Annotated in this window: 196 protein-coding genes, 5 tRNA genes and 2 riboswitches (2 of these 203 cut by a window edge); of the genes, 79 read left to right on the top strand and 122 right to left on the bottom strand. The window is 70.1% G+C overall.

The window, feature by feature from the left end; translation table 11 throughout:
* From OHT57_RS35325 to OHT57_RS35310, 4 genes are all read right to left on the bottom strand, one after another.
* Positions 1–918: the 5' portion of a sugar porter family MFS transporter gene (locus OHT57_RS35325; RefSeq protein ID WP_328750818.1), read on the bottom strand. Its footprint begins 501 nt before the window's first position; the window shows 918 of its 1,419 coding nt (coding positions 1–918); the start codon lies at positions 916–918; its stop codon lies beyond the left edge, outside the window.
* Between the two features lie 180 nt (positions 919–1,098).
* Positions 1,099–4,665, bottom strand: a complete 3,567-nt coding sequence (gene smc, locus OHT57_RS35320; protein WP_328750817.1) for a chromosome segregation protein SMC — start codon at positions 4,663–4,665, stop codon at positions 1,099–1,101.
* 220 nt (positions 4,666–4,885) lie between these two features.
* On the bottom strand, positions 4,886–5,089 hold the full coding sequence (locus OHT57_RS35315) for a hypothetical protein (RefSeq protein WP_328750816.1): 204 nt from the start codon (positions 5,087–5,089) through the stop codon (positions 4,886–4,888).
* Between the two features lie 382 nt (positions 5,090–5,471).
* Complete coding sequence (locus OHT57_RS35310; RefSeq protein ID WP_311714403.1) at positions 5,472–5,753, bottom strand: acylphosphatase; 282 nt, start codon at positions 5,751–5,753, stop codon at positions 5,472–5,474.
* A gap of 172 nt (positions 5,754–5,925) precedes the next feature.
* On the opposite strand from OHT57_RS35310, the gene OHT57_RS35305 reads away from it, so the two are divergent.
* Positions 5,926–7,005, top strand: a complete 1,080-nt coding sequence (locus tag OHT57_RS35305) for a CAP domain-containing protein (RefSeq protein ID WP_328750815.1) — start codon at positions 5,926–5,928, stop codon at positions 7,003–7,005.
* Positions 7,006–7,083: 78 nt separating this feature from the next.
* A complete protein-coding gene (locus OHT57_RS35300; protein WP_328750814.1) occupies positions 7,084–7,485 on the top strand; it encodes a winged helix-turn-helix transcriptional regulator in 402 nt (133 codons plus the stop codon).
* Here the strand turns inward: OHT57_RS35300 and mutM are convergent.
* The 8 genes from mutM to recG all read right to left on the bottom strand — a co-directional run bounded on the left by mutM (position 7,458) and on the right by recG (position 14,728).
* On the bottom strand, positions 7,458–8,318 hold the full coding sequence (gene mutM / locus OHT57_RS35295) for a bifunctional DNA-formamidopyrimidine glycosylase/DNA-(apurinic or apyrimidinic site) lyase (RefSeq protein ID WP_328750813.1): 861 nt from the start codon (positions 8,316–8,318) through the stop codon (positions 7,458–7,460). The two genes, OHT57_RS35300 and mutM, sit on opposite strands and share 28 nt — an antisense overlap.
* Before the next feature lie 104 nt (positions 8,319–8,422).
* Positions 8,423–9,232, bottom strand: a complete 810-nt coding sequence (gene rnc / locus OHT57_RS35290) for a ribonuclease III (RefSeq protein WP_328753412.1) — start codon at positions 9,230–9,232, stop codon at positions 8,423–8,425.
* 19 nt (positions 9,233–9,251) lie between these two features.
* On the bottom strand, positions 9,252–9,425 hold the full coding sequence (gene rpmF, locus OHT57_RS35285; protein ID WP_006139588.1) for a 50S ribosomal protein L32: 174 nt from the start codon (positions 9,423–9,425) through the stop codon (positions 9,252–9,254).
* Between the two features lie 2 nt (positions 9,426–9,427).
* Positions 9,428–10,072 (bottom strand): YceD family protein, encoded by a 645-nt coding sequence (locus OHT57_RS35280; RefSeq protein WP_328750812.1) that lies wholly within the window; start codon positions 10,070–10,072, stop codon positions 9,428–9,430.
* Between the two features lie 132 nt (positions 10,073–10,204).
* Entirely contained in the window at positions 10,205–11,251 is a 1,047-nt protein-coding gene (locus OHT57_RS35275; RefSeq protein WP_328750811.1) for an ATP synthase F0 subunit B, read from the bottom strand.
* Positions 11,252–11,308: 57 nt separating this feature from the next.
* Entirely contained in the window at positions 11,309–11,788 is a 480-nt protein-coding gene (gene coaD / locus OHT57_RS35270) for a pantetheine-phosphate adenylyltransferase (RefSeq protein ID WP_328753411.1), read from the bottom strand.
* Between the two features lie 26 nt (positions 11,789–11,814).
* Positions 11,815–12,402 (bottom strand): 16S rRNA (guanine(966)-N(2))-methyltransferase RsmD, encoded by a 588-nt coding sequence (gene rsmD, locus OHT57_RS35265; protein WP_328750810.1) that lies wholly within the window; start codon positions 12,400–12,402, stop codon positions 11,815–11,817.
* A 106-nt stretch (positions 12,403–12,508) separates the two neighbouring features.
* Positions 12,509–14,728 (bottom strand): ATP-dependent DNA helicase RecG, encoded by a 2,220-nt coding sequence (gene recG / locus OHT57_RS35260; protein WP_328750809.1) that lies wholly within the window; start codon positions 14,726–14,728, stop codon positions 12,509–12,511.
* A gap of 167 nt (positions 14,729–14,895) precedes the next feature.
* On the opposite strand from recG, the gene OHT57_RS35255 reads away from it, so the two are divergent.
* Both OHT57_RS35255 and OHT57_RS35250 read left to right on the top strand, forming a co-directional pair.
* On the top strand, positions 14,896–16,731 hold the full coding sequence (locus OHT57_RS35255; protein WP_328750808.1) for an HSP90 family protein: 1,836 nt from the start codon (positions 14,896–14,898) through the stop codon (positions 16,729–16,731).
* Positions 16,731–19,664, top strand: a complete 2,934-nt coding sequence (locus OHT57_RS35250; protein WP_328750807.1) for a tetratricopeptide repeat protein — start codon at positions 16,731–16,733, stop codon at positions 19,662–19,664. Before OHT57_RS35255 ends, OHT57_RS35250 begins: the two co-directional genes overlap by 1 nt.
* A gap of 22 nt (positions 19,665–19,686) precedes the next feature.
* On the opposite strand, the gene OHT57_RS35245 is transcribed toward OHT57_RS35250, so the two are convergent.
* Positions 19,687–21,378 carry a DAK2 domain-containing protein gene (locus OHT57_RS35245; RefSeq protein WP_328750806.1) on the bottom strand — a complete coding sequence of 564 codons (1,692 nt, stop codon included), beginning with the start codon at positions 21,376–21,378 and terminating at the stop codon, positions 19,687–19,689.
* Positions 21,379–21,634: 256 nt separating this feature from the next.
* Between OHT57_RS35245 and rpmB the strand changes: the two genes are divergently transcribed.
* Positions 21,635–21,820: a 50S ribosomal protein L28 gene (rpmB, locus tag OHT57_RS35240; RefSeq protein ID WP_328750805.1), complete on the top strand. Its 186-nt coding sequence runs from the start codon at positions 21,635–21,637 to the stop codon at positions 21,818–21,820.
* A 254-nt stretch (positions 21,821–22,074) separates the two neighbouring features.
* On the opposite strand, the gene thiD is transcribed toward rpmB, so the two are convergent.
* Positions 22,075–22,887, bottom strand: a complete 813-nt coding sequence (gene thiD / locus OHT57_RS35235) for a bifunctional hydroxymethylpyrimidine kinase/phosphomethylpyrimidine kinase (RefSeq protein ID WP_328750804.1) — start codon at positions 22,885–22,887, stop codon at positions 22,075–22,077.
* Positions 22,884–23,852 carry a thiamine-phosphate kinase gene (locus OHT57_RS35230; protein WP_328750803.1) on the bottom strand — a complete coding sequence of 323 codons (969 nt, stop codon included), beginning with the start codon at positions 23,850–23,852 and terminating at the stop codon, positions 22,884–22,886. Before OHT57_RS35230 ends, thiD begins: the two co-directional genes overlap by 4 nt.
* Before the next feature lie 206 nt (positions 23,853–24,058).
* On the opposite strand from OHT57_RS35230, the gene OHT57_RS35225 reads away from it, so the two are divergent.
* Positions 24,059–24,292: an Lrp/AsnC family transcriptional regulator gene (locus OHT57_RS35225; RefSeq protein WP_328750802.1), complete on the top strand. Its 234-nt coding sequence runs from the start codon at positions 24,059–24,061 to the stop codon at positions 24,290–24,292.
* 20 nt (positions 24,293–24,312) lie between these two features.
* Positions 24,313–24,807: a DUF3515 domain-containing protein gene (locus OHT57_RS35220; protein WP_328750801.1), complete on the top strand. Its 495-nt coding sequence runs from the start codon at positions 24,313–24,315 to the stop codon at positions 24,805–24,807.
* Between the two features lie 148 nt (positions 24,808–24,955).
* Here the strand turns inward: OHT57_RS35220 and OHT57_RS35215 are convergent, their stop codons facing one another.
* Genes OHT57_RS35215 through OHT57_RS35205 form a run of 3 tightly spaced genes read right to left on the bottom strand, consistent with a single transcriptional unit; the run spans position 24,956 to position 27,943 of the window.
* On the bottom strand, positions 24,956–26,113 hold the full coding sequence (locus tag OHT57_RS35215; RefSeq protein WP_328750800.1) for a D-alanine--D-alanine ligase family protein: 1,158 nt from the start codon (positions 26,111–26,113) through the stop codon (positions 24,956–24,958).
* Between the two features lie 58 nt (positions 26,114–26,171).
* A complete protein-coding gene (locus tag OHT57_RS35210) occupies positions 26,172–27,182 on the bottom strand; it encodes an NAD(P)H-dependent glycerol-3-phosphate dehydrogenase (protein ID WP_328750799.1) in 1,011 nt (336 codons plus the stop codon).
* A complete protein-coding gene (locus tag OHT57_RS35205; RefSeq protein ID WP_328750798.1) occupies positions 27,179–27,943 on the bottom strand; it encodes a lysophospholipid acyltransferase family protein in 765 nt (254 codons plus the stop codon). The genes OHT57_RS35210 and OHT57_RS35205 overlap by 4 nt, the downstream gene beginning before the upstream one ends.
* A 155-nt stretch (positions 27,944–28,098) precedes the next feature.
* On the opposite strand from OHT57_RS35205, the gene cofC reads away from it, so the two are divergent.
* Positions 28,099–28,758, top strand: coding sequence for a 2-phospho-L-lactate guanylyltransferase (cofC, locus tag OHT57_RS35200; RefSeq protein WP_328750797.1), 660 nt, complete (start codon positions 28,099–28,101; stop codon positions 28,756–28,758).
* 44 nt (positions 28,759–28,802) lie between these two features.
* The gene (locus tag OHT57_RS35195; protein WP_328750796.1) at positions 28,803–28,994 is read left to right on the top strand and encodes a hypothetical protein; all 192 of its coding nucleotides are present in this window, start codon (positions 28,803–28,805) and stop codon (positions 28,992–28,994) included.
* A 72-nt stretch (positions 28,995–29,066) separates the two neighbouring features.
* Here the strand turns inward: OHT57_RS35195 and OHT57_RS35190 are convergent, their stop codons facing one another.
* The 4 genes from OHT57_RS35190 to leuC all read right to left on the bottom strand — a co-directional run bounded on the left by OHT57_RS35190 (position 29,067) and on the right by leuC (position 32,392).
* Complete coding sequence (locus OHT57_RS35190; protein WP_328750795.1) at positions 29,067–29,723, bottom strand: HU family DNA-binding protein; 657 nt, start codon at positions 29,721–29,723, stop codon at positions 29,067–29,069.
* 137 nt (positions 29,724–29,860) lie between these two features.
* A complete protein-coding gene (locus tag OHT57_RS35185) occupies positions 29,861–30,091 on the bottom strand; it encodes a hypothetical protein (RefSeq protein ID WP_328750794.1) in 231 nt (76 codons plus the stop codon).
* 277 nt (positions 30,092–30,368) lie between these two features.
* Entirely contained in the window at positions 30,369–30,962 is a 594-nt protein-coding gene (gene leuD / locus OHT57_RS35180; RefSeq protein WP_328750793.1) for a 3-isopropylmalate dehydratase small subunit, read from the bottom strand.
* Positions 30,963–30,964: 2 nt separating this feature from the next.
* Complete coding sequence (gene leuC / locus OHT57_RS35175) at positions 30,965–32,392, bottom strand: 3-isopropylmalate dehydratase large subunit (protein WP_328750792.1); 1,428 nt, start codon at positions 32,390–32,392, stop codon at positions 30,965–30,967.
* A gap of 190 nt (positions 32,393–32,582) precedes the next feature.
* Between leuC and ndgR the strand changes: the two genes are divergently transcribed.
* Entirely contained in the window at positions 32,583–33,299 is a 717-nt protein-coding gene (ndgR, locus tag OHT57_RS35170) for an IclR family transcriptional regulator NdgR (RefSeq protein ID WP_328750791.1), read from the top strand.
* 502 nt (positions 33,300–33,801) lie between these two features.
* Here the strand turns inward: ndgR and OHT57_RS35160 are convergent.
* The 8 genes from OHT57_RS35160 to OHT57_RS35125 all read right to left on the bottom strand — a co-directional run bounded on the left by OHT57_RS35160 (position 33,802) and on the right by OHT57_RS35125 (position 37,523).
* A tRNA-Glu gene (locus tag OHT57_RS35160) sits at positions 33,802–33,874 on the bottom strand.
* A gap of 31 nt (positions 33,875–33,905) precedes the next feature.
* Positions 33,906–33,977, bottom strand: a tRNA-Gln gene (locus OHT57_RS35155).
* A 20-nt stretch (positions 33,978–33,997) separates the two neighbouring features.
* Positions 33,998–34,070: transfer RNA gene (locus OHT57_RS35150), tRNA-Glu, on the bottom strand.
* Positions 34,071–34,132: 62 nt separating this feature from the next.
* Positions 34,133–34,205: transfer RNA gene (locus OHT57_RS35145), tRNA-Glu, on the bottom strand.
* Between the two features lie 42 nt (positions 34,206–34,247).
* Positions 34,248–34,319: transfer RNA gene (locus OHT57_RS35140), tRNA-Gln, on the bottom strand.
* Between the two features lie 91 nt (positions 34,320–34,410).
* On the bottom strand, positions 34,411–35,145 hold the full coding sequence (locus OHT57_RS35135) for an HAD family hydrolase (RefSeq protein WP_328750790.1): 735 nt from the start codon (positions 35,143–35,145) through the stop codon (positions 34,411–34,413).
* A gap of 124 nt (positions 35,146–35,269) precedes the next feature.
* Positions 35,270–36,754: a glutamate--tRNA ligase gene (gene gltX, locus OHT57_RS35130; protein WP_328750789.1), complete on the bottom strand. Its 1,485-nt coding sequence runs from the start codon at positions 36,752–36,754 to the stop codon at positions 35,270–35,272.
* Positions 36,738–37,523 (bottom strand): fumarylacetoacetate hydrolase family protein, encoded by a 786-nt coding sequence (locus OHT57_RS35125; protein WP_328750788.1) that lies wholly within the window; start codon positions 37,521–37,523, stop codon positions 36,738–36,740. The genes gltX and OHT57_RS35125 overlap by 17 nt, the downstream gene beginning before the upstream one ends.
* Before the next feature lie 405 nt (positions 37,524–37,928).
* Between OHT57_RS35125 and OHT57_RS35120 the strand changes: the two genes are divergently transcribed.
* Together OHT57_RS35120 and OHT57_RS35115 are read left to right on the top strand one after the other, a co-directional pair.
* The gene (locus OHT57_RS35120) at positions 37,929–38,216 is read left to right on the top strand and encodes a peptidase inhibitor family I36 protein (RefSeq protein WP_328750787.1); all 288 of its coding nucleotides are present in this window, start codon (positions 37,929–37,931) and stop codon (positions 38,214–38,216) included.
* 319 nt (positions 38,217–38,535) lie between these two features.
* Positions 38,536–39,276, top strand: coding sequence for a hypothetical protein (locus tag OHT57_RS35115; protein ID WP_328750786.1), 741 nt, complete (start codon positions 38,536–38,538; stop codon positions 39,274–39,276).
* 53 nt (positions 39,277–39,329) lie between these two features.
* Here OHT57_RS35115 and OHT57_RS35110 read toward each other — a convergent pair whose 3' ends face one another.
* Positions 39,330–39,515, bottom strand: coding sequence for a hypothetical protein (locus tag OHT57_RS35110; protein WP_328750785.1), 186 nt, complete (start codon positions 39,513–39,515; stop codon positions 39,330–39,332).
* Between the two features lie 567 nt (positions 39,516–40,082).
* Between OHT57_RS35110 and OHT57_RS35105 the strand changes: the two genes are divergently transcribed.
* From OHT57_RS35105 to OHT57_RS35070, 8 genes are all read left to right on the top strand, one after another.
* The gene (locus OHT57_RS35105) at positions 40,083–43,907 is read left to right on the top strand and encodes a sensor histidine kinase (protein ID WP_328750784.1); all 3,825 of its coding nucleotides are present in this window, start codon (positions 40,083–40,085) and stop codon (positions 43,905–43,907) included.
* Positions 43,908–43,916: 9 nt separating this feature from the next.
* Positions 43,917–44,330: a roadblock/LC7 domain-containing protein gene (locus tag OHT57_RS35100; protein WP_030611534.1), complete on the top strand. Its 414-nt coding sequence runs from the start codon at positions 43,917–43,919 to the stop codon at positions 44,328–44,330.
* A gap of 111 nt (positions 44,331–44,441) precedes the next feature.
* Positions 44,442–44,840, top strand: coding sequence for a DUF742 domain-containing protein (locus tag OHT57_RS35095; protein WP_328750783.1), 399 nt, complete (start codon positions 44,442–44,444; stop codon positions 44,838–44,840).
* Positions 44,821–45,396, top strand: coding sequence for a GTP-binding protein (locus OHT57_RS35090; protein ID WP_328750782.1), 576 nt, complete (start codon positions 44,821–44,823; stop codon positions 45,394–45,396). Before OHT57_RS35095 ends, OHT57_RS35090 begins: the two co-directional genes overlap by 20 nt.
* A 403-nt stretch (positions 45,397–45,799) precedes the next feature.
* A complete protein-coding gene (locus tag OHT57_RS35085; protein WP_328750781.1) occupies positions 45,800–49,078 on the top strand; it encodes a sensor histidine kinase in 3,279 nt (1,092 codons plus the stop codon).
* 10 nt (positions 49,079–49,088) lie between these two features.
* Positions 49,089–49,502: a roadblock/LC7 domain-containing protein gene (locus tag OHT57_RS35080; protein WP_328753410.1), complete on the top strand. Its 414-nt coding sequence runs from the start codon at positions 49,089–49,091 to the stop codon at positions 49,500–49,502.
* A gap of 100 nt (positions 49,503–49,602) precedes the next feature.
* The gene (locus tag OHT57_RS35075) at positions 49,603–50,184 is read left to right on the top strand and encodes a DUF742 domain-containing protein (RefSeq protein ID WP_328750780.1); all 582 of its coding nucleotides are present in this window, start codon (positions 49,603–49,605) and stop codon (positions 50,182–50,184) included.
* Positions 50,165–50,746, top strand: a complete 582-nt coding sequence (locus tag OHT57_RS35070) for a GTP-binding protein (RefSeq protein WP_269642923.1) — start codon at positions 50,165–50,167, stop codon at positions 50,744–50,746. Before OHT57_RS35075 ends, OHT57_RS35070 begins: the two co-directional genes overlap by 20 nt.
* A 151-nt stretch (positions 50,747–50,897) precedes the next feature.
* On the opposite strand, the gene OHT57_RS35065 is transcribed toward OHT57_RS35070, so the two are convergent.
* The 3 genes from OHT57_RS35065 to OHT57_RS35055 form a co-directional block, all read right to left on the bottom strand.
* Positions 50,898–51,089: an acyl-CoA carboxylase subunit epsilon gene (locus tag OHT57_RS35065; protein ID WP_328750779.1), complete on the bottom strand. Its 192-nt coding sequence runs from the start codon at positions 51,087–51,089 to the stop codon at positions 50,898–50,900.
* 57 nt (positions 51,090–51,146) lie between these two features.
* On the bottom strand, positions 51,147–52,679 hold the full coding sequence (locus OHT57_RS35060) for an acyl-CoA carboxylase subunit beta (protein ID WP_328753409.1): 1,533 nt from the start codon (positions 52,677–52,679) through the stop codon (positions 51,147–51,149).
* A gap of 226 nt (positions 52,680–52,905) precedes the next feature.
* A complete protein-coding gene (locus OHT57_RS35055) occupies positions 52,906–55,236 on the bottom strand; it encodes a polysaccharide lyase 8 family protein (protein ID WP_328750778.1) in 2,331 nt (776 codons plus the stop codon).
* A gap of 133 nt (positions 55,237–55,369) precedes the next feature.
* Here OHT57_RS35055 and OHT57_RS35050 point away from each other — a divergent pair, with 133 nt between their 5' ends.
* Positions 55,370–55,924, top strand: coding sequence for a YceI family protein (locus tag OHT57_RS35050; protein WP_328750777.1), 555 nt, complete (start codon positions 55,370–55,372; stop codon positions 55,922–55,924).
* A 39-nt stretch (positions 55,925–55,963) separates the two neighbouring features.
* Here OHT57_RS35050 and OHT57_RS35045 read toward each other — a convergent pair whose 3' ends face one another.
* Positions 55,964–56,539, bottom strand: coding sequence for a YdeI/OmpD-associated family protein (locus OHT57_RS35045; protein WP_328750776.1), 576 nt, complete (start codon positions 56,537–56,539; stop codon positions 55,964–55,966).
* A gap of 37 nt (positions 56,540–56,576) precedes the next feature.
* Positions 56,577–60,455 (bottom strand): nSTAND1 domain-containing NTPase, encoded by a 3,879-nt coding sequence (locus tag OHT57_RS35040; RefSeq protein WP_328750775.1) that lies wholly within the window; start codon positions 60,453–60,455, stop codon positions 56,577–56,579.
* Positions 60,456–60,710: 255 nt separating this feature from the next.
* Here OHT57_RS35040 and OHT57_RS35035 point away from each other — a divergent pair, with 255 nt between their 5' ends.
* From OHT57_RS35035 to OHT57_RS35025, 3 genes are all read left to right on the top strand, one after another.
* Entirely contained in the window at positions 60,711–62,033 is a 1,323-nt protein-coding gene (locus tag OHT57_RS35035) for a glycosyltransferase 87 family protein (RefSeq protein WP_328750774.1), read from the top strand.
* A gap of 154 nt (positions 62,034–62,187) precedes the next feature.
* Positions 62,188–62,409 (top strand): hypothetical protein, encoded by a 222-nt coding sequence (locus tag OHT57_RS35030; protein ID WP_328750773.1) that lies wholly within the window; start codon positions 62,188–62,190, stop codon positions 62,407–62,409.
* Positions 62,410–62,576: 167 nt separating this feature from the next.
* Positions 62,577–63,359, top strand: coding sequence for a serine protease (locus tag OHT57_RS35025; RefSeq protein WP_328750772.1), 783 nt, complete (start codon positions 62,577–62,579; stop codon positions 63,357–63,359).
* Positions 63,360–63,458: 99 nt separating this feature from the next.
* On the opposite strand, the gene OHT57_RS35020 is transcribed toward OHT57_RS35025, so the two are convergent.
* From OHT57_RS35020 to OHT57_RS35010, 3 genes are all read right to left on the bottom strand, one after another.
* On the bottom strand, positions 63,459–64,844 hold the full coding sequence (locus OHT57_RS35020) for a hypothetical protein (protein WP_328750771.1): 1,386 nt from the start codon (positions 64,842–64,844) through the stop codon (positions 63,459–63,461).
* A gap of 37 nt (positions 64,845–64,881) precedes the next feature.
* Positions 64,882–67,911, bottom strand: a complete 3,030-nt coding sequence (locus OHT57_RS35015; RefSeq protein ID WP_328750770.1) for a glycoside hydrolase family 3 N-terminal domain-containing protein — start codon at positions 67,909–67,911, stop codon at positions 64,882–64,884.
* A gap of 77 nt (positions 67,912–67,988) precedes the next feature.
* Complete coding sequence (locus tag OHT57_RS35010) at positions 67,989–68,408, bottom strand: ATP-binding protein (protein WP_328750769.1); 420 nt, start codon at positions 68,406–68,408, stop codon at positions 67,989–67,991.
* A 112-nt stretch (positions 68,409–68,520) separates the two neighbouring features.
* Here OHT57_RS35010 and OHT57_RS35005 point away from each other — a divergent pair, with 112 nt between their 5' ends.
* From OHT57_RS35005 to OHT57_RS34995, 3 genes are all read left to right on the top strand, one after another.
* Complete coding sequence (locus OHT57_RS35005) at positions 68,521–69,327, top strand: helix-turn-helix domain-containing protein (RefSeq protein ID WP_328750768.1); 807 nt, start codon at positions 68,521–68,523, stop codon at positions 69,325–69,327.
* Positions 69,324–69,527: a DUF397 domain-containing protein gene (locus OHT57_RS35000; protein ID WP_328750767.1), complete on the top strand. Its 204-nt coding sequence runs from the start codon at positions 69,324–69,326 to the stop codon at positions 69,525–69,527. Before OHT57_RS35005 ends, OHT57_RS35000 begins: the two co-directional genes overlap by 4 nt.
* A gap of 76 nt (positions 69,528–69,603) precedes the next feature.
* The gene (locus tag OHT57_RS34995; RefSeq protein WP_328750766.1) at positions 69,604–70,092 is read left to right on the top strand and encodes a hypothetical protein; all 489 of its coding nucleotides are present in this window, start codon (positions 69,604–69,606) and stop codon (positions 70,090–70,092) included.
* A gap of 9 nt (positions 70,093–70,101) precedes the next feature.
* Here OHT57_RS34995 and cimA read toward each other — a convergent pair whose 3' ends face one another.
* From cimA to OHT57_RS34960, 7 genes are all read right to left on the bottom strand, one after another.
* The gene (gene cimA, locus OHT57_RS34990) at positions 70,102–71,706 is read right to left on the bottom strand and encodes a citramalate synthase (RefSeq protein ID WP_328750765.1); all 1,605 of its coding nucleotides are present in this window, start codon (positions 71,704–71,706) and stop codon (positions 70,102–70,104) included.
* 301 nt (positions 71,707–72,007) lie between these two features.
* The gene (locus OHT57_RS34985; RefSeq protein ID WP_328750764.1) at positions 72,008–73,276 is read right to left on the bottom strand and encodes a hypothetical protein; all 1,269 of its coding nucleotides are present in this window, start codon (positions 73,274–73,276) and stop codon (positions 72,008–72,010) included.
* Positions 73,277–73,305: 29 nt separating this feature from the next.
* A complete protein-coding gene (locus OHT57_RS34980) occupies positions 73,306–75,375 on the bottom strand; it encodes a TolB family protein (RefSeq protein ID WP_328750763.1) in 2,070 nt (689 codons plus the stop codon).
* Between the two features lie 319 nt (positions 75,376–75,694).
* A complete protein-coding gene (locus OHT57_RS34975) occupies positions 75,695–77,017 on the bottom strand; it encodes a KamA family radical SAM protein (RefSeq protein WP_328750761.1) in 1,323 nt (440 codons plus the stop codon).
* A gap of 15 nt (positions 77,018–77,032) precedes the next feature.
* A complete protein-coding gene (locus OHT57_RS34970) occupies positions 77,033–78,103 on the bottom strand; it encodes a hypothetical protein (protein ID WP_328750760.1) in 1,071 nt (356 codons plus the stop codon).
* A gap of 279 nt (positions 78,104–78,382) precedes the next feature.
* The gene (locus OHT57_RS34965; protein ID WP_328750759.1) at positions 78,383–79,471 is read right to left on the bottom strand and encodes a branched-chain amino acid aminotransferase; all 1,089 of its coding nucleotides are present in this window, start codon (positions 79,469–79,471) and stop codon (positions 78,383–78,385) included.
* 253 nt (positions 79,472–79,724) lie between these two features.
* Positions 79,725–80,768, bottom strand: a complete 1,044-nt coding sequence (locus tag OHT57_RS34960) for a 3-isopropylmalate dehydrogenase (protein WP_328750758.1) — start codon at positions 80,766–80,768, stop codon at positions 79,725–79,727.
* 142 nt (positions 80,769–80,910) lie between these two features.
* On the opposite strand from OHT57_RS34960, the gene OHT57_RS34955 reads away from it, so the two are divergent.
* Positions 80,911–82,473, top strand: coding sequence for a purple acid phosphatase family protein (locus tag OHT57_RS34955; protein ID WP_328750757.1), 1,563 nt, complete (start codon positions 80,911–80,913; stop codon positions 82,471–82,473).
* Positions 82,474–82,524: 51 nt separating this feature from the next.
* Here OHT57_RS34955 and OHT57_RS34950 read toward each other — a convergent pair whose 3' ends face one another.
* Both OHT57_RS34950 and OHT57_RS34945 read right to left on the bottom strand, forming a co-directional pair.
* Entirely contained in the window at positions 82,525–82,656 is a 132-nt protein-coding gene (locus OHT57_RS34950) for a hypothetical protein (RefSeq protein ID WP_020121043.1), read from the bottom strand.
* A 213-nt stretch (positions 82,657–82,869) separates the two neighbouring features.
* Positions 82,870–83,769, bottom strand: coding sequence for a LysR family transcriptional regulator (locus OHT57_RS34945; RefSeq protein WP_328750756.1), 900 nt, complete (start codon positions 83,767–83,769; stop codon positions 82,870–82,872).
* A 47-nt stretch (positions 83,770–83,816) separates the two neighbouring features.
* Here OHT57_RS34945 and OHT57_RS34940 point away from each other — a divergent pair, with 47 nt between their 5' ends.
* Positions 83,817–84,872: an NADP-dependent oxidoreductase gene (locus OHT57_RS34940; protein WP_443053516.1), complete on the top strand. Its 1,056-nt coding sequence runs from the start codon at positions 83,817–83,819 to the stop codon at positions 84,870–84,872.
* Here the strand turns inward: OHT57_RS34940 and OHT57_RS34935 are convergent.
* From OHT57_RS34935 to OHT57_RS34925, 3 genes are all read right to left on the bottom strand, one after another.
* Complete coding sequence (locus OHT57_RS34935) at positions 84,869–85,669, bottom strand: alpha/beta fold hydrolase (RefSeq protein WP_328750754.1); 801 nt, start codon at positions 85,667–85,669, stop codon at positions 84,869–84,871. The genes OHT57_RS34940 and OHT57_RS34935 overlap by 4 nt on opposite strands.
* A gap of 68 nt (positions 85,670–85,737) precedes the next feature.
* Positions 85,738–87,369 (bottom strand): L-glutamate gamma-semialdehyde dehydrogenase, encoded by a 1,632-nt coding sequence (pruA, locus tag OHT57_RS34930; protein ID WP_328750753.1) that lies wholly within the window; start codon positions 87,367–87,369, stop codon positions 85,738–85,740.
* Positions 87,370–87,488: 119 nt separating this feature from the next.
* The gene (locus OHT57_RS34925; RefSeq protein ID WP_328750752.1) at positions 87,489–88,415 is read right to left on the bottom strand and encodes a proline dehydrogenase family protein; all 927 of its coding nucleotides are present in this window, start codon (positions 88,413–88,415) and stop codon (positions 87,489–87,491) included.
* A gap of 107 nt (positions 88,416–88,522) precedes the next feature.
* Here OHT57_RS34925 and OHT57_RS34920 point away from each other — a divergent pair, with 107 nt between their 5' ends.
* A complete protein-coding gene (locus OHT57_RS34920; protein WP_328750751.1) occupies positions 88,523–89,791 on the top strand; it encodes a PucR family transcriptional regulator in 1,269 nt (422 codons plus the stop codon).
* Positions 89,792–89,802: 11 nt separating this feature from the next.
* Here the strand turns inward: OHT57_RS34920 and OHT57_RS34915 are convergent, their stop codons facing one another.
* The gene (locus OHT57_RS34915; RefSeq protein WP_328750750.1) at positions 89,803–90,375 is read right to left on the bottom strand and encodes a TetR/AcrR family transcriptional regulator; all 573 of its coding nucleotides are present in this window, start codon (positions 90,373–90,375) and stop codon (positions 89,803–89,805) included.
* 97 nt (positions 90,376–90,472) lie between these two features.
* Here OHT57_RS34915 and OHT57_RS34910 point away from each other — a divergent pair, with 97 nt between their 5' ends.
* Entirely contained in the window at positions 90,473–91,996 is a 1,524-nt protein-coding gene (locus OHT57_RS34910) for an MFS transporter (RefSeq protein ID WP_328750749.1), read from the top strand.
* A gap of 131 nt (positions 91,997–92,127) precedes the next feature.
* Here OHT57_RS34910 and serA read toward each other — a convergent pair whose 3' ends face one another.
* From serA to OHT57_RS34880, 6 genes are all read right to left on the bottom strand, one after another.
* Positions 92,128–93,717, bottom strand: a complete 1,590-nt coding sequence (serA, locus tag OHT57_RS34905) for a phosphoglycerate dehydrogenase (RefSeq protein ID WP_328750748.1) — start codon at positions 93,715–93,717, stop codon at positions 92,128–92,130.
* A gap of 252 nt (positions 93,718–93,969) precedes the next feature.
* Positions 93,970–94,968 (bottom strand): ketol-acid reductoisomerase, encoded by a 999-nt coding sequence (ilvC, locus tag OHT57_RS34900; RefSeq protein WP_328750747.1) that lies wholly within the window; start codon positions 94,966–94,968, stop codon positions 93,970–93,972.
* A 123-nt stretch (positions 94,969–95,091) separates the two neighbouring features.
* Complete coding sequence (gene ilvN / locus OHT57_RS34895; protein WP_328750746.1) at positions 95,092–95,619, bottom strand: acetolactate synthase small subunit; 528 nt, start codon at positions 95,617–95,619, stop codon at positions 95,092–95,094.
* A 21-nt stretch (positions 95,620–95,640) separates the two neighbouring features.
* Positions 95,641–97,485, bottom strand: coding sequence for an acetolactate synthase large subunit (locus OHT57_RS34890; protein ID WP_328750745.1), 1,845 nt, complete (start codon positions 97,483–97,485; stop codon positions 95,641–95,643).
* Between the two features lie 366 nt (positions 97,486–97,851).
* Entirely contained in the window at positions 97,852–100,851 is a 3,000-nt protein-coding gene (locus tag OHT57_RS34885; RefSeq protein WP_328750744.1) for a putative bifunctional diguanylate cyclase/phosphodiesterase, read from the bottom strand.
* Positions 100,852–101,299: 448 nt separating this feature from the next.
* Positions 101,300–102,262: a 2-hydroxyacid dehydrogenase gene (locus tag OHT57_RS34880; RefSeq protein WP_328750743.1), complete on the bottom strand. Its 963-nt coding sequence runs from the start codon at positions 102,260–102,262 to the stop codon at positions 101,300–101,302.
* 75 nt (positions 102,263–102,337) lie between these two features.
* Between OHT57_RS34880 and OHT57_RS34875 the strand changes: the two genes are divergently transcribed.
* Positions 102,338–103,336, top strand: coding sequence for an aldo/keto reductase (locus OHT57_RS34875; protein ID WP_328750742.1), 999 nt, complete (start codon positions 102,338–102,340; stop codon positions 103,334–103,336).
* 148 nt (positions 103,337–103,484) lie between these two features.
* Positions 103,485–104,663 carry a PQQ-dependent sugar dehydrogenase gene (locus OHT57_RS34870; protein WP_328750741.1) on the top strand — a complete coding sequence of 393 codons (1,179 nt, stop codon included), beginning with the start codon at positions 103,485–103,487 and terminating at the stop codon, positions 104,661–104,663.
* A gap of 9 nt (positions 104,664–104,672) precedes the next feature.
* Here the strand turns inward: OHT57_RS34870 and OHT57_RS34865 are convergent, their stop codons facing one another.
* The 7 genes from OHT57_RS34865 to OHT57_RS34835 form a co-directional block, all read right to left on the bottom strand.
* The gene (locus OHT57_RS34865; protein ID WP_328750739.1) at positions 104,673–104,882 is read right to left on the bottom strand and encodes a DUF6191 domain-containing protein; all 210 of its coding nucleotides are present in this window, start codon (positions 104,880–104,882) and stop codon (positions 104,673–104,675) included.
* A gap of 35 nt (positions 104,883–104,917) precedes the next feature.
* Positions 104,918–107,977 carry a helix-turn-helix transcriptional regulator gene (locus OHT57_RS34860; protein ID WP_328750738.1) on the bottom strand — a complete coding sequence of 1,020 codons (3,060 nt, stop codon included), beginning with the start codon at positions 107,975–107,977 and terminating at the stop codon, positions 104,918–104,920.
* A 140-nt stretch (positions 107,978–108,117) separates the two neighbouring features.
* The gene (locus tag OHT57_RS34855) at positions 108,118–108,306 is read right to left on the bottom strand and encodes a hypothetical protein (RefSeq protein ID WP_328750737.1); all 189 of its coding nucleotides are present in this window, start codon (positions 108,304–108,306) and stop codon (positions 108,118–108,120) included.
* A 196-nt stretch (positions 108,307–108,502) separates the two neighbouring features.
* Entirely contained in the window at positions 108,503–109,114 is a 612-nt protein-coding gene (locus tag OHT57_RS34850) for a hypothetical protein (RefSeq protein ID WP_328750736.1), read from the bottom strand.
* Between the two features lie 35 nt (positions 109,115–109,149).
* The gene (locus tag OHT57_RS34845; protein ID WP_328750735.1) at positions 109,150–109,722 is read right to left on the bottom strand and encodes a GNAT family N-acetyltransferase; all 573 of its coding nucleotides are present in this window, start codon (positions 109,720–109,722) and stop codon (positions 109,150–109,152) included.
* Positions 109,700–111,943 (bottom strand): MMPL family transporter, encoded by a 2,244-nt coding sequence (locus OHT57_RS34840; RefSeq protein WP_328750734.1) that lies wholly within the window; start codon positions 111,941–111,943, stop codon positions 109,700–109,702. Before OHT57_RS34840 ends, OHT57_RS34845 begins: the two co-directional genes overlap by 23 nt.
* 171 nt (positions 111,944–112,114) lie before the next feature.
* On the bottom strand, positions 112,115–112,420 hold the full coding sequence (locus OHT57_RS34835) for a hypothetical protein (protein ID WP_328750733.1): 306 nt from the start codon (positions 112,418–112,420) through the stop codon (positions 112,115–112,117).
* A 138-nt stretch (positions 112,421–112,558) separates the two neighbouring features.
* Here OHT57_RS34835 and OHT57_RS34830 point away from each other — a divergent pair, with 138 nt between their 5' ends.
* Positions 112,559–113,374 (top strand): SAM-dependent methyltransferase, encoded by an 816-nt coding sequence (locus OHT57_RS34830; RefSeq protein ID WP_328750732.1) that lies wholly within the window; start codon positions 112,559–112,561, stop codon positions 113,372–113,374.
* A gap of 51 nt (positions 113,375–113,425) precedes the next feature.
* Here the strand turns inward: OHT57_RS34830 and gatB are convergent, their stop codons facing one another.
* The 9 genes from gatB to OHT57_RS34785 form a co-directional block, all read right to left on the bottom strand.
* Positions 113,426–114,940, bottom strand: a complete 1,515-nt coding sequence (gene gatB, locus OHT57_RS34825) for an Asp-tRNA(Asn)/Glu-tRNA(Gln) amidotransferase subunit GatB (protein ID WP_328750731.1) — start codon at positions 114,938–114,940, stop codon at positions 113,426–113,428.
* Between the two features lie 15 nt (positions 114,941–114,955).
* Positions 114,956–115,195 (bottom strand): hypothetical protein, encoded by a 240-nt coding sequence (locus OHT57_RS34820; RefSeq protein ID WP_328750729.1) that lies wholly within the window; start codon positions 115,193–115,195, stop codon positions 114,956–114,958.
* Entirely contained in the window at positions 115,192–116,694 is a 1,503-nt protein-coding gene (gene gatA / locus OHT57_RS34815; protein ID WP_328750727.1) for an Asp-tRNA(Asn)/Glu-tRNA(Gln) amidotransferase subunit GatA, read from the bottom strand. The genes OHT57_RS34820 and gatA overlap by 4 nt, the downstream gene beginning before the upstream one ends.
* A 5-nt stretch (positions 116,695–116,699) precedes the next feature.
* Positions 116,700–116,996, bottom strand: coding sequence for an Asp-tRNA(Asn)/Glu-tRNA(Gln) amidotransferase subunit GatC (gene gatC / locus OHT57_RS34810; RefSeq protein ID WP_007384860.1), 297 nt, complete (start codon positions 116,994–116,996; stop codon positions 116,700–116,702).
* Between the two features lie 159 nt (positions 116,997–117,155).
* Entirely contained in the window at positions 117,156–119,393 is a 2,238-nt protein-coding gene (locus OHT57_RS34805; protein WP_328750725.1) for a putative bifunctional diguanylate cyclase/phosphodiesterase, read from the bottom strand.
* A 272-nt stretch (positions 119,394–119,665) separates the two neighbouring features.
* The gene (gene ligA / locus OHT57_RS34800) at positions 119,666–121,858 is read right to left on the bottom strand and encodes an NAD-dependent DNA ligase LigA (RefSeq protein WP_328750724.1); all 2,193 of its coding nucleotides are present in this window, start codon (positions 121,856–121,858) and stop codon (positions 119,666–119,668) included.
* Between the two features lie 15 nt (positions 121,859–121,873).
* A complete protein-coding gene (locus OHT57_RS34795; protein ID WP_328750723.1) occupies positions 121,874–122,875 on the bottom strand; it encodes a methionine synthase in 1,002 nt (333 codons plus the stop codon).
* Positions 122,876–123,049: 174 nt separating this feature from the next.
* Entirely contained in the window at positions 123,050–123,739 is a 690-nt protein-coding gene (locus OHT57_RS34790) for an SDR family oxidoreductase (RefSeq protein WP_328750722.1), read from the bottom strand.
* Between the two features lie 23 nt (positions 123,740–123,762).
* A complete protein-coding gene (locus OHT57_RS34785; RefSeq protein ID WP_328750721.1) occupies positions 123,763–124,302 on the bottom strand; it encodes a TIGR00730 family Rossman fold protein in 540 nt (179 codons plus the stop codon).
* 50 nt (positions 124,303–124,352) lie between these two features.
* Here OHT57_RS34785 and OHT57_RS34780 point away from each other — a divergent pair, with 50 nt between their 5' ends.
* The gene (locus OHT57_RS34780) at positions 124,353–124,688 is read left to right on the top strand and encodes a DUF427 domain-containing protein (protein ID WP_328750720.1); all 336 of its coding nucleotides are present in this window, start codon (positions 124,353–124,355) and stop codon (positions 124,686–124,688) included.
* 37 nt (positions 124,689–124,725) lie between these two features.
* Positions 124,726–125,508: an alpha/beta fold hydrolase gene (locus tag OHT57_RS34775; protein ID WP_328750719.1), complete on the top strand. Its 783-nt coding sequence runs from the start codon at positions 124,726–124,728 to the stop codon at positions 125,506–125,508.
* A gap of 25 nt (positions 125,509–125,533) precedes the next feature.
* On the opposite strand, the gene mnmA is transcribed toward OHT57_RS34775, so the two are convergent.
* On the bottom strand, positions 125,534–126,658 hold the full coding sequence (gene mnmA / locus OHT57_RS34770) for a tRNA 2-thiouridine(34) synthase MnmA (RefSeq protein WP_328750717.1): 1,125 nt from the start codon (positions 126,656–126,658) through the stop codon (positions 125,534–125,536).
* A gap of 60 nt (positions 126,659–126,718) precedes the next feature.
* On the opposite strand from mnmA, the gene OHT57_RS34765 reads away from it, so the two are divergent.
* Together OHT57_RS34765 and OHT57_RS34760 are read left to right on the top strand one after the other, a co-directional pair.
* Positions 126,719–127,390, top strand: coding sequence for an N-acetylmuramoyl-L-alanine amidase (locus tag OHT57_RS34765; RefSeq protein WP_328750716.1), 672 nt, complete (start codon positions 126,719–126,721; stop codon positions 127,388–127,390).
* A gap of 174 nt (positions 127,391–127,564) precedes the next feature.
* Positions 127,565–129,112, top strand: a complete 1,548-nt coding sequence (locus tag OHT57_RS34760; RefSeq protein WP_328750715.1) for a multicopper oxidase family protein — start codon at positions 127,565–127,567, stop codon at positions 129,110–129,112.
* A gap of 183 nt (positions 129,113–129,295) precedes the next feature.
* Here OHT57_RS34760 and OHT57_RS34755 read toward each other — a convergent pair whose 3' ends face one another.
* The 3 genes from OHT57_RS34755 to OHT57_RS34745 all read right to left on the bottom strand — a co-directional run bounded on the left by OHT57_RS34755 (position 129,296) and on the right by OHT57_RS34745 (position 131,005).
* Positions 129,296–130,465: a cysteine desulfurase family protein gene (locus OHT57_RS34755; RefSeq protein ID WP_328750713.1), complete on the bottom strand. Its 1,170-nt coding sequence runs from the start codon at positions 130,463–130,465 to the stop codon at positions 129,296–129,298.
* Between the two features lie 67 nt (positions 130,466–130,532).
* Positions 130,533–130,805, bottom strand: coding sequence for a DUF4190 domain-containing protein (locus OHT57_RS34750; protein ID WP_328750712.1), 273 nt, complete (start codon positions 130,803–130,805; stop codon positions 130,533–130,535).
* A 35-nt stretch (positions 130,806–130,840) separates the two neighbouring features.
* Positions 130,841–131,005 (bottom strand): hypothetical protein, encoded by a 165-nt coding sequence (locus tag OHT57_RS34745; protein ID WP_328750710.1) that lies wholly within the window; start codon positions 131,003–131,005, stop codon positions 130,841–130,843.
* Between the two features lie 133 nt (positions 131,006–131,138).
* Between OHT57_RS34745 and OHT57_RS34740 the strand changes: the two genes are divergently transcribed.
* Positions 131,139–131,762 (top strand): TetR family transcriptional regulator, encoded by a 624-nt coding sequence (locus OHT57_RS34740; RefSeq protein ID WP_328750709.1) that lies wholly within the window; start codon positions 131,139–131,141, stop codon positions 131,760–131,762.
* An 84-nt stretch (positions 131,763–131,846) separates the two neighbouring features.
* Here OHT57_RS34740 and OHT57_RS34735 read toward each other — a convergent pair whose 3' ends face one another.
* Both OHT57_RS34735 and OHT57_RS34730 read right to left on the bottom strand, forming a co-directional pair.
* Complete coding sequence (locus OHT57_RS34735) at positions 131,847–132,218, bottom strand: hypothetical protein (protein WP_328750708.1); 372 nt, start codon at positions 132,216–132,218, stop codon at positions 131,847–131,849.
* 200 nt (positions 132,219–132,418) lie between these two features.
* Complete coding sequence (locus OHT57_RS34730) at positions 132,419–133,273, bottom strand: thioesterase family protein (RefSeq protein ID WP_328750707.1); 855 nt, start codon at positions 133,271–133,273, stop codon at positions 132,419–132,421.
* 155 nt (positions 133,274–133,428) lie between these two features.
* On the opposite strand from OHT57_RS34730, the gene OHT57_RS34725 reads away from it, so the two are divergent.
* Positions 133,429–134,649: an alpha/beta hydrolase gene (locus tag OHT57_RS34725; RefSeq protein ID WP_328750706.1), complete on the top strand. Its 1,221-nt coding sequence runs from the start codon at positions 133,429–133,431 to the stop codon at positions 134,647–134,649.
* Here OHT57_RS34725 and OHT57_RS34720 read toward each other — a convergent pair.
* The 10 genes from OHT57_RS34720 to OHT57_RS34675 all read right to left on the bottom strand — a co-directional run bounded on the left by OHT57_RS34720 (position 134,558) and on the right by OHT57_RS34675 (position 146,038).
* Positions 134,558–135,214 carry a trimeric intracellular cation channel family protein gene (locus OHT57_RS34720; protein ID WP_328750704.1) on the bottom strand — a complete coding sequence of 219 codons (657 nt, stop codon included), beginning with the start codon at positions 135,212–135,214 and terminating at the stop codon, positions 134,558–134,560. The two genes, OHT57_RS34725 and OHT57_RS34720, sit on opposite strands and share 92 nt — an antisense overlap.
* A 23-nt stretch (positions 135,215–135,237) precedes the next feature.
* Entirely contained in the window at positions 135,238–136,629 is a 1,392-nt protein-coding gene (locus OHT57_RS34715) for a M1 family metallopeptidase (RefSeq protein WP_328750702.1), read from the bottom strand.
* Positions 136,630–136,726: 97 nt separating this feature from the next.
* Positions 136,727–138,091 (bottom strand): ABC transporter ATP-binding protein, encoded by a 1,365-nt coding sequence (locus tag OHT57_RS34710; RefSeq protein ID WP_328750701.1) that lies wholly within the window; start codon positions 138,089–138,091, stop codon positions 136,727–136,729.
* Positions 138,088–139,179, bottom strand: coding sequence for an ABC transporter ATP-binding protein (locus tag OHT57_RS34705; RefSeq protein ID WP_328750700.1), 1,092 nt, complete (start codon positions 139,177–139,179; stop codon positions 138,088–138,090). Before OHT57_RS34705 ends, OHT57_RS34710 begins: the two co-directional genes overlap by 4 nt.
* Positions 139,176–140,183 (bottom strand): ABC transporter permease, encoded by a 1,008-nt coding sequence (locus tag OHT57_RS34700; protein WP_328750699.1) that lies wholly within the window; start codon positions 140,181–140,183, stop codon positions 139,176–139,178. Before OHT57_RS34700 ends, OHT57_RS34705 begins: the two co-directional genes overlap by 4 nt.
* Positions 140,184–140,252: 69 nt before the next feature.
* Entirely contained in the window at positions 140,253–142,001 is a 1,749-nt protein-coding gene (locus OHT57_RS34695) for an ABC transporter substrate-binding protein (protein ID WP_328750698.1), read from the bottom strand.
* 58 nt (positions 142,002–142,059) lie between these two features.
* The gene (locus OHT57_RS34690) at positions 142,060–143,058 is read right to left on the bottom strand and encodes an ABC transporter permease (protein ID WP_328750697.1); all 999 of its coding nucleotides are present in this window, start codon (positions 143,056–143,058) and stop codon (positions 142,060–142,062) included.
* 336 nt (positions 143,059–143,394) lie between these two features.
* Positions 143,395–144,150, bottom strand: coding sequence for an enhanced serine sensitivity protein SseB C-terminal domain-containing protein (locus OHT57_RS34685; RefSeq protein ID WP_328753408.1), 756 nt, complete (start codon positions 144,148–144,150; stop codon positions 143,395–143,397).
* 316 nt (positions 144,151–144,466) lie between these two features.
* Positions 144,467–145,267, bottom strand: coding sequence for an enhanced serine sensitivity protein SseB (locus tag OHT57_RS34680; RefSeq protein ID WP_328750695.1), 801 nt, complete (start codon positions 145,265–145,267; stop codon positions 144,467–144,469).
* A gap of 96 nt (positions 145,268–145,363) precedes the next feature.
* Positions 145,364–146,038, bottom strand: coding sequence for an AAA family ATPase (locus OHT57_RS34675; RefSeq protein ID WP_328750694.1), 675 nt, complete (start codon positions 146,036–146,038; stop codon positions 145,364–145,366).
* A 183-nt stretch (positions 146,039–146,221) separates the two neighbouring features.
* Positions 146,222–146,319, top strand: a riboswitch (glycine riboswitch).
* Positions 146,320–146,424, top strand: a riboswitch (glycine riboswitch).
* A 52-nt stretch (positions 146,425–146,476) separates the two neighbouring features.
* Here OHT57_RS34675 and gcvT point away from each other — a divergent pair.
* The 9 genes from gcvT (at position 146,477) to OHT57_RS34630 (ending at position 155,511) form a co-directional block, all read left to right on the top strand.
* On the top strand, positions 146,477–147,595 hold the full coding sequence (gcvT, locus tag OHT57_RS34670; protein ID WP_328750693.1) for a glycine cleavage system aminomethyltransferase GcvT: 1,119 nt from the start codon (positions 146,477–146,479) through the stop codon (positions 147,593–147,595).
* Positions 147,596–147,734: 139 nt separating this feature from the next.
* Positions 147,735–148,112 carry a glycine cleavage system protein GcvH gene (gcvH, locus tag OHT57_RS34665; RefSeq protein ID WP_164435166.1) on the top strand — a complete coding sequence of 126 codons (378 nt, stop codon included), beginning with the start codon at positions 147,735–147,737 and terminating at the stop codon, positions 148,110–148,112.
* Positions 148,113–148,127: 15 nt separating this feature from the next.
* Entirely contained in the window at positions 148,128–149,399 is a 1,272-nt protein-coding gene (gene glyA / locus OHT57_RS34660; protein ID WP_328750691.1) for a serine hydroxymethyltransferase, read from the top strand.
* Positions 149,400–149,455: 56 nt separating this feature from the next.
* Complete coding sequence (locus OHT57_RS34655; RefSeq protein ID WP_328750690.1) at positions 149,456–150,823, top strand: L-serine ammonia-lyase; 1,368 nt, start codon at positions 149,456–149,458, stop codon at positions 150,821–150,823.
* A gap of 259 nt (positions 150,824–151,082) precedes the next feature.
* Positions 151,083–151,697: a type IV toxin-antitoxin system AbiEi family antitoxin domain-containing protein gene (locus tag OHT57_RS34650; protein WP_328750689.1), complete on the top strand. Its 615-nt coding sequence runs from the start codon at positions 151,083–151,085 to the stop codon at positions 151,695–151,697.
* Positions 151,697–152,596 carry a nucleotidyl transferase AbiEii/AbiGii toxin family protein gene (locus tag OHT57_RS34645; RefSeq protein ID WP_328750688.1) on the top strand — a complete coding sequence of 300 codons (900 nt, stop codon included), beginning with the start codon at positions 151,697–151,699 and terminating at the stop codon, positions 152,594–152,596. The genes OHT57_RS34650 and OHT57_RS34645 overlap by 1 nt, the downstream gene beginning before the upstream one ends.
* A 537-nt stretch (positions 152,597–153,133) precedes the next feature.
* On the top strand, positions 153,134–153,724 hold the full coding sequence (locus tag OHT57_RS34640; RefSeq protein ID WP_328750687.1) for a hypothetical protein: 591 nt from the start codon (positions 153,134–153,136) through the stop codon (positions 153,722–153,724).
* Between the two features lie 106 nt (positions 153,725–153,830).
* Positions 153,831–155,189, top strand: coding sequence for an SMI1/KNR4 family protein (locus OHT57_RS34635; RefSeq protein WP_328750685.1), 1,359 nt, complete (start codon positions 153,831–153,833; stop codon positions 155,187–155,189).
* Positions 155,190–155,238: 49 nt separating this feature from the next.
* Positions 155,239–155,511, top strand: coding sequence for a glutaredoxin domain-containing protein (locus OHT57_RS34630; protein WP_328750684.1), 273 nt, complete (start codon positions 155,239–155,241; stop codon positions 155,509–155,511).
* 224 nt (positions 155,512–155,735) lie between these two features.
* Here OHT57_RS34630 and OHT57_RS34625 read toward each other — a convergent pair whose 3' ends face one another.
* Positions 155,736–156,950, bottom strand: coding sequence for a LamG-like jellyroll fold domain-containing protein (locus tag OHT57_RS34625; protein WP_328753407.1), 1,215 nt, complete (start codon positions 156,948–156,950; stop codon positions 155,736–155,738).
* Between the two features lie 193 nt (positions 156,951–157,143).
* On the opposite strand from OHT57_RS34625, the gene OHT57_RS34620 reads away from it, so the two are divergent.
* The gene (locus OHT57_RS34620) at positions 157,144–157,905 is read left to right on the top strand and encodes a hypothetical protein (protein WP_328750683.1); all 762 of its coding nucleotides are present in this window, start codon (positions 157,144–157,146) and stop codon (positions 157,903–157,905) included.
* 119 nt (positions 157,906–158,024) lie between these two features.
* Here the strand turns inward: OHT57_RS34620 and OHT57_RS34615 are convergent, their stop codons facing one another.
* From OHT57_RS34615 to OHT57_RS34575, 9 genes are read right to left on the bottom strand one after another with little or no spacing between them, the layout of a single operon-like run.
* A complete protein-coding gene (locus OHT57_RS34615; protein ID WP_328750682.1) occupies positions 158,025–158,930 on the bottom strand; it encodes an alpha/beta hydrolase in 906 nt (301 codons plus the stop codon).
* Positions 158,927–160,138, bottom strand: coding sequence for a beta-ketoacyl-[acyl-carrier-protein] synthase family protein (locus OHT57_RS34610; RefSeq protein WP_328750681.1), 1,212 nt, complete (start codon positions 160,136–160,138; stop codon positions 158,927–158,929). The genes OHT57_RS34615 and OHT57_RS34610 overlap by 4 nt, the downstream gene beginning before the upstream one ends.
* Positions 160,135–161,196: a ketoacyl-ACP synthase III family protein gene (locus OHT57_RS34605; protein ID WP_328750680.1), complete on the bottom strand. Its 1,062-nt coding sequence runs from the start codon at positions 161,194–161,196 to the stop codon at positions 160,135–160,137. The genes OHT57_RS34610 and OHT57_RS34605 overlap by 4 nt, the downstream gene beginning before the upstream one ends.
* A gap of 38 nt (positions 161,197–161,234) precedes the next feature.
* Complete coding sequence (locus OHT57_RS34600) at positions 161,235–161,666, bottom strand: hypothetical protein (protein WP_328750679.1); 432 nt, start codon at positions 161,664–161,666, stop codon at positions 161,235–161,237.
* Positions 161,667–161,680: 14 nt separating this feature from the next.
* On the bottom strand, positions 161,681–163,111 hold the full coding sequence (locus OHT57_RS34595; RefSeq protein ID WP_328750678.1) for an MFS transporter: 1,431 nt from the start codon (positions 163,109–163,111) through the stop codon (positions 161,681–161,683).
* Between the two features lie 46 nt (positions 163,112–163,157).
* The gene (locus tag OHT57_RS34590) at positions 163,158–164,543 is read right to left on the bottom strand and encodes an aldehyde dehydrogenase family protein (RefSeq protein WP_328750676.1); all 1,386 of its coding nucleotides are present in this window, start codon (positions 164,541–164,543) and stop codon (positions 163,158–163,160) included.
* A gap of 2 nt (positions 164,544–164,545) precedes the next feature.
* Complete coding sequence (locus OHT57_RS34585; protein WP_328750675.1) at positions 164,546–165,661, bottom strand: AMP-binding protein; 1,116 nt, start codon at positions 165,659–165,661, stop codon at positions 164,546–164,548.
* A gap of 51 nt (positions 165,662–165,712) precedes the next feature.
* Positions 165,713–166,777: a 3-oxoacyl-[acyl-carrier-protein] synthase III C-terminal domain-containing protein gene (locus OHT57_RS34580; protein WP_328750674.1), complete on the bottom strand. Its 1,065-nt coding sequence runs from the start codon at positions 166,775–166,777 to the stop codon at positions 165,713–165,715.
* A gap of 42 nt (positions 166,778–166,819) precedes the next feature.
* Positions 166,820–167,311, bottom strand: a complete 492-nt coding sequence (locus OHT57_RS34575) for an ester cyclase (RefSeq protein ID WP_328750673.1) — start codon at positions 167,309–167,311, stop codon at positions 166,820–166,822.
* Between the two features lie 600 nt (positions 167,312–167,911).
* On the opposite strand from OHT57_RS34575, the gene OHT57_RS34570 reads away from it, so the two are divergent.
* Positions 167,912–168,487: a TetR/AcrR family transcriptional regulator gene (locus tag OHT57_RS34570; RefSeq protein ID WP_328750672.1), complete on the top strand. Its 576-nt coding sequence runs from the start codon at positions 167,912–167,914 to the stop codon at positions 168,485–168,487.
* 389 nt (positions 168,488–168,876) lie between these two features.
* Here OHT57_RS34570 and OHT57_RS34565 read toward each other — a convergent pair whose 3' ends face one another.
* Entirely contained in the window at positions 168,877–169,545 is a 669-nt protein-coding gene (locus OHT57_RS34565; RefSeq protein WP_328750671.1) for a 4'-phosphopantetheinyl transferase family protein, read from the bottom strand.
* Between the two features lie 238 nt (positions 169,546–169,783).
* Positions 169,784–170,266 carry a PaaI family thioesterase gene (locus OHT57_RS34560; protein ID WP_328750670.1) on the bottom strand — a complete coding sequence of 161 codons (483 nt, stop codon included), beginning with the start codon at positions 170,264–170,266 and terminating at the stop codon, positions 169,784–169,786.
* A gap of 251 nt (positions 170,267–170,517) precedes the next feature.
* Between OHT57_RS34560 and fabG the strand changes: the two genes are divergently transcribed.
* The 9 genes from fabG (at position 170,518) to OHT57_RS34515 (ending at position 178,591) form a co-directional block, all read left to right on the top strand.
* Entirely contained in the window at positions 170,518–171,258 is a 741-nt protein-coding gene (gene fabG / locus OHT57_RS34555; RefSeq protein ID WP_328750669.1) for a 3-oxoacyl-[acyl-carrier-protein] reductase, read from the top strand.
* 45 nt (positions 171,259–171,303) lie between these two features.
* The gene (locus tag OHT57_RS34550; RefSeq protein WP_328750668.1) at positions 171,304–171,489 is read left to right on the top strand and encodes a hypothetical protein; all 186 of its coding nucleotides are present in this window, start codon (positions 171,304–171,306) and stop codon (positions 171,487–171,489) included.
* 759 nt (positions 171,490–172,248) lie between these two features.
* On the top strand, positions 172,249–173,508 hold the full coding sequence (locus OHT57_RS34545; protein WP_328750667.1) for an NAD(P)/FAD-dependent oxidoreductase: 1,260 nt from the start codon (positions 172,249–172,251) through the stop codon (positions 173,506–173,508).
* Between the two features lie 50 nt (positions 173,509–173,558).
* Positions 173,559–173,840, top strand: a complete 282-nt coding sequence (locus tag OHT57_RS34540) for an acyl carrier protein (protein WP_328750666.1) — start codon at positions 173,559–173,561, stop codon at positions 173,838–173,840.
* On the top strand, positions 173,833–175,056 hold the full coding sequence (locus OHT57_RS34535) for a beta-ketoacyl-[acyl-carrier-protein] synthase family protein (protein ID WP_328750665.1): 1,224 nt from the start codon (positions 173,833–173,835) through the stop codon (positions 175,054–175,056). The genes OHT57_RS34540 and OHT57_RS34535 overlap by 8 nt, the downstream gene beginning before the upstream one ends.
* Positions 175,053–176,195 (top strand): beta-ketoacyl synthase N-terminal-like domain-containing protein, encoded by a 1,143-nt coding sequence (locus OHT57_RS34530; RefSeq protein ID WP_328750664.1) that lies wholly within the window; start codon positions 175,053–175,055, stop codon positions 176,193–176,195. The genes OHT57_RS34535 and OHT57_RS34530 overlap by 4 nt, the downstream gene beginning before the upstream one ends.
* A 15-nt stretch (positions 176,196–176,210) precedes the next feature.
* Positions 176,211–176,780, top strand: coding sequence for an RNA polymerase sigma factor (locus OHT57_RS34525; protein WP_328750663.1), 570 nt, complete (start codon positions 176,211–176,213; stop codon positions 176,778–176,780).
* A 684-nt stretch (positions 176,781–177,464) separates the two neighbouring features.
* Positions 177,465–178,019 (top strand): glycoside hydrolase family 25 protein, encoded by a 555-nt coding sequence (locus OHT57_RS34520; RefSeq protein ID WP_328750662.1) that lies wholly within the window; start codon positions 177,465–177,467, stop codon positions 178,017–178,019.
* Positions 178,020–178,048: 29 nt separating this feature from the next.
* The gene (locus OHT57_RS34515) at positions 178,049–178,591 is read left to right on the top strand and encodes an MOSC domain-containing protein (RefSeq protein WP_328750661.1); all 543 of its coding nucleotides are present in this window, start codon (positions 178,049–178,051) and stop codon (positions 178,589–178,591) included.
* Between the two features lie 102 nt (positions 178,592–178,693).
* Here the strand turns inward: OHT57_RS34515 and OHT57_RS34510 are convergent, their stop codons facing one another.
* Together OHT57_RS34510 and OHT57_RS34505 are read right to left on the bottom strand one after the other, a co-directional pair.
* Positions 178,694–179,512 (bottom strand): NADPH-dependent F420 reductase, encoded by an 819-nt coding sequence (locus OHT57_RS34510; protein WP_443053640.1) that lies wholly within the window; start codon positions 179,510–179,512, stop codon positions 178,694–178,696.
* A 14-nt stretch (positions 179,513–179,526) separates the two neighbouring features.
* On the bottom strand, positions 179,527–180,204 hold the full coding sequence (locus tag OHT57_RS34505; protein ID WP_328750659.1) for a FadR/GntR family transcriptional regulator: 678 nt from the start codon (positions 180,202–180,204) through the stop codon (positions 179,527–179,529).
* Between the two features lie 147 nt (positions 180,205–180,351).
* On the opposite strand from OHT57_RS34505, the gene OHT57_RS34500 reads away from it, so the two are divergent.
* Together OHT57_RS34500 and OHT57_RS34495 are read left to right on the top strand one after the other, a co-directional pair.
* Positions 180,352–182,094 carry a 2-isopropylmalate synthase gene (locus OHT57_RS34500; RefSeq protein ID WP_328750658.1) on the top strand — a complete coding sequence of 581 codons (1,743 nt, stop codon included), beginning with the start codon at positions 180,352–180,354 and terminating at the stop codon, positions 182,092–182,094.
* Positions 182,094–182,879, top strand: a complete 786-nt coding sequence (locus OHT57_RS34495) for an ABC transporter ATP-binding protein (RefSeq protein ID WP_328750657.1) — start codon at positions 182,094–182,096, stop codon at positions 182,877–182,879. The genes OHT57_RS34500 and OHT57_RS34495 overlap by 1 nt, the downstream gene beginning before the upstream one ends.
* A 47-nt stretch (positions 182,880–182,926) precedes the next feature.
* Here OHT57_RS34495 and OHT57_RS34490 read toward each other — a convergent pair whose 3' ends face one another.
* Complete coding sequence (locus OHT57_RS34490) at positions 182,927–183,139, bottom strand: EF-hand domain-containing protein (protein WP_328750656.1); 213 nt, start codon at positions 183,137–183,139, stop codon at positions 182,927–182,929.
* Positions 183,140–183,311: 172 nt separating this feature from the next.
* Here OHT57_RS34490 and OHT57_RS34485 point away from each other — a divergent pair, with 172 nt between their 5' ends.
* Positions 183,312–183,983: a GNAT family N-acetyltransferase gene (locus tag OHT57_RS34485; RefSeq protein WP_328750655.1), complete on the top strand. Its 672-nt coding sequence runs from the start codon at positions 183,312–183,314 to the stop codon at positions 183,981–183,983.
* A 46-nt stretch (positions 183,984–184,029) separates the two neighbouring features.
* On the opposite strand, the gene OHT57_RS34480 is transcribed toward OHT57_RS34485, so the two are convergent.
* From OHT57_RS34480 to OHT57_RS34455, 6 genes are all read right to left on the bottom strand, one after another.
* The gene (locus OHT57_RS34480; RefSeq protein ID WP_443053639.1) at positions 184,030–185,253 is read right to left on the bottom strand and encodes a YVTN family beta-propeller repeat protein; all 1,224 of its coding nucleotides are present in this window, start codon (positions 185,251–185,253) and stop codon (positions 184,030–184,032) included.
* 14 nt (positions 185,254–185,267) lie between these two features.
* Positions 185,268–186,032: a polysaccharide deacetylase family protein gene (locus tag OHT57_RS34475; RefSeq protein WP_328750654.1), complete on the bottom strand. Its 765-nt coding sequence runs from the start codon at positions 186,030–186,032 to the stop codon at positions 185,268–185,270.
* Between the two features lie 100 nt (positions 186,033–186,132).
* The gene (locus OHT57_RS34470; protein WP_328750653.1) at positions 186,133–186,636 is read right to left on the bottom strand and encodes an ATP-binding protein; all 504 of its coding nucleotides are present in this window, start codon (positions 186,634–186,636) and stop codon (positions 186,133–186,135) included.
* 262 nt (positions 186,637–186,898) lie between these two features.
* Complete coding sequence (locus OHT57_RS34465; protein WP_328750652.1) at positions 186,899–187,666, bottom strand: enoyl-CoA hydratase/isomerase family protein; 768 nt, start codon at positions 187,664–187,666, stop codon at positions 186,899–186,901.
* A gap of 77 nt (positions 187,667–187,743) precedes the next feature.
* Positions 187,744–188,988, bottom strand: coding sequence for a L,D-transpeptidase (locus OHT57_RS34460; RefSeq protein ID WP_328750651.1), 1,245 nt, complete (start codon positions 188,986–188,988; stop codon positions 187,744–187,746).
* A 158-nt stretch (positions 188,989–189,146) separates the two neighbouring features.
* Positions 189,147–190,379, bottom strand: a complete 1,233-nt coding sequence (locus OHT57_RS34455; protein WP_328750650.1) for a L,D-transpeptidase — start codon at positions 190,377–190,379, stop codon at positions 189,147–189,149.
* Positions 190,380–190,689: 310 nt separating this feature from the next.
* On the opposite strand from OHT57_RS34455, the gene glgX reads away from it, so the two are divergent.
* Both glgX and OHT57_RS34445 read left to right on the top strand, forming a co-directional pair.
* Positions 190,690–192,927, top strand: a complete 2,238-nt coding sequence (glgX, locus tag OHT57_RS34450) for a glycogen debranching protein GlgX (RefSeq protein WP_328750649.1) — start codon at positions 190,690–190,692, stop codon at positions 192,925–192,927.
* Between the two features lie 74 nt (positions 192,928–193,001).
* Positions 193,002–194,405 (top strand): sulfatase family protein, encoded by a 1,404-nt coding sequence (locus OHT57_RS34445; protein ID WP_328750648.1) that lies wholly within the window; start codon positions 193,002–193,004, stop codon positions 194,403–194,405.
* Here OHT57_RS34445 and OHT57_RS34440 read toward each other — a convergent pair.
* Genes OHT57_RS34440 through OHT57_RS34425 form a run of 4 tightly spaced genes read right to left on the bottom strand, consistent with a single transcriptional unit; the run spans position 194,402 to position 197,966 of the window.
* Positions 194,402–195,070: a response regulator transcription factor gene (locus OHT57_RS34440; RefSeq protein ID WP_328750647.1), complete on the bottom strand. Its 669-nt coding sequence runs from the start codon at positions 195,068–195,070 to the stop codon at positions 194,402–194,404. The genes OHT57_RS34445 and OHT57_RS34440 overlap by 4 nt on opposite strands.
* A complete protein-coding gene (locus OHT57_RS34435) occupies positions 195,060–196,304 on the bottom strand; it encodes a sensor histidine kinase (protein ID WP_328750646.1) in 1,245 nt (414 codons plus the stop codon). The genes OHT57_RS34440 and OHT57_RS34435 overlap by 11 nt, the downstream gene beginning before the upstream one ends.
* A 25-nt stretch (positions 196,305–196,329) precedes the next feature.
* Positions 196,330–197,064, bottom strand: coding sequence for an ABC transporter permease (locus OHT57_RS34430; RefSeq protein WP_328750645.1), 735 nt, complete (start codon positions 197,062–197,064; stop codon positions 196,330–196,332).
* Positions 197,061–197,966 carry an ABC transporter ATP-binding protein gene (locus OHT57_RS34425; protein WP_328750644.1) on the bottom strand — a complete coding sequence of 302 codons (906 nt, stop codon included), beginning with the start codon at positions 197,964–197,966 and terminating at the stop codon, positions 197,061–197,063. Before OHT57_RS34425 ends, OHT57_RS34430 begins: the two co-directional genes overlap by 4 nt.
* 183 nt (positions 197,967–198,149) lie before the next feature.
* On the opposite strand from OHT57_RS34425, the gene OHT57_RS34420 reads away from it, so the two are divergent.
* From OHT57_RS34420 to OHT57_RS34390, 7 genes are all read left to right on the top strand, one after another.
* Complete coding sequence (locus OHT57_RS34420) at positions 198,150–199,991, top strand: ABC transporter ATP-binding protein (RefSeq protein ID WP_328750643.1); 1,842 nt, start codon at positions 198,150–198,152, stop codon at positions 199,989–199,991.
* Positions 199,988–201,847 (top strand): ABC transporter ATP-binding protein, encoded by a 1,860-nt coding sequence (locus tag OHT57_RS34415; protein WP_328750642.1) that lies wholly within the window; start codon positions 199,988–199,990, stop codon positions 201,845–201,847. The genes OHT57_RS34420 and OHT57_RS34415 overlap by 4 nt, the downstream gene beginning before the upstream one ends.
* Positions 201,848–201,881: 34 nt before the next feature.
* Positions 201,882–203,633: an ABC transporter ATP-binding protein gene (locus OHT57_RS34410; protein ID WP_328750641.1), complete on the top strand. Its 1,752-nt coding sequence runs from the start codon at positions 201,882–201,884 to the stop codon at positions 203,631–203,633.
* The gene (locus tag OHT57_RS34405) at positions 203,630–205,399 is read left to right on the top strand and encodes an ABC transporter ATP-binding protein (RefSeq protein WP_328750640.1); all 1,770 of its coding nucleotides are present in this window, start codon (positions 203,630–203,632) and stop codon (positions 205,397–205,399) included. The genes OHT57_RS34410 and OHT57_RS34405 overlap by 4 nt, the downstream gene beginning before the upstream one ends.
* A gap of 237 nt (positions 205,400–205,636) precedes the next feature.
* The gene (locus OHT57_RS34400; protein WP_328750639.1) at positions 205,637–207,685 is read left to right on the top strand and encodes a M4 family metallopeptidase; all 2,049 of its coding nucleotides are present in this window, start codon (positions 205,637–205,639) and stop codon (positions 207,683–207,685) included.
* A 283-nt stretch (positions 207,686–207,968) separates the two neighbouring features.
* Positions 207,969–209,636, top strand: a complete 1,668-nt coding sequence (locus OHT57_RS34395) for a M4 family metallopeptidase (RefSeq protein WP_328750638.1) — start codon at positions 207,969–207,971, stop codon at positions 209,634–209,636.
* Between the two features lie 71 nt (positions 209,637–209,707).
* Positions 209,708–210,217, top strand: coding sequence for a DUF1990 family protein (locus OHT57_RS34390; RefSeq protein ID WP_328750637.1), 510 nt, complete (start codon positions 209,708–209,710; stop codon positions 210,215–210,217).
* A 30-nt stretch (positions 210,218–210,247) separates the two neighbouring features.
* Here the strand turns inward: OHT57_RS34390 and glgP are convergent, their stop codons facing one another.
* Positions 210,248–212,866, bottom strand: coding sequence for an alpha-glucan family phosphorylase (gene glgP, locus OHT57_RS34385; protein WP_328750636.1), 2,619 nt, complete (start codon positions 212,864–212,866; stop codon positions 210,248–210,250).
* Between the two features lie 297 nt (positions 212,867–213,163).
* On the opposite strand from glgP, the gene OHT57_RS34380 reads away from it, so the two are divergent.
* The 5 genes from OHT57_RS34380 (at position 213,164) to glgB (ending at position 222,321) form a co-directional block, all read left to right on the top strand.
* Entirely contained in the window at positions 213,164–214,369 is a 1,206-nt protein-coding gene (locus tag OHT57_RS34380; protein WP_328750635.1) for a S8 family peptidase, read from the top strand.
* 212 nt (positions 214,370–214,581) lie between these two features.
* Positions 214,582–216,672, top strand: coding sequence for an alpha-1,4-glucan--maltose-1-phosphate maltosyltransferase (locus OHT57_RS34375; RefSeq protein WP_328750634.1), 2,091 nt, complete (start codon positions 214,582–214,584; stop codon positions 216,670–216,672).
* Complete coding sequence (gene treS, locus OHT57_RS34370) at positions 216,669–218,369, top strand: maltose alpha-D-glucosyltransferase (RefSeq protein ID WP_328750633.1); 1,701 nt, start codon at positions 216,669–216,671, stop codon at positions 218,367–218,369. Before OHT57_RS34375 ends, treS begins: the two co-directional genes overlap by 4 nt.
* Positions 218,370–218,474: 105 nt before the next feature.
* Complete coding sequence (locus tag OHT57_RS34365; protein WP_328750631.1) at positions 218,475–219,863, top strand: maltokinase N-terminal cap-like domain-containing protein; 1,389 nt, start codon at positions 218,475–218,477, stop codon at positions 219,861–219,863.
* 28 nt (positions 219,864–219,891) lie between these two features.
* Positions 219,892–222,321, top strand: coding sequence for a 1,4-alpha-glucan branching enzyme (gene glgB, locus OHT57_RS34360; protein ID WP_328750630.1), 2,430 nt, complete (start codon positions 219,892–219,894; stop codon positions 222,319–222,321).
* A gap of 118 nt (positions 222,322–222,439) precedes the next feature.
* Here the strand turns inward: glgB and OHT57_RS34355 are convergent, their stop codons facing one another.
* From OHT57_RS34355 to OHT57_RS34335, 5 genes are all read right to left on the bottom strand, one after another.
* On the bottom strand, positions 222,440–223,792 hold the full coding sequence (locus OHT57_RS34355; protein ID WP_328750629.1) for a cytochrome: 1,353 nt from the start codon (positions 223,790–223,792) through the stop codon (positions 222,440–222,442).
* A gap of 79 nt (positions 223,793–223,871) precedes the next feature.
* On the bottom strand, positions 223,872–226,088 hold the full coding sequence (locus OHT57_RS34350; protein ID WP_328750628.1) for a HelD family protein: 2,217 nt from the start codon (positions 226,086–226,088) through the stop codon (positions 223,872–223,874).
* A 168-nt stretch (positions 226,089–226,256) separates the two neighbouring features.
* Positions 226,257–226,589, bottom strand: coding sequence for a thioredoxin family protein (locus OHT57_RS34345; protein ID WP_328750627.1), 333 nt, complete (start codon positions 226,587–226,589; stop codon positions 226,257–226,259).
* Positions 226,586–227,014 (bottom strand): MerR family transcriptional regulator, encoded by a 429-nt coding sequence (locus OHT57_RS34340; protein WP_328750626.1) that lies wholly within the window; start codon positions 227,012–227,014, stop codon positions 226,586–226,588. The genes OHT57_RS34345 and OHT57_RS34340 overlap by 4 nt, the downstream gene beginning before the upstream one ends.
* Before the next feature lie 29 nt (positions 227,015–227,043).
* Positions 227,044–227,553 carry an Lrp/AsnC family transcriptional regulator gene (locus tag OHT57_RS34335; protein ID WP_328750624.1) on the bottom strand — a complete coding sequence of 170 codons (510 nt, stop codon included), beginning with the start codon at positions 227,551–227,553 and terminating at the stop codon, positions 227,044–227,046.
* 45 nt (positions 227,554–227,598) lie between these two features.
* Between OHT57_RS34335 and OHT57_RS34330 the strand changes: the two genes are divergently transcribed.
* On the top strand, positions 227,599–228,510 hold the full coding sequence (locus OHT57_RS34330) for an NAD-dependent epimerase/dehydratase family protein (protein WP_443053514.1): 912 nt from the start codon (positions 227,599–227,601) through the stop codon (positions 228,508–228,510).
* A gap of 216 nt (positions 228,511–228,726) precedes the next feature.
* Here OHT57_RS34330 and OHT57_RS34325 read toward each other — a convergent pair whose 3' ends face one another.
* Positions 228,727–229,494, bottom strand: a complete 768-nt coding sequence (locus OHT57_RS34325) for a DUF2127 domain-containing protein (protein ID WP_328750622.1) — start codon at positions 229,492–229,494, stop codon at positions 228,727–228,729.
* Positions 229,495–229,648: 154 nt separating this feature from the next.
* Here OHT57_RS34325 and OHT57_RS34320 point away from each other — a divergent pair, with 154 nt between their 5' ends.
* On the top strand, positions 229,649–230,195 hold the 5' portion of the coding sequence (locus OHT57_RS34320) for a TetR/AcrR family transcriptional regulator (protein WP_443053513.1). Its footprint extends 71 nt past the window's final position; 547 of the gene's 618 nt are visible here — the first part of the coding sequence; it begins with the start codon at positions 229,649–229,651; the stop codon falls past the right edge of the window.

Below are 230,195 nucleotides of genomic sequence, written 5' to 3'. Positions count from 1 at the left end.
GTCGACGCCGACCGACTGCCACAGCGTCGAGGAGTAGTAGAACGCGACGTTGATGCCGACGAACTGCTGGAAGACCGACAGGCCGATGCCGATCCAGACGATCGGCTTGAAGAAGAAGGAACCGCCGAGCAGGTCCTTGAAGGTCGACTTGTGCTCGCTCTTCATGGCGTTCTCGATCTCGGCCACGCGCGCGTCGAGGTCGATCTTGTCGCCCTCGACCTCCTCCAGGATCTCCTTGGCACGCTCGTGCCTGCCGACGGAGATCAGGAAGCGCGGGGACTCGGGGATGGCGAAGGAGAGCAGGCCGTAGAGGACGGCCGGGACGACCATGACGCCGAGCATGACCTGCCAGGCCTCCAGGCCCATCAGCTTGCCGCGCTGGTCACCGCCGGCGGCGTTCAGCAGACCCCAGTTGACCAGCTGCGAGATCGCGATGCCGATGACGATGGCGGCCTGCTGGAAGGAGCCGAGTCGGCCGCGATAGGCCGGCGGGGCGACCTCGGCGATGTAGGCGGGGCCGATGACCGAGGCCATGCCGATGGCGAAGCCTCCGACGACCCGCCAGAAGGCGAGGTCGTACAGCGCGAAGGGCAGTGCCGAGCCGACGGCGCTGATCGTGAAGAGAACGGCCGAGATCTGCATGCAGCGGATACGGCCGATGCGGTCGGCGATGCGTCCGGCGGTCGCCGCGCCGATGGCACAGCCGATCAGGGCGATGGCGATGACCTGCGCCAGGGCCGCGGAGCCGACGTCGTAGCGGCCTCGGATGGCCTCGACGGCACCGTTGATCACGGAGCTGTCGTAGCCGAAGAGGAAACCGCCCATCGCGGCCGCCGCCGCGATGAAGATGACGTGCCCGAGATGATCGGGATGAGCCGCCTGGGCTCCTGGTTCGGATGCCTTCGCTGTGCTGGTCACGTTTACTCCTCGGGCCACCGGCAACGCTGTCGGTGTGGTCAGCCCCCAGGTAGGTGGTACCTGAAGGTAAATCCAACGCTGCTGACCTTATGCCTTCAAGTCTCAAATTCAAACGTAGTGAATTGTGAGAACTTTGACAGATGTACCCCACATACGTTCACTTCTTGAAGTCATGGGAGGTCAGCGCAGCCGCTGGCTGATGACCTTCGACACGCCGTCGCCCTGCATGGAGACGCCGTACAGCGCGTCGGCGACCTCCATGGTCCGTTTCTGGTGCGTGATCACGATGAGCTGCGAGGCCTCCTGCAGCTCCTGCATGAGGCGGATCAACCGCTGGAGGTTGGTGTCGTCGAGCGCCGCCTCGACCTCGTCCATGACGTAGAACGGGCTGGGCCGCGCCTTGAAGATGGACACCAGCAGCGCCACGGCCGTCAGTGACCGTTCGCCGCCGGACAGCAGGGAGAGCCGCTTGACCTTCTTGCCGGGCGGACGCGCCTCGACGTCCACGCCCGTGGTGAGCATGTTGTCGGGGTCGGTCAGGATCAACCGCCCCTCGCCGCCCGGGAAGAGCCGGCTGAAGACGCCCTCGAACTGCCGGGCCGTGTCCCGGTAGGCCTCCGTGAAGACCTGCTCGACGCGCTCGTCGACCTCCTTCACCACTTGAAGCAGGTCGATGCGGGTCTTCTTCAGGTCCTCCAGCTGCTCGCTGAGGAACTTGTGCCGCTCCTCCAGCGCCGCGAACTCCTCCAGAGCGAGCGGATTGACCTTGCCGAGCTGCTGGTACGCCCGCTCGGTGGCCTTGAGCCGCCTCTCCTGCTCCGCCCGGTGGAACGGCTTGGGCTGGTTGCGCGGGTGCTCCGGATCCTCCGGCAGCTCCTCGCCCTCGGCGGGCGGGGAGGGCGGGACGAGCTGGTGCGGGCCGTACTCGTCGACGAGTCCCGCCGGTTCGACGCCCAGCTCCTCGAGCGCCTTGGTCTCCAGCTGCTCGATCCGCATCCGCTTCTCGGCGCCGAGCACCTCACCGCGGTGGACGGAGTCGGTCAGCTTGTCGAGCTCGGCCTTGAGATCGCGGCCGGTGGTCCGGGCGGCGGTCAACTCCCTTTCCCGCAGGGCCTTGGCGGCGTCGGCGGCGGTGCGCTCCTCGTCCGCGCGCGCGAGCGACACCTCGACGTGAGCGAGCAGCTGCCGCGTCCCGGAGGCGACGGCTTCGGCCACGCCGGCCTCGTGCCGCAGCCGTGCCCGCCGCTGCTCGGCACGCGCGCGTGCGTCCCGCTCCGCGCGGGCGGCGCGGTCGAGGGAGTCCGCGCGGCCGGCGAGGCCCTTGACCCGCTCTTCGTGCGTACGGACCTGGAGGCGGGCCTCCATCTCGGTCTGCCGCGCATTGGCCCCGTCGGCGGCGAGACGGTCCCGTACCGACGTGTCGGGCTCCTCCTCGACCGGCATCTCCTCGGCCACGGTGAGCCGTTCGGCCAGTTCCTCGACCTCTTCGAGCGCCTTCTCCAACGCCTCCTGCGCCCGCGCGGCCGCCGCGGTGGACCGCTCGGCCTCACCGGCGGCGCCCTTCGCCTGTCCGGACAGCCGGCCGAGCTGCTGGGCCACGGCCGACTTCTCCCGGTCGGCGGCCCGGCGCCGCTCCCCCAACTCCTCCACCAGGGCGGCGCATTCCGTGCGGTGCTCCACGGCGGTGTGCTGAGCCCCGGTGAGTTCCTCGCACCGGACGGCCAGCTCTTCCAGCTCGGCGGCGGCCTCGTCCACGGAAGCCTGCACTTCGAGAAGGCTCGGGGCGCCCGCGGAGCCGCCGTGCGCGAAGTGGGCGCCGAGGAGATCGCCTTCGGCGGTGACGGCGGTGAGGTGGGGGTGGGCGTAGACGAGGTCTTCGGCGTCTTCCAGAGTGCCGACCACGACGATGCCGTGGAGGAGGCGGCCCACGGCCGTCATCAGGTCGGACGGGCCGCGGACGAGGTCCGCCGCGCGCCGGTGTCCGGCGGGTGCGCCGTGACCGCTCGCGTCGTCTCCCGTGGCGTCGGGGCCTCCCGCCAACAGCAGGGACGCCCGGCCCGCGTCCTGCTTGCGCAGCAGGCGGATCGCATCGGCCGCCGCCGAGGGGGACGTCACCGCCAGCGCGTCCGCCGCCACGCCGAACGCCGCCGCCAGTGCCGTCTCGTGGCCCGGGGTCACCGTCAGCAGTTCCGCCGCCGGACCCAGCAGCCCGGTCAGCCGGTCCTTCGCGCCGAGCAGGGCCCCCGTGCCGTCCTTGCGGCGCAGGCCCAGAGCCAGGGCTTCGTGCCGGGCCTGTGTCGCCGCGCGTCTGCGTTCCGCTGCCGTGGTCGCCTCGCGGGCCGCCGTCAGCGCGGACTCCGCCTCCGCCAGCCGGCGCTTCGCCGCCTCATGCTGTTCCGCCAGCTCCGCGTCACCCGCGTCCAGTCCGTCGACCTCGGCCTTGAGCTCCTCGTACTCCCCCTGCGCGGCGGACGCCCGCTCCTGGGCCTCGTCCCGCGCCGCGGCGAGGCGGTCGATCTCGGCCTGGGCGGAGGCCGCGCGGGAACGGGCCGCGTTGACCTGGCCGCCCAGGCGGGCGAGCCCCTCGCGGCGGTCGGCGATGGCCCGGGCGACGTCCTTCAGACGCCGTTCCTCCTGCGTGAGCGCGCGTTCCAGCTGGGCGCGGTGCGCGACCGTGTCCTCCAGGGCGTGCTCGGCCGCCTCCAGGGCCGCTTCGAGCTCGGCCTCCTGCTCACGGATGCGGGCGGCCTCGCGCTCCATGTCCTCGGGGTCCCGCCCGCGGCGCTCCTCGGGCGGCGCCGACGTGGCGCTCTTCACGCGTGCGTCGGCCAGCGAGATCGTGCCGCGCACCCGCTCGGCGAGCTGGGAGAGTTCGTACCACGTCTGCTGGGCCCGCTGGAGCCGGGGCGCGAGCCGGCGTACCTCGTCCTCCAGCAGCGCCTCGCGCTGGAGGGCCTTCCTGAGTTCCTGCTCGGCCGACTCCTTGCGCTCCTTCAGTGCGGCCTCGTCCGCGACCTCGGCCCGCAGCGCCTGCCGCAGTCGTACGAGATCGTCGGCGAGCAGCCGCAGGCGGGCGTCGCGGAGGTCGGCCTGGATGACGGCGGCCCGGCGGGCGACCGCGGCCTGCCGGCCAAGTGGCTTGAGCTGGCGCCGGAGTTCGTCGGTCAGGTCCTGCACACGCGCGAGGTTGGCCTGCATCGCGTCCAGCTTGCGAAGCGCCTTCTCCTTGCGCTTGCGGTGCTTGAGGACGCCGGCCGCTTCCTCGATGAAGGCACGGCGGCCCATCGGATCGGCGTGCAGGACGGAGTCGAGCCGGCCCTGGCCGACGATGACGTGCATCTCGCGGCCGATGCCGGAGTCGGACAGCAGGTCCTGGATGTCGAGGAGCCGGCAGGTGTCGCCGTTGATCTGGTACTCGCTGCCGCCGTTGCGGAACATGATCCGCGTGATGGTGACCTCGGCGTACTCGATGGGCAGCGCCCCGTCGGAGTTGTCGATGGTCAGGGACACCTCGGCGCGGCCCAACGGCGGGCGTCCGGTGGTGCCGGCGAAGATGACGTCCTCCATCTTGCCGCCGCGCAGCGACTTGGCGCCCTGCTCGCCCATGACCCAGCTGAGGGCGTCGACGACGTTGGACTTGCCCGAGCCGTTGGGACCGACGACGCACGTGATTCCCGGTTCGAACCGGAGCGTGGTCGCCGAGGCGAACGACTTGAACCCCCGGAGGGTCAGGGCCTTGAGGTGCACGCCGCTGGACTCTACCTTCCGGGGGTGCCTCACTCCATGAACGCGCTGTTGCCCGCGGTTTCACCTTTGAACGTGCAGGGCACATCAAACGTTAAGAGAGTGAAGGGCGCACGAGGCAAGAAAGAAGGGACGCCGAAGCGTCCCTTGCAAACTCTTACAACTTAGCGGTTGATTCGAGCCGCCCAGTCACTGCGTGAGCTGCTGTGGAGCGATGCAGTGATCAGGTGAGCGCGGGCTCCGCCTGGTGTGCGTCGATGCTCTCCATGATCCTGTCGTGAGAAGCGGCAGCCGCGAGCTCGTCATTCTCGGCCTGAATCCGTACGAGCTCGGATTGCAGGTCCTGGACGCGCTGCTGGAGCCGTCGCATCTCGGCGAGGAGTCGAGGGTCGGAGCCGCCGACGTAACCGAGAAGCGCCTTTGCCATGATGGATGGTCCTCCACAATGAGTGACCGACCGAAGCGGTGTGGGTCGTGAGGGATTCGCACCCGCGATGCTTGACACTTTTTAGTTCTTGCTGCCGTTCATCCATGCCAAACAGCTAAGGTGCGCGGGGTGTTTTCAGCGTCTCACCAAAAAGTTTGACGGTCAACACGATCACGCCCCGTATTGGCGGGCAACCCTGACCGGCGCGGCTCGGAACGGCGGCGCTGCGGTTCTCGCGGGACCCTGGAGGGGTGGCGATCGTTCTTGGGGGCGGAGCCTGCCACGGCGTGTGGTTCTTGGCAACCACCAGCGTTTTTCTGCTTCGGGCAGGTGTCGGTGGCATGTCCCTCCGCTTCCGCCTGGGGCGTTTTACAGAAACGGCTCATCGGATGGCGAAGCCGTCGTAACCCCCGCGAGGTGTGTCCCAGATCTCGGTGACGCCGTCCACGCGGCCGGGCGTGTCATCTCCCAGGAGCCAGTCGAGGAGTCCCTGGCATCCCTTCCGCGGCCCCTCGGCGACCACCTGGACGCGTCCGTCGCCGAGATTGAGAGCAAAACCACTCAGGCCGCCGATCTCGAGGGCCTTGGCCCGCGTGAACCAGCGGAAACCCACACCTTGGACGCGTCCTCGCACCCAGGCGACCAGTCGTACATCCTCGCTCATGGGTGCAACCTAACGGGCCAAAGTCTCTCTGGGCACTCCTTCCTCTGGCGTCATGCGGTACTGTCCGCTGCCAATGAATCTCATACGAAACTCACTCGATCGTGTGGGTTTTGTGACTTCGGTTGACCGGGGGGACGCGTCGACCTCAAGAACAGACGAGGAAGGCAAGGACATGGGACGCCACCGACGCTCCGCCGCCGGCCGCGCCGCCACGGGCCGCGCCATGGGGGTCACGGATACGCACGGCTCCCACGGGAGCGCATTCGACCCACAGGACTCGTACAACTTCGCCTCGGCGAGCACCACGCCCCGTCCGAGCCACACGGACACCGACACCTACGCGCGCAGTGATGCCTACCTGTTCGCGTCGGAGGAGGAGTACGCGCTCTTCCGGGGCGACGGCTACACCCCCGCCGACGGCCCCCGGCGCAGCGGCTCGCACCGCAGGCGCAAGCGGAATCTCGTGACGCCGGTCAAGAGCGGTCTGCTCGGGGTCTCGGCGGCCGTCGCGATCGGCACGGTCGCGGTGGCCACGGGCGTGGTGCCCGGCCTGGACAGCTACAAGCTCGGTGGCGGCAGCAGCAACACCGGCGGCGGCGAGGTACAGGCGGCGAGCTCGCCGACGAACTCCCCGGCCGAGCAGGGCGGCACCTCCGGCAGCGCCGACCGGCGCGAGGACGGCGGCTCGACGAGCCGCGACGCCGACCGGTCCGCCTCGCCCGCGCCGTCCCCCTCGACCTCGACGGCCACCCCGGCCGAGAAGCCGACGAAGAAGCCTGCGGCCACGCCGAGCGAGAAGCCCGCGGCGACTCCTTCACAGAAGGAGAGGGAGCCGGCGAAGCAGGAGACCACCGCGCCGGTGGATGTCTCCACGGAGGCCGCCGCCGAGGCCGAGGTGCTCCGGCTCGTCAACGTCGAGCGGGCGAAGGTGGGATGCAGCCCGGTCGCCGCCAACAGCGCGCTGGCCGACCTGGCCGCCGCCTTCAGCAAGGCCATGGACGTCGAGGGCTTCTTCGACCACACCGACCCGAGCGGCGCGACGCCGTGGGACCGTGCCGCGCAGGCCGGGATCACCAGCCTCGGCGGCGAGAACATCGCCCGCGGCCAGGCCGACCCGGCGGCGGTCATGGAAGCCTGGATGAACAGCCCCGGCCACAAGGCCAACATCCTGAACTGCGACTTCACGACTCTGGGCGTGGGTGTGCAGTTCGGGTCCGGTGGCCCGTGGTGGACGCAGGACTTCGGCTACTAGCAGACACCGAGGATGGTTGCGCTAACTTCTGGTTAGTGCAACCTGTCGGTTAGTGCTCTCTTCCAGTACGCTCGTGCTATGGACACCACGCAGCAGCCCCTGGAGGCGCAGGACCTCCCGTACGACGTGTTCGCCAAGGCCTGCCCCTCGCGCGGCACGCTGGAGCACGTGACGGGCCGCTGGGGCGCACTCACGCTCGGCGCCCTGTCCGAGGGCTCGCTGCGCTTCAACGAGCTGCGCCGCCGGGTCGACGGCGTGAGCGAGAAGATGCTCTCCCAGACGCTCCAGGGACTGGAGCGTGACGGCCTGGTGCACCGCGAGGCCCAGCCCACCAACCCGCCCCGGGTCGACTACGACCTGACCCCGCTGGGCCGCGAGGTCGCCGAGCGGCTGCTGGGCCTCATCCACTTCGTGGAGGGCCGCATGGACGACGTCCTGGCCGCCCGTGAGCGCTACGACGTGACGCGCGGCGCCCGCTGACACGTCGGGCAGAAGTAGCTGGACCGGTTCATCCAGGGCCGCCGGCGCATCGGCGTACCGCACCGCCTGCACGGCAGTCCCTCACGGCCGTACGCGTCCAGGGACCGGTCGAAGTACCCGGACTCCCCGTTCACGTTGACGTACAGGCTGTCGAAGCTGGTGCCGCCGACCGCGAGTGCCTCGTTCATCACGTCCCGGACGTGGCCCAGGAGTTCGGCCGTGCGCGGGCGGGTGAAGCTCGCGGTGGGGCGCTCGTAGTGGATGCGGGAACGCCAAAGGGCCTCGTCCGCGTAGATGTTGCCGACTCCGCTGATCAACGACTGGTCCAGCAGGGCCCGTTTGACGGTGCTGCGCTTGCGGCGCAGGGCCTGGTGGAAGGCCTCGTCGTCGAAGAGCGGGTCGAGGGGGTCGCGCGCGATGTGCGCGATCACGTCGGGCAGGCCGTCGGGGGTGTTGTCGTGCAACGACAGCCCCCCGAAGGTGCGTTGGTCGACGAAGCGCAGCTCGGTGTCCACCTCGTCCGCGAATCTCACCCGGATCCTGAGGTGCTTCTCCTCAGGCGCCGCGTGCGGCTGGACCAGCAGCTGGCCGCTCATGCCGAGGTGCGCCAGGACCGACTGGCCGGTGTCCTCCAGGGGCAGCCAGAGGTACTTGCCGCGACGGCTCGGGGTGCCCACGCGATGGCCCTTGAGCCGGTGCGCGAAGTCGTCGGCGCCGGCGAGGTGACGCCGTACCGCACGCGGGTGCAGCACTTCGGCCTCGGCGACCGTGCGGTGGGCGACCCACCGCGCCAGACCCCGCCGTACGACCTCGACCTCGGGCAACTCGGGCATGGGGCTCCCCCGTCACGGACCGGTGTATGAACCGAGCGCCCGCCCCGGTGTTCAGGGGCAGGCGCTCGGCTGCACTGCTCTTCGGACGCCCCTGCTTCAGGGCGTCAGGCGGAGACGGACGACGGACCTTCTTCGTCGTCCTCGGCGGCTTCGACGGCTTCAACAGCCTTTTCTGCCGCCGCTTCGGCGCGTTCGTCCGCGGCGGCCCGGATGGACCTCCAGGCGGACTCTGCGGCCTGCTGCTCCGCCTCCTTCTTGCTGCGGCCGGTGCCGGTGCCGTACGAGACGCCTCCGACGCGGGCGGCAGCAGTGAAGGTCTTCTCGTGGTCGGGGCCGGTCTCCGTGACCAGGTACTCGGGTACGCCGAGCCCTTCGGTCGCGGTGAGCTCCTGGAGACTGGTCTTCCAGTCCAGGCCGGCACCGAGGTTGGAGGACTTCTCGATCAGCGGGTCGAACAGGCGGTGCACCAGTTCGGAGGCCGCTTCGAGGCCCTGATCGAGATAGACCGCGCCGATCACCGCTTCAAGGGTGTCGGCGAGGATGGATGCCTTGTCCCGGCCGCCCGTTCCCTCTTCACCACGGCCGAGCCGGATGAAGGAGCCCAGGTCGAGCCCGCGGCTGACCTCCGCAAGTGCACGCGAGTTGACCACCGCGGCCCGCAACTTGGCCAGTTGGCCTTCGGGCAGGTCGGGGTGGGTGGTGTACAGCGTGTCCGTGACCACGAGACCGAGCACGGAGTCCCCGAGGAACTCCAGCCGTTCGTTGGTCGGCAGACCGCCGTTCTCGTACGCGTACGAACGGTGGGTCAGCGCACGCACCAGAAGGGCGGACTCGAGTGTGTACCCGAGCCGCCCTTCCAACAGCGTGTGGGACGAGGCCTGGTTGTCGCCCGAGTTCTTCTTCGGCGTGGACACAGTGCCTCTCACCAGCCGCTCAGACCTCGAGGACCTGGCGCTTGTTGTAGGTGCCACAAGCGGGGCACGCGATGTGCTGCAGCTTGGGCTCGTGGCAGCGCTCACACGCAACCAGGGTGGGGACCGCAGCCTTCCACTGCGACCGGCGGTGGCGCGTGTTGCTGCGCGACATCTTCCGCTTCGGAACAGCCACGGCTACTTCTCCTGCTTCTCGTCGGCGCCTGCTTCAGCGCCGCTGATCTCGTCCTTCTCGCCATCTTCGAGTGAACCGGCGAGTCCCTGCAGTGCCGCCCAACGGATGTCGACGGCATCGTGGTGGTGGTCCGGGGCGTCCGCCAGCCGGGCTCCGCACTGGGAGCACAGGCCGGGGCAGTCGTCCTGGCACACCGGCTGCATCGGCAGTGCGAGCACCACCGCATCACGCAGCACGGGTTCGAGGTCGAAAAGACCGTCCTCGATGAAGAGCCTGTCCTCGTCTTCCTCGGCGTCGTCGACCGGTTCCGCTTTCACGCGGCCACGGTCGTCGGCGTCAGGGTACGAGAACATCTCCTGGAAGTCCGCTTCGAGCTCCAGCTCCAGCGGCTCCAGACACCTTACGCACTCCCCCTTGGCCAGTGCACGGGCGGTGCCTGTGACAAGGACACCTTCCATGACCGACTCCAGGCGGAGTCCGAGCTCGACCGGGGCGCCTTCCGGCACTCCGATCACTCCCTGGATGCCGAAATCCTTGGGGGCGTCGATCTGACGGGTCAGGCGCTGGAGCGCGCCAGGACGCCGACCCAGCTCGTGTGTGTCGAACACGAGAGGGTTGCGGTGGTCGAGGCGGGCGTTCAGGGCCATTCCTGCTTTCGATCTTCGAGCTCAGGGGGATGCTGCCCTTCGGTGCTCCCGGGCAGCGGTGATCGCGGACGTACGCGCGACCGAAGAGCCAGGATACTGGACCTTTCGCTCACGGCCCAATCCGGTGGTCAGTTACTGGCCGCGACCCTGTTCGTACGCCCTCAGCTGCTCCGGCGTGATCATGCCGGTGTCGAAGAGGCTGGTCTCGTCGAGGGCGTAGCTCTGCTGGGCGTGCTGGGGCTGCTGGGCCTGGTTCGGGTCGTAGGCGGCCTGCTGCTCGTAGCCCTGGTAGGCGTACGGGTCGGCCTGCTGGTAGCCGTACTGGTCCTGCTGGGCATAGGGATCGGCCTGCTGCTGGTAGCCCGCGTAGGCGTCGGTCTGCTGCTGGTAGCCGTACGCCGGCTGCTGGGCGTAGTCCTGCTGCTCGACCGGTACCCGGGCCGCGGCCCGGTTGTCCTGCTCGGCGAGGGCGGTGAGGTCGGCCAGGTAGTCGGCGTCGCTGGAGTGCTGGACGGTGGAGGTGTCGTCGGCGAGGGCACTGAGGTCGTCCGAGGCGATCCGGCCGTGCAGCTTCTGGCGGCCGCGGCCGACGGCCTCCAGGGTCTTGGCGAGGACCGCCTCGAAGGCGCCGAGCTTGGAGTCGACGTAGGAGTCGGCGTCGCGGCGCAGGGTCTCGGGGTCGTGGCTGCGCTCGGGGGCGTCCTCGTCCTCGTAGCCGTTCTCGTCAGTGCCGGGACCGGTGCCGAGGAGCTTCTCGCGGCCGCGGCCCACCGAGCCGAGGGTCTTGGTCAGCACGACCTCGAAGTTGGCGAGCTTGGAGTCGACGTAGTCGTCGGCCTCGGCGCGGACGTCCTCGGCCTCCTGGCGGGCCTCGTTCACGATCCGCTCGGCCTCGGCCTGGGAGCGGCGGGCGATCTCGGTGTCGGAGATCAGGGAGCCGCGCTCGGCGTGCGCCGTGGAGATGATCCGGTCGGCCTCCTGGCGGGCCTGCTCGACCATCTGCTCACGGCCGCCGATCAGCTCCTCGGCCTGCGCGAGGGAACCGGGCAGAGCTTCGCGCACCTCCGCCAGCAGCGCGAGCAGTTCAGCGCGGTTGACCACGCACGAGGCCGACATCGGCATCGACCGTGCACCGGAGACCGAGGCCACGATCTCGTCGAGCTTCTTCTGCACGTCCACCTGTGCTCGCCACTCTCTACAGCTGTGTTGGAGACGGACGGGACGACTGTAGCCCCATCAGCCTTTGCGGAGGCGTTCGTTCAGAGCTTCGAGGACCAGCGGCGGCACCAGGTGGGAGACGTCTCCGCCCCAGGTCGCGACCTCCTTGACGAGCGAGGAGGACAGGAAGCTGTAGGTGGGGTTGGTCGGGACGAAAAGGGTCTCGACGCCCGAGAGACCGTTGTTCATCTGGGCCATCTGGAGCTCGTAGTCGAAGTCGCTGACCGCGCGCAGCCCCTTGACGATGGCGGGGATGTCGCGCTCCTTGCAGTAGTCGACGAGGAGGCCGTGGAAGGCCTCTACGATCACGTTGCCGTACTCGGCGGTGACCTCGCGGATCATCTCGATCCGCTCCTCGATCTCGAAGAGGCCCTTCTTGGACTTGTTGATCATCACCGCGACGTAGACCTCGTCATACAGTCTGGAGGCGCGGGAAATGATGTCGAGGTGTCCGTTGGTGATCGGGTCGAACGACCCGGGACAGACGGCGCGGCGCACTTGAGATCCCTCGCTCTCCGGTCCGGTCATCGTGCGTCTTCGCACGTAGCGGCGGCGCGACCGTACCAAAACGTTCCCTCGCCGTAGCGACGGGCCTTGACCGCGTCGAAACCGGCCGGCCAGCCGAATTCGCCGCCTCTGGTGCTCCGCTCCACGGTGACCAGTGCGTCCGGCGCGAGCCAGTGTTCCGTACGGAGTGTGAGGAGGATCTCCCGAAGATCGTCGTCGGTGACGGCGTACGGGGGATCGAGGAAGACGAGGTCGTACGGCTCTGTCGGCGCCGGTGTCCGGATGATCTGTTCGGCCTTGCCTGCGCGGACCTCGGCGCCGGGGAGGCCCAGGTTCTTGACGTTCTCGCGGACTGTGCGGGCCGCTCTGGCGTCGGCCTCGACTAGGAGGGTGTGGCTCGCGCCCCGTGACAGGGCTTCCAGGCCGACAGCTCCTGAACCGGCGTACAGGTCCAGGACGCGTTCGCCCCGGAGCGGGCCGCCGAGCAGGGACTGCCAGGTGGAGAAGAGTCCTTCGCGTGCGCGGTCGGAGGTGGGGCGGGTGCCGTTGCCCGGCGGGACTGCCAGGCGGCGTCCGCCGGCTTTGCCGGCGATCACGCGGGTCATCTTGGATCCTTGGTCGTGGGCGGCTTCGGGTTCATTGTGGCTGGTCGCGCTCGCTCGGTGGTAGCCGTGTGTTCGATGCGGCCCCGCGCCGCCGGGGAGTCGTCTCTCAGCCCTTGTCCAGGTATTGCTCCCTCTCCTCGTCCAGGAGGGCGTCCAGGGCCGTACGCAGGCCGGGAAGTCCTGTCAGCTCCGGATCCGCCTCCACCACCGCCGTCGCCTCCTCCCTCGCCTCCGCGATGATCTCCTCGTCCTCGATCACGGCGAGGACCCTCAGTGAGGTCCTGGCGCCGGACTGGGCCTGGCCCAGGACGTCGCCCTCCCTGCGCTGCTCCAGGTCGATACGGGAGAGCTCGAAGCCGTCCAGGGTCGACGCGACCGCGTTCAGGCGCTGGCGGGCCGGGCTCGCCTCCGGCATCTCCGAGACCAGGAGGCAGAGGCCCGGCGCCGAGCCACGGCCCACTCGGCCGCGCAGCTGGTGGAGCTGCGAGACGCCGAAGCGGTCGGCGTCCATGATGACCATCGCCGTGGCGTTCGGGACGTTGACGCCGACCTCGATGACCGTGGTGGCGACCAGGACGTGGGTCTCGCCGGCGGCGAAGCGGCGCATGACCGCGTCCTTGTCGTCGGGGTGCATGCGGCCGTGCAGGACCTCGACGCGAAGGCCGCTCAAGGCGCCCTTGGTGAGCTGGTCGGCGATGTCCAGGACGGCGAGCGGCGGGCGCTTGTCGGCCTCGTCCTCGGAAGCCTTCTTCTTGGCGGACTTCTTGGGGTCGTCCTCCTCGTCGCCGATGCGGGGGCAGACGACGTAGGCCTGGTGGCCGTTCTCCACCTCCTCGCGGACCCGATCCCAGGCGCGGGTGAGGAAGTGGGGCTTGTCTGCGGCGGGCACCACATGGCTGGCGATCGGGGAGCGGCCGGCCGGGAGCTGGTCCAGGACGGAGGTCTCCAGGTCGCCGAAGACCGTCATGGCGACCGTGCGCGGGATGGGGGTGGCCGTCATGACCAGGAGGTGCGGCGGTTGTTTTCCCTTGCCGCGCAGGGCGTCCCGCTGCTCCACCCCGAAGCGGTGCTGTTCGTCGACCACCACCAGGCCCAGGTCGTGGAACTGCACCTTGTCCTCGATCAGCGCGTGCGTGCCGATCACGAACCCGGCCTCACCGGTGACCAGATCCAGCATGGCCTGTCGGCGCGCGGCCGTCCCCATCGAACCGGTGAGCAGGACGACCTTGGTGGCGTGCTCGGTACCGCCGAGCATGCCGCCCTCGGCCAGGTCGCCCATCATCTCCACGATCGAGCGGTGGTGCTGCTGGGCGAGCACCTCGGTGGGGGCCAGCATGGCGGCCTGTCCGCCCGCGTCGACGACGGCGAGCATGGCGCGCAGGGCCACCAACGTCTTTCCCGATCCGACCTCGCCCTGCAGCAGCCGGTGCATCGGGTGGTCCGTCGCCAGGTCGTCGAAGATCTCCTTGGAGACCTTCTGCTGGCCTTCCGTGAGGGTGAAGGGGATGCGGTCGTCGAAGGCGCTCAGGAGGCCGTCGGGGGACGGTTCGCGAGGGACCGCCGGGAGTTGGGCGTCCGCGTGGCGGCGGCGGGCCAGGGCGACCTGGAGGACGAAGGCCTCGTCCCACTTGAGGCGGGCCTGGGCGTCGGCGATGTCGGCCTTGGTGTGCGGGCGGTGGATCTTGAGGAGGGCTTCGGGGAGGGCGAGCAGACCGCGGCCCTCGCGCAGGGACTCCGGGAGGGGGTCGATCGCCTCCTGGGCGCTGGGCAGGACCGTCTGGACCGCCTTGCCGATCTTCCAGGACTCCAGTTTGGCGGTGGCGGGGTAGAGCGGGATCAGGGCGCCCGCCCAGGTCTCGACCGTCTCCTCCTCGTCCGAGCGCAGCAACTCGTAGGCCGGATGGGCCAGTTGGAGGCGGCGGTTGAAGAGGGAGACCTTGCCGGAGAACATCGCGCGGGTGCCCGGCAGGAGTTCCTTGTGGGGCTTGTGAACGCCGCTGCCGAAGAAGACCAGTTGGAGGCGGCCGCTGCCGTCCGTGATGGTGACCTCCAGGCGCTGGCCCTTGCCGCGGGGCGCCTTGGCGGAGGCGAAGGTGTGCAGGCGGGCGTCGGCGACCTGGGCGACCACGGTGACGTGCTCGTCCATGGGCAGGTCGGCGAGGTGGGTCAGCTGCCCCCGCTCCTCGTATCTGCGCGGGTAGTGGTGCAGGAGGTCGCCGACGGTGTGCAGGCCGAGGTGCTCGGCCATCACCTTCGCGGTGGCGGGGCCGAGCACTGACTTCAGGGGCTGTTTCAGCGGTTCTTCCAGTGCGGGCACGAGATCCATTGCACACCACGCCACTGACATTGCCGTATACATCCTGGGAAACCCCTGGTCAGACGGCTGGTTCGGGACTTAGGATGGCGCGCTCCGGCCATCCCCCGCGGTCACCGCCCCACCCGGGACCGCCCGACCCCGCGCCGTGCGAACGTCCCCCCACCGGCGCTGCGACGATGGATTCCCAGACCTCACAGTCATCACAGACACCCCAGGTACCTCAGCAACCTCATACGTTCCAGGTCGACCTGCGCGGTCTGGTGGACCTCCTCTCCCATCACCTCTACTCCAGCCCCAAGGTCTATCTGCGCGAGCTGCTCCAGAACGCGGTGGACGCGATCACGGCACGGCGGGCCGAACAGCCCGACGCGCCGGCCCGGGTCCGGTTGTACGCCGAGGACGGCGTGCTCCGGGTGGAGGACTCCGGGGTGGGCCTGACCGAGACGGACGTGCACAACCTGCTGGCCACCATCGGACGCAGCTCCAAGCGGGCCGAGGGGCTTCAGGAGGTGCGCTCCGACTTCCTGGGGCAGTTCGGCATCGGCCTGCTCGCGTGCTTCGTGGTCGCCGAGCGGATCCGGGTGGTCAGCCGCAGCGCCCGTACGCCGGACGCGCTTCCGGTGGAGTGGACGGCGAGCGACGACGGTTCGTACCGTGTGCGGACGCTGCCCCACGAGGCCCGTCCGGAGCCGGGGACCACTGTGCATCTGGTCGCGCGGGCGGGCGCCGCCGAGTGGCTCGCGCCGGCGCGGGTCCTGCAGCTCGCCCGGGACTTCGGCTCACTGCTGCCGTACGACGTCCGGGTCGGCGACGAGGCGGTCACCGATCTGCCCGCGCCCTGGGACCGGCCCTACCCCTCCCCCGCCACCCGCAGGGTGGCCCTGGCCCGGCACTGTCACGACCTGTTCGGCTTCACACCGCTGGACTCGATCGAGCTGAACGTGCCGCTGGCCGGGATCCGGGGCATGGCGTACGTCCTTCCCACGGCGGTCAGTCCCGCCCAGCGGGCGACCCATCGCGTGCATCTCAAGGGCATGCTGCTGACCGAGCGGGCCGACCAGCTGCTGCCGGACTGGGCGTTCTTCGTGCGCTGCGTCCTGGACACGGACAGCCTGCGGCCCACGGCCTCGCGCGAGGCGCTGTACGAGGACGAGACGCTGGCAGCCGTACGGGAGGCGCTCGGCGAGCGGATCCGGTCCTGGCTGACGGGGCTGGCCGCCGGTGATCCCGAGCGGCTCGCGGCCTTCCTGTCCGTGCATCACCTCGGTGTGAAGTCGCTCGCGCGGCACGACCGGGAGATGCTGCGCACGATGCTGCCGTGGCTGCCGTTCGAGACGACGGACGGGCGGCTGTCCCTTGAGGAGTTCGCGCAGCGGCACGCGGTGGTGCACTTCACGCGGACCGTGGAGGAGTACCGGCAGGTCGCGCCGATCGCGTCGGCGCAGGGCGTCGGCGTGGTCAACGGCGGTTACACGTACGACAGCGACCTGGTCGAGGCGCTGCCCTCGGTGCGGCCGGGGACCGTCGTCGCCGAGCTGGACGCGGACACCGTGACCGCCCATCTGAACCTGGTCGATCCGGCCGAGGAGCTGGCGCTGTCCGGCTTCCTGGCGGCCGCGCGGGCCAGGCTCGATCCGCTGGGCTGTGACGTCGTCCTGCGTGCCTTCCGGCCGCTGTCCGTGCCCGCACTGCACCTGGACGACCGGGGCGCCCGGCACGAGCAGGCGCGGGCCGAGGCCGAGGGGGAGGCCGACGACCTGTGGGCCGGCATCCTCGGCTCGCTGCGCGGCAGCGCTCCACGCGCGCGTCTCGTGCTGAACCAGCTCAACCCGCTCGTACGGCGGATCGGTTCGCTCGGTGATCCGGAACTGATCGGCACCGCAACCGAGTCCCTGTACGGGCAGGCGCTGCTGATGGCCCAGCGCCCGCTCAGGCCCGCGGACTCCGCGCTGCTGAACCGGGCCTTCATGGGCCTTTTGGAGTGGGCCACCAACGGCGAGGAGACCCCCTGATGAGCGGACCCGACGGGAGCCCGGGCCTCGACGCGCTGCGCCGGGCCATGGCGGAGAACTCCGAGGAGCCGGAGGGTCCCGCCCGCAACGCGCGCGCGGAGCAGCTGCTCGCCGAGGCCGAGAAGCTGAACATCCCGCTCGCGGTGATCGAGGCGCTCGGCCACCAGCTGAAGGTCTACAACTACAGCTCCGAGAAGGCCAAGATGTTCGTTCCCTTCGCGCGCCTGCTGCGCATGTGGGACGAACACCCCGAGGACTTCGACGAGTACGAGACGCACTCGCTGCACTGGGTCTTCAAGTGGGTGACGACCGGCATGCTCGACCAGCCGCACATCCCGCTCGGCGCCATGGAGAAGTGGCTCGGCGAGATGGAGTACCGCTACCGGCTGGCCGGGCATTCCGAACGGGCGGTGCGCAGCGCCGAGTACAGCGTGGCCTCGCACGTCGGGGACCTGACGCGGGCCGAGCGGGCGTACGCCGCCTGGCTGGCCGCCGACCGGGACACCATGGCCGACTGCCACGCCTGCGAGCTCCACGAACAGGGCTGGTGGCAGGCGCAGCGCGGCCGGGACGCCGAGGCGCTCGAACTGTGGGCGCCTGTCCTTGAGGGCGAGTTCACATGCGCCCACGAGCCGCACGCGGCCCTGGCCTCGTCGCTGACGCCGTTGCTGCGGCTGGGGCGGCTCGACGAGGCGCGCGCCAACCATCTGCGGGGCTTCCGGCTCGTGCGGTCCATGGAGAGCATGCGCGGTGCCTACGCGGACCATGTCGAGTTCTGCGCGCTGAGCGGCAACGAGGCCCGCGCTCTCGAACTGCTCGCGGAGCGGCCCGCGTACTTCACGGACGACGGCCATCCGCGCAGCAGGCTGGAATTCACGGCCGCGGTGGCGCTGCTGATGGACCGGCTGACCGGACTGGGCCGGGGCGACCAGCCGGTGCCGGGGCCCGCGGGCCGCACCTGGACCGCGGCCGAACTCGCCGTCCACGCGCGCGGGGAGGCCCTCGCGTTGGCGGCCCGCTTCGACGAGCGCAACGGCACAGACCACGTCAGCGAGCGGGCACGCGCGCGCATGGCTCAGGAACCGCTGGTGGAACGGCTGCCGTTGGGGGTACGGGCGGTCCGCACCGTCGCCGCTCCCGTGGTCGTGCCACCGGTCCCGGCGGTCGCCCAGGAGCCGGGTCTGCCCGCGCTTGTCGCCGAGGCGCGGCGGCTGTCGGACACCCTCCAGCCGAACGCCGTGGAGGCCTGGGCGGCGGTTGCGCGGGCCGCGCAGGGCAGGGAGGCGGACCTGGATCCGCGTGACCGGGCGGAGATCGCCGACCACGAGGCGATGGACCGCGGCCCCGAGGGCATAGAACTGTTCGAGCAGGCCGCCGAGTTGTACACGCAGGCGGGCGACCCCGGCGAGGCGCTGGCGGCACGCGCGCGTGCCGCGTACGTACGCGCGCTGGCCGGTGAGGTGGACGAGGCACTCACAGCGCTCGCCGGGCCGTACGACGAGATCCTCGCCCTGTACGCCGCGGACGACACGGGCGTACGGCAGACCGCGTCGGTACTGATGTCCCGCGCGCGGATCCTGCTGCGGCAGGTGCACGAGACGGAGGACGACGGGGTCCTGCCCGAGGCGGAGCAGGCCGTACGGGAGGTGCTCGCCCTCGTCGAGGGGCGCACCGGTGACGACGTCCGGCTCACCGCGCGGGTCGCCGAGGCGCAGGCGATGCTGGCGGAGCTGGCCGCCCGGGCCGGGGACGTGGAGTCGGCCGCGGAGCTGTTCGCGGGGGCCGCGACGGGGTTCGTGGAGGCGGGTCTGCCGTGGTTCGCGGTGGAGTACGAGGCGCGGCTGGCCGGGCTCATGCATCATCTGGGCGACCCGGCCGGGACCGAGGGGGCGCTGCGGGCGGCCCTGGAGCACGGCGGGCCGCACCTGGAGGCGATCGGGCGGGCCCAGCTCCACCTCCAGCTCGCCGAGGTCGTCGGTAGCCGGGGGCAGGCCGAGGAGGCTGCCGAGCATGCCCTGGAGGCCGCTCACTGGGCCGACGAGGCCGGTGAGGGCCCGATGCTGGGCGCATGGGCCAGGCAGCAGCTGGGCGGGTTCCTGTTGCGGCTGGGCCGGTGGGCCGAGGCCGCGGAGGTGCTGGAGTCGGCGCTGCCCGACCTGAACGCCGAGACGCACGGTGACGGGGCGGTCGTCCAGACGCTGTGGTGGCTCGGCGACTGTCTGGGCGAGCTGGGCGAGCACCGGGAGTCGGCCGAGCGGCGTCTCCAGGCCGCCGAGATCGCCCGGCACTGGCCCGAGCAGCACGACCATGCGACGCTCGCCCATCTCGCGGCCGAGTCGCTGGGTGCCGCGGGTCTGCCCGCCGAGGCGGACAGCGCGTACGCGCGTGCGGGGGATCTGTGGCGGGACCTCGGCAACGTCCACGGCCTCGTCCGCGCTCTGCGCGCCCGCGCGTGGCTCGCGCTGCGCTCCGAGGGCGGGGCGGACATGGCACGGGAGCGGATGGCGGACGCGGTCCGGGAGTGCGAGGCCGCGCTCGCCGACGAACAGGCCGACGAGGAGGCGCGGCAGCGGCTCGTCACCGAACTCGGGCACACCCACCGGCAGTTCGGCGACCTGCTGGCCCGTTCCGTGGCCGAGGACGCCGACGACGACTCGATCCGGGCGGTGCTGGAGGAGGCACTCGGGCAGGTGGTGGAGGCCATCGTGGTGTTCGCCTCGGCCGGTGACGACGCCCTGGATGCCCGCACCGGCGCCGAACTCGCGGCGGGCTGGCTGGCGGCCGACCTGAGCCGCCCGGCGCAGGCGGCGGCACGCGCGCGTGCCGTACTGGCGGCCTACGGCCGAGCGGACGCCCGTGACGACGAGACGGCACGGGCCCGGCGGGCCGAGGCCGAACAGATGCTCGGGCTCATGGCGGAGCAGGAAGGCTGAGGCCCCGAACCGGGGCAGGGACCTACTCGACCCCGATGAGCAGTACGGCCCCTTGCCGTCCGCCCCGGTACACCACCGTGTCCACGGCCAGGTACGACTCCCGCACCCGCGCCTCCAGGTGGTCGGCGACGGAGTCGGGGGCCTCGTCGCCCAGGACGAGGGTGACCAGCTCGCCGCCCGCCGAGAGCATGCGGTCCAGGACGGTCTCGGCGGCGGCGGTGACGTCCGAGCCGATCACGGCCACGTCCCCGTCGATGAGACCGAGGACGTCACCGGCCTGGCAGATGCCCGCCATGGTCCAGGACTGGCGTTCCGCCATCGCGACCTCGGCGTACCGGGTCGCGCCGGCCGCCGAGGTCATCTGGACGACGTCCTCGTCGAACCGGCGCTCCGGCTCGTGCACGGCGATTGCCGCGATGCCCTGGACCGCGGAGCGCGTCGGGATCAGCGCGACCCGGATGCCCTCCGCGCGGGCCTGCTCGGCTGCGGCGGCCGCGGTGTGGCGCAGGTCGGCGTCGTTGGGCAGCAGCACGACCTCGCGCGCGTGGGCCCGTCGTAGGGCTTCCACGAGTTCCCCGCTCGCGGGCGGCTCCCCGGGGCGTGCGAGCACGGTGGTCGCGCCGGCCTCGGCGTACAGACCGGCCAGGCCCTCGCCGGGCACGACGGCGACGACGGCACGCTGGGCGCGCTCGCGGGGCGGCCGTTCGGCGCCGGTGGTGTGCACGTCCCCGAGGGCGAAGTGCGTGATCCTGATCCGGTACGGCCGCCCGGCCTCGACGCCCGCCTCCACGGCGGCGCCCGCGTCGTCGACGTGCACATGGACGTTCCACAGCCCGTCGCCGCCGACCACCACGAGCGAGTCCCCGAGCCCGTCGAGCCGTTCGCGCAGCCGTGCCACGGCCGTGTCGTCGGCCTCCAGGAGGTAGATCACCTCGAAGGCGGGGCCGCCGGTCCCGGGGGCGTCGGCGCACTCCTCGGGCGAGGTGGAGGGCGAGGCAGGCGCCAGGGAGGCCGGTGAGGTCACGATCGTGCCGGGGACCACCGGGACCGCCCTGGGCGTCTCCCCTGTGAACGTCTCCAGCAGCGCCCCCAGTACCGCCACCAGCCCCCGTCCGCCGGCGTCCACCACGCCGGCCCGCTCCAGGACAGCCAGTTGGCCGGGTGTCGCGGCGAGGGCGGCACGCGCCCCGTCGTAGGCGGCCCGGGCGACCGTCCCGCAGTCCCCCTCCGCTCCGTCGGCCGCGTCGGCGGCGGCCGCGGCGACGGTGAGGACCGTGCCCTCGACGGGGTGGGCGACTGCCTGGCGGGCGGAGTCGGCCGCGTGCCGCAGGGCGAGCCGGAGTCCGTCGCCCTCCGTGTGAGCCGTCTCACCGTCGGCGGCCAGTACCTGGGCCATGCCCCGCAGCAGCTGGGCGAGGATCGTGCCCGAGTTGCCGCGGGCGCCTATGAGGGCCCCGTGGGCCATCGCGCGCACGGCGTCGGCGAGAGTCGGGCTGCCCGAGCCGTGGGCGTCGTGCGCCTCGAACACGGCCTCCACGGCCGCGGCCGCCGATTCCGCCGTCAGATACAGGTTCGTGCCGGTGTCCCCGTCGGCGACGGGGTAGACGTTGATCGCGTCGATCTCCTCGCGCGCCAGCCCCAGGGCCCGCAGCGCGAGGCCGCACCAGGTGCGTACCGCGAGAGCATCGAAGAATGTCTGCGGCACCTGCGCCACCTGCGCCTCCTCGGGCTGCTGGACTGGACGCAGCGTAGACCCCGGACGGGTATCCGCCGGAAGAGGGCCGGGACCGGGGGCCCGATCAGCCATGGTAGTTTCGTTCTACTGGCGCAGTCGTTGTATGCTGCTCCGGTTGCCCGATGCAGATCGGGCCATTCCCCTGGCAGCGCCACTCAGATCTCTGATCCTACGATCTCGATCCCGGCCCGCCGGGATCCCACCGTAAGTGCATCTGAAGTCTTTGGAGTGACCCGTGGCTGCCAACTGCGACGTCTGTGGCAAGGGGCCGGGCTTCGGCAACAGCATCTCGTTTTCGCACCGCCGTACGTCCCGTCGCTGGAACCCGAACATCCAGCGCGTCCGTACCGTGGTGAGCGGGACGCCGAAGCGCGTGAACGCTTGCACCTCGTGCATCAAGGCCGGCAAGATCGCGCGCTGACGCACAGCTGAAGCGCGCGGCCTCTGCTGGTTCGCTACAGAGCCGGTCCACCTCAGGGTGGGCCGGCTTTCTGTTGTGCCCGGAGGAAACCCCGGGCACCTGACGGCCTGCGCCAATCGCCGCTCTGCGCTTTGGCATCCTGGGCCCGCTTCGGGTACGTACCGGCGCCCACACCCTCCTCAAGCTCATGCTCCTCGACGAGGGACGCTTCACCGACGGCCCCTACGACGCCGAGCCGCCCGCTGGAACCGGCATCAAGCTGCCGGAGTACCCGCTGTGAGCGTCCGCTTCAGCGCCCAGCCGTGGTCCACGGGGCCGATCCCGGCGCCGAGCGCGAAGCCGGCGGCGATCGCCCCGGTGACGTACTCCTTGGCGGCCGTCACCGCCTCCGGCACCGACTGCCCCTTCGCGAGCTGCGAGGCGATCGCGGACGCGAGGGTGCAGCCCGTGCCGTGGGTGTGCCGGTTGTCGTGACGCGGTGCGCGCAGCCAGTGCTCCTCGGTGCCGTCGGTGAGCAGGTCCACGGCGTCGCCGGGAAGATGGCCCCCCTTGATGAGCACCCACTGCGGTCCGAACGCCAGGACGGCCTCGGCGGCCTCCTTCAGGTGGGACTCCGACTCGACCCGGACGCCGGTGAGTTGGGCGACCTCGTCGAGGTTCGGGGTGGCGACGGTGGCGACCGGGAGCAGCCGCTGCCGTACCGAGTCCAGCGCCTGCGAGGCCAGCAGGGAGTCCCCGTGCTTGGACACGCCGACCGGGTCGATCACGGCCGGCACGTCCGTGCCGCCGATCAACTCGGCCACCGTCTCGACGAGTTCGGCGGAGGCGAGCATCCCGGTCTTCACGGCCCGGACGCCGATGTCGTCCACGACACTGCGGTACTGGGCGCGCACGGCCTCCACCGGCAGCTCCCAGATCCCCTGCACGCCAAGGGAGTTCTGCGCGGTGACCGCTGTGACGACACTCATGCCGTGCACGCCGAGCGCGAGCATGGTCTTCAGGTCGGCCTGGATGCCGGCGCCGCCGCCGGAGTCGGAACCGGCCACCGTGAGCACCGAGGGCCTCACGACTCGATGTCCCCGCCGAAGTGGTCCCAGCCGCCCTTGCTGGTCCAGGGCGCCCCGTCGACGGTGACCTGGGGCAGCGCCGAGGGGTTGAGGACCTCGCCGATCACCTTCCAGCGGGCCGGGAGTTTCACGTCCGGCGGGAAGGTCGCCACGATCGCGTGGTCCTCTCCCCCGGTCAGCACCCACTGCATGGGGTCCACGCCGACGGCCTGTCCGATGTCGTTCATCTGGGTCGGGATGTCGATCGCGCCGGAACGGACGTCGATACGGACCTTGCTGGCCTCGGCGATGTGCCCGAGGTCGGCGATCAGCCCGTCACTCACGTCGCACATGGCGGTCGCGCCGAGCGCCGCGGCGGCCGGTCCCGCGTGGTACGGCGGCTCCGGGCGCCGGTGCGCCTCCACGAACGCGCGGGGCGAGCGGAAGCCGCGGGCGAGCACCGCGTAGCCGGCCGCCGACCAGCCCAGCCAGCCCGTCACCGCGACGAGGTCGCCGGGCCGTGCGCCGGACCGGGTGACGGGCTCCTGGCCCCGCAGATCGCCGAGGGCGGTGATGGAGACCATGATCGTGTCTCCGCGTACCACGTCCCCGCCGACCACCGACGCGCCGGCCACCTGGCACTCGTCGCGCAGGCCGTCCATGAGCTCCGAGGGCCAGGTCACGGGGAGTTCGGCGGGCACGACCAGACCGAGCAGCAGGGCGGTCGGCACGGCGCCCATGGCGGCGATGTCCGCGAGGTTCTGCGCGGCGGCCTTGCGGCCCACGTCGTAGGCCGTGGACCAGTCGCGGCGGAAGTGCCGGCCCTCGAGAAGGATGTCGGTGCTCGCCACGACCCTGCGGTCGGGTGCGGCGACCACCGCGGCGTCGTCGCCGGGACCCACCCGGACTGCCGGGGTGGTGGTGAGACGGGAGGTGAGCTCCCTGATGAGCCCGAACTCACCGAGCTCACCAACAGTGCCCTTCATTGCCCTTACGCCCCTTCTGTGCCGTGCCGTGCCCGGTCGCGCGTCATCAGTGTCCTCGATACGGTCGAGGGGACCGTGAACTTCTGTCGTGTCCGCACCCCGGCACGGGCGTCCACGCCCCCGCGGGTCTCCCCGCGACGAGCGGCGACGCGATACCGTGGCGTTCCTTTTCCCCACATGATCCTCGTGGCCGCCCTGGAGGTTCCGTGGTACAGGCGTACATCCTGATCCAGACCGAGGTCGGCAAAGCGTCGACCGTCGCCGAGATGATCAGCAAGATTCCGGGGGTCATCCAGGCCGAGGACGTGACAGGACCGTATGACGTGATCGTCCGCGCACAAGCCGACACCGTAGACGACCTGGGCCGGTTGGTGGTGGCGAAGGTCCAGCAGGTGGACGGCATCACCCGTACCCTGACCTGCCCGGTCGTCCATCTGTAGCCCCCGTCTACCCTTGGCCGGTGAAATTCTTCCGTCACCGGCGCTGCTCCTCCGTCCTCGGGCTGCCCGCGTTCGCTCTGCTGATCACGGTCGCGGGCTGCTCCTCCGCAGACGACGACGCGTCGGCGGTGGTTCCCTCGCCGGGGGCGGGCGTCGCGAAGTCGTGCCGAGAACTGGACCGGGTACTGCCGTCCAAGGCCGACGGTCAGAACCGTCGGGACCCCGAGCCCGCATCCGCGCTGACCGCGGGCTGGGGTGACCCCGCGATCATACTGCGGTGCGGTGTCGTGAGGCCCTCGAAGATGGACGACCCCGAGGCCGACGGCGTCGAGGTCGACGGGGTGGGGTGGCTGCTGGAGAAGCAGGACGACGGGTCGTTCCGGTTCACCACGACACTCAGGAAGGCGTACGTCGAGGTGACGATCCCCAGGAGCCGCACCGGGAACGGCATGGCGCCGCTGGTGGATCTGGCGCCGGCGATAAAGAAGGCGATCCCCGAGGGGATCGCCGACTAGGGCCGCCTGACGGGTCTCCGTAGGAGAAGGAGCGGCCTTCGGTGCGTGCGATCGGCGTGCGGCGGGGGTCCCCCTCGCCTTTGGGCGGTGGGGGTGCGTGCCGGGCGCCGCGGAGATCCATCGGAGGGGCGGCCGCGGCCACGACCGGTTACCGAAGCCCCGTGGGCCTGCGCAGCGCCGCGTCGATCAGCCGGCTCACCAGCTCCGGGTAGGCGATGCCGCTCTTCTCCCACATCTGCGGGTACATCGAGATCGGGGTGAAGCCCGGGAGCGTGTTGATCTCGTTGATCACGAACTCGCCGTCCTCGGTGAGGAAGAAGTCCGCGCGGACCAGGCCCTCGCAGGAGGCCGCGTCGAAGGCGTCGACCGCGAGCTTCTGGACCTCGGCCGTCTCCTCGGGCGTGAGCGGCGCCGGCACGATGCCCGGGGTCGAGTCGATGTACTTCGCCTCGAAGTCGTAGTACGCGTGCTCCTGCGGCGGCGGGATCTCCGCGGGGACCGACGCGCGCGGACCGTCCTCGAACTCCAGGACGCCGCACTCGATCTCACGGCCCCGCAGTGCCGCCTCGATCAGGATCTTCGGGTCGTGGCGCTGCGCCTCCGCGATGGCCTCGTCCAGGCCGGAGAGGTCGTCGACCTTGGTGATGCCGATCGACGAACCCGCGCGCGCGGGCTTCACGAAGAGCGGCCAGCCGTGCTCGCCCGCGAAGTCGACGATCTTCTTGCGGGCGGCGGACTCGTCCCGCTCCCACTCGCGCGGCCGGATCACCACGTACGGGCCGACCTTGAGCCCGAAGGAGGTGAACACCCGCTTCATGTACTCCTTGTCCTGGCCGACGGCCGAGGCGAGCACACCCGAGCCCACATAGGGGACACCGGAGAGCTCCAGGAGCCCCTGGAGGGTGCCGTCCTCGCCGTAGGGGCCGTGCAGGACGGGGAAGACGACGTCGACCTCACCGAGCGCCTTGGGCACCGATCCGGGCTCGCTGTAGACGACTTCGCGGTTCGACGGGTCGACGGGAAGCACCACGCCGCCGTCGGTCGACTCGGCCAACTCGTCGACGTCCGGGGTACGGCGGTCGGTGATCGCCATCCGCTCCGGCGCATCGGCGGTGAGGAACCAGCGACCCTCGCGCGTGATGCCGATCGGCAGGACGTCGTACTTCGTCCGGTCGATGGCCCGCAGTACGGCGCCGGCGGTGACCACGGAGATCCCGTGTTCGGAGCTGCGCCCGCCGAACACGACGGCCACGCGCGGCTTGCGGGACGGCTGCTCAGGGCTCTGGGGGAGGTTCTCGGTGCTCATATCGCGTTGAGCGTACCCGGTGGTAGTGCCGTGATACAGCGCGCCCGAGCCGGGTCGCTCAGCGTCGTTCGGGCTTCGCGCTGCGCGACATCAGCTCCTTGACCGCGACCACCGGGGACTTGCCCTCGTGCACGATGCCGACGACCGTCTCGGTGATGGGCATGTCGACGCCATGCCTGCGGGCCAGATCCAGCACGGACTCACAGGACTTGACGCCCTCGGCGGTCTGTTTGGTGACCGCGATGGTCTCCTGCAGGGTCATCCCCCTGCCGAGGTTGGTGCCGAAGGTGTGGTTGCGCGACAGCGGCGAGGAACAGGTCGCCACCAGGTCGCCGAGACCGGCGAGTCCGGCGAACGTCAGCGGATCGGCGCCCATGGCGAGTCCGAGCCGGGTCGTCTCGGCGAGACCGCGCGTGATGAGCGAACCCTTCGCGTTGTCGCCGAGGCCCATGCCGTCCGCGATGCCGACGGCGAGGCCGATGACGTTCTTCACGGCACCGCCCAGTTCGCAGCCCACCACGTCCGTGTTGGTGTAGGGGCGGAAGTACGGCGTGTGGCAGGCGGCCTGGAGCCGCTGGGCCACCGCCTCGTCGGTGCAGGCGACCACTGCGGCGGCCGGCATCCGTGCGGCGATCTCCCGCGCGAGGTTGGGTCCGGTGACCACGGCGATGCGCTCGGTGCCGACCTTGGCCACGTCCCGTACGACCTCGCTCATCCGCATGGCGGAGCCGAGTTCGACGCCCTTCATGAGCGAGACGAGGACGGTGTCCGGCGCGAGCAGCGGGGCCCAGTCGGCGAGGTTGGCGCGCAGTGTCTGCGAGGGGATCGCGAGGACGGTGAGGTCGGCGTCGCGCGCGGCCTGAGCGGCGTCCGCCGTCGCCCGCAGGTTCTCCGGGAGTTCGACGCCGGGGAGGTAGTCCGGGTTCGTACGCGTGGAGTTGACCGCTTCCGCGAGGTCGGCGCGCCGCGCCCACAGGGTGACCTCGCACCCCGCGTCGGCGAGCACCATGCCGAAGGCGGTACCCCATGAACCGGTGCCGAAGACGGCCGCCTTGACGGGCTTGCTCACTTGCTCTTCTCCCCCTCGTGGCCACTCTGGGCCTCGGTCCGGCGGCGCTGCTCGATCCGCTCACGCCGCGGGTCGTACGCCAGGTCGGGTGCCTTCTCGCCGCGGATGTTCTCCAGCTGGGCGGTGACGGCGGCCATGATGACCACGGTGGCCTCCCGCAGAAGGTCCGGGGTCATCTCCTGGTCGTAGAAGGGCGACAGGTCCACGGGCGGGCCCGCGAGGACGTGCGAGGTCTTGCGGGGCCGGACGTGCAGCTTCTTGGCGTACGGCGGCAGCAGTTCGTTGGCGCCCCACTGCGCGACCGGGATGACCGGGCACTTGGTCTGCAGGGCCACGCGCGCGGCGCCGGTCTTGCCGGTCATCGGCCACTGGCCGGGGTCCCGGGTGATGGTGCCCTCGGGATAGAAGGCGACGCATTCGCCCCGTTCCACGGCGTCGATCGCGGCCCTGAAGGCGCTCAGCGCGTCGGTGGTCTCGCGGTAGACGGGGATCTGCCCGGTGCCGCGCATCATGACGCCGACGAATCCCTTGTTGAAAAGACCGCTCTTCGCGAGGAATCGCGGAACGCGGCCGGTGTTGTACTGAAAGTGCGCGTACGCGAAGGGATCGATGTGCGAATTGTGGTTCACCGCGGTGATAAATCCGCCGCCTGCCGGAATGTGCTCCATTCCACGCCAGTCCCGCTTGATCAGAAGCACGAGCGGTGGTTTGACGATCACCGCTGCAAGGCGGTACCAGAAGCCGATTCGGCGGCGGGGCACGCGGACACCTTCCTCTTGGGCCTGGGGGGCCGCACAAGTGTCGCCCCAGGCCGTCGGTCTGTCGAGAACACCGTACGCCCCGCCGCCGACACCGCCAGATGGGGCGCGTGACGACTGAGTGACAATGGCCGCGACAAGAGAAGGACGGAACGCTCGTGCAGTGGACGTTGGTCATCCCGGTGAAACCCTTGGAGCGGGCCAAGAGCAGGCTCTCGGACACCGCCTCCGACGGGGTGCGCCCGGGCCTGGCCCTCGCCTTCGCCCAGGACACCGTGACAGCGGCGCTGGCCTGCCCGGCAGTGCGGGATGTGGCAGTAGTCACGGACGACGCCCTGGCCGGCCGTGAACTGGCGGCGCTGGGTGCCCGCATCGTTCCCGACGAGCCCGGAGGCGGCCTGAACGCGGCGCTGGCGCACGCGGCGGCCGTCGTGCGGTCTTTGCACCCCGAAAGCGCCCTCGCGGCTCTGAACGCCGATCTGCCGGCTCTGCGCTCGCTGGAATTGGCCCGCGTACTCGACGCGGCCGCGGAATTCCCCCGCGCTTTCCTCGCCGACGCGGCGGGCGTGGGGACCACCTTGCTGGCCGCCGCGCAGAGCAGGGAATTGCGGCCCGCCTTCGGTGTCGATTCCCGCTTCCGCCACCGCACGTCGGGCGCCGTGGAACTGCGTCTCACCGACGTGGACTCGGTACGCCAGGACGTGGACACCGGCGAGGACCTGCGGGCGGCGCTGGCACTGGGGGTGGGCCCGTACACGGCTGCCGCGTCGGAAGGGCTGCTGGAAACCCGCCCGGGGGCACGCGGCTCCACCACGTGAGCGCGACCGCCCACGACGGATCCGCGGACACTACGCTGACCGCCATGCAGGCAACCGCGTTCACCTACGACCCCGAAACCCGCAGCGGCCAGGTGCTCCTGGACGACGGCACCCCGATGCCCTTCGGCGCGCCCGCCTTCGACGCGGGAGAGCTCAGGCTCCTGCGCCCGGGTCAGCGGGTGCGCATCGAGGTCGAGGACTCCACGATCACCCTGGTGACCCTGCAGACCTTCTGAAGCCTCCGTTCACACGCCGCGGGCCGGACTCCGTCACGGAGTCCGGCCCGGCGCGTGAGTGCCCCTGTGCCCTTACCTCTTGCGGGCGGTGACCTTCTTGGCGGTGGTGGTGCGAGCCGCCGACTTCTTGGCGGGCGCCTTCTTGGCGGTCGCCTTCTTCGCCGGGGCCTTCTTGGCGGTGGCGCTCTTGGCCGTCGTCTTCTTCGCGGCGGCGGTCTTGGCGGTGCCCGTGGTGGCCTTCTTGGCGGGCGCCTTCTTCGCCGTCGTCTTCTTCGCGACGGCCGTGGTCTTCTTGGCCGTGGTCTTCTTCGCGGCGGCCGTGGTCTTCCTGGCCGCTGCCGCCTTGGTGGCCGTGGCCTTCTTCGCGACGGCCTTCTTGACCGTGGCCGAAGCCCCGCCGGTCAGGCTGCCCTTGGGCGCCTTCTTGACCGCGACGTCGTTCTTCGGGAGCTTCTTCGTGCCGCTCACCAGGTCCTTGAAGCCCTGGCCCGCACGGAAGCGCGGAACGGAGGTCTTCTTGACCCGAACCCGCTCGCCCGTCTGGGGGTTGCGGGCGTAACGGGCCGGACGGTCGACCTTCTCGAACGAACCGAAGCCGGTGACCGAGACCCGGTCGCCCGCCACCGTCGCGCGGACGATGGCGTCCAGGACCGCGTCGACCGCCTCGGCGGCCTGCTGACGGCCGCCGACCTTGTCGGCAATCGCTTCTACGAGCTGCGCCTTGTTCACGTCTTCCCCTTCGGAGACATTGCCAGAACGAAAGTGTTCAAGCTTTTTCGCACGTTAGGCAGATATATACCGCAAATCAAACACGAAACGGGCTTATCACCCTTGTGCCGCAACGAACTCGGCAGCTCTGGACTTGTTCAGCGTTCCTCTTCCGGGATTCGTCCCGCGTCGAGGTCAGCGGTGAACCGCTCCAGACGCCTTGTCGCTTCGACGACGTCGTGCTTGGCCGCGGCCGTAATGACCAGCAGCTTCCGGGTCAGCGCCATCCGTACGCCCTCCGGGACTTGCAGTGCGCGCACTCTTGCGTGCGCTTCCTTGAGTTGGTCCGCGACTGCCGCATAGAGCTTGAGTTGGCCGTCGTGTTCCATGCACAGATTGTGCCATCTGGGGCGAGTTGTCGCCTGCTAGGGGTGCAACTGCCGCCTCAAACGGCCTTCCGGGCACATACGGAAGCCACGGCTACAAGGCACGCGTACCCCGACAACACCCTTCTTAACGTGGGAAGTTGAGCGGGCGTGTCGCGCCGCGCGGGGCCGTACGGGTGCAGACACGGCCGTACCCCCGATCGGGCTGATCGGGGGTACGGCGGGGGTGTTCGCGTGGCCGAAACTCGACCTGTTCAGTTGCTCCGAAGGAGGGGCGCGGTCACGCCTGCAGCGTCCGCGGCTTGTACGAGGGGCGCTTGGCCTCGTACGCGGCGATGTCGGCCTCGTTCTTGAGGGTGATGGAGATGTCGTCCAGCCCGTTCAGCAGCCGCCAGCGGGAGTTCTCGTCCAGCTCGAAGCTCGCGGTGATGCCCTCGGCGCGGACCTGGCGGCTCTCCAGGTCAACCGTGATCTCGGCTTCGGGGTCGTTCTCCGAGAGCTCCTGCAGCGCGTCCACGGTTTTCTGCTCCAGAACCACCGTGAGCAGGCCGTTCTTGAGCGAGTTGCCGCGGAAGATGTCGGCGAAGCGGGAGGAGATGACGGCCTTGAAGCCGTAGTTCTGCAGCGCCCACACGGCGTGCTCACGGGAGGAACCGGTGCCGAAGTCGGGGCCCGCGACCAGGACGGTCGCACCCTTGCGCTCGGGCTGGTTGAGGATGAATTTCCCGTCCTTGCGCCAGGCCTCGAACAGTCCGTCCTCGAACCCGTCCCGCGTCACCTTCTTGAGCCAGTGAGCAGGGATGATCTGGTCGGTGTCGACGTTGGAGCGGCGCAGCGGGACGGCCCGGCCGGTGTGCGTGGTGAATGCTTCCATGGCTATCGGACTCCAGCGGCGACAGGGGCGTCGGACAGGTCGGCGGGCGAGGCCAGGTGGCCCAGTACGGCGGTCGCGGCCGCCACCTGCGGCGACACCAGGTGCGTACGACCGCCCTTGCCCTGTCGGCCCTCGAAGTTGCGGTTGGAGGTGGACGCGGAGCGCTCACCGGGGGCCAGCTGGTCCGGGTTCATGCCCAGACACATCGAGCAGCCCGCGTGCCGCCATTCGGCGCCAGCATCCTTGAAGACCACGTCCAGGCCCTCCGAGACGGCCTGCAGACCCACCCGCGCGGAGCCGGGGACGACCAGCATCCGTACGCCGTCGGCGACTTTGCGGCCCTTGACGAGCTCGGCGGCGGCGCGCAGGTCCTCGATACGGCCGTTGGTGCACGAACCTACGAAGACGGTGTCCACCTTGATGGAGCGCAGCGGCTGTCCGGCCTCCAACCCCATGTACTCCAGGGCCTTTTCGGCGGCGAAGCGCTCCGAAGCGTCTTCGTACGAAGCAGGATCGGGGACGTCCGCCGAAAGGGGCGCGCCCTGGCCCGGGTTGGTGCCCCAGGTGACGAACGGCGACAGTTCGGCGGCCGCGATGACGACCTCGGCGTCGAACTCGGCGTCCTCGTCCGTCTTCAGCGTCTTCCAGTACGCGACGGCCGCGTCCCAGTCCTCGCCCTTGGGAGCGTGCGGACGGCCCTCGAGGTAGTCGAAGGTGATCTGGTCGGGGGCGATCATGCCCGCGCGGGCACCGGCCTCGATCGACATGTTGCAGATGGTCATGCGGGCCTCCATCGAGAGCTTCTCGATGGCGGAGCCGCGGTACTCCAGGACGTAGCCCTGGCCGCCGCCGGTGCCGATCCTGGCGATGATCGCGAGGATCAGGTCCTTGGCGGTGACGCCGTCGGGCAGGTCACCGTCGACCGTGATGGCCATGGTCTTCGGGCGGACCAGCGGCAGCGTCTGGGTGGCCAGCACGTGCTCCACCTGGGAGGTGCCGATGCCGAACGCCAGTCCGCCGAAGGCGCCGTGCGTGGAGGTGTGGGAGTCACCGCAGACCACCGTCATACCCGGCTGGGTCAGGCCCAGCTGCGGGCCGACGACGTGCACGACGCCCTGCTCGACGTCGCCCAGCGGGTGCAGCCGCACCCCGAAGTCGGCGCAGTTCTTGCGCAGCGTCTCCAGCTGGATCCGGGAGACCGGGTCCGCGATGGGCTTGTCGATGTCGACGGTCGGAGTGTTGTGGTCCTCGGTGGCGATGGTCAGGTCGAGACGCCGCACCTGGCGACCGCTCTTGCGCAGACCGTCGAAGGCCTGCGGGCTGGTCACCTCGTGCAGCAGGTGCAGATCGATGAAGAGGAGGTCGGGCTCGCCCTCGGCGCGCCTGACGACATGGTCGTCCCAGACCTTCTCCGCGAGTGTCCTACCCATCGCTTTCCCTTCGGTCGGCCAAAGTGCGCCGACCCAACTAGAAGATCTTGTGGAGGCGGCACCCACGGCCCCTGTTCCCGGGCACCCGCCGCCAGGCCCGTTGATCCGCGGGCCACTGTGCCTACAAGGGTTGCGCGTCTCACGGAAAAAGGAACTTGCGTTTCACAGAGTGAGACGTGAGTATCGTTTCATGGACAACAGTAGCGGCGTCGGCGTTCTGGACAAGGCAGCCCTTGTCCTCAGCGCTCTGGAGTCCGGTCCGGCCACCCTCGCGGGCTTGGTCGCTGCGACCGGACTGGCACGACCCACGGCCCACCGGCTGGCCGTGGCTCTGGAACACCACCGCATGGTGGCACGCGACATGCAGGGCCGTTTCATTCTGGGCCCGCGCCTCGCCGAGCTGGCCGCGGCCGCCGGCGAGGATCGCCTCCTCGCCACGGCGGGGCCGGTGCTCACCCACCTCCGTGACATCACGGGCGAGAGCGCCCAGCTCTACCGCCGCCAGGGCGACATGCGCATCTGCGTGGCCGCGGCGGAGCGACTGTCCGGCCTCAGGGACACCGTCCCGGTCGGCTCGACGCTCACCATGAAGGCGGGCTCCTCGGCCCAGATCCTCATGGCCTGGGAGGAGCCCGAGCGCCTGCACCGGGGCCTGCAGGGCGCCCGTTTCACGGCGACGGCCCTGTCGGGTGTACGGCGCCGCGGCTGGGCCCAGTCCATCGGCGAGCGCGAGCCGGGCGTCGCCTCCGTCTCCGCACCCGTGCGCGGCCCCTCCAACCGCGTGGTGGCCGCCGTCTCGGTCTCCGGTCCCATCGAGCGCCTGTCGCGCCACCCGGGCCGTATGCACGCCCAGGCGATCATCGACGCCGCCGCCCGCCTCTCCGAGGCACTGCGCCGCACGGGCTGAGCGAGCGCGTCCCCCTCGGAACCGGACCGGCCTCAACGCCGCGGCAGGCCCGGGACCGGCAGGACGACGCCCCACCCAGGCGCGCACGGCATCCGCCGTCACGGCCGGTGCGCGGCCCCCTACTTCGCCGCGCTGTCGGACTTGTAGGCGAACCGCTCCTTCGCCGACCGGCCCCGCCGCGCTGCCCCAGGTACCGGAGCCCGGCGAGGACGACGAGCACGTACGGGCCGCGCACCAGGAGGTCGCCGCTCTCCTGGACCGCCTCGGCTGGGAGAACACCAAGCGGCTCACGACCATCTCCCCCGCGTACCGTTCGCTGGTGGTGGCGGTAGCCGCGTTCCGCCGGCTCGGCTGCGACTGAGGGGGGCCGAACAGCTCACGCCGTACGCCGAGTTGATGCACCGGCCGGCCCAGGAGGAGGAGTCGACGCGACGGTACGGCTTCGGGTAGGACGGCGGGAACGCAGAAGGCCCCCCACCGAAGTGGAGGGCCTTCCTCGACGTACCCCCGACCGGATTCGAACCGGCGCTACCGCCTTGAGAGGGCGGCGTGCTAGGCCGCTACACAACGGGGGCCCTAGCGATCCTGCGTTTCCGCAGGTCCAAGCTGGTCTACCTGGACTCGAACCAAGAATGACGGTACCAGAAACCGTAGTGTTGCCAATTACACCATAGACCAATGCGATTGAACGAAATGCGTACCCCCGACCGGATTCGAACCGGCGCTACTGCCGTGAGAGGGCAGCGTGCTAGGCCGCTACACAACGGGGGCCCTAGCGATCCTGCATGAGGGTCAGCGGGTGCGACCCTGACTGACCCTCCGGGAAGGATCTGTACCCCCGACCGGATTCGAACCGGCGCTACTGCCGTGAGAGGGCAGCGTGCTAGGCCGCTACACAACGGGGGCTTCGCGGAGCTGGTCTCCGCTTTTGCAGATGAGCTCTGCGAGCTGGCCTACCTGGACTCGAACCAAGACTAACGGAACCAGAAACCGTCGTGCTGCCAATTACACCATAGGCCACTGGAACTCAAGCCCCTGAAGGGATCTTGTTCTAGTGTGCTCCTCCGGTTTCCGGCCTTTCGGCCCGCTCCCCGGCGGCGCAGGAAGAACATTACCCGAAGGTGGACGGGGCTCCAAAACGGGTATCCGCGCCGAGGATCGCGGGGAGTTCGGCCAGCGAGGCGATCCGCTTCGGGCCGGTGGGCGTGGTGGCTTCCGTGTGCACACCGCCGTACCGGTCGATCCAGACGGACAGCAGCCCGGCCTCGGCGGCACCCCGCCCGTCGATCTCCGGGTGGTCGCCGACGTACGCCACCTCCTGCGGGGCCAGCTCCAGGGCGTCGCAGGCCGCGAGGAAGGCGCCGGCCTCGGGCTTGGAGACGCCCAGTTCGGCGGCGCACAGGATGACCTCGAAGCGGTCGTGGACGCCGAGAACGCGCAGCTTGTGGTCCTGGACGCGGATGCTGGAGTTGGACAGCACCGCGTGCCGGTGGCTCGTGGCGAGGGTGTCGAGGACGGGCAGGACGTCCGGGAAGAGGGCCCAGGCGGTCTCGTAGTGCGCGATGTACCGCTGGAACCAGGCGTCCGCCTCCGCATCGGTCAGCTCCTGGCCGAGGAACACCCGCACGCGGTCCCGCCGCTGCCCCTGGAAGTCGACCTCCCCCGCCGAGAACCGCGCCCACTGGGCGTCGGTGATCGCGCGCCAGCGCACGATGGCCTGCTCGACGGTGTCGTACGCCGCCAGCAGTCCCTCGGCCGTCAGGTGCAGGCGCATGCCGATGCGGTCGGCCCCCGAGTAGTCGAAGAGCGTGTCGTCGACGTCCCACACCACGGCCCGAATGCTCATGATCCGACGGTAGCTCCGGGGCCGGGGCCGCGTCTGCCGGTCGGTCGTTGTCAGCACGGGGAACCCCGGGAACGCCGGAGGGGCGGCCCCGGTGATCCGGTGCCGCCCCTCACGCGCGTGTGCCCTACCCGGCCAGCTTCTCCAGCGCCGCGTCGATCCGGGCCAGCGTCGTCTCCTTGCCCAGGATCTCGAGGGACTCGAAGAGGGGCAGGCCGACCGTGCGGCCGGTGACGGCGACGCGGACCGGCGCCTGGGCCTTGCCCAGCTTGAGGCCGTGGATCTCACCGGCGGCCAGGACGGCCTCCTTCAGGGACTCCGCGGAGGTCCAGTCGGCCGCCTCCAGCTTCTCGCGGGCCGTGCGGAGCAGGGCGTCGGAGCCCTCCTTCATCGCCTTCGCCCAGGACGCCTCGTCGGAGACCGGCCGGTCGAGGAAGAGGAAGTCGACGCTGTCCGTGATCTCCGACAGGACCTTGAGACGGGTCTGGGCGTGCGGGGCGATCGCCTGCCACTTCGACTCGTCGAAGCGCTCCGGCGCCCACGGGGCGAACGGGGCCCGCAGCCAGGGGGCGCAGCGCTCCGTGAAGTCCTTCACGTCCAGGAGACGGATGTGGTCGGCGTTGATCGCCTCGCACTTCTTCAGGTCGAAGCGTGCCGGGTTGGGGTTCACGTCGGCGATCTCGAAGGCCGCGACCATCTCGTCCATCGTGAAGATGTCCTGGTCGGCCGAGAGCGACCAGCCGAGCAAGGAGAGGTAGTTGAGCAGACCCTCGGGGAGGAAGCCGCGCTCACGGTAGAGGTTGAGCGAGGACTCCGGGTCACGCTTGGAGAGCTTCTTGTTGCCCTCGCCCATGACGTAGGGCAGATGCCCGAACGCGGGTACCGACTTGGCTACGCCCAGCTCGATCAGCGCCTTGTACAGGGCGATCTGGCGGGGGGTAGAGGAGAGCAGGTCCTCGCCGCGCAGGACGTGCGTGATCTCCATCAGCGCGTCGTCGACCGGGTTCACGAGCGTGTACAGGGGCGCCCCGTTGGCTCGTACGATCCCGTAGTCCGGCACGTTCTCCGCGGTGAAGGTCAGCTCGCCGCGGACCAGGTCCGTGAAGGTGATCGTCTCGTCGGGCATGCGGAAGCGGACGATCGGCGTACGGCCCTCGGCCTTGTACTCCTCGGTCTGCGCCTCGGTCAGGTCGCGGCAGTGGCCGTCGTAGCCGGACGGCTTGCCTGCGGCGCGGGCGGCGTCGCGGCGGGCGTCCAGTTCCTCGGTGGAGCAGTAGCAGTGGTAGGCGCGGCCGGCGTCCTGGAGCTTCTGCGCGACCTCCTTGTAGAGGTCCATCCGCTGGGACTGGCGGTACGGCGCGTGCGGGCCTCCGACCTCGGGGCCCTCGTCCCAGTCGAAGCCCAGCCAGCGCATCGAGTCCAGGAGCTGCTCGTACGACTCCTCGGAGTCGCGGGCCGCGTCGGTGTCCTCGATACGGAAGACGAGCGTGCCCTGGTGGTGCCGGGCGAACGCCCAGTTGAACAGGGCGGTGCGGACCAGGCCCACGTGCGGGTTACCGGTCGGCGAGGGGCAGAAACGGACGCGTACGGGTGCGCTAGCCACGCTTGACAACCTTGTTGGTGAGAGTGCCGATGCCTTCGATGGTGACGGCGACCTCGTCGCCGACGGTGAGCGGCCCGACGCCTGCCGGGGTGCCCGTGAGGATCACGTCGCCGGGGAGCAGCGTCATGGCCTCGGTGATGTTGACGATCAGATCCTCGATGGAGTGGATCATCTCGCTGGTGCGGCCGAGTTGGCGCTGCTCACCGTTGACGGTGAGCTGGATCGTCAGGTCGGAGGCCGTCTCGACGTCCAGCCCTGTCTCCACCCAGGGGCCCAGCGGGCAGGCGGTGTCGAAGCCCTTCGCCCTCGCCCACTGCTTCTCGCGCTTCTGGACGTCACGGGCGGTGACGTCGTTGGCGCAGGTGTAGCCGAAGATGACGTCCTTGACGCGCTCGCGCGGCACCTCGCGGCACATACGGCCGATGACGACGGCCAGTTCGGCCTCATGATGGACGTCCGCGGAGAAGGCGGGGTACTGGATGTCGTCGCCGGAGCCGATCACCGAGGTGGAGGGCTTGAAGAAGGCGAACGGCGCGTCCGGAACCTCGTTGCCCAACTCGCGTGCGTGCTCTGCGTAGTTGCGGCCGAAGGCCACGATCTTGTTGGGGAGCACCGGGGGCAGCAGCCTGACCTTGCTCAGCGGGACCTTCGTACCGGAGAGCTGGAAGTCCGCGAACGGGATGCCCTTGATGATGTCGAGGACGAGCTCGTCCGGCCTGTCGCCCTCGACCGCGCCGAAGGCGACGTTCCCGTCGATGGAGAATCTGGCGATGCGCACGGGATCCTGGCGCCCCTCACTGAGAACTGTGCGTGCGTCGGCCGACTTCGCGTTCGACAGCCGACTCTGGACGCTCCAGGCTAACCGGTCCCGGCCCTTGGCCATCGGGCGGCGGGCCGGTCGTCCGAGGTGCGCGGACCCGTCACACCTCGGCCAAGTCGCTGGCCGGAAAGCGCTTGTCGTGATCCCTTGATCCTCTTTAGGGTGATCCACGCGAATGTCACTCAGTGCATTCACAAACGAGGGGATCCCATGAAGTGGACGCGTAAGGCCCTTTCTCTGGCATTGACGGTTCCCGCTGCGGCCGTGGCGGTTCTGGGTATGGCCCCGACGGCAGACGCGGCAGCGAGAGACAGCTGTCCCGACTGGGCGACCGACTGCGCACTCTTCTATTACAACAGCAGCATGTCGGGTTCGCACACCGCTTTCACGACCGACGGTGTGTCCAACCTTGCGGGTTACACGTTCCTTTCCTCCGGCACCGGTAAGGGCCAGGCCGTGAAGAACAACGCGGCGTCTTTCTGGAACGCGAGCCCCGACAGCATTGCCACGGTGTTCTACCTCAGCAACTTCGGCGGCGCCTGCGACACGTTCGCCCCCATGGCCTCCACCGACAAGCTGGCCAGGACGTACAACGAGAACGCCTCTTTCGACTTCGACCGCAACGGCTCCAACTGCTACAAGTGGAACTGACCCGCCACCTGCAGCCGTAGAGGATCAGCACCCGACCCCGCGCAAGGCGACCAGCCCTGTGCGGGGATCCGCTGTTTTCAGGAAGTTCCGGTTCCGGTCCTACATTCCGGTCGTACATTCCAGTCGTTCATTCCAAGAGGCATCTGGATTCATGAGACGTTTGGCGATCCCTGTTCTGTCCCTCTTGCTCCTGGTCGGCTGCGCCTCGCACGAGCCGTCGGCACAGAGCCCCTCCACTCCCCCTCCCGCGGCACCGGAGACCGGCCCGAGCCCGTCGCCGGCTGCGAAGACCGGCTACACCTTCCGACTGCCCATCGCCGTGTACAGCTACAGCGACGCCGACTACGAGGTGATCCGGTCGGCCGAGCAGATCCTGACCCGCGACTGCATGAAACACTTCGGCCTCACGTACCGGCCCACGAAGAACCCGGCCCCGGCCGTCGCACAGGATCGCCGGTACGGGCTGACGGACATGGACAGCGCGGCTCGCTACGGATACCGGGTGCCGCCGCAACAGGAAACGCCGGAAGCCAGCCTCACCAAGGACCAGATCAAGGTCCTCTACGGAAAGAGGTCCCTCGGAGAGGGGGCGACGAAAAGCCCGGGACTGGAATACCGAGGAAAGAAAATACCGGACGAAGGCTGCCTTGGTTCGGCGGTTCTGGGCTTCCGCAGGCCGTACGAGGACAAAGCGGGCGCCGAGGTGGCGAGCCGCATTTCGACGGAGAGCTACGAGACCTCCCAGAAGGCCTCGGCAGTCCGGGCGGTCTTCGAGAAATGGTCCTCCTGCATGAAGCAGAAGAGCTACGACTACGCCTCCCCGATGGACGCGCTGCAGACGCCCGCCTTCCTTCGGGGAAAGCTGTCGGCCGACGAGAAGAAGACGGCGGTGGCCGACGTCGCGTGCAAACAGCGGACCGATCTTCCGGAGATCTGGTTCGACGCCGAGTCCTCGATCCAGAAGGAAATGATCAGGACGGACGTGACAGCGCTGAAAAGACTGGGCGGGCTTCACCAGAAGAAGCTGAGTGCGGCCAGGAAGATACTCGCCGGCGCATGACATGAAGAAGGCTCCCCGGTGGCCGGGGAGCCTCGTCGAGCGTTCCGCGGCGGCTACTCTGCGGCGGCGGCGACCGGAATCTCCATCAGGATCGTGCGCCGGGGGTTGGCGGTCTGGGCCGGGAGGTCGAGCGAGTGCTCCGGCTGCTCCGGGGCCGCCAGCTCGCCGGCATCCTTGAGGTGCACCAGCGTCGTGCGCCGCGGGTTGGCAATGTTGCGGAACATCATCGTCGTCTTCACGGTTGTACTCGACCTCGGATGTCGGGGGTTGGACAGATACGGCCTTCTTGTAAAGCGTCAGGCTAAACATGCCATTCCCCGTCGGTCCCGCGGAGACTTCATGATCGGCATGTGAGTTTGCTCACTGACCTGTGGGCAAACCGGACAATTGCAAGTCTCAACTCACCCTACCGAAACGGACATTGACCCCCTGAAGCTATCATTCCGCTCCTGATCATGGCGACTGGGACACCCGGCAACATGGGGAGACTCGCGGACTTATGTCCGGTATCGACGAAAACGCATTCCACACCCGGTGACACCGCCCTCACGAGGTGTCACGTAGGTCACGGTCTGACCCACGGACCTTGTTGGAGATCCGGCACTGTGCTGGAATTCCACGGACCGCCGCGGGATCGAGCCGGCGCACAGGGGGCGCAGAAGAAGCGCCGAGCGGCGGTAAGAAGGGGGAACCAGCGCCGGTCACTCACGATCCACCGGGGTGCGTATTCAGGGCGCTCCCCACAACGCCGACACCGTGCTTCTTCGTTCTGCGGAGAGGTGCCTGGTCCAGAGGTTGCGACGCTAGTGCAGGGACGTTTCAAGAGGGATGGCAGCGCTTCGGCCGAGCCGGAGCGGCACAGCGGGACCGGCCCCAACGCAGGCGGTCCCTCCGCCCAGCACGCCCAGAACCCGGGCCAGGCCGCGTCCAGTGACAGCGGTTCCGGCCCCGGGCGCCTCGGCCCGTCGGTGTCCACGGGCCCAGCGGCCCCGGCCACGCCACCGGTGAAGCCCCCGAAGAGTCAGAGCGGCCCCGGATCGCGCATGGCCCTGCGCAACTGGCGCATCTCCACGCGCCTGGTGTCGCTGCTCGCGCTCCCCGTGGTGGCAGCCACCTCGCTGGGCGCGCTGCGCATCAACGACTCCATGGACGACATCCAGCAGCTCGACAACATGAAGCTGCTGACGGAGATGACGAAGCAGGCCACCGAGCTGGCCGCCGCACTCCAGGAGGAGCGCGACCAGTCGGCCGGCCCGCTGGCGCACGACTCCACCGCGAGCAACATCACGGTCAAGGGCTACCGGAACAAGACGGACCGGGCCGCGACCAACTTCATCAACACCGCCGAGGACATCGACACCTCGAGCCAGGACGGCAATCTCCAGGGCGTCCGCGACAGCCTCGTCGGGCTGGTCCGCGACCTGGACACACTGAGCAGCATTCGCAGCGACGCCTTCGAGAGCAAGGGCAACGCCACGCAGACGGTGGAGTCGTACCACCGTCTGATCACCCACCTGCTGGACCTCTCCCAGGACATGGCCGAGGCCACCAGCAACCCGGAGATGATCCAGCGCACGCGTGCCCTGTCGGCCTTCTCCTCCGCGAAGGAGTACGCGTCCAGCCAGCGTGCGATCCTCGCGGCGGCGCTGCCCGCGTCCAACAAGACGGTGGGCAGCCTCTCCGACACGGACCGGCTGTACGGCCAGGGCGCGCTCGACAGTGAGGCGTCCGAGCTCAGCACCTTCCGGAGCATCTACGGCGACAACGACGCCGAGCAGCTCCTGCAGCCCATCGAGGACGGCAACTCGAACATCGAGGCCTCCGAGCAGTACGCGGGCCGGGCTTTCGGCCGGGCGGACGGTCTTGCCGACCTGGACAAGCGCTCCTACAAGGACTGGGTCGACGACAGCTCGACCAAGATCCAGGAGATGGGCCGTATCGAGCACACGCTGCTCGAGGACATGGAGCAGAAGGCTCGCGAGCTGCGCAACGCGTCCGAGCGCGAGGCGATCATCTCCGGTGCGCTGATCCTGCTCGTGCTGGGTGTCTCCCTGGTCGGCGCCTTCGTCGTCGCCCGGTCCATGATCCGCTCGCTGCGCCGCCTCCAGGAGACGGCCACCAAGGTCGCCCAGGACCGGCTGCCCGAGCTGGTCAAGCAGCTGTCCGAGTCCGACCCGCAGGACGTCGACACGTCCGTGGAGTCGGTCGGTGTGCACTCCCGGGACGAGATCGGCCGGGTGGCCGCGGCCTTCGACGACGTGCACCGCGAGGCGGTCCGCCTCGCCGCCGAGCAGGCCCTGCTGCGGGGCAACGTCAACGCGATGTTCACCAACCTCTCGCGCCGCTCCCAGGGCCTCATCCAGCGTCAGCTGTCGCTCATCTCCGAGCTGGAGTCCCGCGAGGCCGACCCGGACCAGCTGTCCTCGCTGTTCAAGCTCGACCACCTCGCGACCCGCATGCGCCGTAACGGCGAGAACCTCCTCGTCCTCGCCGGTGAGGAGCCCGGCCGCCGCTGGACCCGTCCGGTCCCGCTGGTCGACGTGCTCCGCGCCGCCGCCTCCGAGGTGGAGCAGTACGAGCGCATCGAGCTGTCGTCGGTCCCCACCACCGAGGTCGCCGGCCGCGTGGTCAACGACCTCGTGCACCTGCTCGCCGAGCTGCTGGAGAACGCCACGTCGTTCTCCTCCCCGCAGACCAAGGTCAAGGTCACCGGTCACGCGCTGCCCGACGGCCGCGTCCTGATCGAGATCCACGACACCGGCATCGGCCTCTCCCCCGAGGACCTCGCCGCGATCAACGAGCGGCTCGCCTCGCCGCCCACCGTGGACGTGTCCGTCTCCCGCCGCATGGGTCTGTTCGTGGTCGGCCGCCTGTCGCAGCGCCACGGCATCCGCATCCAGCTTCGCCCGTCCGACTCCGGTGGTACGACCGCGCTGGTCATGCTGCCCGTCGATGTCGCCCAGGGCGGCAAGAAGCCCCAGCCGAAGCCCGGTCAGGGCATCCCCGGTGTTCCCGCCTCGGCTCAGGCCGCGGCCGGTGTCGCCGGGGCCCGCCGTGGCAACGGCCCGGGTGGCGGTGCCCTCGGCGGCGCGCCCGGCGGTGCGGGCGGTGGCGCTCTCGGCGCCGGTGCCCCCTCGGGCGGTCGCCTCAACGCCGGTCAGGGACCGCGCGCCGCGCTGCCCGGCACCGGCCAGGGCGGTCGTCCCGGTGCGCCGGGCGGACCGCGTGGACCGCAGGGTCCGGGTATGCCTCCGCAGGGCCGGCCCGCTCCGGCCGGCGCGGGTGCCGGGTTCGGTGGCCAGGCTCCGGGCGCCCCGCAGGGCCTCCAGGCCGCGGGCACCGGTGGACCGGGGCAGGACGCCTTCAACACCCAGGACGCCTTCAGCGGTCAGGACGCTTTCGGTGGTGGCCAGGACGCGTTCGGCGGCCGGGGCACCGTACCCCCGCAGCCGCAGTCCCCGAACGCCGGCAAGGCTCCCGAGCAGAGCCGGCGCCGTCGGCCGCAGCTGCCGGGTCGCGGTGGTCCGCGGGCCGAGCTGCCGGGCGGCAACAACCCGCAGCCCCGCACGCCCAGTTGGAGCGACGACAACGCGCAGCCCCCGGTGCCGCGCGCCTCCCTCGACGTCCCGCGCGGTCACGACGAGCAGGACCCGGCCGCCACGTCCCGCATGCCGCGGATCGACGAGCACCACAGTCCGGCGAACGCGGCCGGCACGTCGGAGTTCCCGCGCCCGGACTTCAACACCCCGCAGAACACCGGCCAGTTCCCGCGGCCGGGTGCGAACGGTCCCCAGAACTCCGGCCAGTTCCCGCGGCCGGGCACGAACGCCCCGCAGGACACCGGTCAGTTCGTCCGCACGGACATCTTCGCCACCCCGCCGGCCGGGCAGAACGGCGGCTCTCGGGACACCGGGCAGTTCGCGAGCCCGCAGGCGTACGACAGCGGCTCGACGGGCCAGTTCCCGGTGCCGGGCTACGACGGCGGTTCCACCGGGCAGCATTCCCTGCCTGGCCGTCAGGACCCCGCGTCCACCGGCCAGTTCGACCGCCCCCAGACCAACGGTGCCGACTTCGGTGCCCCGCGGCCGCCGATGCCGCCACGTCCGCAGCAGCGGCCCGCCCGCCAGGAGCCGGAGGCGCTGCCGCCGGCCTCGGGCCCCGGCGACGGTCGTACGCCGCTGTACGACACGCTGGAGACCAACTGGTTCCACGGCGGCCCGCAGGGACAGGAGCAGCCGTCCAACGGCACCGGCTCCTCCCCCGCGTCGGCCCCGCACCAGGAACCGGCGGCTCCGTTGAGTCCTGCCGCCGCTCCGCAGAGGCCCGCGGCCTCCGGGGGCTGGCGCAGCTCACCCAATGACGACCTCGTCCGGCAGGCGGAGCGTGTGCGCCAGCCGGCCGCGGGCGGTGTCACCACGTCCGGTCTGCCGCGCCGGGTGCCCAGGGCGAATCTCGTCCCGGGTACGGCTCAGCAGCAACAGCACCAAACCGGTCCGCAGGTCTCGCGTTCGCCTGACGACGTTCGCGGCCGGCTGACCAATCTCCGTCGGGGTATCGCACAAGGTCGTCAGGTCGGCGGTAACGGCCAGACGGGCAGCTTCCCGAACCCCACTCACCAGCAGGAGCGTTAGTTGAGCCCGATGAGCCAGGCGGCACAGAACCTCAACTGGTTGATCACCAACTTCGTGGACAACACCCCAGGGGTGTCCCACACCGTCGTCGTGTCCGCCGACGGCCTCCTGCTGGCGATGTCCGAGGGTTTCCCGCGTGACCGTGCCGACCAGTTGGCGGCCGTCGCGTCAGGGCTCACCTCGCTGACAGCGGGTGCCTCTCGGATCTTCGAGGGCGGCAGCGTGGCCCAGACCGTCGTGGAGATGGAGCGGGGATTCCTCTTCCTCATGTCCGTCTCGGACGGTTCCTCGCTCGCGGTCCTCGCGCACCCGGACTGCGACATCGGCCTCGTCGGTTACGAGATGGCACTGCTGGTCGACCGCGCTGGGGCAGTGCTCACGCCGGATCTGCGAGCCGAGCTGCAAGGCAGTCTGCTCCACTGATCCGCCCGGATCCACCCCTCTCACGAAATCACCGTCCGGCCGCCACAATCCCCCCACCGGCCTCTCTCAGACGGCTTGCCCGACCGACTTGCTGTCCCGCCCGGAGGATTCATGACCCCGCCCACCGCCTCTCATGATCCGTACGCGGAGCCGTACGAGGATGAGGGCGACCAGCCGCTGGTACGTCCGTACGCGATGACCGGCGGCCGGACCCGGCCGCGCTACCAGCTCGCCATCGAGGCTCTGATCAGCACCACGGCCGACCCGGCGTCGCTGATGGGACTCCTCCCCGAGCACCAGCGCATCTGCCACCTGTGCCGCGAGGTGAAGTCGGTCGCCGAGGTCTCGGCGCTGCTCGCCATGCCGCTCGGTGTGGCCAGGATCCTCGTCGCGGACCTCGCCGAGGCCGGCCTGGTGGCCATCCACCAGCCGGGCGGCGACGAGAACAACGGCGGCGCTCCCGATGTGACGCTGCTCGAAAGGGTGCTCAGTGGACTTCGCAAGCTCTGACGCGGGGCGGGCGACCACCTCCGCGAAGATCGTGGTGGCGGGTGGCTTCGGCGTGGGCAAGACCACGTTCGTCGGCGCCGTCTCGGAGATCAACCCGCTGCGTACCGAGGCCGTGATGACGTCCGCGTCAGCGGGCATCGACGACCTCACCCACACCGGCGGCAAGACGACCACCACGGTCGCCATGGACTTCGGCCGCATCACCCTGGACCAGGACCTGATCCTGTACCTCTTCGGTACACCCGGCCAGGACCGCTTCTGGTTCATGTGGGACGACCTCGTACGCGGCGCCATCGGCGCCATCGTCCTGGTCGACACCCGCCGTCTCGCCGACTGCTTCCCCGCAGTCGACTACTTCGAGAACAGCGGCCTGCCGTTCGTCGTCGCGCTCAACGGCTTCGAGGGACACCAGCCGTACGCTCCCGAGGAGGTGCGCGAGGCCTTGCAGATCGGGCCGGACGCGCCGATCATCACGACGGACGCCCGCCACCGGTCGGACGCCAAGTCGGCCCTCATCACGCTCGTCGAGCACGCCCTGATGGCACGCCTGCGGTAGCGCCTCCAAGGTGTGTCGACCAGCTCCCAAATCAACAACGCCATACGGCAGTTGTCGTAGATGTCCCGGAGCCGGCTGTGGTCTTTGACACGGTCGGCCCCGGTGTTCATAACGTTTCGGCAGTGGAATCGGGTGGTACGGCCACGCGTGGTTGCCAACCGGTCTCGCTGTGCTCACAACGGCCCCGTCATTTGGCGGGGCTCGTTCTTTATGACCGTTTTATCTAGGGCTTACATCACACGGAATCCATGCGTACCACTGTTTGGAGCTGCGCAGGACGTCGTGCTGGAATGCGTGAACTGCCCAATAGTCAACGACGTACTCACTAGTCGAAGGCGTACTGGGCTCTGAGAGACTGCGGCACAACGTAAGGTGCCGACCCCTCCGAGAGGTTGTTGGTCGAGTGAGGCGAAGCAAGAGCGGTCCCGAGCCGTCGGCCCGGGGCAACTTCACCCCGCCGCCGCGCGGAGCGGCGCCCTCCCCTGTGCCCGGCCAGGAGTCGGCCGCGCCGCCGTCCAGCGGTGGCCGTTTCTCCCCGCGCAACTGGCGGGTGCCGACCCGGCTGAACGCGATCCTGCTCATACCCGTGATCGTCGGCCTCGTCATGGGCGGCTTCCAGGTCAAGAGCTCGATCGACACCTGGCGGGAAGCCGAGGACGCCGAGAGCACCGCGCGCCTCGTGCGGGCCTCCCTCAGCTACGCCGACGCCCTCTACCAGGAGCGCGACAGCACCGCCGCCCCCCTGCTGAGCGGGGAGGGGCAGGACAACGCCACGGTCGTCGCAGCCCGCAAGAAGACCGACCAGGCCGCCGACGCCTTCGACGAGGCCGCGCAGAACATGCCGCAGAAGGCGGGTCTCCAACGCCGTCTGCAGGTGTTCCGTGACGGTGAGGGTGCGCTCCAGACGCTGCGCGCGGGCGCCTACACCTCCCCCAAGCTCACCGGCGTGAAGACCGAAGAGGGCTACACGCAGGTCGCGCACCCGCTGACGGAGTTCGCCAACGAGCTCGGCCTCGGCACCGGCAACATCACCAGCTACGGCCGCACCGTCTACGCGATCGAGCTGACCAAGGCGGCACTGTCGCTGCAGCGCTCCATCGGCATGCACCTGCTGATCAAGCCGGGCCCGGGACTGAGCAGCTTCGCCAGCCAGCGGGTCGCCCTGTCCTCGTACGCGTACCTGGAGGGCATCGCCGTCGAGGAGTACATCGGCGGTGGCACCGAGGCCGACGCGGCGAAGCTCGACACCGCGAAGAAGCAGATCCAGGCCGAGGGCGCGGCGCTGGCCAAGGAGGCCGCGGCCAAGAACCCGGCCTACGTCCCGCCGCCGTCCAACCCCACCCAGATGGTCACCGCCATCGCCACGCTGCCGTCGATGGACGACAGCGCCCGTGCAGCGCTCGCCAAGGACGGCATCACCGCCGAGAACTGGTGGGCGGTCAACACCCTCAAGTACAACGCCTACCGTCAGATCGAGACGGACCTGGCCGACACCGCGGTGAACGAGGCCGCGAGCATCGCCGACGAGGCCAAGCGCGACGCGTTCATCGTGGGTGCCGCCGTCGTGGTCGCCCTGCTCCTCGCGTTCATCCTGGCCGGTGCGGTCGCCCGGCAGATGTCCCGCTCGATGCGCCAGCTGCGCAACGCCGCCTTCGGCATCGCCGAGCAGCGCCTGCCGATGCTCGTCGACCAGCTCTCGCGCACCGACCCCGGCCGGGTGGACACCCGGGTCCAGCCGATCCCCATCAACACCAGGGACGAGATCGGCGAGGTCGCCCGCGCCTTCGACCAGGTCCACCGCGAGGCCGTACGACTGGCCTCCGAGCAGGCCCTGCTGCGGGGCAACATCAACGCGATCTTCACCAACCTGTCCCGGCGCAACCAGTCGCTGATCGAGGGCCAGCTGACCCTGATCACCGACCTGGAGAACAACGAGGCCGACCCGGACCAGTTGGAGAACCTCTTCCGTCTGGACCACCTCGCGACCCGTATGCGCCGCAACGGCGAGAACCTCCTGGTCCTCGCCGGCGAGGAGCCGGGCCGCCGCTGGGACCAGCCGGTCCCGCTGGTAGACGTGCTGCGCGCCGCCTCCTCCGAGGTCGAGCAGTACGAGCGTGTCGAGCTGTCGGGTGTTCCGGAGGCCGAGATCCACGGCCGCGCCGTGACCGACCTCGTGCACCTGCTGGCCGAGCTGCTGGAGAACGCCACGACGTTCTCCTCGCCGCAGACCAAGGTCCGCGTCACCGCGACCCGGCTGCCCGACGGCCGCATCATGATCGAGATCCACGACAAGGGCATCGGCCTCACCGCCGAGGACTTCGCGGACATCAACCACAAGCTGGCCAACCCGCCGACCGTGGACGCCGCGATCTCCCAGCGCATGGGCCTGTTCGTGGTCGGCCGGCTGTCCGACCGGCACGGTATCCGCGTCCAGCTGCGTCCCTCGGGCGAGCAGGCCGGCACCACCTCGCTGGTCATGCTGCCCGACGCGATCACGCACGGCGGTGGCGGCGAGCACCAGCCGGCCACCGACGAGTTCACCGTCTCGCAGATCATGCCGGAGCAGCAGCACTACCAGGGCGAGGACTTCAACACCGGCCTGCCGATGCGTACGGCCGCGGAGCTCGGCTTCGACGACAGCCGCTACTCCGAGGTCCCGGACGACATACGCGAGCTGGACCCGGTCGGCCGTTCCCTGATGCGCGAGGAACGCCGTGCGGCCCTGGAGTCCCAGAACGGCGGCGAGCCGGCCGCCCTCCAGGGTCCGGACCCGTCGTACACCGAGGCGTTCGACGGTCCCCGCAACGCCCCCCAGACCGGTTACGACAACGGCCTGAGCGGCTTCCCCGAGCAGCAGCCCGCCTCCTACGACCAGCAGACGTCGTACGAGGAGGTTCAGCAGGCACCGTACGAGGAGCAGCGGCACACGGCGTACGAGGAGCCGAAGCGCCCGGCGTACGACGAGCCGTACTACGCGCCGAACGGCGGCCTGCCGCAGAACGACACCTTCTCCCCGGGCGGCGGCTACCCGGAGCCCTCGTATCCGGAATCGGTCCAGGAGGAGCCCGCGGCGGTGCACGCGGCTGCCCCGGAGACCTTCTCGGGCTTCGAGGAGCGCCGCTACCAGGATGACTGGCCGCAGCCGGACGGTCACCGGAACGGCTACACGGACCAGTACGCCCCGGAAACGGAATCTGTGCAGGCCGCTGACGTGAGTGAGCGTGAGCGCGTAGGCTTCGAACGGCCGGGACCGGCCCCGGCCGCAGTGGGTCACGAACTGACCGACGCGGGGCTTCCCCGCCGTGGCGCCACCGGGAGCGGCGCGAACGGCACGCGGCACGCGCCCCAGGAGAAGCCGGCCTCCGCGCCGGAGAGCAACGGCAGCAGCGACATCTGGCGCTCGAACAACGACGAGCGGTGGCAGCAGGCCTCCCAGCTCAAGAAGCCCAAGGCGGGCGGGGTCACCTCCTCCGGTCTGCCGCGGCGGGTGCCCAAGGCCAACCTGGTCGAGGGAGCCGCCGAAGCCAGCCCCCAGGGAGGCCCGTCGGTCTCCCGCGCTCCCGAGGACGTCCGGGGCCGGCTGAGCAATTTGCGTCGCGGTGTGCAGCGGGGCCGCAACGCAGGCAGTGAAACGAACGGTCAGGGCTTCGGCTCTGACAGCACCTACAACCAGGAGCGTTAGTGTGAGCCCGATGAGCCAGGCGGCGCAGAACCTGAACTGGTTGATCACCAACTTCGTGGACAACACCCCGGGTGTGTCCCACACGGTGGTGGTCTCCGCCGACGGACTCCTTCTGGCGATGTCCGACGGCTTCCCGCGCGACCGTGCCGATCAGTTGGCGGCCGTCGCGTCGGGGCTGACCTCGCTGACCGCGGGTGCCTCGCGCATCTTCGAGGGCGGCGCGGTGAACCAGACGGTTGTGGAGATGGAGCGGGGATTCCTGTTCCTCATGTCCGTGTCCGACGGTTCCTCGCTCGCGGTCCTCGCGCACCCCGAGGCGGACATCGGTCTCATTGGGTACGAGATGGCCCTTCTGGTGGACCGTGCCGGCTCGGTCCTGACACCCGATCTGCGTGCAGAGCTCCAGGGCAGCCTGCTCAACTGACAGACAGACGGTGCGTTTTGGCGTCCCGGGGCCGTAAGGTTTCGGGACGCGGCTCCACACAGCGTGATGGGTGCCCGGCACAGTCGGAGGAGGAGAGAGAGTGGCAACACCCCCAGGTGGTTCATCTGGCAATTGGTCGTACGGCCCTGGCCAGGGTCAGAACGACGGTTCCCAGAACCCGAACCGCTACAACTTCCCCTCCGCACCCAGCCAGCGGCCGTACGCGCCCCAGAGCCCCCAGGGTCCCGGGCCGTCGCCGTACGACCAGCCGCCGGCCCCGCGCATCCAGCCCGTGCAGCCGCAGCGCCGCTCCTCGGAGCCTTCCCCTGCCGGCGGCACAAGCAATCCCCTGGTGCGTCCGTACGCCATGACCGGCGGCCGGACCCGCCCGCGCTACCAGCTCGCCATCGAGGCGCTGGTGCACACCACCGCGCAGCCGCACCAGATGCAGGGCCAGTTGCCCGAGCATCAGCGCATCTGCAATCTCTGCCGAGAGATCAAGTCGGTCGCCGAGATCTCGGCGTTGCTGACCATCCCCCTCGGCGTGGCCAGGATCCTCGTCGCCGACTTGGCGGAGGCGGGACTGGTCGCCATCCATCAGCCCGGCGGCGACGAGAGCGCCGGCGGCCAGCCAGACGTGACACTGCTCGAAAGGGTGCTCAGTGGACTTCGCAAGCTCTAGCGGCGGTCCTTCCCGCTCCACCACCTCGGCGAAGATCGTGGTGGCGGGTGGCTTCGGCGTGGGCAAGACCACGTTCGTCGGCGCCGTCTCGGAGATCAACCCGCTGCGTACCGAGGCCGTGATGACGTCCGCGTCAGCGGGCATCGACGACCTCACCCACACCGGGGACAAGACGACCACCACGGTCGCCATGGACTTCGGCCGCATCACCCTGGACCAGGACCTGATCCTGTACCTCTTCGGTACACCCGGCCAGGACCGCTTCTGGTTCATGTGGGACGACCTCGTACGCGGCGCCATCGGCGCCATCGTCCTCGTCGACACCCGCCGCCTCGCCGACTGCTTCCCCGCGGTCGACTACTTCGAGAACTCGGGTCTTCCCTTCGTGATCGCTCTGAACGGGTTCGACGGCAACCAGCCGTACAACCCGGACGAGGTCCGCGAGGCCCTCCAGATCGGCCCGGACACCCCGATCATCACGACGGACGCCCGCCACCGGTCGGACGCCAAGTCGGCCCTCATCACGCTCGTGGAGCACGCGCTGATGGCACGGCTGCGGTAAGGGTTCTGATTGCGGCTACTGGGCTGCCACGGACGGTTGTACGCCGTCTGCGGCAGCCCAGTGGCTTGTCTGTCGCGCAGTTCCCCGCGCCCCTGAACGCCTGAGGGCCCCCTCTCGAAAGAGAGGGGGCCCTCAGGCGTTGTCACCGGGCTCAGTGCCAGCTGTGCGGGGCTCGGAAGCCGCCCTCGCGCTCCAGGCGGCGCCAGCCGGCCTTCGGGTGAGCGCTGTGGGTGGGGGCGGTGGAGGGCCGGGCGGCGGCGCGGGCCAGGAGGATCGCCGTGATGGCGGCGACTTCCTCGGGCCCCGCGTGGCCCTTCTCGACGCGGATGTCAGGGGTGTTCATAGGTCACAGTCTCCGTGAGAGAGGTTTCCGCGGGGGTAGCGCGGAGGGTCCGCCGGGTTACTGCGGAGGGTTGCCGTGCTTGCGCGAGGGCAGGTCGGCGTGCTTGGACTGCAGCATCGCGAGGGACTTGACGAGGATCTCGCGGGTCTCGGTGGGGTCGATGACGTCGTCGACCAGGCCACGCTCGGCCGCGTAGTACGGGTGCATGAGCTCGGACTTGTACTCCTTGACCATGCGGGCCCGCATGGCCTCGGAGTCCTCGGCCTCGGCGATCTGACGCCGGAAGATGACGTTGGCGGCACCTTCGGCACCCATCACCGCGATCTCGTTCGTCGGCCAGGCGTAGGTGAGGTCGGCGCCGATGGACTGGCTGTCCATGACGATGTAGGCCCCGCCGTACGCCTTGCGCAGGATCAGGGAGATCCTCGGCACGGTGGCGTTGCAGTAGGCGTACAGCAGTTTCGCGCCGTGGCGGATGATTCCGCCGTGCTCCTGGTCGACACCCGGGAGGAACCCGGGGACGTCCAGCAGAGTGACGATCGGGATGTTAAAAGCGTCACACATCTGGACGAAACGCGCAGCTTTTTCCGACGCCTCGATGTCCAGGACACCGGCGAGCGTGGAGGGCTGGTTCGCCACAATGCCCACGACCTGGCCGTCCAGGCGGGCCAGCGCGCAGATGATGTTGCGGGCCCAGCGCTCGTGGACCTCCAGGTAGTCGCCGTCGTCGACGATCTCCTCGATCACCTTGGTCATGTCGTACGGCCGGTTGCCGTCCGCCGGAACCAGGTCGAGCAGTACGTCGCCGCGCCGGTCGGCCGCGTCCGTGGACTCCACGCGTGGCGGGTTCTCCCGGTTGTTCTGCGGCAGCATCGCGAGGAGGTAGCGCACCTCGGCGAGGCACGTCTCCTCGTCGTCGTAGGCGAAGTGGCAGACGCCGGACGTCTCGGCGTGCACGTCCGCGCCGCCGAGGCCGTTCTGGGTGATCTCCTCGCCCGTCACCGCCTTGACCACGTCCGGTCCCGTGATGAACATCTGGGACGTCTCACGGACCATGAAGACGAAGTCCGTCAGGGCGGGCGAGTACGCCGCGCCGCCGGCACACGGGCCGAGCATCACCGAGATCTGCGGGATGACGCCCGAGGCCTTGGTGTTGCGCTGGAAGATGCCGCCGTAGCCGGCGAGGGCCGAGACGCCCTCCTGGATCCGGGCGCCCGCGCCGTCGTTCAGCGACACCAGGGGCGCGCCCGCCGCGATGGCCATGTCCATGATCTTGTGGATCTTCGTGGCGTGGGCCTCGCCCAGCGCGCCGCCGAAGATGCGGAAGTCATGGGCGTAGACGAAGACCGTACGGCCGTCCACCGTGCCCCAGCCGGTGATGACACCGTCGGTGTACGGCTTCTTGGCCTCCAGGCCGAACCCGGTGGCCCGGTGTCGGCGCAGCTGTTCGACCTCCTGGAAGGAACCCGGGTCGAGGAGCAGCTCGATGCGCTCCCGTGCGGTCAGCTTGCCCTTGGCGTGCTGCGCCTCGGTCGCCTTCTCGCCGGGGCCGGCCAGGGCGGTCGCACGGATCTCGTGCAGCTCGGCCACTCGCCCGCGCGCGTCCGTCGGCTCACCCGTCGGCTCACCCGTCGACTCACTCGGCGCCTCATCCAAAACGGTCATGTAGCGACCATACGAAGACCCGCGCGGAAAGCGAGCCGTCGACTCCGTACAGTCTCCGGCCCCTTTTCCTGGTGCGACTGAACAGAACCCGGGAGCCATGCAGGCGTTCTGACTGCTCAGGGGGGCCACGGCTTGTAGGGGTCGTACAAAGTCAGTGCGTGAGAGTCACCTCACAGTCGTGGGTGGCGCATGCCGTCCCCGGGGTGACGCGCAGGTGCAGCAGGCGGCCGGTGGCCCGTACTTCCACGGTGTCGTCGGACCGCACGACGGAGTGCACCGGGTGGTTCCAGACGATCTCCAGCGGTTCACCCGTACGGGGCGGTTCACTGACGCAGAGGGTAGCGGTACGGCCCCTGCGCCGGACCAGCACACAGGCCGGCGCCGACACGGTGAGCGGACCCGCCGTGCCTGCCTGCCAGAAGTTCGCGGCGGTCAGGCCGAGCCGGTCGACACGGACCGCCTGGCACGCGCTGTCGTTGGCGAGGACCGACAGCCAGTGGCGGTCGGCGGCACGGGCGGCGACCGCGGTCCTGGAGGCGCCGGGCATGAGGAGGTAGGCGTAGGTGGCGTCGACGGGGTCGGTGCCGTGGTCGATCCAGAGGGTCTGCCGGCGGCGGGTACGGCGTTCGGTCGTACCGCCGGTGTTGATGTCGGACCAGGCTCCGGTGCGGTCCTCACGAAGGGCCTGGACGGTGTCCGGGACGAGCCAGCCGCCGTGCCCTTCCAGATGGGCCCAGCCCCGCCCCCGTACGAAGGACTGCGTCCCGTGCTCCCCCAGGTTGCGGCTGTCCACGACCGTCTCGACCGGGACGCCGTCGGTGCAGGTGATGCCCGCGCCGAGGCAGATCACCGCGTCCGCGACGCAGAACCACGACTTGCGGGCCTCCAGCGTCGATCCCAGCCCCTTCAGGTGCTGGCCGGTGGCCGCGTACTCACCGTCGGTCGTGCCGCCGACCCAGCGGACGTCCGGCTTGGGCTCGCCCCACTCGCCGCCGGCCCTGTCGGGCAGGCGTTTGGTGGAGACGGTCGTGCCGGGGAGGCGGTACCAGTCGGCGGTCGGCCAGTACCAGTCGGTGTACTGGCCCGAGTCGGCGGACCACCAGGAGACCATTCCGGCGCCGGTGTGCCAGCCGCGCGGGTTCTCACCGTTGCCGCACTCGTAGGCGGCGACGCGGTCGCTCGCCATGGCGATGTTCACGACGAATCCCGGGCGGCGGTGGACGGCCCGGTCCATGGCGGCGAAGAGGTGGTGGCCGACGGGTTCGGGGGCGGCCGGGACCGGCGATGCGGCCACCGCGTGCAGACGGGCGAGGTCGGCCACGCCGAACTGGGGGGCGGTCAGGATCGGGGTGACGGTGTCCCGTTCGATCCAGCCCTTCACCAGGCCGTACCAGCGTTCCCGTTCGGCCTCACCCGCCCCGCCCGCGAGCAGCGCGACGGCGGCGATGATGCCCTGGCCGTGGAAGTGATCGCCGCGCATGATGTGCCGGTCGTCGCTCTTGAGGTAGCCGCGGCTGATCGCGCGGCCGTTGACGCTGTCCATCACCAGGCCGTCGTGGATCAGCGGGGCGTAGGCCCGTTCGACGCTGTCGAGGACGATCTGCCGGTTCGGGTCGGTCACCTCCCACGCGGAGCCGGCGAGGAGGGCGAAGAGGCGGCCGAGGCCGTCGAGCATGACCTGGCCGTAGGTGCCCGAGTAGGCGACCCAGGTGTGCTGGACGAACGAGCCGTCGGCGTGCAGGCCGTCGCCCTTCGTGACGTACGGGAAGACCGGGGAGAGGGCGTCACGGGCGAGGGCGATCCGGTCGGGGGCGCCGCCGAGGATGCCGCGCAGGGCGACGGATCGGCACAGGTCGACGCGGTTGGCGCCCGTGGAGATGCCGGAGTAGTCGGTGAGCAGGGTGTCGGGGATGAAGTGGTCGACGGCGGCGCAGGCCGCGTTCTTCCGGGCGTCCGTGAGGTGGTCGTACAGGACGGCCGTGATGTCCATGAGGAGCCGGGGGCTGCCGATCTGCCATTCCCACCAGTTGCCGTAGCGGGTGGTGGCGGGGTTGTAGACGGTGGCGGAGAGGTGGTCGAGACCGCGCAGGACGTCCGCGAGGAGGCTCTCGTCGCCGGTCGAGCCGGTGCCCGGCTGGACGTGGGCCTGGGTCATGGTCCACAGGCGGCTGTAGCTCTGGGTGATGCCGGCCGGGGGATCGTAGGGGGAGCCTGGCCAGAGGGAGGTGGGGGTGGGGGCCATGGTGGTGCGGAGGGCTCTGGCCAGTTCGCCGGTCTCGGCGAGGCGGGAGGCGTAGGGTTCGGCGGCCGGGTCGTAGCCCGCGCCGAGGGCGATGTCGAGCCAGCGTCGGCGGAGGGAGTCGTAGGCATCGGCCGCGGTGACCGCTCGGGCGGGCGGAGCGGCGGCCGTGGCCAGGAGCGCCGCCGCGAGCAGGACGGCTCTGCGGGTGGGTCGCGTGGGGGCTGTGCGCTGCGGGTCCATACCGGGGCATCTACCACCGCGGTGGCATCACGCCAACACTTCGCGGATGACGTTGAAACGCCGACGGAATAGGTCTACGGTCGTCCGTGTTGATTGGTTCAACGTTCAACATCCTCACTTCTGGGAGTACGTCATGGCGAACACCGACCTCACCGCACTGACCGGCGACTACACGATCGACGCTTCCCACTCCACGATCGGCTTCACCGTCCGCCACGCGATGGTCACCAACGTCAAGGGCAAGTTCGACGAGTTCAGCGGCTCCCTGCACCTGGACGGCACCGACCCGACCGCGTCGACGGCCACCCTCGACATCAAGATGGACAGCATCGACACCGGGTCGGCGGACCGTGACGGGCACCTCAAGAGCGCGGACTTCTTCAAGATCGAGGAGTTCCCGACGATGACCTTCCGCTCCACCAAGGCCGAGTCCCTCGGTGGCGAGGACTACCGCATCACCGGCGACCTGACGGTCCTCGGCACCACCAAGCCGCTGAGCATCGACCTCGAGTTCAACGGCTCCGCGAAGGACCCGTTCGGCAACGAGCGCGTGGGCTTCGAGGGCAAGGCCGAGATCCTGCGCTCCGAGTGGGGCCTGACCTGGAACGCGGCCCTGGAGACGGGTGGCGTGCTGGTCTCCGACAAGATCAAGCTGCACTTCGACATCTCCGCGATCAAGAACGCGTGACCCTGCGGCGACGGCGCCGGTGAACCCTCCCGCCGAGGCTCACCGGCGCTTTCGCAACTCCCCGAGAATCGAGTCGACGTGAGCGGCCCGGCTCCGCGGGGTCCGGGCGCGCAGAAGTCCGAGCATGACGAGATAGCGGTCGGTCCTGTTGAGCCCCTCGAAGACCGCCCTGGCCTGCGGGTGCTGTTCCAGTGCCGCGGCCAGCTCGTCCGGGACCGTCGCGTTGCTCTGCGACTCGTACGCCCCCTCCCACCGGCCGTCCGCCTTCGCCGCGGCCACCTCCGCGAGGCCGCCGGGGCGCATCCGGCCCTCGTCGGTCAGTACCGCGATCCGCCGCACGTTGACCATGGACCAGAGGCTGCCGGGCCGGCGCGGGGTGATCCGCTGGAGGTAGTGCGTGGCGTCGAGCCCCTTGCGGTGACCCGTGATCCAGCCGTGGCACAGAGCGGCGTCGTTCACCTCGGCGGCGGTGACGGAGGGCAGACCCGACCCCTTCTTGGCGACCTTCACCCACAGGCCGGGGTGCGGGGCCGGGTGGCCGGTCAGCCAGCCGTCGAGGTCGACAACGGAGGGGAAGGCGCGGGGCTCTTCGGGTTCGCCGGGTTCGGTGGGCACCCGGACACCGTAGAGGGCGTGGAGGGCGTGGAGGGCGTCAGCAGGTGCGGCGGTAGGGGATGGCCGGAAGGTAGGTCTTCCAGGCGGCCCTCGACAGGCCTGAACCCGCGCGGGCGCAGATCTGCGCGACGAGGTGGTCCGGGGCCAGGCCGTACTTCTGGACGGGAACGTGGGTACCGGAGACGTACAGCGTGTCGTCGGCGCCGAAGGCGAGCGCACGCACCTCGTCGCCCGGGGTCGGCAGGGCGGTGCCGAGGAGCTGCTGCGAGGAGACGTCCCAGAGCTGCACGGTGCCCTGTGAGCCGGCGACCGCCAGGGTGCGGCTGTCGTGGGAGAAGGCCAGTGCGGTCACCTTGCCGGTCGTGTCCGCCCCGATGTCGGAGGCGGATCCGTCCAGCACACCGAGGCGGGTGCGGGCCGCGCCGTCCCAGAGGGTGACCCGGCCCAGGATGTCACCCACCGCCAGCCGGGTGCCGTCGGAGCTGTAGGCGACGCCGCTGATCAGGTCCTCGCCGAGCACCCGGGGCTCAAGGCGCCCCGCGCGGAGGTCGGCGACCAGTCCCTCCTGGGTCACCAGGCTCTTCCCGTCGGGGCGGCGGGCCATGGCCACGCCCTCGGAGTCGAAGGAGACGACGTCGCCGGGCCGGGCGCTGCGCACGGACTCCACGCGCTTTGCCCGGCGTACGTCCCACACCTCGACGGTCGGCCGGGCCGCCGGCCGGAACACCAGGAGGGTGCGGGCGTGGGTGTCGAGGGCGAGCCCGTTGACGGCGAAGGTGTTCCCGTCGGTGAGCGGGATGTCCAACGTGGCATACGCACGACGGGAGTTGACGTCCCATACCGTGATCCGCGTCGCGTCCGGCTCCACCCGACCGCGGTCGTACCGGTTCCGGCTGACCGCGAGATACCGGCCGTCGCCGCTGAGGGCCGGCAGGCTGGTGCAGGCCCGGCCGCCCTCGGGGGAGCAGGTGTCCTGCGGGGGTGCGAAGACCACCCGGCCGCTGTGGGTGTCCATGACCTGGATCCGCTGTGTTCCGGCCGCCCCGAACGAGCGGGCCAGGATCCGGCCGTCGGCGGAGAGTTCCGCCCTCCGCGCCGACGGCTGCTGCCATCGGGCCGTCGCCGCCGCGCCGAGGGTCAGCGAGTGGACCACTGTCCCGGACCCGCCGAGGTAGCGCAGGACCCCCGCAGCACCGTCGAGGGCGACGTCGTGCCATTCGTCGGCGGCCAGCCGCTTGCGCAGCACGGGCTCGGACGGGTACTCCACCCGCCACACGAGGAGTTGACGGGGCCCCGTCGCCATGAGGAACCTGCCGTCGCCGCCGGCCCAGACCTGGGTCAGCCCCGCCGCCTTGAGGGACAGCGACCTGCGACCGGTGCGGAGGTCCCACCCGTGGACTCCGGCACCGGTGACGACGGTGAGCGTCCGGCCGTCCGGGGTGAACGCCAGGCCGTCGTCGCGGCAGTCCTCCGGACGGACCTTCTTCACCCAGGACGCGGAGGACTTCCGGTGCTCCCGCACGTCCCAGATCTCCAGCGCTCGCGTGCTCGTGCACAGCGCCAGCCGACGGCCGTCGGGACTGAGCGCCATGGCGTCCACGCTGCGTTCCGAGCCGGGAATCCGCAGCAGCCTGCGGCCCGTGCGCAGGTCCCAGGCGCCGACGTCCCCGTTCCAGTCCGCGGCGACCAGGGTGTGCGTACCGAAACGGACCGCCGGCTGCTCCGTCGCGTCCACACCGGGCAACGTCCGCGTCAGCCGCGCGCTCCGCACGTCCCACAACTCGATCCCGTCACCCGCCAGCAGGGCGAGCGTCCGGCCGTCCGGAGCGACGGCAGCCGGAATTCCGTCCATCAGCTTGCCCGGGCCCGGTGCGGAGAGCGTGAGCCGCCGCGTCCGCAGGTCCCAGATCCGGACCCGGTCGGCGGTGACCGACACCACGGATTTGCCGTCCCCGGTCAGGCGCCGCACGTCGTTGCCCGAACCGTCGAAGCCGTCGTCCGCCCCCGGCACCGCGAACACGTCGTCCTCGCGCTGCGCCATCGCCCCGATCAGCGCCGACCGGGTCTCCGTCGTGTCGGCGAGCCCCGCGGCGGCCACGCTGAGCCGCATCGCGGTGCGCGGGTCGGAGAACCGCATACTGTCGGCGACGGCGGCGACCCGGCGGGCCTCGGCCTCCACCTGCCGCCGGTCGCTGGTACGGCCCTGCTGCCAGGCCACCGCTCCGGCGACCAGGGCGAGCACCAGCAGCGTCACGAGCACGCCCACGAGCCCGCGTCGCCTGCGGAGTTCGCCCCTGCGCGCGGCACCGCTCGCCGTCAGGAACGACCGCTCCGGCACGGTGAGCGAGGCCGCCGCGAGCTGCTCCTGCGCCGCGGTCAGCCGGGTGCCCCGGTACAGGGCCCCAGGGTCGCGGCCGAGCTCGGCCCAGGTGCGGGCCGCCTCCGTCAACCGCCGGTGCGTCCGCAGCTGTTCGCGCTCCTGCTCGATCCAGCCGGACAGCCGCGGCCACGAGGAGATCAGCGCCTCGTGCGCGAGGTCGACGGTGCCGTGATCGAGCGTGATGAGCCGCGCACGGGCCAGTCGGTCCAGGACGAGGGAGATGTCGGAGGGGTCGACGGGGGCGGGGGTCAAGGGGACGGTGGCCGTCGTGGAAGCGTGGGTGAAGTCGAGTTCGGTGCGGTCGATGGGGCGGCGGGTGTCCTGGGAGCCCTCGCCGGGGGTGATCAGCCGGAGCAGGACGAGACGGGCGAGTTCCGCGTGTGCGGTGGAGAGCCCCGCGTAGACCTCTTCGGCACTCTGGGCGATCGCCCCGTGGACGCCGCCCGCGGCCTCGTACGCCTCCACGGTGAGCGCCCGGCCGCGACGGCGCCGCCAGGTCTCGCGCAGGACGTGCGACAGCAGCGGGAGTCCGCCGGGTTCGTCGGCGGTCTCCTCGACGAGGCGGGCGGTCAGGGCGCGTTCGACGATGAGACCCGCGGCCTGGGCCGGTTTGACGATCACCTCGCGCAGCTCGGCCGGGTCCATCGGGCCGACCAGCAGGCCGGCCTCGCCCAACGCGTCCGCCAGAGCACGGTGTTCGGCACACCGGCCGTAGAAGTCCGCGCGTACGGCGATGACGACCCGCAGCCGGCTGCCCGGCCGCCGCGCGCCGAGCAGCAGGTCGATGAACGCGCGGCGCTCGGCCACGTCCCGGCAGAGGGTGAAGACCTCCTCGAACTGGTCCACGACGACGAGGGTGTCGCCGGCGGTGCTGTCCGTGTCGGCGGGTGGGTGGTCGACGGCAGACCTGCCGAGCTCGGGCCGCTGCGCAGTGCGCCCGGGCCTCCCGACACCGGCGTCCCCCTCCCCCGCCGCCTCCAGTACCCCCGCGTGTGTCCGGAGCGGGTGTTCGCCCGGGGTGAGGATGCGGATCGCGGCCAGTCGGTGTTCGGCGCGCAGGGCGGGGATGAGGCCGGCGCGCAGGAGGGAGGACTTGCCGCTGCCGGAGGGGCCGAGGACGGCGGTGAACCGGCGGTCGTGGACGAGGTTCCGCAGGGCGTCGACGAGTCGGTCGCGGCCGAAGTAGAGCCCGTGGTCGTCGGGTTCGAAGCGGGCGAGGCCCCGGTAGGGCGGGTCGGTGTCGTCGTCCTCGCGGGTGGCGGCGGTGTCACGGACCTCGCGGTCCGCCTCCAGCCAGCGTTCCTTCCACTCCCGCTCGTCGCCGCCGCAGGCCCGGACGTAGGCCAGGGCCACCTGGAGCGAGGGCAACTGCTCACCGGCGGCGGCCTGGGAGAGCGCGGTGACCGAGTAGGGGGTCCGGCGGGCGAGTTCGCGGTAGGGGGTGCCGCCGGCCTCCTGGCGCAGCTTGCGGAGTTCGTGGGCGAACCGCGGGACCGGCCCGGCGGCGGGATCGACAGGAGTCTCCCGACGGCCCATGTCCGCTCCGCTCCGCCTGGTCCCGGCCTGCCTCCTCGTGACACAGACGCCTGTTCGACGACGCCACCCTAGGGAACCGTTCCGGCCGTCCGCAAGGCTCTCCGGGGCCGACCACCAGGCACTTTCGTTTTGTTCAGAGTGGCGTGCGGGGGCTGCTGAACAACGTGCGGGCCGCTGGACTCGTGGTCGCGGGCTCCGCTCCAGGGGTCGCACCACATCGTGCGGTCTCCGCACGCGGACGCCACGAGAGGCGACATGACCATCACGAAGGGGGCGGTCCCGCCGCCCTCACGCACTGCCCGAGGTGTCCTCACGGGGGTGGGACACCTCGGGCGGTCCGCCCCCTCCGCCCTCTCGTCCTACGGCACCGTGGCGCGGTGGGCGTGGGCGTACTGGCTCGCCTGTGCGGGATTCGCGCTGACGCTGGCGGTGACGACGGGGCTCGGTCCGCACCGGGTGTGGGGCTCCTGCGCGGCGGCGGGGTATGCCACGGCGGCGGTGCTCACTCTGGGGGGCGACCGCTCCTGGCGGCGGGCCGGTGCGGTCGCCGCGCTCGTCGGCGCGGTCGTCGTGCCGTTGGTGGTTCTCGTCGTCTCGGGGGCGGCCCAGTCCGAGGTCGGTGTCGTGGAGCGGTCCGGGGATCTGCTGCTGCACTCCGGCAGCCCCTATCTGCCGGACCCGGTGCGGACGGTGGACTTCAACCCGTATCTGCCCGGCATGGCGCTCTTCGGCCTGCCCCGGGCCCTGTTCGGTGCGGGCCCGCTGACCGATGCCCGCGTCTGGTTCTGCGCCGCGTTCCTCGCCTGCATGGTCTTCGCGGCGCGGCGGCCCGCCGGGGCCTCGCGTCCGCGCCCGTCGTCGGTGGGTCCCGCCACCGCGGTGGCGTCGCTCGCCGCCTTTCCGGCGGTCGCGCTGCCGTTGGCGGTCGGCGGGGTCGATCTGCCGGTGGTCGGGCTGATGTGCCTGGGGCTGGCGCTGGCGGGCCGACGCGGCTCAGGGACCGCGGCCGGGCTGGCCATGGGCGCGGCGGCCGCGCTGAAGTGGACGGCGTGGCCGCTGCTGCCGGTGGGGCTGGTCCTGCTCGCGGTCACCACCGGCCGGCGGACGACTCTGCGGGCCGCCGTCGCCGCACTGTCGGTGGCGGTGCCGGCCGTGTTGCCGGTCGCCCTCGCCGACCGGCACGCGTTCGTCGAACATGTGGTGCTCTTCCCGCTCGGGGAGGGCGGGGTGCGTTCACCGGCGACCAGTCCACTGCCGGGACACCTGCTGGCCGCCCATGTGCCCGGCGGCTCGGTCCTCGCCACGGTCGCGCTCGTGGCCGCCGCGCTCGGTATGGCTCTCTCGCTCCTGATACGGCCGCCCCGTACCGTCCGCGCGGCGGCGGACCGGCTCGCCGTCGGGCTGGGTCTCGCCATCTGCCTGATGCCCGCCACCCGGTTCGGCTATCTCGTCCTTCCTCTGGTCCTGGCGGCCTGGTTCCGTCTCCCGTGGTCCCCTGCCGTCCGCCGGGCCTCCGCATACTCGGTGGCGCCGCCGGCCGACGCCGGACAGCCTGCCTGCGTGTCCGGCCCCGGCTGAAAAGGTGTGCGCGTCGGGGGCGGGCTGTCGCACCATGGGCCGTATGAGTACCGCTGCCGCCTGGATCACCGTCGTGTCGTACGAGAACGTCGACGGCTGCCCGACTCCTCCGGCCGCTGTGCGGGCCTGACTGCGGGATCGCGGGATCGACTGGATGCCCTTCGCCGTGGAGCACGAGGTGCGGTTCGCTCTCGCGTGCGGGCCCGGGGCGGACGGCCGGTGGCGGGGGTGGTTCCGTGTGGAGGTGGCCGCGGAGGCGCTGTGGCGGCTCGGGTTGCACCCGGGCCAGCCGTCCGCCGCCGTCGACGGCCCCTCCCCGCCCGGGTGGTGGCATGCCGCCGGCGAGCGGTACGCGCTGACGCGTCACGTGTCCTGAGGGGGGCGGGCGCCGTGGCTGAATCGCGCCCCTTGTGCGGGAGTTCACAGGGTTCCCATAATCCATGAACAGATTTGACCAGCCCATGTCAGAACTTGGGCATTTCTTTGATGCCCCGACTTGGCATGAACTCGTCAGAGCCACCCCCCACCTCGGAAGGCATCACCTTGAAGAAGCTCCTCACAGCATTCAAGAGAAGCCTGGCGGTCGGAGCCGCCGCGCTCGCGATCGCCAGCCTCCAGCCCGTCTCGGCCGCACAGGCCGCGCCCGCGCCCGTCATCGGCGGCAGCCGTGCCGCGCAGGGCGAGTTCCCGTTCATGGTGCGGCTCTCCATGGGCTGCGGCGGGGCGCTGTACACCCAGCAGATCGTGCTCACCGCCGCCCACTGCGTGAACGGCACCGGCGCGAACACCGGCATCACCGCCACCGCGGGTGTCGTCGACCTCCAGTCCAGCACCGGGCGGGTGCAGGTCAAGTCGACGTACGTCTACCGGGCGCCGGGCTACAACGGCAACGGCAAGGACTGGGCGCTCATCAAGCTCGCCGCGCCGATCAACCAGCCCACGCTGAAGATCGCCACGACGACTCAGTACAACACCGGTACCTTCACCGTCGCGGGCTGGGGCGCGGCCACCGAGGGCGGTGCCCAGCAGCGCTATCTGCTCAAGGCGACCGTGCCGTTCGTGAGTGACGCGACCTGCCGTTCCTACAGCGGGTACAGCGGGCTGGTCGCGAGCGACGAGATCTGCGCCGGGTACGCGTCGGGCGGGGTCGACACCTGCCAGGGGGACTCGGGCGGGCCGATGTTCCGCCGGGACGCCGCGAATGCGTGGGTCCAGGTCGGCATCGTGAGCTGGGGCATAGGGTGCGCGCAGCCGAACGCGCCCGGGGTCTACAGCGAGGTCTCCACGTTCGCGTCGGCGATCGCTTCGGCGGCGTCGTCGCTGTGAGGTGAGGGCCCCCCAGACCCCCCTTCGGGCCGAAGGGGGGTCTGGGGGCGCAGCCCCCAGGGACGGGACGGGAAAGGGCGGCGGGGGCGAGGAAGATCCTCAGAACCCCCCGCCCCCGAAGTCACCCCCACCACCGAAGTCCCCTCCCCCACCACCGAAGTCGCCCCCGCCTCCGAAGTCACCGAAATCCCCGGAGTCGAAGTCCGCGCCGGACAGGTCGCCGCCCTCGGAGCCGCCGAAGTCGCCGTAACCGGAGCCGTAGTCGGCCGCGTACGCGGGGGTGGCCATCATGCTGCCGAGCACGGTGCCGACCAGCAGGCCGGGGAGGATGCCGCCGCCGAAGTAGCCGCCCGCCCAGGGGCCGTAGGCCGGGCCCGCGTCCCAGTAGGGGCGGCGGCCCGAGGCCGTGTCGACCTCGCGCATCACCGGGTCGCGGCCGTCGGCCAGGCGGGTCGCGTCGGCCGCGCAGACCGGCACCTCGCGCGGGGCTCCGCCCGGCGGCGTCCAGGTGGCGTCGGTGACCGAGGGACCGTGGCGGGGGTCGAAGAAGCAGGGCACCCGGCGTTCGGGCAACGGCCGGTGCTCGCGACGGGCGGCGAGCTGGGCGAGCGAGAAGCGGCCGTCCTCCAGCGACTGGGAGACCGCCCGTACGTCCTCGGGCCTCGTCGCGGCCGCCATGTACGACTTCGCCTGCTCGTAGGCGTCGAGCGCCCGTTCGTAGTCCGCGCGCATCGCGTCGTCGGCCCCCGCCTCGGCCGGGTGGAAGTCCAGGCGGTCCAGTTCCTCACCGAACGCCGTGATGTCCTCGTCGACCACGACCCGCAGCTTCTCCAGCGCGGCCCGCTGCTCCTCCGCATGCCGGCGCCGGCTGCGCCGCACGAGCGTGTACGCCCCCGCGCCGCCCGCCACCAGCACGGCACCGACGGTGATCAGCGCGGCGGTCGGCACCCCGTTGTCCTGGTCGCCGGAGCTCCAGGTGGAGGGGGCCGAGCCGCCCATGTTGATCAGCGCGCTGCTCGTGACGTCGCTGAGCTGGTCCCTGGTGTTCTGGCCCTTGTAGGTGGTCACGAGGTTCCGCACGGCCGAGCGCGGCAGGACCGAGGAGTCGGCGCGGGCGTCGAAGCCGTCGCCGAGGCGGACCGCGTACAGGCCGGTGATGCCGGTGGCGGTGCGCAGCTTCGTGAAGAGGTCCTTGGTCGGATAGTCGGCCGGCAGCACGACGAGGAAGAGCGGCTTGCCGGCGTTCTCGATCTGCTGCGCGAGGATGTCGGCGTCCCCGGACGACAACTGATCCGAGACGGCCGGGTCGACGTAGACGGGATTCTTGCGGAGCGCCTCGCCGATCGCCGAGACGCTCGTGGCGGTCGTCGTCGCCGACGCGGGCGGGGCGCCGGCCGACAGGACGGCCAGGGCCGCGACCACCAGGGCGAGAAGCAGTCCCGGGAGGCTTCGGGTCGGTACTACGGCCTGCGCGCTGGCCTTCATACCTCGACGCTACCGGAAGCCTCCCGGAACCGGCTGCTCAGGCGGCCCGGTAGGCCTCCGTCAGCTTCGCCACCGCCTCTGAGTAGCGTCCGGTCAGCAGGAGGTGATCGGCGTCGGCGAAGGGCGCGGCGACGCCGGCCGTCATGTCCCGGACCTTGTGCTGGACGATCAGCCGGGCCTTCTCCACGAGCGCGCGGCCCGTCCGGTCGGCCCCGGCCCGTTCGGCCGCCTTCGCGGCGAGGCCGAGCGCCTTGAGTGTCTTGGCCCCGCCGTCGGGAACCTTGGTGAGCGTGGTCAGGCCCCAGCCGTACGGGAACTGCGGGTCGTACGTCGGGTCGCCGACGTTGATCGGCAGCTGGGCCTCCGACTTCGGCCAGGTGACGGGGAGTTGGCCGGTGAAGGCCCGCCTGCCGTACAGGACGTCCGCGACTCCGTCGCCCTCGGTGCCCGGCAGCCAGGAGGCGACCAGGGCATCGATCCGGCCGAGCCGGTCGCCGATGAGCTGCGGCCGCCCGGAGACGATCAGCACCGCGCACTTCATCGCCGCGCACACCTTGTCGACGGCGGCCTGGTCGGCGGCGGACAGCGCCAGGTCGTGGCCGTTGCCGACGTCTCCGACGCCCTCGGCGTACGGCGTCTCGCCGACGACGACCACGCCGACGTCGTAGCCGGCGGTCGGGGCGGAGGCGTCCTTGGAGTACGTCAGCGCCGGGGAGTTCTTACGCATCGCCTCCAGGACGGTCGTGCCGGGGGTGATCGCGCCGGACGAGCCCTGCCAGGTGACGGTCCAGCCGCCGCTCTGGTTGCCGATGTCGTCGGCGTTGGACCCGGCCACGTACACCTTCTGCGACTTCTTCAGCGGCAGAAGACCGGCGCTGTTCTTCAGCAGCACCTGCGACTCGGCGGCCGCCTCGCGGGCCACGGCCCGGTGTCCGGCGGAACCGATGGCCGAGGCACCGCTCGTGTCGGCGTACGGCTTCTCGAAGAGCCCGAGCTTGAACTTCTGCGTGAGGATGCGGGATACGGCGTCGTCGATCCGCTTCTCGCTGACGCGCCCGGCCCGCACCTCCGCCACGAGCGCGGCGTGGAAGTCCTTGTAGGCGTACGGGGCCATCACCATGTCGACCCCGGCGTTGACGGAGGTGCGGACGTCGCTCGCGTAGTCGCCGGGGATCTGGTCGATGCCGTTCCAGTCGCTGATGACGAACCCGTCGAAGCCGAGCTTCTTCTTGAGGACGCCGTTGATCATGTCGCCGCGGGCGTGCATCTTCACCGGGCCGAGGCCGTCGCCGACGATGTCGAGCGAGGAGTACGACGGCATGACCGTGCCGACGCCACGCTCGACCGCCGCCTTGTACGGCGCCAGGTGGACGGCGTCGAGCTGCTGCCGGGTGACGGTGGTGACGCCCTGGTCGATGGTGTAGGTGCCGGTGGTGGAGGAGCCGTACGCGGTGCCGCCGTCGCCGACGAAGTGCTTGGCGGTGGCGAGGACCTTGTCGTCGCGGCTCAAGTCCTTCCCGTTGCGGGCACCTTGGAGGCCCTGGATGACCGTCTCCAGGGACTCGACGAGGGCAGGGTCCTCACCGAAGGACTCGTAGGAACGTCCCCAGCGTTCGTCACGGGTGACGCAGAGGCAGGGCGCGAAGTCCCAGGGGACGCCGGTGGATCGGACCTCGGCGGCCGTCACGGCCCCTGTCCGCTCGGCGAGTTGGGGGTCCCGGGTGGCCCCGATGCCGATGTTGTGCGGCATGACGGTGGCGCCGACCAGGTTGTTGTGGCCGTGGACGGCGTCGACGCCGTAGATGAGGGGGATCTGGAACCGCGTTGCCTGAGACCGGAGTTGGAAGGAGTCGATCATCTTCGCCCAGGCCTCGGCGGTGTTGGGCGTGGGAGTGGAACCGCCGCCGGAGAGCAGCGAGCCGAGGTCGTAGGAGGCGACGTCGCCTCCGGTGCCGACGGCTCCGCGTTCGGCCTGGGTCATCTGACCGGCCTTCTCCGCGAGGCTCATCCGCGAGAGGAGGTCGGCGACGCGCTGCTTCACGGGGAGCTTGCTGTTCAGATACGGCAGCCCGTGCGCGTCGATGACGACCTGCGGGGTCTCGGCGGGCGCCTTGGCGCCGGTGACGGTGAGCTTGAGGGGGACGGTCTCGGCGGTCTCGGAGGCCGTCTTGTCCTTCAGGGTGGTGACCCGGATGGCCTGCGATGTGCCGGAGGCGGTACCGGCGGGGAAGGTGAGGGCGCCGGAGACCGGGGTGTAGTCCTTGCCGGGGTCGGCGGTACCGGTGGCCGGCGTCTCGTAGGCGACGGTCACGGGTTCGTCGAGCGGGGCGGAGCCGGTGGTGGCGACGGTGACCTTGACGGTGGCGGTCCTGCCCTGCGCGACCGGGTAGACGGGGGCGTCGGTGGTGACGCTCGCACGCAGCGACTGGTCGGCCTTGCCGTACAACTCGACGCCGTCCATGGCGAACCGGCCCGGGGCGCCGACAGGGAGGGTGAGGGCGTACCCCCACATCTCCGTCAGCCCCAGGACGTGGTCGATGCCGCCGACGGGCTGGTAGTCGGTGCGGTACGCGAAGTCGGTGAAGGGGATCTCGACCTGCTTCCAGCCCGTCCAGTCATCGGTGAAGGAGGTCGTCCACAGCTCGGAGGCCTCGCCGTTGGCGCCGCCGTCCTTGAGCTCGAAGGCGACCTTCTTGCCGTTGTTCTGTCCCTCCCACCAGAAACGGATGCCCTTACGGGCGGACCAGTCGTGGGCGGGCCCGGCGGCGGCGTAGTCGTGGGTGAAGCCGCCGTAGCCGCTGATGTCGTAGGTCCCGGCGAGGACCTTCGCTCCCTCGGGGGCGTCATCTCTCGTGGTGAGTGCGAGAGTTGGCGGGTCGTCGTTGTCGCTGCCCCAGGTGAAGATGCCCTCGGCGGGCTGGGAGGCGAAGGGCACCTCACCCTCGAAACGGTCGACGGGGACCGGTGGCGGATCGTCGGCGGCCTGCGCCTGGGCGGACACCAGCGGCACCAACGCCGCCAGGAGCGTGGCCGAGGCGAGCAGGGCGGTTCTTCGTACGGAACGCATGGAGCTTCCCCCTTGGCTCTCGTAATCCACTCGTGACTTACCTCACGCCGGGAGTTAACTGGCGGCCCACAGGACCGTCAAGACGGCCCGCCGCCCCGGAACTCACACCAGACGACTTTGCCCGGATCCCGTTCACGGACGCCCCAGTCGTCGGCCAGCGCGGCGACGAGGAGAAGGCCGCTACCGCGTTCGGTGTCCGGGCTCGGGAAGGGGTGCGCGGGGTGGATCTCGCCGGGACCGCTGTCGTGGACCTCGACGCGGAGGACTCCGTCGGTGGCGAGGCTCAGGGCGAGCTGAAAGCAGCGGTTCGGCGGGACGCCGTGCAGGAGGGCGTTGGTGGCGAGCTCGCTCACGCAGAGCAGTACGTCGTCGCTCCGCTGGGCCAGCCCCCAGTCGGTCAGGGTGACGCGGGTGAGATCCCTGGCCACGGCTACTGACCTGCGGTCGCGGGGATACAGGGCGGTGCGGGCGTGGAGGAGTTGGGGTTGGCTGTTCACGGGGCGACTGTCACAGGCGGTGACTATCGTGGGGCAGTGAGTGAGGTCGTAGTTCTCATTACTACGAGTCCACTACGAGGACTTGGGCTGCGTACGGGGGAAGAAATTGACCATGTCGAAGAAGGTCGGTTCGTGGCAGGTGGTCGGCTCGCTCGTGGCGCACTATCGCAAGCACGCCCGTCTGACACAGGAACAGTTCGCCGAAGCGGCGAGCGTCCACGTCGACACGGTGGGGTCGATCGAGCAGGGAAGGCTGGCCCTGCAACCGGACCGGGCGGAACAGTTCGACGAACTGCTCGGCACGAAGGGCGCGTTGGCGTTGCTCGTGGAGCGGATGCCGGTGCGGGAGAAGGTGGTGCAGTTCGCGCAGTCGTTGGTGGATCATGAGCAGGAGGCCATGAGCTTCCTCTCGTACGAGACACAGGTGGTGCCGGGACTTCTTCAGACCCAGGAGTACTGCCGTGCGGTCGTCGGCTACCGGTATCCGGCCCTGGGGAGCGAGACCGCCGAGCAATGGGTGCAGTCCCGTATGGAACGGCAGTTGGTGTGGCAGCGGGAACGGCCACCCGTGGGCCATTTCGTCATCGAGGAGAGCGTCCTGCGCCGTCAGGTCGGTGGGCCGGACGTGATGCGGGACCAGATCCGCCAGATCCTGGAGTACACCGCCCCCGTCCACATGGGCTTCCAGATCATGCCCGAGGACCGCACCCCGCACGCCTGTCTCGACGGGCCCATGGTGCTGCTGGAAACACCCGACTTCGATCGCCTGGTCTACCTGGAAGTCCAGCGTGCGAGCTTCCTTCTGGACGATCCCGACGAGGTCAGCGACTATCACCACAAGTATGGAATGCTGCGGTCACAGGCCCTCTCGCCCGACGAGAGCGTGCGCTTCCTGCACGGATTGCTAGGAGACCGATGAGCACCGCACTCCACTGGGTCAAGTCCAGCTACAGCGGCAGCGAGGGCGGCAACTGCATCGAGGTCGCCACCGAGCCGTCCGCCGTCCACGTCCGTGACTCCAAGTCCATCGGCCCCAACCTCACCGTGGCGCCGGGCACTTGGGCCGCTTTCCTGGCGCTCGCGGCAGGTTCGCTCGACTCAGTTGTAGGACCGCAATAGGACCGGTGCACAACGGTGGTCGCCACGCGCCCCGGACCGATGGTGTGCTCGGTACACCGGGGTGAGGGGGACGGCGATGAGACGGTGCGTCATCGCGATGGCCGGTGTGGCTGTCGGTGCGGGGCTGTTGAGCGGCTGCGGGGCGATCGATCTGCCGCTGGCCGCCGTGCAGTTGGGGGCGGACGGGAAGCCGCACGCGCTGATCCGGCCCTGCGGGGACGACCGCGTGCAGGGGCTGTCGCTCACGGGTACCAAGGCGAAGGACGGTTCCGGGCCGAACCTGTCCGGCTGGCACGTGCCCGACACGGTGCGGCCCGGCAACGCGGGCTTTCCGCTCTTCTCACCCCTGACCGACTGGCACGCGCGCCCGTCCGGGACCCAGACGCCCGTGGCCGACTACACCTACCAACTCGGCTTCATGAAGGGCGAGTCCAACTACGAGTACAGCGTCACCCTGACATTCCGTACGGCCGACCTTGCGAAGCTGAAACCCGGCCAGGTCTGGGCCGACGACCGTGCGATGAGCCTCGGCGAGTTCGAGAAGCTCGCCGAGGACTCGTGCTGAGTCGGGGAGTTACTCCGCCGGCTCCACGCCCGCGCGCAGCAGGCCGTAGGTGTACGCGTCCTCCAGGGCCTGCCAGGACGCGGCGATGACGTTCGCCCCGACGCCCACCGTGGACCACTCCCCCGTGCCGTCCGACGTGGAGATCAGGACGCGGGTCGTGGACTGCGTGCCGTGCACGCCCTCCAGGATGCGGACCTTGTAGTCGACGAGGTCGAGCTTGGCGAGCTGGGGGTAGATCTTTTCGAGGGCCACACGCAGGGAGCGGTCCAGCGCGTTGACCGGGCCGTTGCCCTCCGCCGTGGCGACGATGCGCTCCCCCTTGGCGAAGAGCTTCACGGTGGCCTCGTTGGCGTGGCTGCCGTCGGGGCGGTCCTCAACGATCGCGCGCCAGGACTCGACCGAGAAGTACTTAAGGGGCTTGCCCTCGACCTCGCCCCTCAGCAGCAGCTCGAAGGAGGCGTCCGCGGCCTCGTACGTGTAGCCCTGGAGTTCGCGTTCCTTCACGCGCCCCACGACCCGGCCGACCAGCTCGCGGTCGCCGCCCAGGTCGATGCCGAGTTCCTTGCCCTTGAGCTCGATGGACGCGCGGCCCGCCATGTCGGAGACCAGCATCCGCATGGTGTTGCCGACCTGCTCGGGGTCGATGTGCTGGTAGAGGTCCGGGTCGACCTTGATCGCGGAGGCGTGCAGGCCCGCCTTGTGGGCGAAGGCGGAGACGCCGACGTAGGGCTGGTGGGTGGAGGGGGTCAGGTTCACGACCTCGGCGATGGCGTGCGAGATACGGGTCATCTCGCGCAGCTTGCCGTCGGGGAGGACCTTCTTGCCGTACTTGAGCTCCAGGGCCGCGACCACCGGGAAGAGGTTGGCGTTGCCGACCCGCTCGCCGTAGCCGTTCGCCGTGCACTGCACGTGGGTCGCGCCCGCGTCCACGGCGGCCAGGGTGTTGGCGACCGCGCAGCCCGTGTCGTCCTGGGTGTGGATGCCGAGCCGGGCGCCGGTGTCGGCGAGGACGGTGGCGACCACGGCCTGGATCTGCGCCGGGAGCATGCCACCGTTGGTGTCGCAGAGGATGACGACGGAGGCGCCGGCCTCGGATGCGGCCCGTACGACGGCCTTCGCGTACTCGGGGTTGGCGCGGTAGCCGTCGAAGAAGTGCTCGCAGTCGACGAAGACGCGGCGGCCCTGCGACACCAGGAAGGAGACCGAGTCGCGGACCATCTCCAGGTTCTCGTCCAGCGTCGTCCTGAGCGCCAGTTCGACGTGCCGGTCGTGCGACTTGGCGACCAGGGTGATCACCTCGGCGCCCGAGTCCAGGAGGGCCTTGACCTGCGGGTCCTCGGACGCCTTGGCGCCCGCGCGGCGGGTCGCGCCGAAGGCCACGAGCTGGGCGTGCTTGAAGTCGATCTCCTGACGGGCGCGGGCGAAGAACTCCGTGTCCCGCGGGTTGGCGCCGGGCCAGCCGCCCTCGATGAAGCCCACGCCGAAGTCGTCCAGGTGCCGTGCGATGGCCAGCTTGTCCGCGACGGTGAGGTTGATGCCCTCACGCTGAGCGCCGTCGCGCAGGGTGGTGTCGAAGACGTGGAACTGATCGTCGAGCTCGCTGGTTGCGGTCATGGTCTCAAGGCTCCTGAGGATCGGATCTCGGTCGTACCGGAATGACCGGCTCCACCGCCTCCACATACTCCCTCGCGCTCTCACTTCTGGCTGTGGGTGGGCCAGAAAAGCGAAAAACCCCTCGCGGGTGCGAGAGGTCTGCGCGCGGGTCGAAGACGACGGTGTCCGCCCGTACCTGGTCGTACGTGGCGGTCACTGCGGACCGGCGCGCCTGCTGCCAATAATCGTGGCGAACGAGAGCACGGGGGAAGTCTGGCACAACCCCCGCGCCCCGCTCACCGTTGTCTCAGGATGCGGTCGATCACTTCAGGTGACGGACGTAGACGTGGGTGACGTAGTCGGGCTCCCCGGTGTCGCCGGGCACGAGATCCTTGGCCCAGCTGCTGAAGGCGACCGTACGGCCGTCCCGGTCGATCACCGGGAAGTCGACACCGTAGGAACCGCTCGGGCCGCCCTGCACCGTGGGGCTGGCGAGCACCGTGCGCCCGGTGCGCAGGTCGCGCACATAGGCCTGGCTCGGGTGGTCCGGGTCGGCGTCCTCGACGTACACGAGGTGCCGGCTGTCCGCGCCGAGCTGCGGGTACGCGGTGAAGCCGGAAGGGTCGGCGGCGTCGATCCGGCGTACCTGGCCCGTCTTCAGGTCACGGACGAAGACGTTGTGCCCGTTATTGGTGTCGCCCGGCGTCAGTTGTGAGTCGAGCGAGTTGAAGACCATGTACCGGCCGTCGGCACTGACCTGCGGGAACTCGGTCTGCGCGGTGGACACCTTGCCGTCCGGCGCCTTGTCGGCCTGGATCAGCCCGCCGCTGCGCACGTCACGGACGTAGGCGTCGCTCCAGTCGCCCGAGGCGGGATGCGGCACGAAGAACTGGTAGCCGACCCGGTTGCCGTCCGCGCTGATGGACGGGCTGGTGGCGGCGGACTTCCAGGCGTTCTCGCCGGGCACCTGGCTGATGCGGACCCGCTCGCCGGTGACGCGGTCGAGACGGTAGACGCGGCTGGACCTGTCGCCCGCCGGCCCTTCGGAGGTCGATTGCAGGGCGACGAAGGCGAGGTAGCGGCCGTCGGCGCTGAGGGCGGGGCCGCCGGCGGACACGTAGCCCGCGTCCGGGTCGACGGCGGTGTCGGCCCGCTGCAGGGCGCCGGTCCTCAGGTCCTTGATCCAGATCTGGTTGTCGGCGGTGTCGTAGGTGGCGTTGGAGGTGAAGGCCAGATACCGGCCGTTCGCGCTCAGCGAGACGCCCGTGACGTGGCCGTGCCACGGGTTGCCGTCCTCGCCGGTGCTCACCAGGCGCGTGACGCCGGTCTTCAGGTCGCGGACGAAGGCGTCCTCCAGCCCGTTGGTGTCGCCCGCGACGAGGTTGTCGGCGTGGGAGACGAAGGCCAGGTAACGGCCGTCCGCGCTGATGCTCTGCCCGCTCGATCCGGCGTTGCCGTCCGTGCCGTCCGGGGCCACGGTCGCCTTCTCGGTGTGCGGGCCGCTCGGAGCCGCGCTCGCCGCGGGGCCGGTCAGTGCCGCCGCGGCGAGGGCCGCCAGGAAGGTGACCGCCAGACGTGTCTTGCTCTGCATGCTCGTTCCCCCGTAGTAGGTACTGCCTGTCACTGCACTGTCCGCAGGAACACGTCCGCCACCCCGTTGGTGTCCCCCGCCACCAGATCGGGTGACGTCGACTCGAACGCGACGACCGTGCCGTCGGCGTTGACGGAAGGGTGCCCGGCCGGCAGGTCGTTGCGGCCGCCCCAGCGGTCCACGCTGACCAACTGGCGTTTTCCGGTGGCGAGTTCGAGCAGATACACGGAACGGCCCGAGGTGTACGCGAGAGCCGTGCCGGTCCCGGCGAGCGAGGGCTGGGTGCCCCTGACCCGGTTCGTGGCGCCGGTGTCGAGGTCGCGGACCACGGCGTAACGCCCCTGCTGGTACGCGATCTTGCGGCCGTCCGCACTGAGGGAGGGCGCCGTCGCGTGCTTGCCGGCCTTCTCCAGAGCGCCGGTGTCCAGGTCACGGACGTAGACGTCGCCGCCCTGCTCGAAGGCGATGTACCGGGCGTTGTAGTTGACCGACGGGTTGCCCGCGGCCCCGCCCGTGGGAGCGCTGACCACGTCGATGGTGCCGCCGTTGAACTTGAAGCGGTAGACACGGGGCTGCGGGTCCGGCTCGGTCGCGGTGGCGGGCAGCGTGGCGACGTAGGTGAGCCACTGGCAGGTGGGGTCCACCACGGGTTGCCCCACCCAGGTGAAGCGGACGCCCTGGTAAGAGCCGATGCTGGTGAGCTTGCCGACCGAGCGGTTGCGGACGTGGACGCCCGGGCCGCCGTCGGATGCGAGCGGGCCCGCATAGCCGACCATGCGTCCGCTGTAGCAGGGCGATCCCTCGGACGACGGCTTCTGCGTACTGGAGTTGACCTCGGAGACACCGCCCGACGCGTTGACGAACACGTCACCGTCCGACGTGAAGGAGACGACCTTGTCCTGACCCATCACCGGGTCGTACGACGCCACGGACCGCTGCTGCCCCTCCCTCGTGGTGCTGATCCGCTCGGTGACGGACGGCAGGGGTGCCGGATTCCTGCTCAGCTTCCCGGAGAGGACGAACACGTCCGTCTCCCCGTTGGTGTCGCCGGGCACCAGGTGGGACTCGCGCGCGTTGAAGGCCACCGTGCGCCCCTTGTCGGCCAGCCCGGCCTCCCCCACCTGGGCCGTCGGCGGAAGGACGGTCCCCCGCAGCCCCGTCCGCAGGTCGCGCACCCGCTGCCCGTCCTCGCCCGCGACGACGGCGTACCGGCCGTCCGCCGTGACAGAGAAGGCCCTTCCGTCGGCCACGCGCCGCGACACACCTGTGCGCAGGTCGTGGACGTAGATGCCGCTGTCGGCGTCGAGCAGGACCCGGCGGCCGTCCGCGGTGATGCGGATCAGGTAGGCGACACCGAGGTCCGCGTCGACCTGGGTCCGCTTGCCCGTGACCCGGTCCTTGACGTACACGTCGTTCGGGTCGTCCCCCTCGGCGTCCCCCCGGACCGAGTAGGCGATCCGCTTCCCGTCACCACTTACCGAGGCCCCGCCCTTCTGGCCCTCCTCGGCGGGAGAGATCAGCGTGTCGGTGCCGGTGGCCGTGTCGCGGACGTACAGCAACCTGGTGTTCTCCGGGCCGTTGCGGTTGCCGACGGTGTAGGCGATGTGCGTGCCGTCCGGGCTGATCGACTGCACGCTCCCCAACTCGTTGAAGCCGGGCGGGTCCTGCGGCCACAGCTTCTCCGCACGGCCGGTGGCGCGGTCGTACAGGTAGGGCGCCGAGAACCGGGTGCCCGCGGAGAAGGCGATACGGCTGCCGTCGGCGCTCGGCATCGGAGAGTTGTACGTGGTCCCGCTGCCGAGGTCGATCCTGGTGATCCGGCCGTCGGCCACGTCCTTCACGAGCAGACACGGCGCGTAGCGCTCGCAGCCGAAGCTCGGCGCGATGGACACGAACGTGACGTGGCGGCCGTCGGCGCTGATCGCGGCGTCGTCCGACGTGCCGTCGGCCTGGCTGCCGTCGGCGGCGGTGCTGACGCGCTGGATCTTCGGTCCATGAGGTGCGGCGGTCGCGGTGAGCGGAGGTGCGGCGGTCGCGATGGTTGCGGTGAGCGCGACGAGTAAGGCCGCGCCTGAACAGCAGATGGCGGCTCTGGACATGTTTCCCCCTGTGGTCCCCGTTGACGCAGTGCCCCCCGGCGTCCCTTCCCTTGGCTCGCTCGCCTGCGGGGCGCCCTCAGCGGGTGCGGAGAGGCCGGCCGTGCTCAGCCCTCCGGGCCTCCGCACGCTCGCCCCCTCGACACCGGCGCGCCCCTCCGGCTCACTCGCTGCCGAGGGCTCCCCACGAGGCAAACGCACCACCGACCACAGGGTCAATCGGTCTTATTGCGTACAACCCGGGCGACAGGTCACGCGTCCGCGAGGGGACTCCCGTCCAGCGACTCCCCTGCCTGGCCGAGAACCGTCCCCCGCGCACACGTCACCCCGGCTCCAGCCCCGGCAGGAACTCGCTCGCGCCGAACGCCGGCTTCAGGTCGGTGAACCAGGTCGCGCCCTCGTCGTAGGCCGCGAAGAACGGGCGGTCGACCAGGGACGGGTCGCGGGCCTGGATCAGGTGCAGGACGAAGACCTTCTCACCGGCGATCTCGGCGACGCCGTCCACGCACACCTTGCCCGGCATCGCCGACATCACCGGGCCGCGAACGGTACGGGCGAGGCCCGAGACGCGCGAATAGGCGTCGCGGAAGATCTCGTGGCCGCGGGCCAGCGGCACACCGAAGTAGCCCTGGGGGCCGGTGTCCCGCTCGACGAACTGGTAGTACGGCACCGCCCCCAGCGTGGTCGTCTCCTCCCACAGCTCGGCCCACGCCTCGGCACTGTCGTTGATACCGGCCACCAGCGGGCCCTGGCAGCGGATCACGGCACCGGTGTCACGGACCCGGCGCATCGCCTCCCGTACGACGGGGGGACGCAGTTCCCGCGGATGCGTGAAGTGGGCCATCAGGGCGAGATGCCGGCCGCTCGCCACCACCTTCTCGAAGAGCCGCAGGAGGTCGTCGGCATCACGGTCGCGGGTGAAGCGGTACGGCCAGAACGCGAGGGACTTGGTGCCGATCCGGATCGAGCGGATCGTGTCGATCTCCAGCAGCGGCTCGACGTAGCGGCGCAGCACCTCGGTGCTCATCACCAGCGGGTCGCCGCCGGTGATCAGGGCGCTGGTGACCTCGGAGTGGGCGCGCAGATAGGCGGACGTGGTCCCGATGTCGTCGGTCGCGATGCGCAGTTCGGCCTCGCCGACGAACTGGGGCCAGCGGAAGCAGTACGTGCAGTAGGCGTGGCAGGTCTGGCCCTGGCGCGGGAAGACCAGCACCGTCTCGGGGTACTTGTGCTGGAGGCCGGTCAGACGCTGTCCCTCGTGCACCGGGACGTTGGCGTCGAGCTGGCCGGAGGGGTGCGGGTTGAGCTTCATCCGGATCTCGTGGGCCGCGCGGAGCACCTCCGCCTTCGGGGCCTCCCTGGCCAGCAGGTCCTTCATCCGGCGCAGTTCGGGCGGCGGCAGCATCCCCTCCTGGGGGAAGGTCAGCCGGAAGATCGGGTCGTCGGGTGCCGCCGTCCAGTCGATGAGCTCGTCGAGCACATAGGTGTTCGTCCGGAACGGCAGGACCGCCGACACCGCGCGCAGGGCGAGCCGCTGATCGGCTGTCAGGGAGACTCGCTGGAGCAGTCCGTCCAGGTCACGGGGCGTGAAGGCGCGGAAGCGGGGGCTCCCCGGAGAGGGAGCGAGGTGGTGCGTTGAACTCATCGGTGCCAGGGCCCTCTATTCCGTGATCAGGACCGGCGGCCGCAATTCGACGAAGGCGGTCGCCGACGCATCGTACTTCTCCGCGAAGTGCTGGATGAGCCGCGTGTGCAACTCGCTCTCGTCGTCGACGACGAACACCTGGTGGGCCTCGGTGATCGTCAAGGACTCGCTGTACGCGGTGAGTTCGTCGAGGCGGTGGCGGGCCAGATAGGTGACGAGGTCGGGGCCGGACACGTACAGGCAGTCGTCGAGGGAGACGAACCGGCAGGTGAACCGGCGCCGTGCGGCGGCCGAGTCGACGAGGGTGACCGGCAGATGGGTGAACCGTTCCATCGGTCTGCTCTGCTGCCACAGTTCGTCGAACCGCTGCTCCACGAAGGTGCCGAGCGGCGAGCGCACCGCGACCTCCAGCTGGACGCCCTCCCCCGACAGCCGGCCCACGGTGAGGAAGGAGACCAGGCACCGCTCGTCCCAGCGGTACAGCGTCACTCCGGGCGAGGCGGAGCACAGCCGTACTTCGAGCAGCTGGCGGGAGGTGTCGTCGAGGCGCCGGGCGAACCCGTGGAGGGTGCGCAGGTTGCGCAGGATGTCCCGGCGGATGTCGGCGCTGTGCTCGCCGAGTTCCCGGCCGCGCAGCATCACGGCGAGGGAGTCCGGGTCGAGGAGCAGGATCTGCACCCGGGCCCCGTGGGCGGTGGCCGCCTTGATCCCGCGGAAGAGACGCTCGGAGAACTGCGGGCCGAAGAGGTTGGAGAAGGTGTCGAGGACCTTGACGTTGGAGGTGGCGCCGTAGACCTGGGCGCTGAACCACTCGTAGTCCAGCCGGGTGTGCTCGCGGACCCGGCCCTCCTGGGCGCGCGAGATCAGCGGGCCGATCACGAAGACGGTGATGACGACGCCGACGATGTCGGTGCCCAGGTTGAGGGTGAGGTTCTCGCCGTAGTTGTCCATGCGCGAGGCGAACCACAGCAGCAGGCCCGCGCAGGCCGCCAGCAGCACCAGCACGGTGAGGCTCTGCGGGCGGCGCGGGGTGCGTAACGTGCGGGCCAGCCAGCGCAGCCGGGGTATCGGCGAGCGTCCGTTCACCCCTGTCCCCCCTGAGATGTGTGCGCGGGGGAACGCTCGCTCCCCCGCGGAATCAGTGGATACCCGCACGGGGGAGGCGATACGCGTCGAACGGACGGTCGGCACGACGTGGGGCACGCGGCATGCGGTGGGTGGCATGAGGCACGCAGGGCGCGGTGTCTGGCCGTAAGGCACGCAGCGAGCGGCCGTCGGCCGGGAGTGCCCCGGCCAGAGCGCCACAGCCCGGCCCCCGGCGACCGCAAGCGCGGCCGCCGGGGGCCCGGCCGGACGGCGGCCGGGTCAGCCCAGCTTGTGCATCCAGCCGTGCTTGTCCTCGGCCGTGCCGCGCTGGATGTCCAGGAGGGCCTGGCGGAGCTTCAGCGTGACCTCGCCGGGCTCGCCGCCGGACTGCCGCCACTCGGCGCCCGCGCGCTTGACCGTGCCGACCGGGGTGATCACGGCCGCCGTACCGCAGGCGAAGACCTCGGTGAGGGTGCCGTTCTCGGAGTCGCGCTGCCACTGGTCGACGGAGACCCGGCTCTCCTCGGACCCGTACCCGAGGTCGCGGGCGACGGCGAGCAGGGAGTCGCGGGTGACGCCCTCCAGGATCGAGCCGGTGAGGGTGGGCGTGACGATCCGGTCGCCGTACACGAAGTACAGGTTCATGCCGCCGAGTTCCTCGACCCACGTGTGCTCGACCGCGTCGAGGTAGCAGACCTGGTCGCAGCCCTTGGCGGCGGCCTCGGCCTGGGCGAGGAGGGACGCGGCGTAGTTGCCGCCGGTCTTCGCGTCGCCCATGCCGCCGGGGACGGCGCGGACGCGGTCCTCGGAGAGCCAGATGGAGACCGGCTTGACGCCGCCGGGGAAGTAGGCGCCGGCCGGGGAGGCGATGACCATGAAGAGGTACTCGTTGGCCGGCTTGACGCCCAGGCCGACCTCGGTGGCGATCATGAAGGGGCGCAGGTAGAGGGACTCCTCGCCACCGTGCGCCGGGACCCAGTCCTGGTCCTGCTGCACCAGCACGTCACAGGCCTCGATGAAGGTCTCGACGGGCAGCTCGGGCATGCCGAGCCGGTGCGCGGACCGCTGGAAGCGCTCGGCGTTCTTCTCGGGCCGGAAGGTGGCGACGGTGCCGTCGGGCTGGCGGTACGCCTTGAGTCCCTCGAAGATCTCCTGCGCGTAGTGCAGGACCATCGTGGCGGGGTCGAGGGAGATCGGCGCGTACGGGACGAGCTGGCCGTCGTGCCAGCCGCGGCCCTCGGTCCACTTGATGACCACCATGTGGTCGGTGAAGTGGCGGCCGAACCCGGGGTTGGTCAGGATCGCCTCGCGTTCCGCATCGGAAAGTGGCGAGGCCGAGGGCTTGAGCTCGATCGTGGGCGTCGTCATGAGTGGTTGTCCTTCACCGGTTGTGTAGTGACGGGCCGCGCTCACGCCCTTTTACTGTCAGTGACCAGTGCGAGGACGTCCGAGCATTCCCTCAATCCGCGGCTCCACGTTCGATTATCGCGTGCGGGGGTCCGTGGACGAAAACGGCGTGAATGCGACCCTGGGGATGATGGTGGCACCCGGCGGGGACATGCGGAAGCCGCCGGGTGCGGCAGCGACCCGGCGGCTTCGAAATCTTTCGAGCGGCGCGGGGTCAGCCGGCTACTCGTACGGCCAGCGCGTCGCCGATCTCCGACGTGCTGCGGGCGGGCCTGCCGGTGCGCTCCGCGAGGTCGGCGGAGACCGCCTCGTCGATGCGGACGGCCTCGGACTCGAAGCCGAGGTGGCGCAGGAGCAGCGCGACGGACAGGACCGTGGCGGTGGGGTCGGCCTTGCCCTGGCCCGCGATGTCCGGGGCCGAGCCGTGGACGGGCTCGAACATGGACGGGAACTCGCCGGCGGGGTTGATGTTGCCGCTCGCGGCGACGCCGATGCCGCCGGAGACGGCCGCGGCGAGGTCGGTGATGATGTCGCCGAAGAGGTTGTCGGTGACGATCACGTCGAAGCGGGCCGGGTCGGTGACCAGGTAGATGGTCGCCGCGTCCACGTGGATGTAGTCGGTGGTGACCTCGGGGAACTCCTCGGCCACCTTGTTGAAGGTGTTCGTCCACAGGTGTCCGGCGAAGGTCAGCACGTTGTTCTTGTGGACCAGCGTGAGCTTCTTGCGCGGACGGGCCTGGGCACGGGCGAAGGCGTCACGGACCACGCGCTCGACACCGAAGGCCGTGTTCACGGAGACCTCGGTGGCGACCTCGTGCTCGGTGCCCTTGCGGATGGTGCCGCCGTTGCCGGTGTACGGGCCCTCGGTGCCCTCGCGGACGACCACGAAGTCGATGGCCGGCTCGCCCTTGAGGGGCGTCTCGACACCGGGGAGGAGCTTCGACGGACGCAGGTTGACGTGGTGGTCGAAGGCGAAGCGGAGCTTGAGCAGGAAACCGCGCTCCAGGACACCGGACGGGACCGACGGGTCACCGATGGCGCCGAGCAGGATCGCGTCGTGCTGCTTCAGGGCGTCGAGGTCGGCCTCGGTGAGGGTCTCACCGGTGGCGTGGTAGCGCCGGGCCCCGAAGTCGTAGTCCTTGGTCTCCAGCTTCACATCCTGCGGAAGGACGGCGGAGAGCACCTTCAGGCCTTCGGCCACGACCTCCTGGCCGATGCCGTCACCGGGAATCACTGCGAGATTGAGGCTGCGAGACATGCGGGAACCCTACTCCCCGTCCCATGGGATGACACAGTCTGTCCGCGATACGGACATCGGAGCGGGACCGGGCGTCAGCCCTTCTCCTGGCGTTCACCCGTAGGTGTGGCGGCCGTTGGAGTCCGCTGGGAAGTTCACCACCATGGACCTTCCCGACTTCGGTATTCCCGCACAGCTCGCGCGCCGGATGAGCATGGCCGAGCAGCACGAGTACCTGCGGACGAAGCTGTCCCGGCGCCGCACGCTGGTGACCGCGGGCGCGGTGGCGGGCGGCCTGCTGACCGGCTGCTCCCCCGACGGATCGTCCAGGGCGGCCTCCACCGCCACCCCCTCGGCCACAGCCGGGGTGCACGGCTCCGCCGTCTCCCCCTTCGGCCGCCACCTCGCCTTCGGCGCCGACCCGAAGACGCAGATGCGGATCTCCTGGCAGGTCCCGCTCGCGGTGCGGAAGCCGTACGTCCGCGTCGGGACGGCCCCCGACGACCTGAGCCGGAAGATCGACGCCGAGATCCGCGACCTGCACACCCCCGGGCAGACCGGAGTGCGCCTCGCGCTCGACCAGTACTACCTGCACGCGGCCCTGGACGGACTGCGCCCCGGCACGACCTACTACTACGGGGTCGGCCACGACGGCTTCGACCCGGCAGACCCCGGGCACCGCGCGACCATCGCCGACTTCCGCACGGCGCCGGCGAACCCGGAGAAGTTCGTCTTCACCGCCTTCGGCGACCAGGGTGTCGGCACCGCCGCCGCGGCCAACGACAACCTGCTGCTGCGCCGGAAACCCGCCTTCCACCTCCACGCCGGCGACATCTGCTACGCCGACAGCAACGGCCAGGGCGTCACGTCCGACGGCTACGACCCGGGCTTCTGGGACCTGTTCCTCAAGCAGAACGAGGGGGTCGCGCGGAGCGTGCCCTGGATGGTGACGACCGGCAACCACGACATGGAGGCCTGGTACTCGCCCGACGGCTACGGCGGCCAGCTCGCCCGCTGGTCCCTGCCGGACAGCGGCTTCGACGCGCGTGCGGCGCCGGGCGTGTACTCCTTCACGTACGGCAACGTCGGCGTCGTGGCACTGGACGCGAACGACGTGTCGTACGAGATTCCCGCCAACTTCGGTTACACGGACGGGAAGCAGACCACGTGGCTGGATCGGAGACTCGGCGAGCTGCGGGCGACGAAAGGGATCGACTTCGTCGTCGTCTACTTCCACCACTGCGCGTACTCGACGTCCTCGCACGCCTCCGACGGCGGGGTACGCGCGCAGTGGCTGCCGCTGTTCGAGAAGCATCAGGTCGATCTGGTGATCAACGGGCACAACCACGTGTACGAGCGCACGGACGCGATCCGTGGCGGCGAGGTCGGCCGGACGGTGCCGGTGGGCGGCACCACGGATCCCACGCGGGACGGGATCGTGTACGTCACGGCAGGCGGGGGCGGCCGGGATCTGTACGGCTTCCCCGCGGGTGTGCGGGAGAGCTACGAGGGACGCGTGCACGACCACGAGTCGGTCGAGACCTTCCAGTGGGCGAAGTCCAAGCAGGCCCGGAAGGAGACGGTGGAGTGGTCGCGGGTGCGTTACCGCGGGTTCTCGCTGCTCTCGGTGGAGGTGGAGAGCGGACCGCGGCCGCGGATGACGGTCTCGGCGCTCGCGCAGAGCGGGGAGCGCGTCGACCGGTTCGAGGTGCGGCGCGGCGCGTGAGGCCGCGCCGCACCCCGTGCGGGCGCGGCTCCCGGCTTCGAGGGGAAAACGTCAGTGGCCGGTCGAGCCGCCGTTGTCACGGCGGTCGAGGGCGCGCTGGAGCGCGGCGGCGGCGTTCTTTCGGTCGGACTCACTCGTACGGGACGTGTGACGGACTCGACGGCGGGCGGTCGTCTCGGCCATGAGAAATCGACTCCTTCGATGACAGGGAAGGGAAAACGAGACGCCGGAAGAGACGGGGAGCGTGGACCGCAGGGGTTGCCTGCACGGGGCCCGGCTCACGACCGCCATTCGCTTGATCGAGCGAGACGTTCGGCTCCTACAAAGCTAAGGGAGCAGGGCCTGTCTGTCTCCACAATTACTCGGACTTCCTACTATCTGAGACGGCGAAGTGGATCACACCCCGCTGACCTGCGGATTCGCCGATCCCCTCAGTTCCCGGACGAGCGCGCGGACGGCCGCGGTGGCGGCGAGTTCGGGAGTGGTGACGTAACCGACCCGGCGGGTGGGCCGCTCGGGCCCGAGGTCGGTGACCTCCGTACCGGCCGGCACCGCGGTGAGGGAGAGCGCGGGCATGATCGCCATGCCGAGCCCGCTGCCCACCATCGACAGCACGGCCCCGTCGTCCTCCGCACGGACGGTCGCGGCGGGGATCCAGTCCTGCGCGGCCCACCAACGCCGGGTGTAGGAGGAGCAGTTCTCCATCCAGTCCACCAGCGGCAGCGACCGCGGATCGGGGTGGCCGGCCGGGTGCACCAGGGAGTACGGCTCCTCCAGGAGTACGTCCCCGACGAGCTCCGGCGGGACCGGCGCACCGGTGCCGAGCGTGGCGATCCCGAGGTCGGCCCGCCCTTCGGCCACCTCTCCGGCCGTTCCGGGACCGATCTCCCGTACGACGGTGACGGTCGTCTCGATGCCGGGGTGACGTGCGGACAACCGCGCCAGGACCGGCGGCAGCAGATGCAGGGCGGCACTGCGGAAGGCGGCGACACGGAGGGGGCCGGTGATCTCGGCCCTGGGGGTGTCCCGGGTCTCCCTCACCAACGCCTCCAGCATCCGCAGGACCCGGCGGGCATGGGCCACCGCCCGCGCACCGGCGGGGGTGGGCCGGGCCCCGTACCGGCCCCGCTCGAACAGCACGACCCCCAGCTTGCCCTCGATGCCGCGCACGGCGTGCGAGACGGCCGACTGGGTCGTGCCGAGCCCGGGCGCGGCCGCCGAGAACCCGCCCTCCTCGGCGACCGCCACCAGGATCCGCAGCTCCTGCGGCGCAAGATCGACGACCGTGCTCACCATGTCCCCCACCTGCTTCTATGAGGGCGGCTCATGGATCCGCCCGTTCCATGAGCCCAACCCTCTGCCCACCCCGGCGCATTCCTTCTACGGTCCCGGTCATGACCGCGCTCACCGTGCACCAGACCGCCCGACCGACCGGCTTCCCGACCCCGGGGCACTTCCGCTTCGTGGAGTCCGCCGTCCCGTCGCCCGCCCCCGGAACGGCACTCGTCGAGAACCTCTACTGGTCGGTCGACCCCTACCACCGCGAAATGATGGACGGAGACTTCGAGTTGAACGCCCCGCTGGAGGGCCGCGCCCTCGGCAGGGTCATCGCCTCCCGGGAACCGGCCCTGCCGGAGGGTGAGTTGGTCTTCCACCGCAAGGGCTGGCGGACGCACTCGGTGGTGACCCCGGCCGAGGTGAGACGCCTGCCGTCCTACGAAGGCGTACCGCTCTCCGCGTACTTGAGCGTGCTCGGTGGCACCGGGCTGACGGCGTACGTCGGTCTCACCCGCATCGCCCGACTCCGTGAGGGCGAGGACCTGTTCGTGTCCGCGGCGGCCGGCGGGGTCGGCACGGCGACGGGCCGGTTCGCGCGACTGCTGGGCGCGGGGCGGTTGATCGGGAGCGCGGGCTCACCGTCGAAGGTCCGTCATCTGACCGAACAGGTCGGCTACGACGCTGCGTTCGACTACCGCACCGGCCCGGTCGCGGACCTCCTCGCGAAGGCCGCCCCCGACGGCATCGACCTGTTCGTGGACAACGTCGGCGGAGAACACCTGGGCGCGGCGATCGGAGCGTTGCGGGAACGCGGGCGCGTGGTCCGTGTCGGCACGGTCGGCCAGTACAACACCCCCGACGCACCGCCGGCCGTCTTCGACCACGCGGACGTGGTGGAGAAGAGCCTGCGCATCGAGGGCTTCCTGGTGCGCAACTACCTCGACGTCCAGCAGGAGTTGTACGAGTTCGCCGTACCGCACCTGCTCAGCGGGGCACTCGCACTGGACGAGACGGTGGTGGACGGGTTCGACCGGATCGTGGAGGCGTTCTTGTCGATGCTGCGGGGCGGGAACACCGGAAAGATCCTGGTGCGGGCGGCTCCCGACGCCCCGCGACCCTAGAGGGCGTCGCCGACGGCGTCCCTGAAGTCCGCCGGGGACTCCGCCCACGGCACATGGCCGGCATCGGGCAGCATGACTCGTCGCACGCGCGGCAACGCCGCCTCCAGTGAGTCCACCGCCGAGCGCGGGCGGATGTCCTGGGCTCCGTCGATGACCAGGACGGGGACGTCGAGGGACCGGCAGGCGGTGTGGAGTGCGGGGGTGCCCCAGGCGAGTTGCGTCTCGGCGTTCAGGGCCCTGTTGCACGCGTGGTTGATGTCGAACCACGGGTCGGCCATGCGGCGGGCGTGCTCCAGGGCGTCCTCGCGGTCCGCGAAGTCGGCCGACCACTGGCGGATCGCCCGCTCCGGGTCCTTCTCCGGTGGCTCCCGGTGTGCGCCGAGGCGGGCCGTGAGGTTGTCCCGGAAGGCGGCGTGCCAGTCCGACACCGGTCCGATGCCTGTCCCGCTGACGTAGATCAGCGTGCTCACCCGCTCCGGGTGAGCGAGGGCGTAGCTCAACGCCAGTTGCGCGCCCCAGGAATGACCGAGGAGGGCCATCCGGTCGAGGCCGAAGTGATGTCGGACGGCGTCGAGATCGGCCACGAAACGGTCGGTCGTCCACGGTCCGGCGCACCGCTGCGAGCGGCCGCAGCCGCGCTGGTCCCAGCGGATCACCGTGGCCCGGTCGTCGAGCATCGCGGCCACGTCCCCGAACATGTCCCACAGCCCCGGCCCGCCGTGGCACAGGACCAACGGCTCGCCCTCCCCCGAACGCGAGGCCCACAGTCGTACGCCGTCCTCGGTGATCACGGTCATGTACGCAGTGTGTGCGCACGAGAAGGGGCCGGACAACAGCCCGGCCCCTCACGATGACTGACGGACCGTCAGCCCATGTGCGGGTACGGGTAGTCGGTCGGCGGGACCAGGGTCTCCTTGATGGCGCGGGTCAGGGTCCAGCGCTGGAGGTTCTGCGGGGCGCCGGCCTTGTCGTTGGTGCCGGAGGCGCGGCCGCCGCCGAAGGGCTGCTGGCCGACCACGGCACCGGTGGACTTGTCGTTGATGTAGAAGTTGCCGGCCGCGTAGCGCAGCTTCTCCATCGTGTACGCCGCCGCCGCGCGGTCGCCGGAGATCACCGAGCCCGTCAGCGCGTAGTCGGACGCCGACTCCATCTGGGTCAGCATCTCGTCGTACTTCTCGTCCTCGTAGACGTACACCGCGAGGAACGGGCCGAAGTATTCGGTCGTGAAGACCTCGTTCGCCGGGTCCGAGCACTCGACGACGGTCGGGCGGACGAAGTACCCGACCGAGTCGTCGTAGGAGCCGCCCGCGACGACCGTGCAGGTGGGGTCCGCGTGGGCGCGGTCGATGGCGGCCTTGTTCTTGGCGAAGGCGCGCTCGTCGATGACCGCGCCGATGAAGTGGGAGAAGTCGGTGACGTCGCCCATGGTGATGCCGTCGACCTCGGCGGCGAACTCCTCACGGAAGCCGCTGTTCCAGATCGACGCCGGGATGTACGCCCGGGAGGTCGCCGAGCACTTCTGGCCCTGGTACTCGAAGGCACCGCGGGTCAGGGCCGTCTTCAGGATCCCGGGGTCAGCCGAAGGGTGGGCCACCACGAAGTCCTTGCCGCCCGTCTCGCCGACCAGACGCGGATACGTGCGGTACTTCTCGATGTTGGCGCCGACCGTCTTCCACAGGTGCTGGAAGGTCTTCGTCGAGCCGGTGAAGTGGATGCCCGCGAGGTCCCGGTGCTCCAGAGCGACCTTGGAGACCTCGATGCCGTCGCCGGTGACGAGGTTGATGACGCCCTTGGGCAGGCCCGCCTCCTCAAGGAGCCGCATGAGCAGTACGGCGGCGTGGGTCTGCGTCGGGGACGGCTTCCACACGACCACGTTGCCCATGAGCGCGGGCGCGGTCGGGAGGTTGCCCGCGATGGCCGTGAAGTTGAACGGCGTGATCGCGTAGACGAAGCCCTCCAGCGGGCGGTGGTCGAGGCGGTTCCAGACGCCCGGGGAGTTCGCCGGGGGCTGCTCGGCGAGCAGGTCACGGGCGTACTTGACGTTGAAGCGCCAGAAGTCGACCAGCTCGCAGGGACAGTCGATCTCGGCCTGCTGGGCGGTCTTGGACTGGCCGAGCATGGTGGAGGCGGCGAGGGTCTCGCGCCAGGGGCCGGCGAGCAGTTCAGCGGCGCGCAGGATGATCGCGGCACGGTCGTCGAAGGCCATCGCGCGCCAGGCGGGGGCGGCGGCGAGGGCCGCGTCGATGGCGTCCTGGGCGTCCTGCTGGGTGGCGTTGCGGTACGTGCCGAGGACGGCCTTGTGGTTGTGCGGCTGCACGACCTGGAAGGCCTCGCCGCCGCCGAGACGCTTCTCGCCGCCGATGGTCATCGGCAGGTCGACCGGGTTCTCGGCCAGCTCCTTGAGCCTGGCCTCCAGCCGGGCCCGCTCGGGCGAGCCGGGGGCGTAGCCGTGCACCGGCTCGTTGACGGGGGTGGGGACCTGGGTCACAGCGTCCATAGGTTCCGTAACTCCTTGAACTTGAGCGGGTGTTCGGGATCAGCCCTGGGTGATCAAGCTTCGGGTGAGGACCGTCTGCGGGATGTGCCGCGCTTCCCTGGGGGCAGGGGCGAGCCGACTCAGCCGTGGCCGATCATGCTCCGCAGGAAGAACCGCAGGTTCGCCGGCTTCTCCGCGAGCCGCCTCATGAAGTAGCCGTACCAGTCGGTGCCGTAGGCCGTGTAGACGCGCATGCGGTGGCCCTCGGCGGCCAGGCGCAGGTGTTCGTCGCCGCGGATGCCGTAGAGCATCTGGAACTCGTACTCGTCGGGCTTGCGGCCGGCCAGGCGGGCGAGTTCCTGGGCGATGGAGATCAGGCGCGGGTCGTGGGAGCCGACCATCGGGTAGCCCTCGCCCTCCATGAGGATGCGCAGGACCCGGACGTACGCCTTGTCGATCTCGTGTTTCTGCTGGTAGGCGACCTCGGCAGGCTCCTTGTACGCGCCCTTCACGAGCCGTACCCGGCTGCCTGCGTCGGCGAGCCGGCGGGCGTCGGCCTCGGTGCGGAAGAGGTAGGCCTGGATCACACAGCCGGTCTGCGGGAAGTCCTTCCGCAGCTCCTCGTGGATGGCGAACATCGAGTCGAGTGTGGTGTGGTCCTCGGCGTCGAGCGTGACGGTCGTGCCGATGGCGGCGGCCGCCTCGACGACGGGCCGGACGTTCGCGAGGGCCAGTTCGTGGCCCCCGGGCAGCGCCTGGCCGAACATCGAGAGTTTCACCGACATCTCGGCCCTGGTACCCAGGTCGAGTGTCCTGAGCCGCTCGATGAGTGCCAGATAGGCGTCCCGGGCGGCTTCCGCCTGCTCCGGGTTGGTGATGTCCTCGCCGACGACGTCCATCGTCAGCTCCAGACCGCGGTCGGTCAGCTCACGGACGATCGGCACGATCTCGTCGACCGTCTCGCCCGGGATGAAGCGGTCGACGACCTGCTTGGTCACGGGGGCCGCCGAGATCAGGCGTCGGACCCGGTCGCTGCGCGACGCGGCAAGAATCACGGGACCCAGCACGGGGCACCTCCACAGACCAGCAGACAGAACCACCGTGAAACCTAAGGGTCCCTCCGATCGTCGGCCATCGACAGCTGTCACGCATCCGTGCCGCAGATCTCAGACAGATGTATGAAGGGGGCGGTCCCGTGCGGGAGAATGTCCGGGTGACGACGGATTCCAGAGGTGACTACCAGGATCTGGTCGACGAGATCTCGGAGCTCCTGGGCGCACCCGCGACCCTCGAGAACCGCGACTTCGAGCTGATCGCCTTCGGCGCGTACGACAGTGAGGGCGACCTCGATCCGTCGGCGCTGGACCCCGTCCGCACCCGCTCGATCCTGACCCGGCGCTCCACGGCCACGGTCCGCACCTGGTTCGAGGGCTTCGGCATCACCCGGGCGAGCGGCCCGGTGCGGATTCCGCCCACGCCGGAGGCGGGGGTGTACCGCGGACGGATCTGTCTGCCCGTACGCCACCGGGGGGTCGTCCTCGGTTATGTGTGGCTGCTGGACTCCGAACCAGGCCCGACCGCACGGCAGTTGGACGCAGCCATGCGGGTGGCAGCCCGTATCGGGGCGCTGCTCGCGGACGAGGCGCAGCACGGGGCCGACCTCAGCCGGGAGCTGCGGGCCGTGCTGACCGCCGAGCCGGGCTGGCAGGGCGACATGGCGGTGGCGGCCCTGCGTACGGCACTGGGCTCCCGCGGTGAGGGCCCCTACGCGGTGGTGTGCGTCGCGCCGTGGCCGTCGGCCGACCCGGACGACGGCCCCTCGGCCCGTACGGTTCCGCACGCGACGGCGCTGTGCTCACTGCCTTGGGGCGCCTCGGCCCAGTCCCTCGCGGTGCTGGTGCGGCTGCGGGCCGCGGACACCCCGACGCCGGCGACCTCGGCGGCGGCTCGGCTGCTGGAGCGGGCGCGAGGCGTGGAGGGCGGAAGCGGTGACGGCGACACCGGGGCGGGTCACGGCTCGTCGGCCTCGGGCACCGTGGTCGCCGGAGTCGCCGCCGCGCGCGTGGGGCTCGCCGAGCTGGCGTCCGCCTGGCAGGAGGCGTCGGCGGCGGCTCGGGCCGCCCTCGCGGAACCCGGGTTCGGCCCGGTCGCGGAGTGGGCGCGCATCGGCCCGTACCGCCTCCTGACCGCGCTGCCCCCGCGGACGGCCCACGACCCCGCCGTACGCCCGCTGCTCTCCCCCGCCCACCGCGAACTCGCGCGCACCGCCGAGGTGTATCTCGACTGCGCGGGCCAGGCCGGCCGCACCGCCGCCTCACTGGGCATCCACCGCCAGACCCTCTACTACCGTCTCTCCCGCGTCGAACAGCTCACCGGCCTGGACCTGGACGACGGCGAGGACCGGCTGTTGCTGCACATGGCGCTCAAGGGGGCGCGACTGTGACGACGTGCGGGTCACGCGCGCGTGGCGGCCTCGATGACCTGCCGTAGGCCTTCGGTGAGGGTGTCCGCGTCCGGCGCGCTCTTCGGGTCGAAGATCCACTGGCCGATGAGCCCGGTCATCAGCGTCAGATAGAACCGGCCGAGGGTGTCGGCGGTCTCGTCCGTCACCTCCTCCTCCGGCACGCCCATGAGCATGGAGACCAGGCCCCGCCCGCCCTCGCGCTGGGCGCGGGCCAACTGGTCGCGCACTTCCGGCAGTTGGTCACCCATGCCCATGACCTCCATGCTGAGCCGCCACATCGAGCCGGGCCCCCGCATGGTGTCGACGATGTTGGCCCACACCTCGCGGAAGCGTTCCAGCGAGCCGGGCGCACCGGTGAACCCGTCGCCCCCCTCGAAGGGCACGCTTTCCACCAGAGCGATGTACGCCTGTCCCAGCAGGGCGTCCTTCGATCCGTAGTGGTAGCCGATGGACGCCAGGTTCGTGCCCGACTCCTTGACGATGTCCCGCGCGGTCGTACGCAGGAACCCCTTCTCCAGCAGGCAGCGCTTGGCGCCTTCGAGCAGATCCTCGCGATGTCCCATACAGCCACCCTACCGAAGAATCCATACAAGCGTCCTAGACGCGCGATTTATACAAGCGTCCTAGATAAGCGTGTAAGACGTCTGTACGGTCGTTGCCATGACGAACTCGACGAGCACTTCCGTCGGCGCCCGTGCCGGCCGCCGTGAATGGACCGCCCTCGCCGTCCTGATGCTTCCGCTACTGCTGGTCTCCATGGACGTCTCGGTCCTCTACTTCGCGATCCCCGCGATCAGCGCGGACCTGGAGCCGAGCGGCACCCAGCAGCTGTGGATCTTCGACATCTACGCCTTCGTCCTGGCCGGTCTGCTGATGACGATGGGCTCCCTGGGCGACCGCATCGGCCGCCGCAAACTGCTGATGGCCGGCGCGGTCGCCTTCAGCGCGGCGTCACTGATGGCGGCCTACGCGAACAGCGCCGAGATGCTCATCGCCGCCCGCGCGGTGCTCGGTATCGGCGGCGCGACCCTGATGCCGTCGACGATGGCGCTGATCCGCACGATGTTCACCGATTCCGGCCAGCGCGCGAAGGCGATCGGCATCTGGTCCGGCATGATGACGGCCGGCATCGCGCTCGGCTCGGTGATGAGCGGAGTCCTCGTCGAGTACTTCTGGTGGGGCTCGGTCTTCCTGGTCAACCTGCCCGCGATGGTTCTGCTGCTGGTCCTGGCCCCGGTCCTGCTGCCCGAGTCGAAGGACCCCGCACCCGGCCGCTTCGACTGGCTGAGCGTCCCCCTGTCGATGGCCGCCGTACTGCCCGTCGTCTACGGCCTGAAGGAGATCCCTTCCGAGGGCTGGAACGTCCGGTACGTCGTCTCGATCAGCGTCGGCCTGCTCTTCGCGGCCCTCTTCGTGCACCGCCAGCGCACCACGTCCTCGCCGATGATCTCCCCGGCCCTGTTCCGCGGCCATGGCTTCGCCCCCGCGGTCGTCCTCAACCTGGTCTCCGCGTTCGCGATGATGGGCTCCGCCGTCTTCACCACGCAGTACCTCCAGTCGGTGCTCGGCAAGAGCGCCCTGGAGGCGGCCCTGTGGGCACTGCTGCCCTCGGTGCCGATCGGCATGGTGGCCCCGGTGACGACCTCACTGGTCCAGAGGGGCACGAACCGCGCCCACGTCGTCACCGCCGGCTTCGTCATCGCCGCCTGCGGCTACGGTCTCCTCGCCCTCGCCGGTACGGACTCGATGTGGCTGGTGCTGACCGCCTGCGGTGTCCTCGCCTCCGGCATCGTCATGGTCATCTCCCAGATGACGGACCTGGCCCTGGGCGCGGCCCCGGCCGAACGCGCCGGCTCGGCGTCCTCCCTGCTGGAGACCGGCACCGAGTTCGGCGGTGCCCTCGGCATGGCGGTCCTCGGCTCCATCGGTGCGGCGGTCTACCGCCACGACATGCCGGGTTCGGCACCGGACGCGGCCCGCGAGACGCTGGGCGGGGCCCTGGCGGTCGCGGACCGGTTCCCGGGTCTTGCGACGGCGGCCCGGGAGGCGTTCACCCACGGGATGCAGGGAGCGGCGATCGCGGGAGCGGTGCTGCTCGCGGGAGCCGCGGTGCTGGCGGCGGTGACACTGCGCGGAGTCGAAGTGCGGAAGGAGACGCCGGAGCGGGAGAAAGTCCCCTGCTAGGGCGCACACAAAACGCCGGACGGGCTGACCAAGTCAGCCCGTCCGGCGCTTGAGGACGAGGCCCGCAAGGGCCGTAGGGGCGCGGGGAACTGCGCGACCAGCCCCCACGCACCCACAGCCCGACGACTGCCTCAGACCAGGTTCACCGCACGCGCAGACGTCGCGCCGATCTCCTCGGCCACCTCGGCCAGCACCCCGACGGGAACCGAGTCGTCCACCGTCAGAACCGCGAGCGCCTCGCCCCCCGCGACGGACCGCGACACCTGCATACCGGCGATGTTGATCCCGGCCTCGCCGAAGATCCGGCCGACCGTGCCGACGACACCGGGACGGTCCTCGTACTTGAGGACGATCATGTGGTCGGCGAGGGCCAGGTCGACGTCGTACTCGCCGACCGCGACGATCTTCTGGAGGTGCTTGGGACCGGCCAGCGTGCCGGAGACCGAGACCTCCTCGCCACTGCTGAGCGTGCCGCGCACGGTGACGACGTTGCGGTGGTCGGCCGACTCCGAGCTGGTCGTCAGCCGCACCTCGACGCCGCGCTCCTGCGCGAACAGCGGGGCGTTGACGTACGACACGGTCTCGTCGACGACATCCTCGAAGACACCCTTGAGGGCGCTGAGCTCCAGCACCTTCACGTCGTGCTGGGTGATCTCGCCGTACACCTCCACGTCGAGGCGGACCGCCACCTCACCGGCGAGCGCCGTGAAGATCCGGCCCAGGCGCTCGGCAAGCGGCAGGCCCGGCTTGACGTCCTCGGCGATGACCCCGCCCTGGACGTTCACCGCGTCGGGCACGAGCTCACCGGCGAGGGCGAGACGCACCGAGCGGGCGACGGCGATACCGGCCTTCTCCTGCGCCTCGTCGGTGGAGGCACCGAGGTGCGGGGTGGCGACGACCTGGTCGAACTCGAAGAGCGGGGAGTCCGTGCAGGGCTCCTTCGCGTACACGTCGAGGCCGGCGCCCGCGACGCGTCCCTCCTTCAGCGCCGAGTACAGCGCCTCCTCGTCGACGATCCCGCCGCGCGCGGCGTTGACGATCCGCACGCTCGGCTTGACCTTGCGCAGCGCCTCGTCGCCGATGAGGCCGACGGTCTCGGGCGTCTTGGGCAGATGGACGGTGATGAAGTCGGACACCTCGAGGAGCTCGTCCAGGGACAGCACCTTGACGCCCATCTGGGCGGCGCGGGCGGGCTGGATGTAGGGGTCGTAGGCGACGACCTTCATCCCGAAGCCGGACATGCGCTGAGCGACCAGCGCACCGATCCGGCCCAGGCCCACGACACCGAGGGTCTTCTCCGCCAGCTCCACGCCCGTGTACTTGCTGCGCTTCCACTCGCCGTTCTTCAGCGCGGCGTTGGCCTGCGGAATGTGGCGGGCGGTGGCGACGAGGAGACCGCAGGCGAGCTCGGCGGCGGTCACGATGTTCGAGGTGGGGGCGTTGACGACCATCACGCCGGCCTTGGTGGAGGCGGAGACGTCGACGTTGTCCAGGCCGACGCCGGCTCGTGCGACGACCTTCAGCTTCTTCGCGACGGCGATCGCCTCGGCGTCCACCTTGGTGGCGGAACGGATCAGGATCGCGTCGACGTCGGCGATGGCCGGGAGCAGTTCGGCTCGATCCGCTCCGTTGCAGTGCCGGATCTCGAAGTCCGGGCCAAGCGCGTCCACGGTCGCGGGCGACAGCTCTTCAGCGATGAGTACGACAGGTTTCGAGCTCACGTGAGTCCTCACAAGTCCATTGCGGACGGCCGTCCCGACGGCCGCAGGCGGTGGAGGTTTGCTTGCCGCGTGGAAGACGCACGACGCTGTGGGCCTGACGCGTATGTTGTGCGCCAGTGTAGTGGCGCGGGGGAAGTCGTCCTCCGCCTCTGCGGAAGGATCACCCGGACGTGCAGCTCCGTTGTGCACGAGTCCGGGACGGAGCCCCGCGACGGCACCCGGAACCGGTGGCACCGTCGCGGGGCGCTCGGCTCACGCCTCTTCGTCGACCCAGCTCATCAACTTGCGGAGCTGCTTGCCGGTGGTCTCCAGCAGGTGCTCGGAGTCGGCCGTCTTGTACTCGTTGTACTTCTTCAGGCCGCCGTGGTACTCGGCCATCCACTCGCGGGCGAAGGTGCCGTCCTGGATCTCGGCGAGGATCTTCTTCATCTCGGCCTTGGTGGCGTCGGTGATGATCCGCGGGCCGGTGACGTAGTCGCCCCACTCGGCGGTCTCGGAGATCGACCAGCGCATCTTCTCCAGACCGCCCTCGTACATGAGGTCCACGATCAGCTTCAGCTCGTGCAGGCACTCGAAGTACGCGATCTCCGGCTGGTAACCGGCCTCGGTCAGCGTCTCGAAACCGGCCTTGACCAGCGCGGCCGTACCACCGCAGAGAACGGCCTGCTCACCGAACAGGTCGGTCTCGGTCTCCTCGGTGAACGTCGTCTTGATGACGCCGGCGCGGGTGCCGCCGATGCCCTTCGCGTACGACAGCGTCAGCGCGAACGCGTTGCCGGTGGCGTCCTGCTCGACCGCCGCGATACACGGAACGCCGCGGCCCTCCTCGTACTGACGGCGCACCAGGTGGCCGGGGCCCTTGGGGGCGACCATGCACACGTCGACGCCGGCCGGCGGCTTGATGAAGTCGAAGCGGATGTTCAGACCGTGACCGAAGAACAGCGCGTCGCCGTCGTTGAGGTTGTCCTTGATGGACTCCTCGTAGACCTGGGCCTGCAGCGGGTCCGGCACCAGGACCATGATGACGTCGGCCTCGGCGGTCGCCTCGGCGGGCGTGACCACGCGCAGGCCCTGCTCCTCGGCCTTCGCCCTGGACTTGGAGCCCTCGTGCAGACCGACGCGCACGTCGACACCGGAGTCACGCAGCGACAGCGCGTGGGCGTGGCCCTGGCTGCCGTAACCGATGACCGCGACCTTGCGGCCCTGGATGATGGACAGGTCGGCATCGGCGTCGTAGAACAGCTCGGCCACTTTGGGTTCTCTCCTTGTGTGCGGGTGTTGCGTCCCACCGTATGACGGCGGGCTGAGATGAAGTTTCGGGGTCTCGGTATACGGGCGGCCGGGAGCCGCCCGTGACCGGTCCTGCGTGTCGCTCTACGCGCTGCGGTCGAGCGCGCGCAGCGAGCGGTCCGTGATCGAGCGGGAACCGCGGCCGATCGCGATGGTGCCGGACTGGACGAGCTCCTTGATGCCGAAGGGCTCCAGCATCTTCAGCATCGCGGACAGCTTGTCGCTGCTGCCGGTGGCCTCGATCGTGACGGCCTCCGGGGCGACGTCGACCGTCTTGGCGCGGAACAGCTGGACGATCTCGACGATCTGGGAGCGCGTCTCGTTGTCGGCGCGCACCTTCACCAGAACGAGTTCGCGCTGAACCGCGGAGCCGGACTCCAGCTCGACGATCTTGAGCACGTTGACGAGCTTGTTGAGCTGCTTCGTCACCTGCTCCAGCGGCAGTTCGTCGACCACGGTCACCACGATGGTGATCCGGGAGATCTCGGGGTGCTCGGTGACGCCGACGGCGAGCGAGTCGATGTTGAAGCCGCGGCGGGAGAACAGGGCGGCGATCCGGGCCAGGATGCCGGGGGTGTTCTCCACCAGGACGGAGAGCGTGTGCTTGGACATGATCTTTTACGTCTCTCTCGCTCAGTCGTCTTCGTTGTCGCCGAAGTCGGGGCGGACGTCCCGGGCGGCCATGATCTCGTCGTTGGAGGTGCCGGCGGCGACCATCGGCCACACCATCGCGTCCTCGTGGACGATGAAGTCCACGACGACGGGACGGTCGTTGATGGAGTTCGCCTCCGCGATGACCTTGTCCAGGTCCTCCGGACGCTCACAGCGCAGACCCACGCAGCCCATCGCCTCGGACAGCTTCACGAAGTCCGGCACGCGCGTGCCCTTCGCGTCGGGATTGACGTCCTGCGGACCGGAGTGGAGCACGGTGTTGGAGTAGCGCTGGTTGTAGAAGAGGGTCTGCCACTGGCGGACCATCCCGAGGGCGCCGTTGTTGATGATGGCGACCTTGATCGGGATGTTGTTCAGGGCGCAGGTGGTGAGTTCCTGGTTGGTCATCTGGAAGCAGCCGTCACCGTCGATCGCCCAGACCGTGTGCTGCGGCATGCCGGCCTTGGCACCCATGGCGGCCGGAACCGCGTAGCCCATCGTTCCGGCACCGCCGGAGTTCAGCCAGGTGGCGGGCTTCTCGTACTGGATGAAGTGCGCCGACCACATCTGGTGCTGGCCCACGCCCGCCGCGAAGATCGTGCCCTCCGGGGCGAGCTGCCCGATCCGCTCGATGACGTGCTGCGGGGACAGCGAGCCGTCGTCGGGCTGGTCGTAGCCGAGCGGGTAGGTCTCGCGCCAGCGGGACAGGTCCTTCCACCAGGCGCTGTAGTCGCCCTTGTGGCCCTCGCTGTGCTCCTTCTGGACGGCCTGGACCAGGTCGGCGATGACCTCCCGGGCGTCCCCGACGATCGGCACGTCGGCGGCACGGTTCTTGCCGATCTCCGCCGGGTCGATGTCGGCGTGGACGATCTTGGCGTGCGGGGCGAAGCTGTCCAGCCTGCCGGTGACACGGTCGTCGAAACGGGTACCGAGGGCGACGATCAGGTCGGCCTTCTGCAGCGCGGTGACGGCGGTGACCGCACCGTGCATACCCGGCATTCCCACGTGCAGCGGGTGGCTGTCGGGGAATGCGCCGAGCCCCATCAGGGTGGTGGTGACGGGTGCTCCGGTGAGTTCTGCGAGGACCTTCAGCTCGGCGGTGGCCCCGGCCTTGATGACACCGCCACCGACGTACAGGACGGGCCGCTTGGCCTGGGTGATCAGCTTGGCGCCCTCGCGGATCTGCTTGGCGTGCGGCTTGGTCACCGGCCGGTAGCCGGGCAGGTCCATGACCGGCGGCCAGGAGAACGTCGTCTTGGCCTGCAGCGCGTCCTTCGCGATGTCGACCAGGACCGGTCCCGGACGCCCCGTGGAGGCGATGTGGAAGGCCTGCGCGATGACCCGCGGGATGTCCTCGGCCTTGGTGACCAGGAAGTTGTGCTTGGTGATCGGCATCGTGATACCGACGATGTCCGCCTCCTGGAAGGCGTCCGTCCCGATCGCCTTGGAGGCCACCTGCCCGGTGATCGCCACGAGCGGCACCGAGTCCATGTGGGCGTCCGCGATCGGGGTGACCAGGTTGGTGGCACCGGGACCCGAGGTAGCCATGCACACGCCCACCTTGCCGGTGGCCTGCGCGTAACCCGTGGCCGCGTGCCCCGCACCCTGCTCGTGCCGGACCAGGACGTGCCGCACCCGGGTGGAGTCCATCAACGGGTCGTACGCCGGAAGGATCGCACCGCCGGGAATACCGAATACCGTCTCGGCGCCGACCTCCTCGAGAGAGCGGATGAGGGACTGCGCGCCCGTGACGTGCTCGGGGGCGGACTGCTGTCCTCCGGATCGGGGCCGCGGCTGCGGATGGGCCCCGGTGGCCTGCTCGGTCATCGTCATTCTCTTCTCGACGCTGAGGGTTTTGTGCTGGGGTTTTTGCGAGGTTCGTGCGGTGTACGACTGCGGTACAACAGGTGCCTGTGCAACAAAAAACCCCTCGTGCCATAAGGCAAGCGAGGGGAGCGCGCCGGGTGGAGTCGCTGAGCGATCGAGGGCTCAGCGTCAGCCGACGCGCTTTCCAAGTACGAGAATTCGGGTGCGCATGGCATTGACCTTCTCCCTGGCACACACCCACTGTCAAGCGGGTGGGACGGGAGTCTCATTATGTGAGCGCAAGGCCGTCGCACCTGCCGTCGCGCACCGAACACCGTCTGCACACCACTGGTGTACACCCCCGCGCCGCCCCTTTCCATCGCACGCTCACCGCCGGGGCGCCGCAGTCGGCGTCGAGGCCACGACCGCGCTCAGCCCTTCGGGCCTCCGCGGGCCCGCACCCTCGACTCCCACGAGCCCCTGCGGCTCCCTCACACCCGCGAACGCGGGCTCGGCCGGTCCGTGCGGTACCGGATAGCGGCCCGAGGCCAGCGCCCGGCGAAGCCGGTACTCGTCGAGCGGGCCCGAGAACGCCATGCCCTGTCCATGGGTGCAGCCCATCGCGCGCAGGGCGACCACCTGTTCCGGCAGGTCCACGCCGTCGGCCACGGACTGCAGCCCGAGATCTCCGGCGATTCTGAGCAGCCCGCTGGTGATCTTGTGCAGTCTGGCGGACTCCACGACGCCCTCGACCAGACTGCGGTCGAGCTTCAGTACGTCGACGGGGAGTCTGCGCAGCGCGGTGATCGCCGCGTAACCGCTGCCGAACCCGTCCAGAGCGATACGGACGCCGACGCGCCGGATCGCGGCCAGCCGGCGCTCCAGCTCGTCCAGGGAGACCCGGGGCTCGGTGTCGGAGAGCTCGATCAGCAGCGAGCCCGACGGCAGTCCGTGCCGGGTCAGCAGTGCCTCCACGGAGCCCAGGGGCAGCGAGCGGTCCAGCAGCCGCTGGGCGCTCATCCGGACCGTCACGGGCACGGCGAGCCCGGTCGCTGCCCGGTCCGCGGCCTGTTCGACGGCCTCCTCCAGGATCCAGCGGCTCAGTTCCTGCGTGCGGTCGCTGTCCTCGGCCACCCGCAGGAACTCGGCGGGCGTGAAGAGCACTCCCTGCGAGGAGCGCCAGCGCGCCTGTGCGGTGACCGCGGTGATCCGCCCGTCCTCCAGACCGACGACGGGCTGGTGCAGCAGGGCGAACTCGCCGTCGTGCAGCGCGGCACGCAGGCGCGTGGCCAGCTCCACCTTCCGTACGACGTCCTGCTGCATCTGGGGTGCGTACAGCTCGACGCGACCCTTGCCGCCCGCCTTGGCGCGGTACATGGCGAGGTCCGCGTTGCGCAGGATCTCGCCCGCTCCGAGGCCGGGTTCGGCGAAGGCGACGCCGATGGAGGCGGCGACCCGGACATCGTTGCCGTCGATGCGGTACGGCTGCGAGAGCGTGATTCTGAGGCGGTCGGCGAGCTCCAGGATGTGGCCCTCACGGGCGGTACGGTCGCGGGTGCCGTCGCCGACGATCAGGGCGGCGAACTCGTCCCCGCCGAGACGTGAGGCGGTGTCCCCGTATCTGACCGCGTCCTGGAGTCTGCGCGCGGCCTGGACGAGCAGCTCGTCCCCGGCCTGGTGCCCGATCGTGTCGTTGACGGCCTTGAAGCCGTCCAGGTCGATGAAGAGGACGGCGGTGCCGCGGTCGGAGGAGCGGCGGCCGGACAGGGCCTGCTGGACGCGCCGGGTGAACAGGGCGCGGTTGGGCAGGTCGGTCAGCGGGTCGTGCTCGGCGTTGTGCTGGAGCTGCGCCTGCAGGCGCACTCTTTCGGTCACGTCCCGGCTGTTGAAGATGAGGCCGCCGTGGTGGCGATTGACGGTGGACTCGACATTGAGCCAGCCTCCGTCGCCCGACCGGAAGCGGCACTCGATGCGGGTGGTGGGCTCCTCAGGAGGGCTGGCGGCGAGGAAGCGGCGCACTTCGTGCACCACACAGCCCAGATCCTCCGGGTGGATGAGACCGGCCAGTTCCGTGCCCACCAGCTCCTCGGCGGGGCGGCCGTAGACCCCGGCGGCGGCCGGGGAGACGTACCGGAGGATGCCGTTGGGCGCGGCGATCATGATGACGTCGCTCGAGCCCTGCACCAGGGAGCGGAAGTGGTTCTCCTTCTGCGCCAGTTCCTGGGTGAGGGTGATGTTGTCGAGCAGCATGATGCCCTGGCGCACCACGAGGGCGAGCACGACGGTGCCGCCGGTCAGGAGCACCACGTGGTCCACGCTGCGGCCGTTGAGGACGTTGTACAGGATCCCCAGCGTGCAGACGGCGGCCGCCATGTAGGGCGTGAGGGCGGCGAGCGACCCGGTGATGGGCCGGGTGACCGGATACCGGCCGTGGTCACCGCCCTGCGCGGGCGGTCGCTGAGGGGCGCCGGGGCTCTTCCTGGGCACGTGCTCGTGCACCACGCGCGTGTGCACCGCCGCGGGCCGCAGGTCGCCGTCCGGGTGCCTGGGCGTGGCCCAGGGGGCGTAGGCGAGGAGCACGGAGCCGGCGAACCAGCCCGCGTCCAGCAACTGGCCGGAGTGGTAGTTGTTGTGCAGCAGCGGCGAGGTGAACAGGGCGTCGCACATCACGGTCAGGGCGAGCGCGCCGATCGCGGTGTTCACCGCGGTGCGGTTGACCGCCGAGCGCCTGAAGTGCAGCGCGAGAACCATGCTGACGAGGGCGATGTCCAGCAGGGGATACGCCAGGGACAGCGCGGTGTGCGCGACGCTCGGCCCCTCGGACTTCGCCGCCTGGGCCAGGGCGAGGCTCCATGACAGCGTGAGCAGCGAGCCGCCGATCAGCCAGGCGTCCAGGCCGAGGCAGACCCAACCCGCCTTCGTGACCGGGCGCTTGGCGAGAACCAGCAGGCCGACGATGGCCGGGGGCGCGAAGCAGAGGAAGAACCCGTCGGCGAAGCTGGGACTGGGCACGGGCCGCCCCAGGACGACCTCGTACCAGCCCCAGACCAGGTTGCCGAGCGATGCCATGGCCGAGGAGAGCGAGAAGAGCAGCCAGGCGGGCCGAAAGCGGATCCGGCGGCTGCGTGCGTAGCGGAAGCAGGAGACGGCGGCGGCGCCCGCCGCGGCGCTCAGTCCGAAGTCGCCCATGATCAGGGCGGCTTCGCGCGAACCCCAGCCGAGTGCGGAACCGACGGCGTATCCCGCACACACCAGGGCGATCAGGAGTTGGTGGACCATGCTCATGCGACCGCGGAAGAGCGGTGGCCTGGAAGGCAGCGCCCCCCGCGCGGGCTGGACCCGCAGCGCTCCGTCGAGGGTGGTCGTGGGAGACGGGGGCGAGCTCACCGGGCCCTCCAGCTCCGCGCCGCTCCGGGGTCCCGGGGGTCCGGGTGCGCCGGGTGCGCATGCCTCCTGCGGCTGCTGTGCCTGCGGTGGTGAGAGTTGTGGTGGCCGCCGTGACCGGCGTGGTGACCGCGTCCGCGCGCGGCTGTGTGCCAGGGTCGCCGTCGGCGACCCCGCCGCGTCGGATCGTTCGTCCATAGGCCGTGCATCGTCCGTCGCCCCCCTCACGCTCTGCAATGTCGATCCCCGGCGCCGAAGTACGCGGCGCAGCCCCTGTCGGGACGATACACCAGTCTCGTCACTCAGGGACATAGTTCCTCTACGCTCCGTGACGATCAGCAGACTTGTGAGCACGGACCGCGTCCGGAGGATTGCGGAGAGTACCGGAACCGGATTACGCGCCTGTTGCGCGCCCGCGCCCGACAGTGCCCGACAGCGCGTGGCGTGCGGGTTACGCGCCGCTCGCGCCCGTCGTAAGGATCACGTTGCGCAGGGGCTCCTGGTTCACGAAACGGCTCAACTGATCCACCAACAGGCGCTTGGCACGCGGCAGGAACGCCGAGGTGGGACCGCCGACGTGCGGACTGACGAGCAGGCCGGGCGCCTGCCACAACGGGTGCCCCCGGGGCAGCGGTTCGGGGTCGGTGACGTCGAGGGCGGCGGTGATACGGCCCGTCTCCAGCTCGGCGAGAAGCGCCTTCGTGTCGACGACCGGACCGCGGGCGACGTTCACGAGGAGCGCGCCGTCCTTCATACGGGCCAGGAAGTCGGCGTCGGCCAGGTGACGGGTGGTTTCGGTGAGGGGCGTGGACAGGATCACGACGTCCGCCTCCGGGAGCAGGGCCGGGAGTTCGGTGAACGGATGCACCGGCCCGCGCTCCGTGACGCGCGCGGAGCGCGCGACGCGCACCACCCGCGCGACCTCGAACGGAACGAGCCGGTCCTCGATGGCGGAACCGATGGAGCCGTAGCCGACGATGAGCACGTTCTTGTCGGCGAGCGCGGGATGGAACGCGCTCTGCCAGGACTCCTTCTGCTGGGCGCGGACGAACTGGGGGATGCCGCGCAGCGAGGCGAGAGTCAGGGTGAGGGCGAGCTCGGCGGTGCTCGCCTCGTGCACACCGCGCGCGTTGCACAGCACCACGCCCGGCACGATGTCCGACAGCCGCGCCAGCACGTCGTCGACACCGGCCGTGAGCGTCTGGACGAGGCGGAGGCTGCTCATGTGCGGCAGCGGCCGGACCTTGACCGGCTGCCGCTTCATGTACGGCACGACGTAGACGGCACAGTGCGCCGGATCACCGGGGAACTCCTGGCCACCGTCGTCACCCCCGTCCCAGAAGAGGTACTTGGGCCCCTCGGGAAGCCCTTCGATCTCGTCGGGCGGGATGGGCAGCCACACGTCAGCAGTCATGCTCCGGAGGCTATGTCAGGCGCCCGGGACCGCAGAGGCTAGGTTGGGGGCCAAGAGAGGGAGGGTCACGAGCAGGTGGAGCGCAGGACGATCGGCGCGGCGGCGCTCGCAGTGGGAGCCGTCGGACTCGGGTGCATGCCGATGAGCTGGGCCTACAACGGGTCACGGCAGCGGGGTGACGAGTCCCTCAGGGCCGTGCACCGGGCGCTCGATCTGGGCTCGACGCTGCTGGACACTGCCGACATGTACGGCCCGTTCACCAACGAGCTGTTACTGGGGCGGGTGTTGAAGGAGCGGCGCGCGGACGCGTTCGTGTCCACCAAGGTCGGCCTGCTGGTGGGTGAGCAGCACATCGTGGCCAACGGCCGCCCCGGCTATGTGAAGCGGGCCTGCGACGCGTCCCTGCGGCGGCTCCAGACCGATGTGATCGACCTCTACCAGCTGCACCGCGAGGACCCAGAGATCCCGGTCGAGGAGACCTGGGGCGCGATGGCGGAGCTGGTACAGGCCGGAAAGGTACGGTCGTTGGGGCTGTGCGCGATGGGAGCGCGGGGCGGCCGCCGCTCCGGGGGCCGGCTGTACGACGCGACGATCCGCAAACTCCAGCGGGTCCAGCAGGTCTTCCCGGTGAGCGCGGTGGAGGCCGAACTGTCGGTGTGGTCGCCGGAGGCGCTGGAGTCACTGCTGCCGTGGTGCACGGCACGCGGCATCGGTTTCCTGGCGGCGATGCCGCTCGGCAACGGGTTCCTGACCGGCACCCTCACCCCCGGCGAGGGCTTCGAACCGGACGACGTCCGCGCCCGCCATCCCCGCTTCACCGCCGAGATGATGGCCGCGAACCAGCCGATCGTCTCCGGTCTGCGCCGCGTGGCGGCCCGGCACGGGGAAGGGACCACACCGGCGCAGGTGGCGCTGGCGTGGGTCCTGGCGCAGGGCGGTCATGTGATCCCGGTGCCGGGCACCAAGCAGGAGCGGTGGGTGACGGAGAACGCGGCGGCGACCGCACTGCGACTGACCGGACAGGACCTCACAGAGTTGGCGGAACTGCCTCCGGCACAGGGGTCTTGGGACTGACAGGAGCCGCCGTGCCCCGTTCCCGTCTCCTTGGGGCGTGGGGCTCCTCACCTCGCCGTCGGTGCCTCCGCGGATCGGGTGCGGAAGATCGGGAACCTGTGAGGCGTGAGCGGTGTATGACAGGTAGAACCCGCGCTGCGAAGGGACCATGATCGTGCATCGTCGAGCTGTGACGGCCGTGCTGGCCGCGACCACGCTCCTGCTGACGGCCGGCTGCTCGTCCGGCGGTGGAGGAGGGGGCGGTTCACCGGGTGGCGGCGAGAGCACCTCGTCGAGCGGTGCGGCCACGGGGTCCTCCCCCACCGGGCGGGCCGCCGAGGAGACCCCGCCGGCGAAGGGCTCGGTGAAGGTGCTGCGCACGGTCACCGAGAACCTCAAGACCCCGTGGGGAATCGCCCCGTTGCCCGAAGGCGACCTCCTCGTCTCCTCGCGCGACGAGGGCGCGATCGTCCGGGTCGACGGACAGTCGGGCAAGAAGACGGAACTCGGCCGGGTGTCCGGGGTCTCCGCGGCCGGCGAGGGCGGCCTCCTGGGCATCGCGCTGTCCCCGGACTACGCCTCCGACCACATGGTGTACGCCTACTTCACCTCGGCCTCGGACAACCGCATCGTCAGGATGGTGTACGACGAGCAGAAGGATTCCGGCGAGCAGTTGGGCGCCCCCGACACCGTCTTCAAGGGCATCCCGAAGGGCTACATCCACAACGGCGGCCGGATCGCGTTCGGCCCGGACGGCATGCTCTACGCGGGCACGGGAGAGAGCGGCAACACCGGACTGGCCCAGGACCGCACATCGCTCGGCGGCAAGATCCTGCGCCTGACCCCGGAGGGGGATCCGGCCCCGGGCAACCCGTTCCCGGACTCCGCCGTGTACTCCTACGGCCACCGCAATGTGCAGGGTCTGGCCTGGGACTCCAAGCAGCGCCTGTTCGCCTCGGAGTTCGGTCAGGACACCTGGGACGAGCTGAACACGATCAAGCCGGGCGACGACTACGGCTGGCCGGACGCCGAGGGCAGGTCCGACGACAAGAAGTTCCACAACCCGATCGCCACCTGGCACACCGACGACGCCTCCCCCAGCGGGATCGCCTACGCCGAGGGATCCATCTGGATGGCCGGGCTGAAGGGCCAGCGGCTGTGGCGCATCCCGCTGAAGGGCACAGAGGCCTCGGCGGATCCGCAGGCCTTCCTGAAGGGCGAGTACGGCCGGCTGCGCACGGTGGTCTCCGCGGGCGGCGACAAGCTGTGGCTCGTCACCAGCAACACCGACGGTCGCGGCAGCCCCAAGGAGGGGGACGACAGGATCCTGGAGATACAGGTCAGCTAGTCCGGGCCGTCACTTCGACGCGGTCTGCTCCGGCGAGGGCTCCTCGGTGTCGTCGTCCGACTTGACCAGACGGACGACGACCTTCCCGGACGTGAGATCTATCGGTCCGCGTCCGGGGTCCCCGTCGCCGACGTCCTCCCTGGTCAGGGCCAGCCGGTTCTGCTCGTCCTGGGTGTGTTTGCGGCCGGGCGCGAACAGTTCTTCGAACATGTTGAACATGCAGCCTCCCCTGCCGGTCTCCTACACCGTACGCCTCACTCTGTGATCGGCACGTGGAGAGACTCCGCCGGGAACAGCCCCAGCCGGTGCGCCACCGCCGCGGCCTCTCCCCTGCCGGACACGCCGAGCTTGGCGAGGATGTTCGAGACGTGCACGCTGGCCGTCTTCGGCGAGATGAAGAGTTCCTCGGCGATCTGGCGGTTGGTGCGGCCGAGGGCGACCAGGCGCAGTACGTCACGTTCGCGGCCGGTGAGGCCGAGAGAGCGGACCGGGTCGCTCCGGTCGGGTGCCGGGGCCGCGGTCAGGGCGAGGCGGGCGCGCTGGGCGAGAAGCGCGACCGCGTCGGCGAGGGGGCGGGCACCGAGGTGGTCGGCGGCGGCGTGGGCGAGGCGCAGGAGTTCGGTGGCCTGGTCGCGTTCGGGCTGCTCGACACCGCCGGGTGCGGACAGCAGTGCCTGGGCGAGCCGATGGCGGACGCGGGCGAGGTCGTAGGGGCGTTCCAGCGGCTCGAAGGCGGTGACGGCCTCGTACCAGTGGTCGGGGGTGGCGGCGCTCTCGGCGCGCAGCAGTTCGGCGCGGACCCAGCGTTCGTGGGCCAGCCAGACGGGCGCGTTGGTGGTGAGGGGCCTGGCGGCCTCCCGGATGCGGTCGAGGATCTTCGCGCGGCCCTGTTCGGCGACGGACAGGCCGAGGGCGTCGGCCTCCATGGCGGCGGCGGTGAGCAGCAGGGGCCAGGCGTAGCGCTGGGTACCGGGTGGGAAGCCGGAGTCCAGGACGCGTTCGAGTTCGGCGCGGGCGTCCAGGAGGCGGCCCTCGCCGGCGGCGATGCCGATGGCCAGTTCGGTCAGGGGGAGTTCGTGCTGGGGGGTTTTGTCATGGGTACCGAAGTAGCCGCGTGCGGCGGTGAGTTGGCGTGCCGCCTCGGTCAGGTCGCCGCGTGCAAGGGAGAGTGCGGCACGGTTCCCGGCGTGGAAGCCGCGGGGCTTGGCGCTGCGGCCGACGAGTTCGGCCCTGGTGGCGGATTCCGCGGCCCGGTCCCAGCGGCCCAGGGAGTAGAGGGACTCGGCCAGGTTGCCCCAGATCCAGGCCTCTTTGTCGGACAGGCCGAACTTCCGGGCGTAGCCGAGTCCCTCCTCCAGGATCGGCACGGCTTCCCGGGAGCGCCCGATGGCTTCGAGGGCGTTAGGGAGATTCACGTAGACACGGCTGGCGACGGCGGAGATGTCGTCCTCGACTGTCTGCCGCAGGATCTCGAACATCTCGTCGAGCCCGGTCTCGACGCCACCGGACTCGACGATGAGACCCGCGTGGGTGAGTCGCGCGTTCATCTCGATCTCGCGGGCGCCGACCATGCGCGCGTACTCCACGGCGCTTTCGGCGGCCGTGATGGCGTCGGGGCCGGGGGCGTGAATCATGGACCAGTGGGCGACGTTCGCCAGGACGTCGGCATGCACCTCGGAGGGCGGCAGACCGCAGACGAGATCCTTGGCGGTGGCCAGTTCGGCCCAGCCGTCGCCGCGGGTCAGGGCCTGGACGAGGTGGGAGCGCTGAACCCAGAACCAGGCGGCGCGCATGGGGTCACCGTCGTCCTCCAGGTGGTGCAGCGCCCGCTTGGTGATCATCAGGGCGCGTTCGCGTTCGCCTCCCAGACGCCCGGCGACGGCGGCCTCGGCCATCAGGTCGAGGTACCGCAGCGGGGTGGTGGCCGGGTCGCAGCCGCAGGGCGGGTAGACCTCGGTGTAGTCGACGGGGCGCAGGGCGGCCCGGACGTCCTCGGGAGTGGTGTCCCACAGCTCCATCGCCCGTTCCAGGAGCCGGAGTTGTTCGGAGTAGGCGTGTCGGCGGCGGGCGGTGACGGAGGCGTCCAGGACGGCGGGCAGGGCCTTGGCGGCGTCGCGGGCGTGGTACCAGTAGCTGGCCAGCCGCGTGACCCGTTCGTCGGCGGGGACGAGGGTGGGGTCGGCCTCCAGGGCCTCGGCGTAGCGGCGGTTGAGGCGGGAGCGTTCGCCGGGCAGCAGGTCGTCGGCCACGGCCTCGCGGACCAGGGAGTGCCGGAAGCGGTAGCCGTCGCCCTCGGGTGCCGGAAGGAGGATGTTGGCGTTCACGGCGGCCCGCAGCGCCTCGATGAGATCGTCCTCGGCGAGCCCGGTGACCGCGGCGAGCAGCCGGTACTCCACGGTGGAGCCGCCCTCGGCGACGACCCGGGCGACCCGCTGCGTGCGTTCGGGCAGGCTCTCGACGCGGACCAGGAGCAGATCGCGCAGGGAGTCGGTGAGGCCGGTGCCGCAGCCCTCGGTGGCGCAGACGGCGAGTTCCTCGACGAAGAAGGCGTTGCCGTCGGAGCGTTCGAAGATGTCGTCGACCTGGGCGGGGTTCGGTTCGGCGGCGAGGATCCCGGCTATCTGACGGCTCACCTCGTCCCGGTTGAAGCGGGCGAGTTCGATCCGGCGGACCGTGCGCAGCCGGTCGAGTTCCGCGAGCAGGGGGCGCAGCGGGTGGCGGCGGTGTATGTCGTCGGCGCGGTAGGTGGCGAGGACGACCAGGCGGCCGGTGCGCAGCGTGCGGAAGAGGTAGGCGAGCAGGTGGCGGGTGGAGGCGTCGGCCCAGTGGAGGTCCTCCAGGGCGACGACGACGGTGCGCTCGGCGGAGACGCGCTCCAGGAGGCGGGCGGTGAGTTCGAAGAGGCGGGCCAGGCTCTCCTCGTCGTGGCGGCCGGTGCCGCGGACGGAGAGCCCCTCGCCGACCTCGGGCAGCAGCCGGGCCAGTTCCTCCTCCTGGCCCGCGGCGGCGTCGGCCAGTTCGGCGGGCAGGGCGCGGCGCAGGGCACGCAGGGCGGTGGAGAAGGGGGCGAAGGGCAGTCCGTCGGCGCCGATCTCGACGCAGCCGCCGAGGGCGACGACCGCGCCCTGCCGGCAGGCGGCGGTGGCGAACTCCTCGACGAGCCGGGTCTTGCCGACACCGGCCTCACCGCCGAGCAGCAACGCCTGCGGCTCGCCCGCGGCGGCGCGGGCGAGCGCTTCGTTCAGGCTGTTCATTTCTTCGGTGCGGCCGACGAACACGGGACTGACGGACCTGGTCTCCACAGAGCCGAGCATGGCACGCGGGTCCGACAGTGCGGCACTCGTTTTCGGGGTGGGTCCGGTTCCCCGAGGGGCTCCGGTTGCCGGGAGGACGGCCGCGGTGGTGACCGCGGGGACGGGCAGAGCCGTACGGCCGTCCTCCCTCCTCCCGGCACTCACGCCGTGCGGAGGAACCGGTACCGCCGGGGGCGGCCGATATGCGAATCCGTCTCCGCGGTGCGCTCGGCGGCTTCGCGCCGGGCGGCGCGACGGCCCCGCAGGACGTCGCGGACGAGCCGCTCGTGCTCGGCCCGGCGGATCAGTTCGGCGGAGCGGTACTGGGAGATCTCGTACTCGGTATACATGGCGTCGTCCTCTTCGGAGTCGGTTTCCGGCTTCGCTTTCTGCGATGCCTCTACCTTCGTCTTTGAGGGGGGTCCGCCACATCGGGAGAGTTCCGCATCTTCGCGGGCCGGAGGGGCCTTAGACGCGCCGGAGGGGCCCCAGGAGCTCCGTAAGGTACCTACGGATGCCCTAAGACCCCTCGTGACCTGCGGTTGTTCAGCTGGGGACGGAGGGCAGCCCCAGCAGGACGTCGGTGTACTTGAGGACGGCCAGGAGCAGGCCGATGACACCGAGCGCCACACCGCCCCAGGCGACGGACTTGATCCACACGGCCTGCGGCTTGCCGGGCGCGCCGAAGGCGGGCCTGACCAGCACGACGACACCCACGAGCAGCGCGAGCAGCGCGAAGATCCCGCTCCACATCGCGGTGGCGTGCCAGGCGTCGCCGTAGCCCTCGTCAAGGAGCTTGGAGACGTCGGAGGACGTCGCGGTCTGTGCGTGCAGCTGGCCGACGAGCGACTGCCGCGCGGACGCCACGGTGCCCACCCAGCTGCCGCTGAGCGAGACGAAGCCGAGCGCCGCAGCGACGACGGCCGCCGCGCCCTGGGCCACGCCCGCGGGGCTCTCCTCCTGGGTGGCCGCAAGCAGCTCGTCCTCGTCGTCGTCGATCTCGTCGGCGTCGATCTCGTCGGTGGCGGAGTCCTCGGCGGTGTCGCCGGATTCGGTCTCCGTCACCTCGTCGGTCTTGGTGACGCTCACCTTCTCGTCGTCGGTCCTGGCCTCGGCACCCGTCTCGGCACCGGTCTCGTCAGCTGTCTTCGTTCCCATGTCGGGCACCGTACGGATCCTGTCTGAGAGGGTTCTTAATGATCGTTCCGGACGACACGTGCGCGTGCTTCACGCCACTCGGGGGCGAGAATCGACCACACCTCGAGGTCGTGCCGTACGCCACCATAGGGGTGCGCCTCCCGGTGCACTCCGTCGCGGGTCATTCCCAGCCGCCGGGCGACGTTCAGGCTGGCCTCGTTGCCGCTGGCGGCCACCCACTCAATGCGGTGCATACCGCGCTGCTCGACGGCGTGATCGAGGAGGATCCGCATCGCGCGGGTGACCAGGCCACGCCCGGTGCCGGCGGGCTCCAGCCAGCAGCCGACCTCGCAGTTGCCCTTCTCGGCGCTGAAGTTGAGGAACAGCACCCCGCCCACGAGTTTGCCCTCCAGCCACAGGCCGTGCAGGGAGGCCGTGTCGGCGGCGCGCAGGTCGGCGTAGCGCTGGAGCATGGCCCGCGCGGAGTCGACGTCCGTCTCCTGGGAGCCGAAGGCGATGAACCGTCCGATGAAGTCCCGGCCCCGCTCCAGATGCGCGAGGAACTCCTCCGCGTGCCACGGTTCCAGCGGACGCAGCTCGGCGTCGTCACCCAGGGATATCGCGTACATCCTCGTCCCGCTCCCTCTCCATCTGCTCCATGACGTCCTGCTCCACAACGCCAGTGAGCCTCTCATGCGCGGCGCGGCACTCGGGAGGTTCGATGCTGATGCGGGGCATCCGCCTCTCCAGCCAGCCCGGCAGCCACCAGTTGGCGCCGCCGAGGAGGTGCATGAGGGCGGGGACCAGCAGGGTGCGCAGGACGAAGGCGTCGAGGGCGACGGCGGCGGCGAGCGCGATGCCGAACATGGCGATCACGCGGTCGCCGCTGAGGACGAAGGCGAGGAAGACGGAGATCATGATGACGGCGGCGGAGTTGATCACTCGGCTGGTCTCGGCGAGGCCGACGCGGACGGCCCGCCGGTTGTCGCCGGTTTCCAGCCACTCCTCGTACATCCGGCTGACCAGGAAGACCTGGTAGTCCATGGAGAGACCGAAGAGCACGGACACCATGATCACGGGGAGGAAGGGCTCGATGGGGCCCGCGCGGCCGAGGCCGAGCAGTTCGCTGCCCCAGCCCCACTGGAAGATCGCGACGACGACTCCGAAGGCGGCGGCGACGGCGGCGACGTTCATCACGGCGGCCTTCAGCGGGATGCCGACGGAGCGGAAGGCGAGTAGGAGCAGCAGAGCGCCCAGGCTGATGACGACGCCGACGAACAGGGGCAGTTTGCCGACGATGACGTCCGCGAAGTCGTCGTAGGACGCCGTCATGCCGCCGACGTGGATGTCGAGGGAGGTGCCGGTCTCGGCGCGTGGCAGGACCTCGGTGCGCAGCCGGTCGACGAGTTCGCTGGTCTGCCGGGACTGCGGTGCCGACTCGGGGACGATCGTGAAGTACGCGATGTCGCCGCCGGTGTCGTAGGTGACCGGGGTGGTGGACGCGATGCCCTCGGTGGTGCGGATCGTGGCGTCGAGGTTGTCGAGGAGCAGCTTGTCCTCCGCGCCCTCGACACGGGTCACCAGTGTGAGCGGCCCGTTGACGCCGGGTCCGAAGCCCTCCGCGAGGAGGTCGTAGGCCTGCCGGGTGGTCGAGGAGCTCGGGCCGTTGCCCTGGTCGGAGGTGCCGAGGCGCAGGCCCAGGGTGGGCAGCGCCAGGACGGTGATGACCAGCAGGGCGATCGCGCCGAGCTTTTTGGGGTGCCGCTCCACGAACGCCGACCAGCGGTGGGCGAACCCGGTGGGCAGTTCGGGCTCGGGCCCGTGCTCGGTGAGGCGGCGTCGTTCGCGCCGGCTCAGGGCGCGTGTCCCGATGAGGGAGAGCAGTGCGGGCAGCAGGGTCACGGAGGCCGCGACCGTGAGGACGACGGTCAGGGAGGCGGCGATCGCGACCCCGTTGAGGAAGCCGAGCCGGAGGATCAGCATGCCGAGCAGGGCGATGCACACGGTGGCACCCGCGAAGACGACCGCGCGGCCGGTGGTGGTGACGGCGTTCTCGACGGACTCGTCGACACCGAGCCCGCGTTTGAGGCCACGCCGGTGGCGCGTGACGATGAAGAGCGCGTAGTCGATGCCGACGCCGAGCCCGATGAGCATGCCGAGCATGGGCGCGAAGTCGGCGACGGTCATGGCGTGCCCGAGCAGCTCGATCCCGGCGTACGCGGTGCCGACGCCGACCAGGGCGGTGGCGATGGGCAGCAGGGAGGCGGCGAGCGAGCCGAAGGCCAGGAACAGCACGAGGGCGGCGACGAGCACGCCGACGATCTCGGCGAGGTGTCCGCCGGAGGACTCGGTGAGGGCCACGGCGCTGCCGCCCAGCTCCACCTGGAGCCCGTCGGCCTCGGCGGCCTTGGCGGTGTCCACGAGGGCCCGCGCCTGGGACGGGTCGATGTCCTCGGCGGAGTGGGCGAAGGTGACAGTGGCGTAGGCGGTGTGCCCGTCGGCGCTGATCCGTCCGGCGCCGGCGGAGTCGTACGGGCTGACCACGGCGCTCACTCCGGGCAGGTCCGTGATCCGGTCCAAGGTCGTGGTCATCGTCTGCTCGACGTCGGCGTCCCGCACCGAACCCGAGGTCACGTGCCAGACGACGGTGTCGGCGTCCCCGCCGAGGTCCGGGAAGCCGTTCTGGAGCAGGGCGGTGGCGCTGCCGGACTCGGTGCCGGGGACCTCGTAGTCGTTGGAGTACGCGGAGCCGGTGAGCGCGGCGGCTGTGCTCACTCCGCCGAGGGCGAGGAGCCACAGGAGAACGACGACGAGCCGTCGTCGGACACACCAGCGCGCGAGGGCTGCCACGAAGCTGCTCCCAGGGGAATATGTGGATCTTTGACCGGGAACAGCCCGCAAAGAACGCATGAGCAATGCGTGAACCACTCTTGCAGCCGAAAATGATCGTCTATGCCGTTCGTGGCTTTATTCACAAGAGTGGGAGCCAGATCACAGGACAGTAACGCCCACTCTGTCATGTCAGTCGAACTGGTCGCCCAGCGCCATCACCATCACGCCCGCGATCAGCAGCCACAGAGCTCTGCGGGTGCGCCCGCGTGAGCCCAGGACCGCCGCGAGCGCGCATACGGCGGCGCCGACGCCGTAGGCCGCCGGGACCAGGGTGGGGGCGGAGCCGCTGAGCCTGAGTGCCGACGCGGCAAGGCCCGCGAGCGCCAGCAGGACGCCGGTGCCGGACGACGTCCAGCGGGCCCGCCGGGCGTCCAGCACCTGGTCGCCGTACTCCTCCGGTATGCCGGGGGTATCGGAATTCGCAGGACCGTTCATGGCGGGCGAGCGTAGCGTGTCCAGCTGAGAATCCACGGGCCCGTCCGCCCCCGGCGAAGCAGGTGCATTGTTTGAGCGTCCGACCGAGCTCCTCCGTATCCCTTTCCGCCTTTCCGGACTCAAGGAGCCCGTTCACCGATGCCAGACGACATCAACCCGCCGATGACGGGGACCTCGAATGAGGGCCTCACCCAGCGGCTGACCCAGGCCCGCTACCCGCGCAGCAACAGCTACGACATCCGCTGGGTCATCGAGAACCAGATGGGCCCGAACGCGCTGTGGCTGCTGGAGTGGCTCGCGCCCGCCCTGGGTCTGGACACCCTGCGCCCCGGCGCGCGCGTGCTCGACCTGGGCTGCGGCCGCGCGATGACCTCGGTCTTCCTGGCCAGGGAGTACGACCTCCAGGTCACGGCGGCCGACCTGTGGGTCAAGCCCGACGAGAACGCACAGCGCATCGCGGAGGCCGGTTTCGCCGACCGCGTGCTGCCCGTGCACACGGAAGCGCACGATCTGCCGTTCGCCGAGGGCAGCTTCGACGCGATCGTGAGCATCGACGCGTACCAGTACTTCGGCACGAACGACCTCTATCTGCCCACGCTGACCCGGCTGTTGAAGCCGGGCGGGCGGATCGGGATCGTCGTACCGGCACTGCGGGAGGAGCCCGACGGCATCGAGCCGCCGGAGCATCTCAGGCAGTGGTGGGAGCCCGACTTCTGGTGCTTCCACACCGCCGACTGGTGGCGGCGCCACTGGGCCCGCAGCGGGGCCGTCGAGGTGGAGGCGGCCGACTGGCAGCCGGACGGCTGGCGGGACTGGCTGCTGTGGTGCGAGGTGATCGCCGAGGAGAGCCCCGAGGAGTTCCATCGCACGATGGCCCGCGAGGTGGGCGAGATGGTCCGGGCCGACGAGGGCCGGGCCCTGGGTTTCGTACGGCTCGTGGCACGACGTAAGTAGCCGTACGGCCCCGGAGGACATGTCCTCCGGGGCCGTACCGCACGCTCGGCCTCAGCCTTCGCTGACGCCCAGCTTCTCCAGGATCAGTTCCTTGACGCGGGCCGCGTCGGCCTGACCGCGGGTCGCCTTCATGACCGCGCCGACCAGGGCGCCGGCCGCGGCGACCTTTCCGGAGCGGATCTTGTCGGCGATGCCGGGGTTGCCGGCGATGGCCTCATCGACGGCGGTACCGAGAGCGCCCTCGTCGGACACGACCTTCAGACCGCGCTTGTCGACGACCTCGTCCGGGGTGCCTTCGCCCGCGAGGACGCCTTCGATGACCTGACGGGCCAACTTGTCGTTCAGGTCACCCTTCGACACCAGCTCGGTGACCCGGGCGACCTGCTCCGGCGTGATGGCCAGCTCGTCCGGCGCCTTGCCGGACTCGTTGGCGCTGCGGGCGAGTTCGCCCATCCACCACTTGCGGGCGGAGGCCGCGTCGGCCCCGGCGTCGATCGTGGCGACGATCAGGTCCAGGGCGCCGGCGTTGAGGATGGCCTGCATGTCGAGGGCCGTGATGCCCCAGTCCGCGACGAGGCGGTTGCGGCGCACCAGCGGCAGCTCCGGCAGACCGGCCCGGATCTCCTCGACCCACTCCCGGGAGGGGGCCACCGGCACCAGGTCAGGCTCGGGGAAGTACCGGTAGTCCTCGGCCTCCTCCTTCACGCGGCCCGAGGTCGTCGACCCGGTGTCCTCGTGGAAGTGCCGGGTCTCCTGGATGATCGTGCCGCCGGAGTTCAGTACGGCGGCGTGCCGCTGGATCTCGAAGCGGGCCGCGCGCTCCACGGACCGCAGCGAGTTGACGTTCTTCGTCTCGGAACGCGTGCCGAACTTCTCGCGGCCGTGCGGGCGCAGCGACAGGTTCACGTCGCAGCGCATCTGCCCCATCTCCATGCGGGCTTCCGAGACACCGAGCGCCTTGATGAGCTCGCGCAGCTCGGCGACGTACGCCTTCGCGACCTCGGGAGCGCGTTCGCCCGCGCCCTCGATCGGCTTGGTGACGATCTCGATGAGCGGGATGCCGGCCCGGTTGTAGTCGAGCAGCGAGTGCGAGGCGCCGTGGATACGACCCGTCGCGCCGCCCACGTGGGTCGACTTGCCGGTGTCCTCCTCCATGTGGGCGCGCTCGATCTGCACCCGGAAGGTCTCGCCGTCCTCCAACTGGACGTCGAGGTAGCCGTTGAAGGCGATCGGCTCGTCGTACTGGGAGGTCTGGAAGTTCTTCGGCATGTCCGGATAGAAGTAGTTCTTCCGGGCGAAGCGGCACCACTCGGCGATCTCGCAGTTCAGCGCGAGACCGATCTTGATGGCCGACTCGATGCCGATCGCGTTGACGACCGGGAGCGCGCCGGGCAGGCCGAGGCAGGTGGGGCAGGTCTGCGTGTTGGCGTCCTGACCGAGTTCGGTCGAGCAGCCGCAGAACATCTTCGTCTTGGTGCCGAGTTCGACATGGACCTCGAGGCCCATGACGGGGTCGTACGACGCGAGAGCGTCCTCGTACGACTCCAGGTCGGTCGTGGTGGTCACGGTGAAGGTTCCCTCTCAGCCCAGCAGGACGTCGTCGTCGCCCAGCCGCTTCAGCTCGCGGTACAGGATGGCGAGGCCGGTGACGATCGCGACGGCGGACACGGTGGCGTCGATCAGGACCAGCGTGTCCTTCTCGGTGCGGGCCTTCTTCAGCCGCTTGGCGACACCGAGTGCGCCGAACGCCGTGGTGGCGATGGACAGGTACGTGCCGGACTTGGACTTCTTGAAGTCCTTCGCCTTGGTCAGCTTGCTCACAGCGACGGTGCCTCCTCGAGGAGCGGGTGCCCCCACTTTTCCACGAAGGCGGCCTCCACAGCGGCGCCGACCTTGTACAGCCGCTCGTCCTTCAGCGCCGGGGCGATGATCTGGAGGCCGACCGGGAGGTTGTCCTCGGGTGCCAGGCCGCACGGCAGCGACATCGCCGAGTTGCCCGCGAGGTTGGTCGGGATGGTGCACAGGTCCGCGAGGTACATCGCCATCGGGTCGTCGGCGCGCTCGCCGATCGGGAAGGCGGTGGTGGGCGTGGTCGGCGACACGATGACGTCGACCTGCTCGAAGGCCTTCTCGAAGTCGCGCGTGATGAGCGTGCGGACCTTCTGGGCACTGCCGTAGTAGGCGTCGTAGTAGCCGCTCGACAGGGCGTAGGTGCCGAGCATGATGCGGCGCTTGACCTCGGGGCCGAAGCCGGCCTCGCGGGTGATCGACGTGACCTCCTCGGCGGAGTGCGTGCCGTCGTCGCCGGCCCGCAGGCCGTAGCGCAGGCCGTCGAAACGGGCGAGGTTGGAGGAGCACTCGGAGGGCGCGATCAGGTAGTACGCCGAGAGGGCCAGGTCGAAGGACGGACAGTCCAGCTCGACGATCTCGGCGCCCAGTTCCCGCAGGAGGACGACGGACTCGTCGAAGCGCTGGAGGACGCCGGCTTGGTAGCCCTCGCCGCGGAACTGCTTGACCACGCCGACGCGCATGCCCTCGACGCTGCCGTTGCGGGCGGCCTCGACGACCGGCGGGACCGGGGCGTCGATGGACGTGGAGTCGAGCGGGTCGTGTCCGGCGATGACCTCGTGGAGGAGGGCCGCGTCCAGGACCGTACGGGCGCAGGGGCCGCCCTGGTCGAGGGAGGACGAGAAGGCGACCATGCCGAACCGGGACACTGCCCCGTACGTCGGCTTGACGCCCACCGTGCCGGTGACGGCGGCCGGCTGACGGATGGAACCGCCGGTGTCGGTGCCGATGGCGAGGGGCGCCATGTGCGCGGCCAGCGCGGCGGAGGAGCCGCCGCCGGAGCCGCCGGGGATCCTGGTGAGGTCCCAGGGGTTGCCGGTCGGGCCGTAGGCGCTGTTCTCGGTCGAGGACCCCATGGCGAACTCGTCCATGTTGGTCTTGCCGAGGATGACGACGTCGGCGGCCTTCAGCCGCTTGGTGAGCGTCGCGTCGTACGGCGGGATCCAGCCCTCGAGGATCTTCGAGCCGACGGTCGTCGGGATGCCCTCGGTGGTGAAGATGTCCTTCAGCGCGAGCGGGACACCGGCGAGGGGGCCGAGCTGCTCGCCCCTGGCCCGCTTCTCGTCGACGGCACGGGCCTGCGCGAGGGCGCCCTCGCGGTCGACGTGCAGGAAGGCGTGCACCTTCGCGTCGACCTCCTCGATCCGGGCGAGGTGGGCCTCGGTGACCTCGACGGCCGTGAGGACCCCGGACGCGATGTTCGCGGCGGTCTCGGCGGCGGTGAGCCGGATGATGCTGCTGTTGTCCGTCATGGTGGTTAGTCCTCCCCCAGGATCTGCGGCACCTTGAAACGCTGCTGCTCCTGGGCCGGGGCGCCGGAGAGCGCCTGCTCGGGGGTGAGCGACGGACGGACCTCGTCCGCCCGCATGACGTTAGTCAGCGGGAGTGGGTGCGAGGTCGGCGGTACGTCCTGGTCGGCGACCTCACTGACGCGTGCGACCGCGCCGATGATGTCGTCCAGCTGTCCCGCGAAGTGCTCGAGCTCTTCGGGCTTCAGCTCCAGACGCGCCAGCCGTGCGAGGTGGGCGACCTCCTCGCGCGTGATGCCAGGCATGCAGCGATCCTCTGGGGTGAGTGCGTGTGGTGTGGGGCGGGGCTGGCCGTGACGGCCGGCCCCAATCCTATGGGGCATGGCCGGATAGCCGTTAAACGGTTTCCCGTAACCGCCGGCAACGGGTACTCCCCGGACCGCGCCGAAGGACGCCCGGGCAGGTCACTCCGCTGCCGGCAACGCCGCCCTCGGCCGCTGCCAGCCCCGCGACCCGCGCGCCAGCAGCCACGCCGTCGTCTCCTCCGGCGGCATCGCCGCCGCCACCAGCCAGCCCTGTACGGCGTCGCAGCCCATGTCGCGCAGGCGCTCCCACGTCTCGTCGTCCTCGACGCCCTCCGCCACGACGAGGAGACCCAGGGAATGGGCGAGGTCGACCGTGCAGCGGACGATCTCCGCGTCCTCGGTGTCCACGGCCAGCTTGGCCACGAAGGAACGGTCGATCTTCAGTTCGCTGACGGGGAGGCGGCGCAGGTGGACCAGGGAGGAGTAGCCGGTGCCGAAGTCGTCCAGGGACATCTTCACGCCGTGCGCGGTCAGTGCGGCGAGGGTGTCCGCCGCCCGCGAAGGGTCCTCCAGCAGGACGTGTTCGGTGATCTCCAGCTGGAGCGATCCCGCCGGGACTCCGTACCGGGCCAGCCGGGCGGCGACGGAGCCGGCGAATCCGGGAGTGTGGACGTCACGTGGGGAGACGTTGACCGCGACCGGGACGAACAGGCCCTGCGCACGCCACTCGGCGACCTGCGCGAGTGCCGTGTCCAGGACGTACTCGGTGAGGTACGGCATCAGCCCGGATGACTCGGCGATCGCGATGAACTCGTCCGGCGGCACCTTCCCGCGTTCCGGGTGCACCCAGCGCACCAGGGCTTCCAGACCGGCGACCTGCCCGTCGAAGCGGACCTTGGGCTGGTAGTGCAGCTGTACGTCGTGCGCGTCCAGGGCCCGGCGCAGATCGCCGAGCAGCCCGAGCCGGTCGGGGGTGTTGGAGTCCCGCTTGGACTCGTACACCTCTACGCCCGTACGGTCCCGCTTGGCCTGGTACATCGCCACGTCCGCCCGCCGCAGCAGCCCCTCGGCGTCCACGGCGTGGTCGGGGAAGACGGCGACCCCGGCGCTGGCCTCCAGGACGAGGGTGAGTCCGTCGAGGTCGAGCGGGGAGCTGAGGGCCGCGACCAGGTTGCGGGCGACCCGGGTCGCGGAGGTCGTGGAGTCGGCGACCGGCAGTAACACGGCGAACTCGTCGCCGCCGAGCCGAGCCGCCTCGGCCCCGCGCGGCAGCGCGACCCGCAGCCGGTCGGCGATCTGGAGGAGCAGCCGGTCACCGGCGAGATGGCCCAGGGTGTCGTTGACCGAGCGGAAGCGGTCGAGGTCGATGAGCATCAGGGCGGCCCGGGCGCCGATGCGCTCGGCGTCGTCCAGGGCGGTCCAGATGCGTTCCAGGAGCCACTGCCGGTTGGGCAGTCCGGTCAGCGGGTCGCGCAGCTGCTCCTCGGCCCGGGCCCGGGCCATCCACAGCGTGGAGTCGAGGGCGATCAGGGGGATCGCGAAGAGCGGGAGCAGCAGGGGCTTGGCGGTGGCGACCACGCAGACCAGCGGGGCGATGCCGAGCAGCGCGACCGCGACCAGTCCCTGTCTGACCAGGGCGGTGCGGGCCAGCGTGGGCAGACCGGCGTGGCGCGAGGAGTGCAGGTACCAGCCCAGGACGCGGGTGACCGCGAGATACGCGGCGGCGACGAGCACCACCTCGGGTCCGGTGTAGAAGGACCAGGTGTCCGGGTTCCAGGGGGTCTCGACGGACGGCGACTGGCCGAACCCGGCGAGGACCAGGGCGCCGACGGCTATGCCGAGGATGTCCACCGCGCCGTGCAGGATGCCCTGCCGCCAGCGGTGGCGCCGGGCTATGCCGACCAGCAGGACGACGGTGAGGCTGACCATTCCGGCGGGCACCCAGCCGTACAGCAGCAGGACGGCGAGTGTGAGGGCGGCGCCCGAGCCGGTGCCGCCCCACCAGCGGGCCCGGCCGAGGGCGACGAGGTGGCCGACGATGACGCCGGTCAGCACGGCCAGCGCCCAGCCGACGGTGCCGGACGGGAAGAGGGCGTGGGTGCCGGTGAACGCCCGGTAGAAGCCCGCGCCCAGCACGAATCCGGCCGCCGCGACGACCGCGGTGGGCAGCGCGGGCCAGGCGGACGACTGCCGGTCAGGTTCGGAGCCCGGCATGCCGGGGACGTGCTCGGCGGTGAGCTGTGTGGTTCCGGGGCCGCCGGCCGCGGTGTACGGCCCCGCGACGCGCCCCTCCGTGCCCGGGCGCCGCGAAGACTGCCCGGACCTCCGGCTCGCCCGCCATGCGCCGGTGAACCGGCGCAGCCATGAGTCCGGGGCGGCGCTCTCGGTCGGTTCCATTCCCGTCCCTCTCACAGCCGGCGGTGCCCACGCCACGCGGCTCGTTCGCCCGACAAAACCCTCGACGGCGCCGCGTTGGAGAACACTTCCCCTTGCTCATCAGGAGCAGGGGGATGCCCCGACCGCAGCTGGGCACGGCAGGCGCACATCTCAACAGTAGGCCGCAGAAGGCTTCCACGGGCAGCGGTCGTCGACGGTTGCCTGAATGCGCCCCGGCCACCCGTATGCATCTGGTATGCGCCGATCGGGTGGCCTTCAACCGCCGCTCCTCGCTACTCCTCCGTGGGAAGCGCCACATCGGTGGCCGCCTCCGGGCCCTGTTCCAGCAGGACGTCAAAGCCGTCTTCGTTCAGAACAAGCACCTTGAGTTGCATCGCCTTGTCGTACTTCGATCCTGGATTGTCACCCACAACAACGAAAGACGTCTTCTTCGAAACCGAACCGGTCACTTTCGCCCCTTGGGTCTGCAGCGCCTCCTTGGCTCCGTCGCGGGTGAAGCGCTCCAGGGTTCCGGTGACCACGACGGTGAGCCCTTCGAGGGGGCGCGGGCCCTCGTCCTCCCCCGAACCCTCCTCCTCCATGCGCACACCGGCGGCCTTCCACTTGCGAAGGATCTCCTGGTGCCAGTCCTCCGCGAACCACTCCTTGAGGGACTTCGCGATGATCGGGCCGACTCCGTCGGTGTTCGCCAGCTCCTCCTCGCTCGCCTGCTCGATGCGGTCGACCGAGCGGAAGCCCCGCGCGAGCGCCTCGGCGGCGACCGGGCCGACGTGCCGGATCGACAGGCCGGTGAGGACACGGGCGAGCGGACGCTCCTTGGCCGCCGCGATGTTCTCCAGCATGGCGACGGCGTTCTTCTTCGGCTCGCCCTGCTGGTTGGCGAAGACCGTGGCGACCTTCTCCTCGCCGGTCTTCGGGTCGCGCTTGGGCAGCCCGCTGTCCTGGTCGAGGACGTACGCCTTGATGGGCAGCAGCTGCTCGATGGTGAGGTCGAACAGGTCGCCCTCGTCGGTCAGCGGCGGCTGCTTCGGCTCCAGCGGCTTGGTGAGGGCCGCCGCGGCGACGTACCCGAAGTTCTCGATGTCCAGCGACTTGCGGCCCGCGAGGTAGAAGAGTCGCTCACGCAGTTGGGCGGGGCAGGTGCGGGCGTTGGGGCAGCGCAGGTCGATGTCGCCCTCCTTCATCGGCCGCAGCGGGGTGCCGCACTCGGGGCACTTCTCCGGCATGACGAAGGGCTTCTCGCTGCCGTCGCGCAGATCGACGACCGGACCGAGGATCTCGGGGATCACGTCACCGGCCTTGCGCAGCACCACGGTGTCGCCGATGAGGACGCCCTTCAGCTTGACGACGTCCTGGTTGTGCAGGGTGGCGAACTCGACCTCCGAGCCGGCCACCGTCACCGGCTCGACCTGGGCGTACGGCGTGACCCGGCCCGTACGGCCCACACCCACACGGATGTTGATGAGCTTGGTGTTGACCTCCTCCGGCGCGTACTTGTACGCGATCGCCCAGCGCGGGGCGCGGGAGGTGGAACCGAGGCGGCCCTGGAGCGGGATCTCGTCCAGCTTGACGACGGCCCCGTCGATCTCGTGCTCCACGGAGTGGCGGTTCTCGCCGAAGTAGGCGATGAACTCCCTGACGCCGTCGAGGTCGTCGACCACCCTGTTGTGCTTCGCGGTGGGCAGGCCCCAGGACTTGAGGAGGTCGTAGCCCTGGGAGAGACGGGTCATGCCGTCGTAGCCCTCAAGGGCGCCGATGCCGTGCACGACCATGTGCAGGGGGCGGGTGGCGGTGACGCGCGGGTCCTTCTGGCGCAGCGAACCGGCCGCCGCGTTACGGGGGTTGGCGAAGGGCTTGTCGCCGGCCTCGACCAGACGGGCGTTGAGCTCCTCGAACTTCTCCATCGGGAAGTAGACCTCGCCGCGGATCTCCACGAGGTCGGGAACCCTGTCGCCGGTCAGCCGGTCCGGGATCTCGGCGATCGTACGGACGTTGGGCGTGATGTCCTCGCCGGTGCGGCCGTCACCGCGGGTCGCAGCGCGGGTGAGACGGCCCTGCTCGTAGGTGAGGTTGACGGCGAGACCGTCGACCTTGAGCTCGCACAGCAGGTGGTAGCCGGTGGTGCCGACGTCCTTGGCGACCCGCTCGGCCCAGGCCGCCAACTCCTCGTCGCTGAAGGCGTTGTCCAGGGAGAGCATGCGGGAGCGGTGCTGGACGGACGTGAACTCCGTCTCGTACGCTCCCGCGACCTTCTGGGTCGGCGAGTCGGGCGTGCGCAGCTCGGGGTACTCGTCCTCAAGGGATTCGAGGGCGCGCAGGAGCTTGTCGAAGTCCGCGTCGCTGACGACCGGGGCGTCGTTCACGTAGTACCGGAAGCGGTGCTCCTCGATCTGCTCAGCGAGCTGCGCGTGCTTCTCCCGTGCCTCGGCGGGCACCGTCGTTTCCGCTTGCTTGTCGCCGGCCACCGTATGGTCCTCCCGTTACTCTGGGTTGTCCGCGAGGGATCTCGCCGCCTGGACGCAGTGGGCGAGAGCCCTGCGCGCGTAGTCGGGGGAGGCCCCCGCGAGTCCGCACGACGGAGTCACCGTGACCGCCTCCGCGAGAAGAGCCGGATGCAGTCCCAGCCTGCGCCACAACGTCCTGACACCCATGACGCTACCGGCAGGGTCTGACAATGCCGTGTCCGTGCCCGGCACGACACCGGCGAAGAGCCTCGTCCCCGCTTCCACCGCCTCACCGATCACGTCGTCGTCACGCTCGGTGAGGAGCGAGAAGTCGAAGGAGACCGCCGCCGCTCCGGCCCTCCGCAGCAGGGCGAAGGGGACGTCCGGCGCGCACGAGTGGACCACGACGGGCCCGCCCGCGTGAACCCCGACGACGTCGCGGAGGGACGCCTCGACGACCTGACGGTCGACGGCCCGGTGGGTGCGGTAGCCGCTGGCGCTCCTCACGTGCCCCCTCAGCACCCCGATGAGGGAGGGCTCATCGAGCTGGAGCACGATCTGCGCGCCCGGGACCCTTCTGGCGACCTCCTCCAGGTGCAGCCGCAGCCCCTCCGCGAGCGACCCGGCGAGGTCCCGGCACGCGCCGGGGTCGGAGAGGGCGACCTCCCCGTTCCTCAACTCCAGCGCGGCGGCCAGCGTCCAGGGCCCGACGGCCTGCACCTTCAGCTGTCCCTCGTACTCCTGCGTGAACTCCTCCAGCGAGTCCAGGTCCTCCCCCAGCCAGGAACGCGCCCGCTTCGTGTCCCGGCCCGGCCGGTCCCCGATCCGCCATCCGCTGGGCTCCACGCGCGCGTACAGCTCGACGAGCATTCCGGCGGTACGGCCGATCATGTCGGCGCCGGGGCCGCGGGTGGGCAGTTCGGGAAGGAACGGGAAGTCCTCGAAGGAGCCGGTGGCTGTTCTGGCGGCCTCCCTGGCGTCGCCGCCGGGGAGGGAGCCGATGCCGGTGGCGGGGGCGAAACTGAAGTCTGCGGTCACGTGCGAAGCCTACGTAGGTGACCGGGGGAGGTTTTTCGCCCCCGCCGCCCCTTCCCGTCCCGCCCCTTCCCGTCCCTGGGGGCTGCGCCCCCAGACCCCCCATCGGCCCGAAGGGCCTCGTCCTCAAACGCCGGACAGGCTGAGATCAGCCCCTCCGGCGTTCAGGGAGAACCGTCACCGCCCCGGTCGTACCGTCACGTCGTTGATCTCCGCGTCCCTCGGCAGGTCGAGCGCCATCAGGATCGTCGTCGCCACCGACTCCGGGTCGATCCACCGCGACGGGTCGTACTCCTTGCCCTCCTGCTGGTGGACCTTCGCCTGCATGGGGCTCGCGGTGCGGCCGGGGTAGACCGAGGTGACGCGGACGCCGTTCGCGTGCTCCTCGTGGCGCAGGGAGTCCGCGAGGGCCTTCAGGCCGTGCTTGGAGGCCGCGTACGCGGACCAGTCGGCATGCGCGTTCAGCCCCGCGCCCGAGTTCACGAACACCACGTGGCCCCGGGCCGAGCGGAGTTGGGGCAGGAAATGCCGGGTCAGCTCGGCCGGCGAGATCAGGTTGACGTTCAGCTGGTGGCGCCAGGTCTTCGGGGTCAGGTCGCCCACCGGACCGAGGTCGACCACGCCCGCGATGTGGAGCAGCGAGTCCACCCGGTCCGGCAGCGCCTGGTGCGAGAAGGCCCAGGAGATCTTGTCGGGGTCCGCCAGATCCGCGACCAGGGTCCTCGCCCCGGGGAACTGCGCGGCCAGTTCCTTCGCACGGCCCGCGTCGCGCGCGTGCAGCACGAGTTCGTCCCCGCGGGCGTGCAGACGACGGGCCACCGCCGCGCCCATGCCGGAGCCCGCTCCGGTGATCACATGTGTAGCCATGGCGCCATGCTCGCACCACGGTGTCAGCGCGTGCCGAGCGACTCCTCCAGGTACGCCAGCGCCCCCACCGGCTCCTCCGCGAAGAACACCAGGTCGGTCAGGGGAAGCGGCAGGAACCCCTCCGTCTCCATGCGGCGGAACTGCTCCTTGAGCCCGTCGTAGAAGCCCGCCGTGTTCAGCAGCACCACCGGCTTCTCGGTGTGCCCGTGCTTCTTCAGCTCCAGAATCTCGGTCGCCTCGTCGAGGGTGCCCGTGCCGCCCACCATGATCACCACGGCGTCGGCCTTCTCCAGCAGCAGCCTCTTGCGTTCGGCAAGGTCCTTGGTGATCACCATCTCGTCGACCCCGGGACGGGCCTTGCCGGCGAGGAAGTCCACGGAGACCCCTACGAGCCGCCCGCCCGCCTCCTGCACGCCGTCCGCGACGACCTTCATCAGGCCCACGTCGGAACCGCCCCACACGAGGGTGTGCCCGCCCTTGCCCAGCAGTTTCGCGAACTCCCGCGCGGGGCGCGTGTAACGGTCGTCGAGGTCGGCGGCGGAGAGGAAGACGCAGATTCGCATGACGTCACCGTACGGGGGAACAACGGGCGGCCCGCGAGTGCTTTTCCGGTATGGCCGAAGGACACACGATCACCATCGAGCAAGTCGACCGGCACGTGCGCGTGGTGCACGGCGAGCAGGTTCTGGCGGAGAGCGCACGGCCGCTGGTCCTCAAGGAGACGGGCTCTCCCGTGCGGTACTACCTGCCCGCCGAGGACGTCCGGCTGGAGCTGCTGACCCCCTCCGACACCCACACCTACTGCCCCTTCAAGGGCACCGCGTCCTACTGGTCCCTGCCGGACGCGCCCGACCTGGTGTGGTTCTACCCCGAGCCGAAGCCCGCCGTCGCCGAGATCAAGGACCACCTCTGCTTCTACGAGGTGGAGGTCGACGCCGACGTGTCCTGACCGATGATTTCCGTGTCCTGCGGCAGTCTCCACAGGCATGGACAACAAGACCTTCTCGCGCGACGGCACACCGATCGCGTACGACCGCTCCGGGCAGGGCCCGGCGGTCATCCTCGTCAGCGGCGCGATGTCCACGGGCGGCACGGTCGCGCCCCTGGCCGTGCCGCTGTCCGAGCGGTACAGCGTCCTCGTGTACGACCGCCGGGGCCGCGGGAAGAGCGGCGACACGGCTCCCTACGCGGTGGCCCGTGAGGTCGACGACCTCGCCGCGCTCATCGAGGCGGCGGGCGGCGAGGCGTGTCTGTGCGGTGTCTCGTCCGGCGGCGCACTGGTTCTGGAGGCGACGGCGAGCGGGCTGCCGGTCCGCAGGGTCGCCGTGTACGAGACGCCGTTCGCGGACTTCCTGGACGGTGGCGCCGAGCAGAACGCCGAGTACACCGAGAAGCTGACGACCGCCCTGGCCGAGGGCCGGCGCGGGGACGCGGTGGAACTGTTCCTGAGGCTCACCGGCATGGGCGAGGACATGATCCAGGGCGCCCGCCACTCCCCCATGTGGTCCGGCATGGAGGCGGTCGCCCCCACACTCGCCTACGACAACTCGGCGATGGCCGGCGGCCTGGTCCCCCGTGACCGGCTGGCCTCGGTCGCGGTCCCGGTGCTGGCGGTCGCGGGCGGCGCGAGCCCGGAGTGGATGCGCGAGGGGACCAGGGCGGTGGCCGAGGCGGTGCCGAAGGGGTCGTACCGCGTCCTGGAGGGCCAGACCCACATGGTGGACCCGGCCGCCCTGGCACCGGTTCTGGCGGAGTTCTTCGCGGTCTGACGGCCCGGCCACGCGCGCGGAGGGTTCAGGCCACGTCGGCCGTCGCGCGCGTGGTCGACGCGATGGTCGCCGAGCCCACCACGCGCGTGCCGTCGTACAGCACGATCGCCTGGCCGGGAGCCACCCCGCGGACCGGCTCGGTGAAGGAGACCTCCAGGGTGCCGTCCACCAGCTCCGCCGCGACCTCGGTCTCGCCGCCGTGGGCGCGCAGCTGGGCGGTGTAGGTGCCGGGGCCCGCCGGAGCGGTGCCGCACCAGCGGGGCCTGATCGCACGCAGGCCGGTGACGTCCAGGGCGGCGGCCGGACCGACCGTCACCGTGTTGTCCACCGGTGAGATGTCGAGGACGTAGCGAGGCTTGCCGTCGTCGGCCGGGGTGCCGATCCTCAGGCCCTTGCGCTGGCCGATCGTGAAGCCGTACGCGCCCTCGTGGGTGCCGACCTTCGCGCCCGCCTCGTCGACGATGTCGCCCTCCGCCTTCCCCAGGCGGGAGGCGAGGAAGCCCTGGGTGTCGCCGTCGGCGATGAAGCAGATGTCGTGGGAGTCGGGCTTCTTGGCGACCGCGAGGCCGCGGCGCTCGGCCTCGGCGCGGATCTCGTGCTTGGTGGTGACGGTGTCGCCGAGCGGGAACAGGGCGTGCGCCAGCTGCTTCTCGTCCAGGACGCCCAGGACGTACGACTGGTCCTTCGCCATGTCCGAGGCGCGGTGCAGCTCCCGGGAGCCGTCCTCACCCACCAGAACCTTCGCGTAGTGGCCGGTGCACACCGCGTCGAAGCCGAGCGCGAGCGCCTTGTCGAGCAGGGCGGCGAACTTGATCTTCTCGTTGCAGCGCAGGCAGGGGTTGGGGGTGCGGCCGGCCTCGTACTCGGCGACGAAGTCCTCGACGACGTCCTCGCGGAAGCGGTCGGCGAGGTCCCAGACGTAGAACGGGATGCCGATGACGTCGGCGGCGCGGCGGGCGTCGCGCGAGTCCTCGATGGTGCAACAGCCGCGCGCGCCGGTACGGAACGACTGCGGGTTCGCGGAGAGGGCGAGGTGGACGCCGGTCACGTCATGGCCTGCCTCGGCGGCGCGGGCGGCGGCGACGGCGGAGTCCACTCCTCCGGACATGGCGGCGAGAACACGGAGAGGGCGCGGCATGGTGTCAGTCATAACCCCTCAAGGGTAAGGGGGCGCGGGAACCGAAGCCCACGAGTATCCGTTGAGGATCGCATGGGGGCGAAACAGGCATCCGAGGACGGCGACCGGCGCATCGGCCGCCGTGCCCTGCTCGTCGGCGGTGCGGCAGCCGCCGTGGGCTCGGCCGTGCTGGCCCGGGACGAGCTGGCGCGGCTGTGGTGGCGGGCGCCCGGGGTGGAGAAACCGCGCGTCGAGGGCGCGGTCGACTTCCGCGGCGCGCGGTGGGTGGCGGCGTCCGACGCGAACTGGCGGCGCGCGGACCGGCCCGACGACTACGGCGTGGACATGGTGGTCATCCATGTCACCCAGGGCAGTTTCGCGAGCGCGGTGAAGGTGTTCCAGGACCCGGGGCACGGTGCGGCCGCGCACTACATCGTCCGCAAGGACGGCCGCATCACCCAGATGATCCGCGAGCTGGACGTGGCGTACCACGCGGGCAACCGCGCCTACAACGAACGCAGCGTCGGCATCGAGCACGAGGGGTTCGTGGACCGGCCCGAGGACTTCACGGACGCGATGTACGAAGCCTCGGCGCGGCTCACGGCCCGGATATGCGCGCGGTACGACATACCCGTCGACCGCGAGCACATCATCGGCCATGTGGAGGTGCCGGGGACGGACCACACCGACCCGGGCGAACACTGGGACTGGAAGCGGTACATGCAGCTCGTGCGCAGGGCGCGGAGTGCCCCCGCCCAGGTATGAACTTCCGGCAAGGACGGCGCGCCCGACATGTCCCGCACCACGATCATGACCTGCGGACCTTCAACCTGACTTTCCCTCAAGGGAGTTGACCGGGCTCCGCCTTCACAGCTTCCCGGGCCCGCACCTAGTTTCACCTCAGCATTCGCACAGGCCGTGGCCCGAGGCTCCCTGGCCATGACACACACCACAGAGCCGGGCAGAGGCGCACACGCTCGAGACGGCCGGCAAACCAAGGGCGAGCACACCAAGGAGAGCGGCGGCCGCAAGGGGCTGCACCGAAGGAAGTTCCTCGGCGGGATGGCCGGGGTGGGCCTGGGAGCCGTGGGGGCGGCGGGCGCCGCGTTCTCCCTGCTGACCGAGGGCACCCGCAACAAGGCGGCGGCCGCGACGGACGGCACCCTCACCATCCCGGACCTGCTGGAGGGCACCACGTCCGGCGGCACCACCACTTTCACCCTGGCGGCACAGACCGGCAGCGCCGAGGTGCTCAGCGGCGTCACCAGCACCACCGCCGGTTACAACCAGTCGTTCCTCGGCCCCACCATGAAGTGGACCAAGGGCGACACCGTGCTGCTGAACATCACCAACGGCCTCTCCGAGGACACCACCGTCCACTTCCACGGCGCCCACATCCCGGCCAAGATGGACGGCGGACCGCAGAACGCCTTCGCCGCCGGCACCACCTGGTCCCCCACCTTCACGGTTCTGGACGAGGCCAAGACCCTCTGGTACCACCCGCACGCCCTGGGAACCACGGCCAAGCAGGCCACCCACGGCCTGGCCGGGATGATCATCGTGGAGGACGACTCCGACACATCGGCGGCGCTGCCCAGCGACTACGGCGTGGACGACATCCCGCTGATCTTCCAGTGCCTGGCCGTGGGCAGCACCGGCGACATCAAGTACGACCAGGCCGGCTACCTCACCTCCGGCCTCAGCTACCCCTTGCTGGTGAACGGCGAGAACGTCGACGACACCACGCTCGCCTTCTCCGCCACCAAGACCCGCAACCGCTTCCGGGCGCTCAACGCCTCACCGTCGGACATCATCACCATCCAGCGCAGCGACGGCGGCACACTGACGCAGATCGCCACCGACCAGGGGTATCTGGCCGAGGCCGCCGAGGTGACCACCATCCGGCTGGTGGCCGGTGCGCGTGCCGAGTTCGTCATGGACGTCAGCGCCGACGTCACGCTCCAGGCGGTCGTCACGACCGGCTGGATCCGCGGCGGCTCCGGCACGTACGACTTCCTCACCGTCGCGGCGGGCGGCACCGACACCCCGGCCGACCTGCCGAGCACGCTCAACACCATCGAGCGGTACGACACCTCGGACTTCACCGCCCGCACCATCACCCTCAGCAACACGGGCGCGACGATGAAGATCAACGGTTCGGCCGGACTCACCATGGCCGGCATGGCCATGATCAGCACCACACTGGGCTCCAAGGAGATCTGGACGATCACCAACGCCAGCCAGTTGGAACACTCGTTCCATCTGCATGACGTGCCGTACCAACTCATATCGATCAACGGCGCGAAACCCACAGGGGTCGAACTCGGCTGGTACGACACCTTCGAGGTCGTCGGCGGCGGCACGATCGAGATCGCCATGGAGTTCACCGACTTCGCCGACGACACCTACATGTACATGCTCCACTGCCATCTGCTGCAGCACGAGGACGAGGGAATGATGGCGTCCCTGATGGTCACGGAGAGCTGACCGGACCGGACGACCGGGTCTCGTCAGCAGGCCGCCGCCGGCAGTGGAAGTGCCGGCGGCGGCCCCCGGCCCGACGTACGGGGCCAGGTCTTTGATGGCGGTCACGGTCGACTCTTGAGCACGAGGGTGCCGCACGTCAGGGCCGCGAGCGGGGCGAAGACCTGCGGGACGAGGTGCACGCCCCTACGTCAGCCCCGCCGCGCGGGCACGTTCCACCACCGGGCCGATCGCCTTGGCCACCGCCTCGACGTCCGTCTCGGTGGAGGTGTGCCCGAAGGAGAAGCGGAGCGTGCCGCGGGCCAGGTCGGGGTCGGTGCCGGTGGCCAGCAGGACATGGCTGGGCTGGGCAACGCCCGCGGTGCAGGCGGACCCGGTGGAGCACTCGATGCCCTGCGCGTCCAGGAGGAGGAGCAGGGAGTCGCCCTCGCACCCCGGGAACGTGAAGTGGGCGTTGGCCGGAAGGCGGCCCCCCGGTGCCGGGTCGCCGCCGAGGATCGCGTCCGGGACCGCCGTACGGACCGCCTCCACCAGGGCGTCGCGCAGGGTGCCGATCTCGGTGGCGAACCACTCGCGCTGCTCGGCGGCCAGTCGGCCGGCCACGGCGAAGGAGGCGATGGCGGGGACGTCGAGGGTGCCGGAGCGGACGTGACGCTCCTGGCCGCCCCCGTGCAGCACGGGAACGGGGGTCCACTCACGGCCGAGGACAAGGGCGCCGATGCCGTACGGGCCGCCGATCTTGTGGCCGGAGACCGTCATCGCGGCGAGGCCGGAGGCGGCGAAGTCGACGGGTACCTGGCCGAAGGCCTGGACCGCGTCGGCGTGCAGCGGGACGCCGAACTCCTGTGCGACGTCGGCGAGTTCGCGGACCGGCAGGACCGTGCCGATCTCGTTGTTGGCCCACATGACCGTGGCCAGGGCAACGTCGTCGGGGTTGCGGGCGATCGCCTCGCGCAGGGCGTCCGGGTGGACCCGGCCGTAGCTGTCGACAGGGAGGTACTCGACGGTGGCGCCCTCGTGTTCGCCGAGCCAGTGGACGGCGTCGAGGACGGCGTGGTGTTCGACGGGGCTGGCGAGGACCCGCGTCCTTGCGGGGTCCGCGTCGCGCCGGGACCAGTACAGGCCCTTCACGGCGAGGTTGTCGGCCTCCGTGCCGCCGGAGGTGAAGACGATCTCGCTGGGACGGGCGCCGAGCGCCTCCGCGAGGGTCTCGCGGGATTCCTCGACCGTGCGGCGGGCCTTGCGGCCGGATGCGTGGAGGGAAGAGGCGTTGCCGGTGGCGCCGAGGTGGGCGCTGAGTGCCTCGACCGCCTCGGGAAGCATCGGGGTGGTCGCGGCGTGGTCGAGGTATGCCATGGTGACGCCGATTCTACGGGGCGTGCATGGGCTGCCTCAGGCCAGGACCGGCCGGTGGCGGTACGGCTCACAGGCTCCAGGAAACGGTGCTGTCCAGCTGCATGGCGGCCACCAGGACCAGGAGGTCCGCCACTCCGAGACCGAGGCCCAGGTAGGCGCGGCCGCGCCGGGTGGTACCGCGCCACAGGGCGACGGAGGCCAGGACGATGGCGATCGGGCCGAGGAAGACGTTGAGGACGAGAAGGCCGAGGAGGCCGAGGACGAAGGACGCCACGGCCATGCCGTCGGCGTCACGGGCGCCGGTGCGGGTGGCGGGGGTGGCCTGAGCGGTGAGCTGCATGGTGATCAGTGCTCCGGGGGACGGTGGGGCGGGGGTCAGTGGGACGGGGTGCGGCGGCGGGCGTGGCGCTCGCGGAGCGCGAAGATGCCGAGCCAGGCGGCGATGACAGTGGCGGCGACGGCGGTGAAGGCGAACGACGTGTGGGCGACGGTGCCCAGGACGACGCCGAGCAGCATGAGTGCGGCGACGAGGAACAACATGGGGCGGATCCCCCTCCGATCGGACTGGCGTTACATTTGGGTGAACAGTTGTGGTTACAGTTGTTCACTGACTCCAGAGTCTAGCGCGTCTCCCGGCTTTCCAATTACGGAGAACAGTTGTTAACTGGATGACATGAGTCACACCCTCGGCATCCGGCAGGCGCAGAAGCAGAAGACCCGGCAGTCGCTCCTGGACGCGGCACTCGCACTGCTGGAGGAGCAGAGCCTGAGCAGCCTGGGCCTGCGCGAGGTCACCCGCGCCGTGGGTGTCGCCCCGACCGCCTTCTACCGGCACTTCCGCTCCATCGAGGATCTCGGTGTGGCCCTGGTCGAGGAGGCGCTGGGCAGCCTGCACCCCATGATCCGGACGACGGTGTCGGCCGACGGCCACGAGCAACGCATCGCGCGCGCCATCGAGTTGATCTCCGGCCATGTGAACGCGTACCCCGCCCACGTCCGCTTCATCGCCCGTGAACGGCATGGCGGAGTCCAGCCGGTACGGGAGGCCATCCGGGACCAACTGGCCCGGTTCGGCGAAGAGGTGAAGGACGAGCTGGCCAAGGACCCGGTGTCCGGGGGCTGGAGCGAGGACGACCTGCTCATGCTGGCCAACCTGTACGTGGACCAGATGCTGATCACGGCCTCGCTGTTCCTGGAGGCGCTGGAGGCCTCGCAGGAGGAGCGGACCCGTGTCTGTCAGGTGGCGGAGCGTCAGATGCGGCTCATCAGCATCGGCCGCGACCACTGGCTGGGCTGAGCCACCGACAGCACACAGGGGCGGCACCCCCGTTCACCGGGAGTGCCGCCCCTGTCGTACGACGACGCCTCTATGACGTCCGTGTCAGCTCTTGGTGGCCGCCGCGCTGGGGGCGCCGCTCGGGGCTGCGCCGCCACCGTTCATGCCACCGCCCGGACCACCGCAGCCACCACGCTGACCGCCACCGCCGGGGCCACCCTGACCGCCACCGCCCGGCCCGCCGGTCCGGGCGCCCGACGGGGCACCGGAGGGCCGTGCGGTCGCGTTGCCGGTGGGGGCGCCGGACGGGGCCGCACCGGTCGGCATGCCGGACGCGTTGCCGGTGGGTGCCTGACAGTTCTGGCCCGAGGTACCGCTGTTCGAGGTCGACGACGAGCCGCTCGAGCCGCAGGCCGCCAGGGCGAGGGGCGAGAGCGCCAGCAGAGCCACGGCGGGGAGGAGACGCACACGCTTCATGAGAGACCGCTCCAGGGAAGATGAGTAAGTCCTGAGGCCGGGAACTCAACCAACAGCCCTTAGGGCTTCCTTGAGTCCCCGCTGTCCCTCGCCTGTGCGCCAGGCAAAGTGCGGCTAAAGCAACCTACCTGACCTGGCCTTTCGCACAGATCGCCGACTTACTCGCTGGTACACGCCCGTGACACAGGCACGGACTCCCCTCAGGCGAGCCTGGCCCGGGCCAGCTGCCGCGACTGCGCGACCAGCCGGTCCTCGCTGTCCCAGACCTCGGCGTCCTCCTCCAGGAAGCCGCCGGCGAGGTTGCGGGTGGTGATGGAGACACGCAGGGGTCCGGGGGCCGGGCGGGACCGCACATGGACGGTCAGTTCGACCGTCGGCACCCAGCCCTTCAGGCCGATCTCGAAGGCCGTGGGAGGCAGCGCGTCCACCGCCAGGAGCAGTGCGAAGGGGTCGGCGTCACGGCCGTCGGCGAGCCCGAACCAGGAGCGCATCTCCCCCTTGCCGGAGGGTGCGCCGAGGGCCCAGCCCAGGGTGGAGGGGTCCAGCTTGAGCATCAGACGGTCGGTGATGGCCGAGCTGCCGTCGACGGGGGCCGGGCCGTCCTCGGGGCCGAAGCACTGGTCCATCGGCGGGAACGCCGGGGGCTTCGCCGTCGTACGGACGTCGTCGGGCAGGGAGTCGAGGTCGCCGTAGGAGGCGAGGACGCGGATGCGTTCGACCTCTTCGCCCCGCTCGTCGTACTGGAACAGCGAGGCCTGGCCGGTGGAGAGGGTGCGGCCGGTGCGGACGACGTCCGTGCGGACGACCGCGGGGCCCGGCTGGGACGCGGTCAGGTAGTGCGCGGAGATCGTGAACGGGTCGGAGTGCGGCAGGGCGTCCGCGAGGGCGCGGCCCAGGACCGCCAGCAGATAGCCGCCGTTGACGGCGCTGATGATCGTCCAGCCCGCGGAGAGGTCGATGTCGTAGACGCCGGGTGCGCGGCGGGTGACCGTGGTGTCCCGGTCGAACTCGCTGTCGCCGATCGTGGCACGCGTGGCGGAGGCTGCTTCTGGCATGGCTGAACGGTACAACAAGTTACTACTAAGCGGTAGCTTTCTCTCGCTTCGCCACAGTTCGGTGCCAGGTATGCCAGGTGAGACCCGGGCAATTTCCTGGTAAGCGTCCGCACACGTCCGTAAACCGATGCACCGGCTTCCCCCTCTACAGGGGCATGAGCCTCACCGGGACCGCGTTCCTCTACACGCTGATCGTGCTGTCCGTCGTCGCCGTCGCGCTTCCGCTCGCCCTGTGGTCGCGGATCAGAGGCCACCGCGCCCTGCGCGCCCTGGCCCGGCTGCTGATGGTGCTGTTCGCCCAGGGCACGGCCGTCGCCCTCGTCTTCGTACTGGTCAACAACCAGAACAACCTGTACGACGACTGGGCCGACCTGCTCGGCACCGGCAACCACGTCCAGCAGGCGGCGAACCTCGGCGCCAGCGGCACCGGCGGTATCGCGCTGAAACGTTTGCCCAAGGTGAAGCAGCACTTCGTACAGGCCTCCGGACCCGGCATGAAGGACGTGCGGGTGACCCAGCTCAAGGGCCGGGTGTCGGGCGTGGACGCCGAGGTCTACGTCTGGCTGCCGCCGCAGTACACCGAGCCCGCGTACCGGCACCACAAGTTCCCCGTGGTGGAGCTGCTGTCGGGCTATCCCGGCTCGGCGAAGGCCTGGTTCGGGTCGCTGCACGCGGTCAACCAGCTGCGGCCACTGATGCGGGCCGGCCGGGTGGCGCCGTTCGTCCTGGTCGCCCCGCGCATGAACCTGCTGGCCGGAGTGGACACCGGCTGCGCCAACATCACCGGCACGGTGAACGCGGACACCTGGCTCAGCGTCGACGTGCAGAAGATGGTCACGGACAACTTCCGTGCCCAGCCCGGGCCGACGGGCTGGGCGGTGGCCGGGTACTCCGCGGGCGGGCACTGCGCGACGAAGCTCGCGGTCGCCCACCCCGACCGCTACCGGGCCGCGGTCAGCATGTCCGGCTACAACGACCCGATCGGCGAACGCAACTCGCTGGCCGCCGAGACCCCCGCGCTGCGCCGCGCCAACAACCCCTACGTGCTGCTGCGGGACGCCCTTGCCCCGCCCGCGATCGCGCTCTACGAGTCCGGGCAGCCGGGCGACGGTTACGAGGCGGCCACCGGTCTCGAACAGATCGCGAAGGCGCCGACGACCGTGCACGTCGTCTACATCCCGAAGAGCGCGGGCGGCCACAACATGGCGCTGTGGCGGCCGCAGGTGGTCCCGGCGTTCCGCTGGCTGACGGAGGAGATGGGGCTGCTGCACGGCCGGGCGGGCGCTACTCCTCACGCACGGTCGACCGCCGGTTCCACGCCCGCGGTGCTCGCCAGTGGAACCTCATCGCGAGCAGGCGCAGTACGAAGGCGGTGAGGGCCGCGAGCCCGCCGGTCAACGGGGTGAGGGCGTCGTAGCGGATGCACAGGACGGCCATGGTGGCGCCGACGATCGCCGGGACCGCGTACAGGTCGCGGTCCCAGCGCAGCAGCGAGGGCACCTCGCCCGCGACCACGTCCCGCAGTACACCGCCGCCGACGGCGGTGGCCATGCCCAGCGTCGCGGACTGGGTCAGGCCAAGGCCGTACTCGTACGCCTTCGTCGTCCCCGCGACGCAGAACAGGCCGAGGCCGGCCGCGTCGAAGACGTTCACGCCGACCTGGATCCGCTCCACGTGCGGGTGCAGGAAGAAGACGAGCAGGGCGGCGAGGAGCGGGGTGATGAAGTACCCCAGGTCCGTGAAGGCGGCGGGCGGTACCGCGCCGATGATCAGGTCCCGGAACAGCCCTCCGCCCAGCGCGGTGACCTCGGCGAGGACGGCGATGCCGAAGACGTCGAAGTTCTTGCGGACGGCCAGCAACGCGCCCGAGATGGCGAACACGAAGATGCCGACGAGGTCGAGCGTGTGCTGGACGGAGGGGCTGAACAGTTGCTGGAGCACCCCACATTCTTACCCGTGGACTGCTACAGGGCCGGTTTGCCCGTCGTGAACAGCCACGTCCCGAACAGGTCGTCCAGCTGCTGCCCGCTGACCTTCTCGGCGAGGCCGATGAAGTCGGCGGTGCTCGCGTTGCCGTAGCGGTGGAGTTTCGTCCAGGCCGGCAGCAGCTTGAAGAAGGCCTGGTCGCCGATGCGTTCGCGCAGCACCTGGAGGGTCATCGCGCCCCGCTGGTAGACCGCGGACGCGAACATCGTGTCGCGCTGCGGGTCGCCGACGGTGGTCTGCCAGAAGGCGCTGCCTGCGGGACGGGCGTCGTAGCCCGCGATGAAGGAGTCGTGGGCGCTGCGGGTGCCCCGGTGCTCGGCCCACAGCCACTGGGCGTAGGTGGCGAAGCCCTCGTTGAGCCAGATGTCCTTCCAGTGCGCGACCGAGACGCTGTCCCCGAACCACTGGTGGGCGAGCTCGTGCACGATCGTCGTCTCGCTGCGCACCGCCGAGTAGGCCGGCTTCGTCTGTACCTCCAGCGAGAACCCGGCCTGCGGCATGTCGTCGACGATCGCGCCGGTCTCCTCGAAGGGGTACGGCCCGAAGACCTGCGACCAGTAGTCGGTGGCCTCGGCCGTCACCCCGTACACGTCCACGTTGTTGCTGTTCGCCAGCACCGGGTCGATCGCGGTGTAGATGGGGATGCCGCCGGGGGTCGTACCGGTCCGTACGTCGAACTTCCCGATGGTGGCGGTCGCGAGGTAGGTCGCCATCGGCTTCTTCTCGCGCCAGTGGGTGTACGTCGAGCCGCCCTTGTCGTACGTCGACACGAGCCGACCGTTGGAGACCGCGGTCAGGCCCTTGGGGGTCTTGAAGCGGATGTCGTACGTGGCCTTGTCGGAGGGGTGGTCGCTGGACGGGAACCAGGTCGAGGCCGCGTTGGGTTCACAGGCGACGAAGACGCCGTCGGGGGTCTTCATCCAGCCGTAGTCGGAGCCGAAGACGATGGGGCCGTTGAGGGGTTCCGGGACGCCGCCGTAGGTGACGGCGACCGTGAAGTCGTGGCCCTTGCGCAGGGACTGGCGCGGGGAGATGCGGATCTCGTCGCCGTCGCGCGTGAACTGGGCCCGTCTGCCGTTCACTTCGACCCTTGTGACCTCGAGTTTCTGCAGGTCCAGGTCGAAGGAGGAGAGGTTCTGGGTGGCGCGGGCGGTGAGTGTCGTACGTCCGTCCAGGCGGTCGGTGTCCGGGTTGTACGCCACGTCGAGGGTGTAGTGCCGGGCGTCGAAGCCGCCGTTGCCGAGGTTCGGGAAGTAGCTGTCGCCGATGCCCGGTGCGCCCGGGTGCGGGCCGGGGGAAGCGGCGACGACGAAGAAGGAGGCCACCGCGGTCGCGATGGCCCCTGAACGTGCCGAACGGGAGAGTTTCATGAGTCGTCCCTTTCGCGCGTGTGCCGATAAGTCGGACACGGACGACTCTTCACTCTCCCGTTCGGGCATGTGCATGACTTTGCCAACTTGTCATGCGCTACTTGTCAGTTGACTCCTGACGATCCGCTTCCGGTTCCGGTTCCGGCGAGCCGGGGGTCTCGGAGGCGGGCTCCTCGGCGGCGGGTGGCTCCTGGACCGCGGCGGCGGGCGTGGTCCTGGCCCCCGGACCGGTCTTCGCCGACGTGGCTCCGGCGTCGGCGGTGACCTCCGCCGCGGGCTTCTCGGCCGTCTCCTCGGAGGGCTCGGCCTCCTGGGCAGCGCCCATCTGCGCCGCCAGGGCCGCCGACGTCTCCGCCGACTCCGCCAGCACCTCGTCGGCGACCAGTTCGGCCGCCTCCTTGGCGACCGACAGCAGGACCGTGTCCTGCGGAGCCTGGTCCTCGAAGTTCTCGGGGTGGTGACAGGCCACGCGCTGACCGGGGCGCAGCTCGATCAGCTGCGGCTCCGTCGTCCTGCAGACCTCCGTCGCCTTCCAGCACCGCGTGTGGAAGCGGCAGCCCGAGGGGGGCGAGATCGGGGACGGCACGTCACCGCGCAGCAGGATGCGCTCGCTCTTGGCGCCCCGGCGCTTGGGGTCGGGCACCGGCACCGCCGACATCAGCGCCTTGGTGTACGGGTGCATCGGCGCCTCGTACAGCGAGGTGCGGTCGGCGAGTTCGACGATCTTGCCGAGGTACATCACCGCGATGCGGTCCGAGACATGGCGGACGACGGACAGGTCGTGCGCGATGATCACGTACGTCAGGCCCAGCTCGTTCTGGAGGTCGTCCATCAGGTTCACGACCTGCGCCTGGATCGACACGTCCAGCGCGGACACCGGCTCGTCGGCCACCACCAGCTTCGGCTTCAACGCGAGCGCCCGCGCGATCCCGATGCGCTGACGCTGACCGCCGGAGAACTCGTGCGGGTAGCGGTTGAAGTGCTCGGGGCTCAGGCCGACCAGCTCCAGGAGGCGCTGGACCTCCTTCTTCACCCCGCCCTCCGGCTCGACGCTCTGCAGCCGGAACGGCGCCGAGACGATCGAGCCGATGGTGTGCCGGGGGTTCAGGGAGCCGTAGGGGTCCTGGAAGATCATCTGGATGTCCCGCCGCAGCGGACGCATCCCGGCCGGCTTCAGCCGTGTGATGTCCTGGCCCTCGAAGTGGATCGAGCCGCCGGTCGGGTCCTGGAGCCGGGTGATGACCCGGCCCATCGTCGACTTGCCGCAGCCCGACTCGCCGACCACGCCGAGCGTCTCGCCCTTGCGCACCTCGAAGTCGATGCCGTCGACCGCCTTGACCGCGCCGACCTGGCGCTGGAGGACGCCCTTGCGGATCGGGAAGTGCTTCTTAAGGCCCTCAACCTTGAGCAGCACCTCGCGCTCTTCGGGAGCCGCCGGGTCCGATGTCTTCGTCTCACTCACAGCTTCGGCGCAATCTCTTCGGTCCAGATCCGCGTGCGGTCCTCCGGCGAGAGGTGGCACGCGGAGAAGTGCCCGCCGCCGACCTGCTGGAGCTCCGGGCGCATGGTACGGGTGACGTCGCCCTTGGGGATGTCCGCGTACGGGCAGCGGGGGTGGAAGGCGCAGCCCGAGGGGACGTTGATGAGGCTCGGCGGCTGGCCCTTGACGGGGATGAGCCGCTCGGAGGTCTCACGGTCGATGCGTGGCATCGAACCGAGCAGGCCCCAGGTGTACGGGTGCTGCGGGCGCTCGAAGACGTCGTCGACGCTGCCCCGCTCCACGCACCGGCCGCCGTACATCACGAGCACGTCGTCGGCGATCTCGGCGACCACACCGAGGTCGTGGGTGATCAGGACGACCGCGGAGCCGAACTCCTTCTGCAGGTCCCGGATGAGGTCGAGGATCTGCGCCTGGACGGTGACGTCGAGGGCGGTCGTCGGCTCGTCCGCGATCAGCAGCTCGGGGTTGTTGACCAGCGCCATCGCGATCATCGCGCGCTGGCGCATACCGCCGGAGAACTCGTGCGGGTAGCCGTCCACGCGCTTGTCCGGCTCGGGGATGCCGACCCGGTCGAGCATCTCGACGGCCCGCTTGCGCGCGACCTTCTTGCTGACGTCGTGGTGGACCCGGTACGCCTCCACGATCTGGCTGCCGATCGTGTAGTACGGGTGCATCGCGGACAGCGGGTCCTGGAAGATCATCGCCATCTCGCGGCCGCGCAGTCGGCGCACCTCGTCCGGGTCGGCGGAGACCAGTTCCTTGCCGTCCAGCCAGATCTCGCCGGACATCTGCACGTGCTTGCCCTGCGCCCCGAGCCGGTGCAGGCCCATGATCGCGAGCGAGGTGACGGACTTGCCGGATCCGGACTCGCCCACGATGCAGAGGGTCTTGCCCTTCTCCACCTCGAAGGTGAGCCCGTCCACGGACTTGACCAGGCCGTCGTCGGTCGGGAAGTGCACCTTGAGGTCGCGGACCGCGAGGAAGGCGTCGGGGGCGTTCCCCGGAGCCGGCTCGCCCAGGGCGGCACCGGTCTTGGAGAGTTCGGTCACGAGAGCCTCACCCGCGGGTCGGCGGCGGCGTACAACAGGTCCACCAGGAGATTTGCGACTACGACGAAGAGGGCGGCGAGCAGGGTGACGCCGAGGATCGGGGGCAGGTCGTTGTCGGTGATGCCCTGCACCGCGTACTGGCCGATGCCGGGCAGCGAGAACACCGTCTCGGTGATCACCGCGCCGCCGAGCAGCAGGCCCAGGTCCATGCCGAAGACGGTGATGATCGGGGTCAGCGCGGCCCGCAGCCCGTGCCGGGTCACGACGCTGCGCTCGCGCAGGCCCTTGGCGCGGGCCGTGCGGATGAAGTCCTCGTTCATCGTCTCCATCATGCCCGAGCGGGTGAGCCGCGCGTAGATGGCGGAGTAGAGCAGCGCCAGTGAGCACCAGGCCGGGAAGAGCGTGTTGGCCCACTCGGCCGGATTCTCGGTGAACGGCACATAGGTGCGGCCGAAGATCGGCCACTGGTAGGTGAAGAGCAGCAGCGCCAGGTTGCCCGTGAAGAACATGGGCAGCGAGACACCGGCGAGCGCGACACCCATGAAGGCGCGGTCGAAGAAGCTGCGGGGCCGCAGTGCCGAGATCACGCCGATCACGACACCGGACACCAGCCACAGCACGGCGGCACCGGCGGCCAGCGAGACGGTCACCGGAAGGCGCGAGGTGAGCTGCGGCCAGACCTCGACGTGGTTCTTGAAGGAATAGCCGAAGCAGGGGGCGCTGCAGTGCGCGGTGGTGGGGCCCAGGTTGTAGGTGGCGCCGGCCACGATCCCCTTGATGAAGTGCCAGTACTGCAGGTACAGGGGGTCGTCAAGACCGAGGTTCTGCTTGACCGCGAGGATGTCGGCCTTCGTCGGGCTCTTTCCGATGTACTGCTGCGCGAGCTGGTCGGCGGACTGTCCGGCCATGCGCGGCAACAGGAAGAAGATCGCGAAGGTGACCGCGGTGACGACCAGCAGCAGGAGCACTGCCGCGAACGTCCGACGGAGGATGTACGAGATCACGGGGACCGGCGCTGGTGCCCGCGGGCTGCTGAGCCCGCGGGCACCAATGCCTTCACCTGCCTTCCGGGGCTACTTCTTGGTCGTGCCGATGTTGAGGTAGTCGTACTGACCGCTGAAGGCCGCCGAGGACACCAGGTTGGTGAAGCCCGCGGGGCGGTACAGCAGGACCTTGAAGTAGGTCAGCGGGACGAGCGCCGCCAGGTCCATCGCACGCTTGTCGATCTGCCCGTACAGGGCGTTGCGCGCGGTGTCGTCCTCGGTGGCGATGGCCTTCTCCAGCATCTCGTTGATCTGACTGTCGTTCAGATACGAGAGGTTGGTGTTACCGGAGGCGCCGATCGCGTCACCGTGCAGGATCTGCTGGAGGAAGCCGTAGCCGGAGTTCCAGTCGGCACCCCACTGCATCATGTGCAGGCCGATGTTCTGCTTCTTGTCGAACGACGGCACACCCGCGTAGTCGGTGAAGTACTTGCCCGACGGGTACTGCTTCAGGCTGGCGTTGATGCCGACCTTCTTCAGCGAGGCGATGATCGCGGTGGCCGCGTCGATCTCCTGCGGACGGTCGCTGCGCGCCGAGAGGTTGGTGTTGATCGACGTCTTGCCGCAGGCCTTCAGCTGCGCCTTGGCCTTGGCGACGTCACCCTTGTTGCCGGTGGTCGCGTAGACGTCGGCCTTCTGGTAGCCGGTGATGTCCGGCGGCAGGACGGTGGTGGCGACGTCACCGCGGATCGGGCCGCCCTCGGCGGTCTGCACGGAGACCTTGTCGATGGCGTACTCGACGGCCTTGCGGCACTCGACCTTGTCGAACGGGGCGACCTGGTTGTTGATCGCCATGTAGACCAGACGGCCACCGTAGGTGTTGTCCGTGTTGGCCTTCAGGTCGGCGCTGTTGACGACCTTCGCCTGGGTCGCGGCCTGGACACCGGTACCACCGAGGTCGATCGCGTCACCGGCCTGGACGTCCTGGTCGATCGTCTCGGCGTTGACCTTGAGCTTGACGACGATCTTGTCCGGGTACTGCTTGCGCAGCGGGTCGGTCTTCGGGTCCCAGTTCTCGTTGCGGACGAGGACGGCCTGCTTGCCCTCGTCGTAGCTCTGGAACTTGTACGAGCCCGAGGACACGATGCTCTTGACGTAGTCGATGCCGGTGTCCTTGGCCTGCGGCACCGGAGCCGTCTGCGGGGTGGCGACCAGGTAGTCGAACTCCTGGAAGGCGCGGTCGAGCTTGAAGACGATCGTGGTGTCGTCCGGCGTCTCGATGGACTTCAGGCCCTCGGCGCTCTTGTCCTTGTAGGGGCCCTTGTAGGCCTTGCCGCCGATCAGGAACTGCTGGAAGTAGTTCGGGCCGAGGGAGAGCACGTCACGCGCGAAGTTGGAGCGCTCGACGCCGTACTTGACGTCCTTCGAGGTGATCGGGGTGCCGTCCTGGTACTTCAGGCCCGAACGCAGCTTGTACGTCCAGGTCTTGCCGCCGTCGCTGGGCACACCGGCGCTCGCGGCGAGGTCCGGGACCAGCTTGTTGCCCTCTTCGCCCGCGCCGGGCTGGAAGGTCATCAGCGGGCGGGCGTACAGCCGGCTGAGGTTGTACATGTAGGCGTAGTACGTGTTGCCCGGGTCGAAGGAGTCCGGCACGTCCGAGTACTCGTACGTGACCGTCCCACCCTTCTGGGTGGAGGCGTTGACGACACCCTTGGTCGCTGCGTTGGCCCCAGCCGACTTGTTCCCGTCTCCACCGTTGTCATCAGCCTTGCTGCAAGCCGAGAGCAACAGGCTCGCACTGCCGATGGCCGCTACTGCGGCCAGCGCTGACCTTCGCATGATGGTCTGCTTCCCCTTTGTTGTCGGAAATCTTTATGACTCTCACCGCGGCCGCGGATCAGCGGCTGCGCGGGTCGAGAGCGTCACGGAGACCGTCGCCGAGCAGATTGAATGCCAGCACGGTCACGAAGATGGCCAGACCAGGCACGATCAAGAACTGGGGGTCGACCTGGTAGTAGTCGACCGCCTGGTTGATCATGCCGCCCCAGGACGCCTGCGGAGGCTGGATGCCGACGCCGAGGAAGCTCAGGGACGCCTCGAAGAGGATGTTGGTCGGGATGAGCAGCGTCGAGTAGACGATGATCGGGCCGACGAGGTTCGGGAGCAGCTCGCGGAAGAGGATGTAGGGCCCTCTGGCCCCCATCCCCCGCGAGGCGTCGACGAACTCCCGCTCGCGCAGGGCCAGCGTCTGACCGCGCACGATGCGGCCCAGGTAGGGCCAGTTGAAGAAGCCGATGACGAAGATCAGCACGCTGATGTGCAGCGGCAGACCCTCCAGGCCGAAGGCACCGCCCTGGAGGGTGGCCGAGATGGCGATGGCGAACAGCAGCAGCGGGAACGCCAGGAAGGTGTCCATCAGCCGGCTGATGATCGTGTCGACCCGGCCGCCGTAGTAGCCCGCGACCACGCCGAGGACGGCGCCGATCGTGTTGGACAGGACCGTGGCGCCGAAGGCGACGACCAGGGAGACCCAGGAGCCCTCGAGGATGCGGGTGGCGATGTCGCGGCCGAACTTCGGCTCCACACCGAGCGGGTGGTCCCAGCTCATGCCGCCGAAGTCGCCCTTGGGCAGCGAGGTGTTGGGGTCGATCAGGTCCTGGTGGAGGGCGTTCGGGTCCAGGCCGAGCATGGCCTGGATGGGACGCGAGAGCACCGCGAGCAGGATCAGCAGGATGACGATCACACCGCCGGCGACCGCCACCTTGTCCCTCTTGAAACGGGACCAGGCGATCTGCCCCAGGGAACGGCCCTCGATCTGCCCCTTGTCGACGCCGGCGAGGACAGCCTCCGGCTGCACCTCGGCCTGCGCCCCGGTGGTCTCGATCGGTGCGGTCACAGTGACCCGACCCCTCTCGCCGGTGGTGACCGGCCTACACCTGCCGTGGATTACGGCTTTGTCGACTTGCTCGTGTTCACAGGATTCTCCGATCCCGCATCTGACTGGGGAGTCTTCAACGTGGCTGCGATCACCCGCCAGGCCTGGCGAAGAAAGTATGCGCAACCGTGATGCAGTAAGGAGGATTCCGTTATCCGAACACTGGGTAACGCCCCTCGGACGCGGGGCAGTTGGGACAGAAGCGGAGATTAGCCGACCTTGCGGACCAATCGCCGTTATCTACGCGCGGAGAAATGTGGTTGTAACGTGATGGCGTAAGAAAGAGGGAAGTGACTTTCAGTAGCCTCCGCCGGCCGGAGGGTAGCCGTACCCGGCTGCCGGGGCCTGGGCGGGGGCGCCGTGGGCCTCGCGGTCGTAGAAGGGCCGGGCACCGGCCCGCATCCACAGGGCCACCGGGTCGTACTCGTCGGACATCGCCACGGTCGACACCGGGAGGCCGTCCGGGACGGCGCCGATGGACTGCTGCATCATCCCGCGCACCGAGTCGACGGCCGAGGGGCTGGTGTCGTACACGTCGAGACCGATGGCGAGATATGGCGCACCGAGCGCCGGCTGCACCCAGGCGCGGCGCAGCGAGCGGACCGCCGGGGTGCGGTGGGCGTTGTGCGAGAGCAGGGCGTAGAACTGCGGGACCTCGATACCGGGTTCCGACAGCCGCAGCGGTCCCGCGGGCTGGCGCTCCAGGCCGGTCGCGATGCGGCGCAGGTCGAGCCAGGGGATGCCGACGCCGCCGCCCGGGGCGTGCGGGTTGAGCCAGAGCCCGTAGTGGTCGGGGAACAGGGTGCGGGCCACGTCGATGCCTTCGACCACTTCGTAGGAGCGGTTCCAGCCACTGGCGCTCAACTCCTGGGCGGAGGTGACGCATGGGGCGTAGCCGTAGCCCTCGACCTCCATGTTTCCGTACTGGGCGTCGGGGGAGCCGGACTGGCCGTGCCACAGAAGCATCCAGACCTGGCCGGAGTTGGGGGTCGCGAGGGCGCGCAGCAGTGCCTCGTAGGCGTCGTAGCGCCCGGGGGTCACCTGGCGCAGCATGTGCTCGACCTGGCCGGTCGTGGTGGCGCTCACCCTGTTTCGCCCCTTCTTGAAGTCGGCCCCGAGTTTGGACCCAGCTTAAGCGCCCACGAGCCCGGGATCTGTGCGCTGTCGACGGGTGCGCTCGTCCGTGACCGGTCGCGCCCGCGGCGGACCGCATAGTGGCACAGTCCCGCGCCCCGGGCCGGGTTGTTCCCGGGGCGGGTGTCGAACGCGGCGGCGTCCGGTGCGTGCGATCGCAACGCGAAGGGCCGCCCGGTACCGGGTGCGACAGGGCGAATGTGCGCGCCGGGACGGCGGGATCGTCGAAGCACACCTAGCCCTGCGTGTAGAAGGGCCGTACCTGTTCGCGCATCCAGTGCCCCACCGGGTCGTCCGCCACGTCCAGCAGGACCAGGTTCACCGGCCACCGGACCGGGGTCCGGTGCAGGGCCCGGCCGAGAGCGTCCATCGGCAAGGTGCGCAGATCTCCCTCCCATTGGGAGAGTTCGACGCCCACGAACATCACCGGGTCGGCCGTCTCGATGGCCGCAAGGCAGCGGCGGGCCGTCAGGACCACGCCGGTCGCCGCGAACTCCGCGGAGGCGGTGGCGAGGAAGTCGACCGGGTCGTCCTGCCAGTCCGGTTCGTAGAGCTTGACCCGCCCGCCGGTGTTGGGGCCGTCGAGGGGGGAGCGGCCCACCCGGCAGAGGTCGGCGACGGCGGCCGGGGGGAGCGGGACGCCGACCACACCGTCGGGGTTCAGGGCGAGGCCCACGTGCGGGGGCAGGCCACGGGCGAACTCGACCGCCGGGGCGATGGTGCACGACAGATGGCTGCCGACGACCTGGCGGAACTGCTCCTCGGAGCTGAAGACCGGCACGAACGCCTGGCCGCCGATCTCCAGCGTGGGCAGGTCGAGGGGGCCGCTGTGCGGGCCGCCGCCGTTCGGCAGGGGGATCCAGACGAAGCTGCGGCCGAGCACCTCGATGATCCGGGCGCATGCCGAGGGCATGCCGAGGGAGGCGGAGAGCACCTCCTCCAGTTCGTTGCCCGGCCATCCGCCGTGCGGATGGGGGTGTGCCGTCTGTGCCGGAAACTCCGAGAAGTCCGCGGGGAGATCCGCCGGGAAATCCATCTGTGCGACCGCCTGCTGTGAACCCAGTACTGATGTGGCTGAAAGGCTAGCGGGTACGGCGGGAGCCGGCCCCGGCCCGGACGAGTTCTTCCCGCCTCAGCCGGTGAAGCCGATCCGCCGCAGGACGTCCGCCGCCTCCCGGTCGACCAGCACCGCCGAGGCGCAGCCCTGGGGCAGGTCGCCCCGCTCCACGGCACGGATCAGGCGGGCGGCCGCGCCCCGGTGGCGCAGGAAGGCGTACCGCGAGACACCCCGGCCGCGTTCGCGCTGGCCCTCCAGCGCTGCGTCCGCCGTGACGTCGAGGAGCAGCAGGTGCAGGGTGCCGCCCCGGCGGCGGGCCTCGCGGGCCAGCCAGCCGCGCACCCAGGTCTGCGTCCCGCAGTCGTGCACGACGACCCCCTCGCCGGAGCGCAGGGCGCGGCGCAGTCCGGCGTAGTGCGCGAGCCGGACCAGGGGGCGGTAGACGGCGTACGGCAGGAAGCGGGACAGTCGGCCGTCCCAGCGGTCGCGGGTGTCCTGGGAGTCGATGCGTGCCCCTGTGACCGCACGCTTCATCAGGGTGGACTTGCCGCTGCCGGGCAGGCCGGTGATGACGACGAGGTCCTTGGGGCCGAAGAGCAGGGCGTGCGGGCTGTGTCCCAGGCGGTCGCGCAGGTCACGGACGACCGGCGCCGGGCGCGTGCCGCGGGCCTCGACGGCCGGGGCCGCGGGCTGCTCGGGCAGCGCCAGGCCCGAGGTAGTCGCGTACGCGGTGGTCCTGTTCACCGTCATCGTCCTCCTCCGGGGTCAGGGTCTCCCCTCCCCACCAAGCGTAAAGAGAAGGTAATGGATGATCTCCCGTGTTTCTGTACGCGTACCGCCACAAGCCAGTTACAAAGGGAGGGGCCGGGTGCGGCCCTGCCGCCCGCCCGCGATGCGTGCAATGATGTCGGCGCCAACTGCATACCGGCCGCTTGAATCCGCGCGGGAGAGTCCTGGGTACATGTACCCGGGCGCCGAAGGAGCAAGTCCCTCCCTTGAATCTCTCAGGCCCCCGTTACCGCGCGGGCGAGGCACATCTGAAAAGCGGGCCGCCCACTCGAAGGCGGCTCCACCCAAGGTGCAAGCCATGTTTCTTCATGGCGAACCTCTCAGGTTCCGATGACAGATGGGGAGGAATCACCTCGCCCGTCACACCCATGTCCTGGGATCCTTGGAGACGACCGCCCGATGAGCAGTTCTGAACCCCGTCACACCGCCCTCGATGCCCTGCATCGCTCGCTCGGCGCGACGATGACCGACTTCGCCGGCTGGGACATGCCCCTGCGGTACGGCTCCGAGCGCGACGAGCACACCGCGGTGCGTACGAAGGCCGGGCTCTTCGACCTCTCCCACATGGGGGAGATCACGGTGAGCGGACCGGCCGCGGCTGCCCTTTTGAACTTCGCCCTCGTCGGCAACATCGGCTCCGTCGGTGTCGGCCGGGCCCGCTACACCATGATCTGCCAGACCGACGGCGGCATCCTGGACGACCTGATCGTCTACCGGCTCGGCGAGACCGACTACATGGTGGTCGCCAACGCCTCCAACGCCCAGGTCGTCCTGGACGCGCTGACCGAGCGCGCGGCCGGCTTCGACGCCGAGGTGCGGGACGACCGGGACGCGTACGCGCTGATCGCCGTACAGGGACCGGAGTCTCCGGGGATCCTCGCGTCCCTGACCGACGCCGATCTCGACGGGCTGAAGTACTACGCCGGTCTGCCGGGCACGGTCGCCGGGGTCCCCGCGCTGATCGCGCGCACCGGGTACACCGGCGAGGACGGCTTCGAGCTGTTCGTGAAGCCGGAGCACGCGGTCGAGTTGTGGCAGGCGCTGACCAAGGCCGGCGAGGGTGTGGGCCTGGTCCCCTGCGGACTGTCCTGCCGGGACACCCTGCGTCTGGAAGCGGGCATGCCGCTGTACGGGCACGAGCTGTCGCGGGAGCTGACCCCCTTCGACGCCGGGCTCGGCCGGGTCGTGAAGTTCGAGAAGGAGGGGGACTTCGTCGGGCGCGAGGCCCTCCACAAGGCCGCCTCGCGTGCCGCCGAGAACCCCCCTCGCGTCCTCGTCGGCCTGGTCGCCGAGGGCCGTCGGGTGCCGCGTGCCGGGTACGCCGTCGTCGCGGGCGGTGCGGTGATCGGCGAGGTCACCTCCGGCGCCCCCTCCCCCACGCTGGGCAGGCCGATCGCCATCGCGTACGTCGACGCCGCGCACGCGACGCCGGGCACGGCCGGTGTCGGTGTGGACATCCGGGGCAGCCACGAGGCGTACGAGGTCGTGGCGCTGCCGTTCTACAGGCGTCAGAAGTAGAAGCCGAAACAGGCGTCCGGAAACAAGCGGCCTGACAGGGCCGCCGTAGGTGATGCTGAGCACATAGTCGCTGCTCAAGCGCGCCTCGCGCAGTACCCCCATTCACCAGCACTCCCCCGCGTACAGGAGAATTCAGGCCATGAGCAACCCCCAGCAGCTGCGTTACAGCAAGGAGCACGAGTGGCTGTCGGGCGCCGAGGACGGCGTCTCGACGGTCGGCATCACGGAGCACGCGGCCAACGCGCTCGGCGATGTCGTCTTCGTCCAGCTCCCGGAGGTCGGCGCCACGGTGACCGCGGGCGAGACCTGCGGCGAGCTGGAGTCCACCAAGTCGGTCAGCGACCTGTACTCCCCGGTGGCCGGTGAGGTCACCGAGGTCAACGAGGACGTCGTCAACGACCCGTCGCTGGTGAACTCCGCCCCCTTCGAGGGCGGCTGGCTGTTCAAGGTACGCGTCACGGAGGAGCCGGCCGACCTCCTCTCCGCCGACGAGTACACCGCCTTTTCCGCCGGCTGAGGAGCTGCACACCCGATGACCGTGACGTCCGCACTGAACACACCCCTGCACGAACTCGACCCGGAGATCGCCGCCGCGGTCGACGCCGAGCTGCACCGCCAGCAGTCCACCCTCGAAATGATCGCGTCCGAGAACTTCGCGCCGCTCGCGGTCATGGAGGCACAGGGCTCGGTCCTGACCAACAAGTACGCCGAGGGCTATCCGGGCCGCCGCTACTACGGCGGCTGTGAGCACGTCGACGTGGCCGAGCAGATCGCGATCGACCGGGTCAAGGAGCTGTTCGGCGCCGAGTACGCCAACGTGCAGCCGCACTCCGGCGCCTCCGCCAACCAGGCCGCCCTGTTCGCGCTGGCCCAGCCCGGCGACACCATCCTCGGGCTCGACCTCGCGCACGGCGGTCACCTCACCCACGGGATGCGGCTGAACTTCTCCGGCAAGCAGTTCGACGTGGTCGCCTACCACGTCGACGAGGCCGGGCTCGTCGACATGGCCGAGCTGGAACGGCTGGCCAAGGAGCACCGCCCGAAGGTGATCATCGCGGGCTGGTCCGCCTACCCGCGGCAGCTGGACTTCGCGGAGTTCCGGCGGATCGCCGACGAGGTCGAGGCGTACCTGTGGGTCGACATGGCGCACTTCGCCGGTCTCGTGGCCGCCGGGCTGCACCCGAACCCCGTCGAGTACGCGGACGTGGTCACCTCCACGACCCACAAGACGCTGGGCGGCCCGCGCGGCGGGATCATCCTCGCGAAGAAGGAGTTCGCGAAGAAGCTGAACTCCTCCGTCTTCCCGGGCTTCCAGGGTGGTCCCCTGGAGCACGTGATCGCGGCGAAGGCCGTGTCCTTCAAGGTCGCCGCCTCGGAGGAGTTCAAGGAGCGCCAGCGGCGTACGGTGGACGGTGCGCGCATCCTCGCCGAGCGTCTGACGGCTGACGACGCCCGGGAGGCCGGGGTCGACGTGCTCTCCGGCGGCACCGACGTGCACCTGCTCCTCGTCGACCTGCGCGAGTCCGAGCTGGACGGGCGGCAGGCCGAGGACCGTCTCCACGAGGTCGGCATCACGGTCAACCGCAACGCCGTCCCGAACGACCCGCGCCCGCCGATGGTGACGTCGGGGCTGCGGATCGGTACGCCGGCCCTGGCCACCCGCGGCTTCACAACCGAGGACTTCGCCGAGGTCGCGGACGTGATCGCCGAGACACTGAAGCCGTCCTACGACGGGGAGTCGCTGAAGGCCCGGGTCAGGGCGCTCGCCGACAAGCACCCGCTGTACCCCGGCCTGAACAAGTAGTTCCGCGGCGGGGGCACCCGACGCCGTGTGCCCCCGCCCTTTTTGAAGGAGTTCCCGTGGCCATCTCGGTCTTCGACCTGTTCTCGATCGGCATCGGCCCGTCCAGCTCCCACACGGTCGGCCCGATGCGGGCGGCCCGTATCTTCGCCCGCCGCCTGCGCAACGAGGAGCTGCTGGACTCCGTCGCGTCGGTGCGCTGCGAGCTCTACGGCTCCCTGGGCGCGACCGGCCACGGCCACGGCACCCCGAAGGCGGTGCTGCTCGGCCTGGAGGGAGCCTCCCCACGCACGGTGGACGTGGAGACCGCGGACGACCGGGTGTCACAGATCAGGGCCACGGGGACACTGAACCTGCTCGGTGAGCGCGAGATCCCGTTCTCCTTCGACGACGACCTGGTCCTGCACCGCCGCGAGGCACTGCCGTACCACGCGAACGGCATGACGGTGTGGGCGTACGACGCCTCGGGCGCCGAACTGCTGTCCAAGACGTACTACTCGGTGGGCGGCGGGTTCGTCGTCGACGAGGACGCGGTCGGCGCGGACCGGATCAAGCTCGACGACACGGCCCTGAAGTACCCCTTCCGCACCGGCGACGAACTGCTGCGCCTGGCGCGGGAGACCGGCCTGTCGATCTCCTCGCTGATGCTGGAGAACGAGCGGGCCTGGCGCACCGAGGACGAGATCCGGACCGGGCTGCTGGAGATCTGGCGGGTGATGCAGGCGTGTGTGTCGCGGGGCATGTCCCGCGAGGGCATCCTGCCGGGCGGCCTCAAGGTGCGCCGCAGGGCCGCCGTCACCGCGCGCCAACTCCGCGCCGAGGGCGACCCGTTGGCGCACTCCATGGAGTGGATCACGCTCTACGCGATGGCGGTGAACGAGGAGAACGCGGCGGGCGGCCGGGTCGTGACCGCCCCGACCAACGGGGCCGCCGGCATCATCCCCGCAGTGCTCCACTACTACGTGAACTTCGTGCCCGGCGCCGACGAGGACGGAGTGGTGAGGTTCCTCCTCGCCGCCGGCGCCATCGGCATGCTCTTCAAGGAGAACGCCTCCATCTCCGGCGCCGAGGTCGGCTGCCAGGGCGAGGTCGGTTCCGCCTGCTCGATGGCCGCCGGTGCCCTCGCCGAGGTGCTCGGCGGCTCCCCCGAGCAGGTCGAGAACGCGGCCGAGATCGGCATGGAACACAACCTCGGCCTCACCTGCGACCCCGTCGGCGGCCTCGTCCAGATCCCCTGCATCGAGCGCAACGGCATGGCCGCGGTCAAGGCGGTCACGGCGGCGAAGATGGCGATGCGGGGGGACGGCACGCACAAGGTGTCCCTGGACAAGGTCATCAAGACGATGAAGGAAACCGGCGCGGACATGAGCGTCAAGTACAAGGAGACGGCTCGGGGCGGGCTTGCGGTGAACATCATCGAGTGTTGAGGTAACAGGCCCTGACCAGCACGTTCGTGCCCTTCAGCGCTGTCAGAGCCTTCCCTGCTTACGCGGCGGGAAGTCCCCGGAATGTCCCCGGGACAGACGTGAAAGTCCCCGAAAAGTCCCCAGGAAATCCCACGGGATGGGCGTCCGACCTGGGGCTCACGACATCCGCGACCTCGCTTCCCATCCGCCTGACCGCCGACTGTCGTCAGGATGTATCAAATCGATCCCTTGAGACCGACAGAGGGGTACCATTCGATACATGAGCGCTGCGGAGAACTCACGCCTGGAGCAGCGGCTGGCCGACCTGCCCCCCACGTTCACGACGGCGCAGGCACGTCAGGCACTGCTCTCCCCCCGGGATCTGGCGTCCTTGGTGGCGGAGGGGGAGATAGACGAACTGTCCCGTGGGGTGTACCGGCGGGCAGACGCCCCGGAGACCGCACATTCAGACCTACTGGCCGTGTGCGCGCGGGCTCCTCACGCTGCCGTGTGTGGTGAGTCCGCCCTGGCCCTGCACGAGCTGATCGACGACATCCCCGCGGCAGTGCACATCGCCGTGCCGCGCGGTACACGCCGCCCCACGATTTCCTACCCGCCGACCGTGGTGGCGCAGTATGCCTCGAAGACCTTCGCCCTCGGAGTCGAGCGGTTCGAAGCAGCCCCGGGAGAGACCATCCCCGTATACAACGCAGCCCGCAGCGTCGTCGACGCGATGCGCCACCGCAACCGTGTCGGTGAGACCCTCGCCCTGTCGGCGCTCGGCCGCTACCTGCGCCGAGACGGACGCAGCGGGGTCGGCCAACTCCAGCACATCGCGCGCGAGTTGAATGCTCTCTCCGTCATCCGTCCTGCCGTAGAGGCAGTGCTCGCCTGATGGCCAACCCCGCGCGTGACACCACAGCCGGCCGCGTCTACAACGACCTGCGCAACCTGGCTCGCCGCAACAGCCGGTCCACAGACGAGATCATGGTCGAGTACGTCCTCGAACGATTCCTCTACCGCTTGGCCGTTTCGCCTCTTGGCCGGGAACACTTCGTCCTCAAGGGCGGCCTGCTGCTGGCCCAGTTCGGCGCACGTCGAATGACCCGCGACATCGACATCCTCGGCCGCTCGTTCCCAGGCACGGAAGCCGAGATCGTCCGCAGGATCGCAGTCATCGCCGCCACCGAGATCGACGACGGAGTCGCGTTCGATCCCGCAACGCTCAAGACCGTCCCCATCCGCGAGGAGGACGAGTACCACGGCGTACGCCTGTCCATGGCCGCCTCCATCGCCCGGGCCCGGCTCAAGCTCCAGTTGGATGTCAGCTTCGGCGACCCTGTCACCCCCGGCCCTCGAATCATCGACTACCCACAGCAGCTCACGACGGAAAGCTTCCAGATCCTCGGCTACCCCCTCGCCACCGTCATCGCCGAAAAACTCTCCACCGCTGTTTCCCTCGGCGACCTCAACACCCGCGACCGCGACTACGGAGACCTCTACCGCCTGCTCACCCTCAACGACCTCGACGGCCAGGAACTCACGACGGCGCTGACCGCCACCGCCGTACACCGAGGCATCACCCTGAAACCCCTCAGCACCGCCATCAGCGACCTCGGCGAACGTCGCCAGACCTCCTACACCGCCTGGCGCCGCCGACAGGGCGCCGCCGCAACCGGCTACCCCGAACGCTTCACCGAGGTCGTCCGACAGGTCACCACCTTCGCCGACACACTCCTCAATGGCGGCGCCATCACCCTCACGTGGAATGCAGCGACCCTCACCTGGTCATGAACCAGACCTGGCCGACCGACCAAGTCTTCGGGACGCAGACCCGAGACCTACGCATTACGAGTGCGGGTGCCCGGCGAAGCGATCGGACGCCTGTACGAACACTGACGACCCGACTCCCGCAAGCACGTCACGTACCATCGGATACTTCGCAGGCAGCCCTCGGCAAGAAGTCCCCGAGAAGTCCCCGACGCGACTCAGGACGAGCCCGCCCACGACAAAACCACAGGTCATGAGCATGATCAATAGCAGCTGACATGTCCGTGAAGTACAAGGAGACCGCCCGGGGCGGGCTTGCGGTGAACATCATCGAGTGCTGAAAAGTAGGCCCTGACCAGCGCATTCGGGTCTTTCAGCGGTGTCAGGGCCTTCCCCGCATACTCGGCGGAAAATCCCCGAGAAGTCCCTGGGACAGGCTTGAAAGTCCCCGAAAAGTCCCCAGGAAATCTCACGGGCCGGAAGCCTGGCCTGGGGGACGCGGGCAGGACCGTGCGTCGGGTTCCGCTGCCGCCGATCGACGGCCGGCAACCGTCCACGCCCGTGGGCGACTTCGGCGTCAGCGGCACGGAGGTCGTCGCCTTCGGCACGGCGGCGACGAACGCCTACGACTTCCACTCCTCGGGCACGATCCCGTTCTGGCTCAGCGGGGACGGCGGCGCGCACTGGTCATCCGGCGAAATCACCGGGACGCCACCCGGCACACAGGTGCACAGCGTCCTGTATGCGTCGGGCCACTGGTTCGCCGTGGGCGGCTATGCCAGGGCCGGCGCCTTCTACGACTCCCGCCGGCTGGTTCTCACCAGCCAGGACGGCACCCACTGGACCCGGATGGACACCTCGGCCATGGGCACCGGCGAGATCACTGCCGCGACCGTCGACTCCGCGGGCCACCCGATCCTGGTCGGCTCGGCCCCCCGGCGCAAGTCCAAGCCGAACACCCGCACAGTGCTGTACGGCTGCGTCTGGGTTGGCAACGGGACGACCACGGGCTGGGAACGCGGCCTCCTCGGCTGCAGCGAGGACCCCCCGAGAACGGCGGTCACCCTCGCGGACAGGCGCGTGCTGATCGCGGGCAACCGGGACCTCTGGCTCTCTCGAAGCCCGGGGCCGGGGCGCGGTCGCGGGTCTTGATCTCTTCCCCCGGCAGGCACGCGTGGCCGAGTCGGGCCGCACCCCGTTGTCGTACCCCTGTGGTGAGGTGAAGTCGGACGACGGAGAGTGAGAGGGTGGAGGGGCGATGGGTGAGCCTACGGCGTGGCGGCCGTTTCTGGAGCAGTGGAGCACGGAGTGGATCGCGGGGTACGACCCGGACAAGGACGCACCGCTCGCGCCGGGGGTCGTGAGGGACGCCTGGCTCGGGTTCGCGCCGGCGAGTGAGGCCGAGGTCGCCGTGGCCGAGGCCCGGCTGGGGCGCCGGCTGCCGCCTTCGCTGCGGGGCTTCCTGCTGGTCACCAACGGGTGGCGGAACGCGGGCAACTTCATCTACCGGCTGGCGGGCGCCGCAGAGCTGGAATGGCTGCGGGACACCGACGACCGCACCTGGATCGAGGTCTGGGAAGACCTCGCTGAGGACGATGTCGAGGAGAACGAGGACGGCGAGGAGGCGTTCGTCGTTCAGGAGGCGAAGGTCCTCGCACGCTGCCTGCGCCTGTCCCTTGAGGGCGACGCGGCGGTCATGCTGCTCGACCCCGGCGACGTGGACGAGGACGGCGAGTGGGCGGCGTACTGGCTCGCCTCCTGGTCCGGCGAGGGACCAAAGCGGTACGACTCCTTCCACGACCTCATGCGCCGACAGTGGGTGTCCTTCCACGCCCTGCGCAAGCCGCCCGGCGCCACCCGGGACCACTGGGACGCGAAGGTCGAGCGGGCCCGATGCGAGGCACTGGCCGGGGCGGTCGACGCCCCGCTGTCGGTGTTCGCCCAGGCACACGAGTACGGGCGGGAGCGGGCAGACGTGCTGAGCATGCAGATGAAAGCGATGCTCGGCGATTGGCGCCGCCACATCGCGAGCCTGATGTGGTATCGCCCGGGGAACGACGACCTCCTGCTCAGCCCGCTCTTCGCCGCGGAACTCCTGCCGCTCCTGGTCCGGCAGGACCAGCTCGCCCACCCCCACGACCTGCGGCCGCTGCCGCGGCTCAAGGAGCACGCGCCCGCACCTGTGCGAGCGCTCGTCGCCGACTACGAGGCCCAGACGGTCGAGCCGGGCTTCCGGCTCACCTTCGGCGGACCCGAGTTCGACGCAGCCGTGCACGCCGTCGCCGACCGCCTCGCCGGGCAACCAGCCTTCCAGGCTTCCGCCGAGCCGCCGATCCATACCGGGCCGATCGTCATCACCCTGTACGCGGACGACGGCCCACGGCCCGAAACCGACCCACTGTCCGACCCCGCCAAGGTCCGCACGGCCCGCGCCGGCCTGTGTGACGAAGTCTGGCCCGAACTCCGTGCGGCGCTACGCCTGTGGCACCCGGTGTGCGAGGACCATATCGCCCCGATATCCCTGTTCGCCGACCCGGTCCTGGCCCAGCTGATCACCCCGGACCGCGGCCACGAGATCCTGGCCACGCCCCGAAGTATGGGCCCCGGCGTTCAGTAGGCTGGGCGTTCGAGCCGCCAGGGACGGCAACACCGTACGGGGGAAGGCCATGACCGAGGAAAGCGACGGCGTCGTCATGTACTGGCGGCCCGGCTGCGTGTTCTGTATGAACCTGCGGCTGAGCCTGTTCTTCACCCGCCTGCGCTACACCAAGCGGAACATCTGGCAGGACAAGGACGCAGCGGCGTTCGTCCGCTCCGTCGCGGACGGGAACGAGACGGTGCCCACCGTCACCGTCGCCGGGCACGCCATGGTCAACCCGTCGAAGCGACAACTGCTGGATGCGGTCCGCGAGTACGCGCCACACCTGCTGACGTCCTGACCTGGCGCGGAGAGCAGCGATGCCGGGGCCGACGGCCTCCGGACGGGCCGGCGGGGGGGTGGTGGAAGCAGAGGCACCTGGCCACCGCGTGGGTGCGGCCTCGCCTGCGGGACCGCCTGGGGCGTCGTCCTGTGAACCGTCGTCGAGGCGAGCCACCAGGGGACAAACCCGGCGCCCCGCCCACCCCTCACCCTGGGCGGGGCGCCGTGTACAGCACCCGGGACTCAGCCGAGCTGAGTGGGAACCGGGCGGTTCCTGCCGAGTGAGGCGACACCGCCCGAAGTGAGTGCCTCGGTGAAGAGCTGTACGTCGGCCACCTTGCCGGCGGTGTACTCCCCGTAGTTGCCTTGGAATATCCGGCGCCCGATCTGCAGCGGCCCGTTCGCGTTCCAGATCGTGCCCTTGTAGGTGGCGGTGGCGGCCAGGTCGTCGTTCACGTAGAGACGCAACTGCTGTGTGTCGGCGTCGAAGACGCCCACCAGGTGGAACCACGTGTTCGTCTTCGGGCTATGCGCCCCCGTGGTGGGCCCGTACGCACTGGTGAAGTCGCCCTCCGTGTTGTCCGCGTGGGCGTGGCCGAAGGCGAAGGCATGCGCGCCGCTGGAGTAGTACAGCTGGAGGCCGTTGGCGCTGGTGCCGGACTGCGAGACGAAGCTGGAGTTCCCGCTCAGGCTGCTGAGGTTGGCCCAGGCCGAGACGGTGTAGCTGCGGCTGGTGTCGAGCACGGTGCCCGACGTGGCCGCGTAGCCGGTGCTGCCATTCAGGGCGAGCGCGCTGCCCCGTGCGGCATCGGCGGTCACGGCGGCACCGCCGTTCAGGGTGAGGCCGTTGGCGGGCCGGACGCTGTCCGCGGTGCCGTCCAGCTTCCACCAGTCGGCGGGCCGGTGGACGTGACCGATGCTCACCGGGGCGGTGAATTGTGCCAGGCCGCCGTCGGCCGCGGCGCCCGGGTACTCGATCATCCGGCCGGAACGGGAGGCGGCGTACAGCGCCGGGAAGCCGGTGCCCTGCACGTCGCCCGGAGAGGCAACGGTTGGGTAGTCCTGCTCGCCGACGCCGACCGGGAGCACCGGCTGGGCAGCGGGCAGCACATTGCCGTTGTCGGCGGCCCACTTCTGGTCGGCGATGTTCTTGCAGTCCCAGATGACGACCTGGGTGCGGGGGTTGCGGTTACCGGCGGGGTCGGCGAGGCAGCGGCTGGACTGCGGGTTCTTGAGCGTGCCCTGGTACGGGCCCGGGACCCCCTCCTGGGAGCCGGAGTTGTTGCACTGGAAGAGTTGCACTTCAGTGCCGTTGTCGGTGCCGCCCTTGGTGACGTCCAGGCACTTGCCCATGACGTGCACGGTGTGGTCGGTGCCGAGGGTGAAGTTCTGGGCGTCGCTGCCGTTGCAGGTGTACACCTGCGCCGCGGTGCCGTTGGTAGTGCGAGAGCCGGCGATACCCGATCTCGGACACCACCTACGGCTACGACCAGGCCGGCAACATCACCGCGGTCTCCGACGTCCGCTCCAACGGCGGCACGGACCGCACCGCCGACACCCAGTGCTTCGCCTACGACGCGCAGGACCGGCTGACCACCGCCTGGACGGACACCAAGGGACTCACCACGGCCACCGCCGGCCAGCTCGCCCGGTGCACCACTCGCGTCCCAGCCCGGCGACTGTCGGCGGACCGGCCCCGTACTGGACGGACTGGCAGTTCAACCAGCTCGGAGACCGCACCCAGCAGGTCACCCACGACGTGACCGGCAACGCGGCCAAGGACACCACCCAGACGTTCGCCTACCCGGGCGCCGGCACGGCCCCCGCCAAGCAGCCCAACGCGGTGTCCACCGTCACCATCCGCAACCCCACCACCGGCACCTCCGTGCTGACCCCGGAGTACGACGACGCGGGCAACACCAAGACCAGGACCACCACCGGAGCCCGTACCGGCATTCAGGGGATCGAGTACAGCGAGGAGGGCCTGACCTCCGCGACCACCACCGACGGCAAGAAGACCGGCTATCTCTACGACGCCGACGGCCAGTTGCTGGTCCAGCGCGGGCAGGGCGGCAACACCCTCTACCTCTTCGGCGGCACCGAGCAGCTCACCCTCGACACCGCCACCAAGGCCGTCACCGCACTGCGCTACTACTGCGCCCCCGACGGTACGCAGACCGTCCGCTCCAGCAAGGGCGGCATCAGCTACCAGCCGACCACCCCGCAGGGCACCGCCCAACTCCAGGTGGACGGCAGCTCACTGGCCATCACACGGCGCGCCTTCGATCCGTACGGCAGCCCACGCGGCCCGGCACCCACCGGTTGGGCGGACAACCACGGGTTCCTGGGCAAGCCCGCCGACGCCACCTCCGGTCTGAACCTCCTCGGCGCACGGAGGGCGGGCTTGCGGTGAACATCATCGAGTGCTGAGGGGGTGGGCCCTGAGCAGTGCGTTCGCGCCTTCAGCACGGTCAGGGCCTCTTGTCCTGGAGCACCTGTCCAAGGCCGCCTCCTTCCCCCGCGGCCTCCGGATCATCGGCTGTCGGTTCGGGCCGTCCCGGCATCGAGTCGACGGCACAGGAACTCTGCCTCACGAATCTTCGCCACCCGCGCCGCTGTCGACCGCACCGTGGTGAACGCGTGGGCTGCCCCGGCGAAGACATCCAGTTCGGTCGACGCGTGTTCACGCCACCGCGCCTCCATCGACAAGGTCTGCGCGAGCAGTGCGTCGCCGGTGCCGACGCAGAACCGTGCGGCCGGTACGCCGTTCAGCTCGGCGAGCAGCGGCGAGGCCGCCGAACGGTCCTCGACGGTGGCGCCGGGCATCAGGAGCGCCAGCGCGCGGTCGAGTCCGGCGGTGAGATCGAAGGCGCCGTAGTTGAGCGAGACCGCGGAGAAGGGCTGCCGCCCCAGGCGTTCGGAGAGTTCGAGCACGGTCAGGGCGGCGAGGTGTGCGCCGGCTGACTCGCCTCCTATCGCGAGGAACTTCACGCTCGGACGCTCACTGACCGCGCGGGCGACAGCGAGCACGTCGTCAAGACACGCCGGGTAGCGGTGTTCGGGCGCCATCCGATAGCCGATGGAAGTCACCGTCAGCGCGGTGCGATCGGCGAGCTGTTGCAGCGTCTCGTCGTGCGTCGTGTGACTGCCCAGACACCACCCCCCACCGTGCAGGTGCAGGTATTCGCCGCGTGAGGGTGTCTCGGGGGTGAACGAACGGACGTGCACGCCCTCGATCGTCAGATCTCGCGCGGTCGGCACCGTGGCGTCGTCGCCGAACCGGACCGTCGCCCGGTACTGCGCGAAGGTCATGCCGTCCGGGACGTCGTACAACGTCGTCAGCCTCGACTTCAGCTGCTCACCGGCGAGCACGGATTCGCGCGCGTACTCGTGCCCGATCGTCGCCAGGGCCAGGGACTCGTCGATGGGGGCGGTCATCGCGCCGCCGCCAGAGCCACCGCCGAGGACTGGCTGCCGAGCGCGAACGCGAACGACAGCGCGGCGGGCAGATCGGCATCGCGTGCGCCGCCGAAGACGGAGTCGAGCCCGCACTCGGCGTCGGCTTGCGCGCTGTTGGCTGTCGGCGCGATCGTCTGTGTGTCGAGCATCGAGGCCGTCGCGGCGATGTTGACCAGCGAAGAAGCCCCGAACAAGTGCCCGAAGATCGGCTTCACCGACGTCAGCGGCACATCGGTGTGCTCGCCGAAGACCCGCCGGACAGCCCTGCTCTCGGCAACGTCGTTCGACCGGGTACCGGTGCCGTGTCCGCACACGTAGCCGATGTCGCCGACCGACAGATCCGACTTCTTGATCACCCGCTCGGCGAGCGCCGCGGTCTTCTCGCCGGACAGCTCCATCGTCGTAGGGTGTGCCGCTTCGTTGGCGACGCCGGTCGCCAGCACGAACGCGTAGATGTGCGCGCCACGGGCCACCGCGTCGGCCTCCCGTTCCAGGACGAGGGCGACGGCTCCCTCGCCGAGGGCGGTGCCGTCACGGTCGGCGTCGTAGGGACGGATCGAGTCCGCCGCCGTCGTCCCCAGGCTCAGCACCCGTGACTTCGGATCGGTGTACACCCGCAGCAGGTCGGCGGTCAGCGGGAACTCGTGCCCCACGACGATCATGACGTCGGCTTCGTCGGACCGCAGCTCCGCCGCCGCCGACCGCAGCGCATGGGTGCCGCCGACACAGGCCGACGACACGGTGGTGACGTAGCCCTGGACGCCGGTGCGGATGGCCGCGATGCTTGCCGGCGCGCCCGGCAGACCGCCCAGTACCCGTCCGATCCCGGACGCCGAGGCGAACTCGCGCTCCCACCACTGCAGCGGGCCGCGCGACGACGAGGCGACGACACCCGCGCGCTGCGGATCGAAGTCACCGACACCGGCGTCGTCCAAGGCCTCGTCGACACTCGCGAGCGCCGCGAGGATCTCGCGCGAGTACTTGCTCGCGTGTTTCGGGTCCAGCCCTGCGACCACCGGGTCGTGTGTGAGCTGTCCCGCCATCACGGTCGGCACACCGCGGTCGTTGAACGCCGAATGCGGCGTGAGTGCCGATTCCCCGGCACGCACTCGCCCCCAGAAGTCCTTCGCCGTGCGGACTCCGCCCGGCAGCGTGAATCCCATCCCGGTGATCGCGAGTCGGGTCATGCCGCACCTTCCATCGGCACCTGCAGCACCGCGCAGGTGTAGGAGTAGCCGCCGCCGGCCCCGAGGACGAGCACGATGTCGCCCGGCGCGAGATCGCCCGCGGCCTCGGCCTCGGCGATGTTGGCGAGGAAGTCGCCCGCGCCGAGGTGTCCCGACGCGCTGTAGTGGCACACGATCCGATCGCTGTACTTCTCCTCGATCGGTCCGATCATCAGCTCACGCACCTTGTCGCTCAGCCGAGGGGCGAGCACTCTGACTATCCGCGGATCACCCGGCGACAACCCGGCGCGGTCCAGGGCGTTGTCCACCGCCGCGCTGATGCACTCGTGCGACACCGCGCGCAAGCGGGGCCGCCCGCCCTCGTCGGAGAACTTCGTGGTCGGCATCGCGTTGATGTGCGGCGGCGCCAACGCCGGTTGCGGGCCGAAGCCGTCGTAGTCGTCGCGGGTGCGCCACAGCTCGGGTGCGGCGACGTGCTCGATGGCAAGCAGGTGGAACGCGTCGCCGGGTGCCGGCTGCCCGACGACGGCGGCCGACGCGCCGTCTCCGTAGGCGAGCATGATGTGGCTGCGCCAATGGTCGACGGCGGGCGCCTCGAAGCGGTCCGCCGCCACGATCAACGTGTGGGAGTGCTCGCTGAGCCGCAGCTGGCCGGCCGCGAGGGAGAAGGACATCGCCGCGCCGTTGCAGGCCTGCTGGATGCCGACCGGCGCACACGAGCGCGGGAGCTCCAGCCCCTCCGCGACGCAGTGCGCCGCGGTGAAGAAGGGATTGCCCTGGTAGTTCGTCCACGCGTAGGCCAGCAACCCGACGGAGTCGACGGGCACACCCGACGCCGACAGCGCCGCGCGGCCGGCGGACACGGCCATCGCCGGCGCGGACTCGGTGTCCCACCAGCGGCTGATGTGGAGCGTCACATCACCGTGCCGGGCCGCCTGCTCGGCGGTGAGGTTCCCGGTTCGCACCTCGTCCTCGGGCGTACGCGTCTTCTCCGGGAACCAGCAGCGCGCTGCCCGGATACCGAGAATCGGCTCGGCCGGCCCCGTGTGCAGTGCCATGGGTTGCTCCTCCTTGGTCTGGATGCCTGCGGGTGAGCTCACGTGGTCCTGGTGACGGCGCCCTGGGACCAGCACTCGGTGATCTGCAGCGACTCGTCGACCTGGAAGATGTCGACCCCGACGAAGATCGCCTCCTCGCCCGGGATGTCGACCGGCCAGTTGGTGGCTCCGGTCCAGGTCCCGGTGCCTATCCAGCGGCAGGCGAAACGACGCTCGGACTCGTCGACGAACGGTCCGAAATCCGTCGAATACCGCAGTCCGTCGAATTTCCCGGTGAAGCCGGAAACCCATTCCGACATTTCCGCCGGACCTGAGATCTTCGACGGGTCGACCGTGGCACCGACGTCGGGCAGGTGCAGCACGTACCCGGCCGGAGAAATGATTTCGTGGGCGACGTCAGAATCCTCGTTCCACATGCGCAGCCAGTTTTTCCAGATCGTGCGTGCGGCAGACGTGTCCAACGTGGGCATGTGGCGATTCCCTCTTATCCGGTAGGAGCGGTGGCCGATGTACGCGGAGCGGCCAGGGCGATGCCGGCCGCGACGACGGTGAGTACGGCCGCGACGATCCACGCTTCGCGCAGGGCCGGCACCGGCGACGCCCCGTCGTGGGTGGCGCTGTCGTGGATCGCGAGCAGCAGGGCGACCCCGATCGCGATGCCCATCTGCTTGGCCATCGTGTGCACGGCCGAGCCGGAGGCGTAGAAGGTCTTCGGGATGGTCGCGGACACCTGCCCGGCGAACGCCGCCATCGCCACGATCGTGCCGATGGAGGTGAGCATGGAGCCGGGCATGACCGCGAGCACGTAGGGCAGGTCCGTCGGGGCCGCGACCGTCCACCAGACCATGCCGAGGCCGAGAACGAGGCAGCCGAGCGCCGCGGTGCGGGCCAGGCCGATACTCTTCGCCATCCGCCCGGTGAGGATGGCGAAGACCGGCATCAGCACGGTGCCCGGTGCGATCGCCAGGCCGGTCTCGATCGCGGAGTAACCGCGGACGTTCTGCGTCCAGAGGACGACCGAGAGCAGCATCACCGCGAAGGCAGCGCTGTACACGAACGCCGCGATGTTCGTGCGGACGTAGACAGGCAGCGCGAGCAGTTCTCGCGGGACGACCGGTGACGGGTGTCGCAGGTTCCGGGCGACGGCGACGGCGAGCAGCACCGCCGCGCAGGCGAACGCCGTCAGCGTGGTCGCCGAGCCCCATCCGGCATCCGGCGCCTCGACCAGGGCGAAGACGAGGCAACCGGCGAAGAGCGCGACGGCCAGAGCGCCGAGGAGGTCCGGGCTCGGCGCGGAGGAACGCTGCGCCGAGGAGGGCAGCACGCGCAGCCCGACGACCGTGGCCAGGGCGCCGATCGGCACGTTGATCAGGAAGATCAGCCGCCAGTCGTACTGGACGAGCACGCCGCCGACGATCGGCGCCATGGCCGCGGCGATCCCGCCGGCCGCCGTCCAGCTGCGGATCGCGCGCTGCTGCAGCTCGGGCGGGTTCACCTGGAGCAGCAGGCCCATGGACGTCGGGGTGAGGGCGGCGGCACCGAGCGCCTGCAGGGCCCGCGCCGCGATCAGCACCGGCAGGGTCGGCGCGAGCGCGCACAGTCCGCTGGCCACGGTGAAGAGCACCAGCCCGCCGAGGAACGTCTGCTTGCGGCCGAGGTGATCGGCCAGCCGGCCGGCGGGGATCAGCGCGGCGGCGTAGAGAATCGTGTACGCGTTGAGCGTCCAGCTGACGACGGCATTGCTGTAGCCGGGGAATTCGTGCTCGATCGCCGGGAAGGCGACATTCACGATCATCATGTCGAGGCTGGTCAGCACGAATCCACAGCACAGGACGGCGAAGACAATCGCACGGCGGCGGACGGCCGCCTTGTCCACCGGAGCTGTCGTGGTGATTGCGGGCGTGTCGGCGCTCATGGTCGGTTCTTTCGGTTGTGGGGGTGGTGGCGCCAGGAGCGCCGGGTCATCGAATGACGCCCTTGGTTCTCATCAGGTGCTCGGACAGGTAGCCGTCGTGCGGCACCCCCGGCTTCATCCACGTGGTGGTGTGGGCACCGATGTGGACGTTGGCGATGCTCGGCTCGTCGAGAAGCTGCTGCGCGAACTCCATGTCCTCGGTGATCGCGGCGACGACCAGCGAAGAGGTCAGCGGCGCGATCCCGTCGGCACGGGTGAACGGCGCGATCCAGACGCAGGGGAACGGCAGTTCCACGCCCAGCACCGGCGACTTGGCGTCGGGCGTGACCCGGATGACCGGGTGCAGTACGGCGGTTCCCGGGCGGACCGTCTCCACGATGTCGTCCCGGCCGAAACTGGTGGTGCCCGCGCCGACCCGCTCGACATGGTCGGCGAGTTGACGGGCCGTCGCCGACGGCAGCTCGGTGCGGTGCTTGCCGACCTCCGACTCGGCGAGCCGGTCGGCCAGGGCGGAGGCGAACGCGTTCGCCTCCGCAACATCGCCTTCGACGAGCACCGCGGTGGTGCAGGTACAGGCGGCTCCGCCGAGGCTCGCGATCGAGGCGGCGATGGTGTCCAGGTGTTCACGCCAGTCGACGTCATCGGTGACGACCGTCTTCGAACGCCCCGGCCCCTGGGTGAGCACCGCCGGGTTCGCGGCGTACTTGTCCACGACGGCCTGTCCGCCGTAGACCAGCGCCCGATCTGCTTGCTCGATGAGCGCGTCGGCGACGTCGTGGCCGGTGGGCAGCAGGGCGACGTGCGAGGCGAAACCCGCTTCCCGGAACGCGCGCACGAGTCGTTGCGGAGTGAACGGTTCCCGGCTCGACGGGCGGACCGCCACCGAGTAGCCGAGTGCCAGCGCGCTGGGCCACAGACCATGCACGCCCGGGGTGTTGCCGGATGCGTGGACCGCGAGCGTCCTGCCCTGGCGCGCCCAGTACGCCGCGCCCTCCCGGATCCGGGGGTCGTCGATGCTGGTGACCGCTCCCCGCGGGATCTCCTGGGCCAGCGTGTCCGGCAGCGCGCGCAGAATCCGGGCGATGGCGGCGATCGAGGCGTGCGCGATCGCGCGTGGCACGCCTGCGCACAGGCTCACCAGGTCGAGGTAGTCGTCGATCGACTGTCCCTCGACCACGGCGTTCTCGAACAGATCCGCCGCTTTGGCGAGCATGGCGAGGCGTGTCGCGTACGGCAGCACCGGGGCCGCGGAGAGCCGGGCGAACGCCCGGGTGACATACAGCCGGGGAACCTCGGAGATGGCGCCGATCTCACGTCCGTCCGGCAGGCGGAGCGGCTTGCTCGCCCGGGCCCGGTACTCGCCCGCCTCGGTGATCGCGTCGACGTGGGCGAACACGGGAGCGCGGTCGGGGGCGCCTTCGGGGGCGCTCATCGTCAGTAGACCCCTTCGGTGATGGACGTGCCGCCGAAGGTCTGTACCGGGGCGACATCGGCTACCGCGTCGCCGATGTGGCCGTCCTCGGCCGCCACCCGGATCGCGGTGTCGCGTTCCAGGTTGTTGGGGATGAGCGCGAACTTGGTGATGTGGTTCATCACGATCTGCCCGCGCTCGCCGTGGGCCACCGGCCGGCCGGTGTCGGGGTCGACGACCCGGAAGAACACGTAGGGGGAGAACGGGTCGAAGGTCGCGAGGCCGGAGGGCTGCTCCTCCTTGCGTTCCACGGCGACGCTGAGGATCGTCGTGCTGCCGTAGCCGCCGACGATCGGGATGCCGGGGAACACCTCTTCGCGGAGGATCGCGCGGGTGTCCGGATCCATGTGCGCCCCGCCCCAGGCGATGCGCTTTACCTTCGAGCGGACGAGCTCCACGAGTTCGGGGCGTTCGGCGATCTTCGTCAGCAGGATCGGAATGGTCTGGATCATCCCGACGTCCTGGGTGGCCAGGATGTCGGCGGTCTGGTCGACGAGGTGGTCGACGTAGGCGCGCAGTTCGTCGGCCTGGCCGCGTTCGATGAGCTTCTTGACCCACCGCGGGTCGATGTCGATGGTGAACCGCTTGCCGCCGAGTGCGCCCGACTGCCGGACGGTGACCTCGCCGATCATGTGCGGGCCGGACGGTGTCGTGGCGAGCAGGTTGATGCCCGATCCGCCGAGGCCCGACGCGGCCTTGCGGCCCGCCCACGCCAGATACCGGGTGAACCAGTCCTCGAACATGACGAACCGCTTGGGCCGGCCCGTAGTACCGCCGCTCTCGAAGATGGCGGCGATCTTCGGCGAGTCGCCGAGGCCTCGCGGAACCAGTTCCTCGGCGGTGGTGTCACGGAAGTCGTCGATGAGGTTGGGGAACAGTGCGAGATCGTCGACGGACTTCACGTCGGTGAGGGGGTCGAAGTCCAGGGTGGCCTTGCGCTTCAGCCAGAACGGTGACCCCGTCTCGGGCCCGAAGTGCCACTGCATGAGCGTGCGCACGTAGGCGTCGGCATCGGTGACGGTCTGCTGCAGCGGATCGACATCCAGAATCGACCAGTCGTGGGCGCCGGGGTCAGACATCGGTGGGGTCCTTTCGAGGTGAAGACGCTGTTGCTGGACAGGGGGTGAGCCTCAGGCTCGCGGGACCGCGGGGCCCACTTTCTGCACGAGCGCGGCCGACCAGGTGAACCCGCCGCCGCCACCGACGACGAGCGCGTACTGCCTGTCGGCAAGGAGATCGGTGCGCCGCAGGTGGTCCAGGTTCGCGAGGAAGTCGCCCGCGCCGAGATGCCCGGTCGTGTCGCGCTCGCAGTGCAGCGTCGGCACCAGCCGAGGGTCGATCGCCGCGGAGTACATGAGGTCGAGGACCTTGGGGCTCAGCCGGGGGAGCATCGTCGCCGCCACGTCGGTGATGGCCACGCCGGCCGTGTCGATGACGTCGGCGACGAGTTCGCCGATCGTCTTGATCGCGACGTCGCGGAATTCGGTGGTCCCGCCGCACCGCTCGAAGAAGGCGCGCTTGGTGGCCTTCACGTCGATGGCCGCCCGTAGTTCGTGGGGGGCGGTACCGAAGGGGTCGCCCTCGCGGTACATGGCTTCGAACTGCGGCCGGGCGCGCGAGTCCAGCGCGACGACGCGCAGAGCGGGCGCACTCGTGTCGCCGGCCTCCGGGGACAGGATCACGCAGGTGGCGCCGTCGCCGTACACGGTGTCGTAGTCGCTGCCCCACCGGTCGATGCCGCTGCCGCCGAAGGTGTCCGCGGTGGTCGCCACGCTCAGGACCGGCTCGCCGCAGGCCGTGTGCCGGACCCGCTCGACGCCGATGCCCAGCGCCGCGGCGCCCCCGTTGCACATCTGCCCGACGGACATCGGGACGCAACTCCCGAATCCGGCTTCGTGCGCGATGAAATGCGCGGGTGACCAGAAGTCGTGCCCCTGGTAGTAGGTGTGGGCGTGCAGCAGGTGACCGACGCGGTCGGGCTCGACACCCGCCTCGGCGGCAGCGGCACGGGCCGCGGCGGCGGCGAGCACCGGCGCCGGTTCGGCACCGACGTGCACGCTCGTCACGCCCAGTCGCTCGCGCTCCTCCTCGGTGATCCGCCCCGAGCGCACGGCCTCGGCGGCGGACTCCACCGCGGGTGGCAGCACGACGGCGCTGCCGATCACGAAGGCGCTCGACTCAGCCGGCGATCGCATTCGACGACTCCTGTCGTGTGTCGGCGACGATGTCCTGCTCGCTCATCGGGACCGGACTCCCGCCGGGGTCGTCGCGCCGAGCTGGCCGTACAGGTCGAGTTGGTCGTCGGTGAGCCAGTACTCGGCGATGCGCCGGTCCTCGATCCGCAGGATGTCGACGCCGCAGATCGACACCTCGGTGCCGGCGGCCGCGGTGGCCGTCGCGGGAACGCCGCCCTGCCACTCCCCGGTGAATCTCCAGCGCGCCACGACGAACTCGTCTCCGACGAGCCACGGCCCGAGTTCGGCGGCGAACCGCGCGCCGGGGCGATAGCAGCTCCGGAATCCCTCGATCCAGCCCGTGACGTCGTCGCGGGTCGTCAACGACGCCGAGGGCGGCATCCCGAAGGTCGGCAGGTGCACGGTCACGTCGTCGGCGATGAACACGGCCGGGTCCGGCCCGCCGGTGCCGTTCCACAGACCGGTCCAGGAATCCCAGATCTCCTGCCCGACATCGGTCGACGGGTTGCCTGCCAGGGATGTTGTCGGTCGCATCGTCCTTCTCCTTCGGTGTCGGCGGCCAGAATCGTCGCCGCGCGCCGCCGTCAGGCTCCATCGAGGTGAGGAATGGCCCAGCCGGTCCATGGGGAGACGACACATCGCTGTGCCGCTCACGAGCATGAACTCGCCCTCGCCGCAGCCCAGTCGGTCAAGGCCGAACCCGATCGCACTGATGCCGGTAACAGGGACGGCGGGTGGTGGCCGCCGTCCGGCAGAACCGACTATAGCCAAGAGCGACGCCCACCACAACCCCTAAGTAAGTAGATGCATACAAGTTCACCAGCTTCGACGAACACGTCTCCACCTGCGGAAACTCTGCAAACTACGAGGTCACCGCATCCCCTACCTTCCAGACTAGTTAGTGGTAACTTCCAAGTGGTGGCGTCATCGCGACGAGGAGAAGGGACGAGGGGACGAGTTGCGGTGGTGAAGGCACCGGAGACAGCGAAGACACCTGCCGAAGGGGCTGCCGGGGGCGGGCGGGGCCCCTGCACAGGTACCCCGCGAAGGCACCCCCCGAATATCATGATCCGTTACGAACTCGTAGAATGAGAAAGCAGTCGTATGACATAATGAGTCATGCAAAAAATCCGCATGTCCGCAGCACAGCGACGAGCCCAGATTCTCGATATCGCCATGTTGGAATTCTCCCGGACCGGACTCTTCGGCACCTCTGCCGAAGTGATCGCCAGGGCGGCAGGCGTTACTCAGCCGTACGTCTTCCGACTGTTCGGCAGCAAGACAAAATTGTTCACCGAATGCGTTCGCATTTCGTTTGCGCAATCGACGACACGCATGCTGGATGCGGCCGAAGGTCTGTCCGGAGTCAACGCGCTCATCGCGATGGGTAATCAGTACCGATCGAATCTTGAGAACAATCCCGATGTGCTGATCCAGACCCAGGCTTTCGCCGCCTGCGCGAACGACGAGGTACGCGAGGCCGTCCGGGAAGCCTACGGCGACCAGTGGCGGCAACTGTCCGAGCGAGCCGGTGTCGATCCCGTGCAGATGAAGATCTACATGTCGCTTGGCCTGCTGCTGAACGACCTGACGATGATCGACGCCAAGACGTCGGCGAGCAAGGACGAGCAGTGGGTGCAGGATGCCTACACCGGAATCGACGCCTCTGTTTATGCCGCCTTGGGAATGCTGGACAAAACCGGAATGTAACCGTGCAATCACGCGTGAGGCTGCCGGCAGCCGTTTCCTCCTCGACCTGTGCGTGAGGTGGGAATGCGCCATGAGCAGACTGTGCGTCCACCGGACAGGCCGACGCTCACCCGGTGCACGTCATATTCTTCGAGAATTCCATGCCGTCGCGCTACGACCTGACGTCGAGTTGCGGCCGGAAAGCCCCTTTGTGGTGCCGATCCCACGGGTCTACGAGTCTCCCAGCTTCCGCAAAGGTCTCGCGCAAATAAACCCGGCGCAAAAATCGCCATGCCGCCCGCGAGGCTGCTACAGAGACCAGCATGAATTCCTCACCTGCGGAACCGGATGAATTCCCGTGAACCGCCGCCCACAAGGCCGGCCGTGGATTATCCGGGTGCCGTCGAGGCTCAGAGGACAGCCGTCGCTGCCGGAACGGAGAGCGCGACCACGAGCAGGTCCTCCCGCACCACCCAGCGGCCTCGGAGCAGCGGGGCTGTCCGGCCCTGTGGTGTCAGCGAGATCACTGCAGCCAGTGTGCCCTCCGGGTCGACCTCGATCTCCACGTCACGGCTGTTCAGCGGCTGTCCGGTCAGGGTGTACCAGGCTTTGTACGCTGCTTCCTTGGCGCAGAAGAGGAGTCGGGTCCACGCGACGGAAGGTCGCACCATGTCCAACTCCCGTGCACGCTCGACCTCGGCCGGCAGCAGCGACAGCCGCCCGGCCCCGGCGGGAAGCGGCTTGTTGGGCTCGGCATCGATGCCGATGGCGGCGATGTCCAGCCTGAGTGCCACGGCGCTCGCCCGGTAGCCGACGCAGTGGGTCATGCTTCCCACCACACCCGCGGGCCACTGGGGTGCGCCTGCCTGGTCCGGGAGAAGTGCGGCCGGGGGGAGGCCGAGCGCCCCGATCGCCTGCCGCGCGCCGTACCGGACCGCCGCGAACTCCTGCCGGCGCCGCACGCCTGCATGCGCGATGGCTTCGGACTCCTGCGGCAGCAAGGCCTCAAGGGCGAGCTGGTCCTGCTCCCCGAACGATTCGGCCCCCCTGGCACCGGCCGGCAGCACCTCAGAGATCATGGACGCCGGCTTACGCGGGATGCCGCGTGCACAGGACAGTTCCTGGAGTCTGCCGGAGAACTCCGCCACCCAGTTCGCGAGGATCTCAGGAGTGACCTGAGGCCCTTGTCCCCTGTGCCGAGCCGACGGGATCACAGGCGCTGTCCCGGTTTCACGGTTCGAGTCGTCATCTCGGTTCCCGTTCCGATCCGCTCGTGTTCCGATCAGTGCTTGTTCTGGGGCGCCAGGCGGTGGCACGTCACTTCAGGCCGGGACGCGGTTTGAGCATGCAGCTGACCCGGCATGAGCACAGGAGTCGTCCTCTCTCATCGGTGAGTTCGACGTTGTAGGTGGCCATGGAGGAGCCGAGATGGCCGGCCCGGGCGGTGCCGCGCACCGTTCCGCCGCGGGCCGAGCGGTGGTGCGTCGCACTGACCTCCACGCCCACAGCGATCCGGCGGGTGCCCGCGTACATGGCAGCGGCCGTGGAGGCCAGCGTCTCGGCGAACGCGATCGACGCCCCGCCGTGCAGCAGGCCCTGCGGCTGTGTGTTGCCCTCCACCGGCATTGTGCCGACGACCAGTCGGGCGGAGGCCTCCTCCAACCGGATGCCCAGCTTCCAGTAGAGGCCGCCGGCTCCCAGTCCGGCCTCGCGCATGAGCGTGTCGAGGTTGTCCGGCAGGTCGTCCGGCAGGACCTCGGCCATGAGTTTGAATTCCTTGATGCCGATGGGCTGTGTCATCGCGGCGGTCTCCTCGTAGCAGGCGCGTTCATGAGCACAGATCCGCGGGGGGCCGATGCGGATACAGCTGTTGTGCGGCTTGTTTCGACAGGCGGGCCGGCCCGCGCCCCCGCGCGGCTGATCGCGGTCATCGCAGACATCGCAGACATCGCGGCGGCAACGTATCTGCGGGCGGTGGTCGGCGCTCTGTGAGGGTGGGCGTGCTCACGCGTCGCCCCACATCTGTCATCCACAGCACTGGGAGAGTCGCGATGCCTCAGCGAAAAGTAGCCATGGTCACCGGCGGGTCACGCGGTATCGGTGCCGCCGTGGCTCTGCGTCTGGCCACGGACGGCTATGACGTGGCGTTCTGCTACCACTCGAACCGCGAGCTGGGCGAGGACGTCGCCGAGCAGCTACGACAGCGCGGAGCCGGCGTCTACCACGATGCGTGCGATGTCACCGACGCGGAAGCGGCTGCGGCGTTTCTGGCCAAGGCGGAGGCCGAACTCGGGCCGGTGAGCGCGCTGGTCAACTCGGCCGGCATCATCCGCGACAACCCGATGGTGCTCATGCCGTCGTCGGACTGGCGGGCTGTGATCGACACCAACCTCGGCGGCACCTTCAACTTCTGCAAGCCCGTCGCGTTCGGCATGATGAAACGCAAGGCGGGAGCGATCGTCAACATGTCCTCCGTGGCCGGGGTGTTCGGCCACGCCCGGCAGACCAACTACTCGGCCGCGAAGGCCGGGGTGATCGGCATGAGCAAGGCGCTGGCGAAGGAGGTCGCACGAAGCGGCATCCGTGTCAACGTCGTCGCTCCGGGGTTCATCGAGACCGACATGACAGCCGGCCTCACCGACAAGGCCCGCCAGGAGGCGCTCAGCAGCGTTCCGTTGGGCCGGTTCGGTACGCCCGAGTCGGTTGCGGAGATCACCGCTTTCCTGCTCTCCGACCGGGCCGACTACATCACCGGGCAGACGTTCCAGGTCGATGGGGGGATCGCTTTGTGAGCACGGCTCCGCGTCGGCTCGGCGCCGATGAGGCCGGGAGTGCCGATGTCCCCTGATCAGCTGTCCCCTGATCACCCGGCCGGCCCGGCGGACGAGGACCTGTTCGCCGCGTTGGTACGGGTTTCGGGAACGGTCCCCGAAGCCCTGAGGCTGTCCGTCCACGGTATGGCCGGACTGTTCGCCCGGGCAGAGGGCGACGTCGCGAAGGGCGCCTCGGCACAGGAGCGCTGATCAGCCGTCACCGAGGTGATCCGCACCCAGGGGCAGGGTCCGCCTGCTTGAGCGGTGAGCATGGCCGCCTGGTCGTTGCAGGCGGCCCCCTCCTCGAACAGCCCTGCGATGGATTCCATCTACCTGACCCATACATCTTTAGTTGTTTCACTCGGCAATACTCTCTCATTACTACCTCTTGACAAGCGCGCGAGCAGTTCAGAATCGTCTTGACACTCGACTCTCGGACTAGCTAGGCTCGCATCGAAGGAAGTAGTTAACACCTACTATATTTCACGGCACGGGGGCGTACCACAATGCGCGGAGTTCTGCACAAATCACCCGCAGAGGTTTTCACCTCAACTAAAGGCAGCAGCGCGGCCACAGGCCCCTGACCATGCCTTATGCACCGCAAGCCACAGTCTGCCGGACGGTCTTCCCACCCGGCCGCCGCTAAGCGGAATTCATCACTCCATTCACCGGAGTTCGTTCTCGCGATAATTGCGCAACGCACTCCGAAGACTGACTCCTGTTTTGACAATGCGGTCAAGCTGGACGATCAGTGTTCCTTCCACGCCGCTGCCGCATCACTGCCGCACCGCCCTTTATCGGTGGCAATCGCGCATAGAGGCCGACGGGGATTTCAGTGTGCCGGCAGCAGCAGGACGCGCCCATCGATTGCGCGCGGCTGTCCGCCGGCCCGGTCGTCGGCATCAGCCGAGGTCCCGCACGGTCTGTGCCGGTTGTGGCCTTCTCACGCATGTCCCAGAGAGGGGAATCATGAGCGAGTCGTACGACGTCATCGTGAACGGAGCAAGCATCGCGGGGTGCACGGCAGCCGTTCTGTACGCCCGGCGCGGCGCCAGGGTCGCCCTCCTGGAACGCCGCTCCGACATGTCCGCCTACAAGGTGCTGTGCACGCACTTCATCCAGGCCTGCGGATACCCCGCGCTTGCGGAACTCGGAGTGACCGAAGAGCTGGAAGCTGCCGGCGCGGTCCCCAACTCAGCCCGCTACTGGACCCGTTGGGGCTGGATACGGCCCGAGCGGGATCCTCGCCAGCGCAGCCTGCCCTACGGGTACAACGTCCGGCGCCAGACCCTGGACCCGATCCTGCGACGGCTCGCGCAGGACACCGACGGAGTCGACCTGTTCCTGGGGCACACCGTCGACGGCGTGCTCAAGGAGGGCGACAGGGTGGTCGGGGTCACCGCGACGGCGAACGGCGAGCGGCGGGAGCTCCGCGCGCGGCTCGTCGTCGGTGCCGACGGGAAGGACTCCGCGATCGGCAGGTTCGCCGGGGCCGCGGTCAAGACCGTCGACAACGAACGCTTCAGCTATTTCGCCCACTTCAAAGGACTGCCTCGTCCTGCGGGCGACATGACGCTGTCATGGTTCCGCGAGCCCGACGTCGCCTACGCGATGCCGAACGACGGCGACATCACCCTCGTCGCGTGCATCCCGTCCAAGGCCAGGCTCCCGGAGTTCAAGGCCGATCTGGAGGGTTCCTACCGCGCCTTCGTGAAGTCCCTTCCCGAAGCACCCGACCTGGACCAGGGCGAACTCGTCGGCAAGATCGTGGGAACCGTCAACTACCCCCTGATCGTTCGTGAACCCGTCGGTCCGGGCTGGGCCCTGATCGGCGATGCCGCGCTCACCAGTGACCCCCTGTGGGGGGTGGGCTGCGGCTGGGCGCTGCAGAGCGCGCAGTGGCTGGTTGCCTCGACATCGACCGCTGTGCAAGGGGCCGATGGCCTCGACCGGTCCCTGGCCACCTACCGCAGCCGCCGCTCGAAACTCAAGGGCTATCAGTTCCTGATCTCCGACTACGCCTCCAGCCGGCCGTTCAACCACGTCGAGAAGCTGATGTTCTCGGCGGCCGCACGTGACCCGAAGATGGCCCGGCACTTCCACAGCTTCGGCTCACGCCTCATCGGAACCGGGGCGTTCCTCTCACCGCCTTCGATCGCCAAGGCGGCCCTGGTGAACCTCCGCCACCGGCTGCGTCCTGCTTCAGGGCTGCAAGCCGGCGGCGCGTAATGCCTCCCCTGCCCACGTTGGACCCCCACTTTTCAGCGAAGGGAAACGTCATGCCTCAGACCAGCGAGAACCTGATCCGGACAGAGCGACTGGAGGCGCTGCGGACCATCGTCGTCCAGGTGCTCGAACTCGGACCTGACGAGCTCACGGAGACCAGCCACTTCGTCGACGACCACGACGCGGACTCGCTGCTGGCGCTGGAGATCCTCGCGCGGATCGAACTCGACCTCGGGGTGGCGATCCCGCAGGAGGATCTGCCCGAGATGGTCACGCTGACGGCCGTCTACGACGTCGTCGCCCGCAACGCCGACTGGGAGATATCCCATGCGTGACACCACCGCACGCCGGGTCGTGGTGACCGGGCTCGGCGCCGTCAGCAGTCTGGGTATCGGTGCGCATACCTTTGCCGCCGGGATCCGTGAGGGCCGCAGCGGTGTGTCGCCCATCCGTGGGTTCGACGCGAGCGGGTTCCCACGCACCATGGCCGGCGAGGTCCACGACTTCGAACCCCGCAGCATTCTGCGGCGCCTGGACCCCGAACAGTGGGGCCGTAGCGGGCTGTTCGCCGCATCCGCCGCCCGGCTGGCCCTGGAGGACGCGGACATCGACCCGGCCCTGGTGTCCAGGGCGCACACCGGCTCGGCCATCGGCACGACCAGCGGCGAGTCCGCCGTCATCGAGCAGCTCACCGAGCAGTGGGTCAAGGACAGCTTCAAACGGCTGGACCCCGCTGCCATCCGTAAGGTGCCGGCAAGTCAGATCGCCACCGCGGTCAACGCCGAGCTGGGGCTGTCCGGGGAGGCTCAGACCATCGCCACGGCCTGCTCCGCGAGCAACTACGCACTCGGGTACGCCTACGACATGGTGCGCAGCGGAGAAGCCGACTTCATGTTCAGCGGCGGTGCGGACTCCATCAACCGGTGGGCGCACGCCGGGTTCTACCGGCTCGGCGCACTCGCCGAGTCCGTCTGCCGCCCGTTCGACGCGCACCGCAGCGGAATCCTGACCGCGGAAGGAGGGGTCGCACTCCTGCTCGAACCTCTCGACCATGCGGTGGCCCGGGGCGCCAGGATCTACGCCGAGGTGCTGGGGTACGGCGTCAACTGCGATGCGCAGCATCCGGTGTCCCCCGATCCGAGCAGCATCGCCGAGTGCATCCGCGCCGCGCACCGCAACGCGAACGTGGAGCCGGACCAGATCGACTACATCTGCGCGCACGGCACGGGTACGCCCACCAACGATGCCACCGAGGTCAAGGCCGTACGGGAGGTGTTCGGGGACCGTCTGCCGCCGATCAGTTCGATCAAGTCGGCGATCGGTCACACCATGGGTGCGGCCAGTGGTTTCGGTGCGCTGATGTGCTGCCTCGCGCTGTACGAGGGGTTCCTGCCGCCGACGGCGAACGTCACGGAGACCGATCCTGCGCTGGGTCCAGGGGTGGACCCGGTGCCGGGCACGGCGCGGCCGGCTGCCCCACGCATCGTGCAGAACCACGGGTTCGCGTTCGGCGGGAACAACGCCATCACCATCCTGGGAAGGGCGGCATGAGCACCCTGACTGCACCAGTGACCACCGTGACACCGCTGCTCATCACCGGTACCGGGGTTCTTTCCTCGGCCGGGCAGGGACTCGGCACGCTGCAGCCGTCCCTGTCCTCGGGTGATGCGCCGCGGGCGGACCTTTCACAGATCTCCGACGATCTGCCGCCGATCGCCCTGCAGGCCGTTGCCGATCTCAATGCCGAGGAGTACCTCGGCGGCAAGGGCATCCGCCACCTGGACCGCACGACCAAGCTCGCTCTCGTGGCGTGTGCCCGTGCGCTGGCCGGGCTGCCCGTACCGTTGACCGATCACGACAAGCCGCGCACCGGTGTGGTGATCGGTACGAGCACGGGCAGCATCCGTAGTTCCAGCGAGTTCTCCCGAGACACGCTCGTCCAGGAAAAGCCGTACCTGGTGCGGGCCAACCTCTTCCCCAACTCGGTCATGAACTGCTGCGCCGGGCAGATCGCCATCCGCTCCAAACTGCGCGGGGTCAACGCGACGATCGCCGGGGGCAGGTTGTCGAGCCTCAACGCGATCCGTTACGCCCGCAACGCCATCGCGGGCGGCCACGTCGACCGGGCGTTGGTGGGGGGCGTGGAGGAACTCTGCCCGCAGTCCGCCTGGGGATGGCACCTGTCCAAGGCGCTGTCGGGCGAAGCCGCCGTCGGCGAGGGCTGTGCCGTGTTCATGGTCGAACGGCCCGAGGACGCGGCAGCGGCCGGACGGCCGGCACTGGCACAGGTGCTGGCCTGTGAAGTGTCGTCAGCGGGGGCCGGTGTGCACCATGTCAGCCTCGCCGCGGCGTTGACGCAGTGCGTCGAACGTGCCCTACGGCGCAGCGAGGTGTCCGCCGACCAGGTGAGCGCCGTGTCCCTGGGGTGCAGCGGCCATGTCGGTCTCGAACGCATCGAGGAACGGGGAGTGCGCGGGGCTCTGGGAGCCCTGCCGGACCGCACGTTGCGCATCACCCAGCGGCTGGGCGAGACCTTCAGCGCCAGCGGTTCGCTCCAGCTCGCCGCGCTGCTGGCGGCCTGGCAGGAGGAGCCGGGGAAGGATGAGGTCGCCCTGGTGACCTCGGTCGGCACGGAGGGGAACGTCGGCTGCCTGGTGGTCCGCAGCCCATCCGCCCCGCTGTCCGACTGAGCCGGGGAGCCGGACGTGGCACACACTGCCCCTGCCGACACCGACGTGGCCGAACTGGTGACCACCTGCCTGCTAGGGGATCAACAGGCTTGGGTCCGGCTCGTCGACCACTTCACACCGCTGGTGTGGACGATCGCACGCTCGCATCGCCTCTCCCCCGCCGATTGCCAGGACGTCTACCAACTGACGTGGCTACGGGCCGTTCAGCACCTTCCGCAGCTGCGCGAGCGCGGGCAGGTGGCGGCCTGGCTCGCGACCACGGCACGTCGGGAGTGTCTCAAGCACATCGAGCGCAGTCAGCGTCTCGTTCCGGTCGGCGACAGTTCCGTGTTCGACACCTGTGCACGAGATGCGGAGCATCCCGACGAGCAGGCGCTGCGGCGTGCAGACGCCGGCGAAGTCCTGTCCGCCTTCCGCCGGTTGCCCAGCCGCGACCAAGAGCTGCTGGGTGTCCTGATGGCCGATCCGCCACCGAGCTACGACGAGGCCGGCCGACTGCTCGGGCTGCCACGCGGGTCACTCGGCCCGCTGCGGCAGCGCGCGCTGGGCCGGCTGCGGGTGCTGCTCGCGCAGCCCGTCCCGTGAACGAACCTGCTGTGCGTCGATCCTGACGGGCAACCGGTATCCGCTCCGTGGCACCCCCGAGGTCACCGAGTCGTCGTCGGACCGGCCGATCGACACCGGCCACCAGGCGGTCATGAACGTCCCGGCCACCGACTCGTCACAAGGTCCCGAGGAGACCGCACCGACAGGACGTCAAGCCCTCGTCCCGCGTGATCGTTCACGCACGGCCGTCCGCACGCGGGACGAGGGCGGCGGTCCGCCCAGGTGATTCCCCCCTGCGCATCCCGCCGGTCATCGCCACCGCGGGGTACGACGACGGGTACGGCTGTGGGCTGTGGGCTGTGGCGAAGGAGATCAGCCGGTGAACACCCCTGGTCCCGCACGGAGTTCGGCGGGCCGGTCACCGGGCTCGGACCGGACGGGAGAGGCACGGCGGCCGGCTGCCCGACGAACCACTGCATCCTCATCATGACGGACGCATACGGCGTGTCCCCCGCAATCCCCTCCACCGGCCCCACGGACGGGAGGACCGCCGTACGGCTGTCCCCGCTGGCGGCGGACTTGCGAGGCCCGACATGTCCGGTCGGCCGCCGAGGCCGGCGAGGGGGTTCGAACTGGTGACCACGCAGGGCCGAGGTTCCCGGGCAGGGCGGGTGGGGCATCATCGACTTCCCTTCCCCCACTCCGACTTCAGGGAGCCCCCACATGCTCCGCGGCATCGATGTCAGCGCCTACCAGTCCTCGTCGTACGACACGGACGGTCTCTCCTTCGCCTTCGTCAAGGCGACGGAGGGCCGCTCCTACGTCAACCCGAAACTCTCCGCCCAGACCAAGCACGGCCGCGACGCCGGTCTGGTCGTCGGCTTCTACCACTTCCTGTGGCCCGGCAACCTCACCGCGCAGGCCGAGTACTTCGTGAAGCACGCCCCCGAGAAGGCGGGTGACATCCTCGCCGTGGACTGGGAGACGACCGGCGAGGGCACCCACGCGTCCAACGCGGAGAAGGACGCCTTCATCCGCAAGGTGAAGCAACTGCGCCCGGACAACCGGGTCGTCCTCTACACGAACAGGAACTACTGGCTGACGTTCGACACGACGTCGTACGCCGGCGACGGTCTGTGGATCGCCGACTACGTCACCGCGGGCAAGCCCCGCATCAAGGCCAAGTGGCGCTTCCACCAGTACACCGACGATCCTCTGGACAAGAACGTCGCCGACTTCGCGAGCAAGTCGGCGCTGCGCGAGTGGGCGGCGAAGTAGTCGTCGCAAAGAAGTGGGGAGCTTCGTTCATGAGTGGGACGGTTGCCGCGGTCAGCAGGAACGGGACGTACTCCTTCACCAAGCCGAACCGGGAGAGCGTCACGCTGCTCGCCGGTTTCGGGGTGGAGGGGGACGTCCACGGCGGGGCGACGGTGAAGCACCGTTTCCGGATGGCGATGGATCCTTCGCAGCCCAATCTCCGGCAGGTCCACCTCATGCACGAGGAGCTGTTCGAGGAGGTGCGGCGGGCCGGGTTCGAGGTGACGGCCGGACAGCTCGGTGAGAACGTCACCACCCGCGGCGTCGATCTGCTCTCCCTGCCCCGGGGTACCCGGCTGCTGCTCGGGGAGACGGCCGTCGTCGAGATCACCGGGCTGCGGAATCCATGTGCGCAGATCGACGGGTTCCGCAAGGGGCTGCTCAAGCAGGTCGTCGGGCGGGACGAGGACGGCCGGGCGCGGTTCAGGTCCGGGGTCATGAGTGTCGTCGCCGTCGGGGGCCTGGTGCGGCCCGGGGACCCCGTCGTCGTCGAACTGCCTGCCGGGCCGCACCGGCCACTGGACATCGTCTGAGCGCACGACGGGCCGCCTGCGCCGCACCCGGGGGTGTCAGGCGCAGGCGGTACGCCTCGTTCTCCCGCTCGGGGTCCGGGCGTCGCCGTGCGGTCGCGTGCCCTATCCCCCGAACTGCGCCGTACGCTCCCGGCTCGCCTGTGCCAGCGCCTTGGTGACGGCGTCGACCCCGGCCTGCAGTCCGTACACCGGCGTGTCCGGCTGCTGACGCCAGGACTCGTCGAGGCCGCCCGCGTCGACGGTGTCGAAGCCGAGTTCGTCGATGAGGGCCCGCACCTTGTCCTTGGCCGGCCCGTCGTCGCCCGCGACCGGGAGGGCGATGCGCTCGGGGTCGCCGGCCGGGCGGGGGCGGTCCAGGATGTCCTGGGCGTACGTGCCGTTGAACGCCTTGATCACCGGGTGGCCGATGTGCTCTGCCGTCCAGCGGCTCTCGGTGAGGCCCTCGTCCAGGATCGCCGCGATCCTGCCGTCCCGCTGCGGGTAGTAGTTGCCGGTGTCGATGACGGCCACCCCGTCGGACGCCCCGGCGAGGAGATCCGACGGGAGGTCCGGGATCGCCTTGAGCGGAATGGTGACGACCACGACCTCCGCACCGCGCGCCGCCTCCTCGACGGTGACCGGCGTCGCACCCGTCTCCTCGGCGAGTTCCGTGAGCGTCTGCGGGCCGCGGGAGTTGGCCACGACGACCTCGTGGCCGAGGGTGGTGAGCCGCCGGGTGAGGTTGCCGCCGATGTTGCCCGCGCCGATGATGCCGATCTTCATGACAGACCCTTCCATGACTGATGCACGCGCATGCGCTTGCGTGACCTCAACCTCGAACCGGCACGCACTATTCCGACACCGGACCGATCCTGGCCACCCGTCACCCGGACGGGCTCGTCGGCCGTCGGGGGCGGCAGGGCAGCGTGACGCCGCGGAGATGGATCAGAAGGACCCTAGCCCCCGAAGGGATCCTCCAGCTCCCCCCGCAGAATTTCCGCCGCCCCCTCCGCGTCCCCGTCCGCCACCGCCCGGACCAGGGCCGCGTGCGCCTCGTCGGCCGTGTTGGGATCGGTGGCGCGCAAGGCGGTCAGTGCGAGGAGTTCGGTCAGGCCCTCGCGCAGGACGGGGGTGAACTCCCGGAAGAGATCGGTGAATACGGGGTTGTGCGCGGCGGCGACCACGGCCGCGTGGAAGGTGATGTCCGCGTCGACGAAGGCCGCGTCGGAGGCCGCGGAGGCCGCCCGCCGGCCCTCCAGTGCGTGTTCCATCGCCGTCACGTCCTGCGCCGTACACCGTCGCGCGGCGAGGCGAGCCGCGTGGACCTCCACCGCCATGCGGACCTCGTAGACGTCCGTGACCGTGGCCCGGCGCAGTCGCGTGGGCCAGTCCTCGGCCACCTCCGTCGCGGTGACGAAGACCCCCGCTCCCTGCCTGGGCCGCACCAGCCCCGCCCCGGCCAGCGCCCGCAGCGCTTCCCGGACCGTGGAGCGGCCCACACCGAGCTCCTTGGCGAGGGTCGTCTCCCCGGGGAGCTTGGTACCGACGGGCCAGTGTCCGGCGGTGATCTGCTCGCGCAGGCGCTCGGCGGCCTGTTCGACCAGGGGGCTGGGGCGGAGGGCGCCGAGCGGCACGGCTTTCACCTACTTGTCTGAGGACTCAGAAGAATTCTACTTGTCTGAGGAGCTGAGGAGTGGATAGCGTACGGACATGACGTTCCGCGGTCTCCTTCTTCTCGGCTGCCGCGGCGGGGCCTGACGCGACCGGCACCCCGCCGCGGGATGCCGTGCTGCCGGTCCGTGCCGACCGAGCCGAAGGACCTCCCCGTGACCTCCGTCTGGAACCCCCAGCGTCCGAGCCCCATGCCGTTCCACCGCTACCGCCCCTTCGAGGACCGGGTCGACGTGCCGGTCACCGACCGGAGTTGGCCGTCCGCCCGCATCGACCGCGCGCCCCTGTGGGTCCCCGTCGACCTGCGCGACGGCAACCAGGCCCTGGCCGAGCCGATGGACACCCCGCGCAAGAGCCGTCTCTTCGACCTGCTGGTGCGCACCGGATTCAAGGAGATCGAGGTCGGCTATCCGTCGGCGAGCCGCACGGACTTCGACTTCGTACGGCACCTGGTGACCGGTGGTGCCGTGCCCGACGACGTCACGCCCGTCGTCTTCACCCCGGCCCGTACCGACCTCGTCGACAGGACCTTCGACGCGATCGCCGGGCTGCCGCGAGCCGTCGTGCACCTGTACATCGCGACGTCGCCGGTGTGGCGGGACGTCGTCCTGGGCCGTGACCGCGAGGAGGTGTGGCGGACCGTGCGGAAGGCGGCCGAGCAGATGGCGCGGCGGGCCGAGGGCACGGCGCATGTCCGCTTCCAGTTCTCCCCCGAGACTTTCAACCTCACCGAGCCGGACTTCGTCCTGGACCTGTGCGGCAGGCTGACGGAGCTGTGGGACGCGAGCCCGGACCGCCCGGTCACCCACAACCTGCCGGCGACCGTCGAGATCGCCACCCCGAACGTCTACGCCGACCAGATCGAGTACGCCCACCGCCACCTGGCCCGCCGCGACGCGGTGATCCTCTCCGTCCATCCGCACAACGACCGCGGCACCGGAGTCGCCTGCGCCGAACTCGCCGTGCTGGCCGGCGCCCAGCGCGTCGAGGGCTGCCTGTTCGGCAACGGCGAGCGCACCGGCAACGTCGACCTGGTGACCCTCGCCATGAACCTCTACGCCCAAGGGGTCGATCCCCAGCTCGACTTCAGCGACATCGACGCGGTCCGCGACACGGTCGAGCACTGCAACCGGCTGCCCGTGCACCCCCGCCACCCGTACGCCGGCGACCTCGTCCACACCGCCTTCTCCGGTACCCACCAGGACGCGATCAGCAAGGGGCTCGCCCACCACGCCCACCTGGCCGCGGAGTCGGGGGTCCCGGCGGGAGAGGCTCCCTGGAACGTCCCCTACCTGCCCATCGACCCCGCCGACATCGGCCGGTCCTATGAGGCGGTCATCCGCGTCAACTCCCAGTCCGGCAAGGGCGGCACGGCGTATCTGCTGCGTACCCGGCATGGCATCGACCTGCCCGAGCGCATGCGCCCCGACGTCTCCAGGACCGTCCAGGAAGCCACCGACACCAGCGGCCGGGAGATGACTCCGAAGGAGCTGTACGAGCTGTTCCGGGCCACGTATCTGGCGGAGTCCACCCCGGTACGGCTGCACGCCTGGTCAGCGTACGAGGAGGCGCCCGGCGTCCACCGCTTCGTGTGCACGCTGGAGGCCGGGGACCGCGTCGGCGACTACGAGGGCACGGGCGGCAGCCCGGTCTCCGCGTTCGTCGACGCGCTCGCCGGCGCCGGACACACCGTCGGCATCGTCGACTTCGCCGAGCACAGGGCCGCGAACGGGGACGGGACTGTCGCGTACGCCGAGTGCCGGGTGGACGGCCGTACGGCATGGGGCGCGGGCATGGGATCGTCGGCCGCCGTACAAGCCGTGCTGTCCGCGATGAACCGGGCGGCGAGGTGATGGAGGTCCTGCGCGCCGAGGACGTGCACGTCGTCCGGGACGGGAGGCCGCTCCTCCGGGAGGTCTCCCTGACCGTCCGGGCCGGCGAGCACTGGGCACTGCTCGGCGCCAACGGAGCCGGCAAGTCCACACTGCTCAGCCTGCTCGGCGCCCTGATCCACCCCACGCACGGCACGGTCGAGGTGCTGGGCCGGCGCCTGGGGCGGGTCGACCTGCGAGAGCTGCGCGCCCACGTCGGCCATGTCGATCCCTGCCATCCCCTCACCGCACCCCTGCGAGTCCGGGACGTCGTCCTGACCGGACTGACCAACTCCGTGGCCCCGCTCCCCCGTTGGCGGCCGACGAACGAACAGCGGGAAAGGGCCGACCGGCTCATCGGCACCCTCGGCCTCACCGGCCTGGGCGAGGCCCGCTGGCCGACGCTCTCGCAGGGGCAGCGCGGCCGTACGCTCATCGCCCGCGCCCTGATGCCGGAGCCGAGGCTGCTCCTCCTGGACGAACCGGCGACCGGCCTCGACCTGCCCGGCCGCGAGCAGCTGATCGACGCGCTGGAGACCCTGCGCCTGACGCATCCGGCCCTGGCCACGGTCCTGGTCACCCATCACCTGGAGGAGCTCCCGCCCGGCACCACCCACGCGATGCTGCTGCGTGAGGGTCGCGTCCTCGCCTGGGGGCCGGCGTCGGACATCCTCACCGGCGCGCAGGTCGGGAAGTGTTTCGGCCTGCCGTTGGTCCTGGAACGGCGCGAGGGCCGCTGGACCGTACGGTCGGGTGGCCGCGCATGACGAAGGGGCGCCCCTCCGCAACCGGACGGGCGCCCCTTTCGCGGACCTCACTTGTTCAGGAACGCCCAGAACTCGTCGAACGACAGGAGCTTGTCGCCGTTCAGGTCACGGCTCTTGATGATCGCCTCGGCGACCGACTCGGTGACGTTCCAGTCGCCGCCCTGGGCGAGAGCGGTCTTGAACTCGGCGGGCGTGATGAAGCCGTCACCGTCTCCATCGATCCGGTCGAACTGCTTGCGTGCTTCCTCGATGTCCGCCACCGATCCGCCCCTCTTTTTCGTGCCTTGCCGTCTTGCTGACGGAGGTCAGATTAACCGCCCGTCCGGGCGCGCGGTGCATCGACCACCGGGCCGGGCCCGGGGGCCACCCCCGGCGGAGTCCGGCGGGTCTGCGAGGGTTGGTCCTCCGGCGGACGCAGACACGAGGAGAGCCGTGACAAAGACCTTGCGGGACATTCTCGACGCGGCGGCCCGAGGTGTCTTCCCGCCCGCGGACGGCGGCACGACGGTGGTGCCGCAGATGTGCGACCGGGACGCGGGTGTCCTGTCCTTCACGGCTCACTCGGTCGTCTTCACGGACGAGGACCCCGAGTGGGTCCACGCCACTCTGCGCGGGCTGGACTGCGACCCGCTGGCGGCGACGATGAACCCGGTGTTCCTGGCCGCCTTCATCGCGCGGACGGGCCGCAGGTCCGAGACGGTCGACGCGATGCTGGTGGGTGAACCGCTGCCGGGTGAACCGCCGCTCGCGCTGAAGGAGATCGCGGACGCCGGGCATCCGCGGATCGTCTACGCCCGGCGGCGTCGCGACGAGATCCGCGCCTGGACGACGGAGGGCGGGGTGCTGGTGACGGGCCGCGGGATCGCCGGCCGGCTGGAGGTGTCCGTCGAGATCGACGAGGACACCCGGCACCGGGGCCTGGGCCGCGCCCTGGTGACCGCGGCCCGCCACCTCGTCGAGGAACCGCTGTGGGCGCAGGTCAATCCGGGAAACGCCCGCAGCATGCGGGCGTTCCAGGCGGCGGGCTACCGGCCCGTGGGCGCCGAGGCGGTGCTGCTCGGCACCGGGAGCCGCGGTACGGGTCGCTCTCCCCGTCACTCGTGACCACGTCACCGCCGGTCACCCGTACCGCGCGCCGACCGACCTCGCGTCAGCGGAAGATGCCGGTGTGCCCCAGCGAGTACCGCCCCGGCTGCGGGTACACCGCGAGTCCGTGCGGGCCGCTGCCGACCTTGACGCGGGCGAGCTGGGCTCCGGTGCGGGTGTCGATGGCGTACACCTCGGAGTTGTAACGGCCCGACAGCCACAGGACCTTGCCGTCGGCCGAGACGCCGCCCATGTCGGGGCTGCCGCCGTGGGGCAGGTGCCACTTCTTGGTGAGCCTGTTCCGGGTGAAGTCGAAGACGGAGACGGTCCCTTCGCCGCGGTTGGAGACATACATCTCGCGGGAGTCGCGGCTGATGTACAGGCCGTGGGTGCCCTTGCCGGTGGGCAGCAGGGTCGGCTCGGTGAACTTGTCGCCGTCCAGCACCCACATCCCGTCGGCCATCATGTCCGCGATGTAGAACCGCTTCCCGTCCGGCGAGATCTTGACGTCCTGCGGCATGGCCCCGCGGAAGGGCAGTCTCAGTTGCCCGACGACTTTCATCTTCTCGGTATCGACCTTCAGCAGCTCGCCGCTGAACTCGCAGGACACGATGAAGTACCTCCCGTCCAGGGAGAAGTCGGCGTGGTTGACGCCGTAGCAGCTGACCGGTTCGGTCTTGACCACCTTCATGGTGTGCGGGTCGCGGAAGACGAGTTCGCGGTCGAGGGAGGCCATCACGACGGCGTACTTGCCGTTGGGCGTGAAGTAGAGGTTGTACGGGTCGTGCACCTCGACCGGTGTGCCCGCCTCCCCGGTCCTCGGGTCGATGGGGGTGAGGGTGTTGCCGCGGTCGTTGTTGACCCAGAGCGTCTTCATGTCCCAGGAGGGGACGACGTGTTGGGGCTGGCGGCCCACCCGGATCGTCTCGATGACCTCGTACGTCCTCGGGTCGATGACGGAGACCGTGTCGGACTCGGTGTTGGGCACGTACACCCGGGACGGGAAGTCCTTGACCACCGGCGACAACCTGTTCGGCCGGTCCGCCGCGTAGACGTCGTGCGGGTCGAGGACGGGCGGCATCCCCGGCAGCCCCTGGACCGGCTTCCTCACCGGTTTCACCTGTCTCACCGGGACGGGAGCGGCCGCCTTGGTGCCGTGGTCCTCGTTCGTCCCGTGCCTGGTCTCGGTACCGCAGGCGGCGAGGGCGACGAACGCGGCGCCCGCGATCAGGGCGCTCCGCACGAGGTGGCGCCTCACGAGGTTGCGGTTCGCGAGCTTGCGCTTCATCGGATTGGGGGGCATCAGCTGAACAGCTCCGTGGTGGTCACCGCGGCCAGGCCGCGCCGGTCGAGTTCTTCCAGTACGACGGGGAGGGCGGCGACCGTGTCGTCGTAGCCGAAGTGCAGGCTCACCACGGATCCTTCGCGGATCTCGGCGAGGACCTTGCGGGCGACGGCGGCGGCGCCGGGCGAGGTGAAGTCGAGGGAGTCGACGTCGTAGGACAGGACATGCGGATAGCCGGCCTCCCGGGCGACCCGCGTGACGAGGGGTGTGGCGGTGGGTGTGCGGGAGGGCCGGAACCAGGTCCCGATCGACCCGGTGAGCCGCCGCAGCCGTTCGGCACAGCCGGTGATCTCCTGCCGGGCCGCGGCTTCGGGCAGGGAGTTGATGTCGATGTGGTGGAGGGTGTGGTTGCCGAGGTCGTGTCCGCCGTCGAGGATGCGTCGGGCGAGGTCGGGGTGCGCGTCGAGCCAGGTCCCGACGGCGAGGACGGTGACGCGGGCGTGATGCCGTTCGGCCTGGTCGAGCAGGGCGCGGGCGATGGCGGGGTCGCCCTGGCCGTGGAAGGTGAGGGCGACGCGGGGGCGGGTGCGGGGTCCGTGGGTGAGCTGGGCGGGGCTGCCGGGATAGCGGCGGGGTCCGGGGGCGGCGGGCGAGCCGGACGGGCGGCTGGAGGGCGCGGGATGCGCGACGGCGCCGGTGGCGGAACATCCGGCGGCGAACGCACCTCCGGCGACAAGCCCCGCACCGGCACGCAGCGCTGTGCGGCGGTCGGTCGTGGTCACCGCCCCATTTAAGGGGTCCCGTCCCGGATTCCGGTCGATTGACCCACTCAGGGGCGCGGGGCTGTGTCCCTGTGCGGCTCCGCCGCGCGGGCCAGACCGGCTATCTGTCGGCCACCCGCATCTCGAACCACGTGGTCTTTCCGCGAGGCAGCAGATCCACGCCCCACCGGTCGGAGAGCTTGTCCACGAGGAACAACCCCCGTCCGCTGATGTCCATCTCCTGCACCGGCATCAGACAGGGCAGCCCGCGCGACGGGTCACGGACCTCTATCCGGATCCACCCCCGGCGCCGCCGCATGCGCAGCCCGAAGACCCGCGCCCCGGTGTGCCGGACCGCGTTCCCGACGAGTTCGGAGACGAGCAGGACGGCATCCTCGGTCATCCTGGGGGTCAGTCCCCACTGACGGAGAACGATCACCTGCGTCAACCGCCGTGCGGCTGCCGCGGACTCCGGCCGGGAGGGCAGCGGAACCTCTGCCTCCGTGGGGTTCCCGAACAGTTCGAGCACCTTCAGTGCGTGCTCGTCCTCGACCGCCGGAGACCAGCGCGCCGCCGTAGCACGGCCATCTCCCCGCGGCTGTTCGAAGTCCTCCAGCCCCGCCATGCCCCCATCATGGCCGCAGGCGGCGTCCTCCGGGGCCGTTCCTGACGAATACGCCCCCCGGAACGCGCCTCTCCGAGAAGGCCGTTCGGCATATGCCAGTGGCAATTCGGAACCGTTGACAGCCTCTCTGACCTGCGGCGGATGCTCACTGGGAGGCAATCGACGGACTCCCTCGACAAGGCAGACTTAAGGGTGCCTTAAGGCTCCCATAAACCGCCCCATCGAGGGACCTGGATGAGACATCGCGTCAATTGCAAGCGGTTCAGAGGAATTTCGCCTTACCGGGACCCTCCTCGACGAAGCTCTTCATACCCCGCTCGCGGTCCTCCGTGGCGAACAGACCCGCGAACCAGTTCCGTTCCACCGCGAGGCCCGTCTCGATGTCGGTCTCCAGACCCGTGTCGATCGACTCCTTCGCCGCGCGCAGCGCCATCGCCGGTCCCTGCGCGAGCTTCGCCGCCCAGGCGTGCGCCTCGGTGTACACCTCGCCGGCGGGGACGACCCGGTCCACCAGGCCCAGCGTCAGCGCCTCGTCGGCCTTGACCATACGACCCGTGAAGATCAGGTCCTTCGCCTTGGACGGGCCGACCAGCCGGGCGAGGCGCTGGGTGCCGCCCGCGCCGGGGATCAGGCCGAGCAGGATCTCCGGCTGCCCCAGCTTGGCGTTGTCCCCCGCGATCCGGAAGTCCGCGCACAGCGCCAGTTCGCAGCCGCCGCCCAGCGCGTAGCCGGTGATCGCCGCGACGACCGGCTTGGGGATGCGGGCCACGGCCGTGAACGAGTCCTGGAGGGCGCGGGCGCGCAGGACCATCGCGGTGTGGTCCATGCTCTGCATCTCCTTGATGTCCGCCCCGGCCGCGAACACCTTCTCCCCGCCGTACACGATCACGGCCCGTACGTCCTCGCGCCGGGTCGCCTCCTCGGCGAGCTCCTTCAGCCGGTCCTGGGTCGCCACGTCCAGCGCGTTCATGGGCGGGCGGTCGAGACGGATGGTGCCGACACCTTCGACGACTTCGAGATTCACGGTCATGCCAGCAGGTTAACGGCGACTAACGACAGCGGGCCCGGTGCGGTACCTCACACCGGACCCGCTGATCGCCTGGAGAACTACGCCTTCCACTTCTCCCACGACATGTTCCAGCCGTTGAGGCCGTTGTCCGCGGCGACCGTCGCGTCGTCGGAGTTCTTGACGACGACCACGTCGCCGATCATGGAGTGGTTGAAGAACCAGGCGGCCGGCACATCGCCGTCGTAACCGCCCTTGACGTCACGCAGCCCCACGCAGCCGTGGCTGGCGTTGTAGTTGCCGAACGCGTCGCCACCCCAGTAGTTGCCGTGGATGAAGGTGCCGGAGTCGGTCAGGCGGGCGGCGTGCGGGACGTCCTTGATGTCGTACTCGCCGCCGTAGCCGACGGTCTCACCGTTCATGCGGGTCACGGCGAGCTTCTCGCTGATGACCATCTGGCCGTTCCAGGTGTCGTAGCCGGGCTTGCCGGTGGTGACCTTGATGGTCTTTATGGTCTTGCCGTCCTGGGTGACCTTCATCGTGTGCTTCTTGGCGTCCACGACGGAGACCTGGTTGCGGCCGACGGTGAAGGAGACCGTCTTGTCCTGCTTGCCGTAGACGCCGGAGCGGCCCTCGACGCCGTCGAGGTTCAGGTCGACGGTGACCTTGGTGCCTTCCTTCCAGTACTGCTCGGGACGGAAGTCCAGGCGGTCGTTGCCGAACCAGTGGCCCTGGACGTCGACCGCGGGCGAGGTCTTGACCGTGATGGCCTTCTCGACGTCCGCGGGGCTGGTGATGCCCCGGGTGAAGCGGATGGAGAACGGCATTCCGACACCCACCGTCGAGCCGTCCTCGGGCGTGAACGTGCCGGTGAAGGTGTTCTTCGGGGTCAGGGTGGTGAAGCTGGAGTCCTCGGCCGCCGTACGGCCCTTGGAGTCCTTCGCGACCGCGTGCACCAAGTACCTGGTGCCGGAGGCGAGATGGGCGGACGGCGTCCAGGAGGCGCCGTCGGCGGCTATCTCACCGGCCACCGCGGCGCCCTTGCCGTCCTTCACCTGGACCTCGGTCAGCTTGCCCTGGGTGGCGCCGACCTTGAGGGCGCCGCTGGTGTCGACGGACTTCGCGCCGTCCTTCGGAGCGATGGAGACGACCGCCTCCGACTGCTTGGTCTCGGTGGCGGACGAATCGCTCTTGTCCGCCTTGGCATCACCGGAACCGGACCCGGAGTTTCCTCCTCCGCAGGCGGTGACGGTCAGCATCAGAACGCCGAGTATCAGCGCCGGAAGTGCCTTGGTACCGCGCCTTCGCGCGTCAACCGACGCCCCCGATATCGGTCGCACGTTCAAGTCGTTCTCCCCTCGAAGGGCCTGGTCAGGCCCGCTCCCCCGCATGTTCTACGCACGCGTTGGCGAATATTAACCGGAGAGTTTTGAGCATCGTGTGAGCCCAAGGTCACCATTCAGTCCCAACTTCAACGGAAAGTTGGACCCACCCCCCTTGCGGGTTACTTCCCCGCTCCACCCGCCTTCCATTGCTTCCAGTTCATGTTCCAGCCTCCGAGCCCGTTGTCGGGAGCGACGTTCTTGTCATTGCTGTGGACGACCTCGACGACGTCACCGATGAGACTGCGGTCGAAGAACCAGCCCGCGGGCGTGTCCGAACTGCCGCCCTTCACATCCATGAGGCCCACACAGCCGTGGCTGACATTGGTCCTGCCCGGGGCGTCCGGCGCCCAGTAGTTGCCGTGCACGAAGGTGCCGGAGTCGGTCAGGCGCAGGGCGTGCGGGACGTCGGGGATGTCGTACTCGCCGCCGAAGCCGACCGTGCGGCTGTTCATGCGGGTCACTTCCAGCATCTCGGTGACGACCATCTTGCCGTTGTACGTCGTCGTCTTCGGGGCGCCCGCGGTGATCGGCACGGTGGCCAGCAGTTCGCCGTCCCGCCGGACCTGCATGGTGTGTTCCGCGGCGTCCACGAGGGAGACCTGGCTGCGGCCGACGGTGAAGGAGAAGGTCTTGTACTGGAGGCCGTAGACGCCGGGCGCCCCTTCGACGTCACGGAGCCTGAGGGCGACCGTCACGCGCGTGCCGGGCTGCCAGTAGTGCTCGGGGCGGAAGTCGAGGCGGCCGTCGCCGAACCAGTGGGGCCGGATCTCGACGGGCGGCTTCGAGGTGACGTGTACGGCGCGTTCGACGGCGGCGCGGTCCTGGATCTCCCGGTTGAACTCCAGGGAGACGATCATTCCGGTGCCGACGGTGGAGCGGTTCTCCGGGGTGACGTAGCCGATGAAGCGCTCGTCGGGGACGTAGGTCGTGAAGGTCGTGTGCCGGGCCGAGCGGCGCCCGTGGCCGTCGAGGGCGACCGCGTCGACCGTGTACCTGGCGGCCAGCGCGAGCTGCGCCTCGTCGGGTTCCCAGCGCAGGCCGTCGTCGGAGATGCGCCCGGGCACCGCGGAGTCCTGCGCGTCCTGGGACTTGACGACGGTGACCGACTCCAGGCGGCCGCTGGGCACCCGGACCCGTAGTTTCTCCTCGGGCGGTACGCCCTTGGTGCCGTCGTCGGGGGCGACCCTGATGACGTCCTCGGGCGCCGGGGGTTTCCCGAAGCCCCCGACACCGCCGATCCCACCACCCCCGTCCGACGTACAGCCGGCGGCTCCGGCCAGCAGTCCTGCCCATGTCAGTACGGCGGCCAGAACGGCCCCCACGCGCCGAGCGCGCCCTTGTCCATGCGTCACGAGGAACCCAACGACCGGGCCCACCCCGGGGAAACGTGAGTACGAGCCCACCACCGTCCACCGACCCGGACGCGCCCCGGCGAGGCCCCGCCGGTACCGCGAAGAGCCCCCTGCCCGCCCGCTCGGAGCCGGCCACCGGTCCGTCCTTCACACGTCCCGCGCAGAGTCCGTCCACCGACCCGCCCCGGGAAACGTGAGTGCGAGGCAAGTGCTGGGCAGAACAGTGGGGAGAACGACGCGAGGGGGTGTCGCGGCCGGGACGCCGTGCGCCCTTTTCCGCGTTGTTCCACGAGCCGTGGGAGGCCGACCGGTGTCCAGCGCAGCCGAGCAGGAGGCGGTGACGGAAGCCGCTGAGGAGCGCCCCGCCGCGCTGGTGAACGGCGCGCGGCGGGGGACGCCCCCCGTGCCCGTGTGGCCCGGTGCTCCGACGCCGCTGGGCGCCCGGTTCCGGATCGGTCCGGACGGCGTGGCGGGAACCAACTTCGCGCTGTGGGCGGGCGGGGCCGAGGCGGTCGAGCTGTGCCTGTTCGACGCCGACGGCAAGGAGACACGGGCCCGGCTCAGCGAGCTCACGCACGAGATCTGGCACGGCTTCGTACCGGGGGTGATGCCCGGTCAGCGGTACGGCTACCGGGTGCACGGCCGCTGGGACCCGTGGACCGGCGGCCGCTGGAACCCGGCGAAGCTGCTCCTGGACCCGTACGCCCGCGCGGTGGACGGCGACTTCGGCCTGCCGCCCGAGGTGTACGGCCATGTCCGCGACTGGCCCCAGCAGCAGGTCGCGGACACCGTGCGCGACGACCGCGACTCGGCGCCGTACGTCCCGAAGGGCGTGGTCGTCCACGATGACGACGACTGGGCCGAGGACCGCCGCCCGAAGACACCGTGGGCGGACTCCGTCATCTACGAGCTGCACGTCCGCGGCTTCACCCGGCTGCACCCGGACATCCCCGAGGAACTCCGGGGCACGTACGCCGGGCTGGCACACCCGGCCGCGATCGAGCACCTGGTGAAACTCGGCGTCACGGCCGTGGAGCTGCTCCCCGTCCACCAGTTCGCGCACGAGGACCACCTGCTGCGGCGCGGCCTCAAGAACTACTGGGGCTACAACTCCATCGGCTACTTCGCGCCGCACGCGGCCTACGCCGCCTCCGGTACGACGGGCCAGCAGGTCGGCGAGTTCAAGCGCATGGTCCGCGCGCTGCACGCCGCCGGGATCGAGGTCATCCTCGACGTGGTCTACAACCACACGGCGGAGGCGGGCGAGCTGGGGCCCACGCTGTCCCTGAAGGGCATCGACAACCGGGGGTACTACCGCCTCCAGTCGGACGCCCGGCGCTATGCGGACTACACCGGCTGCGGCAACACCCTGCACGTGGTGCAGCCACATGTGCTCCGGCTGATCACCGACTCCCTGCGCTACTGGGTGACGGAGATGGGCGTCGACGGCTTCCGCTTCGACCTGGCCGCCGCGCTGGCCCGCTCGATGCACGATGTCGACATGCTGTCCCCGTTCCTCGCGGTCATCGCGCAGGACCCGGTGCTCCGGCGCGTGAAGCTGATCGCCGAGCCGTGGGACGTGGGCTCCGGGGGATACCAGGTGGGCGCCTTCCCGCCGCTGTGGACGGAGTGGAACGACCGCTACCGCAACGCCGTACGCGACTTCTGGCGGGGCGCACTCCCGGACGTACGGGACCTCGGCTACCGCCTCTCCGGCTCCAGCGACCTGTACGCGTGGGGCGGGAGGCGGCCGTACGCGTCGGTCAACTTCGTCACCGCGCACGACGGTTTCACCCTGCGCGACCTGGTGTCCTACGAGCACAAGCACAACGAGGCGAACGGCGAGGGCAACCGGGACGGCACGGACGACAACCGGGCGTGGAACTGCGGTACGGAGGGGGAGACGGACGACGAGCGCATACAGGCGCTCAGGCGGCGGCAGTTGCGGAACCTGCTGACCACGCTGCTGCTGTCGACGGGCGTGCCGATGCTGGTCGCCGGCGACGAACTCGGCCGCACCCAGCGCGGCAGCAACAACGCCTACTGCCAGGACAACGAGATCAGCTGGCTGGACTGGGGACTGCTCGAACAACCCGGCTGGAAGGCCCTGTTCGACCTGACGTCCCGGCTGATCTCACTGCGCCACCGGCACCCGGTGCTGCGCCGCCGCGCCTTCTTCTCCGGGCGGGCGGACTCGGTGGACGGCATCCGCGACCTCGCCTGGTTCACCGCCCGCGGCACGGAGATGACGGAACGGGACTGGTACGCGCCCGCCGCCACCCTCGGCATGTATCTGTCGGGCCGGGACATCCCCGGCCGGGACGAGCGCGGGGTGCCGATCGTCGACGACAGCTTCCTGGCCGTCCTGCACGCAGGCGACCGTCCGGCGGCCTTCCTGCTGCCGGGGCCGCCGTGGGCGGAGCGGTACGAGGTGGTCGTCGACACGTCGGGCGAGGAACAGACGCAGGCGCCGGGGGTGATCCACCGGGCGGGGACGTCGATCACGGTTCCGGCGCGGGCGGTGCTGTTGCTCAGGGTGGTCGGCTGAGGCGTGTTGCGGGTCCGTGAACAGCTCATGTGATCGCTGGCCATGACATCGGCAGGCTGATCACACTCGATGACATGCCCGAGATATCCCGCCGTGCCTTCGGTGGTCTCGTCGGCGGTGGCGCTGTGACCGCCGTCGCCGCTGCGACGACCGCCGCCGAAGCCGCTCCCGCCGAACGGCCCTTCGCCTCGCGCCCGTCCGGCTCCGGAAAGCGCCCCAACCTCCTCGTCATCCTCGGCGACGACCTCGGCTGGGCCGACCTGTCGTCGTACGGCGCCCCCCACATCAAGACGCCGAACCTGGACCGGCTGGCCCGGCAGGGGGTGCGGTTCACCGACGCGTACTCGGGGTCCGCGACCTGCTCCCCGACCCGGTTCAGCCTGTACACCGGGCGGTATCCGGGGCGTACACAAGGCGGCCTCGCCGAGCCGATCGCCAACCGGACTCAGGGGCTCGACCCGAACCACCCGACCCTCGCCTCGCTGCTGAAGAAGGCCGGATACTCCACCGCGCTCATCGGCAAGTGGCACTGCGGCTGGCTGCCCGACTACAGCCCCACCAAGTCCGGTTGGGACGAGTTCTTCGGCAACCACGGGGGTGTGCTGGAGTACTTCTCCAAGCTCGGCCAGCTCGGCGACTACGACCTCTACGAGGGTGACGCGACCTACAAGGACCTGCGGTACTACACCCAGGTGCTGACCGAGCGGGCCGTCGAATACGTCGGCCGGGATCACGACAAGCCCTGGCTGCTGAACCTCAACTTCACCACCCCGCACTGGCCCTGGCTCGCGGCGGGCGATGAGGAGACCGGCGCCGAGATCGCGGCGAAGATCCGGGCCGCCAAGACCCAGGCCGACATCACCAAGGCGCTCAACCACTACGACGGCGGCTCCGTCGAGAAGTACACGGAGATGGTCCAGAGCCTCGACGCGGCCGTCGGCGAGGTGCTCGCCGCACTGCGCCGCTCCGGGCAGGAGGAGCACACGCTGGTGTACTTCGCCAGCGACAACGGCGGTGAGCGCTGGTCGTACCTGTGGCCGCTCAGCGGTGAGAAGTTCGTGCTCCAGGAGGGCGGCATCCGGGTGCCGACGATCGTGCGCTGGCCGCACCGGATCGACGGCAACCAGGTCAGCCACGAGCCGAACGTCTCCCCCGACTGGACCGCGACCTTCCTGGAGGTGGCCGGCGCACGACCCGATCCGGCCTATCCGCTGGACGGAGCGAGCCTGGCCGGGTACCTGCTGCGCGGCGAACGGCCGCCGGAGCACGACCTGTTCTGGCGGGTGCGGGCCAATCGAGCTCTCAGGCGCGGGAGTTGGAAGTACTACCAGGACTCGGCCGGCCAGGACCACCTCTACGACCTAGGCGCCGACCTGCGCGAACAGGCCGACCTGGCCCCCGACAGACCGGAGTTGCTCGCCGAGCTGAAGTCGGCGTGGGAGAGGACGGCCGCCGGACTGCTGCCGTATCCCGGCTAGCCGAGGATCCCTCGCTGGTACGCCGTCGCGACCGCCGCCGCGCGGTCGTTGACGCCCAGCTTGGCGTACAGGTGGGTGAGATGGGTCTTCACGGTCGCCTCGCTGATGAACAGCTCGCGGGCGATCTCGCGGTTGGAGGTGCCCTTGGCGACCAGGGCGAGCACCTCGCGCTCCCGGGCGGACAGGGGCTCGCCCGGTGGGGTCTTGGGTGCGCGGACCGCGGAGACCAGGCGGGAGACGACCGCCGGGGACAGAACGGTTCGGCCTGCCGCCGCCGCCCGCACCGCGGTGAACAGTTCGTCCCGCGGGGCGTCCTTGAGCAGGTAGCCGGTCGCGCCCGCCTCGATCGCGGGCAGCGTGTCGGAGTCGGTGTCGTACGTCGTCAGGACGAGCACCCGTGCACGGGCGGAGCGGCGGGTCAGCTCCCGGATGGCGTCGACCCCGCCGCCGCCCGGCATGCGCAGGTCCATCAGGATCACGTCGGGGTCGAGCACGGCGGCCCGCTCGACCGCCTCGACGCCGTCGGACGCCTCACCGAGGACGGTGAAGCCGGGCGCGGACTCGAACATGCCGCGCAGACCGTCCCGTACGACGGGATGGTCGTCGACGATCAGCAGGGAGATCGGCACGGGCAGCGGTACGGAGTTCGGCACGTCACTGGTCATGGCGGACCAACGGTACGCGAGCCGACAGCGCGGTGCCGTGGCCCGGTTCGGTCTCCACGGTGAGGGAGCCCGCGATGCGTTCGGCGCGGGCGCGCATGCCGTCGAGGCCGAAGCCGCCGGTGCGGGTGCGGGGCGCGAGGGCGAGGGGGTCGAAGCCGACGCCGTCGTCGCGGATGTCGAGGATGACCTCGTCGCCCAGGAAGGTCAGGGTGACGCCGACGCGGGCGGCACGGGCGTGCCGGGCGGCGTTCGAGAGAGCTTCCTGGGCGATCCGCAGGAGGGTCGCGGAGACCTCGTCGTGGAGCTGCTGAGCGATGCCGGTGACCGTGAACTCGGCGCGCACACCGGTGCGTTCGCCCCAGTCGGCGACCGTCTGCTTCAGGGCTTCGGGAAGGCCCGCGTCGTCCAGGGCGACCGGGGCGAGGTTGTGGACCGAGCGGCGGGCCTCGCCCAGGCTGTGCCGGGCCAGGTCCATGGCCCGGTGCGCGTGTTCGCGGGCCAGGGCCTCGTCGGGCGTGTTCGCGACGACCTGGAGCTGGGCGATGATGCCGGTCAGGCCCTGGGCGAGGGTGTCGTGGATCTCGGCGGCGAGCCGTCGGCGCTCGTCGGCGACCCCGGCCTCCCGTGCCTGGACGAGGAGTTGGGCGTGCAGGGCGGCGTTCTCGTCGAGCGCCTGCTGCAACGCCTCGATGGTCTCGGCGCGCTCCCTGGAGCGCTGCTCCTCCTGTTCGGTGATGTGGGCGACCACCGCCTGAAGGCCGAAGTTGACGAACAGGAGTCCGGCGAACCCGAGCCACTCGCCCGTGCCGCTCGCGGGAAGTCCGCCGAGTTGCGCGCCCGCCACGGTGACCGCGCTCGCGAACAGTCCGAGCCGCCGCCACATGCCCGGGATCAGCTCGTCCGCGTCCATGTAGCCGGTGGCGGCGTAGAACGCGAAGAACGGATTGATCCAGGTGAGGGCGAAGGCGATGGCCCAGCGCACGGCGTAGTACACCGTTCCGGCCCGCGAGGGGCTGCGGCCGCGGTCGGCACGGCGGTGCCGGGTGCCGTGCCACCACGTCTGGAGCACGAGCGCGGCGACGACCAGGCCCCCTGCGGCGTACCACTCCTCGGGGCCCCTCTGCAGCTCCGCGGAACCGACCGCGAGGACGACACCGATGCCGAGCAGCGCGTACGGCCCCCAGATGTGCAGCTGTTCCAGGCGCCGCTCGATCTGTGTGTCCACCACGGTCATGTCCCCAGTCTGCACGGCCCCTCCCCTACTCCCAGCGGAACCAGCGCGACGCGGCGGCCGTCAGCAGCACCGTCCAGGCGACGAGGACGCCCAGGTGCGTCCAGCCCGGCCAGTGGCCCGCGGCGGCCCGGTTCAGGGCCTCGGCGGCCGCGCCGAACGGGGTGTACCCGACGATCCGGGCGAGCAGGTGCGGCATGGTCTGCACCGGCGCCCACACGCCCGCGCAGAACATCGACGGGAAGAACACGGCGGACCCGATGGCACCGGCGATCTTCGTCGTCCGGGACAGGGCGGAGATCACCGCGCCGAGTGCGAGGGCGGCCAGGACGGCGAGGACCAGGGCGAGCAGGTATCCGAAGAGCTGCTCGGGCAGAGTCACGTCGAAGGCGAGCCGGCCGACGGCGAGGGCGACGAGTGCGGACGCCAGGGCGGCACCGCCGTAGACGGTCATCTGCGCGGACAGCAGGGCGGAGGGCCGGACCGGAGTCGTGGCCATGCGGCGCAGGATGCCGCGCTCGCGGTAGCCGGTGAGGGTCTGCGGCATGGACTGGAGGCCGCCCACGATCATGCCCAGGAGCACGGCCACGGGGACGTAGACGTCGATGGTCCTGAGGCCGCCGAGGTCGGCCTCGTGGTGCCGGAAGGACGGGATCGAGCCGAGGATCACCAGGAGCAGGGTCGGGAACAGCACGATCCAGAAGAGGGCGCCCGGTTCGCGGCGGAAGAGACGGACTTCGGTCCTCAGTACGGCGGTGTTCATGCCGTGGCCTCCTGGGTCAGGTCGAGGAAGGCGTCGTCGAGGGTGGCGTCGACGACACGGAGCTGGTGGGCGGTGACATGGCGGCGGGCGAGCAGGGTGAGCACGGCGTTGACGGTCTCGTCGGTGCCGGACAGGGTGAGGCGGCCTTCGCGGTGCTCGATGGCGGCGAGCCCGGGCAGCGCGTTCAGCTCGCGGTCGTCCAGCGGGGCGGAGGGCGTGAAGCTGATGACGGTGCCGCCCGCCGAGCGCCGGATGAGTCCCGCCGGGGTGTCCAGGGCGGCGACCCGGCCCTTGTCGATGACGGCGATCCGGTCGCAGAGCCGTTGGGCCTCCTCCATGAAGTGGGTGACGAGCAGAACGGTGACGCCGTTCGCGCGGATGTCCTCGATCAGCTCCCAGGTGTCGCGGCGGGCGCGCGGGTCGAGACCGGTGGTCAGCTCGTCCAGGACGACGATCCGGGGGTTGCCGACCAGGGCCAGCGCGATGAACAGGCGCTGCTTCTGGCCACCGGAGAGCCTGCCGAACCGGGTGGTGAGCTTCTGGGCCAGTCCGAGTCGCTCGGCGAGCGGCCGCCAGTCGACGGGCTTCTCGTGGAACGCGGTGTACAGCTCCAGGGCCTCGCGGACGGTGAGCTTGGCCTGGAGTTCGCTCTCCTGGAGCTGGGCGCCCAGCACGCGGGCCACACGCGCGTGGTTGGCGACGGGGTCGAGGCCGGTGACCCGGACCCGGCCCGCGTCGGGGACCCTGAGGCCCTCCACGCACTCGACGGTGGTGGTCTTGCCGGCGCCGTTCGGGCCGAGGATCCCGAAGATCTCGCCCTCCTCGACGGTGAAGGAGATCCCGTCGACGACGGTCCGGCCGCCGTAGGACTTGCGCAGTTCGCTCACTTCGATGACGGACATGGCATCAGCGTGCCGGTGCGGGGCCCGCCGCCACATCGCCCGTCGCGCTCGACCCGGCATCAACCGATCGGTGGATGCCCTCGTACGACCCCGCGAACATGCAGGTCGTAGGTCCGGCGGCCGATTGCGGTCGGGCCAAAACTCGGTGGGCGTTGTCAGTGCCGGTCCGTAGGCTCGCACCTGATGTCCACGACACGTGCAAACACCAAGGACCGGTCGGCCGTACGGACCCTGCTGCGCCTGTGGCCGTATGTCCGGCCGGCTCGCGCGCGGCTGTTCACCGCCGCGTCCGTCGCGATCCTGGCCTCCTGTACGGGGCTGGTGATCCCGCTCGTCCTGAAGTGGATGGTGGACGGCCCGATCGCCGACCACGACACGGCTGGCGTGTGGCGCGGGGCCCTGTACCTGCTGCTGCTCGGGTTCGCGGAGGCGCTGCTGTTCGGACTGCGGCGCTGGCTGGTGGCGAGACCGCTCTCCCACGTGGAGGCGGAGATGCGGGCGGGCCTGTACCGGCACCTCCAGCGGCTCCCGGTGGCCTTCCATGACCGCTGGGCATCCGGCCAGCTCCTGTCCCGGGGCACTACGGACCTCATGCTCCTGCGGATGTTCCTCGCCTTCCCTCTGACGTTCCTGCTGGTCAACGCCGTGACCATCATCGTCGGCGTGATCATCATGCTGCTCCAGGACTGGGCCCTGGGTCTGGTGATCCTCGGTCCGGCCATCCCGGTGATGATCACCTGCGTGATCTTCGAGAGGCGCTACGCCGGTGTGGCCCGCCTCGCCCAGGACCAGGTCGGCGACCTCACGACGGTCGTCGAGGAGAGCGTCCTCGGCATCCGGATCATCAAGGGTTTCGGCCGCCACCGGTCACAGGCGCGGGCGTTCCGGGACCTGTCGGGGACGCTGCGGGGGACCGAGCTGCGCAAGGCGCGGCTGCTGGCGGCCATCTGGGGCGTCATCGTGACGCTCCCGGAGGTGGCGATCGGGGCGGCGCTGGTCCTGGGCTGCGTACAGGTGGCGGACGGTTCGCTGTCCGCGGGCACCCTGGTCGCCTTTCTGTCGACGGCACTCGCGCTGCGCTGGCCGGTGGACTCCATCGGCTTCCTGCTGGCGATGAGCCAAGAGGCGGCCACGGCGACGGAGCGCTACTTCGAGGCCATGGACGAAGTGCCGGAACAGGAGGAAGGGAACCGCGCGGCAGGCCCCCACCGGCCCGCAGCCGACTCCGACGGCCTCCGGTTCCACCACGTCCGCTTCCGCTACCCCGACGCCCCCGAGGACTCCCCGCCGATCCTCGACCTGATCGACCTCCACATCCGCCCGGGCGAGTCGATGGCCCTCGTGGGCGCGACAGGCAGCGGCAAGACCACTCTCACCGCCCTGGTCCCCCGCCTCCACGAACTGACCTCCGGGCACATCACCCTGGACGGCGAGGACATCACCGCGATGTCCAGGCAGGAGCTGCGCTCGAAGGTCGCCGTGGCCTTCGAGGAACCCACCCTGTTCTCCACCGGCGTCGGCGACAACGTCCTGATGGGCGCGGACGAAGGAGAACTGGACCGGGCCCTGTCCGTCGCCCAGGCGGACTTCGTGTACGCCCTTCCCCAGGGCACCGACACCCAGGTCGGCGAGCAGGGCCTCAGCCTCTCCGGCGGTCAGCGCCAACGCCTGGCCCTCGCACGGGCCGTGGTCGGCGCCCCCCGTTTCCTCGTCCTGGACGACCCCCTGTCCGCCCTGGACGTCCACACGGAGGCAGCGGTGGAGGCGGCCCTGCGGGATGTACTGGCGGACACCACCGCCCTGATCGTCGCGCACCGCCCCTCCACCGTGCAGCTCGCCGACCGGGTCGCCCTGCTGTCGGACGGCCGCATCACGGCTGTCGGTACCCATCACGAACTCCTGCGCACGAACGCCGAGTACGCCCACCTGATGTCCGGGGCCGGGGAGGAGCCGGGGGACGAGAGCAGGACGGAGCCCGGCCAAGAGCCCCGGGAAGAGTCCAGGGAAGAGGAGTGCGCCCGATGACGGCCCCCACTGCGTCCGCGCCCACCGCGGACGAGGAACCCGGCCTGTCCGGACCGAAGGACACCGACGACGCCTTCGACCGCGACGTCCTGCCCACTCCCCCGCGCGCCACGTCCCTCCTGCTGCGTTCGCTGCTCGCCCCGATGAGGGCGCGCGTCACCGTCACGACCCTCCTGCTGCTGTTCCAGCAGGCGGCCGTCCAGGCGGGCCCGCTGCTGGTGGCGTACGCGATCGACCACGCCGTCCCCGCGTTCCGGGACCACGACAACGGCCCGCTGATCGCGGTGGGCGTCGGCTATCTGCTGTGCGCGCTGGTCTCCGGCGGGCTCCAGTACGCGTTCATCCTGGTCTCCGCCCGCGTCAACCAGGACGTGCTGCTCGACCTGCGCGGCCGGATCTTCCGGCACGCCCAGGCGCTGAGCGTCGACTTCCACGAGCGCTACACCTCGGGCCGGCTCATCTCCCGTTCGACGGCGGACGTGGAGTCGCTGCGCGAACTCCTCAGCGAGGGCCTCCAGGAGCTCGTCACCGTCGTCCTCTCCTTCCTGTACATCTCCGCCCTGCTGCTCTGGCTGGATCTCGCCCTCGGCGCGGTCGCGGTGGCGTCCTTCGTGCCGCTGTACCTGCTCATGCGCGGCTACCGGCGGCGGGCGGGACGGGTGTACACGCAGCGGTCGACCGCCATCGCCGCCGTGATCGTGAAGTTCGTGGAGACGATGAACGGCATCCGGCCGGTGCGGGCGTTCCGCCGCGAGGCGGCCAACGACGCCGACTTCGCCGTCCTGAACAAACGGCACGAGCGGGTCAACGGCGACGCGCTCCTGGAGATGGCCCGCTATGTCGTCGGGTCCCGGCTGGTCGCCAACACGGCCGTCGCGGGGATCGTGCTGTGGGGCGCCTACCGGGTGGCGCAGGGTTCGCTGGAGCTGGGCGTGCTGGCGGCGGCGGTGCTGTATCTGCGGCGGCTGTACGACCCGATCGACCGGCTCGGGATGTTCCTGAACTCCTACCAGTCGGCGGCGGCCTCCCTGGAGAAGATCGCGGGCCTGCTGGCCCAGACCCCGACCGTCCCGGAGCCCGCCACACCCCGGCAGCTCCCGGCACCGGAGTCGGAACACCCGGGCCGCGAGGTCGTCTTCGACGGCGTGCGGTTCGCCTACCGCACGGGCGGCGAGGTGCTCCCCCGCTTCGATCTGACCCTGCCCGCCGGGCAGACGGTCGCGGTGGTCGGCTCGACCGGCGCCGGGAAGTCGACGCTCGCCAAGCTTCTCGCCCGTTTCTACGACCCCTCGGACGGCCGGGTCCTCCTGGACGGCACGGACCTGCGCGACCTGGCCGTCCCCGAGCTGCGGCGCGGGGTCGTCATGGTGACGCAGGAGGCGTTCCTGTTCTCCGGCACGGTCGCCGAGAACATCGCGATCGGCCGCCCGGACGCGAGCCGTGCGGAGATCGAGCAGGCCGCGAAGGCGATCGGCGCGCACGACTTCATCAGCGCCCTGCCCGACGGCTACGACACGGACGTCCGCAAGCGAGGCGGCCGCATCTCCGCGGGTCAGCGTCAACTCGTGGCGTTCGCGCGGGCGTTGCTCGCCGACCCGGCGGTGCTGATCCTGGACGAGGCGACCAGTTCGCTGGACATCCCGGGCGAGCGGGCCGTGCAGCGCGCGATGGCGACGGTCCTGAAGGGCCGTACGGCCGTCGTGATCGCGCACCGGCTGTCGACCGTCGAGATCGCGGACCGGGTCCTGGTCATGGAGCACGGCCGGATCGTCGAGGACGGCGCACCGGCCGAACTCGTCGCGGGCACGGGCCGGTTCGCGGATCTGCACCGGGCGTGGCGGGACAGCCTCGCGTGATCCAGGTGACCTGCGCGACCTACCAGGGGGACTGATGATCGACGCCTATGAGGACCCCGGCACGCCCGACGTCCGCGGCGGCTGGCGGTATCTGTGGTGGCTGGTCCGCTGCCAGCCGGGGCGGTCCGTCGCCGGGGCGCTGCTGGGCAGTTCCTGGATGGTGCTGCTGGCGGCGACGCCGTATCTGATGGCGAAGGCCATCGACGAGGGCCTGGAGCCGGGCGACTGGACGGCGCTCGCCGGCTGGAGCTTCGCGCTGTTCGCGGTCGGCTCCTTCAACGCCTGGCTGAGCATCATGCGGCACCGCACGATGACCCGGGTGCGGATGGACGCCAACTTCCGCACGGTCAAGGTGGTCGTCGGACAGGCGGTCCGTCTCGGTGCCGCGCTCTCGCGCCGGACCGGCGCCGGGGAGGTCGTCACGATCGGCGTCGGTGACGTGCAGACGATCGCCGGCGCCCTGACCGTCGTCGGCCCGGGGGTCGGGGCGTGCGCCGCCTATCTGACGGTCGCCGCCGTGCTGATCTCGGTGTCCCCGGTGCTCGCGGTCGTGGTCCTGCTCGGCATGCCGGCGGTCGTCCTCCTCGTGGGTCCGTTCCTGTCCCGTCTCCAGGGGGCCGAGACGGAGTACCGGGACCGCCAGGGCGTCCTCACCGCCCGTATCGCCGACCTCGCGGGCGGCCTGCGCGTGCTGAACGGCCTCGGCGGCAAGAGCCTGGTCGCCGACGCCTTCCACCGGGACAGCCAACGCCTGCGGGCCCAGGGCTACCGGGTCGGCGCGGTCACCAGCTGGGTCCAGGCCCTCGGCGTCGGCCTGCCCACCCTGTTCCTCGCCGTGGTCACCTGGCTCGCGGCCCGTCTGGCCGCCCAGGGCGACATCACCGTGGGCGAGTTGGTGGCGGTGTACGGCTATGTCGCGGTCCTGGTGGGCCCGGTGGCGTTCTGGGTGGAGTGCGGATACCAGCTGAGCCGCGGTGTGGTGGCGGCGCGCAGGGTCGTACGGTTCCTGCGCCTGGAGCCGATGGAGGACCTGGGCACGCGGGACGCCCCGTCGGAGCCGTCGGTACTGCACGACCCGGAGTCGGGCGTACGCGTCCTCCCGGGCCGCCTGACGGCCCTGGCCTGCACGCGGCCCGCGGACGCGGCAGCCGTCCTGGACCGCCTGGGCCGCTACACCGCCTCGACGGCGACCTGGGGCGGAGTACCGCTGGAGGAGATCCGGTTGTCCCAGGTCAGGGAGCACATCCTGGTGGCGGACCACGAGGCGGACCTGTTCGCGGGCGACCTGCGCGAGGTGGTGGCGCCCTCCAGGGGCGCGGGGCTGTACCGAGATACGGCTCCGCCGCGGGGCGCGACAAGCTCCCACGAACTCGCAGCCGCCCTGCACGCGGCAGCGGCGGACGACATCGTGCAGGGCCTCCCGGACGGCCTCGACTCCCCCATGGACGCCCAGGCCCGCAACCTCTCCGGCGGCCAGCGCCAACGCGTCCGCCTGGTGAGAGCCCTCCTCGCCGACCCGGAGATCCTCCTGGCCATGGAACCCACCTCGGCCCTGGACGCCCACACCGAGGCACTCGTGGCCGAGCGGCTGCGCGAGGCCCGGGACGGCCGTACGACGCTCGTCACCACCACCTCCCCCCTGCTGCTCGACCACGCCGACACGGTTCTCTACCTGGCCGAAGGCAAACTCGCGGCCACCGGAACCCACCGCGACCTCCTCTCCACCGACCCCGGCTACCGGGCCCTGGTCGCGCGGGACACGGACGCAGAGGAAGTCGTGCGATGAACCAGCTCCCCGTGGCGGAACCCGCGGACGTCCGCCGGGCCACCACCCGCCTGGTGAAGGCCGACACCCGGGCCTTCACCGCCGCGCTCGCCCTGAACTCCCTTGCCGCGCTGGCGGGCCTGGCCGGTCCCTGGGTGCTGGGCCGGATCATCGACGAGGTGCGCAAGGGGCACGGCGTGGCCGCGGTGGACCGGCTCGCCCTCACCCTGGTGCTCTGCTCCCTCGCCCAACTGGTCCTGTCCCGCTGGGCCCGCTACGTCGGCCACCGCTTCGGCGAACGCACCCTCGCCCGGGTCCGCGAGGAGTTCGTGGACCGCACCCTCGCCCTGCCCGCCTCCGTCGTGGAACGCGCCGGTACCGGCGACCTCACCGCCCGCGGCACCGCGGACGTGGCCACCGTCGGCACCACCCTGCGGGACGCGGGACCCGAACTGCTCATCAACAGCGTGCAGTTCGTGTTCCTGCTCGCCGCGGTCTTCGTCCTGGACCCGCTGCTGGGCACGGTCGGCGTGTTCGGTCTGCTGCCGATCTGGTTCGTCCTGCGCTGGTATCTGCGGCGGGCCAGGGACGGCTATCTGGCCGAGGGCGCGGCCACCTCGGACGTCGCCGAGATCCTCGGGGCCACCGCGTCCGGTGCCCGCACGGTCGAGGCGCATCGGCTTGAGGAGCGGCGCGTGCAGGCGAGCCGGGACGCCCTCGACACGGCCCGGCGCACCCGCCTGTTCACCCTCTACCTGCGCAGTGTGTTCTTCCCCGTGGTGGAGGTGGCGTACATCCTGCCCGTGGCGGGCGTGCTGCTGGTCGGCGGGATGCTGCACGCGCGGGGCGTGATGAGTCTGGGCTCGGTCGTGGCGGCCGCCCTGTATCTGCAGCAACTGGCCACTCCACTCGACCAGATCCTGGTGCGGGTCGAGCAACTCCAGTCCGGCGGGGCCTCGTTCGCCCGCGTGGAGGGCCTCGCGCAGGCTCCGCGCTCGACCGAGGGAGGCTCTCCCGCTCCCGTCGACGACCGTATCGACGTGACCGGCGTGCACTACTCCTACGGCCGTGGCGTCGAGGTCCTGCACGGTGTCGACCTGACCGTGCGCCCCGGTGAACGGCTCGCGGTGGTGGGTCCGTCCGGTGCCGGGAAGACCACGCTGAGCAGGCTGCTCGCGGGCGTCGACGCGCCCACGTCGGGGACGGTGACCGTCGGCGGGGTACCGGTGGTCGGGCTCGGCCCCGAGCAGCTGCGGCGCCAGGTCGTCCTGGTCACCCAGGAGCACCACGTCTTCCTGGGCACGGTCCGCGACAACCTCCTCATCGCCGAACCCGGCGCGGGGGACGAGGAGTTGTGGGCCGCGCTGACCGCCGTGGGAGCGGAGGGCTGGGTGCGGGAGCTGCCCGAGGGGCTCGACACCGCGCTGGGCGAGGGCGGTTGCCGTGCGGATGGTTCGCAGGCGCAGCAACTCGCCCTGGCGCGGGTGGTGTTGGCGGATCCGCACACCCTGATCCTCGACGAGGCGACCGCACTGCTGGATCCCACGACCGCGCGGCACACCGAGCGGGCCCTGGCGGCCGTACTCGAAGGGCGCACGGTCATCGCGATCGCCCACCGGCTGCACACCGCGCACGACGCGGACCGGGTGGCGGTGATGGAGGGCGGCCTGCTGACCGAGCTCGGCACACATGACGAGCTGGTGACGGCCAGGGGGGCGTACGCGGCGCTGTGGGGGTCGTGGCACGGGGGGCGGCCGGTGTCCGACGAGGGCGGAAAGTCCGTATAACGAACATGAACTCCCGGACAACGAACGATTTCCGGCCAACTTCCTGACGCGGTCCTGACAGTACGGGCTTTCCGGTGCCAGGCTTCCCACGGCCGCTTCACAGCAACCTCACAGATATCTCGCTGTGTTCTCGTTCCGCGGCCGCCTGCACCTCGTTCCGCGTACCGCCCGGACGGTCGACCCACCGTCCGGTCTCCCCTGGCCGCGTGATCCGTGGCCGCGCAGAAGGAGTCAGTGTTGAGAGACAGTTCCTCCCACAGACGCGCCCCCCACACCCTGCACCGCAAGGCCGCCGCCGTGGCCCTCGTCGGTGTCTCGGCCCTGATCGCCGCCGCCGTCCAGTCGGGCGCCGCCACCGCAGCCCCGGAGAAGGCACCGTCGGCCGCGGGCAAGGTGATCCCGGGCTCCCAGTCCCTCAAGCTCACCCCCGCCCAGCGGGCCGAGCTGATACGCCAGGCGAACGCCGGCAAGGCGGAGGCCGCCAAGGACCTCGGTCTCGGCACCAAGGAGAAGCTGGTCGTCCGTGACGTCGTCAAGGACGGCAACGGCACGCTCCACACCCGCTACGAGCGCACCTACGACGGCCTGCCCGTCCTCGGCGGCGACCTCGTCGTGGACACCACGAAGTCGGGCGCGACCGCGGGCGTCACCAAGGCGACGAAGGCCACCATCAAGGTCGCCTCCCTGACCCCGAAGGTGGCCGCGGCCAAGGCCGAGCAGCAGGCGGTGTCGCTGGCGAAGGCCGCCGGCGCCGACAAGGCCGGCACCGACCGCGCGCCGCGCAAGGTGATCTGGGCCGGCAACGGCACACCCGTCCTCGCCTACGAGACGGTCGTCGGCGGCCTCCAGGAGGACGGCACGCCGAACCAGCTGCACGTCATCACCGACGCCGCGACCGGCAAGAAGCTCTACGAGTACCAGGGCATCGAGACCGGCACCGGCAACACCATGTACAGCGGCACGGTCACCCTCGGCACCACCCAGTCCGGGTCGACGTACAACCTGACCGACGGGGCACGCGGCAACCACAAGACGTACAACCTCAACCGCGGCACCTCCGGCACCGGCACCCTCTTCTCGGGCCCCGACGACATCTGGGGCACCGGAGCGGCGTCCAACACGGAGACCGCGGGCGCCGACGCGCACTACGGCGCCGCGCTCACCTGGGACTACTACAAGAACGTGCAGGGGCGTTCGGGTATCCGCGGTGACGGGGTCGGGGCGTACTCCCGGGTCCACTACGGCAACGCGTACGTGAACGCGTTCTGGGACGACAGCTGCTTCTGCATGACCTACGGCGACGGGTCGGGCAACACCCACCCGCTGACGTCGATCGACGTGGCCGGCCACGAGATGACCCACGGCGTCACGTCCAACACCGCGGGACTCAACTACTCGGGCGAGTCCGGCGGTCTGAACGAGGCCACCTCCGACATCTTCGGCACGGCCGTCGAGTTCTACGCCAACAACTCCTCCGACGTCGGTGACTACCTCATCGGCGAGGAGATCAACATCAACGGCGACGGCACGCCGCTGCGTTACATGGACAAGCCGAGCAAGGACGGCGCGTCCAAGGACAGTTGGTACTCGGGCATCGGGTCGGTGGACGTCCACTACTCGTCCGGTCCCGCGAACCACTTCTTCTATCTGCTGTCGGAGGGCAGCGGCACCAAGACCATCAACGGTGTCACCTACAACTCCTCCACCTCGGACGGCCTTCCGGTCACCGGCATCGGTCGCGACAAGGCGGAGAAGATCTGGTTCCGCGCGCTGACCACGAAGTTCACCTCGACCACCAACTACGCGGGCGCCCGCACCGGCACCCTCGCGGCGGCGGGTGAGCTGTACGGCACGACGAGCGCCGAGTACACGGCCGTGGCGAACGCCTGGGCAGGCGTGGCGGTCGGCACGCGTCCCGGTGGCGGGGGCGGTGGCGGCACCTCGTTCGAGTCGACCACCGACGTATCGATTCCGGACAACGGGGCGGCGGTCAATTCGCCGATCACGGTGTCAGGGCGTACGGGCAACGCGCCGTCGAACCTCGCCGTCGCGGTCGACATCGTGCACACCTACATCGGTGACCTCCGGGTGCAGTTGATCGCCCCCGACGGCACGGCGTACACGCTGAAGGCCTACGGCACCGGCGGCAGCACCGACAACCTCAACACCACGTACACGGTGAACGCCTCATCCGAGGTGGCCAACGGGACTTGGCAGTTGCGGGTCCAGGACAACGCGGCCCAGGACACCGGCTACATCAACAGCTGGAAGCTGACCTTCCCGTAGTCCGGCACCCGCACGGTCAGGGCGCCGCCCCGGTGGTTCGACTCCCCGGGGCGGCGCCCTCTTTTTGCCTTCCCATGACTGGCGTCCTGTTGGCGCTTTACCCAGGTCAACTCGTTTTACATGCCTGCAATGTTCATTCAGCCGTCGACTTTCAGCCAACATCACTTCGGGGTCATGACATGTACGCGCCTTGATGTCACGCTTCCTCACAACCGCCGCACAACTTCACAACCACCCCGGAAGGCACCCCACGCCGTCCGGTGTTCCCCACGAAGGAGCTTGTGTGACCCCCCTCTACGCGCGTCACAAGCGCACCACTCTGGCCATCGCCACCGCCGTCGCGGCCGGAGCTCTTCTCACCACCGGTCTGAGCACCGGCAGCGCCGCCGCCGTGACCCCGGCGGAAGGCTCGGGCAAGGCCGCTCTCGCGGGCGCCCCGGTCCAGCTCTCCGCGGCCGCACGCACCTCCCTCATCAAGGAGCAGCAGGCCGACGCCGGCACCACGGCGCAGGAGATAGGCCTCGGCTCCAAGGAGAAGCTGGTCGTCAAGGACGTCGTGAAGGACGCCGACGGCACGGTCCACACCCGCTACGAGCGCACCTACGACGGCCTGCCCGTCCTCGGCGGCGACCTCGTCGTCCACGAGTCGAAGTCCGGTGCCACCAAGGGTGTCGTGAAGGCGACGAACAAGACCATCAAGGTCGCCTCCCTGACCCCGAAGCTCACCGTCGCCAAGGCCGAGGCCCAGGCGCTGACCGCCGCCAAGGCCGCGGGCTCGGAGAAGACCGCCGCCGACGGCGCCCGCAAGGTCGTCTGGGCCGGCTCGGGCACCCCCGTCCTCGCCTACGAGACGATCGTCGGCGGCTTCCAGGACGACGGCACCCCGAACCAGCTGCACGTCATCACCGACGCCGCGACCGGCAAGAAGCTCTTCGAGTACCAGGGCATCGAGAACGCCACCGGTACCGGCAAGAGCCTGTACTCGGGCACGGTCAGCCTGGAGACCACCCTGTCGGGCTCGACGTACAACCTCACCGACGCCACCCGCGGCAGCCACAAGACGTACAACAAGTCCCACGGCACCAGCTCCTCCGCGGGCACGCTGTTCACGGACGCCGACAACGTCTGGGGCACCGGCGCGGCCTCCAGCTCCACCACCGACCAGACCGCGGCCGTGGACGCCACCTACGGCGCGCAGGAGACGTGGGACTTCTACAAGTCCACCTTCGGCCGCAGCGGCATCAAGAACAACGGCGTCGGCGCCTACTCGCGCGTCCACTACGGCAACGCGTACGTGAACGCGTTCTGGGACGACAGCTGCTTCTGCATGACGTACGGCGACGGCGAGGGCAACGTCAGCCCGCTGACCTCGCTGGACGTGGCCGGCCACGAGATGAGCCACGGCGTCACCTCGAACACGGCCGGTCTGAACTACTCGGGCGAGTCCGGCGGCCTCAACGAGGCGACCTCGGACATCTTCGGCACGGGTGTGGAGTTCTACGCGGCCAACTCCAACGACGTCGGTGACTACCTCATCGGCGAGGAGATCGACATCAACGGCGACGGCACCCCGCTGCGCTACATGGACAAGCCCAGCAAGGACGGCGGCTCGGCGGACTCCTGGTCCTCCTCCGTCGGCAACCTGGACGTCCACTACTCGTCCGGCGTCGCGAACCACTTCTTCTACCTCCTCTCGGAGGGCAGCGGCGCGAAGACGATCAACGGCGTCTCCTACAACTCGCCGACGTCCAACGGCACCACGGTCACCGGCATCGGCCGCGCCAAGGCGCTGCAGATCTGGTACAAGGCGCTGACGACGTACTTCACGTCGACGACCAACTACAAGGCGGCACGCACGGGCACGCTCTCCGCGGCGTCCGCCCTGTACGGCTCCACCAGCACCGAGTACAAGGCGGTGGCGGCGGCCTGGTCCGCGGTCAACGTGAGCTAGTGGTCCCGAGGGACTGACGGGCGGTACCCGGAACGAAGGCATTTCCGGGTACCGCCTTACTCTTGGGTCCCATGTCCTTCACGTACGACGACATCGGCGCGACCCGGCAAAACGGTTTCTGCCCGCCCGGCTTCCACCCCCTGCACGTCCGCACGCGCATAGGCGAGGGCCACGACGTCTTCCGGAAGGCCTCCGAGGCGGTCCTGACCTGGGAGATGCACCGCGCCCTCGGCGTCGGGATAGACGCCACCGCGGACCGTGCGGCTCCCGACGTGGACGTCACGGTCACCCTCGCGGGCGTCATCAAGGCCCCCTGCCGAGTGGTCTGGACGGTCGAGGAACATCGCCGCGCGGGCTGGGCCTACGGCACGCTGGCCGGCCACCCGGAGTGCGGCGAGGAGTCCTTCGTCGTCGACCGCACCGGCGACGGCACGGTCTGGCTGACGGTGTCGGCGTTCAGCAGGGGCGCCAAGTGGTACTCCAGGGCGGGCGGCCCGGCGACCCGAGGCCTGCAGCACGCGTACGCGCGAAAGTGCGGGGCGGTGCTGCGGCGGCTGTGCGGCGGGGAGGACGCGGGCTGAGCGGGAGAGCCCGGCCCGCGTCCCGGCCGCTCACCGCATCAGCACCCCCGCCCCCTCGACCCCGTCCTCCGAAGGCACCACCACCAGCCCCAGCTCCGCGCCCGACGCGAGCAGTCGGTGCGCGGGCAGGATACGGACCGTGTAGCCGAAGGGGCCCGTGCGGTCCAGGGACAGCGGGCCCTCGTACACCCACCGGCCCTCCGCGTCCGGGCCGCCGACCGACTTCAGCGGGACCGTCGCCGCGTCCGCGATGCGGTCCTGCTCGTCCACCCGGCCGGACACCGCCTGGATCTCCACGTCGTCCGGGCTCAGGGCGCCCAGACCCACGCGGACCCGGATTCCGAGCGTGGTGCCGAGCTCGGCCGTGGTCGTGGTGACCGTCGTCTCGACGTGGTCGACCGTCACACCGTGCCACTGCGCCCGCACCCTCGACTTCCACTGCGCGAGTTCGCGCGCGGTGTCCGGGGCCAGCGTGCGGTGGGCATGGGCGGCGGGGGCGTAGAGGCGTTCGACGTACTCGCGGACCATGCGGCCCGCCAGGACCTTCGGGCCCAGCAGGGTCAGCGTCTGGCGGACCATCTCGATCCAGCGGTCGGGCAGGCCGCCCCGACCCTGCTCGTAGAAGCGCGGGGTCACCCGCTGTTCGAGCAGCTCGTAGAGGGCGTCGGCCTCGATGTCGTCACGGCGGTCGGGGTCGGTCCCCGCGCCGTCCGCCGTGGGGATCGACCAGCCGAAGTCCGGCTGGAACCACTCGTCCCACCAGCCGTCCAGGACGGACAGGTTCAGGCAGCCGTTCAGTGCCGCCTTCATGCCCGAGGTGCCGCAGGCCTCCAGCGGCCGCAGCGGGTTGTTGAGCCAGATGTCGCAGCCGGGGTACAGCTTCTGCGCCATCGCCATGCCGTAGTCGGGCAGGAAGACGATCCGGTGCCTCACGCGCGGGTCGTCGGCAAACCGGACCAGCTCCTGGACCAGGCGTTTTCCGCCGTCGTCCGCCGGGTGCGCCTTGCCCGCCACCACGATCTGGATCGGGTGTTCGGGGTGCAGAAGCAGGTCCATGAGACGGTCGCGGTCCCGCAGCATCAGCGTCAGCCGCTTGTACGAGGGGACGCGGCGCGCGAATCCGATGGTGAGGACGTCGGGGTCCAGCACCCCGTCGATCCAGCCCAGCTCCGCCGTACCGGCACCGCGTTGCCGCCACGATGCCCGCAGCCGCTCCCGGACCTCCGTCACCAGCTGCTCGCGCAGCACCCGGCGCAGCTCCCAGATGTCCTGGTCGGGGATGTCGGCGACGGCGTCCCAGCGGTCCGAGCCGCCGACGGTCAGCGCGTCCTCGGTGCGCTGGGCGCCGATCTGCCGGGCGCCGAGCCGGAACACCTCGGGGGCGACCCAGGTCGGGGCGTGCACCCCGTTCGTGACGGAGGTGATCGGCACCTCCTCGGGGTCGAAGCCCGGCCAGAGCCCGGAGAACATCTCCCGGCTGACCTGCCCGTGCAACAGGGAGACGCCGTTGGCGCGCTGGGCGAGCCGCAGGCCCATGACAGCCATGTTGAAGAGGTTGGGTTCGCCGCCCGGGTAGGTCTCCATGCCCAACGCCAGGATCCGTCCCACGTCCATGCGCGGGAGTTCGGCGTCGGGGCCGAAGTGCCGGGCGACCAGCTCGCGGTCGAAGCGGTCGATGCCGGCCGGGACGGGGGTGTGCGTGGTGAAGACGGTCCCGGCCCGGACCGCCTCCAGACCCGCGTCGAAGTCGAGGCCCTGGTCGCAGAGTTCGGCGATCCGCTCCAGGCCGAGGAAGCCGGCGTGTCCCTCGTTGGTGTGGAAGACCTCGGGGCCTGCGTGGCCGGTCAGACGGCAGTACGTCCGTACGGCGCGGACGCCCCCTATGCCGAGCAGCATCTCCTGGAGCAGCCGGTGTTCGCTGCCGCCGCCGTAGAGCCGGTCGGTCACCCCGCGTTCGCCGAGGTCGTTCTCCTCGACGTCGGAGTCCAGCATCAGCAGGGGAACCCGGCCGACCTGGGCGAGCCAGATCCGGGCGTGCAGCTGCCTGCCGCCGGGCAGGGCCAGCGACACCTGTGCCGGGGTGCCGTCGGCCTCGTTCAGCAGGGCCACCGGCAGCTCGTTGGGGTCCAGGACGGGGTAGTGCTCCTGCTGCCAGCCGTCCCGGGACAGGGACTGGCGGAAGTACCCGTGGCGGTACAGCAGGCCGACCCCGATCAGCGGTACGCCCAGGTCACTGGCCGCTTTCAGGTGGTCGCCCGCCAGGATTCCCAGGCCGCCTGAGTACTGCGGCAGGGCGGCGGTGACGCCGAACTCCGGTGAGAAGTAGGCGACGGCGGCCGGTAGTTCACCGGTGTGGGCCTGGTACCAGCGCTCACCGGTGACGTAGTCGTCGAGGTCGTCGGCGACGGCTGTGAGCCGGCGCAGGAAGTCCCCGTCCCCGGCGAGTTCGGCGAGCCGTACGGGGCCGACACTGCCGAGCAGCCGTACGGGATCACCGCCCGACGCGGCCCAGTGTTCGGGATCGACGGACTGGAAGAGGTCGCGGGTCTCCGCGTGCCAGGACCAGCGCAGATTGCGCGCCAGATCGCTCAACGGCCGCAGGACCTCGGGGAGTACAGGTCGGACGGTGAATCGACGGATAGCCTTCACTTGCCACCTCGTCAGGCGTGCGGAGGGGGACACACGGCGGTGTGGGTCCCGTCGTCAACCCCGACGGTATCCGGGGGAAGGGGCTCGCCACTACGGCGCCGCTCCGGATCGCACAGGCGGAAATGCGCCACAACCCCCGCACATCCCCCATGGCCGATATGGCCGGTTCCACCCCGGTGGGCGTCCTTGTGGTACTTCACACCGCACGAGAGGCTTCCCATGGCGTACTGGTCGGCGCCGGGTGCATCCGGCGGGCCGAGGCTGCCGTACGCCGATCCGAGGAGGGGAAGTCGAGCCATGGCACGGACGCGATATCGGCGTCTGCGCCGGCTGGGGGGGCTGACCGCGGTGAGCTGTACCGCCGTGCTTTCGGCCATGACCCTGCCCGCGCACGCCGCACCGGAGGGACGGATATCCGGCGCCGGGGAGCCCGGCTCCGTCAGCGGGAGTTACCTGGTGACACTCAAGGGGGGAACAAGGGCCGCGTCGACGGCCGGAAAGAGCCTCGCCGAGAAGTACGGGGCGAGAATCAGCCATACCTACGGCACGGTACTCAACGGCTACGCGGTCGGGGCCGACGAGAGACAGGCCCGGCGGCTGGCGGCGGACCCACGGGTCGCCTCGGTCGTGCAGGACACCCGGGTGACACTGGAGCGCACCCAGAAGAACCCGCCGTCCTGGGGTCTGGACCGTCTCGACCAGCCGAGGCTGCCCCTGGACAGATCCTTCACCGGCCCACGGTCCGCGGGCGCCGGATCGACGGTGTACGTGATCGACACCGGCATCCGGATCTCGCACCGCGACTTCGGGGGCAGGGCTAGCTACGGCTGGGACTTCGTCGGGAACGACAGGTCCGCCGGCGACGGCAACGGCCACGGCACCCATGTGGCGGCCACCGCCGTCGGCGCCGGGTACGGCGTCGCCAAGCAGGCCAAGGTCGTCGCCGTGCGCGTCCTCGACAACGCCGGCTCGGGCACGATCACGCAGGTCATCGCCGGTATCGACTGGGTGACGAGGAACGCGCGGAAACCGGCGGTCGCCAACCTCAGCCTGGGCGGCCGCCACAACGACCAGCTGGACGCCGCCGTACGCAACTCGATCGCGTCCGGGGTGACCTACGCGGTCGCGGCGGGCAACGTCGGACAGCCGGCCGCGCTCCACTCGCCCGCCGACGTGCCGCAGGCGATCACGGTCGGCGCGACCGACGCGAAGGACGCACGGGCCTCTTTCTCCAACTACGGCCCGGCCGTCGACCTGTTCGCGCCCGGAGTCGCGATCACCTCGGCGGGCATCACCGGCGACACCGCCCGCGCGACCTATTCCGGTACGTCGATGGCGGCCCCGCATGCCGCGGGGGCGGCCGCGCTGTATCTGGCCGACCATCCGAGGGCCACTCCGGCGCAGGTGGGCAGAGCCCTGGTGAACCTGGCGGCATCCGGGAAGGTGTCCTGGCGGGGGCCGGGATCACCGGACAAACTCCTCCAGACACCCGGCTCACAGTGAGAGTTCCCGCATTCCGGCCCCGTTCGTCCGAACGGGGCCGGTTCTGTGCGCAGACATACGCGCGAGTAGTTAACAAAGTGCCGGATTGCCCACCCGAATAGGGTGGGAAGGATCCTGCGGTACACGGCTCGGGTAGGTTCACCGATACGCCCCGCAGGACCCCCTCCCCACATCCATCCGCCCACCCGAAGATGACGCGGACAGGAGCGGTCATGCCCGCCAAGCACCACCCGTCGGCACCCCCGACCTCCAGCACCGAAGCACCCCCCACGCGCCCCGTCGACACCGGGCCACCGCCCCGGGAGCGATCCTCCACGGCAGCGGTCCGGACCCCGGCCGTCGGGCGCATACCCGTCCTCGACGTCCGCCCGGTCGTCCAGCGCGGACGCCGGCCCGCCAAGGCGGTCACCGGCGAGACGTTCGAGATCTCGGCCACCGTGTTCCGTGAGGGCCATGACGCGGTCGCCGCCAACGTCGTGGTGAAGGACCCGGAAGGCCGCGCCGGGCCGTGGACGCCGATGCGGGAGCTCACCCCGGGCACCGACCGCTGGGGTGCCACCGTCACCGCCGGCGCACCCGGCCTGTGGACCTTCGCCGTCGAGGCCTGGGGCGACCCGGTGACCACCTGGCGGCACCACGCCCAGATCAAGATCCCCGCGGGCATGGACACCGAACTGGTCCTGGAGGACGGCGCCCGGCTCTACGAGCGGGCCGCGGCCGGCGTCCCCGACGACGGCCGGGGCACCGTGATCCTCGCTGCCATCAGCGCCCTGCGGGACGACACCCGGCCCGCCGCGGCCCGCCTCGCCGCCGCCTTGACGCCCGAGGTCGACGCGGTGCTGGCGCGGTATCCGTTGCGGGAGTTGATCACGGCGTCGGAGACGTTGCCGCTGCTGGTGGAGCGGGAGCGGGCGTTGTTCGGCTCGTGGTACGAGTTCTTCCCGCGGTCCGAGGGCACGCCCGAGCGGCCGCACGGCACGTTCCGTTCGGCGGCCAGGCGGCTGCCGGCGATCGCCGCGATGGGCTTCGACGTGGTGTATCTGCCGCCGATCCACCCGATCGGCACCACGTTCCGCAAGGGCCGCAACAACACCCTGTCCGCGGGTCCCGAGGATGTCGGGGTGCCGTGGGCGATCGGTTCGCCGGAGGGCGGCCACGACGCGGTCCACCCGGACCTGGGCACGATCGAGGACTTCGACCGGTTCGTCCGGCAGGCCGGCGAGCAGGGTCTGGAGATCGCGCTGGACTTCGCCCTGCAGTGCTCCCCGGACCATCCGTGGGTGCACAAGCACCCGGAGTGGTTCCACCACCGCGCCGACGGCACCATCGCCTATGCGGAGAACCCGCCGAAGAAGTACCAGGACATCTATCCGATCGCCTTCGACGCCGATCTGGACGGGCTGGTCGCCGAGACCGTGCGGGTGCTGCGGCACTGGATGGACCACGGGGTGCGGATCTTCCGGGTGGACAACCCGCACACCAAGCCGGTCGTCTTCTGGGAACGCGTGATCGCCGACATCAACGCCACCGGTCCCGACGTGATCTTCCTGGCGGAGGCGTTCACCAGGCCGGCGATGATGCACACGCTGGCGCAGATCGGCTTCCAGCAGTCCTACACGTACTTCACCTGGCGCACCACCAAGGAAGAACTCACCGAGTACCTCACCGAGCTGTCGGGTGAGGCGGCCTCCTATATGCGGCCGAACTTCTTCGCCAACACCCCCGACATCCTGCCCGGGCACCTGCAGCACGGCGGCCGGCCCGCGTTCGCGCTGCGCGCGGTGCTGGCCGCGACCCTCTCACCGACCTGGGGCATCTACTCCGGCTACGAACTCGCCGAGAACACCCCGCTGCGCGCGGGCGGCGAGGAATACCTCGACTCCGAGAAGTACCAGCTCAAGACCCGCGACTGGGACAGCGACGACTCCCTCGCCCCCCTCATCACCCAGCTCAACACCATCAGGCGGGACAGCCCGGCCCTGCGGCAGCTGCGTGATCTCCACTTCCACCACACGGACAAGGATTCGGTGATCGCGTACTCGAAGCGGAGCGGCTCGAACACGGTTCTGGTGGTCGTGAACCTCGACCCGCACCACACCCAGGAGGCGACGGTCTCGTTGGACATGCCGCAACTCGGCCTGGACTGGCACGAGTCGGTACCGGTGCGCGACGAGCTCACTGGTGAGAACTATCACTGGGGCAGGGCGAATTACGTGCGTCTCGAACCGGGCACTCGTCCCGCGCACATCCTCACCGTCCTGCGACCGTCCACCCCGCAGATCGGAGGGTCACCCACCACATGATCGTCAACGAGCCCGTCCCGGACACCTTCGAGGACACCCCCGCCAAGGACCGCGACCCCGACTGGTTCAAACGAGCCGTCTTCTACGAGGTCCTGGTCCGTTCCTTCCAGGACAGCAACGGCGACGGCATCGGCGACCTCAAGGGCATCACCGCCAAGCTGGACTACCTCCAGTGGCTGGGCATCGACTGCCTGTGGCTGCCGCCGTTCTTCAAGTCACCGCTGCGCGACGGCGGCTACGACGTCTCCGACTACACCGCCGTGCTGCCGGAGTTCGGTGACCTCGCCGACTTCGTGGAGTTCGTCGACGCCGCCCACCAGCGCGGCATGCGCGTGATCATCGACTTCGTCATGAACCACACCAGCGACCAGCACCCGTGGTTCCAGGAGTCCCGCGCCAACCCCGACGGCCCCTACGGCGACTACTACACGTGGGCCGACGACGACAAGCAGTTCCCGGACGCGCGGATCATCTTCGTCGACACCGAGGCCTCCAACTGGACCTTCGACCCGGTCCGCAAGCAGTACTACTGGCACCGCTTCTTCTCCCACCAGCCGGACCTCAACTACGAGAACCCGGCCGTCCAGGAGGAGATGATCTCGGCCCTGCGCTTCTGGCTGGACCTGGGGATCGACGGCTTCCGCCTCGACGCCGTGCCGTACCTGTACCAGGAGGAAGGCACCAACTGCGAAAACCTTCCGGCAACCCATGAGTTCCTGAAGCGGGTCCGCAAGGAGATCGACGCCTCCTACCCGGACACGGTGGTCCTGGCGGAGGCGAACCAGTGGCCGGAGGACGTCGTCGACTACTTCGGCGACTACGAGTCCGGCGGCGACGAATGCCACATGGCCTTCCACTTCCCCGTCATGCCCCGCATCTTCATGGCCGTCCGCCGCGAGTCGCGCTACCCCGTCTCGGAGATCCTCGCCAAGACCCCCGCGATCCCCTCCAACTGCCAGTGGGGCATCTTCCTGCGCAACCACGACGAGCTCACCCTCGAAATGGTCAGCGACGAGGAACGCGACTACATGTGGGCCGAATACGCCAAGGACCCGCGGATGCGCGCCAACATCGGCATCCGCCGGCGGCTGGCCCCCCTGCTCGACAACGACCGCAACCAGATCGAGCTCTTCACCGCCCTGCTCCTGTCCCTGCCCGGCTCGCCGATCCTCTACTACGGCGACGAGATCGGCATGGGCGACAACATCTGGCTCGGCGACCGCGACGCCGTACGCACCCCCATGCAGTGGACACCGGACCGTAACGCGGGTTTTTCGTCCTGTGACCCCGGGCGGCTGTCCCTGCCGACCATCATGGACCCGGTCTACGGTTACCAGGTCACCAACGTCGAGGCGTCGATGGCGTCGCCCTCTTCGTTGCTGCACTGGACCCGCCGGATGATCGAGATCCGCAAGCAGAACCCGGCCTTCGGGCTCGGGTCCTTCACCGAGCTGCCGTCCTCCAACCCCGCGGTGCTGGCCTTTCTGCGGGAGTACGAGGACGACCTGGTCCTGTGCGTGCACAACTTCTCCCGGTTCGCGCAGCCGACGGAACTGGATCTGAGCACCTTCAACGGACGGCACCCGGTGGAGTTGTTCGGCGGGGTGCGCTTCCCGGCGGTCGGTGACCTGCCGTATCTGCTGACCCTCGGCGGGCACGGCTTCTACTGGTTCCGGCTGCGCAAGGAAGGCGCCTAGCCGCTCAGGACCCGTCCAGGACCCGGGTGGGGCGGTTTCCACCGCCCCACCCGGGGCACGCATCAGTAACACCCCGACCAGCCCCCGGGGAAAGGACGCCACGCAATGTCGGAAGCCGTCACCCGCACCGCCACGACAAGTCCAGGCCTCCTCGCCTCACTCGATCCGCTGCTGCGCGAGTGGCTGCCACGGCAGCGCTGGTTCGCGGGCAAGGGTCGGCCGGTCACCGGGTTCTCGTTGGTCGCGGCCACCGAGCTGCTGCCACCGACGGCCAAGCTCGGCCTGTACCACCTGCTGGTCCGCGCCCACCAGCCGCTCGTCGTGGGCGCCCCGCCGCACCCCGGCGACTGCTACCAGCTCCTCATAGGCGTGCGCGAGGCGCTGCCGCCCCGGCTGGCGCCCGCGCTGATCGGCCATGTCGAGGAGGGTCCGCTCGCCGGCGGCACCGCGTACGACGCACTCCACGACCCCCTGCCCGCCGAACTGCTCCTGGAAGCGATCCGCACCGGAGCCCGGATCGGCGGGCTCCGTTTCGAGCGGGACCCGCACCAGGAGATCCGGGACGGACTGGTGGCTCGGGTGCTGACCGGCGAGCAGTCCAATTCGTCGATCGTCTTTGGAGATACGTTCATCCTGAAGCTCCTGCGCCGGGTCGTGCCCGGCGTCAACCCGGACCTGGAGCTCCCGCTGGCGCTGGCCCGTCAGGGCTGCCCCCGGGTGCCCGCGCCAGCGGGGTGGCTGCGGGCGGAGCTGGACAAGGAGCCGTACACCCTCGGCGTGCTCCAGCCTTTCGTACAGGGCGCGTCCGACGGCTGGGAGCTGGCCCTGCGGGAGCTGGCCAAGGGTGAGGACTTCAGCGCCGAGGCGCACGCGCTCGGGCGGGCCACCGCCGAGGTGCACACCGCGCTCGCCGACGCGCTGCCCACCGTGACGCTCGGCCCTCAGCAGCTGCGTCTGCTCGTCGACGGCATGACCGAGCGGCTGGAGGCGGCCGTACAGGCGGTCCCCGCGCTACGGCCGTACGCGCCCGGCCTGCGCTCCGCGTTCACCGCGCTGGGCGATCTGGCCGCCGAGGGCAACACCTGGACCGCGCAGCGGATCCACGGCGATCTGCACCTCGGGCAGTGTCTGCGCTCGGCCTCCGGACAGTGGTCGCTGATCGACTTCGAGGGCGAACCGTCCAAGCCGCTCTCCGAACGCCGGCTGCCGCAGCCCCCGGCCCGGGACATCGCGGGCATGCTGCGCTCCTTCGACTACGCGGCGCACTCGACGGATCTTCCGGTACCGGGCTGGGCCGAGGCGTGCCGGGCGGCGTACTGTTCCGGATACGCCGAGGTCAGCGGTGTGGACCCGCGGACGGATCCGGTACTGCTGCGCGCCTACGAGACCGACAAGGCGGTCTACGAGGTCGTCTACGAGGCCCGGCACCGCCCGGACTGGCTGCCGGTGCCGATGTCCGCGGTGGCGCGGTACGCAGCGAACGACCCGATGTGAGCCGATCTTCGCCGAGGAGGCACCGCACGTGACCCCGCCCACCCCCAGCGGTTCGGATCCGAAGAAAAAGGCTGCGAAAGCGGCCAAGAAGGCAACGCAGAAGGCGACCGGGAAAGCTGCAGGAAAAGCTGCAGGGAGCGCTTCGGAGAAGAAGGCGACAGGGAAGAAGCCCGTCGTCACCGAAGCCGTCACCGAAGCCGTCTCCGTGAAGGGCGCCGCGGAGACGGGCGCCGTGAAGGCGAAGGACGTCGTCGCACCGGTCCCGGCCTCACCGCCGGAGATGTCCTCCGGTGACCGCGACCGGCTCCTCTCCGCCACCCATCACGCCCCGCACTCGGTGCTCGGCGCCCATCCCGTGCCCGACGGGGTGATCTTCCGTGCCTTCAGGCCGTACGCCCTGTCCGTCACCGTCGTCGCCGACACGCTCCGGGCCGAGCTGCACGACGACGGGGGCGGCTTCTTCTCCGGCCTGCTCCCCCTGAGCGAGGTCCCGTCCTACCGCCTCCTCGTGGCGTACGAGGAGACGGTCCAGGACACCGAGGACATGTACGCCTTCCTGCCCGCGCTCGGCGACCTCGACCTGCATCTGCTCGGCGAGGGCCGGCACGAGCAGCTGTGGACGGCGCTGGGCGCGCAGCCCATGACCCACCAGGGCGTGACCGGCACCCGCTTCACGGTGTGGGCGCCCAACGCGCGGGGCGTGCGGGTGGCCGGCACCTTCAACTTCTGGGACCCCTCGGCGTTCGCGATGCGCTCGCTCGGTTCCACCGGTATCTGGGAGCTGTTCGTCCCGGGCGTCGGCGAGGGCGAGCTGTACAAGTTCGAGATCACCCGCCCCGACGGCTCCAAGACCCTGCGCGCGGACCCGATGGCCCGCCGCACCGAGGTCCCGCCCAACACCTCCTCGATCGTCCACACCTCGCACCACGAGTGGCACGACGAACAGTGGCTGGCGAACCGGGCGGCCGGAGCACCGGCCCACGAGGCCGCCTTCTCGGTGTACGAGATCCATCTCCCGTCCTGGCGACCCGGCCTGACGTACCGTCAGCTCGCGGAACAGTTGCCCGCGTACGTCAAGGACCTGGGCTTCACCCACGTCGAGCTGATGCCGGTCGCCGAGCACCCCTTCGGCGGCTCCTGGGGCTACCAGGTCACCGGCTTCTACGCCCCCACGGCCCGCCTCGGCACCCCGGACGACTTCAAGTACCTGGTCGACGCCCTCCACCAGGCAGGCATCGGCGTCCTGATGGACTGGGTGCCGGCCCACTTCCCGCGCGACGACTGGGCGTTGGCCGAGTTCGACGGTCGCACCCTGTACGAGCACGAGGACCCGCTCCGCGCGGCCCACCCCGACTGGGGCACGCTGGAGTTCGACTACGGCCGCCGGGAGGTCCGCAACTTCCTGGTCGCCAACGCCGTGTACTGGTGCGAGGAGTTCCACATCGACGGCCTGCGGGTCGACGCGGTCGCCTCCATGCTCTACCTCGACTACTCGCGTGAGCCCGGCCAGTGGGTCCCGAACGAACACGGCGGCCGGGAGAACCTGGACGCGGTGGCCTTCCTCCAGGAGATGAACGCGACGGTGTACCGCCGGGTCCCCGGTGTGGTGACGATCGCGGAGGAGTCCACGGCCTGGGACGGCGTGACCCGCGCGACGCACCACATGGGCCCGGGGGGTTTCGGCGGCCTCGGCTTCGGCCTGAAGTGGAACATGGGCTGGATGCACGACTCGCTGGACTACATGGCCCATGAGCCGGTGCACCGCAGGTACCACCATCACGAGATGACGTTCTCGATGGTGTACGCGTACAGCGAGAACTACGTCCTGCCCATCTCCCACGACGAGGTCGTGCACGGCAAGGGGTCGCTGGTCTCGAAGATGCCGGGCGACTGGTGGCAGCAGCGGGCCAACCTGCGCGCGTATCTGGCCTTCATGTGGGCCCATCCCGGTAAGCAACTCCTCTTCATGGGACAGGAGTTCGCCCAGGGTGCGGAGTGGTCCGAGGCCCACGGACCGGACTGGTGGCTCCTCGACCCCGCCTACGGGGCGGAGGCCGACCACCGGGGCGTCCGCGACCTGGTCCGCGACCTGAACGTCGTCTACCGCCACACGCCGGCGCTGTGGCAGCGCGACACGGACCCCGCCGGGTTCCAGTGGATCGTGGGCGACGCGGCCGAGGACAACGTCTTCGCCTTCCTCCGCTACGACTCGGACGGCAACCCGCTGCTCGCGGTCTCCAACCTCTCCCCCGTGGCGCGCCCCGGCTACCGTCTCGGCGCCCCCGACGACGTCCCCGCGTGGCTGGAGTCCCTCAACACCGACACCGGCAAGTACGGCGGCGGCGACATCACCAACCCGGACATAGTGAAACCGGACCCACAGGCCTGGCACGGCCGCCCGGCCAGCATCCAGCTCACCCTGCCGCCGTTGGCGACGGTGTGGCTGCGCCCGGCGTAGCGACTCTGAAAACGCCGGACGGGCAAAACAGCCCCTCCGGCGTTTGAGGAGCGGGGGCCCGGGGGCAGAGCCCCCGGACGACGGGACGGGAAGGGGCGGCGGGGGCGAGAAAAGCCCCTCAACGCCCGCCGAACATGAACTTGCGCAGAGCCGCCAGCAGCCCGCTCTCAGGCGCCTTCGCCTCCGCCACCGGCGCCCCCAACCGATACCGCACCGGCAACAACCGCAACCCCCGCACCACCGGCCCCGACCGCCACGGCAACTGGTCCGGCGGCAGCGTCAGTTCCGCGCGGACGAAGTGGTCCAGCACCCTGCCCACCGCGGTCGTCACGATCATCCCGCCCAACTCCCGTGCCGCGCTGGGGCACTGGTGCGGCCCGGCCCCCCACCCCAGATGCGCCCGGGTGGACACCGTGGACCCCACCAGGTGGGAGGAGCTGATCGCCAGCAGGTCGCGGTGGGCAGCCGCAGCGGACGGCGACACGGCGTCCCCCGCCCGTACCCACACATTTCCCAAGCGCACGTCCCGCGCCGCGAACCGGAAGCACATGTTGGCCACCGGAGGATTCGCCAGCGCCGCCCGGTCGACGGTCTCGCCGAGTTGCCCGGCGGACAGGCTCCGCCGCACCGTCGCATTCCCCCGCAGTACCTCCAGCAACGTGTTGAGCACCATGTTCCCGGTGATGTCGTTCAGGTACACGGCGTTCATGAACAGCTCGCGCCCCAACTGTTCGTCCGTCAGCCCGGGGTTCGCGAGCAGCATGTAGGACGTGAGGTCGTCCCCGGGCAGGGCCCTGCGGTGGGCGGCGAGCCGGGTGAACGCACCCAGCGCCCGGCCGGTTGCCGCCCCCGACTCCGATCCCCCGTCCAGCATCCGCCACAGGTCCATGACCAGTTCGTCGCCCAACTCCACAGGGCAGCCGAACAACTTGGACGTCACCATGAGCAGCAGCGGCCGCGTGTACTGCGCCCCGAGATCCGCGAACCCCACGGCCCCGGACTCCGCCGCCAGCATGCCGACCAGTTCGTCGGCGTACCGCGCGACGGCCGCCCGCAGCTCCCAGCCCTCCGGACTCCGCGCGTCCTGGAAGGGGCTGAGCGCCGAGTGGTGCGTGCGGCGGGCCCTCAGATGCTCCTCCTCGTCCATGAACATCATCTGCCGTACCTCGTAACCGGCCAGCAGGGGCCAGGCCCGCGGCAGCCGCCCCTCGGCCCGGGCCCGCCAGTACCGCACGTCCCGGCGCCACAGGTCCTCGTTCCGCAGCACCTCGGTGACCTCGGTGTACCCGAGCACCAGCCACACCGGGACTCCCATCAGGGAGACCGGCGCGACCGGACCGTAGGTGCCGCGCAGCCGTTCGTACACCGCACCGGGGTCGACGTCGAACTCGGCCGTGAGCAGCGGCTCGACGGGCAGCGACCCGAGGGTCGGGCCGTCGGCCGACGGGACGGCGTGCGACTGTGCTTCCATACCGCACACGCATACCGCACGAACCGCGCACAGGCAGTGACTTCGGCGCGAACTGTTACGCCAGGGTGACCACTGGTACTCAGGTGGTGACCAGCGCCTTCGGCAGTCGGCCCGTGTGCAGCACCCCCAGCCGCTGGGTCGCCCGGGTGAGCGCGACATAGAGATCGCTGGTGCCGTACAGGGCGGGTTCGACCACGAGCACCGAGTCGAATTCGAGCCCCTTGGACTGTCGGGGGTCCAGAAGCACGACGGTCCGCGTGAGGTCCGGTTCCGCGCCCGCCGTCACTCCGTCGAGGCGGGCCGCCAGCCTGCGGTGCAGATGGCGCGGGGCGATGACCGCGAGCCGCCCCTCGGCCGGGGTCAGCTCCTTCACCGCCTCGGCGACCGCGCCGGGCAGGTCGTCGGTGGCGCGCACCCAGGGCCGTTCGCCTGTGGAGCGCACCGAGCTCGGTGGCTCGAAGCCCGGGTCCTCGGCGCGTACCACGGCCGCCGCGAGCTCCATGATCTCGGCCGGGGTGCGGTAGTTGACGCCCAGCCGGACATGCTCCCAGCGGTCCTCGACGTACGGCTGCAGAATCCGCTCCCAGGAGCCGACGCCCGCCGCCTCCGCGGTCTGCGCCGGGTCGCCGACCAGGGTCATCGAACGGGTCGGGCTGCGCCGCATGAGCAGCCGCCAGGCCATCGGCGACAGCTCCTGCGCCTCGTCGACGATGATGTGCCCGAACGCCCAGGTGCGGTCGGCCGCCGCGCGCTCGGCGGCGCTGCGGTGGTCGTCCTGCTCCTGCCGTTCGGCGAACCGCTCGGCGTCGATGATGTGGTGCGCGGACAGGACCTCGGAGTCCTCCTCGGCCTTGTCCTCGAACTCGTAGGTCCGCGAGGCGTACGACACGTCCAGCACACCCTGCGCGTACGCGACCTGGCCCTCCCGCTCGCGCTCGGCCCGCGCCCGCGCCACCCGCTCGTCCACGCCGAGAAGTTCGGCGGCCTCGTCGAGCAGGGGTACGTCGGCCACGGTCCACCCGCGGGTCACCGGGCGCCGGATCGCGGCCGCGTCCTCGTCGGGGAGGTGGCCGACGGGGTCGGCGAGGAAGTCCGCGACCAGCCGCTGCGGGGTGAGCCGCGGCCACAACTGGTCGATGGCGGCCCAGACTTCGGGGTTCTCGGCGATCTCGTCGCGGATCTGGGTGATGTCGCTCGGGTCGAGGAGGCTGCTGCCGTCGTAGGGGTCGGTGCCGACCCGCTCGGCGTACAGCTCGGTGAGCGTGTTGAGGATGTGTCCCTCGAAGTGCTCCCGGGCCACGTTGTGCGGCAGTCCGACGGCACGGGTGCGCTCGCGGGCGACCTTCACCAGACCGTCGTCGAGCATCAGGACCTCACGGTCGTGCTCGATCGCGATCACCGGGTCGGGCAGCGCCTGCCAGCCGCGTACGGCGTCGGCGAGGACGTCCGCCATGGTCGCGCGCCCCTTCACCGCGGCCGCCGCGCGACTGTCGGTCTCCGTCGCCCGTACGCCGGGGAAGAGCTCGCCGACCGTGGCGAGGAGCACGCCGGTCTCCCCCAGGGAGGGCAGTACTTCGCCGATGTAGCCGAGGAAGGCCGGGTTGGGGCCGACGATCAGCACGGCCCGCTTGGCGAGCAACTCCCGGTGTTCGTACAGGAGGTAGGCGGCCCGGTGCAGGGCCACCGCCGTCTTTCCGGTGCCCGGGCCGCCCTCGACCACCAGCACCCCGCGATGGGGGGCGCGGATGATCTCGTCCTGTTCGGCCTGGATGGTCTGGACGATGTCGCTCATGCGGCCGGTGCGCGCGGAGTCGAGCGCGGCGAGCAGTACGGCGTCGCCGGTCGGGTCCTCGTGGCCGGTGCGCTCCTGGTCGCCCAGGTCGAGGATCTCGTCGTGCAGGTCGGTCACCCGGCGGCCGTCGGTGCCGATGTGCCGGCGGCGGCGCAGGCCCATCGGGGTGTGGCCGGTGGCCAGGTAGAAGGGGCGGGCGACGTCGGCCCGCCAGTCGATGAGGATCGGGGTGCGCTCGCTGTCGTCGGCGCGCAGGCCGATCCGGCCGATGTGGTGGGTGAGGCCCGAGGTGAGGTCGATCCGGCCGAAGCACAGCGAGCCGTCGACGGCGTTGAGCGCGTCCAGCAGCCCGGAGCGTTCGGCGACCAGGATGTCCCGCTCCAGCCGGGCCTGCATGGGGGTGTTGCCCTGGGCGAGCGCGTCGGTGACTGACGTCTCGGTGTTGCCTCGCAGAGCGTCCACGCGCGTGTACAGGTCGTCGATGAATTCCTGTTCACGCTTCATTTCATGGTCTGGCAAACCGGTGTTTGACAATTCCACTCCCGCCCGGATACACTGTGCCTACTAAGCTTCTCCGCGGCCTCAATCATATTGAAGTCGCGAATCATTGAATATACCCAAAGAAATCCCCCGAGCACAATTGCTCGGGGGATTTCTTCGTATGCCGTCAGGTCACAGTACGTCCGCCAGCTCCTCCAGCAGCCGCCGCTTGGGCCTCGCCCCCACCATCGAGCGCACCGGCTCGCCGTTCCGGAACACCATGAAGGTCGGCATCGACAGCACCTGGTAGGCGTTCGTGGTCAGGGGGTTCGTGTCGACGTCGAGTTGGACCACCTTGAACCGCTCGCTCTCCTCCGCGGCGAGAGCCGTGAGCACCGGCCCCATCTGCCGGCACGGCGGGCACCAGTCGGCCGTGAACTCCACCAGCACCGGCAGCTCCGAACCGATCACCTCCGCCTCGAAGTCCGTGTCCGTCACCTCGGTCACACCCGCTGCCCTGATCACCTGTGGATCCCTCCCAGTTCGCACTCCGGTTCCGGACCGCCCGGAACCTCCGACTCGGCGGCCAGCCCGTCACGCGCCCGCTCGGCCCGCTCCAGCTGCTGCCCGACCTGGGCCCGCACGGTCTGCAACTCGCCGATCAGCGCGTCCAGGTCACCGAGCTTGCGCCGGTAGACCGCGAGCGAGGCGGGGCACGAGTCGCCCTCGGGGTGCCCGGCCCGCAGACACTCCACGAACGGCCGCGTCTCCTCCAGGTCGAACCCGAAGTCCTGGAGCGTCCTGATCTGCCGGAGCAGCTTCAGGTCGTCCTCGTCGTAGGTCCGGTATCCGTTGTGCCCTCGCCGGGCGGGCAACAGGCCCCGCGCCTCGTAGTAGCGCAGCGTCCGCGTCGTGGTGCCGGCCCGTGCGGCCAGCTCGCCGATTCGCATGGGTACGAACGTAGTCCTTGACGCCGACGTCAAGGCAAGAGCGGTTTGCGCTGCACCGAAGAGGTCAGCACGATCGACGTCGTCGTACGGCCCAGGGCGGACACCGCTTCGAGGACCTCCTCCAGGTGGACCGTGTCCCGGACGGCGACCTTGAGAATCCAGCAGTCCTCGCCGACCACGTGGTGCGCCTCGGTGATCTCCGGCCGCTCCATCAGCTCCAGGGTCCTCGGATGCCGCAGGGTGTAGCCACCGTGCGGGCTGACCCGGATGAACGCCTGAATGCCGTAGCCGAGCCGGCCGGGGACCACGTGGGCGCCGTAACCGCTGATCACGCCCGCCGCCTCCAGGCGCCGCACCCGCTCGGTGACCGCCGCCGGGCTGAGCCGCACCCGTCGGCCCAGTTCGCTGAGTTTGATCCGGCCGTCGGTCTGGAGGAGTTCCAGGATCTGGCGGTCCAGCGCGTCGAAGCCGACCAGGGTTTCGTCGGCGGTGGGACGCAGATTCCGTGTTTCTTTCGGTGCAGCTGCCTGAACTCCCATGGTTCCCCCTTCAACATGTGCTGTCGTGCCGGGAGAATTATGGTCATGGAAAAGGCGCGGGAGATACTCGTCATCGGCGGAAACCGCTACGTCGGCAAGCGGCTGGTCACCCGGCTGCTGGCCGCCGGAGACCGGGTGACGGTCCTCAACCGGGGTTCGTCCGCGCCACCTTCCGGTGCGACCCGTCTCGCCGCCGACCGCGACGACGAAAGCTCTGTGCGGCGCGCCCTGGGCTCCCGCACCTTCGACGTCGTGATCGACCAGGTCTGCTACACCCCGCGCCAGGCGGAGATCGCCCTCCGGGTGTTCACCGGGCGCACCCGCCGCTATGTGATGACCTCGACGGTGGAGGTGTACGAATACGAGGACTCGATCGTCCCGGTACGGGAGGACGCTGTCGACCCGACGACCGTGTCCGCAGATGTCGACCTGCCCTGGGACGTCCCGGAATTCCTGGACTCGCATTACGGCGAGGGAAAGCGCCAGGCGGAGTCGGTATTCGTGGCCTCCCCCGGTTTTTCCTTCACCGCCGTCCGCGTGGCCCATGTCCTCGGCGGCGCGGACGACTTCACCGGCCGGCTCTCCCACTACGCGGACCGCATCCGCACCGGCGAGCCCGTCGCCGTCCCCGTGGACAACCAGCCCGCGACCTATATCCACGTCGAGGAGATCGCCGACTTCCTGGCCTGGACGGCCGGGCAGGACTTCACCGGGCCGGTGAACGCGGCCTCCCACGGGCTGCTGAGCACGGAGGAACTGTGCGAGGCGGTGACCGCGCACTTCCCCGAGGGCAGGACGGTTCTCCAGCCGGTGGAGGTCGGCGAGGTCTCGCCGTTCTCCTTCACCCGCTCCTACGGCATGGACAACTCCCGCGCCACCCGGCTCGGGTTCACCTTCGGCGACGTACGGAAGTGGCTGCCACAGGCCGTGGCGGAGACGCTGGGGACCCGGACCTGAGACGCGGTCCCCGGTCGAGTTCCGGGGCCCTGGGCGGCTCGAGGGTGACGCCGGGTCGGCCGAGCGGGTGCCCGAGCTCCCGGATCCGACCGACAGACGGGCCCAACTGCGGCGCGGCGAAGGCGTGGGAGGAGCACCTCGGCAGACGCCGCATGAAGCAACTGCGCGAGGCGCTGACCCTGCTGCGCGAGGCGCTGACCCGTGGGCGGGGCCCACCTAGACGGCGACCGCCCTCGCCGCCTCCTCGACCTCCAGCAGGGACGCGCTCTGGCGTTCCTCCTCGAAGGCCCGGTGGCCGCCGCGCAGACCGAACAGGCGCTTGGCGAGGAGGATGTAGACAACGGCCAGGACGTTCAGCAGCAGCGTGCCGATCTTCAACCAGCTGATGTGCTCGGTGAGTTCGTAGATCTCCAGGGGGAGGAACGCGGCCGTCGCGACCACCGTCAGGTACTCCGCCCAGCGCTTGGCGTACCAGAGTCCGACCGCCTCGACGAGTTCGATCAGGGCGTACGCCAGCAGCAGCACGGCGACCAGGACAAGGGTGTTGTGCTTGTACCCGAAGGTCTTCTGGACGGTGTCGACGATCGGCGAGTGGTCGAGGTCGTAGTGGAAGTGCCTGAACACCGGCCGGAAGACGTCGAGATACTCGTCGAAGAGCCTGCGCACCGAGTCCTGGCTGTTGCTGAACTTCCAGACCGCCACCGCGGCCAGCACGATGAACACCCCGCGCACCGCCCGCTCGATCGCGAGGAAGCGCAGGACGAACAGATCCCTGAGCACCTTGCCCCGCGGCACCAGGGGCGCGTGGTCCGCGGGGCCCGAGCCGTGCGGCTCACCGAGGGCGAAGTCGCCGCAGCGCAGGCACCGCCAGGCCTCCCCGAGGGCGGTCTCGGCCGACAGCCGCTCCCGCAGACGGGGTTCGTCCGGCGCGTACGTCGCATGGCCGCGGCGCGCACAGGTCCGCCGGTCCCAGTCGATCTTCATCCCCCGTGTGCCTCCGATGAGAACGTGTGCCGTCCGGGGACGGCACGCTAGTGGGGCCGGGTAAGAGTTCGGTGAGACCATGGCCGCGGGTTGCGGCGGTGCGCGAGATGCGACAACTGCACAACGCCGTGCAAGCGCGGCCGGGAGAGGCACAATGGCGGCCATGACCACGGCCCAGTCCAGTCGCGCCGACGCCAACCGCCGCCGCATCCTCGATGTCGCACTCACCGAACTGCTGCGCGACCCGGATGCGTCCATGGAGCAGATCGCCCGCGCCGCAGGGGTCGTACGGCGGACGGTGTACGGCCACTTCCCGAGCCGTGAGGCGCTGGTCGGCACCCTCGCCGACGGTGCCGTGGAGGCGGTGGCGGCCGCTCACACGGCCGGGCGGGAGGGGACCCAGGACCTCGCACAGGCCGTGGCGGGCTCCGTGCTCGCGGTCTGGGAGGTCGCCGACCGCTATCGGATCCTGGTGGCGCTCGCGCAGCGCAGCGTGAGCGTGCGGGGCATCCGCGAGCGGCTGGCCCCCGTGCGCGCCGCCTGCACCGAACTGCTCCAACGCGGCCTCGACGAGGGCGTCTTCGTGTCACCGCTGCCCGCGTCCGCGCTGGCGTACGTCCATGAGCAGATGCTGTTCGCGGTCATGGAGGCGGTGAACGACGGCCTGCTGACAACGGAGGAGGCGGGCCGCTCCGCCGCGG

It is taken from the genome of Streptomyces sp. NBC_00285, assembly GCF_036174265.1.
GTDB lineage: Bacteria > Actinomycetota > Actinomycetes > Streptomycetales > Streptomycetaceae > Streptomyces.
The sequence above is the reverse complement of the archived record's forward strand: the minus strand, read 5'-3'. Positions and strand labels throughout refer to the sequence as shown.

What these genes read in the sequence shown, in the direction of transcription:
- OHT57_RS34610 (WP_328750681.1), bottom strand. Translation starts at nt 160,138, where the DNA reads ATGACCCGACTCGCGATCACCGGGATGGGATTCACGCTGCCGGGCGGA.
- OHT57_RS34550 (WP_328750668.1), top strand. Translation starts at nt 171,304, where the DNA reads ATGTCCCCTGATCAGCTGTCCCCTGATCACCCGGCCGGCCCGGCGGAC.
- OHT57_RS34975 (WP_328750761.1), bottom strand. Translation starts at nt 77,017, where the DNA reads ATGAGTTCAACGCACCACCTCGCTCCCTCTCCGGGGAGCCCCCGCTTC.
- OHT57_RS34745 (WP_328750710.1), bottom strand. Translation starts at nt 131,005, where the DNA reads ATGTTGTTCCTCGTCGCCGCACTCATGCTGCTCGGCGTCGTCCTGGGC.
- OHT57_RS34540 (WP_328750666.1), top strand. Translation starts at nt 173,559, where the DNA reads ATGCCTCAGACCAGCGAGAACCTGATCCGGACAGAGCGACTGGAGGCG.
- OHT57_RS34850 (WP_328750736.1), bottom strand. Translation starts at nt 109,114, where the DNA reads ATGGGAACGAAGACAGCTGACGAGACCGGTGCCGAGACGGGTGCCGAG.
- OHT57_RS35300 (WP_328750814.1), top strand. Translation starts at nt 7,084, where the DNA reads ATGGACACCACGCAGCAGCCCCTGGAGGCGCAGGACCTCCCGTACGAC.
- OHT57_RS34750 (WP_328750712.1), bottom strand. Translation starts at nt 130,805, where the DNA reads ATGCAGCTCACCGCTCAGGCCACCCCCGCCACCCGCACCGGCGCCCGT.
- glyA (WP_328750691.1), top strand. Translation starts at nt 148,128, where the DNA reads ATGACCGTGACGTCCGCACTGAACACACCCCTGCACGAACTCGACCCG.
- OHT57_RS34910 (WP_328750749.1), top strand. Translation starts at nt 90,473, where the DNA reads ATGACGAACTCGACGAGCACTTCCGTCGGCGCCCGTGCCGGCCGCCGT.
- OHT57_RS34580 (WP_328750674.1), bottom strand. Translation starts at nt 166,777, where the DNA reads ATGCGATCGCCGGCTGAGTCGAGCGCCTTCGTGATCGGCAGCGCCGTC.
- OHT57_RS34390 (WP_328750637.1), top strand. Translation starts at nt 209,708, where the DNA reads ATGTCCTTCACGTACGACGACATCGGCGCGACCCGGCAAAACGGTTTC.
- OHT57_RS34880 (WP_328750743.1), bottom strand. Translation starts at nt 102,262, where the DNA reads ATGACTGCTGACGTGTGGCTGCCCATCCCGCCCGACGAGATCGAAGGG.
- OHT57_RS34730 (WP_328750707.1), bottom strand. Translation starts at nt 133,273, where the DNA reads ATGCCAGAAGCAGCCTCCGCCACGCGTGCCACGATCGGCGACAGCGAG.
- OHT57_RS34605 (WP_328750680.1), bottom strand. Translation starts at nt 161,196, where the DNA reads ATGGCACTGCACACGGGGCCGGCCGAGCCGATTCTCGGTATCCGGGCA.
- OHT57_RS34495 (WP_328750657.1), top strand. Translation starts at nt 182,094, where the DNA reads ATGGAGGTCCTGCGCGCCGAGGACGTGCACGTCGTCCGGGACGGGAGG.
- gcvT (WP_328750693.1), top strand. Translation starts at nt 146,477, where the DNA reads ATGAGCAGTTCTGAACCCCGTCACACCGCCCTCGATGCCCTGCATCGC.
- OHT57_RS35000 (WP_328750767.1), top strand. Translation starts at nt 69,324, where the DNA reads ATGAGCACCGCACTCCACTGGGTCAAGTCCAGCTACAGCGGCAGCGAG.
- OHT57_RS34590 (WP_328750676.1), bottom strand. Translation starts at nt 164,543, where the DNA reads ATGAGCGCCCCCGAAGGCGCCCCCGACCGCGCTCCCGTGTTCGCCCAC.
- OHT57_RS34715 (WP_328750702.1), bottom strand. Translation starts at nt 136,629, where the DNA reads ATGAAACTCTCCCGTTCGGCACGTTCAGGGGCCATCGCGACCGCGGTG.
- OHT57_RS34775 (WP_328750719.1), top strand. Translation starts at nt 124,726, where the DNA reads ATGGACAACAAGACCTTCTCGCGCGACGGCACACCGATCGCGTACGAC.
- OHT57_RS34980 (WP_328750763.1), bottom strand. Translation starts at nt 75,375, where the DNA reads ATGTCCAGAGCCGCCATCTGCTGTTCAGGCGCGGCCTTACTCGTCGCG.
- OHT57_RS34725 (WP_328750706.1), top strand. Translation starts at nt 133,429, where the DNA reads ATGAGCCTCACCGGGACCGCGTTCCTCTACACGCTGATCGTGCTGTCC.
- gcvH (WP_164435166.1), top strand. Translation starts at nt 147,735, where the DNA reads ATGAGCAACCCCCAGCAGCTGCGTTACAGCAAGGAGCACGAGTGGCTG.
- OHT57_RS35080 (WP_328753410.1), top strand. Translation starts at nt 49,089, where the DNA reads ATGAGCCAGGCGGCGCAGAACCTGAACTGGTTGATCACCAACTTCGTG.
- OHT57_RS34735 (WP_328750708.1), bottom strand. Translation starts at nt 132,218, where the DNA reads ATGAAGCGTGTGCGTCTCCTCCCCGCCGTGGCTCTGCTGGCGCTCTCG.
- OHT57_RS34410 (WP_328750641.1), top strand. Translation starts at nt 201,882, where the DNA reads ATGATCGACGCCTATGAGGACCCCGGCACGCCCGACGTCCGCGGCGGC.
- OHT57_RS34545 (WP_328750667.1), top strand. Translation starts at nt 172,249, where the DNA reads ATGAGCGAGTCGTACGACGTCATCGTGAACGGAGCAAGCATCGCGGGG.
- OHT57_RS34940 (WP_443053516.1), top strand. Translation starts at nt 83,817, where the DNA reads ATGAGCCCAACCCTCTGCCCACCCCGGCGCATTCCTTCTACGGTCCCG.
- OHT57_RS34415 (WP_328750642.1), top strand. Translation starts at nt 199,988, where the DNA reads ATGACGGCCCCCACTGCGTCCGCGCCCACCGCGGACGAGGAACCCGGC.
- OHT57_RS34790 (WP_328750722.1), bottom strand. Translation starts at nt 123,739, where the DNA reads ATGGCTACACATGTGATCACCGGAGCGGGCTCCGGCATGGGCGCGGCG.
- ilvN (WP_328750746.1), bottom strand. Translation starts at nt 95,619, where the DNA reads ATGTCCAAGCACACGCTCTCCGTCCTGGTGGAGAACACCCCCGGCATC.
- leuC (WP_328750792.1), bottom strand. Translation starts at nt 32,392, where the DNA reads ATGGGTAGGACACTCGCGGAGAAGGTCTGGGACGACCATGTCGTCAGG.
- OHT57_RS34915 (WP_328750750.1), bottom strand. Translation starts at nt 90,375, where the DNA reads ATGGGACATCGCGAGGATCTGCTCGAAGGCGCCAAGCGCTGCCTGCTG.
- OHT57_RS34515 (WP_328750661.1), top strand. Translation starts at nt 178,049, where the DNA reads ATGAGTGGGACGGTTGCCGCGGTCAGCAGGAACGGGACGTACTCCTTC.
- OHT57_RS35135 (WP_328750790.1), bottom strand. Translation starts at nt 35,145, where the DNA reads ATGAGCATTCGGGCCGTGGTGTGGGACGTCGACGACACGCTCTTCGAC.
- OHT57_RS35255 (WP_328750808.1), top strand. Translation starts at nt 14,896, where the DNA reads ATGGATTCCCAGACCTCACAGTCATCACAGACACCCCAGGTACCTCAG.
- OHT57_RS34780 (WP_328750720.1), top strand. Translation starts at nt 124,353, where the DNA reads ATGGCCGAAGGACACACGATCACCATCGAGCAAGTCGACCGGCACGTG.
- OHT57_RS34470 (WP_328750653.1), bottom strand. Translation starts at nt 186,636, where the DNA reads ATGGCGGGGCTGGAGGACTTCGAACAGCCGCGGGGAGATGGCCGTGCT.
- OHT57_RS34405 (WP_328750640.1), top strand. Translation starts at nt 203,630, where the DNA reads ATGAACCAGCTCCCCGTGGCGGAACCCGCGGACGTCCGCCGGGCCACC.
- mnmA (WP_328750717.1), bottom strand. Translation starts at nt 126,658, where the DNA reads ATGACTGACACCATGCCGCGCCCTCTCCGTGTTCTCGCCGCCATGTCC.
- OHT57_RS34935 (WP_328750754.1), bottom strand. Translation starts at nt 85,669, where the DNA reads ATGACCGTGATCACCGAGGACGGCGTACGACTGTGGGCCTCGCGTTCG.
- OHT57_RS34330 (WP_443053514.1), top strand. Translation starts at nt 227,599, where the DNA reads ATGGAAAAGGCGCGGGAGATACTCGTCATCGGCGGAAACCGCTACGTC.
- OHT57_RS35185 (WP_328750794.1), bottom strand. Translation starts at nt 30,091, where the DNA reads ATGGAACACGACGGCCAACTCAAGCTCTATGCGGCAGTCGCGGACCAA.
- OHT57_RS35195 (WP_328750796.1), top strand. Translation starts at nt 28,803, where the DNA reads ATGCAGGCAACCGCGTTCACCTACGACCCCGAAACCCGCAGCGGCCAG.
- leuD (WP_328750793.1), bottom strand. Translation starts at nt 30,962, where the DNA reads ATGGAAGCATTCACCACGCACACCGGCCGGGCCGTCCCGCTGCGCCGC.
- OHT57_RS35015 (WP_328750770.1), bottom strand. Translation starts at nt 67,911, where the DNA reads ATGCGTTCCGTACGAAGAACCGCCCTGCTCGCCTCGGCCACGCTCCTG.
- OHT57_RS34565 (WP_328750671.1), bottom strand. Translation starts at nt 169,545, where the DNA reads ATGATCTCTGAGGTGCTGCCGGCCGGTGCCAGGGGGGCCGAATCGTTC.
- OHT57_RS34965 (WP_328750759.1), bottom strand. Translation starts at nt 79,471, where the DNA reads ATGACGACGCCCACGATCGAGCTCAAGCCCTCGGCCTCGCCACTTTCC.
- OHT57_RS34380 (WP_328750635.1), top strand. Translation starts at nt 213,164, where the DNA reads ATGGCACGGACGCGATATCGGCGTCTGCGCCGGCTGGGGGGGCTGACC.
- rsmD (WP_328750810.1), bottom strand. Translation starts at nt 12,402, where the DNA reads ATGACCCGCGTGATCGCCGGCAAAGCCGGCGGACGCCGCCTGGCAGTC.
- OHT57_RS34830 (WP_328750732.1), top strand. Translation starts at nt 112,559, where the DNA reads ATGCCAGACGACATCAACCCGCCGATGACGGGGACCTCGAATGAGGGC.
- OHT57_RS34570 (WP_328750672.1), top strand. Translation starts at nt 167,912, where the DNA reads ATGTCCGCAGCACAGCGACGAGCCCAGATTCTCGATATCGCCATGTTG.
- OHT57_RS34855 (WP_328750737.1), bottom strand. Translation starts at nt 108,306, where the DNA reads ATGTATACCGAGTACGAGATCTCCCAGTACCGCTCCGCCGAACTGATC.
- OHT57_RS34325 (WP_328750622.1), bottom strand. Translation starts at nt 229,494, where the DNA reads ATGAAGATCGACTGGGACCGGCGGACCTGTGCGCGCCGCGGCCATGCG.
- OHT57_RS34635 (WP_328750685.1), top strand. Translation starts at nt 153,831, where the DNA reads ATGGGTGAGCCTACGGCGTGGCGGCCGTTTCTGGAGCAGTGGAGCACG.
- OHT57_RS35020 (WP_328750771.1), bottom strand. Translation starts at nt 64,844, where the DNA reads ATGAAGGCCAGCGCGCAGGCCGTAGTACCGACCCGAAGCCTCCCGGGA.
- OHT57_RS34335 (WP_328750624.1), bottom strand. Translation starts at nt 227,553, where the DNA reads ATGGGAGTTCAGGCAGCTGCACCGAAAGAAACACGGAATCTGCGTCCC.
- treS (WP_328750633.1), top strand. Translation starts at nt 216,669, where the DNA reads ATGATCGTCAACGAGCCCGTCCCGGACACCTTCGAGGACACCCCCGCC.
- mutM (WP_328750813.1), bottom strand. Translation starts at nt 8,318, where the DNA reads ATGCCCGAGTTGCCCGAGGTCGAGGTCGTACGGCGGGGTCTGGCGCGG.
- OHT57_RS34675 (WP_328750694.1), bottom strand. Translation starts at nt 146,038, where the DNA reads ATGACGGTGAACAGGACCACCGCGTACGCGACTACCTCGGGCCTGGCG.
- OHT57_RS34950 (WP_020121043.1), bottom strand. Translation starts at nt 82,656, where the DNA reads ATGGCCGAGACGACCGCCCGCCGTCGAGTCCGTCACACGTCCCGTACG.
- OHT57_RS35230 (WP_328750803.1), bottom strand. Translation starts at nt 23,852, where the DNA reads ATGAAGGGCACTGTTGGTGAGCTCGGTGAGTTCGGGCTCATCAGGGAG.
- OHT57_RS34955 (WP_328750757.1), top strand. Translation starts at nt 80,911, where the DNA reads ATGGACCTTCCCGACTTCGGTATTCCCGCACAGCTCGCGCGCCGGATG.
- pruA (WP_328750753.1), bottom strand. Translation starts at nt 87,369, where the DNA reads ATGGACGCTGTGACCCAGGTCCCCACCCCCGTCAACGAGCCGGTGCAC.
- OHT57_RS34680 (WP_328750695.1), bottom strand. Translation starts at nt 145,267, where the DNA reads ATGGATTTCCCGGCGGATCTCCCCGCGGACTTCTCGGAGTTTCCGGCA.
- OHT57_RS34585 (WP_328750675.1), bottom strand. Translation starts at nt 165,661, where the DNA reads ATGTCTGACCCCGGCGCCCACGACTGGTCGATTCTGGATGTCGATCCG.
- OHT57_RS34960 (WP_328750758.1), bottom strand. Translation starts at nt 80,768, where the DNA reads ATGTCTCGCAGCCTCAATCTCGCAGTGATTCCCGGTGACGGCATCGGC.
- OHT57_RS35120 (WP_328750787.1), top strand. Translation starts at nt 37,929, where the DNA reads ATGTCGGGTTCGCACACCGCTTTCACGACCGACGGTGTGTCCAACCTT.
- OHT57_RS34695 (WP_328750698.1), bottom strand. Translation starts at nt 142,001, where the DNA reads ATGCGAAGGTCAGCGCTGGCCGCAGTAGCGGCCATCGGCAGTGCGAGC.
- OHT57_RS34920 (WP_328750751.1), top strand. Translation starts at nt 88,523, where the DNA reads ATGTATGAAGGGGGCGGTCCCGTGCGGGAGAATGTCCGGGTGACGACG.
- OHT57_RS34985 (WP_328750764.1), bottom strand. Translation starts at nt 73,276, where the DNA reads ATGCAGAGCAAGACACGTCTGGCGGTCACCTTCCTGGCGGCCCTCGCC.
- OHT57_RS34575 (WP_328750673.1), bottom strand. Translation starts at nt 167,311, where the DNA reads ATGCGACCGACAACATCCCTGGCAGGCAACCCGTCGACCGATGTCGGG.
- ndgR (WP_328750791.1), top strand. Translation starts at nt 32,583, where the DNA reads ATGGACAACAGTAGCGGCGTCGGCGTTCTGGACAAGGCAGCCCTTGTC.
- OHT57_RS34945 (WP_328750756.1), bottom strand. Translation starts at nt 83,769, where the DNA reads ATGGTGAGCACGGTCGTCGATCTTGCGCCGCAGGAGCTGCGGATCCTG.
- OHT57_RS35005 (WP_328750768.1), top strand. Translation starts at nt 68,521, where the DNA reads ATGTCGAAGAAGGTCGGTTCGTGGCAGGTGGTCGGCTCGCTCGTGGCG.
- OHT57_RS34425 (WP_328750644.1), bottom strand. Translation starts at nt 197,966, where the DNA reads ATGTCCGTCATCGAAGTGAGCGAACTGCGCAAGTCCTACGGCGGCCGG.
- OHT57_RS34520 (WP_328750662.1), top strand. Translation starts at nt 177,465, where the DNA reads ATGCTCCGCGGCATCGATGTCAGCGCCTACCAGTCCTCGTCGTACGAC.
- OHT57_RS34365 (WP_328750631.1), top strand. Translation starts at nt 218,475, where the DNA reads ATGTCGGAAGCCGTCACCCGCACCGCCACGACAAGTCCAGGCCTCCTC.
- OHT57_RS34685 (WP_328753408.1), bottom strand. Translation starts at nt 144,150, where the DNA reads ATGCTGCGCCAGGTGACCCCCGGGCGCTACGACGCCTACGAGGCACTG.
- OHT57_RS35030 (WP_328750773.1), top strand. Translation starts at nt 62,188, where the DNA reads ATGCCCTTCGCCGTGGAGCACGAGGTGCGGTTCGCTCTCGCGTGCGGG.
- OHT57_RS34435 (WP_328750646.1), bottom strand. Translation starts at nt 196,304, where the DNA reads ATGACCGTGGTGGACACACAGATCGAGCGGCGCCTGGAACAGCTGCAC.
- OHT57_RS34865 (WP_328750739.1), bottom strand. Translation starts at nt 104,882, where the DNA reads ATGTTCAACATGTTCGAAGAACTGTTCGCGCCCGGCCGCAAACACACC.
- recG (WP_328750809.1), bottom strand. Translation starts at nt 14,728, where the DNA reads ATGGATCTCGTGCCCGCACTGGAAGAACCGCTGAAACAGCCCCTGAAG.
- OHT57_RS35065 (WP_328750779.1), bottom strand. Translation starts at nt 51,089, where the DNA reads ATGAACACCCCTGACATCCGCGTCGAGAAGGGCCACGCGGGGCCCGAG.
- OHT57_RS35050 (WP_328750777.1), top strand. Translation starts at nt 55,370, where the DNA reads ATGGCGAACACCGACCTCACCGCACTGACCGGCGACTACACGATCGAC.
- OHT57_RS34500 (WP_328750658.1), top strand. Translation starts at nt 180,352, where the DNA reads ATGCCGTGCTGCCGGTCCGTGCCGACCGAGCCGAAGGACCTCCCCGTG.
- OHT57_RS34355 (WP_328750629.1), bottom strand. Translation starts at nt 223,792, where the DNA reads ATGGAAGCACAGTCGCACGCCGTCCCGTCGGCCGACGGCCCGACCCTC.
- OHT57_RS34740 (WP_328750709.1), top strand. Translation starts at nt 131,139, where the DNA reads ATGAGTCACACCCTCGGCATCCGGCAGGCGCAGAAGCAGAAGACCCGG.
- OHT57_RS34645 (WP_328750688.1), top strand. Translation starts at nt 151,697, where the DNA reads ATGGCCAACCCCGCGCGTGACACCACAGCCGGCCGCGTCTACAACGAC.
- OHT57_RS34845 (WP_328750735.1), bottom strand. Translation starts at nt 109,722, where the DNA reads ATGTACGCGATATCCCTGGGTGACGACGCCGAGCTGCGTCCGCTGGAA.
- gatC (WP_007384860.1), bottom strand. Translation starts at nt 116,996, where the DNA reads ATGCCTGGCATCACGCGCGAGGAGGTCGCCCACCTCGCACGGCTGGCG.
- OHT57_RS35305 (WP_328750815.1), top strand. Translation starts at nt 5,926, where the DNA reads ATGGGACGCCACCGACGCTCCGCCGCCGGCCGCGCCGCCACGGGCCGC.
- cimA (WP_328750765.1), bottom strand. Translation starts at nt 71,706, where the DNA reads ATGACCGCAACCAGCGAGCTCGACGATCAGTTCCACGTCTTCGACACC.
- OHT57_RS35250 (WP_328750807.1), top strand. Translation starts at nt 16,731, where the DNA reads ATGAGCGGACCCGACGGGAGCCCGGGCCTCGACGCGCTGCGCCGGGCC.
- OHT57_RS34465 (WP_328750652.1), bottom strand. Translation starts at nt 187,666, where the DNA reads ATGACCGTGAATCTCGAAGTCGTCGAAGGTGTCGGCACCATCCGTCTC.
- OHT57_RS35100 (WP_030611534.1), top strand. Translation starts at nt 43,917, where the DNA reads ATGAGCCAGGCGGCACAGAACCTCAACTGGTTGATCACCAACTTCGTG.
- OHT57_RS34755 (WP_328750713.1), bottom strand. Translation starts at nt 130,465, where the DNA reads ATGGCATACCTCGACCACGCCGCGACCACCCCGATGCTTCCCGAGGCG.
- OHT57_RS34835 (WP_328750733.1), bottom strand. Translation starts at nt 112,420, where the DNA reads ATGAACGGTCCTGCGAATTCCGATACCCCCGGCATACCGGAGGAGTAC.
- OHT57_RS34650 (WP_328750689.1), top strand. Translation starts at nt 151,083, where the DNA reads ATGAGCGCTGCGGAGAACTCACGCCTGGAGCAGCGGCTGGCCGACCTG.
- OHT57_RS35055 (WP_328750778.1), bottom strand. Translation starts at nt 55,236, where the DNA reads ATGGACCCGCAGCGCACAGCCCCCACGCGACCCACCCGCAGAGCCGTC.
- OHT57_RS34600 (WP_328750679.1), bottom strand. Translation starts at nt 161,666, where the DNA reads ATGCCCACGTTGGACACGTCTGCCGCACGCACGATCTGGAAAAACTGG.
- OHT57_RS34870 (WP_328750741.1), top strand. Translation starts at nt 103,485, where the DNA reads ATGATCGTGCATCGTCGAGCTGTGACGGCCGTGCTGGCCGCGACCACG.
- OHT57_RS35095 (WP_328750783.1), top strand. Translation starts at nt 44,442, where the DNA reads ATGACCCCGCCCACCGCCTCTCATGATCCGTACGCGGAGCCGTACGAG.
- OHT57_RS35280 (WP_328750812.1), bottom strand. Translation starts at nt 10,072, where the DNA reads ATGGCCCTGAACGCCCGCCTCGACCACCGCAACCCTCTCGTGTTCGAC.
- OHT57_RS35215 (WP_328750800.1), bottom strand. Translation starts at nt 26,113, where the DNA reads ATGAGCACCGAGAACCTCCCCCAGAGCCCTGAGCAGCCGTCCCGCAAG.
- OHT57_RS34375 (WP_328750634.1), top strand. Translation starts at nt 214,582, where the DNA reads ATGCCCGCCAAGCACCACCCGTCGGCACCCCCGACCTCCAGCACCGAA.
- OHT57_RS34560 (WP_328750670.1), bottom strand. Translation starts at nt 170,266, where the DNA reads ATGACACAGCCCATCGGCATCAAGGAATTCAAACTCATGGCCGAGGTC.
- OHT57_RS35315 (WP_328750816.1), bottom strand. Translation starts at nt 5,089, where the DNA reads ATGGCAAAGGCGCTTCTCGGTTACGTCGGCGGCTCCGACCCTCGACTC.
- OHT57_RS34995 (WP_328750766.1), top strand. Translation starts at nt 69,604, where the DNA reads ATGAGACGGTGCGTCATCGCGATGGCCGGTGTGGCTGTCGGTGCGGGG.
- OHT57_RS34765 (WP_328750716.1), top strand. Translation starts at nt 126,719, where the DNA reads ATGGGGGCGAAACAGGCATCCGAGGACGGCGACCGGCGCATCGGCCGC.
- OHT57_RS34535 (WP_328750665.1), top strand. Translation starts at nt 173,833, where the DNA reads ATGCGTGACACCACCGCACGCCGGGTCGTGGTGACCGGGCTCGGCGCC.
- OHT57_RS35040 (WP_328750775.1), bottom strand. Translation starts at nt 60,455, where the DNA reads ATGGGCCGTCGGGAGACTCCTGTCGATCCCGCCGCCGGGCCGGTCCCG.
- OHT57_RS34760 (WP_328750715.1), top strand. Translation starts at nt 127,565, where the DNA reads ATGACACACACCACAGAGCCGGGCAGAGGCGCACACGCTCGAGACGGC.
- OHT57_RS34860 (WP_328750738.1), bottom strand. Translation starts at nt 107,977, where the DNA reads ATGCTCGGCTCTGTGGAGACCAGGTCCGTCAGTCCCGTGTTCGTCGGC.
- OHT57_RS35310 (WP_311714403.1), bottom strand. Translation starts at nt 5,753, where the DNA reads ATGAGCGAGGATGTACGACTGGTCGCCTGGGTGCGAGGACGCGTCCAA.
- OHT57_RS34615 (WP_328750682.1), bottom strand. Translation starts at nt 158,930, where the DNA reads ATGACCGCCCCCATCGACGAGTCCCTGGCCCTGGCGACGATCGGGCAC.
- OHT57_RS34805 (WP_328750725.1), bottom strand. Translation starts at nt 119,393, where the DNA reads ATGGAACCGACCGAGAGCGCCGCCCCGGACTCATGGCTGCGCCGGTTC.
- OHT57_RS34430 (WP_328750645.1), bottom strand. Translation starts at nt 197,064, where the DNA reads ATGAACACCGCCGTACTGAGGACCGAAGTCCGTCTCTTCCGCCGCGAA.
- fabG (WP_328750669.1), top strand. Translation starts at nt 170,518, where the DNA reads ATGCCTCAGCGAAAAGTAGCCATGGTCACCGGCGGGTCACGCGGTATC.
- OHT57_RS34630 (WP_328750684.1), top strand. Translation starts at nt 155,239, where the DNA reads ATGACCGAGGAAAGCGACGGCGTCGTCATGTACTGGCGGCCCGGCTGC.
- OHT57_RS34530 (WP_328750664.1), top strand. Translation starts at nt 175,053, where the DNA reads ATGAGCACCCTGACTGCACCAGTGACCACCGTGACACCGCTGCTCATC.
- OHT57_RS34350 (WP_328750628.1), bottom strand. Translation starts at nt 226,088, where the DNA reads ATGAAGCGTGAACAGGAATTCATCGACGACCTGTACACGCGCGTGGAC.
- OHT57_RS34785 (WP_328750721.1), bottom strand. Translation starts at nt 124,302, where the DNA reads ATGCGAATCTGCGTCTTCCTCTCCGCCGCCGACCTCGACGACCGTTAC.
- OHT57_RS35035 (WP_328750774.1), top strand. Translation starts at nt 60,711, where the DNA reads ATGACCATCACGAAGGGGGCGGTCCCGCCGCCCTCACGCACTGCCCGA.
- OHT57_RS34440 (WP_328750647.1), bottom strand. Translation starts at nt 195,070, where the DNA reads ATGACCAGTGACGTGCCGAACTCCGTACCGCTGCCCGTGCCGATCTCC.
- OHT57_RS34480 (WP_443053639.1), bottom strand. Translation starts at nt 185,253, where the DNA reads ATGAAGCGCAAGCTCGCGAACCGCAACCTCGTGAGGCGCCACCTCGTG.
- OHT57_RS34445 (WP_328750648.1), top strand. Translation starts at nt 193,002, where the DNA reads ATGCCCGAGATATCCCGCCGTGCCTTCGGTGGTCTCGTCGGCGGTGGC.
- OHT57_RS34420 (WP_328750643.1), top strand. Translation starts at nt 198,150, where the DNA reads ATGTCCACGACACGTGCAAACACCAAGGACCGGTCGGCCGTACGGACC.
- OHT57_RS34890 (WP_328750745.1), bottom strand. Translation starts at nt 97,485, where the DNA reads ATGACCGAGCAGGCCACCGGGGCCCATCCGCAGCCGCGGCCCCGATCC.
- OHT57_RS34595 (WP_328750678.1), bottom strand. Translation starts at nt 163,111, where the DNA reads ATGAGCGCCGACACGCCCGCAATCACCACGACAGCTCCGGTGGACAAG.
- OHT57_RS34340 (WP_328750626.1), bottom strand. Translation starts at nt 227,014, where the DNA reads ATGCGAATCGGCGAGCTGGCCGCACGGGCCGGCACCACGACGCGGACG.
- gatA (WP_328750727.1), bottom strand. Translation starts at nt 116,694, where the DNA reads ATGACGGACAACAGCAGCATCATCCGGCTCACCGCCGCCGAGACCGCC.